The following is a 230,686-nucleotide window of genomic DNA, read 5'->3' as shown; positions in this document are numbered from 1 at the left end:
GCGCTCCACGTACTTGTTAAGCTCCCGCATCAGCGAGTCAAGGCTGTAGTTCTGGAAAGCCTGCAGCTGCTGTATGTTTTGCAGATGCAGGATCATTTTTGCACCGTTTGCCATTTTCACCACAATGGTGTCCTGGTCAGGGGAGCCGAGGCGTTGTTGCAGGGTAGATCCGCCTTTGGCAGACACACCGGTAGCGGCGGCCATGACAATGGCCATTACGAGTAGCAGTATTCGTTTCATGTTTTTGAGTTTAAAGATTGATCACTTTTGAGATTTTCTGTTTGCCGATTCGGGTTTCCAGGGCCACCCGATCGGCTCGGATGCCTAATTCCGACAATTCCACACCTTCGCCGGCAGCAAGGTTGCGCACCTGCTTAAAGATGTTTTTGGCCAGTGCACCTTTCTTGCGGACATCCTCCTGCGGGTTGCTCTCGGCCGCGGCCGCTGGCGAGGCAAAAGAACGCTTGATGATGATCTCCACAGGCTCGGCATTCATGTTGGCGTCGGCCTTGGCAGTCGCCAGGGCAGAGGGTGCGGCCGCATCTGTCGCAGTGGCTGGCACGGTAGACGCTGTCCTGGCTGGCTGGGTGTTGGCTGCGATGGCCGGCTGCGCATCCGCCTCGGTCACTTTCTCAACGGTCGGCTCCACCAGGCTTTGTTGCTGTACAGCTTTAGGAGTAGTAGTTGCCTGGGCGATGGCCTTCCGTTGTTCGGGTGCCTTTGTTGTGTTAGATGCTGTTGGCTGGGTGGCGGTTGCCTGGGCCGGCACATTTTTTTCGCTTTCCTGCGCTGCGGCAGTCTCCTGCAGCGCCATGGCACCCGCTGGCTCCACCGCCTCCGGGGCAGGCGCTACTTCGGGCCTGGCTACCGGCAGCTCCTGTGGCTGCCTTACGTCGTGCTTGGTCAGGGTCTCGCTTATCTCCGGCGTGCCGGTGTTAATGTTGTAAAACACCACCCCCACAGTTAGCAGCAGGGAAAGCGTAGCAGCCACCGAGGAGTACATCCACATATAGCGTTGCTTGCCGGTTTTCTGCTCTGCCTCCTGCGGCAGGGCAACCGGTGTCTCCTCCGCTGCCGCTTCGGACTGCATGCGCCCCTGCAGGCGAGCCCACATATCTGCGGGAGGTGTGGGAGCGCTGTTCCCCAGGCGCTCCTTAAATAAGTTGTCTATGTCTTCTGGTTTCATGTTCTTTTCCTCCTCGTTAAACGGCAATAGCACTTTGTCCTTCGAGCCGGCGCTGCAGCATCGTGCGCGCCTTGCTCAACTGCGATTTTGACGTACCCTCGGTTATCCCGAGCATATCGGCAATTTCTTTGTGTGCATACCCTTCTATCGCATATAGGTTAAAAACGGCCCTGTAGCCGGCTGGCAGCGTCCTTAGCAGCTCCAGCAGCTCTCCCTCGGCCAGATCCTGGTCTGCGCTGCCGGGGCCGGCCACCTGCACATGGTTGTCTTCGATGCCCATGTACAGCGGCTCCTTCTTTCGCAGGAAAGCCAGCGCCTCGTTCACCATAATGCGGCGAACCCAGCCCTCAAAGCTGCCTTTCGCTTCAAAACCGCCTATGTTTTGGTAAATCTTCATAAAACCGTTCAGCAACGCTTCTTCCGCATCCATCTGGTTTTTAAGATAGCGCAGGCACACGCCGTACATCTGCGAAGCGAAACGCTCATACAAGAGCTTTTGCGCCTTTGCGTCTGCCTGCTGGCATCCTGCTATCAGTTCTGCTTCTGTCACGCTGGTAAAAGTTTATGCTATATCGATCTTCCCGTTTTGTGCCTGGAGCTTATGTTGCTCTTTACCCCTTAGATGCAGGGTACCCGTGGTGTGGTTGCCTGAGGAGCTTTAAATTTTAAACTTTTTTTCGTCATCACAAACCCTCCAGCTATAAATAGCTGAACACCAACTATAAAAAAGCTACAATTTTATCGTGGATGATAGCTAATGCAACCAGAAAGAGTGTGGGTATGGCTTGGAAATACCGCGGCATACCTGGGTTTGCAGGTTTTGTTAAGCACAGGAGGCCGCTAAGAGAAGGACAGCTTAAAGTCATCGCCTACAACTTAAACCATCAGAATATAACCACTTAAAAGGGAAAAATGTGGTACGAAAGGAGGGAAGAGCAGGCTGCTGCAGTAGCAGAAAGGAGCGGTGTGCTGTAAAAAGAAAGGGCTCCTACAAGAGGAGCCCTTTCTTTTCGAAAATCAAATTTTCAACTTTTAGCCATACTCTATTACGCCACTGTGTTTCAAAGGTTATGCTTACACTAAAAATTTTTGTTTTTTTCTGGCCGGTGTAGAGAAAACCTATGCCTCAGCATCCTGCTGCAGTGCCGGCGCAAGTACCTCCCATACATTGTCGGCAACTATTTTCTGCCCTTCCACCGTGGGGTGTATCCCGTCAGCCTGGTTAAGCTTCGGGATTCCGGCCACGCCTTCCAGCAAGAAGGGGATCAGCGCCACGTTCTCCTCTTCGGCAATTCGGGTGAAAACACCTCTGAACTCCTCGGCATACTGCTGGCCCATGCTCGGCGGAATCTGCATGCCTGCCAACACCACCTTCACATCCGGGTTCTTGGCCCGCACCTTTTCAATAATGGCTTTCAGGTTGGTGTAGGTTTGTGCCGGATCGATGCCGCGCAGGCCGTCATTTGCCCCCAGCTCCAGCACAAAAACATCCACGGGTTGCTTTAGCAGCCAGTCGATGCGGCTTTTCCCTCCGGCGGTGGTCTCACCGCTCACACCGGCGTTTATTACCTTGTAGGGCAGGTCCAGCGAGTCGATTCGCTCCTGTATCAGGGCCGGGAAGGCCTGGTCCGTCTCCAGCCCATAGCCGGCCGTCAGGCTGTTGCCAAAGAACAGTACCGTTTTGGTTTCCGCGGCGGCGGCTGGCTTTTCCCCTTCCTGCGCCGCGGCCCTGGCAGAAGACGGCTCCTCGACCTGGTTCGTCGTTTCCACATCGCCACAGCCGTAGAGGGCCGCCAGCGCTGTAAAAGCATAGGCAAAGTATAGATTCTTTATCTTCATTAGCTTTATTTTTCTAAATTTAAACGGCGTCAACTCTAAACCTATAACGTGCCGTAAGAGTTATTTTGTTCGGAAAGATGCACCCTCGCCCCAAAGCGGCAACCGGTGCCTAAAATCCACCCATTACTAAACCCAAGACAAAAGCGTGTCAACCATACTCGAGATACAAGACCTTAAAAAGACGTATAACAGCGGCGACCGTCACCTGACCGTGCTGCAAGGTATAAATTTTTCGCTACAGGCCGGCGACGTGTGCTCCATTGTGGGGCCTTCGGGCAGCGGCAAGACCACCCTGCTGGGCCTCTGCGCAGGCCTCGACAGGGCCTCTTCCGGCTCTGTCATTCTAAACGGGGTTCGGCTGGACAGTCTGTCAGAGGACGAGCGGGCACAGGTACGAAACCAGTACGTTGGCTTTATTTTTCAGAACTTTCAACTCATCCCGACCCTCACCGCGCTGGAGAACGTGATGGTGCCGATGGAGCTGCGCGGCGAACGCCATGTGCAGCAGCAGGCCATGGAGCTGCTGGGCCGGGTAGGGTTGGCAGAGCGCCACGACCACTACCCGACGCAGCTCTCCGGAGGGGAACAGCAGCGGGTGTCGCTGGCCAGGGCTTTCTCCAACAAACCGGCTATACTTTTTGCCGATGAGCCCACCGGAAACCTGGATGAGGAAACCGGCGACAAAGTAGAGCGGCTGCTCTTTGACCTGAACCGGGAGGCGGGCACCACACTTGTGCTGGTAACCCACGACCTGGAGCTGGCCGGGAAAACCGACCGCATCATCCGCATCAAAGGGGGAACCGTGGTTTCAGACACGAGCACGACCGCTACCGTGCCGCTGCGCGGGGAAGAACAGTAAAAGCGCCCGCTTATCGCATTCAATTATTCTGTCACTTAAGATTTATCTGTGTCCGACACCATCATCCATATAAACAATAAACGCTCCCTGAACCTGCGCTGGCTTCTGAAGATGGCCTGGCGCGACAGCAGGCGCAACCGTGGAAGGCTGGCGCTGTTTATTTCCTCTATTGTGCTGGGCATTGCAGCGCTGGTGGCCATCAATTCCTTTTCTGATAACCTGCGCACCGATATCGACAAGCAGGCGAAGTCCCTGATCGGAGCTGACCTGGTAATTGCCTCCAACAAGGAGATAGAGCCCGAGATGCAACAGCTGCTGGATTCTATCGGCGTGGGCGGCGACCGCTCCGATGAGGTACGCTTCGTCTCGATGGTTGTGTTCGAGGCATCGGGCGGCACCAGGTTGGTACAGGTGCGCGCGCTCGAAAGGGGAGGCTTCCCCTATTACGGGGCCATCGAAACGGAACCGGCCAGCGCAAGCAAATCCTTCCGGGAGGACGGCAGGCAAGCGCTGGTAGACCAGACGTTGCTGCTGCAGTATAACACGAAACCCGGAGACTCGATCAAGATCGGCAACCAGACCTTCGAAATTGCCGGGGCGCTGCATAAAATACCGGGCCAGTCTGCCATGACGGCGACCATTGCCCCGGCTGTGTACATCCCGCGGCGCTACCTGGACGAAACGGGTCTGCTGCAGCGGGGCAGTCGCATTAGCTACTACCATTACTACAAACTCCCCGAAAGCACCGACGCCGATAAGTTGGTAAAAAAGCTGGAGCCGCGGCTGGAGGAGGCTGGCTTTGGCTACGACACCATCGAAAGCAGAAAAGAGAGCACCGGCAAGGCCTATGAAGATCTGGCGCGTTTCCTGGCGTTGGTGGGCTTTGTTGCCCTGCTGCTTGGCTGTGTGGGCGTGGCGAGCGCCGTGCATGTGTACATCCGAGAGAAGCTGGCCACCATCGGCGTGCTGCGCTGCCTGGGCGTGAGCGGCAGGCAGGCCTTCCTGATCTACCTGTTCCAGGTGATAGCCATGGGCCTGATCGGCTCTGTGGTAGGCGCTGTGCTGGGCAGCTTAATTCAGCTGTACTTGCCGCAGCTTTTCCAGTCTTTCCTGCCAGTAGAGGTCACCGTGGCCGTTTCGTGGTCGGCTATAGGGCAGGGCATAGCCATTGGCGTGATCATTTCAGTGCTTTTTGCGCTCTTGCCGCTGCTTTCTGTGCGCAATGTATCACCGCTTATCACGCTGCGGGCAGGCATTGAGCATGTTTCCTCGGGCCCCGACAAGGTGCGCTGGGGAGTATATTTCCTGATTGTTGCCTTTATTTTCATTTTCTCCTATTTCCAGCTGGGCACCTGGCTGCAGGCACTGTCGTTCACAGCCGGTGTTTTTGTGTCCTTCCTCGTGCTGGCCCTGATTGCCCGGCTGATGATGTGGCTGGTGAAGCGCTTTTTCCCGGTGAGCTGGGGCTATGTATGGCGCCAGAGCCTGGCCAACCTGTACCGGCCTAACAACCAGACGCTGCTGCTTACCGTTTCCATCGGACTCGGCACAGCCCTGATCGCCACGCTTTTCCTGATGCAGCGCATCCTGCTGAGCGAAGTGGCGTTTGCCGGAAGCGAGAACCAACCCAACCTCGTGCTGTTCGACATCCAGAACGCGCAGAAGGAGGACGTGGCGCAGCTGGCCCGGCAGCAGGGGCTACCGGTGCTGCAGTACGTACCCGTTGTAACCATGCGCCTGGAGGAAATGAACGGCCTCACTGCCGCCGATGTGCGCAAAGACACTACCCTGGAGATCCCGGACTGGGCTTTTACGCGCGAGTACCGCGTTACTTACCGCGATTCGCTCATCAACTCAGAAACCAGTGTGGCAGGGGAGTGGCAGGGGCAGGTATCGGACCCGAATGCTCCCATACCCATCTCTGTCGAAGACCGTTATGCAGAAAGGCTTAAAGTGGAACTTGGCGACACCATGATCTTCAATGTGCAGGGCGCCTTGGTGCCTACCGTGGTGGCCAACCTGCGGGAGGTAGAGTGGAACCGGGTGCAGAGCAACTTTCTGGTGGTGTTTCCGAAAGGGGTACTGGAGGAGGCGCCGCAGTTCCATGTGCTCATGACCCGCACCCAGAGCGATGAGCAGTCCGCCAGCTTCCAGCAGACACTGGTACGGCAGTTCCCGAATGTATCGGCCATCGACCTGGGGCTAATCCTCGAAACCCTCGACGATATCCTGGGCAAGATTTCCTTTGTCATCCGCTTTATGGCCCTGTTCAGCATCAGCACCGGCTTACTGGTGCTGATCGGCTCGATCAACAACAGCAAGTACCAGCGGGTGCAGGAGAGTGTGCTGCTACGGACGCTGGGGGCAAGCCGTAAGCAGATCCTAAGTATAAATGCCTTTGAATACCTGTTGTTAGGCGCGCTGGCTGCCGGCACGGGTGTTATACTTGCCGTAGGGGCCAGCTGGGCACTGGCAGTGTTTAGCTTTGAGGTCGCCTTTGTGCCGGACCTTACCCCGCTGCTGCCCGTGTTCCTGGCAATCACAGGCCTGACGATGCTTATCGGCATGCTGAACAGCCGCGGCATCCTAAACCGCCCGCCGCTGGAGGTGTTGCGCCGGGAGGCGGCTTAAACCTTGCTGTTAGTGGCAGCGCCCCGGATGGCAGAAAAGCGCGGCAAACAAAGCCGCCTGTATACTTTGCGGAGTAACTAAAAGGTAGCGTTACTGGTACAATGAAAGACCAACTGCAGCAAAGCAGCTCAACAAAAACACCATGAACGCTATGAAAGACGAAAACAAAGGAAAAACAGTACTGATAACCGGAGCCTCCAACGGCTTTGGGATGGAATTTGCCCGGTTGTTTGCCAAAGACGGCTATAACCTTATACTGGTGGCCCGCAGCACCGAAAGAATGAAAAAGCTGGGCTATCAGCTGCAGGATGAGCACCAGCTGCAAAAGGTCTGTGTTATTACGGCTGACCTGACGCGGCCGGAGGCACCGCAGGAGATTTACCGGGAGGTAAGGCAGCAGGGCATTGATGTGGATGTGCTGGTAAACAACGCCGGGGCGGGTATCCATGGCTTTTTCTTCGAAACAGACCTGGAGCGCGAAAAAGCCATCATCCAGCTTAACATCACCACTCCGGTAGAGCTAACCAAGCTCTTTCTGCACGACATGAAGCGTCGCAACTCGGGTAAGATACTGAACCTCGGCTCCGTCGCCTCCTTTATGCCCTCGCCGCTCATGGCCGTGTACGGAGCAACGAAGGCTTTTTTACTTTCCTTTTCCGAGGCGCTGTCCAATGAGTTGAAAGACACCGGCATTACCGTTACCGCCCTGTGCCCGGGAGCCAGCAACACCATGTTTTTCCGCCGTGCTGGCGCTGCGCACTCCCGCGCGGCCAACGGAATCCTTTCGGAACCGGCAGAGGTGGCAAAAGATGGGTACGAGGCCCTCATGAGCGGCGAGACACGCATTGTTTCCGGCATCATGAATAAAATGCAGACAGCAAGTACCAACATCATCCCCGACACAAAGCTCGCCTCCACTATGCGCCACATGATGGAGGAGGAGTCAGGAGAAGACACCAACCACATCGACACATAAGATGCTGCTGCAAAAGCAGGTAAAACATCGCTGCTAAAAAACAACTTTAACAACAGCGATAAAAACAAAGAAGGGGCCTTTGCAGAGGCCCCTTCTTATTTAAAGCATAGACAACTAATGCCATCTGCTCTTTATACTTTCCTATACGGTTTACGCTCTTGCAGGTTGATCGCTGCAAAACGTTTTTTTACTGCTAATAACTACTGGAGGCCAGCATAACCAACGTGCAGTGGTGCAGCGTTTCGATATTCGCGTCCTGCGCCATTTGCTCCAGCTCCCGGTTCTCGGTGCCGGGGTTAAAGATGATCCTCTTCGGCTTCAGGTTTAAGATATAGTCATACCAAACCGGCTGGTTCTGCGGCCCTACGTAAAGTGTAACGGTATCCACATCCTCAATAGGCTGAGACTTGTCGGTGATGATCTTCTGCCCACCCAGGTCCGCATTTTTAATCCCTACCGGCACCACTTCATAACCATGCTCCTTCAGCCGGTGAAAAGCTTTGTAGGCATAGCGCGTCGGGTTATCGGAGGCGCCTAATACAACTGTCTTTTTCATATCTGATCTGGTTCAATTCAACACAAAGTATACTTCTTGTACCCAATCAGGCCTTAAAAAGTTAGAAAGCCGACGGGGAGTATGCCGTATAATCCGCCATATAAAAAGAGCACCTTACAGGGCAAGGCTCCTGTAAGGTGCTACGGGGAAATCTATGTAGGACCCCGCTACAGGTCGGAGCAGCTTATATGGCGCGTACGCCAGCCTTTAGCGCAGCCATCTCGGCACAGCGCTCTCCATCCATCGCCGCCGATACGATACCACCGGCATAACCGGCGCCTTCGCCGCAGGGGAACAGGCGTTTCACCTGCACATGCTCCAGTGTCTCGCGATCGCGCGGAATACGGACAGGGGAAGAGGTACGGCTTTCCACACCCACGATCTGCGCACTGTTGGTCAGGTAGCCGCGCATTTTATTGCCGAAGGCCTTAAAGCCCTCCCGCATCCGGTAGGCCATTTCGTCAGAGAAAAGCTCATTCATGTCCACGGGCACCAGGCCTGGCTGGTAGGATGTTTCCAGCAGCTGGCCGCCTGTTTTAGCACGGGTAAAGTCCTGCAGGAGCTGAGCCGGTGCGGCCTGTGTGCCCCCAGCCATCTGGCAGGCGCGCTGCTCCAGCGCCTGCTGCATCCGCAGGCCTGCCAGCGCCCCGTGCTTCTTCAGGTCCATATCCTCCAGCTCAATGGCCACCACTATTCCCGAGTTAGAGAAGCGTGAATCGCGGCGGCTCGGCGACATACCGTTTACCACCACCTCGCCAGGGGCCGTAGCGGAGGGCACGATAAAGCCCCCCGGGCACATGCAGAAGGAAAAGATCCCCCGCTGCCTGTTCTTATAGTGTGTTTGCTGCACCAAGGCGTAAGAAGAGGCGGGCAGGTAAGGGCCGCGGTCTTCGCATTTGTACTGTATACTGTCGATCAGGCTTTGCTGATGCTCCACGCGCACCCCCATGGCAAAGGGCTTGGCCTCTACGGTAATCTCCCGCTTATGCAGCAGCTCAAAAATATCGCGGGCGCTGTGGCCGGTGGCAAGTATAACCGACTCCCCGGTATACGCCTGTCCGTCCTGCGTTACCACGCCGCGCATCTCTCCCTGCTCCACAATAAAGTCAGACACGCGCTTGTCAAAGAGCACCTCGCCACCGGCGTTTCGCACCGTTTCGCGAATGGCCTCTATGATTTTAGGCAGTTTGTTTGTGCCGATATGCGGGTGGGCATCGAAAAGGATATCCGGCGTGGCGCCATGCTGCACAAATATCTGCAGGATACGCATCAGGTCGCCACGCTTTTTAGAGCGGGTATACAGCTTTCCGTCGGAATAGGTACCTGCGCCGCCCTCGCCAAAGCAATAGTTAGAGTCTGGGTTTACCGTGTGCTCTTTGTTGATGGCCGCGAGGTCGCGGCGGCGGCTGCGAACATCTTTGCCGCGCTCCAGCACCACCGGCTTCAGCCCCAGCTCAATGCATCGCAAGGCGGCGAAAAGGCCTGCCGGCCCGGCGCCCACGATAACCACAGGCTTGCCCTTGCTTACGTCGGGGTACGTATAGGTAGGGGAGATAAGATCTGCAGGAGGGGTGTCGAGGTAAACATCGGCCCGCACGCGCACTTGCACAGAACGCCCGCGGGCATCGATGGAGCGCTTCACGCGGTGCAGGAACTTCACATCTTCCGGTTGCACCTGCGCCCTTTTCAACAGCTCCGTATCTAATTGCTGGGCATCAAACGCCAGCTCTGGCGGAAGCACCAGGTCTAATTCTTTCTTTCTCATTTACAATAGGTAAGGTAGCTAACCTTAAACTCTTCGTTACGATGTTATCTGTTCTGCTAACACGGCAGGCGTGCAGCAAATTCAATCGGGAAGTATAAAATTCAGGTTTACAGCATGACAGCGCCCACTGCACATCATAAGGCAATTGTCACCGTGTAGAAACAGGGCACCGGCGCGCCTCTACAAATCGCCGTTCAGCACTTTGTCGACCCAGCCTTTGCCCCATTCTTCCAGCTCCTGCTCACGCCACAGCTCGGGGTAGAAAACACGCTTCTGGAAACGCGGCGGCAGGTACTTCTGCCAGTTGGTACCGCCGGTAGCGGCAATCACCTCCGGGTCCCGTTGCAGGTAGCGCACCGCCGACTTGTAGTGCATCAGGGGCCAGTTTACGTTTACGTTGCTGTCCAGGGCGCGCAGGGCCTCTATCAGCTTCGGGTTTTGCTGGTCTTCCTCCGGCAGGCGTTTGTACACATGCCATACATTCTTGTCTGCGTATTCCTTTGCAAACGCAATAAGCTGGCCGGTGTATTTTTCCTCGAACTGAAGCAGCGTCAGGGTTTTGGCGCCGGAGGCCACTTCGGTGGCGCCCTCTTTCCAGTAAATACAGCCAATCATCTCTTCCTGCGTGCTCTCCAGCCCCAGGGCCGCGCGCTTGGCCTTATCCACCAGGTTGCGCAGGTCTGTAGAGGCAATCTCAATCATGCGGTACTGCACCGACTGAAAGCCGCTGGCAGGCATCAGGGCCATCCGGAACTGCAGAAACTGCTTGGGGTCCATGCCGTCCACCATCACATCAAAAGAGTTGATCAGGTTATCGAAATAGCGGTTGATTCGCTTTAAGCGACGCATGAGCACCTCAACCGTAATCTCCTTATCCTCACCAATCTGCCTAAACTCCTCCAGGCAAAGCTTAAAGTACAGCTCCGTGATCTGATGATACATGATAAAGATCTTCTCGTCCGGGATGTTGGTGCGCGGGTTTTGCAGGCTCAGCAGCGTGTCCAGGTGAATGTAGTCCCAGTACGTGAGGAAGTTCGTGTGGAAAAGCCCTTCCAGGTAAGCAGCCAAATCCTGCCCCAGGGGCACATATTTTTCTTCCAGCCGCTGTAGCTGCTCCAGCACTTCGGGTTTAAACGCATGCTTCATACCAAGAGAGTGGTTTAGGTGGTGGATAATGGGCGCAAATTACGAAAATAGTTGATGGCATAAACCACGCGGGCCAATCTGTGCCGCGTTTGCGGGTTTTCATTGATCTGCACTGCCCTCGTGCGGGTGCAGCGGAGGCCGCTGTAACAGCAAAGGATAAAATCACGCTACCACGATGCCTGCTTGATGGAGGCCAGGGCATATTTTGTAGATGGAAAGCGCAGGTTTGTAGAAATAAAGCTAAATTAACCCCAAAATAGCGCTATACTGCTACAGAATTACTAAATTTGATTTTTACGATATTACAAAGTATGGCTGAGAAAAGCAGCGTTTTCGATATGATTGGGCCTGTGATGATAGGGCCATCCAGCTCACACACGGCTGGGGTGGTACGGATTGCCAGAGCTGCCATCCGGATTCTGGGTGCAGCACCTGAGGAAGCGACCATTACCTTTTACAACTCGTTTGCCCGCACCTATGAGGGCCACGGCAGTGACCGCGCCATTATCGCCGGCCTGCTCGATTTTAAGACCGACGACAAGCGCATCAAGGAGGCGTTTGACCATGCAAAGGAGCGGGGCCTGAAGTATACTTTCCGATCGGTAGGCAATGCCTCCACCATGCACCCTAACACCATCAAGCTCAACCTGAAAGCCAACGACCGCGAGGTGGAGGTGATCGGGCAGAGCCGGGGCGGGGGCGTGATCAACATTTCGGAGGTAGACGGTTTCTCGTCCAGCTTTTCCGCCACCCTGCACACCCTCATTATTGATGCGGCCGATGTGAAAGGCAGCATCGCCTTTATCGCGTCCGTACTGGCCCACGACGACTGCAATATCGCCACCATGAACGTGTCGCGCAAAGGCCGTAACGAGCAGGCCCGGCAGTTCATCGAAATGGACTCCGGCATTAAGCCGATCACGCTGGAGTACCTGAAGCAGCTGGACTGGGTGAAGCACGTGATCTACATCCCGAACATCGATCTATAACAGCTATTTATAGTTACTATGAAAAAAACATCAAAAAGCTTATTGCTGGCCCTGGGGCTTTCGCTGGCAGGTGCTTCGGCTGCAACGGCGCAGCAGGACCCGGGCGCAGACGGGGTCTGGACACTGCAGGAGGCCGTGGAGTATGCCAAGCTGCACAACCTGCAGGTGCGGCAAGCTTTGATAGACAAGCAGGGGGCGGATGTAAACCTGAGGCAGTCGAAGTTTACCCGGCTGCCCAGCTTGAACGGCGGCGCTTCCCACAGCTACAACTACGGAACCTCCATCGACCCGCTGACCAACGAGTTTCAAAACCAGCAGATCAGATCCAACAACTTTTCTGCCACAGCCGCAGTGCCGCTCTTCCAGGGGCTGCAGCTACAGAAGCAGGTAAAGCAGAACGAGATCCTGGTAGAGGCCACCGCCAATGACGTGCTCTCCACCCAAAACGACATCACGCTACAGATACTCACCTCTTACCTCAACATCCTGTTTGCCAATGAGGTCGTAAAAACGGCTGAGCTGCAGCAGGCGAGCACACAGCAGCAGTTAGACCGCACGCGCATTCTGTTTGAGGCAGGCAGCGTGGCCGAAACCAACGTGCTGGAGCTGGAGTCGCAGCTGGCCTCCGATGAGCTGAACCTGATCAACGCGCAGAATCAAATCGAGATATCACGCCTCAACCTGATTCAGCTGCTGGACCTCGACAACCCCGAGTCGTTTGAGATTGTAGTGCCGGAGGTGCCGGCCCCGGACACGAACATCACCATTGTGTCTCCCGACCAGGTGTATGACGTGGCCGTACAGACACTGCCGGAGATTAAAGCAGCCGACCTGCGCATACAGAGCGCCGAAACAGGGGTGGGCATTGCCAGGGGCGCCTACTATCCGCGCCTGTCTTTAAACGGCTCGCTTTTCACTGGCTACTCCAGCTCCCGCTCCCTTTTCAGCAACGATGCAGTGGAAGGAGAGTACATCCGGCAGGACATTGGCTTCCAAAACCCGGACGGCACCGTGCCGGTATCTGTTTACGTTCCCAGAACAGTGACCACAGTAACAGAAACGCCTTTCTGGGACCAGATTGACGAGAACTACGGTAAGTCTATCGCCTTCTCGCTCTCTATCCCGGTTTTTAACGGCCTGCAGGCCCGCAGTGCTGTAGAGCGGGCAAAACTAACCCGTGAGACGGCCCAGCTGAATGCCGAGCTGCAGCGCAACCAGCTACGCCAGAACATAGAACAGGCCGCCGCCGACGCACAGGCTGCCCTGCGCAGCTACGTTGCCAGCCGCCGCCAGGTGGAGTCTCTGGAAAGAAGCTACCGAAACGCTGAGCTGCGCCTGAACGCCGGCATCATCAACTCTACGGATTTCAACGTGATCTCGAACGACTACCGCCGCGCACAGTCTGACCTGTTGCAGGCCAAGTACGATTATATCTTCAAACTTAAAGTTCTGGACTTTTACCAAGGAAAAGACATTTCTTTCTAAAAACTATGGCTAAGAAAAAATCAAGGCTTATCCCTATCCTGATCGGTGTACTGGTGCTGTTGCTGATCGTTATTGTCGTCGCCAAAAAACAAGGCTGGATAGGCCAGGAAGAAGGCACAGAGGTAGTACTCGCAGCGGCCAAGCCCGCCGATATTGTTGAGAAGGTAAGCGCATCGGGCAAGGTGCAGCCGGAGACGGAGGTAAAGATCAGCCCGGACGTGTCCGGTGAGATTATTGAGCTGAATGTGGAGGAGGGCGACTCTGTTGTAAAAGGGCAGCTGCTGCTCCGTATTCGCCCGGACAACTACCAGTCTATGGTGGATGCGCAGCAAGCCTCTGTCAACACCATGCGCGCGAACCTGGCGCAGGCAAAGGCAAGACTGGCGCAGGCGCAGGCCAATTTTGCCCAGGTGGAGCAGAACTACAAACGCAACCGGCCCCTGTTTGAGCAGAAAGTAATCTCTCAGTCTGAGTGGCAGGAGATCGAGGCAAACTACCTGGCTACCAAGCAAGAGGTAGAGTCGGCACGCCAGAGCGTGAGAGCCTCTGAGTTTAACGTGCAGAACGCCCAGGCCTCCCTGAAAGACGCCCGCGAGAACCTCAACAAAACCACTATTTACGCCCCGGTAAGCGGCACCGTATCCAAACTGAACGTAGAGCAGGGCGAGCGCGTGGTAGGTACGTCGCAGATGGCCGGCACAGAGATCATGCGTATTGCCAACCTCAACAACATGGAGGTGCGCGTTAACGTGAACGAGAACGACATCATCCGCGTGGCCCTGGGCGACTCCGTTATCGTGGAGGTTGACTCCTACACCAGCCGCGACGAAAAGTTCAAAGGCGTGGTCACCTCCATCGCCAACACAGCCAAAGACGCCACCACGCTGGAAGCCGTGACCGAGTTCGAGGTACGCATCCGCCTGCTGAACCAGTCTTACGACCACTTGCGTAAAAACATCTCGCGGCCGTTCCGCCCGGGCATGACCGCCTCCGTAGACATCATCACAGACAAGAAATCAAATGTATTATCTGTACCTTTGTCGGCGGTAACCACCCGCTCTACGGATATGCCGGACGCTGAGGAGCCAGGCGAGAACGAGGAAGAAGCTCCGCAGGACCAGCAGCAGGCAAAGCCAGCGGCACCAGCACAGGTTGAGGAAGTGGTGTTTGTGTATGACGAGGCAAGCAACACCGTGCAGACGGCCAAGGTAAAAACAGGCATCAGCGACTTTGAGCACATTGAGATCATCAGCGGACTGAAGCCTGGGCAGAAAGTAGTTGCCGGGCCGTTCAGAGCGGTGTCCAAGACATTGAAAGACGGCGCCAAAGTAGCGGTGAAGGATGAGCAGTCGCTAAACAAGCAGGCGATTGCCGCAGAGACTAACGAAGATTAACAAGATTGGAAAAAGTAGCAGTAATTGGAGGAGGAAGCTGGGCCACAGCCCTAGTCAAGATCCTTTCCGAAAACAAATCACAGATTAACTGGTGGATGCGCAACGCAGACGATGTGCAGCACCTGATAAATTACAGGCACAACCCGCGCTATCTCAGCCAGGTGTCGTTTGACCTGAACTACGTAAAACCGTCCACGGACATACAGGCCGTTGTGGCCTCCTCGGACTGGGTGATCTTGGCAGTGCCAGCAGCATTCGTGCAGCTGGCACTTGCCGATTTACCGGCAGACGCCTTTGCCGGCAAGGTGATTGTTTCGGCCATTAAGGGCATGATCCCGAGGGAAAACATCCTGATCACGGAGTACATGGAGCGGGCCTATGCGGTGCCGAACTCGCACCAGCTGGTAATAGCCGGGCCCTGCCATGCCGAAGAAGTGGCGCTGGAGAAGCAGTCGTACCTGACCATCGGCTCCCACGACATGACGACGGCCGAGCGCTTCTGCGCCCTGCTGCGCAACCGCTACGTGAAAGCCAACCCGCTCGACGACCTCGACGGCATTGAGTACTGCGCCGTGATGAAGAACGTGATTGCCCTGGCCTGCGGCATTGCCCGCGGCCTGAACTTCGGGGATAACTTTCAGGCGGTTCTTGTTTCCAATGCCATGTTCGAGATCGAGCGCTTCCTGGACTCCATCATGCCGATCCACCGCGACCTGAGCGGCTCCGCCTACCTTGGCGACCTGCTAGTGACGGCCTACTCTCAGTTTAGCCGCAACCGCACCTTCGGTAACATGATCGGGCGAGGCTATACCGTAAAATCGGCGCAGGTGGAAATGAACATGGTGGCAGAAGGGTACTATGCGGTGCAGAGCATCTACGAGCTCAACAAAAAGCTGCAGGTAGCGATGCCCATCACCGATGCCGTATACCACATACTTTATGAGCGCATTGCCCCGGCCGTGGAGTTCGAAATCCTGAAAGACAAGTTCCGGTAAGCTGACACACAGCACCACTCCAAAGTATAAAAGCACACCTGTAAAGATGTGCTTTTATACTTTGGAGTGGTGCAGGAACGAGTCGCCGAGTGCGCGGTACACGGACATGGTAGTGATGGCCACGGCAAGCAGCATCGCGTAAACCGTGGACAGAACCAGGTAGTCCGTGCGTGGCAGGAGGTGGAGTTGCTGCACGTTCAGGATAAGCAGCATTATCAACGAAATGGTCAGCCCCAACAGGGACAGTATGAAAGCACGGTTAAAGGCCCCTGCGGGCAGCCTGTCTATCAGCGTCTGGCTTTTGAGGTGCCAGTGCAGCGGCAGCACCCTGCTGTGTTGCAGGGCCCGGCGCGTTGACTTGGTTGCCACCCAGCCAAGTACAAAACCAAACACGGCGCTGTAGGCCACCAAGTGCGTGGCTATACTTTGCTGCCCCCACAGCGGCACATACACGCCGGAGGGCCATATCACCAGTACCAGGGCTACACTTATAACGCCCGAAAACAGCGCCAGCACTCCCGCCACCGTAAGTAAAAATCTATAGTTCAAACTAAACTGCATCCTGTTGTTCGCCTTCTTGTACATAGGATTATACTTTAATTGGGGGCATCAGGGTTTAGAGTAGCCCAAAAGAAGGTAAAATTGTGCTATTGCAACTACGGGCTAAAGGCTCTACTTTTGCCCTTCGTGCTGCTTTAGCAAGTATAAAACCTGTTACTTACCGTTGCCTACCGTTACATGAAGCAGCATTTCCAGCAGATAGATGTCGTGAAAGGGCTCGCCATTGTGGCGGTGCTGCTGCTGCACTCACTTAGCCGCGCCAGTTTACTGCACAGCTATGCCGTGTACCACATCTGGCAGGCGGTGCCGCTCTTTATGGTGGTGATGGGGCTGAACCTGGGCCTGTCGGTGCACGGAAGAACGCAGCAGCTGAAGCAGCTCTACACCCGGCAGTACTTCTCGAAAAAAGCAGTCCGTATCCTTACCCCGTTTTTCATCGTCTTTCTGCTGTCTGTGCCTCTGGGCGTTTTGTGGCAATGGGCGACGGGCGCAGACGTACTGGCGTTCAGCTGGTACACTGCGGTAGGCGTGCTCCCGGTTACCGGCAAAGGCAACTACTTCATCACGCTGCTGCTGCAGTCCATCGTGCTGCTTCCCCTGATCGGGTATGCCTCCAGCCGGAGGCCAATCCTTACCACCCTTGTGCTGGTGCTGCTGGAAGTGCTTTTCCAGGTTTGGGCGGCACATTTCGCTTACTTCGACCAGAACGATTACCTCTACGATGCAGCCTTCCCGAGGTACTTTACCGCTATTGCCTACGGCCTGTGGCTGGCACAATTGGCACAGCGGCCTTTCCGATGGCGGTACACCGTGCTTTTGGCAGCCCTGGGTGCCGTATCGGCTTTTTTCCTGTGGCTATTTACCTATCAGCAGGTGGAGCTGCCTTTTTTGCGCCAGGCCTGGCAGCCGCAGCAGTTACTGACCTTTGGGTATGCAGCGCTCCTGGTGTGGCTGGCTCTCCGCCTGCTTCCCGCATCCTCCACGGCTCTTGCCCTGCGGTTTCTCGCAGCACTGGGGAAAGCTTCCTACCACATCTTCCTGGTGCAGGTCGTGTACTTCGGTTTGGCAGATAAGCAGTCGCCGCTGTTGTTAAACCTGCTTACCTGCCTCGTGCTCGGGTATACCTTCTATCAGGTGGAGAAACGGCTGCAGGCATAAGCCGGAGGCTACGATAGGCAACGCGGCAAAACCAGTTTATACTTGGATTCTATTCTGAAAAGTATATCTTTAGAAATACAACCTTAAAAAAAGGTGATGAAAGTAATATGTGCCTTACTGGAGCAGCACGGGCGGGTGTTGGTTACGCAACGCAGTGAAAACATGCGGGAGCCGCTGCTGTGGGAGTTTCCGGGCGGCAAGCTGGAGGCCGGGGAATCGGAGCAGGAGTGCCTGGTGCGAGAACTGCGGGAGGAGCTTACCCTTTCCGTTGAGCCGGTCCTGCGCTTATCTCCCGTCGTACACCACTCCCCAGACCGCACCATTGAGCTGATACCTTACATTTGCATGTACCACGGCGGCGCCATACAACTGATCGAGCACCGGGCCTACCAATGGGCCAAACAGGACGAGCTGCCCAACTATGCCTGGTGCCCAGCCGACCTGCCCATTGTGCAGGAGTACCTCGCCCTGAAAAGGGGCTAAGCCGGCGGCGCACTTTCAGAACCTGCTTTTTAGCCGTACCTTTACGGCATGCAACTCCCTGTTTCTTTCACCGAACGCATGCAGCGCCTGCTTGGGCTGCAAGAGTACCAGCAGTTTCTGAACGCCCTGCAGCAGACCCCTCCGGTCAGCATCCGGGTTAACAAAGCCAAGGCAACGGCGGCGGCCGGGCTGGCCGCTGTGCCCTGGGCCGCAGCGGGCCGTTACCTGCCTGTGCGGCCATCCTTCACCCTGGACCCCGCCATTCATGCGGGCGCGTACTATGTGCAGGAGGCAAGCTCCATGTTTGTGGAGCAGGCCCTGCGGCAGGCGGTAAACCTGGAGCAGCCGCTGCAGGTGCTGGACCTCTGTGGCGCTCCCGGCGGTAAATCGACGCACCTGGCCAGCTTAATCTCAGAAGACAGTCTGCTGGTATCCAACGAGGTTATTCGCAGCCGGGCATCTATCCTGGCGGAGAACGTGGCCAAGTGGGGCAGCGGCAATGTGCTCGTCACCAGTAACGACCCACGCGACTTTGGCCGGTTACCCGACTTCTTTGATGTGATGGTAGTGGATGCCCCCTGTAGCGGTGAGGGCATGTTCCGCAAAGACCCGCAGGCCGTGCAGGAGTGGTCAGAGGAGAACGTGAAGCTCTGCGCCCAGCGCCAGCAACGCATCCTGATGGATGTGTGGGACGCCCTGAAGCCGGGCGGGCTGCTGGTTTACAGCACCTGCACCTGGAATGAGCAGGAAAACGAGGAAAACGTTGCCTGGCTTTCGGAGCAGGAAGGGGTGGAAAGTATAAGACTTGAGTTACAGCCCGAATGGGGCGTGGTGCCAACGCAGTTGGGAGGCGTGGAAGGCTATCGTTTCTACCCGCACCGCGTACAGGGCGAAGGCTTTTTTATGGCGGTGGTACGCAAGGCGGGAGAGGAGGCTGCCATCAGCCACGGCAAAAGCAAAAAGAAGAAGTATAAACTCACGCCGGCTGGCAAGAAAGAAAAGGCACTGGTGGAGAACTGGCTGCTGGAGCCGGAGCACTACACGTTCCTGCAGTACGGGGAAGTGATCACGGCACTGCCGGCATACCTTTTCGAAGCTGCCGATGAAGTATACCAGCACCTCTACGTGGTGTATGCGGGCACCGAGCTGGCAGAGGTTAAAGGTAAAAAACTCAAGCCGCTACAGGGGCTGGCGCTCTCGCAGCAGCTGAACAAGGCAGCGTTTCAGGTAGCGGAGCTAGACCTGGAGCAGGCCTTGCGCTACCTTCGCAAAGAAGACATTAGCCTGGGCACCAACGGTAACGACTGGCTGCTGCTGCAGTACAAGGGCTTGCCACTGGGTTGGGCCAAACAAATAGGCAGCCGCGTCAATAACTATTACCCGAAAGAGTGGCGCATCCGGATGGACCTACCGCAGGAACTGCCGGAAACAACTGTCTTGGCATCCTAAGGCACAGCTCCAGGAGCCACCGGGCAGCGGCAACACGGACGCCGAAATATCCCCAAAGCTAGTTAAGCGCTGTACGCGCTGCGCTTAAAAAAAGCCGAAGCTATACATGATAGCTTCGGCTTTTGGTTTTACGGTATCCGTAATGCCTACTCCACAAACAGCACAAGCCCTTTCAGGTACTCACCTTCCGGATGGAAAATAGAGATAGGGTGGTCTGCTGGCTGTGAGAGGTGGTGCATGATCTTGATATTGCGCCCCGCCTCGATGGCTGCCGCCATGATGGTGTTGTTAAACAGGTATTTGTCTACCACCTGGGAGCAGGAGAAGGTAAACAGTATACCGCCCGGCTTTATCTTTTTCATCGCCTCGGCATTTAAGCGCTTGTAACCCATTAAGGCATTGTGGCGCACTTTCTGGCTTTTGGCAAAGGCAGGAGGGTCCAGCACGATCACATCGTACATGTCTTCCTTGCCCTTCAGAAACTCAAAGGTGTCTACAGCATACGCCTCGTGCTTTTCCGGCGCCTGGCTCAGCTCCCCGTTCTTCACTGTCAGCTCAATGGCTTTCTTAGACACATCCACCGAATGCACCTCTTTGGCCCCGGCGTTCAGGGCGTATACCGAGAACCCTCCGGTATAGCAGAAGGTGTTCAGCACGGCCTTGCCCTGCACGTAGCGCGCCAGCAGGTCGCGGTTTTCGCGCTGGTCGATAAAGAAGCCGGTTTTCTGCCCTGTTTCCCAATCGATGTAAAAGCGGTTACCGTTTTCCGTCACCACAACGCCGCCCTCTGACTGGCCATAGAGGTAGCCGTTCTGCGCTTCGACCGGTGCCTTTGGCGGCAGCGACTCCGCACTCTTATCGTACACGGCCCGCAGCCTGTCGCCATAGATCTCCTGCAGGGCCTGCGACACATGCCCGCGCACGCTGTACATGCCTACGGTGTGCGTCTGCACCACAGCCGTGTCTTTATAAAAGTCCACGATCAGGCCGGGCACACCGTCTCCCTCGGCATATACCAGCCGGTACACGTCGGTATTGGGGTTATTTACCAGGCCGAGGCGCTGACGGTAGTCATAGGCCTTCTGCACTTTCTGCTTCCAGAAAGCGTAATCCGGCTCGGCTTGCTCAAACGAGAAAATGCGTACGGCAATAGAGCCCGGCGCGTAGTGGCCCATGCCTAAGAATTCGCGCTTGCTGGAGTAGACCTCTACTACGTCGCCTTCTGCCAGCTCTCCGTCTGCTTTTCTGATCGCCCCGGAAAACACCCATGGGTGCTGGCGCTTCAGCGAGTGCTCCTTGCCTGGCGCTAAGTATAATTTGGTAAGTGACATCTTTTGTAAATCTGCTTTTTATTCGATCTGCTCGTGAACTTCTTCACAGCAAAGGCTGCAAGTTAGTTATTTTGTTCCGTTAGCGTACAAGGTGGGCATGCCGCTGGGGTATTTTCATGCGGATGAGTAGCTTTTGGTGAAGCCGCTGCCGTGATGACAGGTGTACCCATTAAAGGCACATGGGCTGAGAGTAACGCAGTATGGTTTTAGTCCTCTTCAGGTAATGAAGGATAATAGGTTTGCTGGTATCAATTTCACTCCCAGAAGTATTGACCGTAAAATGCTCAGGTTTTCTGTTTGAAGTATAAAGCGTGATTTTGTTCTTTGAGCTACCTTTTGACACTTTCGTGATAGTTGTCTTCAATACCTGTTTGCTTCGGCTTCTCACGTCAGCGTTCATCCTGATGATGAGGCAGTAGTACGTAACAGCTGATAAAATCAGATGAGGCCAAATAAACGCTACTAATGCTTCAGCATAAGCCATGCGGCGTATTGGGGCAGGTCCACCCTTTGGCCCGATAAAAGGGTACAGCAGCCAAACAGCGGAATAAAGTGTAAACAGTATCCACCAGCCTTTGGCACTATGCCGTTTTTCTTCAGCTACTTTTAGAAGCTCTCCTTCATCAAGTTCAACTTCTTTTGGCGTGTTAAGCGCTAAGCCAACCACATCCTTGTCCTGTTGCTCCAGCATGTGCAACTTTTTCGGTTATATTCCCTGTGCATGAATGTGCCGCAAGTATAGGAAAAGCCTCCACAGCACCACACAAAGCACTTCTTTTGTAAGGCACAGAGGCAACCGGTTAAAGTGAAAGTATACCCAACTCTACCAGCTTGAGGTACAGCTTTTGCACCGGCAGCCCCATCACGTTAAAGTAGGACCCCTCGATGTGGTCGATGCCGATCATGCCGATCCACTCCTGAATGCCGTAAGCGCCCGCTTTGTCGTAAGGTTTGTAGTGCGTGATGTAGTGATCTATTTCGGCGGCAGTAAGCGGTTTGAAGTACACTTTGGTGCTGTCGTGGAAAACGGTTTTGCCTTCGCGGGTCAGAATGCAGACCCCTGTAATAACTTCGTGGGTGTTGCCCGACAGCGCCTGCAGCATCGCCTGCGCCTCTGCATAGTCGGCGGGCTTGTTCAGCACGCGCTCGCCCAGGCACACAATGGTATCCGCCGTAATCAGCGCCTGATCCGTGATGTCCGAAGTATACGCATCGGCTTTATGCGAAGCCAGGTACGTAGCCACTTCCTCGCGCTTCAGGTGCGCCGGAAAATCCTCGTGCACCTCCTTTACCAGCACCTCGTACCGGAGGCCCAGGCTGGCCAGCAGTTCTTTGCGGCGCGGGGAGTTAGAGGCAAGCAGTAGCGGCCGTTGTAAATTCATCTTCTTTGATGGAGCTAAATAAAAATCCACAGATAACTTTCGGGTAGAAAAAGGTTGATTTCTGAGGCATGATGGCACCGCTGTTGCACACGCGCTTCACCTGCTCCATCGACACCTCGTTGGTGATCAGGGCCAGGTGCGCCTCTCCCTGATCTACTTTTCGGATGCAGGCCGTAAAGTTGCGCTCATAGCTGAGGCCCTTGTAGTCGCGCTGCTCCTGGCGGTAGATCCCCAGTATCTTTTCAAATATAAAGTAGTGCATCACCGTCAGGTCCAACTGCTTCACCTCCTCCGGAAAATTCCAGTCGATGGTGGGGTGCACCTCTGGTTTCAGGCGCAGCTTATAGGCGTTGCCGTTCAAATAGAGCCCAAAGGCCCAGGGCTTGCCCACAATAACCTCGTTCAGCTCGTACGGGTCTTCCTTTGGCGTGACCGTGAAGTACGCCTGCAGCCCCTCCAGGAACTCCTCGTCCGACACCGGCAGGCTCTTGAGCAGGCGGTGCGTCGGCAGGATGCGCAGGTCATCGTGCTCAGAGTTGGTGAGGTACATCAGGTGATAGTTGTAGGCCTCATACCCGGTGTGGTGCGGGTTCTGGGCCATCATCTTGCGGCGATACGCCAACGCCCCGCCGTAGCGGTGGTGGCCGTCGGCTAGCAGGATCTGCTTATCGGCGAGCGTCTGCAGAAACAGCTTGATTACCTCGTGGTCGTGGATCACGGCCAATACATCGCGCACGCCCTGGTAATCCTCCGTTTCATAGATCGGTGTCCGGATGCTTTCGTCCATGTAAGGCTCCAGCACGAAGTCCGTATCGGTATAGAGGCCATGGGTGGGGCTGGAGCTCAGCAGCGTTTTCTCCAGCAGCTCGATGCGGTCGTTCACTGCGCTGGGGATGGTGTTCTCGTGGCGCAACAGCACGCGTTCGTGCCAGTCATAAGCCTTTATGTTGCAGATAAAGCCTTTGCGCACAAACTCCTTGTCGTTGCCCGGCAGCCGGAAGTACTGGTAGTACACGTAAATACCCGGCATTTGGTCCTGCAGCAGCACCCCTTGCTCTTTCCAGGCCTGCAGCAGCTCTGCGGCACTCTCGGCAGGGTGCTCGCCCCTGGGCACCGACAGGTGAATGCTGTTGTTGGGGTTGCGGTACAGCGCCTCCCGCTGCTTGTCCGACACCACGTCGAAGAGCGGGGAGGTTAGCTGCTCAATGTTTTCGTTTAACGTATTGTTGTAGCGCCAGGCGCGCAAAGGTAATATCTCAGCCATTTGTTCTCGTTACAAAGTATAAATCAGGCTCCGGCAAGTATAAAACCTGCCTCGGCATCAGGGAGCCAGGCGCTTGACCTGCCAGTTCCCGCCTTCCCGCTCGTACACGATGCGGTCGTGCAGGCGGCTTGGGCGGCCCTGCCAAAACTCCAGGTAGTGCGGCAGCAGGCGGTACCCTCCCCAGTGCGCCGGGCGGGGCACCTGCTCCTCCCGGGCAAACTGGCTGCTGTATTGCTGCTCCCGCTGCTCCAGCACCTCGCGCGCCTCAATTACCCGGCTCTGCGGCGAGGCCCAGGCTCCGATCTGGCTGCCTTTCGGGCGACTGTGAAAGTAGCTGTCTGACAGGGCAGGGGCCACTTTTTCTACCTTACCTTCCACCCGCACCTGCCGCTCCAGCTCCGGCCAGAAAAACGTAAGCGAGGCGTAAGGGTTCTCAGCCAGATCGTGGCCTTTCCGGCTCTCATAGTTCGTAAAAAAGATGAATCCCTGCTCATCCACCCCCTTCAGGAGCACCACGCGGGCAGAGGGTTTGCCGCCGCCCACGGTGGAGAGCACCAGGGCCGTCGGTTCGTGCACCTCCGACTCCAGGGCTTCCTGCAGCCACACCTGGAACTGCTGCACCGGGTCCTGCAGCACGGAAGCCTCCGTCAGGGCCTGCTTTGTATAGTTGATCCGGATATCGGCAATGTTATGTGTTAAGGCCATACGCTTGGGTTTTGGTCAAATTTATAAAATTATCCGCTGCGGCTAAAGTTAATATTCGCGCCGCCCGCAAGTAAACAGGCCAACCGTACTATAGTTATTACAGTATAGCAGCAGGAAGCTGAGAACGTAACGGCGCCACGCGACTATCTGCGTTGCTTTGCGTAAGAAGTATAAAACCCTTAAATTAAAGCTGTAGGGCACCCCGCTCTGCTGGCAGTAGCTGAAACAGTGTAACGTGAAGAAAGATTGATGACGGACAAAAAGGTGATAAAGCCCCAAAACGGCAGCATACTTATTTCGGAGCCATACCTGGGCGACCCAAACTTTGAGCGCAGTGTGATCCTGCTATGCAGCCACGAAGAAGAGGAAGGTTCTTTCGGCCTGGTGCTGAACCGCGCCTCCAACCTGAACCTGTCTGACGTGCTGGATGTGTTTGATGACGACTTTGACATGAACCTGGGCATAGGCGGGCCGGTACAGTACAACACGCTGCACTACATCCACCGCCTGCCGGACCTGCCGCAGGCCGTAAAGCTGGGCGAGGACGTGTATTGGGGCGGCGATTTCGAAACGCTGCGCACCATGATCGACACCGGCGTGGTGAAAAAGGACGATATCCGCTTCTTCCTGGGTTACTCTGGCTGGACACCCGGCCAGCTGCAGGAGGAGATCGACAAAAATGTTTGGATTGTAAACAACAATGCTGCGAATAAATTATTTAATTTGGACGTAGAAACCCTCTGGCGCAGCATTCTGCGCGAAATGGGAGGTAAGTTTAAGGTGCTGAGCAATTACCCAGAAGACCCACGCCTGAACTGAAACGCTTATACGTTGTAACCAACACAGTAGACATGACAACTGACAAAGAGCATATGGACACTACCGGAGCTGAGGCTAACAAACCAGAGAACGAGGCAGCTGCTAACGAGCAAAACGCCGCATCACCGAAAAGCACTGTTGCAGAAGACCAGACACCGGCAACCGGGCAGGGCGCACCAAAGGAGGAACAGCCTGAGGTGCAGCCAGCGTTAACAACCCCGGCCGAAGAGCAGACGACAGAAGAGATCACCGAGGCCTTTGCGGCGGCCAACACAGATGTGAAAGAGGAGGAGCCAGCTACAGCTCCCCAGCCGACGGCCCAAACGACTGCCGATGCAGGCTCCGCAGCGCCTGCCAAAGCGACCGCAGCCGAAGAGCACCACGACGAGGAAGAGGAGGAGGAAGAAGACCATACCGACTACAGCCAGCTGTCGCTTGAGGAGCTGCGCCAGCAACTCAGCAGCGTGCTGAAAGACGCCGACGCCATGCGCAGGTTCCGTTCCGTAAACGAGCTCCACCGCCACTACGACCTGAAGTTTCAGGCCGAGCGAAACGAAGCCCTCGATAAGTTTAAAGAGGAGGGAGGCACCGAGGAAGACTTTGCCTACCACACCTCCAAAGAGCACCAGGACCTGGAGCAGCTGCTCAGCGCCTACCGCGAGTCCCGTTACCAGCAGCGCCAGAGCCAGGAGCAGCAGCGCCAAAGCAACCTGGAGCGCAAGAAGGCCCTGCTCAACCAGCTGCGCCAGCTTGTTGAGGCTGCCGAAACGAAAAACAGCGGCGATGAACTGAAGAAGCTCCAGACGGAGTGGAAATCGATCGGGCCGGTGCCGGCTGGGGAGGCCCAGGAACTGTGGGATTCTTACCACGCCCTGCTCGACATCTTCTACAACAACCGCAGCATGTTCTTCGAAATGAAGGAGCTGGACCGCAAGCGCAACCTAGAGGCCAAGCTGCAGCTGGTGGAGCGTGCCCAGGCGCTGCAGGAGGAGCCAAGTATAAACAAGGCGCTGCAGGAACTGCGCCACCTCCACGAGGAATGGAAGAACATCGGCCCGGTGCCAAACGAGCAGCGCGACCCGATCTGGGAGCAATTTATACAGGCTTCTGAGAAGGTACACGAGCGCCGCCGCGCCTACCACGAGGAGCGCTCCACCCGCGAGCTGCAGAACCTGACCGTGAAGCGCGGCCTGCTGGAGCGCCTGCAGGAGTTCTCCACCTTTAACACCGACCGCATTAACGAGTGGCGCGACAAGACCGACGAGATCCAGAAGCTGAAAGAAGAGTGGGACAACGCCGGACTGGTGCCGAAAGAGTACGCCGAGGAGGTAAACAAGACTTTCTGGGGCAACTACAAAGCATTTTTCCAGCACAAAAACCAGTTCTTTAAGGCCCTCGACGAGCAGAAGAACCAAAACCTGCAGCTAAAAACGCAGCTTTGCGAAGAGGCCGAAAGCCTGAAAGACAGCACCGACTGGGGCAGCACCAAGGAAAAGCTGATACAGCTGCAGAAAAAATGGAAAACCATCGGCCGTGTGCCGGACAAGCACTCCGATAAAATCTGGCAGCGCTTCCGGGCAGCCTGCAACCAGTTCTTCGACCGCAAGCAGGAGAACGAGCAGCAGCGCTCTGCGGAGCTGGAGAAGCTCTCCGCTGAGAAAATGGAGATCTGCGATAAGGTTGCCGATAAGCTGTCGCAGCCGCCAAGCGCGACCGGCTCTGTAGAGGAGTTCAACAGCCTTGTGCAGCAGTGGCGCGATACGGACAAAGGTGCTAAGCGCACCAGCCCGAAGGCCGAGGATAAGTTTATCTCCCTTATGGAGAAGTACCTGGAGCGCGTGCCGGAGCTTACCCTGGAGGAGCGTTCTGAGCTACTCGTGAAGCTTCAGGTGGAGCGCATTAAACACAGCCCGGACGCAAGCCATAAGCTGCACCAGCGGGAGAACACCCTGCGCCGCGAGATTTCGCAGCTGCAGAATGATATCCAGACGCTGCGCACCAATATCGAATTCTTTGCCCGCTCCAAAAACGCGGACAAACTGCGCGAGGAGTACGAAGGCCGCATTGCCGATGCGCAAAAACGCATTGCACAGCTGCAGCATCAACTGGATGCATTCAGAGGCTAAAAATTTTTCGCCTGACTTTCAAAACCTTAGAATAGTCAGGCGAAAAAAGTTTCAGGGGGTGTTTGCATAATAAATTCTTAGCCCTACCTTTGCAACGCTTTAACACAATAAAGCAGCACAAAAAAAGGTTAAGCCTCCTTAGCTCAGCTGGTAGAGCAACTGACTTGTAATCAGTAGGTCGCTGGTTCGATCCCGGCAGGGGGCTCAACTCCAAAAGCAAATGTTTGTACTGCATCTGCTTTTCAGTTCAAAATAAGTACAAGCCTCCTTAGCTCAGCTGGTAGAGCAACTGACTTGTAATCAGTAGGTCGCTGGTTCGATCCCGGCAGGGGGCTCTTAAGTGAAAAAGCCTTCAGAGAAATCTGAAGGCTTTTTTCTTTTCTGCCCGTCTCGCACAATCTTTCTCTTTCAAAACACCTTTACTGATTACACCACCAATAGTCTGCGGTTGCAGATCATATAATCTGTGTTGGGCTGTAACAGGCGCTTCCCTGTACAGTAGCAAATACATGCCAGCGGCACAGGCCGGAGACTTCAGGTATTCGCGGAAACGGTAAGTCCACTTGCGGCAGCTAGAAAGGCTGAGGCTGTTTCACACCTTTGCCATGCAAGCCAGCAAGGGTTGAGACAGGATGCATGCAACCGCAACAGCGCCGGAGCAGGTGTTGCAAGTCGCGGCTGATCAGTTCGGGGATAAAGGCCTTATAAGCGTTATTGTTTACTGCCCGGCCAGTCGCTGTATGCACTCCATGGCTTTCAGTTGATGGCATACACCCCGGCATACTCATAAGCATTGGCCTTACTATACTGACAGACCTGTGGGTAGCCTAAAGCGCTTTCTACTTCCATTTTTTAAAGTTTATACTTTACTTAGCAGTTCTGATCTAGAAATAACCTATGAAACTGATAGAGGTAAACACGCCCGAGCTTGCCAGAGAGTTCCTGATGATGCAGGTGCAACTGTACAAAAAAGACCCAAACTACATTCGCCCGCTCGACAAGGACATCGACAATGTGTTCGATCCGAAAAAGAACAAGCTGCTGCGCAATGGCGAGGCTATCCGCTGGATACTGCATGACGAGAAAGGCAAAACCATTGGCCGTGTAGCCGCTTTCATCAATAAGAAAACAGCCAGGGCAACATCGCAGCCCACCGGGGGCATGGGCTTCTTCGACTGCATAGATAACCAGGAGGCCGCCAACATCCTCTTCGACGCCTGCCGCGACTGGCTGCAGGAGCGCGGCATGGAGGCCATGGACGGCCCCATAAACCTGGGCGACCGCGACAAATGGTGGGGCCTGCTGATCGACGGCTTCCATGCGCCGACCTACGGCATGCATTACAACTACCCCTACTACCAGAAGCTGCTCGAGAACTACGGCTTTCAGGTGTACTTTAACCAGTATACTTACTACAGAAAAGTAGACGATCCGCTGCCGCAGAAATACCATGAAAAGGCCATGCGCATCCTCAGCGACCCGGGCTACACCTTTCAGCACATGGACAAGAAGGACCTGAAGAAGTACACGGAGGATTTCCGGACGGTATACAACAAGGGATGGGCCAAGCACGAAGGCGTAAAAGCCATGAGCGAGGCGCAGGCCACCACCATCATGCACACGCTAAAGCCGGTCATCGACGAGCGCATCATGTGGTTTGCCTATTACAATGAGGAACCCATCGGCTTCTTTATCGCTATTCCGGAGCTGAACGGGCTGTTTAAGTATGTCAACGGCAACATGAACCTCTGGGGGAAACTGAAGTTCGCCTTCCACCGCTGGCGCGGCGCCTGCACCACTATGTACGGCATTGTGTTCGGCATTACGCCGGAGCAGCAGGCCAAAGGGGTGGAGGCCGCCATGATCGTGGAAGCGGGCAAAATTATCCAGAGCAACCCCAGCATGCCGTACGAAGACCTGCAAATGAACTGGATCGGTGACTTTAACCCGAAAATGATGCACCTGGTGGAGCAGATCGGGGGCCGCATCTATAAAACGCATGCCACCTTCCGCTACCTCTTCGACAGGACAAAGGAGTTTAAGCGCATGCCGATTATCCGCTAAAGCATTTCCGGCAGGTCCATGCTGGAGTGGAAAGGAGGGTCGCTGATTTCATTCCACTCCCATCCGTCATAGTCCAGCATGGCCTTTAGGGTGCAGCGGCGCTTGTTCAGGTGCTCAATGCGGTGCAACTCTGGCTTTTCGAGCGGAATACCCGCTTCCTCCAGTTTGCTGATGTCCAGGTTAGGCTCCATGACAGAACCAGGATTCAGGAAGAGCGCCGTCAGCGAACCCAGAAACGTCGTAATGGCCTGGCGGAGCGGCACAAGCGTCTGGTCGCTGGGCCTTTTCTCTTCCGGAACGAAAAGCAGCAGGATCGTAATCGACTCATCCAGGGCAGCCAGGTTAGGCAACAGGGCTGCCACTTTATCAGTGTGGTGAAAGAAGTGCAGCACGGGGTAGGCCAGGTGCGACTGCCCCTGCTCAGCCACTGCCTGGGCAAGGTTCTCAAAATGCGACTCCAGGTTTTTAAAGTCCTTGCCGTTCCAGTTGTTCAGCAGCATTTTCTGCGGGCTCCGGCCAATGGCGGCAATGCGTATGCTAAGGGCGCGCCGGGCCGTTACCGCCGAAAGCACCGGCACCATGTAGGTGATGGCAATGGTAATCATGATCAAGCCCGAGAATGAAATAAACGCCGTGTAAATGCGCCAGGCGTCTGTTCCTGCCTTGTAATCCCCGTTGCCCATGGTAGAGAGGTTGTAGCCCGTAAAGTAGATACGCTGCGCAAGGTCTGCCGGCACTTTGGACGTGCTGTTTATCACCGCCTCAGGGTCGGAGAGGTACACCAGGGTATTGCCTGCCCAAAGCAGCAGCACCCAGGTTAGCAGCACGGCCACCACAATCACGATCCCGGCCCCATTCAGCACTTGCTTTGTCTTGAAGAGCCGGCTCATCCAGAAGAAGGAGCGCCAGATAAACGTGGACACAGTGCTGCTGACAAACCCCGCCCCGCGAGGAGAAAAAGTTGTGTAAATAAGATCATAGCAGACGGTGCCGATGAGCAGAGCGCCAATAACAAGATAAATTGTACCGTTCATAAAAAAAGATGAGTGCTTGGGTGCAGCAGGATTGTTTATACTTTTGCAGCACAGCCTTAGTTACAGCCGCCGCACTGGCTGAGCAGGCAGGGCCTAACTTCCGGCAATGGATTCATTAACTCAAATCGTACTTGGAGCCTCCGTAGGAGAGGCTGTGGCAGGGAAAAAGCTCGGCAACAGGGCCATGGTCTGGGGCGCTATAGCCGGCACCATACCGGACCTGGACGTGCTCCTGAACCCCTGGCTGGACACCGTGCAGCAACTAAGCTTCCATCGCTCTCTTACACACTCCTTTCTTTTTGCACTGCTCATGTCACCGGTGCTGGGGTGGCTGCTGCACCGGCTGTACCGCAAGCGGGGCGCCACCTTCCGCGACTGGACGCTGCTGTTCTTCCTGGGTTTCACGACGCATGCGCTGCTGGACAGCTGCACCACCTGGGGAACACAGCTGCTGTGGCCTTTCAGCAACTACGGCGTCGCCTTTTACAATGTGTTCGTGGTAGACCCTTTTTATACCGTTCCTTTCCTGGTGCTGGTAGTGGCGGCGGCCTTTTACAGCCGCAGCAACCCTAAGCGGCGGTACCTCAACTATGCCGGCCTCGGCATCAGCTCGGCATACCTGCTCTGGTCATTTGCCGCTAAAAGCATGGCGAACGAGGTATTTACCGCTAACCTGCAGCAGCAAGACATTCGCTATACTTCCTACATCAGCAAACCCACGCCGCTCAATACGATTTTCTGGTCTGTGACCGCCCAGGGGAAAGACGGATTCTACAATGGCTTTTACTCGCTGCTGGATGAGAACAGGCAGGTGCGCTACACCTATGAGCCACAGAACGCGGCGCTTTTAGCGCCCTACAGGGGCAACCCAAAGCTGGAGCGGCTGCTGCAGCTAACCAAAGGCTACTACACCGTAGAAAATCCCGGAGACGGAAGCCTGCTGATCAACGACCTGCGCTTTGGCAAGTTCGACGGCTGGAAAGAGAGCGGGGGCAACTATGTGTTCGTGTACAAAGTATGGCAGAATGCAGAAGGGGAACTGCAGTTTGAGGAAATCAACAACCGCCCTAAGGTAGACAAGCAGTACCTGTTGGCGTACTGGCACCGCATCCTCGGGCAGGAATAAACCTGCCTGTTTAAGCGCACAAAAGCTTTTTGGTAGCCATAGACACAGCTGCCGCCAAAGGCTCTGCCAGCTGGATTGCAAGCAGTAAGAACACCCGACACATCCCAACAGCGGACTTTCTTCCTCACACTGGTTTGCAATCATACATTTGCCTGCTCTGTTGTGCGCGCTTTGCCAGTACCTCTACACCAGTTCCGGAAGACTAAATCAGTCCATCAGCAAGTATAACACCACGTTGCAGCCTCCCTGGGCACCCTGCAAGCCGCATCCGCCTTCGCTTACCAAACCACGGGGCGCAGTGCTTTCGAAAAAAGCAGGAGCAACTAGCACTTTCCAAACCTACAAAAGCACGAACGCGGTATAAACCACCGGGCAACTGAAAAAGCGAAACATAAGACGCCTGAATTTCTTATACTGAGTCTTTAAAACCAGAAATCTAACTAAATACAACTATGGCACAAAACAGATGGCTGCTGACAGGCAAGAAGGCAGTAGTAACAGGCGGCTCAAAGGGCATTGGAAAAGCAACCGTAAAAGAACTTATAGACCTTGGTGCCGAAGTACTGGCCGTAGCGCGTAAGCAGGAGAACCTCGAGCTGCTGCAGCAGGAACACCCGGAACGCCTCCATGTGCTGTCGGCAGACGTGAGCAACGCCGAGGGCCGTAGCAAAGTGGCGGCCTATGTGCAGCAGGAGTGGGGCCTGCTGGATGTGCTGGTCAACAATGCAGGCACCAACATACGCAAGCCCACCGCCGACTACAGCACCGAAGAGTACAATTTTATCATGCAGACCAACCTACAGTCGGCCTTTGAGCTCAACAGGCTTCTGTACCCTTTGCTGAAAGAGTCGGAGCAGGGTAACATTGTACACATCACCTCCGTGGCAGGGTTGGTGCACGTACGCACCGGCAGCATCTACGGCATGACCAAGGCTGCCCTGACGCAGCTCACCCGCAACCTGGCTGCTGAATGGGCCAAAGACAGGATACGCGTAAACGCCGTGGCACCCTGGTACATCCGCACGCCACTGGCACAGACGGTGCTGCAGAACCAGGATTTTTACGACAATGTGGTGGGGCGCACACCCATGCAGAAAGTAGGAGAGCCGGAGGATGTGGCCGGGGCCGTTGCCTTCCTGTGCCTGCCCGCCGCCGCCTACATTACAGGGCAAACCATCGCCGTGGACGGAGGATTCACCATCAACGGTTTTCACCCGTAACAGGCGGTTTTTTCGCGCCTTTACGCGCCACAATTATCGTGGCAGAAACTGTTATTTTTAAGGAAAAATGCTTAATTTTGTATGATGTGGATATGAGAGCGTGCCAAGGCGGCAGGCGCTCTAAAATCTAAATTCATGGCAAAAAAACGACTGCTAATCATACTCAGCCTCGCGCTGACCTCAGCAACTGTAATTTCCTGTAAGCCAACCTGCCCGATTGCCTCGTGCCATGTGCGCATGGTGCACCCGCACGGCACGCAGGAATTCCGCGGACAGCCGTTCTGGAAAAAGCAAAACCCGAAGATGGGGGAGAAGATGGACAAGACCTCGCAGGAGAAAACGCACGAGGGGCACTCCAAAGCCAAAAATAAGGATTAAGCTATATAGCCAATAACGGCTTTTTTGCCTAACTTGCCTCATTCAAATAACGACTTTCAATCTATTTTAGACCTTTTAACATGACAGAAGGCGAACGAATAATACCGATCAACATTGAGGATGAGATGCGCGGCGCGTACATCGACTACTCAATGTCTGTTATCATTTCCAGAGCCTTACCCGACGTTCGGGACGGATTAAAGCCTGTGCACCGCCGCGTGCTTTACGGAATGTCCGAGCTGGGGGTATCCTATAACAAGTCCTACAAGAAGTCGGCCCGTATCGTGGGAGAGGTGCTGGGTAAGTACCACCCGCACGGCGACTCCTCCGTGTACGAAACGATGGTGCGTATGGCCCAGGAATGGTCGCTGCGCTACCCGCTGGTAGACGGACAGGGTAACTACGGTTCCATCGACGGTGACTCGCCGGCCGCCATGCGTTATACCGAGGCACGCCTCAAGCGCATCGCCGACGAGCTGCTGGCCGACCTGGACAAGAACACGGTAGACTTTGTACCTAACTTCGACGACTCCCTGAAGGAGCCAAGCGTGATGCCTGCCAAACTGCCAAACCTGCTGGTAAACGGTACATCAGGCATCGCAGTGGGTATGGCGACAAACATGGCGCCGCACAACCTGACGGAGGTGGTAAACGGCATTACCGCTTACATCGATAACCGCGACATCACCATAGCCGAGCTAATGCAGTACATTACCGCGCCGGACTTCCCGACGGGTGGTATCATCCACGGCTACGATGGCGTGAAGTCTGCCTTTGAAACCGGCCGCGGCCGCGTGCTGATGCGTGCCCGTGCTAACTTCGAGACCACACCGAGCGGCAAGGAGCAGATTATCGTTACCGAGATCCCTTACATGGTGAACAAGGCCACGCTGATCGAAAAGACGGCTGCGCTCATCAACGAAAAGAAAATCGAAGGCATCTCCGACCTGCGCGACGAGTCGGACCGTGACGGCCTGCGCATCGTGTACGACCTGAAGCGCGATGCCATTCCGAACGTGGTGCTTAACAACCTGTACAAGTATACAGCCCTGCAGTCTTCCTTTGGCGTGAACAACGTGGCCTTGGTAAAAGGCCGCCCCATGACGCTTAACCTGAAGGAGCTGATCCAGTACTTTGTGGAGCACCGCCACGAAGTGGTTGTGCGCAGAACGCAGTACGAGCTGGACGAGGCCAAGAAGCGCGCCCACATCCTGGAGGGCTTGCTGATCGCCCTGGACAACCTGGACGAGGTAATTAACTTGATCCGCTCTTCGCGTGACCCGGAGGTTGCCCGCAACGGCTTGATCGAGCGCTTCCAGCTGTCAGAAATTCAGGCCCGTGCTATTCTGGATATGCGTCTGCAGCGCCTCACAGGCCTGGAGCGTGACAAGATCCAGCAGGAGTACGAGGAGATCATGAAACTGATAGACTACCTGACTTCCATCCTCAACGATGAGGGACTGCGCATGCAGATCATCAAGGATGAGCTGGCAGAGATCAAGGAGCGCTACGGAGATGGCCGCCGCACCGGCATTGAGGCCAGCACCGGCGACATCTCTTACGAAGACATGATTCCGGAGGAGAACATGGTGATCACCATCTCCCACGAAGGCTATATCAAGCGCACGTCCCTGAACGAGTACCGCAGCCAGAGCCGTGGCGGCGTAGGCTCCAGGGGGGTGGCCGCATCCAAGGACAGCGACTTTACCGAGCACCTGTTTATCGCCAACACCCACCACCACATGCTGTTCTTTACAGAGTTCGGCCGTGTGTTCTGGCTGAAGGTGTACGAGATTCCGGAAGGAGGGAAGACCACGAAAGGACGTGCGATTCAGAACCTGATCCAGATAGAAAAGGATGACAAAGTGCGTGCCGTGCTAAATGTGCACGACCTTAAAAATCAGGATTACGTACTCAACCACAACCTTGTGTTCATCACCGAGCAGGGTACCATTAAAAAGACGGTGCTGGAGGCATACTCCCGCCCAAGAACCAATGGTATCAACGCGATCTCGATCAACGACGGAGACCGCCTGCTGGACGTACAGCTGACGAACACCAGCAGCGAAATCGTCATCGCGCTGGAGTCGGGCAGAGCCATCCGCTTTAACGAGGACCAGGTGCGCCCGATGGGCCGTACGGCTGCCGGTGTGCGTGCCGTAACCCTCGCCGGACCGGATGACAAGGTAGTTGGTATGGTTTGTGTAGAAAATGAAAATACAGACCTGCTGGTAGTGTCGGAAAAAGGCTTCGGCAAGCGCTCGCTTCTGGAGGAGTACCGCATCACAAACCGTGGCGGTAAAGGCGTGAAGACCATGAACGTGACCGACAAAACTGGCAAGCTTGTTGCCATTAAAGGTGTAGTTGATACAGACGACTTGATGATCATCAACCGCTCTGGCATCACGATCAGGCTGCGCGTAGGGGAGTTGCGTGTTATAGGACGCGCCACCCAGGGTGTTCGCCTGATTAAGCTTACCGAAGGCGACCAGATTTCGTCTGTGGCCAAGGTAGAGGTGGAAAACGAGGAGGAGGTAGAGGAGCTGCTAATGGAGCAGTCTGAACCGTCACCGGAAGACACGCTGAACCCGGACGATATGATTGACCCGGAAACAACGGAACCGGAAGAGCCCGAAGAAGCCTAAACCGCTGATACCGAATTATTTTCAAGTGAAATACGTTAAGCAAACAACCTATCACAAACCATTAATTTAAAGTATGAAAAAAGTGCTTTTAACAGCTCTGGTAGCCGGAACCATTTCGGTTGCAAGTGCGCAGAATTCGGCCGTGAACAGCGCCATCCTGAACCACAAGAATGGCACACTGGACAAAGCGCTGACCGATATTGAGAAAGCCACAGAGCATAAGAAAACGAAGGACAAAGCCAAAACCTGGTTCTACCGTGGTGTTATCCTGCAGGACATGATCGGCAACCCGATCTACGGCAAGCAAACAGACGAGAAGACACCTATCACGGTGCTGGAGTCTTATAACAAGGCAGTAGAGCTGGATGGCGAGAACGGTGAGTATGGCAAGCAGGTGCCGGAGCGCAAGCAGATGCTGTACGGACAGGTGCTGAACCAGGCCGTTGAATACCACAACAACCAGGACTGGCCAAACGCCATCAACAAGTATGAGCTGGCGCACAAAATCAGCCCACAGGACACAACGGCCGTACTTTACGCCGCTTACGCCGCCACAGCTGACAACAAGTATGACCAGGCAATCGGTTTCTACAACGAGCTGCTGGACATGGGCCACAAAACGGAGGACGTGTACAAGGCAAAAGTACAGCTGCAGCAGGCAACTGAGGCGAGCGACGAAGCTGTGATGGAGACTTTGGCAAACGGCCTGAAGGAGCACCCGAACAGTGTGTACCTGATGCAGGAAGAGCTGAAGTACTACCTGAAAAACGACCGCGCTGACGAAGCGATGGCGAAACTGGACAAGGCTATTGCCGCTGACCCGAAAAACGCCAGCCTTTATGCTGTAAAGGGTAACCTGCAGGAGCGCAAGAAGAACTTTGATGCCGCTAAAGAAACGTACAAGAAGGCAATTGAAGTAGACCCGACTAACTTTGACGCTTACTATAACCTGGGCGTGCTGGAGTATAACCAAGGTGCTGACGTTAACAACAAAGCAGCTAAAATGGACTATGCTACATACCAGAAGAAAGGCAAAGCTTTAGAGGCTGAAGCGAAGAAGCATTACCAGGCTGCGCTGCCATACTTTGAGAAAGCACACGAAATCCAACCAGAAGACAAAGCAACAATGCAAAACCTGGTGAACGTGTACACGCGTTTAGGACGTAAGTCTGACGCTGAGAAGATTTCAGCTCAACTGAACAAATAATCCATCCGAAAGGAATTAAAAAAGGAAGCTCTAAAGGCTTCCTTTTTTTGTTGCATCCAATACAGCCGCCGCATCAGCAGTAAAAAGTAAAACGTTCACCAACTAAAGCGGGAGCAGAGAAGACATCAAAGAGAGTATTCATTACGGTAAAGACACCTATTTATGCACTTTACTTAACATAATATAAATTATAAGACTTATAATGTACGATGAATAATCATCTATTTTAAGTGTCACTCATAATGTACTTTATGTTAAATAGAGAAATATTCAACCCAGCGGCTATGCATAACCGCTAGGTTGAAATTACAGAAGCCATGTGCGACATTACGCTGAATTCCGCTCCGCATTAATAATTCCGAACGAGCAGCGCACCACTAGCTTCTCATACACCTGCTTTGCCTGCGACTGCGGGTGCTGCTCCTCGATTTCACGGATGTTGGCCAGCGCGTACTGCTGAATGGTGATGAGCGGCAGCTCAATGCGCTGGCGTGTCTGAATCGACAGCTGCTCAATGGGCTTATCCGCCATCAGCTCGCTTGCCTGCGACAGCATCAGCACATATTTCCTGGTGCGCTCATACTCCTCGTGGATAATGCGCCACAGCTCACCATACTTTGGATGCTCGGCCAAGTATGCCGTCACCGGGAAAAAGCATTTCTTCATAGCCATTTCACAGTTATCGAGCAGTGTCTTAAAGTATAACGACTCCTTGTACAGCTTCTGGAGAAACTCCCAACGGCCGCTTTCGTGCATTTTCTCTAAAGCGATACCAACCCCGTAGTAGCCGGGCAGGTTTTGCTTCAGCTGGCTCCAGGCCCCCACATACGGCACTGCCCGCAGGTCGTCCAGGTTTAGCTTACCCGCCTTGCGCTTGGATGGCCGGCTGCCGATGTTTGCTTCGCCGTAGTAGCGTAACGGGCTGATATAGTTGAGGTACTCCAGGAAAACCCGGTGGTTTTTCAGTTTGCTGTAGGCTTCGTAGCTGATGTTGGCCAGTTGCTGCAACAGGGTGTCCTCCTGACCCGATAAGGTGGCGCCTTTTTGTGAGAACAGCGCGTTGCTGATTCCGGCGTGGATCAGCTGCTCCATGTTAAACTGGGCAGAATCCACGTTGCCGAAGTTAGAGCTAATGGTCTGCCCCTGCACGGTTAGCTGAATCTCCTGGTTTGCGATATTGCTGCCCATGGAGGCGTAAAACTGCTGTGTTTTACCGCCTCCCCGTGCTGGCGGGCCTCCTCTCCCATCAAAAAATATCACTTCTAGCCCATACTCCCGTGATACCTGCGTGAGTGCCTCTTTGGCTTTGTAAATGCTCCAGTTCGCCATAAAATAGCCACCGTCTTTAGTGCCATCCGAAAAGCCGAGCATGATGGTCTGGATATTGTGGCGGCGGTGCAGATGGCTGCGGTATACTTCGTTCTCATACAGCTCCCGCATCACGCCGGCCGCATGGCCTAAGTCGGCAATAGTCTCGAAAAGCGGCACAATGTCTACTGTCAGTTCCTCTGGCTGCCAGCCTCCCAGGCGAAACAGCGTGTACACCTCCATCACGTTTAAAGCACTGGTGCTGTGGCTGATAATGTAGCGGTGGCATCCCTCCTCTCCGTTGTACTCCTGTATGGTTTTGATGGCGCCTATAACCTCTAAGGTGTCACGCAGCGTCTCGTCCTCTAACACCGCCGGGTCCACTTGCTCTGAAACGGAGCGCAGCAGGTTAATTTTCTCCTCCTCCGACTGTTCCGTGTAGTCGCCGGGGATAGCGTCGGTTACCAGCGATAGCTCCTCAAACAGGTGCGTGTGCACCGAGCTGTCCTGGCGAATATCAAGCGAGGCAAAGTACAGCCCGAACAGCTCTACCCGGTTAATCAACGCCTCCACCTGGTTTAAGAACAAGCTGCTGTGCTCCTCGATCAAAAGCGCACTTATCTGCCGCAAGGTGTCGAGGATGTCTTCCTTGGTCAAGTCGAAGCTGTAGCCGGGCACAAACAGGTTATTATACAGCTTTGTTTCCAGCTCTTTCAGCAGGCTTTCTACGCCTTTAAAGGTGAGCCTTCGTTTCAGCCGGCGCACATCCGCATAGTAAGACCGAACCACGGCCCCACGGAGGGCATCCGCCACACGCAGGGTGGTATCGGCTTTCACAAAAGGGTTTCCGTCCCGGTCGCCGCCGGGCCAGAAGCCCATGCGCACCAGCTGGCTGTTACGCTGCACCGCCTCCGGAAACTGGTTCTTAAGAGAGGTCAGGATGTTGCCGCCCGCCTTGTAAAACACGTTTTCCAGAAACCATATCAGGTTCACGGCCTCCTCGTAAGGCGTAGGCTTTTCTTTTTTGAAGAAGGGCGTTTTACCCAGCTGCCGCAGGTACGAGTGCGCCAGCGAAGTATTGTCCGTCGCCAGCGCCTGCGACAGGTCGTTGATAATCCCCAGCACATTGCTTGGGTAGAATTGGGTCGGGTGCGCCGTGAGCACGAGCCGCACGGCAAAGTTCTTCAGCTTCTCCGCCAGCCGGGGCTCTGCGTTCGCCTGCACAACGGCTGCGCCCAACTGTTTCAATGTTCCAACACCGTACATGTCGTGCGTGTCGCGGAAGGCCGCCTCCTCCAGGGCATCGAACAGCACCACCTGCCGCTCTGCGTACTGCACGAACCGAAACAGCAGGTCATGCTGCTCCTGGTCGGTGCGATACGTGGTGTACTGCTCAAAGAAGCTGCTGATTATTTTCCTGGGGCTGAGGTGCCGCTGGTAGCCTTCCTCACAGTGCAGCACAAAAAGCGACAGCAACACCCCTGTTTTCTCCACCCTATGGAAGGGCAACGACGAAAACAGGCTGTTATACATCTCAAAACGGGTGCCTACTTCGCTGCGAAACACCTCCACGGCGCTGCTTGTATGTTGGTTTATTCTATTCATGCGAAATCTTGTTTGTCCGGACGCCACTGCGCCACAGGGAGTTAATATAGCAAAAAACATGTACACCTGCACATCCGCAGCCCGGCACTTTACGCCAAGACGCGCGCAGCAGATGGACCTTAGATTGCAGCAGCCAGCCCAGGATACGGGTCAGCGGCTCCCGCCGTCCTTTTTACGTATCCTTTTGCCAACGGAGCAGGTAATGAGTACCTTAGTTGCACAGAGCACTATCAGTGAAAGAACCCAATGGATAAAGAGATAAACGTAGGCCTGCTGGGCTTTGGCATGGCAGGCAGCATGTTTCATGCACCTTTTATTGCCAACGTGGCGGGGCTGCGCCTCCAAAAGATAAAGGCCAACAGAGCAGAGAGCATAGCGCTTGCCAACGCGCGCTATCCGGCGGCTGAGGTTGTCGCACACGAGCAGGACATCTTCAACGATGCGGCCATTGACCTGGTTGTAGTAGCCACCACCAGCCCCACCCACTACCACATGGCCAAAGCTGCCTTGCAGGCAGGCAAACATGTGCTCGTAGACAAGCCCTTTACAGTAACAAGCGCCGAGGCAGACGAACTGATCGCGCTAGCCAGGGAGAAGGGCAAGCTGCTGACGGTATACCAGAACCGCCGCTGGGACAGTGATTTTAAAACGGTGCGTAAAGTGCTGAGCCAACAACTGCTGGGGGAACTGGTAGAATACGAAGCCCACTTCGACCGCTTTCGCAACGAGGTAAAGCCCGGCACCTGGAAAGAAGAAGACCTGCCCGGCACCGGCATTCTATACGATTTAGGCACACATCTGATAGACCAGGCACTTTGCCTCTTTGGAGAGCCGCTGGAAGTACAAGGCGATGTACGGGCGCTACGGAAAGAAACGCAGGTTGCCGACTATGCAGAAGTTACGCTCCGCTTTCAAGGGGTAAAGGCCATTCTGAAAGCAAGTATGCTGGTTCGCGAGCAAGGGCCGCATTTTATACTTCACGGCACCAAAGGCTCATTTATCAAGTATGGCATGGATATGCAGGAAGAGCACCTGAAGCAGGGGAAGTCTCCAGCCGATACCCCGGACTGGGGCACTGAGCCGGAAAGCCTGTGGGGCACGCTGAACACCGATGTACAGGGCCTGCACGTGAAAGGTAAAGTAGAAAGCAAAAGCGGGGACTATACCGGGCTGTACGAGAACGTGTACAGAGCCATACTTGGCCAGGAGGAGCTGCAGGTAAAGCCGGAGCAGGCGCGCAACACCATCCGTATAATTGAACTGGCCCTGCAGAGCAGCAAGGAAAAACGAAGTATAAAGTTCAGTTAGTTGAGCAGGGTGAGCTGGTAAGCCTTGGGGGTAACGCCTACCTCTTTTTTAAAGGCCCGGATAAAGTAGTTCAGGTTCTGGAAGCCCGCCATGTAGCAGGCCTGGGTTACGGAGTTGAACGGGTTCCGGAGGTGCTTTTTAGCGAGGCGGATGCGCTCTTTCAGCACATAGTCTGCCGGGGTATAGCCAAACTCCTCTTTAAACTTCCGGAAAAAATTGGCCCGGCTCATACAGGCCTTCTCGCTCAGCTTGTCCACGTCAATTTTAGTGGTAATGTTTTCCTTGATGTACTGGATCACGTAGCCGAAGCGGTGGCTACTGGCCAGGCGCCTGTAGTTCTGCTCAAAAAACTCCCGTGCCTGCGTCTGCATTAGCCGTACCAGCAGCTCCCGTAGCGCCAGGTTTACCAGGATGTCCTTTTCCCGGCTCTTGTCGTTCAGGCTGATCTTGATCAGTCGGTTTATGATATCGGCCAGCTCCAGGTTATTGGCCAGGTGCAGGTGCTCTGCCCCTAGCCGCCACTCCTCTCCTGCCTCCGCCTTTGTGTGGCGCTCGTTCAGCAGCTGAATGGTGGAGCGGATCTGTTCTGCGGAAATCGCCAGCGCCAGGCACTGTGTCGGCGTTTCTTTGCCTGCCTCCGGAAAGTCGATCTTCATGAGCTCATGCGGCGGCACAATCACCGACTCCCCCGGCAGGTAGTCGAAGCCGGGCCGGCCGGCCAGGTGCATCACCTTTTTGCCGCGCAGCATGCTGGTGAGCACCCAGTCGCCGAACTGCAGGTTCACTTCCTTTGCCCGCTGGTGGGTTTCAAACACGTTTAGCTCGCAGGCATCCATCGTATACACTGATCTGTTCTCGACCAGCGTGAACAGGGAGCGCTCATCGTGCAAGGGAACCGGGTGCAGTTTGTGTTTTGAAGGCATGACTCAATCTATAAATTTCCTGACTCATTTTCAACATGATACGATAAGAATAGTTTTTTAGACAATAGGTAGAGAAGGAAACCGATGTTTTACGGACATTGGATTATCGTTCTTTCAAACTATAAAAACTATAACCTATGGATTCAGTAGCAACGCCCCAGGAAAAGTCGGCTGTTCTGGAACGCCCACAGTTCAAGGAGAAGTATGATCACTTTATCGGCGGCAACTGGGTGGCCCCGGCAAGTGGCGAGTATTTCGATAACATCTCCCCTATCGACGGCAAACCCTTCACCAAAGCAGCACGAGGCAACAAAGAAGATATTGAGAAAGCACTCGACGCTGCCCACGAAGCTTTCAAATCCTGGTCCAAAACATCAGCGGCCACACGCAGCAAGGTCTTGCTCGACATCGCCAACATTATAGAGCAGAACGCCGAGATGCTGGCGCGCGCCGAAACGGTGGATAACGGCAAGGCTATCCGGGAGACCCGCGCGGCTGACATTCCGCTCTGTATCGACCACTTCCGCTACTTCGCAGGCGCCATCCGCGCCGATGAAAGCACCATGTCGGAGCACGACGAGTTCACCATCAGCATTAACCTGCAGGAGCCGATCGGCGTGGTCGGCCAGATTATCCCCTGGAACTTCCCGTTACTGATGGCCACCTGGAAAATGGCGCCCGCCCTGGCCGCAGGCTGCTGTGTGGTGATGAAACCGGCCGAGCAAACCCCTACCAGTATCATGCTGCTGATGGAGCTGATCCAGGATGTGGTGCCGGCGGGAGTGCTGAACATTGTCACAGGTTTCGGTCCGGAGGCCGGCAAACCGCTCGCTTCTTCCCCGCGCGTGGCCAAAGTAGCTTTCACCGGCGAAACCACCACCGGCCGCCTCATCATGCAGTACGCTTCGGAAAACCTGATTCCGGTAACGATGGAGCTGGGCGGTAAATCGCCGAACATCTTTATGCCGAGCATAGCCGATGCAGACGATGAGTTCTTCGACAAGTGTGTGGAGGGAGCCGTTATGTTCGCCCTGAACCAGGGAGAGGTCTGCACCTGCCCGTCGCGCATTCTGGTGCACGAGAGCATCTACGACCGCTTTATGGAGCGAGTGGTGCAGCGCACGAAGGATATCAAGGTAGGCCACCCGCTGGCCGAAGACACCATGATGGGGGCGCAGGCATCAAATGACCAGTTCGAGAAAATACTCTCCTACATGGACATCGGCAAGCAGGAAGGCGCTGAGGTGCTGGTGGGCGGCAACATGGCCAGCCTGAACAGCGGCCTGGAAAATGGCTATTACATACAGCCGACCATCTTCAAAGGCTCCAACAAGATGCGCGTGTTCCAGGAAGAGATTTTCGGTCCGGTAACCTCTGTGACTACTTTTAAAACCGTGGAAGAGGCGATAGAGATGGCGAATGACACGCTGTACGGCCTCGGGGCCGGCCTCTGGACCCGCGATGCGCATGAGATCTACCAGATACCGCGCGCTATCCAGGCGGGCCGTGTGTGGGTAAACTGCTACCACGCCTACCCGGCTCACGCTCCGTTTGGCGGGTACAAAAAATCCGGCTTTGGCAGGGAGAACCACAAAATGATGCTCAACCATTACCGTCAGACCAAGAACATGCTTATTTCCTACGATAAGAAGAAGCTTGGTTTCTTTTAATTAAAACACACCATCAAGCCCTGCCGGTTTACGCCGGCGGGGTTTGGTTTTAACCTGATGCGATGGAAAAGGTAGAGCGAGTAACAGTAACGGAGGCTGCCAAGGAAGTTATCGACAGGCTGCGGGCACAGCACGGGCCGCTGATGTTTCACCAGAGCGGCGGCTGCTGCGACGGCTCTCAGCCTATGTGCTTCGAAGAAGGCGAGTTTAAGGTGGGCGACAGCGATGTGCTGCTGGGCGAAGTATACGGTTGCAACTTCTATATCGCCCGCGACCAGTACGAATACTGGAAACACACGCAGCTAATGTTGGACATCACACCGGGCCGCGGCTCCAGCTTTTCGCTGGAAATACCGATGGGTCTGCGCTTTCATATCAGGTCAAGGATATTTACTGAGCAGGAACTGGAGCAATTACCGCAGCTGTAAGCTTAGAAGTTCGGGATGTTTGTACCTGTAAAGATTTTCAGCAGCGAGATGGCGGCCTTGTCTTCCGCTGCCTCCGGGGCATGCAGCATTTCGTCTTTCGAGGGGTTGAGGTAGCCAATTACCTTTTTATACCTGTCCGCAGTGATGGTTTTGAAGCCCATAGACCAGTCCGGGAAGCTGCGTTCGCTAATGGGGTGGCCGATCAACTTGATAACGCCCCGGTGCCTGTTGTCCTGCGCTATCTTATGGTACAGGTTCATTACCAGCTGCTGCTCCCCTTCCAACACCTGTATGAAGTTGCCTTCATGGTACAGCAGCATGCCGGTAACGTGAAGCTTCTCGTTGTTTAACCGAGACGTCGCCAGCAAGTCCTTCAATTCCTCTTCACGAAACAGCTCTACCGCAGAGCTCAAGTACACAAGTTGATACATTCTTTCCTTCCTAATTAAGCCGCAGGTTACGGAGCCGGGGGTTCTGCAACCCTATGCATAAAACAGACTGAGGGGCAGAGGCGAACGGAGAATCGCCAGCTCCCCATAAAATAAAGCACCTGTACCACCCAGGGCAGCACAGGCGCTTTTTATACTCTAATGTAGCAAACTTATGCCACTAACTCCACTTTTTCCGGTTGTGGGGCTTGCTGAAGGGCGTATGCGTCGCTGTCTCCCCTTATCCATCCAACAACTGCAATCGCAATGGCCGTAGCGATTGCAATTACCAGGGCCGGCCAGAAACCGTCTATTTTAAAGTTGCCAACCAGCAGGTCGACCAGTTTGATCATCAGCGCCGTCACAATAAGGCTCACCAGCGCCTCGAGCAGAAAGAATGACACCAGGTTGAGCAGCCCGCCCAGCAGCCAGCCGATGGTGGCGTTCAGAATGCCGATCAGGAAAGCAACCCAGAGCGCCGTCCAGAAGCTTTTGACATGCACGCTTGACATGGCGTAAGCCAGCAACACGATTACACCGGCACTCACAAGTAAGTCAATAATAAAGTCCATAGTTTTACTTTAGGTTCAAAGGATCAGTTACAGACTTTTACTACGTGCACCGGCCGCGTTTTGATAGGTACAGGCCGTTTACTTCTGATACTCTGGCTTCAGCTTGTCCCGGTAGTTCTCTTCGAACTTCTTCACTTTGGGCCGCGCCACCGATGTTACATAAGGGTCGTTGGGGTTGATGCGGTAGTAGTCCTGGTGGTAGCCTTCGGCAGGCCAGAACTTCTTGTACGGCTGTACATAGGTCACAATTTTGTCTTTATAGGTACCGGCCTGTTCCAACTGGTCTATGTACTGCTCTGCCTTTTCCCTTTCCTCAGGGTTGCGGTAAAAGACTACGGAGCGATACTGCTTTCCGTAATCCGGGCCCTGTCGGTTCAGCGTGGTGGGGTCGTGGGTGGCAAAAAACACTTCCAGAAGTTCCTGATAGGTTATTTGCTGCGGGTTATAGTACACCTGCACCGCCTCGGCATAGTCTGTGCTCCCGGCACTAACCTCCTGGTAGGTCGGCTCTGGCTTTGTTCCGCCCGAGTAGCCCGAAATAACCGCCTTCACCCCTTTCAAGCGCTCAAAGTAGGCTTCGGTGCACCAAAAGCAGCCACCGGCGAAAGTCGCTTTGGCCATGCCGACGGTGTCCTCTTCCGCCAGCTGCGGCTCACTGGCCGAGGCCTGGTAGCGGTCGGTGTTGGTAGCCTCAGAGCAGGAGGTAAAGCAAAAAATAGAAAAAATCAGAAGTAAAAAGGTTCTGGTAATCATAAGCTATGGTTTTTATACTTAGTAGTACGGCACAGAAAGGGCAGCAGATTAGCCGCCGGGGTATTTTTAGGCCTTGGAATTAGCTTGTACCGCTTATCTTTATACTTCAACACTAAAACGCACGGGCTTGTTTTTGCTTTACAACAATCACCTGCTCCAAGAGCAGGAGCTACAGGTACCTGTTTCAGACAGGGCCTTTCAGTATAACGACGGTTTTTTCGAGACAGCCATCATTGCCGACGGGCGGCTGCGCTTCTGGGCACAGCACCAGCAGCGCATGCAGGAAGCGGCAGAAGCCCTGCAGCTGCAGGTACCCCCTTACTTTTTCGACACTGCCTTTGAGGAGCAGCTTTTGGCCTTGGCACGTCATGAAGCAGCCGACAGGTACGGGCGGCTGAAGTTAAAGGTCTGGCGGGCCGGTGCCGGGCTCTACACCCCGAACACGAACGCTGTGAACTGGCTTGCCACCGCACAGCCAGCCAGTCCCGCACCCTACACTCCCCTGCACATCGGTGTGTGCCGAAACGTGCATACAGTTCCCACACCGCTCTCCCAAGTAAAAGGGCCCAATGCGCCGCTTTACGTGCTGGCCGGGCTGGAAAAGCAGGCACAGCAAAAAGACGATCTGCTACTGCTTAGTGCAGCAGGCATGGTGTCAGAAATGATCTCATCCAACGTTTTTTGGCTGCGGGAGAACGTGCTTTATACACCGGCTTTGGAAACAGGCTGCGTCAAAGGAATCCTGCGCCGCAACATCATCGGCTGGTGCCAGTCCCAAGGAATAGCATGCCAGGAAGTAAAGCACGCACCGGAGCAGCTGTTGCAGGCTGAGGCTGTATTTGCCGCCAACGTAACGGGCATCCGAGGGGTAGCAAGTATAAACGGTGCGCCAGTCAGACAGCAGGAAAGCTTTCTGACGATGCTACGGCAAGACCTCCACCTTTAACCCTTCGCATGCAGTAATGCCAAACGTCGGCAAAAGGTGTCGCCGGCTGTTTTGCCTACCTTACTACTCAATGACAGCACCCAGCTGTGGCTGCAAGCTTGTCTCCGTAGCTTCCCTTGTGTTGTGCCTTCTTTACGGGAAGAGACAGCAATATGTAGGCTGCACGCCCATGCTGTCCGAAGAAAAACAGGCGCAGTTTGCGCTCCGAAACGGTGCAGGTATAACACAGCCTTACAAGCCCCTCCTCGGCCCGCACAAGGGCAATAAGCAGGCCCGCCAACTTAATGTGCCAACACCGGACCATCTAGGTAACACAACATTTAGCAAGCAAAGCAAATTGACCTGAAATAAAATTCTGGCACAAACAAAACCACATCTACAGCTTCTCCGTTGGGTATATTATCACAACCAAATACTTATTTATTATAATATATTTAAGCACTTGCTTTTAAATTTCCTATATTAACAACATCTAACGCAACACAAAATCTAATCACACAACCAACTTTTCTCATTGTTTATGTTCAATTTTATAAATACTTCTTATGAGGAAAGTTTACATTTTAGCCTCGCTCCTGGCGGGCGGGCTTACCTGCACTTTGCCAGCACAGGCACAGCAGCAGGAGCGTATGCAACAGAGCCGGGAAAATGCCAACGGCGCTCCCAAGCTCATTGAGTTCAAAGCCTCCGGCAAGCAGGCCCTGCGGGTGAGCGAGTCGGACCAGGCACTGCGGTCCTACCTAAACTTGTCAGCAGACGAGGATTTGCGACCTAAAAAGCATGAGGTGGACAAGCTGGGCTACCGGCACCAGCGCTATGCACAGTTCTACAAAGGAGTACGCGTGGAGTATGGGGACTACACGGTACACTCCAAGAACGGCATGATACAGGCCATGAGCGGAGAGCTGAAAAAGATCAAAGGACTGAGCACAACACCTGCCGTACCGGCACGTGCCGCTCTGCAGAAGGCCCTGGCTTTTGTGGGCGCCAAAAAGTACATGTGGCAGGTGCCGGAGCAGGAAGCCTGGATCAAGCAGTTAAAAAACGACAGCCGTGCCACCTTCTACCCGGAAGGGGAACTGGTGGTTGTGCAGAACTACCTGAGCCAGGACAAGGAAAAACAAGGGCAGCAGGTGCTGGCTTGGAAGTTTGACGTGTATGCCCAGGAGCCGCTCAGCCGTGACTACATTTACGTTGACGCGCACAGCGGTGAAGTCGTGCACAAGGACGCCATTATTAAACACGCGGCGGCCTCTGCCACGGCGGCAACACGCTACAGCGGCACTAAAACCATTACCACCGACAGCTACAGCGGCTCTTACCGCCTCCGCGACTACAGCCGGGGCAGCGGCATCGAGACCTATAACTGTAAGACCGGCACCAGTTACAACTCCGCCACCGATTTTACGGACGGCGACAACAGCTGGACCTCCGGGGAGTACAACAACACGGCCAAAGACAACGCGGCGCTGGATGCCCACTGGGCCGCGCAGATGACCTACGACTATTTCAAGAACAAGCACAACCGGAACAGCTACGACGGAAACGGCGCCGCGATCAAAAGCTATGTGCACTATGACGTCAGCTACGAGAATGCGTTCTGGAACGGCTCTGTGATGACCTACGGCGACGGGGCCACACGCTTCGATGCCCTGACGAGCCTGGATGTAGGCGCTCATGAAATTGGCCACGCCGTTTGCTCCAGCACAGCGAACCTTGTATACAGCAACGAGTCGGGAGCGCTAAACGAGGGCCTGTCCGATATTTGGGCGGCCGCCGTAGAGCAGTTTGCCGCCCCAGCCAAATCTACCTGGCTGATCGGCGAGGACATTGACAAACAGCGCCCGTCACTTCGCTCCATGAGCGACCCGAACGCAGAGAGCCAGCCGGACACCTACAAAGGCACCTACTGGTACTCCGGCACCGGCGACAACGGCGGGGTGCATACCAACAGCGGAGTCCTGAACCACTGGTTCTACATACTTTCGGTTGGCAAATCCGGCACCAATGATATTGGCGTAAGCTTTAACGTGGCAGGTATTGGCATAGAGGACGCAGCCAAAATTGTGTATCGCATGGAAAGCGTGTACATGACCTCCAACTCCAATTACGCTGACGCCCGTACCTTCGCCATTAAGGCGGCAGAGGACATTTTCGGTGCTGGCTCTAACCAGGTTGTGCAGACGACAAATGCCTGGAACGCCGTGGGCGTGGGAGGCAAGTATGGCGAGATATCCTACTGTGCCTCTCAGGGTGGCAACGCATCCTATGAGTGGATTGCCGGCGTGAAGATCGGCAGCTTTACCAAAACTTCCGGAGCAGCCGGCTATACCGACTTCACCGCAAGCACTGTTACACTCAGCGCCGGCAGCAGCAACGCCATCACCCTGACACCCGGCTTTGCCAGCACAACTTACAACGAGTACTGGAAGATCTGGATAGACTATAACAAAGACGGGGATTTTGATGATGCCGGTGAGCTGGTATTCGATGCGGGCGGCCTGAGCAAAACCGCCGTTTCCGGTACGTTAAATGTTTCCGCTTCGGCCTCGGGCAGCACGCGCATGCGCGTATCCATGAAGTATAACGGAGCGCAGACAGCCTGCGAGTCGTTCGGCTACGGCGAGGTGGAGGACTACACCGTTAGCTTCTCCTCTGCACCGGCCACCTGTGCCGTACCGTCAGGCTTGTCGGCATCCGGTGTTAGTACGACAGCCGCCACGCTTTCGTGGGGTGCCGTAACAGGAGCCACAGGCTATACCGTTCGCTTCAGGGCAAGCGGCACAAGCACCTGGACGACAAGCAGCGTAACGGGCACCACGGCGAGTGTAACAGGTTTGGCGGCAGGCACGGCCTATGAGTACCAGGTCAGCACCGTGTGCACCGGCGGAAGCTCAGCCTATTCTGCTTCGTCTACCTTTACAACAAGTGCCGGCAGTGTCACTTACTGTGCTTCCAAAGGCAGCAACTCCAGCTACGAGTGGATAGACCTGGTGCAGTTTGCCGGCATCAACAATACCTCGGGCAACGACGGCGGCTACCGGGACAACACCAGCATGGTCGCCACAGTGACTCCGGGCAGTAGCCATACCATTTACATCAGCACCGGCTTTGCCAGCACCGCCTATACCGAATACTGGAAAGTATGGATTGACTTTAACGGAGACGGTGACTTCAACGACACAGGCGAGCAGGTGGTAAGCGGCTCCAGCTCCAGTAGCGGCACCCTGAGCGCAACCGTAAGCGTACCTGCCTCAGCTACACCGGGAACTACGCGTATGCGTGTATCCATGAAGTACAACGCCGCCCAGACGGCCTGCGAAACCTTCAGCTACGGTGAGGTGGAGGACTACAGTGTAAACATCAGCAGCACGGCCGTGGCAGGATTTGCCACTTCGCAAAGCGCGAGCGCTAAACTGCTGGGTAACGAGCCGGCAAACGCGGCGCTGGTGTACCCTAACCCGGCGCGGGAGTACCTGCACCTGAACACAGCGGCCAAAGGCACAACAGTGCGCGTGCTAAGCATAACAGGTGCTGAGCTACTGCAGGTAAGCCTACAGGAAGGCAGTAACCGCCTGAACGTGTCGCAGCTACCGAAGGGCATCTACACTGTCGAGCTAAACGACGGGCAGAAAAAACTGCATCAGCGATTTGTAAAAGAATAGGCAGCGCCTTCTTTTTATACTTACAGCTCCCGGTCAGCAGGCCGGGAGCTGTTTTATTATATACCTGCACCAGCTCTCGAAACAATAACAGCACCGTCTCCTGACTGCGCCCCCCCCGCCTAAATATCCCCCGCCATCACCCGCCTGTAGCCACCCGCCACACAAAAGCTGCCCTCATCCTCCCTGCTGTTTGTGATTCCTCAACATCCTTGCCTATATTTGTAGCTACAAAGATCAAAACAAGGTTTAATTATGGAATCAATAAAAGGGAAAAACGCCCTGGTGACCGGTGCCGGAAAAGGCATTGGACGCGCCATCGCCATCGCATTGGCAGCAGAGGGCGTGAACGTAGCACTGATGGCCCGCACCACAAGCCAGCTGGAGGAAGTAGCCGCAGAGGTACAGGCTAAAGGCGTGAAAGCCGCTGTGGTAACCGCCGATGTGACTGATATCGACGCAGTAAACAAAGCTGTTGCCGATGCCCGCGAACAGCTGGGTGCTTTCGATATCCTCATTAACAACGCCGGTGTGGGTGCTTTCGCCAAGTTCCTGGAGATGGAGCCGCAGAAGTGGGAAAACATCATTAAAGTTAACCTGCTGGGGCCATACTATGTAACGCGTGCGGTGCTGCCAGAGATGATTGAGCGCCAGACCGGCGATATCGTGAACATCTCCTCTACTGCCGGGCAGAAAGGCGCCCCTGTAACAAGCGCTTACAGTGCCTCCAAGTTTGGCCTGATCGGGATGTCTGAGTCGCTGATGCAGGAGGTGCGCAAGCACAACATCCGCGTGACTTCGCTTACGCCTAGCACCGTCGCCACTGACATGGCTATCGACCTGAAACTAACCGACGGCAACCCGGAGCGCGTGATGCAACCGGAGGATTTTGCGGAACTGATCATCGCGCAGCTGAAACTGAACCGCCGCGTGTTTGTGAAAGAGGCCGGTTTGTGGTCTACCAACCCGTAAGTATAAAACAGCCGAAAAACAGAAAAGCCCGGAGCGACAACTCCGGGCTTTTCTGTTTCGTGCCTTCCAGGGCAGCGTATTGTGCTACTGCGCCGGGTACCAGTCCTTCAGCCGCACATCAATCTGCTTGTTTTTGGCGTTCACCTGCTGCTTAAACGAATCTACATCGCTCAGGCCGTCTTTTCCGCGGTAATGGTACGGGTACACCACCTTTGGCTTAAACGCCAGCACCGCGTCTGCCGCCTGGTCCACATCCATGGTGTAGGGCAGGTTCATGCTTACAAAGGCCACGTCGATGTTCTTGAGCTGGCGCATCTCAGGTGTGCCCTCCGTGTCGCCAGAAAGGTATACGCGCTTGCCGCCCATTTCGAGCAGGTAGCCATTGCCACGGCCCTTCGGGTGCATTGCATCGGGGCTTTCCGGCAGGTTATACATCGGGATGGCTTTGATGGCGATTCCTTGCTGGGTCGTGTTTTCGCCGTTCTTCAGCACCACCAGTTGCTGCTTGTACTGCTCCGGCAGCTGGTCCGCCACAGCCTGCGGCACGACCACTTTAACGCCCGAGGTCTCCAGCGCACGCAGCGTTTCGGGGTCCAGGTGATCGCCGTGGATGTCCGTGATCAGGATCAGATCGGGCTTAGCCAGGCCCGCATAAGCTTCTGCGCCTCCGGTAGGGTCCACATAGATATTTTTACCGTTGTAGTTGAGTACCAGCGAACCGTGTGACACCGGCTGCACCACCAGCGGCCCCTGCTTTGTGCGGATGGTATCTGGCGTGGCTGTTTGTTGCGCCTGCGCCTGCGCAAAGGCAAGGCTGAAGGCTAAGGCGAGCATCGTTTTTAGTTTCATAGTTACGGATGTTTGGCTTACAACAGAAAGATACCGGATAAGTTTACGCAAGGTTGTACTGCCGCAGGTGGTGCCGGAAATGTTTGTTATGAAAGGTTACCCACTCCTGATAAGTTAACGCACCCATAGTTGGGTTTACCGGCTTCTCATCCGGGTGCAACAGGAAAAAGGAGTCGAAAGCCTCCAACTCCCTCCCCAGCGCCTCAATCGCTTCCGGCAGGTCTGCATGCGCAAGCGGCGACAGCGCCTCCGTCAGCATCGGCGCCCGGAAGCCAGGCACCATTTCCCGGTCGCTGTAGATGGTGTACTGCTTAAACTTCTGCGCCTTTTCCTCACGGTAGTACAACTGCTGGGGCAGCTTGCCGTTGGAAAAGCGAACGGTAAAAGCCAGGTGCTCTACCATGTGCTGCGGCGTCATGATGCCAAAGGCTGGCTGCCTGTCTGCTTTCAGCGAACGCAGCAGCGCCAGAATCTCCTCTCTTCCGTGGATAATGTCTGTCATGGGCGTAATGAGAAACTGTACCTAAGAAACCATTAGAAGCTGTACTTACACGGCCACCGGTGCTTTTATACCCGGGTGCGGCTGATAGTTTACCAGCTCAAAATCCTCATACGTGAAATCGAAGATGTTCTTAACCTCCGGGTTCAGCTTCATCACAGGCAGTTCGCGCGGCTCACGGGTAAGCTGCAGTTGGGCCTGCTCCAGGTGGTTCAGGTAAAGGTGGGTGTCGCCGCCGGTCCAGATAAACTCACCCGGCTTCAGGCCCGTTACCTGCGCCATCATCAGGACAAGCAGCGCGTAAGAGGCGATGTTAAACGGCACGCCCAGGAACACATCGGCCGAGCGCTGGTAAAGCTGGCACGAGAGTTTCCCCTCTGCCACATAGAACTGGTAAAAGGCATGGCAGGGCGGCAGCTTCATGTTTTCGATCTCCGCCACGTTCCAGGCGCTCACAATTATGCGGCGCGAGTCAGGGTTGTTTTTCAGCTGGTTCACCACCTGCGAAATCTGATCGATGTGGCGGCCGTCGGGGGTAGGCCAGCTACGCCACTGAGAGCCGTACACCGGGCCCAGGTTGCCGTTCTCATCCGCCCACTCGTCCCAAATGCTCACCCCGTTCTCCTTGAGGTAAGCAATGTTTGTATCGCCCTTTAAAAACCACAGCAGCTCATGTATAATGGAGCGCAAATGCACTTTCTTCGTCGTCACGAGCGGGAAGCCTTCCGCCAGGTTAAAGCGCATTTGGTGGCCAAATATACTCAGGGTGCCTGTGCCTGTGCGGTCTTCTTTCTTCACCCCCTTGTCCAGGATGTGCTGCATCAACTCTAAATATTGCTTCATGGTTGTCTGTTCTTGTATGGAGTGTTAAAGATAGTACAAAGACTTCTGAGATACGAATTCTGGTTCTCGGGTTATGGTTATAGGTTAATGCTTACCGCCTCTTGCCCTTTGCAATGGAGATTAGTTTGTGTGAGCTGGAGGATGAACGGCAGCTAGGAAGAATAGCTTGGCTGAAGATGCGGTAAGCAGGGCCAATGGAAGTATAAGCAAAGGTAGACTAAGGCACAAGCGGACGCTTGCGCCAGAAAGGTGTAAGTATAGCCAAGACAGTAACAGGTGTAGTTGAGTTGTAAACTCGCGCCAGCAGGGAGCTGTGGAAATGGAAGCACAGGCAAAGGTAGTTTAAGGCACAAGCGGACGCTTGCGCCAGCAGGGATCATCGGAGGTACAAGCATACATATACCTGCGCCAGGGAACAGGTCGTTCGGAGCAGCTACCGCAGCAAAACCCAGAAGGATCCCAACGAAAACAAACAAAACAAAAAGAGCCGTTTACAAGTTACCTTTGCACAAAAGAACAAGCGCCATTACCCTTGAACTACAGAAAATTAAGTTACCTCGTACTGCTGCTGGTGGCTGTACTTACCGCCCTCAGCGTGTTCTTCGCCTCCCGCCTTCGTTTCGACTACAACTTCGACAACTTCTTTCCGAAAGGCGACCCCGACCTGGCGTACTATTTTAGCTACCGCGATAAGTTCGGCAACGACAACGACTATATTCTGATCGGGCTCGACAACCAGGGCAAAAGCCTGTTCGACAAAAGTTTCCTGACGAAAGTGGACAGCCTGACCAAGTTCCTGCAGCGGCAGCCCCATGTGGAGGCGGTGCTTTCTCCTACCACTGTTTCCAGCCCGGTAATTGAGCAATTCGGCTATTTTGAGATTCCGTACCTGCACATGTATGAGCCGGAGCGTTACGAGCAGGACTCCATCAACATCTATACTTCCCGGGAGCTGATAGGCACCCTTTTCTCAGAGGACGCCACGGCAGTATCGTTGTTTGTGCAGACGAGCGATGATTTGAGCAAAGGCGCCAGCGACACCCTGATCGCAGCCCTAAGCCAGCAACTGGAGCGGCTGCAGCTACAGGAAAAGCACGTGGCCGGAAAAGCGCTGGCCCAGTCTGTGTTCGTCGATAAAATGAAGGTAGAGCTGGCCATCTTTATGTCGGCCTCCATCCTGCTGGTTATCTTCTTTCTCTGGATCACTTTCCGTACGGCCTGGGGCGTTCTGGTGCCGCTGGTCGTGGTGCTGCTCTCGGTGCTTTGGGGGATGGGGGTAATGGGCCTGTTCAACAAGCCCATCGACCTCATGACGGTACTGCTGCCGACCATAATGTTTGTGGTGGGCATGTCAGATGTCATCCACATCATGTCGCGCTACGTCACGGAGATCGGCAACGGCATGGAGAAGCTGCCCGCCCTCAAGCTCACAGTCAGGGAAGTTGGCGTGGCAACGTTACTGACCTCCCTGACGACTGCCATCGGCTTCCTGACCCTGCTCACCACCGCCATCGTGCCGATCCGTAACTTTGGCCTGTACACGGCTATTTCCATCGGGCTTGCCTTTATACTTGCCTTTACGGTGCTCCCTGCCATTCTGCTCCTGATAAAGAAACCAAACCCCGTGCGGGCAAAGCGGGTAAGCCTGTCCTGGCCGGTGCTGCTGCGCTCCCTGTTGCGCTATGTGCTCGTTCATCCCAAGGCCATACTTCTTTGCAGCGCCGCAGTTGTTGCCATCAGCCTGGCGGGCATCAGCCAGATAAAAGTAGATACCACCTTGCTGGAGGACCTGGGCGACAAGGACCCGATCGTGAAGGACTTCCAGTACTTTGAGCAAAAGTTTTCGGGGGTGCGGCCTTTCGAGCTGCACCTGGTGGCCGGCGAAGGCCACACTATGTATGACCTGGAGGTGCTGCAGCAGATTGATAAACTGGAGACCTACCTCTACTCCCGCTATGGCCTCAACTTTATCACCTCTCCTGCCACAGTAGTAAAAACCCTGAACCGGGCTCAGAACGGCGGTCTGCAAGAGCACTACACGTTACCTGAAGGCAAGGCCGGTCTGCAGCGTATCAAACGCCGCCTGCAGGCCCTGCGCAACAGCAACGAGCTGCGCAGCGTTGTTACGGCTGATGCCTCGGAAGGGCGGCTGACCGGCAAAATGAAGGACATCGGCAGTGCCAGCGCTTCACAGCGCAACGACTCGCTGCGGGCGTTTATCGCGCAAAACATAAACCCCGATTTACTGCAGACACGGCTGACCGGCAGCGCACTGCTCCTGGACAAGAACAACGAATACGTGACCGCCAACATGATGCAGGGGCTGCTGATCGCCTTTGCCGTCATCGCGGTGATTGTGGGGCTGATCTTCCGCTCGCTGCGCATGGTCATCATTTCGCTGATCCCCAACGTTATCCCGCTGCTGATGATCGGGGGAATCATGGGCTTTATGGGCATCAACATGACGGTGTCGGTATCGATTATCTTCACCATTGCCTTCGGGATAGCCGTGGACGACACGATCCATTTCCTGAGTAAGCTAAAGCTGGAGCTGCTGGCCGGCAGGTCGCTTCCGTATGCCATCAAGCGCACCTTCATTTCGGCAGGCAAAGCCATCATCATCACCTCCTGCATCCTGGTGGCCGGCTTCCTCACGCTCGTGCTCTCCACCTTCGATGCCACCTTTTACGTGGGGCTGTTTGTGAGCCTTACCCTGGTGTTTGCCGTGGTGGCCGACCTGTTTCTGCTACCCGTCCTGATCCTCCTTTTCTACCGTCATCCAAAAAAATAAATTAGGCCTGTTCCAATAAGGATGACCATATTTGCGTGTAAATTGTGAGACAGTAAACGAAGAGCGATGAAGAGAAAACTATTGGTGATGGCCATGCTATGCCTGTGGTTTGTGGGGGCACAGGCACAGGAAGAAGACAAATTGTCGCGGTTGATGAGCGAGCGGGAGCAGCTGGTGCTGGAGTACCAGTATTACAAGCAGCAGAACAGCAGCTTCTGGGGCACGCAGTCTAAAAAAGACCTGATCAACATCATCGAGACCCTTAAGAAGATCATTAACACCGATTCGGAGCTGATTGCGGCGGTAAAGGAAAACAGCATCCGCCAGATTGCCACCAGCACGGTGCAAAGCAACCGCCAGGGCAAGCTTACCATTGAGGACCAGCGCAATTTTGAGAACCAGATCAGCAGCCTGAAAGGTGAGGTAAAGACGCTGCAGAGCACACTCAAAAAGCGTGAGCGCGCGGTAATAGACCTGGAGAGCCAGCTGAAAGCCACGTACGACGTGAAGTACGGGAAAGACAAGGTTATCTCCGTGCTGGCCGTCACCTCCTTTATCCTGCTTCTGTACGCGGTGTTCCTGCAGGTGCGCCTGAACAACTCCAAATCAAAAGCCCGCAAGAAAAAGAAAGTATAAACAGCCCGCCGCTGTTGGCAGGAATTATCCGGGGCACAGAATTTGTTATACTTCGTGCAGCTAGTAATTTAACCACAGGTACGCCATCCTGCGTACTTGTTAAACATACATAACTTGAAAAGGCTGGAGCAACACGACCAGCCTTTCTTTTTGATATACATGAGCGAAATATTATATGAGCTGAAGCGGGTACAGGAGCTGCTTAAAATAGAGCAGGAAGAAGACCGCCAGCAGTACAAGATCAAAAGCCTGAAAAGCACCATTGCCGAGCGCAAGGAAATGGGCTTTTGCTGGTACCCGGTTACCATCGCCAAAGAAGAGCTGGGTTTCGGCAACAAAGTGGTGCTGGAGCTGGAGCGCACCAAGGACCGCGACCAGCTGCACCTCTTCCAGGTGGGCAAAACGGCCGCGCTCTTTAGCAACGGCAGCGAGCGCCAGAGCCTGAACGGCGTAATAGTGGGCCTGAAGCGTAACAAAGTGCTGCTGGCCACAAACAGAGAAGACCTGCCTGACTGGATAGACGAAGGCCGCCTCGGCGTAGACCTCACCTTTGATGAGATGAGCTACCGCGAAATGGAGATTGCCATGAAGAAGGTGATCGAAGCGCATAAAACGCGCCTGGCAGAGCTACGCGATATTCTTTTAGGAGATGTGCCGGCACACTTTACGGATGCCTCCATGGATGACATTCCCTCGCTGAACCCCTCGCAGAACGAGGCGGTACGCAAAATTGTGCAGGCCAAGGACGTGGCCATTATCCACGGCCCTCCGGGCACCGGTAAAACAACAACGCTGGTGCAAGCCATCCTGAAAACGCTGGAAACGCAGAAGCGCCTGCTGGTTACGGCACCGTCTAACACAGCGGTGGACCTGCTGACGGAGAAGCTGGCGAACGATGGCGTGAACGTGATTCGCATCGGCAACCCGTCCCGCGTGTCTGATGTGCTGCTGGAGCATACGCTGGACGCCCAGGTGATGGGGCACCGCTCCTATAAGAACCTGAAGGAATACCGCAAAACCGCGGAGGAGTACCGGCGCATGGCTTTCCAGTTTAAGCGCAAGTTCGGCCATGAGGAGCGGGCGCAGCGCCAGATGTATAAAATGGAAAGCAAGCGCCTGCTGGAGGAAGCGGACCGCGTGGAGGAGTACATTACGGAAGACTTGCTGAACAACGTGCAGGTGATTACCTGTACGCTGGTAGGGGCGGCCAACAAAGCCATCCGGCACCTGGAGTACGACACAGTGTTTATCGATGAAGCGGCGCAGGCGCTGGAGCCGGGCTGCTGGATTCCAATCTCCAGGGCCAAACGCGTGGTGCTGGCCGGCGACCATTGCCAGCTACCACCCACGGTAAAGTCTTTTGAGGCGGAGCAGAAGGGCTTGGGCAAAACGCTGTTCGAAAAATGCATAGAGCGCCAGCCAGATGTGTCGGTGATGCTGAAGACGCAGTACCGCATGCACCACCACATCATGGAGTTCTCGAACCAGCAGTTCTACAACGGTGAGCTGAAGGCGCACGAGAGCGTGCACAGCAGCGACCTGCACCAGTACAACCCGCACTTTGCCCCCGGCCTGGCTGTAGAGTTTGTTGATACGGCCGGTTGCGGCTACAACGAGGTGGAAACGCCGGAAAGCAGCAGCTCGGCCAACCCCGATGAGGCAAACCTGTTGCTCAACCACCTCACCCACCTGCTGAAAGACTACAGCCAGGCGGATGCGGAAACAGAGCACCTGCGCATCGGCGTTATTGCCCCGTACCGCGCCCAGATCAACTACCTGGAGGACCGCGTAGAGCACATTCCGCAGCTGCATGAGCTGCGCCAGAAGCGGCAGCTCTCGGTCGGCACCGTGGACAGTTTTCAGGGGCAGGAGCGCGATATTATCTATATCAGCATGACGCGCAGCAATGAGCAGGGCGAGATCGGGTTTCTGGCAGACATACGCCGGATGAACGTAGCCATGACACGCGCTAAGAAAAAAATGGTGGTGGTCGGCGATAGTGCTACCCTTAGCCAACATCCGTTCTACGCTTCGTTCCTGAATTACGTAGAGAGTATAAACGCCTACCGCAGCGCCTGGGAACTGCAGGAGCTGATGGCCTAGGCTGGTGTAAAAAACGAACAAAGGTTAGAGTTCTGCAGTATATTTTTTAACTTGAACCTTTCTAAAATTTAACAAGAGCAGATGAAGATTGAAAAAAACAAAGTAGTTACCTTAACCTACGAGTTGCGCATCATGGATGAGAACGGCGAGCCAAGCCTGATCGAAACGGCAGATAAAGAGCAACCGATGGCTTTTATCTACGGCATGAGCGGCTTACCGGAGCAATTTGAGGAGCAGCTTGGCGGCCTTAGCACCGGCGACAGCTTCGACTTTAAACTGGACTCAGAAGAAGGTTACGGCGGCTACGATGAAAACGCGGTGGTGGACCTTCCTAAAAAGTCTTTCGAGATCGAGGGCACAGTACCGGGAGATCTGCTTGAGATTGGCAACTACATCCCTATGACCGACAGCGAAGGCAACCAGCTGCAGGGCCGTGTAGTGGAGGTAACAAACGATACCGTTAAAATGGACTTCAACCACCCGCTGTCTGGCAAGGAGCTATACTTTAAGGGCAAAGTGGAAGACGTACGCGATGCCACTCCTGAGGAGCTGGATCACGGCCACGTACACGGAGCAGGCGGTCATCACCACTAAGAAATACTATTTTAGAAGTATAAAAAGAGCGGCAGGAGTTTATTTCTGCCGCTCTTTTGTTTTAGAGGCTGCACAAGCGGTTCTTTGCCAGTAGAACTTTGCCCAAGTTAACCACCGCAATGGCTACCTAAGCTGATCCTAACCTGTAGGGAAAGGACTTTGTGGATGTTGCCGTGCCCACCGCGGAGCAAATCCGAAGGTAAAATAAGACTAAAATGAATAAGCAGTAGCAGGAAGCACAGCGAGTGCCATACTTGCAGCAACAGGGGCTACAGGCAAAAACTTGCACGTTAAAGGCTCTGTTAAAGTATAAACCAGTTTAAACCTTTATCTCTACCCGCTTACCGGTACGCGCGGCCTCGTAAATAGCCTCCAGTATGCGCACATCGCGCAAGCCCATCTCCCCCGGCACCCGTGTGGTTTTATTTTCCAGGATACATTCGGCAAAGGCATCCATCTGGCGCGCCTGCTGGTTCACGTTGGAGAGGTTCATCGGGCCTGCGCTGGTCTCGCCCTGAATGCCGCTGTAGCTGTAAGCAGGCTGTAGCCGCCACCACCCTTTATCCGCCTTGCCGTATAGCAGGTTCTGGTCTTTGTTGTAGCTGGTTGTGCAGTCGGCCACCGCCCCGTTGGGGAACTCCATCTGCCAATCGATGGACTGCTCCACCTCGTCAAAAAAATCCGGGCGCGTTACCTCCCCGAACTTAGCCGTAACGGCAGTGGGTGTCTGGCCCATGGTGTAGATCGCCCCCTGCACACAGTAGATGCCGAGGTCCATCAGCGGCCCTCCGCCTGCCAGCTTTTTATCCAGCCGCCACCTATCCGGGTTACCGCTCATCACAAAACTGTCAGCGGCCTCTATGCGCTGCACCGGCCCATAAACCTGCTGCTGGCCCAGCTCCATTACCCGCAGGTTGTGTGGCTCAAAGTGCAGGCGATACCCGATAGAGAGCTTCACGTTGCTCTTGTTGCAAGCCTCAATCATACGCTGGCAGTCTGCCACAGACGTAGCCATGGGCTTTTCGCTGATCATGTGCTTGCCTGCCTGCGCCCCACGAACCGTATACTCGGCATGCATGGCGTTGGGCAGTACCACATAAATAATATCGATGTCGGGGTTATCGGCTATCTGGTCGTAGGTCTCATAGTTGTAGATGTTCTGGTCCGGGATGTTGTACTTGCGCTTCCAGGCTGCTGCCTTTGAGGGGGTGCCCGTCACAATTCCGGCCAGGTAGCATTTCTCTGTTTCCTGCAAAGCGGGAGCCAGCTGATTGGTCGCGTAGTTGCCCAGCCCCACCAGGGCAATGCCCAGCTTTCTCTTCCGGGTGCCCCACTGCCCGGCCTGCTGTTCTTTTTCCGCGGCACCGGCAGCCGGCCCTGTGGCCATCGACACCAGCGGCATGCCCAGTGCGGTGGCGCCAAAGGCCAGCGAAATATCTTTCAGAAACTTTCTACGGTTATGGCGAAAGAGGTAGTTCAGGTGTTTCATAGCTGCAGTATAGGTTTGTCTTCACCCTAGAAGTATAAGCAGCACACTCTAAAAGGTTTACAGCTTAACTAAAGAAACCGTAACCTTAACACTCTACCGCTACAGCTGCGCAATGGCTTTGGCCACATACTGCTCCAGCTCCGGGAAGAAAACCTCAAAGTCAGCGTGGTACAGCGCGTACTGGGCCACCAGCTCTTCGGCGGCTGTTTCCATGCCCGAGACAAAGGAGGTGCGGCGGCTCATCCCCGTCAGGGCCTGGGCCACGCCAGCTACCTCAGCATAGGACTCCAGCCAGTTTTGCCGCTGCATGTACGGGAAGATATCCTGCATGCGCGGCGGCAGCACGTGGTAGTTCCGCTGGATTAAGGTATAGGAGCGCTGCACAAAGTCCGGCAGCGGCTCCGGGGCGTATAGCTCAAAGTTGCGGGCCAGAAAATGGTCATAGTACATGTCGGCAATAACCGGGGCGAACTTTTTATACTTTGGCCGCAGGCGGGCCTTGGTTAGGCCGACAACCGGATGCGTGTCGGTGTAGGTGTCGATGAGGCGGTGCAGCCGGATACCCCTGGCGATACCGGGGCTGTACTGCTCGGCCTGCCGCCCTTTTACGGCATCGGCTATAAAATTCCCCAGCAGCAGTTCTTCATCGGTTCCGGACAGGTAAATGTGAGCCAGATAGTTCAAGCGTGGTTCAGTATGAGGTGAAAAGTATAAACAGGCTTCTTTGCCTATTGTTTTAGCGGCTTCAGGAGCCTTTTTGTTGCCTTGCGCAAAGTATAAACCCAAACCCAAATAGCCGCGTAATCAAACACAAACAAGATAGAAAGCTATGAACAACGACCCAAATACAACAGAGAACTTAAAAAACCTTGTAGATAAGATAAAGGATGTAAAGATTGCCATGATGACCACCGTGCACGATGACGGTACGCTGCGCAGCCGGCCCATGAAAACGCAGAAGACCGAGGCCGACGGGGATCTTTGGTTCTTTACGGGCTACGAGTCCGGCAAATCGCACGAGATTGAGCACGACGCCCATGTAAACCTGAGCTACGCGGAACCGAGCGACAACCTGTATGTTTCGGTATCGGGGAGAGCCCGCGTTATGCGCGACCAGCAGAAGATAGACGAACTGTGGAGCGCTGACATGAAGGCCTGGTTCCCGAACGGAAAAGAAGACAAGAACATCGGCCTCATCCGGGTATCCATAGACAAAGCCGAATACTGGGATACGCCGAGCAACACCATGGTGACGCTGTACGGCATGGCCAAGGCAGCCATCACCGGAGAGCCTGCAAAAGGCGGCGAAAACAAGAAAATCAACCTATAACAGGTTAATTCATACAAGCTCAACAACACCTGCTGAACATTTTGATTTGGCAGGTGTTCTTTTTTGCACATACATTGTACTTTAGCTGAGCCTGGGCTGCCCAAAGTGACTCTGGCACAGAACGCTTTCCAGCAAAGACAGCGGTTTTCTGCAGCATCATAACCCTAACCTACACCCGTGGCCCTTTCGCACAGTCCTTCAGAAACTCCTCGCCTCACCACCCTTACCCTTTTCGGTATCCGCAGCGGCCACATCCGCTGGGGGCTGGCGCAGATGGGCACCTCCGCTCCAAAGCTACAGCAGGTGCCGGGGCTGCTTTTCTTTAAGCTGCTGGGGAGCGGGCACGGCCGGGGCTTCAGTATCAAGCCTAATTTAAGAAGGTACGGGCTCATGTGCACCTGGGAGAGCGAGGCTGCCGCCGATGCCTTTCTGCAGCACTCTTCACTGATCCAGGAGTACAGGTGGCACACCGACGAAATATGGACCACCAAGCTGCTGCCGTATCAATCGCACGGGCAGTGGGACGGGCGGGAGCCCTTCGCTCCTCCTCTGGCCGAAAGCTACAGCGGCGGCCCCATTGCCGTACTGACGCGGGCAAGTATAAACTGGCGGGCTTTGCTGGGTTTCTGGCGTTTTGTGCCCCAAACAAGTACAGCACTGGACACAGCGGAAGGTTTGATCTGCTCCATCGGCCTGGGAGAGCTGCCCCTTGTTAGGCAGGCGACCTTTAGTGTGTGGGAGTCGGCAGAGGCGATGAAAAAGTATGCCTATAAAAACCCGCTGCACCAGGAAGTGATGCGCCGCACGCGCTCCGAGAACTGGTACAGCGAAGAGCTTTTTGCCAGGTTCAAACCCACCAGCAGCCAGGGCACCTGGAACGGAGTGGACCCACTGGCGAACCTGCCCCTGCGGCAGGCGCAGGATTTTTAGGCGTGGTTTTTCTTTTTGAGCTGCTCCATAATGTCCTCCAGCAGGTCTAGCTGCAGCTGCTGTATCTCCACCAGGTGCTGGTTCTGGTGCATCAGCAGGTGGTCTATCTTTTCGTGCAGCAGCCGGATCTCCAGCTCAGCCTTCAGGTTTATCTTATAATCGTGTTCGGAGCGAAGTCGGTCTTTGGCCTCCTGCCGATTTTGGCTCATCATAATAATGGGCGCCTGTATGGCAGCCAGGCACGAGAGAATAAGGTTTAGCAGTATAAACGGGTAAGGGTCGAATGGCCTTGTGGCCAGTACATACACGTTTACCACCATCCAGAGCAGCAGGAAGGAAAAAAAGATCAGGATGAAGGTCCAGCTGCCGCCAAAGCTCGCTATTCGGTCTGCCATGCGGTCGCCGAGGCTGATTTGCCCTTTCAGGTCCTCCTCCACGTTAGAAGAGAGCAACTCCTCCCGGTTTATACTTCGCACCACCTCCTCTTCCAGCTCCGTCAGCTCGCCAAGTTCCTGCCGCAGCAGCTGCTCCAGGTACAGCTTCCGGTACTTGGCCACCACATCAGCGGCAATGTACTTCTCCTCATCAAAATCCGGGTAGTCCGCCTTAATCAACTGAAGCACATGGTGCCGAATGGCCTTACCCGGCAGCAGCAGGTGGTGCGGCAAACGTTTCTTCGTAACCTGGCAAACGCCAAACGGCTCGCGGTGGTGGCTCATAGCGGGAGTGTTAGGGCTGCTTCTGTAGGGCTATTCCTCTAAAGGGTTCTGATCTGGGGCCAGCTGCTGCAGTACGCGCTCCAGGTGGGCCTTCATGCCGTCGTAAGGGCGGTAGCCACGGCTGATCAGGTGAATGCTGGTGCCGTTAAGCAAGTACAAACTCGGGAAAGCCGTGGCCTGCAGGTGACGGGCAATGGTAAAGTCCTGCTGCGTTTTCTCCTTCATCTCCTGCGATACGAACTGCTCCAGGAACGCGTCTTCCTCCACCCCGAACGTGGCAGCTATGCTGGCCAGCACCTCCGGTTTGGTTACATCGTTGTTCTTGGCGTAGAAAGCGCTTTGCACCGCCTCTGCCATGTCAAACTCCTTTTCCGGCATCAGGTAGCGCATGGTTACCACGGCACGGCAACCCGGCTCTGTATCGTATACAAAATCGTCTCGATCAAAAAAGCTGTAGTCGAAAGGCTGCTCTGTGATCTTCTCCACGTCCTGCCAGTGGTGTTTGATGCTTTCCTTCATCTGCTGCTCCAGCGGGCGCTCGGTGCCGGGGCGCAGGCCGCCCATTACCAGCTTAAACTGCAGCTTCCCCTGCTCCTCTGCCACCAGTTGCTTGATAACCGGGGCAAAGCCGTAGCACCAGGAGCACATCGGGTCCATCACATAAATCAGGTGAATAATATCGAGTAGGTCGTGTTTCTTCTGTTCCATGGTGCAAAGGTAGGGATTTGGGGGATTTATACTTTGTTTTACGAAGATGCCGGGGTTCGAGTGATGTGCAAATGATGCGCTGCTTGTATGCTTACACCTCCCCCCCCAGCTGGCGCAAGCGTCCGCCTGTGCCTTTACCTGTCCCGCTGGCGTAAGTCTTCCTCTGCTGGCCTCTGCTGGCGCGAGTTTGTAACTCGTGTCTTACTATGACGTTGAGTTTGTAACTCAACTGGCTTGTAAAGCCACACCTGCTACTGCCTTCGCTATACTTGCACCTTGCTGGCACAAGCGTCCGCTTGTGCCTTAGTCTACCTTTGCTTATACTTCCATTGGCCCTGCTTACCGCATCTTCAGCCAAGCTATCCTTTCTTTCTGGCTTCATCCTGCAGCTCCCCAATACCTACTGTTTCACTTTATACTTTGGAGCGCTCATGCCCGCGAAGCCTCGTCCTGGGGGTAGGGCCCCTCGATAAGGGCATCGCACTGTGTGCCTGAAGCTGCTCCGGGGGTAGGGGCCCTCTATTAGCTCCGCTGCGGGCTGCCCTAGCGGGCACCGCAACAGGCACAAGGCGCTAAACCCAAGGACTGGAATCAATTCCGGTAGCCAGGACTGTTGCTGTAAAGCGTTCCCTTAACTTTCTCCCGCTTCTCCATAATACAACCCATCCTAAACCTGCATAGCAAAGGAATACCTGGAGGTGCTTGAATCGCTAACATTTTCTCCATTCCCCTCCTAAAGCATTCTACAATTAACATTTTAGGATTATCTTAGCAGTTCAACTAGAATCAAAAGTATAGCTATACACTATGTCAGAGTACAATTTCAACCAGATTGAGAAAAAGTGGCAGCGGTACTGGGAAGAAAACCAGACCTTTAAAGCCACCGCCACCAGTGATAAGCCCAAATACTACGCCCTGGACATGTTCCCGTACCCCTCCGGTGCCGGGCTGCATGTCGGCCACCCGCTTGGCTACATTGCCTCTGACATCGTGAGCCGCTACAAGCGCCTGAAAGGCTTTAACGTGCTGCACCCAATGGGCTTCGACGCCTTTGGCCTCCCGGCCGAGCAGTATGCTATCCAAACCGGGCAGCACCCGGCTATTACCACCGAGCAAAACATTAAGCGCTATGTGGAGCAGCTAAAGAACATCGGCTTTTCCTTCGACTGGGAGCGCGAGATCCGTACCTCCGAGCCAAACTACTACAAATGGACGCAGTGGATCTTCATGCAGCTGTTCAACAGCTATTACAACTACAGCACCGACAAAGCGGAGCCGATAGATGCGCTGGTACGCGTGTTTGAGCTAAGCGGAAACGAGCAGGTAAACGCTGCCTGCGATGAAGATACGCCAGCCTTTTCATCAGAAGACTGGAACAACTTTAACGAGCAGCAGAAGTCGGAAATGCTGCTGAAATATAGATTGACCTACGTTGCCGAAGCCGTGGTGAACTGGTGCCCTGCCCTGGGCACCGTACTCGCCAACGACGAAGTGGTGGGCGGTGTGTCGGAGCGTGGCGGTTACCCGGTGGAGCGCAAGAAAATGCGCCAGTGGATGATGCGCATCACGGCCTACGCGGAGCGCCTGCTACAGGGCCTGGAGGACATCGACTGGCCGGAGCCAATTAAAGAGATGCAGCGCAACTGGATCGGCAAATCGGTGGGTGCCGAGCTGGACTTCTCCATTGAAAATGCCGCAGACAAGATCAAGGTCTTCACAACGCGCATCGATACTATTTTCGGCGTTTCGTTTGTGGTGCTGGCGCCGGAGCATGAGCTGGTAGAGCAGATCACGACTGATGCACAGCGCGCCGCCGTGGAAGAGTACGTGCAGGTAGCCAAAAACCGCTCCGAACGCGAGCGCATGACGGACGTAAAAACCGTGAGCGGCGTGTTTACCGGTGCCTATGCTGTAAACCCTATCTCAGGCGATAAAGTACAGATCTGGATTGCCGACTACGTACTGGCTGGTTACGGTACAGGTGCCGTCATGGCCGTGCCGGGCCACGACAGCCGCGACTATGCCTTCGCCAAGCACTTTGGCCTGCCGATTCCGCAGGTGGTAGAGGGTGGTAACATAGAGGAGGAAGCTTACGCAGGAAAAGAAGGCAAGATCATCAACTCCGGTTTCCTGAACGGGCTGGAAGTGAAAGAAGCCATAAAAGCTGGTATAGCCAAAGCCGAAGAGCTGGGCGTAGGCAAGGGCCGCACACAGTACCGCATGCGCGATGCCGTGTTCAGCCGCCAGCGCTACTGGGGCGAGCCGGTACCGGTGTACTTCAAAGACGGCGTGCCGCACCTGATCCGGGAAGAGGAACTGCCGTTGGAGCTGCCAAAAATTGATGCGTACCTGCCAACCGAAACCGGCGAGCCGCCGCTTGGCCGCGCCGTGGACTGGAAGTATGACAACCAGTATGAGTATGAGCTGAGCACCATGCCGGGCTGGGCCGGCAGCAGCTGGTACTGGTACCGCTACATGGACCCGCAGAACGACAGCGCCTTTGCCGATGAAGACATCATCAAGTACTGGCGCAATGTGGACCTGTACATCGGCGGTTCTGAGCACGCCACAGGCCACCTGCTGTACTCACGCTTCTGGAACAAGTTCATGTATGACCTGGGGCTGGTAGTGGAACAGGAGCCGTTTAAAAAGCTCATCAACCAGGGTATGATCCAGGGCCGCTCCAACTTTGTGTACCGCATCAACGGCACCAACAAGTATGTTTCCTTCGGGTTGAAAGACCAGTATGAAACATCGCAGCTGCACGTGGACGTGAACATTGTGGAGAACGATGTGCTGGACCTGGAGGCCTTCAAGAACTGGCGAGCTGAGAACGCAGACGCCGAGTTCATACTGGAAGATGGAAAGTACATCTGCGGCGTGGAGATCGAGAAGATGTCGAAGTCGAAGTACAACGTGGTGAATCCGGACGACATCGTGGATCGACAGGGAGCCGACACACTGCGCATGTACGAAATGTTCCTGGGGCCGCTGGAGCAGTTTAAGCCCTGGAACACCAACGGCATGGACGGCGTGCACAAGTTCCTGAAGAAGTACTGGAAGCTGTTCTTCAGCAAAGAGGGAAACCTGCAGGTTACGGATGAGCAACCGACGGCAGAAGAACTGAAGTCGCTGCACAAAACGATCAAGAAAGTGGAGGAAGACATTGAGCGCTTCTCGTTCAACACCTCCGTTTCCACCTTTATGATCTGCGTGAACGAGCTGACACAGCTTAAGTGCCACAAGCGCGCCATCCTGGAGCCGCTCACCGTCATCCTCTCCCCTTACGCCCCGCACATCACCGAGGAGCTGTGGGAGCAGCTGGGCCATCAGGAGAGCATCAGCTATGCCGGGTTCCCGCAGTGGAAGGAGGAGTACCTGGTGGAGAACACGTTTGAGTACCCGGTATCGGTAAACGGGAAAATGCGCGCCAAACTTACCTTTGCCCTGGATGCGCCGCGCGAGGAGATAGAGAAGGCCGTGCTGGCAGAGGAGCAGGTAACCAAGTTCTTTGAAGGAAAAGCACCAAAGAAAATAGTTTACGTGCCTAACAAAATCATAAACGTGGTAGTATAAACTCTACCCCATTTTACCGACTAACTTTCAGAGCCGCCTTAGCTCCCCCTACTAAGGCGGCTTTTTTTATGATGCAGCAGCCCCAGCGGATAGCATGACACAAAGCCCCTAAAAACAGCAAAGGTGACAGGAACGATCTCCTGTCACCTTTGCTGAAGGCGTGCTACAGTAAGCAGCAGGTACGCGTTAGGCGCTCATCTTCTCAGGTGCGGAAACTCTGTCCTCCACCGTTTTGATAGATTCTCTAACCTTTGCCAACAGTTCCGCCAATGTGCCCGCTTCCTCCTCCGTCAGCCCTTGCAACAGTGCATCCAGGTTAGGGAGGTCCTGATCTATTTCCTGGCATATCTGCTGCCCCTCAGGAGAGATCAGGATGTTCACGAGGCGCTTGTCTGAGGGATTCTGCGTTACAGTTACTAACCCTTTCGCGCTAAGCCTGCTTACCAGCCGGGAGGCGTCAGACATCTTGTCCAGCATCTTCTCGCGGAGGAAAGACGTGGAGACCGGCTTCGGGAATTGGTCTCTTAAAATACGCAAGGCATTGTACTGTTGAGTCGTCAGGTTATGTTTCTTAAAGAAACCTTCATACCCATTGTTCAGCATCCCATACGTGTAAATGATACTCATGCTTGCTTTCTGCCAATCGTTCCGAAAGGAACCGATGGCAATTTCTTTCTCTAGGATCATGTGATTATTAAGGTGAGTTTCTCAATTATAATAAAAAAAGTTGGCATTTCAGCGCTTTAAACACAATAAACACATATAAAAAACGATATTTTTAGCGAATATAGCGCTAGTGTCCCGTAAACGGCAGCATAACACCAATGTAGGTACACCAGCACAAAACGTTACACCAGGTAGAAGGCACCTAAAACACAAGAGCCACTCCGGGTATGGAGTGGCTCTTGTGTTTTAGGCAGTCAGGCCCAGCCCGAGTTCCAGTTTCTGTGCTTTGTTGAGCTTGGCCGCAACCAGCCGGTACGAATCGTCAACCCACTGCCGCAGCAGCTCGTCAGGCAAGCCAGCCTCCGGCAGCACGGTATTCCAGTGCGCCTTGTTCATGTGGTAGCCGGGTTTTACCTGCGCATAGCGCTCGCGCAGCTCCAGAGCCCGCTCCGGCGCGCACTTCAGGTTTACACCCTCGCCGAACGCTGCTATGCTGCACAAGGCAAAGATCTTACCGCATACTTTAAATACCAGCGTATCCTCGTCAAAGGGGGTTTCCTCCGCAGCGCCCGGCTTAGACAGGCAGTACTCTCTGAACTCCTCAATATTCACGGCACCGGCTTTCTTAGATGTGCGTGGCGATAAAATAGATGACGCCAGCCAGGAACATCAACATTGATATTTTATTGATGGTGTGCATGGTGCGCAGGTTAAAGTTCGTCTTGCGCCTGGGGTCTTTTTTGCGGAAAAAGTACGTTGCTACCTCCGACATGTCAAACATTCCCTTCTTCATATAGGTTAGGTTAAGTTATCAAAATATAAGTCAGCAACGTGCGCCAAAACTGCACCTGCCATACTTTTACTATAACAGCAATTGCTACGAAAAGATTTACTGTTTAAATGATAATAGCAAAACAAAGGACATGCCTAATGCCATAAGGCCTATTCCTCCAGCGCAACAGGCTCTATCCACTTATCATCCTCCCGGATCAGCTCAATCAGCTCATCCACGGCACGGTCGGCGGGCACAGACTTCTTAATCACAGTCTGCCCGCGGTACAGCGCAATTTTGTCTTTACCGACGCCCACGTAGCCATAGTCAGCGTCAGCCATTTCGCCCGGGCCGTTCACAATGCAGCCCATAATGCCGATCTTCACCCCTTTCAGGTGATCGGTGCGCTTGCGGATCATGGCGGTGGTCTCCTGCAGGTCGAACAGTGTGCGGCCGCAGCTTGGGCAGCTGATGTACTCCGTTTTGCTCATGCGCGTGCGGGCGGCCTGCAGAATACCAAAGCTCAGGCTGTTGAGCCTGTCGATGGTCTGCAGCTCCTCCGGCTTCTCCTGGCGCGGCAGCAGCTCCGTTCCCAGCATCACGCCATCTCCCAAACCGTCTATCAAAAGGCCTCCTACGTCTGTAGCAGCGTACAATTGCATCTGGTCGGGCGTCAGCTCGCCATAGGCACGCTTGATGACACAAGGGTTTTGCACGCCATTGTTCATCAGCCTGAAAAAGCACTTGCGCAGCTCCGGCATGGCGTGCTCGTTTTGCGTGTGCAGCATCAGCACTGCCGTTTTATCCCGCTTTAGCCTGTCCAACAGCTCAGGAGTAAGGTCGTTGATGGCGGCAAGTATAAAGTTGAGCGCCGGGTGCAGCTCCCCCTCCTGCACATACACATAAGCAGGTATCAAGGGGTGTCGGTTCTCGCGCTGCTCAGCCTGCTGCCACGCGCTGTAGTTCACAATCTCCTTCAGGCCGTTCGGCAGCATAAAGCTGATCGGCGAGTCGCCGGTATAGATGTAGTCGGCACCCAGGTCGTTCATGTTAAACTTATCCAGCAACATGGAGTATAGGTGGCCAACGCACTTCAGGTCAGCATACTTGATATCAGTTAACCGGCTTAGGTCAGCTATAACGCGCGGAACGTTCAGACCGCCGAGGTTCTCCACTTCCACTGCCTCGCGGCGGTGGTATTGGAAAGGATCAATCGGTACGTTGCAGATCGGCTTTATCGGTTGCGCTTTCGCTGCGCGGTGGGTATACCTGTCAATCAGTGCCTGTGCAACAGGGGCCTCAGCCTCCGGCGCCTCCGTCAGCGACACGCGTACGGTATCGCCCAGGCCATCCTCCAGCAGCGTGCCGATGCCCACCGCTGACTTGATGCGGCCGTCTTCTGCCTCACCCGCCTCGGTAACGCCCAGGTGCAGCGGGTAGGGCTGCAAGCCCTCTTCCTCCAACTTCTGCACCAACAGGCGGTAAGCCTGCACCATCACCTGCGTATTGGAGGCTTTCATGGAGATCACAATATCATAGTACCCCTCTGCCTCGCAGATACGGATAAACTCCAGCGCACTCTCCACCATACCCAGCGGCGTGTCGCCGTAGCGGCTCAGGATGCGGTCAGACAGGGAGCCATGGTTCGTGCCGATGCGCATGGCGGTGCCATGCTCCTGGCAGATGCGCACCAGCGGCACAAAGCGCTCGCGAATGCGGTCGAGCTCTGCCTGGTAGGAAACATCGTCGTACTCAATCACCTGGAACTTCTTTTTATCGGCATAGTTCCCCGGGTTCACCCGCACCTTCTCCACAATACGGGCTGCCACCTCGGCAGCGTTCGGTGTAAAGTGGATGTCGGCAATAAGCGGTACGCTGTATCCCTGCTTGTGCAGCTCCTCCTTTATATTCTGGAGGTTTTCGGCCTCTTTTATACTTGGCGCGGTAATCCGTATGTATTCGCAGCCTGCTTCGATCATGCGGATGCACTGCTCTACGGAGCCCATGGTATCCATCGTATCCACCGTCGTCATCGACTGTACCCGGATGGGGTTATCACCGCCCACTGGCACACCTCCGATGTTTACAACACGCGTTTTACGACGCTTGTACTCCACCAGGCTTGGGCTATAAGACTTATTCATGTGATCAAGTTGACATTCCATGTGACTCTTTAACTAAAGTAGCGACTGCTTTGTTCAAAGGGCAAAATACGCAAATTTCTGCGCAACATCCTGCATCCATGCGTCAATTCGGGGTCAGGGGCAAAAGGCTTGTACCTACACTTCCTCGCTACCGCATTCCGGCAGTACAGCCCCGGCAACACTTCTCCCAATGCTCCGGGGCTCCTTCAGATGTGAAACAACTGTTTTTAAGTGTTTTAGCCGAACACCCTGCACCTTATTATGGATTTTTCGTAGAATAAATTTACAACCCCGTAACATATGATTTACATGCACCAGTTCATACCGCAGGCCACCCTAGCGAAGCTGCAGCACCTCCCATGCTGGTCCAGGCAGCAAAAGGGGCAGCTACACCAGGCTTACTTTATACTTCACGACACCGTGCTGGAGTACCTGCGCCGGCAGCTGGCGCGCGGAAAATGGCACGAGGTGCAAGAGATCCTGAAGGGAAAGCCTCTGACGCCTTCCGGGAAATTCCTCCTGAAAGAGCTGCAAAGGCTGGTTACCGGCAAGCTAATGTGGTACCTGGATGTAAAGAAAGTCTTCGCGGCCTCTATCGTTCTCATGCTGCTGCCGCTCATACTTGCCAAGCTTACCGGTGAAATGGTACGCAAGGCCAAGCGCCTGTAAGCAAGATCGTTCCCGCCAGAAAACAGCAAAGGCACCCTGTACAGGTGCCCTTGCTTATCAACCTAATAAAAATAAATGGCGCTTAGTGGCGGAACAGGAGCTCACGGTACTTCACCAGTGGCCAGTCCTCATCGTCCACCATCAGTTCCAGCTTATCTACGCTGTAACGGATTGTATCAAAGTAGTTGAAGACCTCCTCGTTATAGGCAATGGCGCGCTCACGTGCGTTCTCGATTTTGTTGGCAATCTTGCGCGCATCGATCATCTTGTTCACATTCTTCTGAATGGTGGAGATGTGCTGCGACATTTTCTTGATCGCCTCGATCGTGCTCTGCGTGTACTCATCCTCCAGCCCCAGGTCCTTCAGGCCGCGGATGTTCTGGATCAGCTTGTTCTGGTAATCAATGGCTGTCGGAATCACGTGGTTCACTGCCAGGTCGCCCATCACGCGCGATTCGATCTGGATCTTTTTGATGTACTCCTCCAGCAGAATCTCATGGCGCGCCTCCAGCTCCACCTCTGTAAAGATGCCGTGCTTAGTGAACACTTCTTTCACTTCCTCACGCTCATATACATCCAGGGCACGCGGTGTGGACTTGATGTTTGACAGCCCGCGGCGCTCCGCTTCCTCTTCCCACTCCTTGGAGTAGCCGTTGCCCTCAAAGCGGATTGCTTTAGAAGCGGCCACGTACTCACGCAGAATCTGGATGATCGCGAGCTCTTTTTTCATGCCGCTCTCGATCAGCTCATCCACAGACTTACGGTACTCCTGCAGCTGGTCTGCCACAATGGTGTTCAACACCGTCATGGGAGACGAGGTGTTGGCGGAAGAACCCACCGCACGGAACTCAAACTTATTACCTGTAAAGGCAAACGGAGAAGTACGGTTGCGGTCGGTGTTGTCGCGCAGCACTTCCGGAATGCGGTCGATGCCCAGCTTCAGGTACATGTTGTCGCCTTTCTCCATCGGCACTTTCGAGGTGCGCTCAAACTCGTCCAGCACTGCCGTCAGTTGCTGCCCGATAAACACGGACACAATGGCCGGAGGGGCTTCGTTCGCTCCCAGGCGGTGGTCGTTGCTGGCAGAGGCGATAGAAGCGCGCAGCAGGTCAGCATGCTTGTGCACAGCCATAATGGTGTTGATGAAGAAGGTCAGGAACTGCAGGTTCTCCTTCGGCTTCTTGCCCGGCCCCAGCAGGTTAACCCCGGTGTTGGTGCTCATGGCCCAGTTATTGTGTTTACCGCTGCCGTTTACGCCTTTAAACGGCTTCTCGTGCAGCAGCACTTTAAAGTTGTGGCGCTCTGCCACGCGGTCCATGATATCCATGAGCAGCTGGTTGTGGTCTACCGCCAGGTTGGCGTCCTCGAAGGTAGGCGCGCACTCAAACTGGTTCGGGGCCACCTCGTTGTGGCGCGTTCTGAGCGGAATACCCAGGCGCAGGGCGGTTTTCTCGAAATCAACCATAAAGGCGTGCACGCGGCCCGGTATGCTTCCGAAGTAGTGGTCCTCCAGCTGCTGCCCTTTGGCAGGTGAGTGGCCAAACAGCGTACGACCGGAAATCACTAAGTCAGGACGCGCCTCGTACAAGGCTTTGTCTACCAGGAAATACTCCTGCTCAATACCGAGCGTTGTGCTTACCTTGTTCACCTCTTTATCGAAGTACTGGCAAACCGGCACAGCGGCGTCGTTCAGCAGCTTCAGCGACTTCAGAAGTGGTGTTTTATAGTCCAGTGCCTCACCGGTGTAAGACACGAAGATAGTCGGGATACAAAGCGTTTTGGTGCCGGCGTTCTCAATCAGGAAAGCCGGAGAAGACGGATCCCAGGCGCTGTAGCCACGGGCCTCAAACGTGTTGCGGATACCGCCGCTCGGGAAGGAGGAAGCATCGGGCTCCTGCTGCACCAGGGCGCTGCCTTTGAAGCTCTCGATCGCCTCGCCGTCACCGGAAAGGTCAAAAAAGGAGTCGTGCTTCTCGGCTGTGGCACCCGTCAGGGGCTGGAACCAGTGCGTGTAATGCGTGGCGCCTTTGCTCATGGCCCACGTCTTCATGGCAGCAGCCACGGCATCCGCCAGGTCACGGTCCACTTTCTCGCCCGATTCGATGGTGCGCAGCAGGCGCTTGTAGTTCTCAGACGACATGGTGGAGCGCAGCGCAGCCTTGCTAAACACGTTTTCGCCGAAGTAATCTGAAATCTTGTGAGAAGGCAGTACGACCTCTCCTGGTTTACGCTGGCTAGCTAGCTCCAGCGCTTTGAATCTTAAAATTGCCATTGGGTTATGAGGGTTGGGTTTTGTCTTGACAAAGATAAAGATAAAATCACACCTCCTAACAAACAGCCTGTAATTTTTAAGGGGTATTTTCAAAAACCAACATCACACACCACAAACACCCCCCGTTTAATTACACCCCTTTTGCAATACTTGCACCAAAAAGCCTCAAAACACCCTGCACAAAGAACACCCTCCTGGTTTTTACAAGGAAACCATATCAGGTAAGAAACTGTTACCGAAGGCTGACTTATAGTTTATATTTGCGCCGTGAAAAAACGCATTTTATTTCAACCCCTGTACTTCCTGTTCTGGATGCTGTACTTTATAGTAGCCCGAGCTATCTTTTTGATATATCACCTGGAACAAAGTGCTGACCTTACCTCCGGTGAGGTTCTGAACACGTTCCTCTACGGTCTGCGGCTGGACGCTTCCTTTGCCGCCTACATTAGTATACTTCCTTTCCTGCTGGCGCTGCTCTCCCTGGTGTGGCAGCGGCTACAGGCGGCCACAGCCGTACGATATTATACTATCGGGTTACTGGCCCTGCTGTCTGCCCTACTTTCGGTAGACCTGGAGCTTTACAGCCACTGGGGCTTCCGGCTGGATGCCTCTCCCCTGCAGTACATCACCTCCCCGGCCGAAATGGCCGCCTCTACCGCAGGTGCCCCCTTGTTCCTGCTCTTCCTCGTGACCCTGGCTATTGCCGTGGCGTTTACCTTTCTGTACCGCCGGGCCTTTGACCTGAGGCACTTTAAGCAGTACTTCAACCGCTGGGCGGCAAGCGGCCTAGCCTTGCTGTACGCGGCCCTGCTGGTGCTGCCACTGCGCGGCGGATGGCAGCAGATTCCCATCAACCAAAGCGTGGTGTACTTCTCTGACAAACCGTTTGCAAACCATGCGGGCCTGAACATGCCCTGGAACCTGATGCACGCGCTGCTCAAGTATGAAAAATCGTCGCACAACCCTTACCAGTACATGCCCGAACAGGAAGCGAAAGAGCGGGTGCAGCAGCTTTACGCAGCCGCTTCCGTAGATTCGTCGCAGCACCTGCTGCGCACGGAACGGCCGAATGTCCTGTTCATCATCCTGGAGAGCTACACCGCCAAGTTTATTGAGAGCCTGGGCGGCGAGCGGGGCGTAACGCCGAACCTCGACAGGCTGGCCAGGGAGGGCGTTAATTTCACAAACATCTATGCCGCCGGCGACCGCAGCGAAAAAGGCATGGTAGCCTTGCTGAGTGGCTACCCCGTGCAGACCACGACCTCTATTATCAAATACCCCCAAAAAACGGAAAAGCTGCCGCAGCTGAGCCAGGTGTTTGAGCAGCAGGGCTACAGCACCAGCTACTATTATGGCGGGGAGCTGGAATTTGCCAACATCAAATCGTTTCTGCGCAACGGCGGCTACGATAGGCTGATCGACAAGTATGACTTTGACCCGAGCACCTATAACTCCAAGTGGGGGGCACACGACCATGTGCTGTTCGAGCGCGTGCTGCAGGACCTGAAGCAGGAAGAGCAGCCTTTCTTTAGCACGGTTTATACTTTGAGCAGCCATGAACCCTTCGAAATACCGATCCCGACCAAGTTTCCGGGCACAGACGAGGAGGCGAAGTTCCGCAACAGCGTATACTATACGGACTGGGCGCTGGGTAAATTTATAGCGGAAGCCAAGCAACAGGCCTGGTGGGATAACACCCTCGTTGTGATTGCCGCAGACCACGGGCATCCGCTGCCGGGAGGCGACCCCAACCATGTGCCGCGCAAGTACAGAATACCGTTTATACTTACGGGCGGCGCACTGGCCAAAGGCGGCATGCAGGAAACAGGTTTGGGCAGCCAGACAGACATTGCCGCAACGCTGCTGGCCCAGCTCCGGCTGCCCCACTCAGACTTTAAGTGGAGCCGCAACCTGCTGGCACCAACCTCCTCTCCTTTTGCGTTCTATGTATTTAACGACGGCTTTGGCTATATAACCCCATCAGGCACACTGGCTTTTGACAACGTGGCACAGAAAGCCATTCTTACGGAGGGCGCTGTCTCCGAGGAGCAAGTACAAAACGGCAAGGCCTACATGGAGTATTCCTTTGAGGATTTCGTTAAGAAGTAAACGTGCTGCGGTGGCCGGTTGTGCGTGCTACCGGCGTTTCAGGAAGAAAACGGGCAGCAGGCTTTTCTGAAACGCATTAAGCACCTAAGGCTTAATCTTTTAATCCCGCAACACCACATTCACTCAATCACGATTAAATTTCGTACCTTTGCCCCCTGATTATGAAAAAAGTAGCTTTTTATACCTTAGGATGTAAGCTTAACTACTCCGAAACCAGCACCATCGGGCGTATTTTCCAGGAGCGCGGGTTTGAGAAGGTGGAGTTTACCGATACACCGGATATCTACGTCATCAATACGTGCTCTGTAACGGATAACGCAGACAAGAAATGCCGGAAGATTGTGAAGGAGGCCCAGAAGCATTCGCCCAACGCCTTCATCACCATTGTGGGCTGCTATGCCCAGCTGAAGCCAAAGGAAATCTCTGAGATTCCGGGGGTGGACGCCGTGCTGGGTGCCGCCGAGAAATTTCAGTTGGTGGACATCCTGGAGACCTTCGAAAAGAAAGAGTCGGCGCAGGTGTACGCCAGCCCGATTTCAGAGGCCAACACCTTCCACAACTCCTACTCCTTCGGCGACCGCACCCGTACCTTCCTGAAAGTACAGGACGGCTGCGACTACTCCTGCACCTTCTGCACCATTCCGCTGGCACGCGGCAACAGCCGCTCCGACAGCATAGCCAATGTGGTTAGGTCTGCCAACGAAATTGCCGAATCGGGCGTGAAAGAGATCGTGCTGACAGGGGTGAACACCGGTGACTTCGGCCTGCAGGAGGGCAAGCGCGTGGAGTCGTTTCACGAGTTGGTGCAGGCGCTGGACAAGGTGGAGGGCATCGAGCGCTTCCGCATCTCCTCCATTGAGCCTAACCTCTTAAAGGATGAGATTATAGAGTACGTAGCCACAAGTGAGCGTTTTATGCCGCACTTCCACGTACCGCTGCAGTCCGGGTCGAACAAAATACTGAAGCTGATGCGCCGCCGCTACCAGCGCGAGCTGTACGCTGACCGCGTGGCCAAAATAAAATCGCTGATGCCGCACTGCTGCATTGGCGTGGATGTGATTGTGGGCTTCCCGGGCGAGACCGAAGAAGACTTCCTGGAGACCTACAACTTTATAAACGAGCTGGATGTGAGCTACCTGCACGTTTTCCCATACTCTGAGCGCGAAAACACGCTGGCCCCGGACATGGCGGGCAAGGTAAGTATAAAAGACCGCAACCGCCGCGCCGACATGCTCCGCATCCTGTCAGAGAAGAAAAAGCGCCATTTCTACGAGCAGAACATCGGCCGTGAGTTTACCGTGCTCTTCGAGGATGACGTGAAAGACGGGCAGATGGAAGGCTGGACGGAAAACTACGTGCGCGTGGTGGCCAAGTATGACCCTGTGCTGGTAAACGAGACAAAACACGTGCGGCTGACAAACTTAGACGCCAACGGCCTGATGGAAGCCGAAGAAACTTACCAGGAGCTGCTCAAGCATTAGGATTTTGCATTAGAATACACTTATATTTAAGCTGCTAAATCTTCCAACTAACCATAATTAGATAAAGCGTGAAAGTTTTAAAGATGACATTAGGTTTGGCCGCAGCCTCCGCCATGCTGGTAGCTTGCAACCAAACCCCGAACAACAACACAGCCGCCAACGTTGAAACCGCTGCAGGTTCGCCGGATATAGTTTACGTGAACTCTGACTCGCTGCTGGCCAACTACGACTACTTTAAAGACGTGCGCGACCGCCTGCAGACAAAGGCAGAGCAGAAAGAGAAAGACCTGCGTGCCCAGGCCGAGTCTTTCCAGAAAGAAGTGCAGCGCTTTCAGCAGAACGCCGCCGGCATGTCGCAGCAGCAGGCAGAAAGCACACAGCAGCGCCTGATGCAGAAGCAGCAGCAACTGCAGGCGCTTCAGCAGAGCTCCGGCAACGAGCTGGTATCGGAAGAGTCTGAGGAGATGAAGAAGATCTACGACCGCGTGGAAGAGTACCTGAAGCAGCTGAGCAATGAGGAAGGCTACAAAATGGTGCTGACTTACCAGCGTGGCAACAGCGCGATCCTGTACGGTGACTCTACCCTTGATATCACTGAGCAGGTAGTTGCAGCCCTGAACAAAACCTACGAGTCTGAGAAGGCCGAAACAGCAACAGAGAAGAAAGAAGAAAAGAAGTAAGCTTCTGAACAAGTATAAACACGGCAAGGCCCGCAGCTTAACGGTTGCGGGCCTTGCTGTTTTCGATGTACAGCCTCCGCCACATACAGGCACACATACAACGCAGATTTTTATACTTAGCCTGCGCCGCCGACAAACCTAAAGAACAGTTACAAAACCGAACCGGCCCTTTAAAACAGCAAAGCCCGCTGCAATACTTGCAGCGGGCTTTGCTGTTTTAAAGGCTTACAACTTGCTACTCGTAGCGCAGCGACTCGATCGGGTCCAGCTTAGAGGCCTTGAAGGCCGGGTAGTACCCGGAGATCACGCCAACGAGCACGCAAATCGTCAGGCCGACAAACACCCACAGCCACGGCACAAAGAAGCCGGCACCGTCCGCAATCAGCAAGGCGATCCCGTTCCCCATCAGTACTCCCAGCAGAATACCGAGCAGACCACCGAGGATGCAGATCACGATGGCCTCGATCAGGAACTGCTGCCGGATCTGGTGAGCGGTTGCCCCCAAGGCTTTCCGAACCCCGATCTCGCGGGTGCGCTCGTTCACCGACACCATCATAATGTTCATCAAACCTACCGAGGCACCCAGCAGCGTAATGAAACCGATTACCCCGCCACCCCATTTCAGGTAGCCTGATATCTCATCCAGGCTCTGCACCAGGGAGTCGGAGCGGCGAATCTCAAAGGAGTCTTCCTGGCCCAGCGCATCCTGGCGGATGTTGCGCATCTTGCCGGTCGCCTCTCCCATCACGTAGTTCAGCTCATTGGCCCGGAAAATGGCCGTTTTAATATCAAAGTTAAGTTCCGCATTACCGGTTCTTGGAATCTGACGCCCTGTCTCCAGCGGTATCAGCACGCGGCGGTCGCTGCTGCCCCCCATGCTGCTGCCGGCTTTTTCCATCTGCCCCACTACTTTAAAGCGGCGGCCCAGAAAGGTGATGTACTCGCCAATAGCGTCCTTGTTCTTGAAAAGCGTTGTTGCCAGCTCATCCCCGATGATGGCCACGTTGGTGCCCTGCTCCTGCTCAAACGTCGAGAAGTCGCGCCCTTTGGCCAGGTTCAGGTTGTTGTTGAGCATGTAGTCCTCATCAGCCGCCACCACGCTAATGTTCGGATTGGTCTTCTCCGACTCGCTTTTCACGATGGTGGCCCCGGATATAAAGGCAGAAAGGCTGACGCGGGCCTCATCCTTCATCACCTCCTTGTACTGCCGGGCCTGGTTGTAGTCAATTTGCGGGTACACTTTCTCCACACGCCCCTCCCGGCTGCCGCGGTTGTTCATGCCTTTGCGCCGGATGTCGAAAGCGTTGGCCCCGAGGTTAGAGAAGGTCTGGGTAAGGGAGTACTTCATGCTGTCCACCGCCGTCAGGATTCCCACCAAAGACATGATGCCGATGGAGATAATCAGGCCGGTCAGGATGGTGCGGAGCAGGTTGCTTCGGATGGCCCTGAGGCCCTCCCGTATATTTTCGAGTAGGTTCATCTGTTGGAAAGATGTGCGCTTTTGTTATCTTTTACGTTAAGAATAAAAATCGACAGCTATGCTTCTAAGATAGTGGCATTTTCTGAAAAATGAACCACTTTTATACGTTTGATGACATTTTAAAGACAAACCTGATGTTTTTCCGTACCACCGCGCTCCTCCTTATGTTGCTGTTGCTGCAAGTGCCCGCCTGGGCCAGCACAATTCTGATCCCGATGGACGAGGCACAGAAAGACCACCTGAAGTCCTATGGCGCTGCCTACTGGGTGCTGGGCAAGAACGTACCCGTCGACTGGCTGCTGAACTACCGTGGCGGCAGCTTTGCCTTTAACCACCTGCCGCAGCTCGAGAACGAACTGATCGTGCGGGGCGTGAGCTACACTGTTATCTCAGATGCGCAGTACAACGGCATCCTGACCGAGATAAGCGACCCGGAGGCGAATATGGATATCATGAAGCTGGAGAAGGTGCCCAAAGTAGCGGTATACTCTCCGAAATCTAAAATGCCCTGGGACGACGCCGTGACGCTCGTGCTCACCTACGCGGAGATCCCCTACGACGTGATCTATGACAAAGAGATTATCCAGGGTGAGCTCCCGAAGTATGACTGGCTGCACCTGCACCACGAAGACTTTACCGGCCAATACGGCAAGTTCTACGCCAGCTACCGCCATTACCCCTGGTACCAGGAGCAGCAGCGCGAGGCAGAGGAGTCTGCCTCAGAGCTCGGCTTTAAGAAGGTCTCGCAGCTAAAGCTGGCGGTAGTGAACCAGATCAAAGACTTTACTGCCGGCGGCGGCTTCCTGTTTGCCATGTGCTCGGCCACCGACACCTATGATATTGCCCTGGCCGCAGAAGGCCTGGATATTGTAGAGGCGATGTTTGACGGCGACGCCGCTGACCCAAACGCACAGCAACAGCTCGACTACGGCAAGACCTTTGCCTTCCGGGACTTTACAATATCGCGCAACCCGCTGGAGTATGAGTACTCAAACATTGATGTGCAGCCGCAGGAGCGCCCTGTGTCGGAGGCGAACGACTACTTTCAGCTGTTTACCTTCTCCGCCAAGTGGGACCCTATCCCGACTATGCTCACGCAAAACCACGTCAAGACCATCAAAGGCTTTATGGGGCAGACGACGGCTTTCCGGAAGGGCCTGGTAAAGCCAGAGGTAGTGGTCATGGGCGAGAATAAGGAGCTGGGCGAGATACGCTACATGCACGGCACCTACGGGCGCGGCACCTGGACCTTCTACAGCGGCCACGACCCGGAGGACTATCAGCACCTTGTCGGCGAAGACCCCACTGACCTGGCGCTTCACCCGAATTCCCCCGGCTACAGGCTTATACTTAACAACATTCTTTTCCCGGCGGCCAAGAAGAAAAAACAGAAAACCTAGGGAAGTTATGAGTTGAGAGTTAAGAGTTGTAGCTACTGCACTCTTAACTCTTAACTCTCAACTAACTTAGTGCATGCGGTCGGGGCGCGGCTCCAGGTTACGGATGATTTCGGCCTCGATGGCCAATAGCTCTTTCAGGCGGGCATCCACCTCCTCGGCTGGCATGTACTCTTTGGCCAGCTTCACAAAGCTCACATAGTGCCCCGCTTCCGACACCATCAGTTCGTAGTAGAACTTCTGCAGCTCCTCGTCCTGGATGTTCTTCCAGAGCAGTTTGAAGCGCTCACAGCTGCGGGCCTCAATCAGCGCGTTTACCAGCAGGTGGTCCATGAGCTGGCGCTCGCGTTTGTTGCCTTTACGGATGTGCTTGGTCAGCTCCACCACATACTCATCCGGGCGGTTGCGCCCCAGGCCGTAGCCGCGCTTTTTGAGCTGCTCCATTACCCGCTCGAAGTGGCTCCACTCCTCGGCTACCAGCTCCGTCATCTCCTCTACCAGGCGCTCCTTGTCCGGGTATTTCACGATAAGGGAAATGCCTGAGGTAGCAGCCTTCTGCTCACAGTAGGCGTGGTCAACCAGTATTTCCTCGATATTCTTTTCGGCAATGTTCACCCAGCGCGGATCAGTTGGCAGCTCTAGGCGAAGTATGGTTTTGGTAGGTTGGGTAGTAGACATAAACATAATTTTGAACGGACACTTGTGCAGGCGGCGAACCTGCTGCCACCCCTAGAAAGGGGCTTACTTTTTAATCAAAAAAGCGCCATTTCAATCCGAATACAAAGCTACGGCGCAGACCCGGATAGAGCGGCGTTACGAAGTAAACCGGCTCTGTGAGCTCTGCGTTTACGTGGCTCATTTTCAGGAACACATTCACCGTTTTGATATCGGCATTCAGAAACACATCCAGTACCGGGTATCCCTGCACCTGGAAGTTGTTCTGAACAAAGAACTGCTGCGTCACCGGCATGTAATGGTAAGCGTAGTATTCGCTGGCATAAGTCCCCTGCACACCGAGCTGTAGGTACAGCGCGTTCTTAAAGATGGGACCCTCTATATAAGCTTTAGACTCCCACAGCCAGTCCGGCATGCGTATTTTATCGGCTTCGTCCGTATTGTGGTAGGCCACCAGGTTCTCGAAATGCAGTGGCCCGAAGAAGATACTGTGGGAGAAGGTGCCACCCCAGAAACGCTGGTTGCCGCTCTCCTGCGCAGGCATGGCATCGCTGTTATAGTACACCAGGCGCTTGATGTTTGTGTAGTGGGCATCCAGCTTCACATACTGGCGGTTACCGACCTTCTGGTGCAGGCCTGCGCCGATACGGTCTACCACGGTGTTGCCGAAATCCCTGTCCCACTCAAAATGGTTGCTGAGTATGTTTTCCTGCACACGCGATGGCGAGTAAAGCACGCGCTCCAAAGAGCCGTAGGCGCCCCCGATCCTGGCAAGGCCCTTTACCCGGTAATCACCGGCTAGCTGGTACTCGGCACTGCCGGTCAGCTCTGCCAGCTGTTTATAGAACAGCCGGATATTGCCGCCAATAAATACCTGGTTATAGTCTCCGCTGGTGCTAATGGTATTGTAAACAGTTGCGGTGGCAGTATCAGAGGTGGAGGTCTCCTGCAACGCCTCATAGGTAATGCCCGCATTGCGCAACCTAACGTACGCTCTATAGGAAGAAAGCTTGTTGTTGCCAGTCAGGCCAAAGGTGTTTTCCAGTTCGTTGTACTCGGTGGCGTCTTTTGTGCGGTTGGCACTCAGGTAGAAGTTAGGATACAGGTAAGAAGTACCGTTTCCTTCCTCGTCAATCAGGGTAGCAGGGATATCGTCATCGGTATACTCGTTGCGCTGCCGGTAATAGTCAAGGATATGGTATACCTTCAGGTTTTCCTTGGCCAGGCGATAGATGTGCATCAGGTGGAAGTTGTTCCGCGACTCCTCATTCTGGGCCTGTGTCAGGTACACCGGCGCCTCGTTGAAACGTGCCAGGGCATCGTCCACGCTGGCCGTCGTGTCAATACCACCCGTCTCCACCTCCTCCACTTTCATGAAGGTGTAGTTCAGGAACAGGTCATACTTTTCGTTCTCTGAGCGGTAGTGCGTAAACAACTTTACGGCCTGGTTATCCAGGAAGCCTTTGGTCGCCTTGGCCTGGGAGGCAGGCCCTATCTGCTGATCCGCCGAAAGGATGCGGTAAGCCACTCCGAAGTTCCAGCGGGGGTTGATGTTCCGGGTATGGAGCGCCTCGAACACCTGCTCACCGCGGCCACCCTGTATGTAGTACAGGTGCGTGTACGGGGAGCGGGTATCGAAATAGTTTATCCTGTCCGGCTGGTAGGCGTAGCGGTCGAAGATGTTTTTGCCCAGCCTCACCCCTATTTTATCCGGCATCTGAAACAGCATCGGCGTGGCCGCCGTGCCCACGTTGCCCAGGTGCTGGTAAAAGCTTGTGTCGCTGTACCAGTAGCGCTCGTTGTGCATGTTGTTCAGCGTTGTATCGATTGGCACCGCCGTATAGCGCCCCTCCAGCACATCCTGCTCATACAGCTCCAGCACTGTTTTAGGGCTGTAGATTACTTTCGTGGTATCATCGATGATTTGGGCAACGGCTGCCTGCTTTGCCAGCAGCAAACACAGCACTACAAGTATAAAGGCGGATATTCTTTTCTTCACGTTTCAAAAATAGTGAAATATTAACGGAAATCGCAGGCTTATAGCTGCACCATGCTTTGCACATGCTGCAGCACAAAGAGGTCGAACACTTCTTGCTCTGCCAGAAACTGCACCTCTATCGGTACGAAAAAAATCGGGAGCTGCGCTGTCATCGGCTTTAAGGCGCCGTCGGAAAGCTTGACAGCGTCTTTTCGGGTGGTGAGCACGGTAGCCCCGGCATAGGCCGGCTCCTGGAGCAGCTCCTGCAGTTGCTGCAGGTTCTCAGATGTATACTGGTGGTGGTCCGGGTAAGCCAGGTGCTGCAAAACGGTGTAGCCTTGCTGGCGCAGGTACAGCTTAAGCGGCGCGGCATTGGCAATGCCCGTCAAAAGCACGACCTGCTTTGTAAGCCTTGCCTCACGGCCTATACTTTGCGGCGTGCCGTAGGCAAAGGTCGAGAAGAAGACAGGCACTCCGGGCGCCGTATACCGCTCCACAAGTTCCGACAACCGGTCCTGCTGCGCTGCATCCAGGTCCGGGGGGCATTTGCTCACAATAACGGCATCGGCCCTACGGGCACCGCTCCTTGGCTCGCGCAGCCTGCCCGCCGGCAGCACGTGGTCCGTATAAAAAGGTCGGTTGAAATCGGTGATCATGATGTTGAGCGAAGGCTGCACGGCACGGTGCTGCATGGCATCGTCGAGCACCACCACCTCCAGCTTTGGCAACAGGTGCAGCAACTGCTCTATCCCCTTCACCCGTTTCTCGCAGACGGCCACGGCAACGTCCTTAAAGTCAAGGTAGTATTGAAAGGGCTCATCGCCAACGGTAGTGGCCGAGCAGGTGGTATCGGCCAGTACAAAGCCCTTGCTCTGCCGCTTGTAGCCACGGCTCAGGGTGGCCACCCGGTAACTCTGCAGCAGGCGCAGCAGGTACTCTACGTGCGGGGTCTTCCCGGTGCCGCCCACCGCCAAGTTGCCGACCGCTATAACCGGCAGGTTAAAGCGGCGCGAAGGCAGGAGCTTATAGGAGTAGCCGAAGTTGCGCACGCGCATGATTGCCCCGTACAGCTGGGAAAAGGGCCAAAGCAGTATGTAGAGAAACTTTTGCATGGTTTTGTAACGGGCGCAATTTACGTTAATTTTAACGTGCCTACGCTAAACATACTACGAAAGAGAGAAACTATGGCAAAAATACATGAAGTAACCAACCTGCTGGAGCAGCTCGCCCCGCTGCGCTACCAGGAAAGCTATGACAACGCCGGCTTGCAGGCCGGCGACGCCAACGCGGACGTTACCGGCGTACTCGTAACCCTGGACTGTACCGAAGCCGTGCTGGACGAGGCAATCGAAAAAGGCTGCAACCTGGTCGTTGCCCATCACCCGGTTATTTTCAAAGGGCTCAAGCAGCTGACGGGGAAAAGCTATGTGGAGCGCACTATCATAAAGGCGATCCGGCATAACATCGCCATCTACGCCAGCCACACTAACCTGGACAATGTGCTGACCGGCGTGAACACCAAGATAGCCGACAAACTGGGCCTGCAGCAGCAGCGGATACTTGTAAACAAACCCGGCACGCTCATGCAGCTTGTCACTTTTGTGCCGGTGGAGCATACAGACGAAGTGCTGGCGGCGCTCCATCAGGCCGGGGCTGGCAACGTTGGCGAGTACAGCGGCTGCAGCTTCAGCGTGACGGGCACCGGCCGCTTTACGCCCTCCGAGCAGGCAAACCCGGCAGTCGGCAGCAAAGGCCAGCCCGAGCAAGTACAGGAAAACCGCCTGGAGCTGCTCTTCCCGGCGCACCTGCAGGGCAAGATCATGGCCGCACTCACCAAGGCCCACCCATACGAGGAGGTCGCCCATTACCTGTACCAGCTAGAGAACCAGAACCAGGAAGTCGGCATCGGCATGATCGGAGATCTGGAGCAGGAACTGACGGAGCAGGAGTTTCTGTCTTACCTGAAAGAGAAAATGCAGCTGCAGGGCCTGCGGTACACCTCCATCGGCAGCAAGAAAGTAAAGCGTGTGGCCGTTTGCGGCGGGGCGGGCAGCTTCCTGATAAAAGACGCACTGCGGCAAGGGGCAGACGCGCTCGTGACCGGCGATATAAAGTACCACGAGTTCTTCGATGCGGAAGGTCGCCTGATGATCGCAGACATCGGCCACTACGAAAGCGAGGTATATACAAAGGAGATATTTTATGACGCTATTTCAAAAATATTCCCTAATTTTGCAGTCTTAATATCAGAAGTAAACACAAACCCTGTCAGATACACTTTTTAATACATGGAAAGTACTGTAGCCAGCAAACTGGAAGCTCTGGAAAAGCTTCAAAGCATCGATTCACAGCTTGATGAGATTAAACGAGTAAGAGGAGACCTGCCTGAAGAAGTTCAGGATCTGGAAGATGAAATTGAAGGCTATGAAGTTAGGGTTCGTAAGTTTGATGATGAGGTAGCCAGCCTGAATGACTCTATCGCACAGCGCAAGCAGGCGATCAAGGATTCAGAGAGCCTTATCCGCAAATACGAAGAGCAGCAGCAAAACGTACGCAACAACCGTGAGTACGACGCCATCACCAAAGAGATTGAATTGCAGAAGCTGGAGATCCAGATTTCTGAGAAAAAGATAAAGGAAGCGCACTACCAGATCGATCAGAAGAACAACGAGATCGAAGGCACCAAACACCGCCTGGAAGAGCGTCGCAAAGACTTGGAAAACAAGCAGAAAGAGCTGGAGCAGATTGTGGGCGAAAGCCAGGAAGAGGAAAGAAAGCTGGAAGATTCCCGTGAAAAAGCGGCCTCTAACATCGAAGACCGTCTGCTGAGCGCGTACAGCCGCATCCGCAAGAACGTGCGCAACGGCCTGGCCGTTGTTTCTGTGAAGCGTGACGCTTGCGGCGGTTGCTTTAACACCGTACCTCCTCAGCGCCAGGCAGACATTGCAGCGCAGAAGAAAATTATAGTTTGCGAACACTGCGGCCGTATTCTGGCTGGTGTGGAGCAACGTGTATTCTAAATCTAGTTTATCTTGAGCGTACGTCGCTTGCATACAAACCTAAAAAGGATGGCTAAACCCCATCCTTTTTTTTTGGTGCTTGGCCTGTGGCTGACAAGCCTATTGCCGCTGGCTGCCGCCCCGGCACTTACCGCCTCGCACAAAGCCGCTTACCAGGAGCTGCTGAAGCTACGCGTAGGCGCTGCCCGTGCTATGCTGCGCCCGGCGCAGCAGCAGGATGGTAACGAGGCAGCGAACCTGTTGCTGGCCAACTACGCAGACTTCCTGGAGCTGTGCGTGGTGCAGGACCAGCGCCACCTCGAGCAGCTACTGGAAGCGCAGGAGGCCCGGCTGGACGCGCTGGAAAAACTACCCCGGAAAGAGTGGCGGGATTATGCACTGGCTGAAGTACACATGCAGGTGGCGATGTGCAAACTGCTGTTTGGCAACAGGCTATCGGCAGCATGGGGGTTCCGGAAGGCGTACCTGCAGTACAGCGACAACGCCAGCAGATACCCGGATTTTATCCCAAACAGAAAGAACCTGGGCACACTGCAGGTGCTCATAGGCTCTGTGCCGGACCAGTATAAATGGTTCCTGAACATCATCGGCCTGAAGGGCAGCATCAGCCAGGGCATGGCCAACCTGCAGCGCGCCACCTCTAAGGCAAACCCGTTTTACCAGGAGGCCCAACTCCTGCAGGCCGTGCTCCTGCACATGACCGCACAGGACAAGGAAGAGCAGGCCCTGCAGCAGATCACCGCCATGGCGGCCAGGCAGCAGGACAACTTACTGTACCAGTTCGTGGCTATGCACCTGCTCAAGAAGAGCAAGCGGGGCGAAGCGGCACTGCAGGTCTACCTGCGCAGGCCCGGCGGCAAGGCTTACCTCCCGTTCCCTTACCTGCACCACATGGCCGGCGATTTATACTTGTTCCGCGGCAACTATCAGCAGTCCGTGCAGGAGAACCGCCTGTTCCTGGAGCAGCACCAGGGGAAGCACTACCTGAAATCAGCCCACTTTAAACTGCACCTGGCGTATGCCCTTGGCAACCATAAACCGCAGGCTATGTGGCACCTACAGCAGGTGGCGCAAGTAGGGTTTGATGAAGCCGAAGAGGACAAGTACGCCGCCCGCTACGCAGAAAGACAGGAGCCGCTGGTAAAGCCTCTAATGCAGGCGCGCCTGCACTCCGATGGCGGCTACTACCACAAGGCTTTGCAGGAGCTGGCACAACAGCAGCTAAACGCTGCTACGCCGCAGGCTGTGCAGGCAGAGTACTACTACCGCAAAGCGCGCATCTACCACGGGCTCGACTCCCTGCGTCAGGCACTGCCACTGTACCAACAAAGTATAGCGCTTTGCCAGGGCACCAACCTGTACTTTGCCCCCAACGCGGCCTTACAGCTCGGTTATATCTATCAGCAGCTGGACAACCCGAAGCAGGCTGCGCTATACTTTAAAAAGGCCCTTGGCTACAAGGGCCACGAATACAAGAACAGCATCGATGCCAAAGCCAAACTGGCGCTGTCGGCTATGTAATAATTTATGGTGAAGACGGAGATACTGGAAAAGGAGCTGCCCATCAGCCTGGAGGAGTTCCGGCTAAAGGCGCTGGCGTGGGCGGACACATACCCGCTGGCCGCCTACTACAACCCGAACAACATTCCTTACCCGCATCAGGGCTTTGAGCACCTGCTGGCGGTATCGGGCGGAGCAGCCTTGCCCTTAAACGAGGCAGACGCCTTTGGCAGCCTGCGCAAAACGCTGCTAGCGCCACACCCGCTCCTGTGCGGCTACCTGGGCTACGACCTGAAGAACCAGGTGGAGAAGCTCAGCAGCCACAACCACGATGGCATAGGCTTCCCGCTGTTGACATTCTTTGTGCCGGACCTGTACTTATACTTTAACTCTGAAAGCATAAGGCTTTATACTTCTGATAGAAAAGCAAATGACATTGTGGCTGCTATTTGTGCCACGGCTACCCCCGCTCCCGCCACACCAGCTGGTATACAGGTAACGCAGCGTGTTGCCAGAGAGAAGTACACGCGGCAGGTAGAGCGCATCCGGCAGCACATCCTGGAGGGCGATGTGTATGAGCTAAACTTCTGTATGGAGTTTTACGCAGAGCAAGTACAACTGCAGCCACTGCCTTTGTACCTGGCCTTGAACGCCGCGTCGCCCACCCCCTTCTCCGGATACCTGAAGCTACAGGACAAGTACCTGCTTTGCGCCTCGCCGGAGCGTTTCATGAAAAAAGAAGGGCAAAAGCTCATCTCGCAGCCGATCAAGGGCACCATCCGCCGCGGCAGTACGCCCGAGGAAGACAAGGCACTCCAGCGGCAGCTTCGCCATGATGAGAAAGAGCTGGCGGAAAACATGATGATAGTGGACCTGGTGCGAAACGACCTGAGCCGCTCCTGCGCCACCGGAACCGTGCAGGTCGAGGAAATGTTCGGCATTTACGGGTTTCGGCAGGTGTCGCAGATGATATCGACCATCGTGGGCGAACTACGGGCAGAGAAAGATCTGACAGACGCCCTGTCCGGCACTTTCCCGATGGGCAGCATGACCGGGGCGCCAAAGATCAGCGCTATGCAGCTGATCGAAGAGTTGGAAGACACCAGGCGCGGGCTTTACTCCGGCGCCTTCGGCTACATCAGCGGCAACGGCGACTGCGATTTCAATGTCGTTATCCGGAGCATGCAGTACAATGCCGGCACCGGCTACCTCAGCTTCATGGTCGGCAGCGCCATCACGTACGACTCCGACCCGAACCAGGAGTATGAGGAGTGCCTGCTAAAGGCCCAGGCGATTCTGAAGGTACTTGGGCAGTGATGGCTGCGCCCTCACTTATGAATGGTTAATTAAAGACTATGATTATTCACAAGGACTGACTGCCCCTACTGAGATGGGAGCCCTTAATTCGTAATTCATAATTTGCAATTGATTAAAGCTGCCATTCTGTCACACTTTTGAGAACATTATAGTATATTTGCAGCTGTAATTGAGGTAATATGGATCCAATAGTAGATTTAGATTTTATAGACAACCGTACGCCCGAGCAGGCCGCTGCCTGCGACACACAGGTAACGGGAGAAACGAATACGGGCAAAACCCGCAAGTTATACATTGAGAGCTATGGTTGCGCCATGAACTTCTCCGACAGCGAGATTGTGTCGTCTATCATGTTTGAGCAGGGTTTTGACACCACTTCCGACATTGCGCAGGCAGACCTTGTTTTCCTGAACACCTGCTCCATCCGCGAGAAGGCGGAGCAGACGGTGCGGAACCGCCTGGGGCAAATCAACTACTATAAGAAGAAAAAGCCGGAGATGATGATCGGCGTGCTGGGCTGTATGGCCGAGCGCCTGAAGAAATCCTTGCTGGAAGAGGAAAAGATCGTGGACCTGGTGGTGGGCCCGGATGCGTACCGCGACCTGCCTAACCTGATCAACGAGGTGGACGGCGGCCAGAAAGCCGTGAACGTGCTGCTTTCGCGCGAAGAGACCTACGCCGATATCAACCCAATCCGCCTGAACAGCAACGGCGTGAGCGCCTTTATCTCCATCATGCGCGGCTGCGACAACATGTGCTCCTTCTGCGTGGTGCCGTTTACCCGCGGCCGTGAGCGCAGCCGCGACGCCAACTCCATCGTGCGCGAGGCGCAGCAGCTGGTGGACAACGGCTATAAAGAGGTAACCCTGCTGGGCCAGAACGTTGACTCCTACAAATGGGCGTCAGAAGACGGGGCCGAGAGCGTGAACTTTGCGCAGCTGCTGGAGAAGGTGGCTTTGGTGAGCCCGGACCTTCGCATCCGTTTCTCTACCTCCCACCCTAAAGACATCACGGACGAGGTGTTGTACACGATGAAGAAGTACGACAACATCTGCAAGTACATCCACCTGCCGGCGCAGAGCGGCAACTCCCGCGTGCTGGAGCTTATGAACCGCACCTACGACCGCGCGTGGTACCTTAACAGAGTGGATGCCATCCGCAGCATATTGGGTGAGGACTGCGGCATTTCTTCGGATATGATTGCAGGCTTCTGCACCGAAACGGAGGAAGAGCACCAGGATACGCTGTCGCTGATGGACTATGTGCAGTACGATTACTCCTACATGTTCTTCTACTCTGAGCGCCCCGGCACCCTGGCTGCGCGCAAACTGGAGGATGACATTCCGCTGGAGGTAAAGAAGCGTCGCCTGGCCGAGATCATCGAGAAGCAGCGCGAGACCTCCCTTAACCGCAACAAGCGTGATGTGGGCAAAGTACACCGCGTGCTTGTAGAGAACTTCTCCAAGAAGTCTGACCAGCAGCTGAGCGGCCGCAACGACCAGAACAAAGTGGTTATCTTCGATAAAAAGCACTACAAGAAAGGCGACTACGTGAATGTGTTTGTACACGACTGCAGCGTAGGCACCCTGTTCGGGGAAGCAGTAGATTAGGACCGAAGAGTTAGGAATGTGGGGCCGGGAAGGGTATGCACTTACAGCCGCACATTCTTTACTGCCTGGTTCCGAGTCTTCTCATCTTCAAATCTTAAGAAATGCGCAATATCGATATACAAAGTATAAAACAGCGCTTCGGCATTATCGGAAACTCCCCCCTGCTGAACTATGCCATACAGGTGGCGGCACAGGTGGCCCCCACCGACATGACGGTGCTCATCACCGGCGAGAGCGGCAGCGGCAAGGAGTCTTTCTCCAAGATCATCCACCAGCTCAGCCCGCGCAAGCATGGCCAGTTTATTGCCATCAACTGCGGCGCCATACCGGAGGGAACCATCGACTCAGAGCTGTTCGGCCACGAAAAAGGCTCCTTTACCGGGGCGCAGGACGCGCGCAAAGGCTATTTCGAGGTAACAGACGGCGGCACCATTTTCCTGGACGAGATCGGTGAAATGCCCCTCGGAACGCAGGCCCGCCTGCTGCGCGTACTTGAGAATGGCGAGTTCATTAAAGTAGGCTCTTCCAAAGTGCAGAAAAAGGATGTGCGGGTGGTGGCGGCCACCAACGTGAACCTGATGAAGGCTGTGGAGAAAGGCAGCTTCCGGGAAGACCTGTACTACCGCCTGAACACGGTGCCCATTTCGGTGCCTCCGCTGCGCGAGCGCGGCAACGACATTTACCTGCTGTTCCGCAAGTTCGCCTCCGACTTTTCGGACAAGTATAAAGTGCAGCCGATCTCCCTGACTCCGGATGCCGTGCAGGAACTGCAGGCGTACCGCTGGCCGGGTAACATCCGCCAGCTAAAAAATATCGTGGAGCAGATCTCAGTGCTGGAGTACGACCGTGAGGTGGACGCAGAGACGCTGCGCCGCTACCTGCCGCGCGACCAGGGCTCCCAACTGCCAGCCCTCCTGGCCAAGGAGAACTCCGCAGAGGGGCAGATCTCCGAACGCGACCTGCTCTACAAGGTGCTCTTTGACATGCGCCGCGATATGTCGGAACTCAAGAAGCTGGTGTTCGACATGCTGGCCCACCAGCCGAACGACGAGGAGTTGCTGCGGGAGCACAGCCACCTGTTCGAGAACATGGAGCAGCCCTCCTACAACGGGCGCAACTACCCGCAGGAGCCGCTACAGCACGAGCCATACTACCTGCCGGTAAAGCACAGCCAGCCGCAGGACTATGAGGAAGACAAAGTAGAGGACATTCCGCACGAAACAGAGGAAGAAAGCCTATCTTTAGAGGACAAAGAAAAGGAGCTCATCCTGAAGGCGCTGAAGAAGCACAACAACAAACGCAAGTATGCCGCACAGGACCTGGGCATTTCGGAGCGCACCCTGTACCGCAAATTAAAGCAGTATGACATTGAAGACTAACACCCGCCTACTTGGCTACACGCTACTGCTGCTGCTCTTTATGTGCGGTGGCTGCGGCATTTACTCCTTTACCGGCACCACCATCTCACCGGATATCAAAACGATTTCCATCCAGAACCTGGAGAACAGCACAGGCGAGGGCCCCTCTAACCTGACGCAGGTAGTGACCAATAACTTTAAGGAATACTACCGCCGCAACACAAACCTAGCCATCGTACAGAGCCAGGGAGATTTGCAATTGGAGGGCCAGATTGTTAGCTTTACCTATACGCCAGCGGCTATCCAGCGCGAAGGGCAGCAGGACATCGCCTCCCTTAACCGCCTGACGCTTGGGGTGCAGATTCGTTTTACCAATGTGAAGCAGCCGGAGAAGGATTTTGACAGAACGTTCTCCATTTCGCAGGACTTTCCGCAGAACATTGACGTAACGCAACTCTCCACCGCACAGATAGAGCAGCTCTCAGAGCAGCTGGTGGTGGATGTGTTTAACAAAACGGTAGCCGATTGGTAATGCCGACTTACAAAAAGCAGCTAAGCCAGCATGAATAAATCCGCTTTTCTACAACTGATCCAGCAGGCCGCCTTCATCTCTGACCAGCAAACCGAAGAGCTGGAAAAAGTGGCGGCTACGTTCCCGTACTGCCAGACAGCCCACCTGCTCCTGGCAAAGTCGGCGTATGACAAGGGCAGCATGCTCTCTACGCAGCGTCTGCGCCGGGCCTCCGCCTACGCCACCAACCGGCAGCTGCTCAAGCGCATCATCTATACTTCGCCAGTGGCGGAGCCTGTGTTTGATGAGGCCGCAGTAGAGGAGCAAGGTATAGCCGCTTCGCCACTGCAGCAGGAAACCCCTCCCGCCCCACTTACAGCTATACCTGAGGAACCTGAAGCTACCCCCCTGGATACTGAAGCACTTACCCCTGCAGCACCCGCTACCGAGGAAGCGCCGAAGGTCATCGCCTACGTGGAAGAACCTGCCGAAGCTGCAGCCCCCGCTCTGCATGAACCGGAGCCGCAGCAGCCTGAGGAGCCAGTAAAAACTGTAACAGAAAATCCTGCTCCGGAAACGACTGCTTTCGAAGCTGAAACGGTGGAGGAAGAGAAAGAGAGCCCGGCAGAGGAAGTAATGGAAGAAGCTCCTTCAGAAAATATTCTGGAGCTGCCCATGGAGAAACTGGACTCTGAGCTGGCCCTGCTGCTGACGATCAAGAGCCTGAGCCCATCGTTCACAGACCTGCTGGCGCAAAAGCCTGATGCCATAGCCGAGGCCCCTGCCCCGCCCATGGCCGCAGAGATGCCAGAGCAAGCGGCACAAGCGGCGGAGGAGGCGACAGCAGAAGCAGAAACACCTGCACCTGATGCGCAGGAAGAAACGCCACAGCCTGCCACAGAACAAAAACAAGACGAGGATGCGCTCGCCAAGCTGATCTCGGAAGAGGTGGCCGCTGCAGCCAGGGCCTTTTATAGCCTGGATGACGTACAGGAGGAGGAAGCGCTTACAGAAGAAGCCCCGTCTGCCTCACGGCACGAGGAGCCGGCGCAGGAGCAGGCGGCAGTAGAGGAAGCCGAAGTAAAGTATGCCTTCGATGAGATCGACGAGATGTACCAGCAGGACGTGCTGGGCTACTGGATGGCCTCCAGCCGCATGGGCGAAGCCCTTCAGCTAAAAGAGGAAGACGGACTAACCCGGCCCAAACCGCAGAGCTTTCACCCGGAGCTGATACTGGAGTACAGCAAGACACACGAGCTTGTACCCCAGGATGAGCCCGCCGCCCCTTCCCTGCACGAGCAGCTCAACATCATAGACCAGTTCCTGAAGATCAACCCGCGCCTGAAGGCCATGAACAATGTAAAGCTAAAGCCGGAGCCGCAAGAAGACCTCTCGCTGAAAAGCTCAAAGATAAACCGGGGAATCGCTTCCGAAAGCCTGGCTAATATTTTCCTGCAGCAGGGCAAAGTGAAAAAAGCCATTAAAATATATGAGCAACTCATTTTGAAATATCCGGAAAAAAAGAGTTACTTTGCCGAACAGATCGAAAAATTACAAAACCTAAGTTAACATGTATATCGCCCTTATTAGTATCATTATTTTTGTCTGCGTGCTGCTTGTATTGGTTGTACTTGCTCAGAACCCTAAGGGAGGCGGCCTGTCAAGCCAGTTTGGCGGTAGCACGAGCCAGCTAATGGGCGTTAAACGCACCGGCGACCTGTTAGAGAAACTAACATGGGGGTTTGCCATCGGCCTTGTAGTGCTCACACTCGCTACGCACATGATCGGCGCCAACGGTGAAACAACAGTTAGAAGCGTAAACGAAGAGCGCGCGCGCCAGTCTCAGCTTCCTGCGGCTCCTGCCGGGGCGCTTCCTGGCGTGGTTGACAGCACAGCTGCTATTCCGGATGCAGGTGACATCCCTGCAATGGTTGACACTGCGACGGCAGAATAAAGAACCCACTCCTATTACAGATAAAGCCGGCCTAAGAGCCGGCTTTTTTTATTTCCCCGTGTCAGGCACCGGGCCTGACACTTTAGCAAAAAAGTTCCGCTACCTGACAAAAATTACCGAACCTGTCAGGCACATTGGCGTTAGAGACTGCAAATTTGGCTTGATTCGGGAACTTTTACGTCTTGGCACAGGAAATGATAAAGGTCAAGTGCATTAAGGATTAACAAAACATAATCTAATAATCAAAAACTATGTCTATCAACATTAAACCATTAGCAGACAGAGTAATTATAGCTCCTGCTGCAGCAGAAGAAAAGACCAAGTCTGGTATTATCATCCCTGACACTGCTAAAGAAAAACCTCAGCGTGGTGAGGTTGTAGCCGTTGGCGAAGGCAAAGTATCTGAGCAAGGCGCCCTGATGAAGCCGCAAGTAAACGTTGGCGACGCTGTGTTGTATGGCAAGTATGCAGGTACTGAGATCTCTGTGGACGGTAACGACTACCTGATCATGCGCGAGTCTGACATCCTGGCTATCCTTTAATCTGAAACTGATCAGTTAAACCTAATCTGAAAAACATAAACTATGGCTAAGAACATCACATTTGATACAGACGCACGCACCAAAATTAAAAGCGGCGTTGATAAACTGGCAAATGCCGTTAAAGTAACGTTGGGCCCTAAAGGCCGCAACGTGATCATCGACAAAAAATTCGGTGCCCCTACCATCACGAAAGACGGTGTTTCTGTAGCGAAAGAAATCGAGCTGAACGACCCGATCGAGAACATGGGTGCGCAGCTGGTAAAAGAGGTTGCCTCTAAAACCGCTGACCAAGCTGGTGACGGCACGACTACGGCTACTGTGCTGGCTCAGGCCATCTACACTGCCGGTATCAAGAACGTTGCAGCCGGTGCTAACCCAATGGACCTGAAGCGCGGTATCGACAAGGCTGTTGAGGCTGTTGTTGCCAACCTGAAGTCTCAGTCTAAAACAATCGATAACTCTTCAGAAATCGCCCAGGTAGGTACTATCTCTGCGAACAACGACCCAGAAATCGGCAAAATGATCGCTGATGCCATGGATAAAGTTGGCAAAGACGGCGTTATCACTGTAGAGGAAGCAAAAGGCACTGAAACTGAGGTGAAGACTGTAGAAGGTATGCAGTTTGACCGCGGTTACCTTTCTCCATACTTCGTAACAAACGCGGAGAAAATGGAGGCTGACTTCGACAACCCGTACATCCTGATCTACGACAAGAAAGTATCTACCATGAAAGAGCTGCTTCCAGTATTGGAGCAAGTGGTTCAGACAGGTAAAGGCCTTGTTATCGTGGCTGAAGATGTGGACGGCGAAGCGCTTGCTACCCTGGTAGTAAACAAACTGCGTGGCTCCCTGAAAATCGCCGCTGTGAAAGCGCCGGGCTTCGGCGACAGAAGAAAAGCTATGCTGGAGGATATCGCTATCCTGACTGGCGGTACTGTAATCTCGGAAGAGCGCGGCTATAAGCTGGAGAACGCGACGCTGGATTACCTTGGCCAGGCTGAGAAAGTGATCATCGACAAAGACAACACCACTATCGTGAACGGTGCCGGCACGAAAGACGATATCGTGGCGCGCGTGAACCAGATCAAAGCGCAGATGGAGACAACTACATCTGACTACGATAAAGAGAAACTACAGGAGCGTCTGGCTAAGATCTCCGGCGGTGTGGCTATCCTTTACATCGGTGCTTCTACAGAAGTAGAGATGAAAGAGAAGAAAGACCGTGTGGATGATGCCCTGCACGCGACACGCGCTGCCGTTGAAGAAGGCATCGTAGCGGGTGGCGGTGTTGCCCTGATCCGTGCCATCGACGCTCTGGAGAACCTGGATGTGGCGAACGAAGACCAGAAGACAGGTATCCAGATCATCAGAACCGCTATTGAGTCTCCGCTGAGAACAATCGTGGCGAACGCTGGTGGCGAAGGCTCTGTAGTGGTACAGGCTGTTCGCGAAGGCAAGACGGACTACGGCTACAACGCTCGCGACAACAAGTACGAGAACATGTTTGCGGCCGGTATCATCGACCCAACCAAAGTTACGCGTCTGGCGCTTGAGAACGCGGCTTCTATCGCAGGTCTGCTCCTGACTACTGAGTGTGTGGTTTCAGAGGACCCAGAGGAAGAGAAAGGCGCTCCAGCTATGCCAGGCGGCATGGGTGGCATGGGTGGCATGATGTAATCTGCACCTTCCTAAAAAGAAAAGCCCCTGGCCAATTATGGCCAGGGGCTTTTTGCTTTCAGATGCTGTACTGTACGTTTAGTCCAGCTCTTTTATTTCTATCTGGATATCATGCGGGGCAACTTCGTCGCCTCCAAAGTACGGATACAGCTGGTAGCCGTCTCCCGGTCCGTTACAGGCCCTTGGCATCACTACTTCATGGCCGTCCAGCACAAAAGTGTACTGCCCCTCCTCCATCCGCAGCTCACACACCAGCGGCTTACCTATCGCGACCTCGCCCAATACCTTATAGTCCCATTGCTGGTTTAGGTAAGTATAAGCGAGCAGCTCCAGTCTGTTGTTGTACCAGCGCCAGCCAAAGCGCGCGCTGTTGGTGTGGTGGCTGGAGTTGCAGTCTGAGAGGCCGTACAGCTTGTTGATGTCCGCCTGGTTGTTAGCGGCGACCGTGGTATACACGGCAGTGCTGTTAAACGTAACCTCAAACTTGATCCGGCTGGTGCTGACCTTTCTGTAACTGTTCTTGTCTGAGTAGTGACCTCCTTTGCGAATGGTATACACCACCGGCTCGTGCCCCTGCTCGCTAGTGGCGGGCGCCACCTCTGTTATTGTTTCGCAAGCACTCAAAAGGCTTCCGAGCAGCACTGCCGAGGCTAGCAGGCGCTTTTGCAGGAAAAAATACATTTGGCTAAAAGTAAAAAGGCTAAAAGTTGTTTTCAAACAAGGCGGGCATCTGCAAGTGCACGCCCTGTTATGGGCGCAATTTATAAAAATTTTTAAACAAAAAAGCCTTGGGCGAAAAACGCCCAAGGCTTTTTTGTAAATATTCAAGAAGTTAGATCTTACTAACTCACCTCGGCTTCGAGTAATTGGCCAGTCTGAGCTTCTTTCGCATCCTGTTTCTGATCCTCCATTCCGTGGGTCAGTTTGTTGATACGCTTCGTCAGCACCATCAGGATAATACCCAGCACAATGGTAAAGCCGGCAATGTAGGCGAAGATTTCCAGTTCACCGAAACGGACCGCCCAGATACCAATCAAAGAAGCCAGGTAGTTACCGAAACCCGTTACGGCAAAGTAAATGCCCATCATGGAGGCAACGATGCGCTTAGGGGCTACTTTCGTGATAAAGGAAAGAGACACCGGCGACAAGGCCAGCTCACCTAAGGTATGGAACAGGTAGGCAAACACCAGCCAGTGCAGTGAAGACAGCCCGTCGGCAGAGGAGTTGCGCTGCAGAGAGGCAAACACCATAAAGATAAAGCCGATGCCCAACACTGCCGTACCCAGGCCCATCTTAAAGATGGAAGGCGGGTTTTTACCACGCTTGGCAAGTGCTATCCAAAGGGCAGCCACAACACCACCCATCGTGATGATAAAGAATGAGTTTAAGCCCTGCAACCAAGCCGTTGGAACCTCCCAGCCTAACACAAAGCGGTCGGTGTACTGGAGGGCGTACAGGTTCATCAGGCCACCGGCCTGCTCAAACGATGCCCAGAACACAAGTACAATGATAAAGGATATCAGGATGGCGATGATACGGTCCCACTCGTTTCTGCTGAAACCCAGAAACCCACCGTGCGTCGTCGTGCTTGGCTCATCCTTTGTAAAGATTTTATCTTCTCTCTTCTCTTCTTTGGTGAGGTCACCCACGCCGCGCAGGAACTTGCGGCCCCAGATAAACACTACCTGCCCCAGCACCATACCGAAACCGGCTAAGCTGAAGCCCAGGTGCCAGCCATAGTTCTCGCCTACGTAACCAACAATCAGGGACGCCAGCAAGGCTCCCATGTTGATACCCATGTAGAAGATCGTGAAGCCAGAGTCACGGCGGCTATCGCCCTCCTTGTACAGGCCGCCCACCATGGTCGAGATGTTTGGCTTTAACAGGCCCGTACCAGCCACAATAAGGCAAAGGGCGGTGTAAAAGGCCCACTGTGGCGGGTAAGCCATCAGCAGGTGGCCGGCCACCAGCGTAAAGCCGCCGATGATTACGGCTTTCTTCTGCCCAAATACTTTGTCTGCCAGGATACCTCCCGGGATAGACATGAGGTACACCAGCATGGTGTAGATACCGTACAACTCCAGGGCTTCCTCACTGGTCCAGCCGTAGCCGCCCTTTGTGTTAGACACCAGGAACAGCACCAGGATACCACGCATACCGTAGTAACTGAAGCGCTCCCACATTTCGGTGAAGAACAAAACCATTAACCCCTTAGGGTGCCCGAACAAAGTACCTTGCGTTTCAACAAAACTAGGCGCTCTCTCTCCAGAAATATTCTGAGATGTTGACATAAGATAGATTAATAACTCTAAAACAGTTTCCGCATTATAAAACTAAAAATACAAGTCTATTTTGACTTAAACAAATTTGAGGAGACAGAATCAGCAACAAAAAAGGCGCGCTATGCAGGCCAGATCCGGTTCATGGCACCCCGCGCCCACGGCGGCCCCTGTACTGCGCGCGCACCTTTGCCCTGTGTTAAGTTCGTCACACAAAGCCAGTTCGGCGCTTGCTATACTTAATTATGACTATATTCTGTAGTAAGGTTTCTATTTCCTGCAGAAAGCATGAACTATGGCAGCATTATTCCGTAGAATTCCATAAGGCTTCCAGTGGGTAGGTATAAGCCTCGCCAGTTACCCGTCTCCGGTTAAGTTCAATCCCGGCCTGTAAATAACGCGGAATGGCAGCTGGTTCAGGCTGCAGGGCAAATGCCTGTTTTGGCTATACTTTGTAGCAGAGGCACAAAGCGGGTGCAGCAGCACATTTAAGCGCTGTGTAACAGCCACATAAACTCCGGACACCAGGCGTTACCATTCCGGGTTAAATGAGAGTAGCAGCAGTAGCAGAATATGATTAATCTGCTATAAAGCATAACACCATAAATAACAAACTGATATTCAGTATTTTCATATTTAAAGTATATAAGCCACTATTAGGATATACTATTTTTTATATTTTTGTATCATAGTTGCGTTATAACTTATTCATTTTAATCAAACCCAAAAATTTCAATGAAAGAATCTGGAGATAAATCTAATGCAGTGGGGCTTGAGAGCATCGGCATTAAAGAGGCGAAAGAGGTGCTGTGGAACCTGAGCCCTGCCGAGCTGGTGGAGGAAGCTATTAAGAACAAAGAGGGCGTGCTAACCAGTACCGGCGCATTGATGTGCGACACGGGCAAGTTCACGGGCCGCTCTCCTAAAGACCGTTTTATAGTAAAAGATGCCAAAACAGAGGATTCTGTTTGGTGGGGTGACATAAACATTGCCTTTGACCCGGAGAAGTTTGACAAGCTGCACGACAAAATGGTGGACTTCCTGAAGGATAAGAAGCTCTATGTGCGTGATGCTTATGCCGGCGCTCACCCGGAGTACCGCCTGAACCTGCGCATTGTGAACACACAGGCCTGGCAGAACCTATTCTGCAACAACATGTTCCTGCGTTTATCTCAAGAAGAGCTTAAAGACCACAACCCGGAGTTCACCATTATCTGCGCTCCCGAGTTTGAGGCAGACCCGGCCGTTGATGGCACGCGCCAGTCCAACTTCGCGATCATCAACTTCACCAAAAACATGATCCTGATCGGTGGCACCGGCTACGCGGGTGAAATGAAGAAGGGTATCTTTGGCGTGCTGAACTACATTCTTCCGCACGAAAAGAATACCTTATCTATGCACTGCTCTGCCAACGTGGGCAAAGACGGCGACACGGCTATATTCTTCGGCCTGTCAGGCACCGGCAAAACAACCCTTTCTGCCGACCCGAACCGCGGCCTGATCGGCGACGATGAGCACGGCTGGACAGAGGACAGCGTTTTCAACTTTGAAGGCGGCTGCTACGCCAAGGTAATCGACCTGACCCGCGAGAAGGAGCCACAAATCTGGGATGCGATCCGGTTTGGCTCTATCGTTGAGAACACCCGCTTTAAAGAAGGGTCGCGCGAGGTGGATTACTCCAATAACTCTGTAACGGAGAACACCCGTACCGCCTACCCTATCAACCACATCGATAACGCGGTGGAGCCCTCCAGAGCAGACATTCCGCAGAACATCTTCTTCCTGACGGCCGATGCCTTCGGTGTGCTGCCTCCTATCTCCAGGCTGAACACCAGCCAGGCCATGTACCACTTTATTTCTGGCTACACGGCCAAGGTGGCAGGCACAGAGGTGGGCGTAACAGAGCCACAGACAACGTTCTCGGCTTGTTTCGGAGCTGCTTTCCTCCCGCTGCACCCAACCAAGTATGCGGAGATGCTGGGCAAGAAAATGGAGCAGAACAACGTGAACGTTTGGCTGGTGAACACTGGCTGGACAGGCGGCCCTTACGGCGTAGGCCACCGCATGAAGCTGCCGTATACCCGCGCCATGATTACAGCGGCCCTGAACGGGGAACTTAACAACGTGGAGTTTACCAAGCACCCGATATTCGGTGTGGAAATGCCAAACTCCTGCCCTAACGTGCCTGCTGAGATACTGAACCCGCGCAATACCTGGGAGAACAAGGAAGACTACGATGCCAAGGCTACTGACCTGGCTAGCAAGTTTGTAAAGAACTTCCAAAAGTACGCGGACTACGCAAACGATAAAATCCTGGCTGGCGCCCCTCAGGTAGAGGTGACCATCTAGAGGAGAAATAACTGAGTTTAAAAGCCTCTCTGCCCTTGCAGAGAGGCTTTTTCTTTCTACAGAAGCCCAAATTTTATACTTTCGTATACACAAGTAGCACTGCCCGCGCTTAAACAAGCGGGAGGCAGAAGTTTCACCTAATAAAAGTACCGTGCACCTATTTTACACCCCGGACATAAACGCAGAAATCTATACTTTAAGCGAAGAGGAGTCGAAACACTGTACACGCGTGCTGCGCCTTAGCCACGGCGATACCGTATACCTGATAGACGGCGTTGGCGGCCTGTACACGGCCATTATCCAGGATGCGCACCAAAAGCGCTGCCAGCTGCAGGTGGTGGACAAGCAGATAGAGTACGGCAAGCTGCCCTATGTGTCGCATATAGCGGTGGCCCCAACCAAGAACATGGACCGCATGGAGTGGTTTGTAGAGAAGGCGGTGGAGATTGGCGTCAGCGAGATTACGTTCCTGCTCTGCGAGCATTCCGAGCGCCGCAACCTGCGCCTCGACCGCCTGGAGAAAATCGCTGTGAGCGCCATGAAGCAGTCGCAGAAAGGCTACCTGCCGCTGCTAAACGACATGACGCCCTTCCATCGCTTTGTACAGAAAGCGGTTCCGGAAAACACCTTTATTGCTCATTTAGAAGACGATGCCACCAAAGGCATAAAGGACCACTACAAGTATGGGCAGCCGCACTGCATTATGATTGGCCCTGAGGGAGACTTTTCGCTTCAGGAGATAGCAGCCGCCTACAAAGCAGGCATCCAGCCTGTCACGCTTGGGCAAAGCAGGCTGCGCACCGAAACTGCCGCACTGGTGGCCTGCCACAGCCTGCACGTACTGAACGACCTCTTTGCGCCGTTATAAATGTATACCTTTTGCCTATGAAACGCCTTTTCCTGTCCTTCCTGATACTATCCATGGCTGCAAGCGCCGCAGTGGCGCAAAACTATAGCTTTAAGATCGCCAAGTTAAAGTATAGCGGCGGCGGAGACTGGTACGCCAACAAGACATCGTTGCCTAACCTCATCAGTTTCTGCAACCGAAACCTGAACATGAATATCGCCGCAGACGAGGCAGTGGTGGAGGCCGGAAGCCCGGAACTGTTCAGCTATCCTTTTGTGCACATGACGGGGCACGGCAACGTGGTGTTTTCGGATGCCGAGGCACAGAATCTTCGCAACTACCTGCTCAGCGGCGGTTTCCTGCACATCGACGACAACTATGGCCTGGATAAATTTATCCGGAAGGAGATGAAAAAGGTGTTTCCGGAGCATGAGTTTGTAGAACTGCCCTTCGACCACCCTATTTACAGGCAGAAGTACAACTTCGCGCATGGCCTGCCCAAAGTGCACGAGCACGACAACAAACCGCCTCAGGGCTTCGGCATTATACACGAAGGGCGGCTGGTGTGCTTTTATACCTACGAAACAGACTTGGGCAACGGCTGGGAAGACCAGGAAATTTACAACGACCCGGAGCCAATCCGGCAGCAGGCCCTGCGCATGGGCGCTAACATCCTCACGTTCGCCCTCACGCAGGAGTAGCCGGTTAAATCCTGTTGCAGCCCAGCAGAAACCGCTCTAGCTATACTTTCTGTTAATGATTTCAGCCAGGATTACGGCATCACGGGCTGAGGCGGGGTTACGAAGCAAGCGGGCATATTTGTTTTGCTCAAGCACCCGCTCCTTCTCATACGCCTCAAACTCGCTCTTCGGCTGCAGCCTGGATTGCTTAGCAGCCTCCCTGGCCTCTGCCGGTTTCTCCCACGAGAGTACGCGGGGAGCCACATCCTCATAGCTTTTATACTTTTTGGCAGGCGCCTCAGCTACTGGCGCCAAGGGAGGCACCACCTGCTGCGCCTTCTCCCGGCCCCGCTCCTTTGCCTCCTGTACCAGCTCTTTGCCCCGCTCCGCCTTGGGCTGCAGCTCCCTCAGTATATCCTCAAAGGAAGTGACAGGGCGTTCAGGCTGTTGCCGCCGCGGATGCGGCCGTCTCGGCTCTACATCTACATCGCCCTCATCTCCTTTAAACGCTTTGCGCCACTGCATAAACAGGAAGTACGCCGCAGCAGCCAGTATGTAAAGTATGATTTTAAAATCGTCCATAGGGATAGGTTCTTAATCAAATATAGTAATTTATAGCTGAAAATTACGCCATATTTGCCTCATGAAGCTAATGAAACTCCAATCAGCGGCAAACACAACGAGGGTAACCCGTATCGTGCTGGTGTTCGTGCTGCTTTTTGCTGTCCTTTTCTTTTTTACGGCACATGAAGGGCTTTATTACTCAGACGACGTTCAGTACAGTGCGTTTGCGGGGAGGTTGCTAAACGGCTCTTTTGATATCACACAGGACGGGCACACCTTCATCCACCGCCCAACCGTTTACGTTCCGACTGCCATCGCCTACGCTATTTTTGGCGTAAATTATATAACGTATTCGCTCTGGACCTTGCTGTGCACCTTGGGGTGCATCGTGCTAACCTACAAGGCAGCACATCAGAAAGGGCTGAACCCAGCCTTTGCAGCTGTTTTCCTGGGCTTAACATTCTATTTCCTGTACTTCATCAACTTCCTGTACCCGGACAACATGGTGGCTTTCTTCACGCTGGTTGCGGCCACTGTTTACTACAGGCTTTACCGCGGCGACAACAGGAGAGTACTGTTTAAGGCGCTTGTCTTTACCTCCAGCCTCTTTATTGCGGGCCTTGCCAAGGAAACGGCTGTGGTTGTGCTGCCGTTCTTTGCTCTTTGCGCAGCCAGAGATGTTATTGGCAGAAAGGAAAATACAAAGTTCTGGGCATATGCTGCTTTGTTTGGCCTGCTCCTGCTGTCGGTTTACTTTGGCTGGTATTACCTGGAAACCGGAGATGCTTTCTACAGGGTTTCGGAAATGGAAACAGCCAACCTGAGCTACGACAACTATGTAACCAATCCTTCCAGAAGCTATGCTAAACGTTTGCTCTGGGGGCCGGTGGAGGCGCTCCTGGGGACAGGCGCTTTCATGTTAGTGGTGTTCCTGATCGGGGGCGGCAGCGGGCTAACAGAGGCCGAGAAAAGGAAAAAGCTGTACTGGTCGCTTCTTTTTATAGTCTCCTACCTCACCCTCTGCTTCTCTTCTACGTCGCTGCAAGTATACAACCCCATAAAGCTGGATGCCAGAATGTACAACCTGGTCATTCCTCCTTTGGCCATTGCTGCCAGTTTCGGCTTACAGAAGAAAGTACAGGAGATCAGGTACACCCTCTTTTATACTTTTGCCTTTGCCGCCATAGCCCTGTACCTCAGAAACAGTGTAGGGGCTGTGCACGGGCTGCTGGCGCTCTATTTTGCAGCACACACCGCCTGGCTGTACTTCCGGAAACACTCCAGGCTGCCTGTGGCCTATACAGCGTTGGCAGCCATAACTTTTTGCCTGCTCATACGCCCGGTATACTTCATGCTGAAAGAAAAGACACTCCACTACCCGGAGCACCTGGCGCTCTTCGACAAGCTGCAGCAGCTAACTGCGCAGCGAACTAAGGTGCAGGTTATACTTCCGCACTACCTTTACAAAAGCACCGGATACTTCACTGACTACAAAAAAGTTAACAAGCTACAGTTCTATGACTACAGCAACTCCATACCGCCTGGCCGGCGGGGGCAGCAGCTGTTGCTCCTAAACCGCAGCCTGGGCACCAACCCTTCATTCACAGAAGACGGGCCGTATGAGCAGCTGCTAGAGCACATCGCACAAAAGCCCCCGCTCTGGAAACAAGGGCCGCTGGAGCTTTATGAGCTATAATTAGTCTTTACATTTGCAAGTGGGCTATATTCAAAATATAGTCTTATTTTTGAGATTAGAATAAAGGTTTTCTTCGCACGCGAATGCAAGTTTCAAAATTAGAGATTAAGGGTTTTAAGAGTTTTGGCGACCGCGTCGTTATAAACTTTGACAACGGGATTACGGGTATAGTGGGGCCGAACGGCTGTGGCAAGTCTAACATTGTAGACGCCATCCGCTGGGTGCTGGGGGAGCAGAAAACGCGTAACCTTCGCTCCGACAAAATGGAGAACGTTATCTTTAACGGCTCCAAAACGCGAAAACCCGTGCAAATGGCGGAGGTATCCATCACCTTCGACAACAACAAGGGCATCCTGCCTACCGAGTACTCACAGGTGACGGTAACACGGAAGTACTACCGCAATGGCGACAGCGAATACATGCTGAACGGGGTAACCTGCCGCCTGAAAGACATCAACGAGCTCTTTCTGGACACGGGCATCGGCTCCGACAGCTACGCCATTATTGAGCTCAAGATGGTGGACGAGATCCTGAACGACAAGGAGAACTCGCGCAGGCTCCTGTTCGAGGAGGCCGCCGGTATCTCCAAGTTCCGCGTGCGCAAGAAACAAACGCTCAAAAAGCTGGAAGAAACAGATGCCGACCTGGAGCGCGTGGAAGACGTGCTGCACGAGATCGGCAAGAACATGAAAACGCTGGAGCGCCAGGCCAAGCAGGCGGTAAAATACTTCAACCTGAAGGATGACTATAAGAAGCACAGCCTGGAGTTTGCCCGCCGTAACATATCGCAGTACCAGCAGGCACTGGAGCGCCTGGAGCAGGATGTGCAGCAGGAAGGAAGCCTGAAAGAGCAGTACATTGCCGCCGTCACGACTTCTGAGGAGGCCATTGCCGAACAGAAAGAACAGCTGAATGAGACGCAGGAAAGGCTTTCGGAAATGCAGCGCAGCATGCAGGTGCAGACAGCCAAGCTGCGTCAGCTCGAAAACGACATTAAACTGAAATCTGAGCGCAGCACCTACCTCAAAGAGCGCATGCAGCAGCTACGCCAGCAAATAAGCCAGGACACAGCCAACGTGGAGCACACCCAGGAAAGCATACTGGAGCTGCGCGATGAGCTGATGACCGTGCAGGAAAGTTTTGCAGAGGCCGAAGAGCAGGTAGCAGCCATGAAAGAGCAACTGCAGGAGTCTAACGAGCAGAAAGAGGCCCTGCAGGAAACCTACCAGGACCTGGTGCAGCAGCAAAAGACCAAGCAGAACGAAGTATACCAGCTAAACAAGTCCCTTGAGATAAGCCAGGTTCAGATCCAGAACATCAACCAGGAACTGGAGCGCCTGCAGCAGCAGCAAATGACCGCCGACGAAGACGGCCGCCTGCTACAGGAGCAACTGCAGGAGGCGCAGCAGGTGCTGGAGGAGCGCACCTCTGAGCTGGTGCGCCTGCAGGCGAAGGAAGAAACCCTGCAGCAAAGCATAGAAGCCACCGAGGCGAATATGGTGGAGCTAAAAGGGCAACTGGTAGAGCTAAACCGCGCCCTGGACGCCAAGCAGAACCAGTACAACCTAACCAAATCGCTGGTAGAGAACATGGAGGGCTTCCCGGAGGCAATTAAGTTCCTGAGCAAGTCCGACAGCTGGCAAAAGCCTGCCCCTCTCCTCTCTGACCTGCTGGCCTGCAAGCCTGACTACAAACCGCTTATAGAAAGCTACCTTGAGCAGTACATGAACTACTTTGTAGTGGATGAGCTGCAGGATGCGGTTGCGGCCGTAGAGCTTCTGAAAGCAGAGAACAAGGGCCGCGCCAACTTCATCATACTTTCTGAGATTGAAGAACTGGAGCCAACCGCCACTTTCAGCGAAGGCAGTATGACAGCGGCCTATGAGGTAGTTTCAGCAGAGAAGAAGTACAGCAGCCTGATGAAGTACATGCTCCGCAACGTGTACATCAGCGACGATGCCGAAGACGGACTTTACGACAGCGAGTACAAAACCATCATACTTAAAGACGGCAGCGCGATTCGCAAGCCGCTGAGCCTTTCGGGTGGCTCGTTGGGCGTGTTCGACGGCAACCGCCTCGGCCGTAAGCAGAACCTCGAGAAACTGGCCGAAGAAGTGGCAGAGTTACAGGAGCAGGTAGAACTGCTGCAGAGCCGCATCAACACACAGAACCAGATCCTGCAGAACCACCGCAACGAGTCCGAGAAGGATACGATCAAAGGGCTGGAGAAGGAAGTCAGCAAACTGCAGCAGGACCTGCTAACCGTGCGCATCAAGCACGAGCAGCACCAGCAGAACATCCGCAACTTTGACCAGAAGCGCGATGAACTGCACGAGCGCCTGGTGGAGCTGCGCGAGCAAAGCATGGAGGTTTCTCCTCAGGCTGAGGCGGACATGAAAGAACTGCAGCGCCTGGAGCAGGAAATAGTCCTTTATACTTCTAACCTGGAGCGCCAGCAAGAGCAGATTGCCGTTGTTTCGGGCAGGTATAACCAGGAGAACATCCAGTACCACCAGCTGAAGAACCGCTTTGCGAGCCTGCAGCAGGAGATCAGCTACAAGCAAAAGTCTGTGGAGACAAACCAGGAGCGGATTGAGGGGCTGAAGCAGGAACTGGTAAAATCGGAGCAGGAAATTGAGGAGGCGGAAACCTTTATACAGAACAATCAGGAGGTTGTGGAAAGTATGAATGAAGCCCGCCAGGAGTACGCCCATGAACTGGAGGAAATAGAGAAGGAATACTTTACCCTGCGCGGCGATCTGGACGAGAAAGAGAAGAGCATCCGGGAAATGCAGCGAAAGCGCCAGAACTCGGATGAGCTCCTGATGCGCATGCAGCAGGCCAAAACGGACACACAGCTAAAGCTTGTGGCCATTAAGGAACGACTGGCTGCCGAATTCAATATCTCTGATGAAGATTTTGCCAGTCCTGTGCCGGAGGAGGAGCTGCTCATTCCGCTATCAAACGAAGAACTCAGCGAGCACATCGCCACTGTTAAAGGGCAACTGGATAAGATGGGCCCTGTAAATGCCATGGCTGCAGAGGCCTACACAGAAATCGAAGAGCGCGATAAGTTTATCACCGAGCAACGCAACGACCTGGTAAACGCCAAAAACGCCCTGATCGACACGATCAATGAGATTGACACGGTGGCGAAAGAGAAGTTCATGGATTCGTTCAACCAAATCAAGGATAACTTTAAGCACGTGTTCCGCAGCCTCTTCACCGAGGAGGACAACTGCGACCTGGTGATGTCGGACCCGAAAAACCCGCTGGAGGCCAAGATCGAGATCATGGCTCAGCCGAAGGGCAAGCGACCGCTCACCATTAACCAGCTTTCTGGTGGGGAGAAAACCTTGACGGCTATTTCGCTACTGTTCGCCATTTACCTGCTTAAGCCTGCCCCTTTCTGTATTTTCGACGAAGTGGACGCGCCGCTGGATGATGCTAACATTGACAAGTTCAACAACATTATCCGTAAGTTCTCCAACGACTCACAGTTTATCGTGGTAACGCACAACAAACGCACCATGTCCTCAACCGACGTGATGTATGGCATTACAATGATCGAAGCCGGTATTTCTCGCGTTATACCAGTCGACCTGCGCCAGATAGCCTAGTGCTTTTTAGCTGCAGGAGCGTCGTTACAGCCAAGAGATCAGGCCAGAGCCGATTCCAAACAGAGAGAGCCGCTAAGAAATTAGCGGCTCTCTCTGTTTGGGGCCTCAAGTGCTTAACAGCGACAAATAAAGGCTATACTTATACATTGGAGCAGTGTCTCCACACCAAACCGCCTCGTGTAAAAGCGGGCAGCAAGCAGAGACAGTTACCGTACTCCCTGCTCCGGAAACTTACCGGTTTTAGTTCGGTAAAAGGCAAGGATCTTCTCCATATCTGCCTCTATGTCACCTGTGGGAATAATGGTCGGACCGATGCCGGCTTCTTTTTTTGCATAGTCCAGGTAGCCCAGCACAATAGGCACCTTCGCTCCCAAGGCAACATAGTAGAAGCCTCTGCGCCAGCGCGGCTGGTATTTCCTCGTTCCTTCCGGCGTTACCATCACACACATGTCTCCCGGAGTTTCCTCAAATATGCGGATCATGGCATCCACCATACGCGTGTTTTTAGAGCGGTCAATAGGCAGCGCCCCCATCGCCTTCAGCAAGGGGCCAAAGGGAAACTGCATAAACTCTTTCTTGATCGTATAGCGGATCGGGGCGTCCATCAGGTAAAAGGCTGCGCGCGCGTAAACAAAGTCCCAGTTACTGGTGTGTGGCGCCGCTATCATCACACAGCGGCGATTTTCGGCTGTTAGTGTACCATTTAGCGTCCAGCCGGTTGCTTTGAAAAACAGCTTTGAAATGAATTTTGCGATCATCTATACGTTTGCGGGTGAAAACACACGGAAACCCAGCGTTTGGTTTAACCAGTGTTATAGGTGTATGAAACCGCATAGTTACATACTTCCGCGCTGTTTTACAAGCCTTCTTTGATAACGTGGGATGTTCTGCGCAACAGATATGCCTGGACCCCTACACCAAGCAGCGGGCCAAGTGAAACGTTAGCCTGGTTTCCCTCCCATTCGCGGAAGTATCGGAACGACAGCATTGGCTCTACGGAGATCTTTTCGTTGATAAACAGCGCGTAGCCAATACCTGCTATTCCTTCGAAAAGGTTCGTTTTAGAGCCTGTTGAAAAATTAACCAAGCCGCCTTTCAAGTTAAGCTCCCCGAATATGCCGTTGTCCAGGTAGTAGCGGGTAAAAGGGCCGGCCAGCAAGTAGGTTCGGCGAAAGGTTTCTTTCCCTTCTTCAATAGAAACGATATAGCTTTCATGGCTCAGCGCTACATCTAACCCGATGGCCACGTCGTTTGCCAGAAAGTATCCCCCTTTAAAATCTAGGTTCGCCAATATGTTGGTGCCCTCTTCCGGGCCGAGAGGCTGGCTTATTTCCCTTGTTGTTTTGCTGATAGAGCCGTTCAGGTTACCGCCGATAAGCACCGAGCCGTGCTTTACCTTGGCTTTAAACATGTAACTCTTGTTTTCCTGGGCTTGGGTGATAAGGGGCAGCAGGAAAAGCAGGAATAGAATTCTGACGCTTAGCATAGTCTACTTTATTTCTTTCCCCCCTTTTACGGAAAGATTGCGCAGAGATACACGAATAAAATAATATTTTTTTTATTTTATTTTATACTATTTACTAACTCGCGGATGTGGCGCTCCATCTGCATGGCGTGTCTGTAGCCAATATCGAAAATCTCGTCTGCTTTCCTAAAGTTTGTTAGCCGAAAGTAGCGGAGCTCCTGTGGCTCGAGAAGCAGGTCACAGTGCGGCAACCGCAGTTTAACATTGTTGTTAATAGCCAGCAACACGGTCCGCTCAACCATACTTCGCAGCGACTTAACCTGCACCTGGTGGTTGATGGGGTTTACATGCACAGCAATCTTAACATCGCAGTTATGCTGCAGCGGCTCCACGGGCAGGTTGTTGAGGAGGCCGCCATCGCTAAGGGTCTTGCCTTTGAACTGGATAGGCTGGTAAAGTATGGGGACAGCAGAGGAAGCCAGCAAGGGTTTGATCACTTCCCCTTCAGAAAAGTACGCCGTCACCCCTTCGTTCATTTCAGTGGCGCTCACCACCACGGGTATCTTTAAATCCTCAAACTTCAGGGAAGGGCCAAGGTACTTGTTGTAAAGCTTCTCTACCTCCTCCATGTGCAGCAGGCCGGTTTTGCCGAAGACAGGGCGAACCATCTGGAAAATACTTAGCTCCTTGATCAGCTTCAGCACCTCGTCTGGGGTATAGCCATAGGCGTAGAGAACCGCGGCAATAGCGCCGGAGCTGACACCGGAGATCATGCTGATCTTTATTCCCTGCTCGTCCAGCGCCTTTAAAACCCCAAGGTGTGCGATACCGCGCGCTCCGCCACCTGATAAGGCAAGTCCAACGCGCATGCTAGAGCTCTGAAAGGCTAAAGGTTTCTTTCAGGCGCACGCCCTTTTCTGTGTGCTGCACCGTGCAGCACTGGTTTACAGGGTCATGCTCAAAGAACAAAACCAGCTCCTCGTCGGCAGCGCGATTCAAAAAGAGGGCTTTCTCATCAAGCGTCAGCAGCGGCCGTGTGTCGTATCCCATCACGTACGGCAAAGGAATATGCCCTACCGACGGAAGCAGGTCAGCCATGTACGCCAGCTTTCTCCCCTTGTAGGAGATAATCGGCACCATCATCTTATCGGTATGGCCGTCGGCGTAAAAGATGTCAAACTGCGGGATGGGAGAAGGTTTAGCCGGGTCGATAAACTGCAGTTGCCCGCTTTCCTGCATTGGCAGAATATTCTCCTTCAGGAAAGAGGCTTTTTCCCTTGCGTTTGGTTTTGTGGCCCACTCCCAGTGATCTGCGTTAGACCAGTAGGTAGCGTTAGGAAAGACCAGTTCCAGCGCGCCGTCGCCCTTCCTGTACTGCACGCCGCCTCCGCAATGGTCGAAGTGCAGGTGCGTGAGAAACATATCCGTTACGTCCTCAGGGGCAAAGCCGGCCGCTTTCAGGGATTTCTGTAGCGAAGCATCGCCGTGAAGGTAGTAGTGGCTGAGGAACTTGGCATCCTGCTTGTCGCCGATACCATTGTCAATTAAGATAAGCCTGTCTCCATCCTCTACCAGCATACAGCGCATGGCCCACGTACACAGGTTATTTTCATCGGCCGGGTTCGTGCGCTGCCAAAGCGTTTTGGGAACTACGCCAAACATAGCGCCGCCGTCTAACTTAAAAAAACCTGTGTCGATAGCGTGTAGCTTCATACTGCTTTAGTTTGAGTTATTAAATGGAGACTATACTTAAATGTAATACAAAGCTGGCTGTAAACAAAAAATGAATTAGGAACAAAAGCTGCTGCTCGTGCTCCTAATTCATTTTGTATAGTTTGCGCTGTTTGCTTAGGCTTCTAAAACCACTCCCATATTAGAGAACTTCTCAATGCGTTCCATAATACGGTCTTCGGCATTTATGGTTCCCAGTTCATCCAGCAGCTTAATAATTTCTTTCTTAAGCGTACGCATCATCTTGCCCGGCTCCAGGTGTGCCCCACCAAGCGGCTCCTTGATAATGCCGTCTATCAGCTTGTTCTGAAGCATATCGCTTGCGGTTAGCCGCATAGCCTCAGCAGCTTGTTCTTTGTACTCCCAGCTTCTCCACAAGATAGTAGAGCAGTTTTCAGGGGAGATTACGGAATACCAGGTATTTTCCAGCATCATCACGCGGTCGCCGATGGCAATGCCCAAGGCACCTCCCGAGGCACCTTCTCCAATAACAATACAGATTACCGGCACCTTCAGCATGAACATTTCCTTCAGGTTGCGCGCAATAGCCTCGCCCTGGCCTCTTTCTTCTGCTTCAAGCCCCGGAAACGCTCCTGGAGTATCTATAAAAGTAACAATGGGCTTGTTGAACTTCTCTGCCATCTTCATCAGGCGGAGCGCTTTACGGTACCCTTCCGGATTGGCCATACCAAAGTTACGCATCTGGCGCTGCTTGGTATTACGGCCTTTCTGCTGGCCAATAAACATGATGCTGCGGCCATCCACTTCCCCAAAACCACCTACCATAGCTTTGTCGTCGCGCACGGTACGGTCACCGTGCAGCTCCACAAACGTATCAGTTATACCATGGATATAATCGAGAGTATAAGGGCGCTCAGGGTGGCGCGACAACTGCACACGCTGCCAGCGAGTCAGGTTTGCGTAGGTTTCTTTTTTCAGGTTCTTGATTTTCTCTTCCAGAGCCTTTACCGCCTCCGTCACGTCTACCTGGCTTTCGTCTGCCAGTTTCTTCATCTCCTGAAGTTTGCCTTCAAGGGCAGCAATGGGTTGTTCGAAATCTAAAAGCATAGTTTTCTCGCTTGTTTGGAACACAAATTTAAGACTTTCCGGCAATGCACGTAACAGAAGAGAGAATTTATAAGCGCATTAAAAATTAATCCATCTGTAAATGAACGCGTTTAGTATTCCGGGCGAAAATATAGCGTTAAAATGATGCAGAGGACTTGCACAATTAAATCCGAGGACATACCTTTGCATCACTTTAACGAACAAGGTTAAGGAAAAGACAAACGGTCTGGTAGTTCAGTTGGTTAGAATGCCGCCCTGTCACGGCGGAGGTCGCGGGTTCGAGTCCCGTCCAGACCGCAGATTTTACTGCGGTTAAGCAAGAAGAGCAAACGGCTCCTCAAAACATCAAGTTATTGGTCTGGTAGTTCAGTTGGTTAGAATGCCGCCCTGTCACGGCGGAGGTCGCGGGTTCGAGTCCCGTCCAGACCGCAGATTTTACTGCGGTTAAGCAAGAAGAGCAAACGGCTCCTCAAAACATCAAGTTATTGGTCTGGTAGTTCAGTTGGTTAGAATGCCGCCCTGTCACGGCGGAGGTCGCGGGTTCGAGTCCCGTCCAGACCGCTCCTTAAAGGAGCTTGAGTTATACTCAAGCTCCTTTTTTTATGCCTCAGCTTCTGTAACAAGAAAAGGGCGAATGTGATACATCCGCCCTTTTCTTGTTATTATATGTTATGCAACTGCTATTCGTGGTAGTTTAACACACGGTGCCCACCTTCCAGCAGGTAGCTGTCGCGCTTGAACAGCTCAATGTCAGCCTGCATCATATCTTTCACAAGTGCTGGCAAGTCATACTTCGGCTCCCACTGCAACTTAGTTTTGGCCTTCGTGGCATCGCCAATCAGCAAGTCCACTTCTGTTGGGCGGAAGTAGTTCGGGTCTACACACACGACGTTTTTGCCCAGCTCCAGCTGGTAGTCAGGGTTTGTGCAGGCGGCCACATAGCCCTTCTCCTCCACTCCTTCTCCCCTGAACTCAATCTCAATGCCTAGTTCGCCGAAGGCCATTCTCACAAAGTCGCGCACGGTTGTGGTAACGCCGGTGGCAATCACATAGTCCTCCGGCTCGTCCTGCTGCAGAATGCGCCACATGGCCTCTACATAGTCCTTGGCGTGGCCCCAGTCGCGCTTGGCATCGAGGTTGCCTAGGTACAGGTCCTCCTGCAGCCCCATAGCGATACGGGCAGCGGCACGCGTGATTTTCCTCGTCACGAATGTCTCCCCTCGCAGCGGAGATTCGTGGTTAAATAAAATACCGTTGCAGGCATACATGCCATAGGCTTCGCGGTAGTTAACTGTAATCCAATAGCCGTAGAGCTTTGCCACCGCATATGGAGAGCGCGGGTAAAACGGCGTGCTCTCTGACTGCGGCACGGCCTGCACAAGCCCGTAAAGCTCCGATGTGGAGGCCTGGTATACTCTTGTCTTCTCGGTTAAGCCTAAGATACGGATAGCCTCCAGAATACGCAGCGGCCCCAAACCATCGGCATTAGCCGTGTACTCAGGCGTGTCGAAGCTTACTTTCACATGGCTCATGGCCGCGAGGTTGTAGATTTCGTCCGGCTGTGTCTCCTGGATGATACGGATCAGGTTGGTCGAGTCGGTAAGGTCGCCGTAGTGAAGCTTGAAGTTGATGTTCTTCTCGTGCGGGTCCTGGTATAGGTGATCGATTCTGTCTGTATTGAATATAGAGCTGCGGCGTTTGATGCCGTGCACTTTGTAACCTTTGCTTAGTAGCAACTCAGCCAGGTATGCTCCGTCCTGACCGGTTACACCAGTTATAAGGGCAGTTTTCATGCGGTAAAGGGTTAGTAAAAGTTTGGTATATTATGAACGGGTATATATACTACACTTCTACTAATTTGTTTTTAAAATCCGCATATGCTAACGCAATTCCTTCCTCTAGTTCTACTTTATGCCTGAAACCCAGGTTGTGCAGCTTGGTCACGTCCATCAGTTTGCGCGGGGTGCCATCCGGTTTGGAGGCGTCAAACTCCAATTCCCCCTCAAAACCCACCACATCTTTCACCAGCAGCGCCAGGTCCTTTATGGAAATATCCTCGCCGGTGCCAATGTTTATGAGCTCCCTGCCGTCGTAGTGCTCCATCAGGAAAAAGCAGGCCTCGGCCAGGTCATCGGCAAAGAGGAACTCACGGCGGGGGCTTCCAGTGCCCCATACGGTCACGACAGGGGCTCCAGCCTCCTTCGCCTCATGAAACTTGCGGATGAGCGCAGGCAGCACGTGGGAGTTGTTCAGGTCGTAGTTGTCGTTGTAGCCGTAGAGGTTGGTAGGCATGACACTGATGAAGTTGCAACCGTACTGATCGCGATAGGACTCGCACAGCTTAATACCGGCAATCTTTGCAATGGCATAGGGCTCGTTGGTCGGCTCCAACTCCCCTGTCAGCAGATACTCTTCCTTAAGCGGCTGGGGTGCCAGCTTCGGGTAAATGCAGGAGGAGCCCAGGAACATCAGCTTCTCCACCCCGGCCCGGTAGGCAGCGTGGATAATGTTGGCCTCGATCATCAGGTTGTCGTAGAGGAAATCGGCCCGGTACGTGTTGTTGGCCACGATGCCTCCAACCTTGGCGGCAGCCAGAAACACATATTCGGGCTTTTCCTCGGCAAAGAATTGCTCTACGGCTAACTGGTTTCTCAGGTCCAGCTCTTTGGATGTTCGGGTAATGAGGTTTGTGTAGCCCTCCTTCTGGAGCTTACGCAATATGGCGGAGCCAACCATTCCTCTATGGCCCGCCACATAAATTCTTGAATTTTTAAGCATAAATTATGTTGAAGCAACGCTTGTGAAAATAACAGGGGCATTAAATTACACCCTTATTCGTTTCCACAGAGACTTTGTTTCATTGTCTTCAGCATAATATCCGTAGCCGTAGCCATAGCCGTAACCATAGCCGTAGTTAAGCTTCTTGTAATCCACATCATTAAAGAGGATGGCTGTATTCTTTATCTTTCCGGACTCGTACTGCAGCTGTATGTTTCGCAGGAAGTCTTTGATGGTGTAGTCCTGACGCACCATAAACACATTCGCATCAGCTATCTGCATCAGTTCCAGGCCATCTGAAAGAATGCCGACAGGCGGTGTATCCATGATGATGTAGTCATAACGCTCCTTTAGCTCCGCCACCATCGCCGACATGCGACCGCTTAGCAACAACTCGGACGGGTTCGGCGGAATGTCGCCGGAAGGGAGCACATGGAGGTTCTCCTGAATGGTGGTATGAATCACCTCTTCTAAAGAAATGTGACCGGCCAGGAAGTTACTTAAACCGGTGCTGCTGTTCACGCCAAGGTCAGTGTTGTTATTTGGCTTGCGCATATCTGCGTTTACCAGAAGCGTTCTTTCACCGGAAATAGCAATAATGTAGGCCAGGTTCTTGGCTGAGAACGTCTTACCCTCCCCGCTGATGGAGGATGTGATAACAATGATTTTTCCCCCCTCCTGTACGCCGTCACCGACACTGGTCATGTAACGCAGGTTAGAGCGAACCGTACGGAACGCCTCTGCCAGCGCCGATTTAGGGCTCATGTTGGCCAGCAGGTTAGACTCCTTCTTGTTATGGCCGACAAGCCCCAGCAGCGGCATCGCTGTATACTTGGCAATATCCTCTACGGTGTGAATCTTATTATTCAGCAGCTCTTTCACAAATATGAAGGCCAAAGGCAGACCAAACCCGATAATAAAGGCGATACCGTAGTTTTGCAGTGGCTGAGGAGCAATTTGCTTGTTAATCGACCCTTCTTTCAGGATAGTCACATCTGATGTGTTGGCAGCTTTTGCGATCCCAGCCTCTGCACGCTTCTCCATCAGGAAAACGTACAGGTTCTCACTTAGGCTGTAAAGCCGTTGGATATTGATTAACTGCCTTTCAGAGGAAGGTAGTTGTTGCAGGGCCGCAGCGGCAGTTTGGATGCGCTGGTTAAGGTTCCTGAGCGCAATCTGGTTGGCGTCTTCTAAGCTGCTGAGGTTCTCGAGTAAAGACGCTCTTACTTCATTCAGCTGCTGCCGCTTCAGCTTTATACCCGGGTTTGACTGACCCTGGTTATTAGACGCAACGCTGAGTTCTGTTTGCAGCGTCACCAACTGAGAGACTAAGGAGTTAAGGACAGGATCTCCTATGCCCAATGTTGCGGGCGCCTGTATCTGTTCATTTGTCTCTTCTTTCTGAAGGTAATTAGACAGGTAGTCATAGTACCTGGAGTTCATCAGCAACTCGGCTTTCCGCTGCTCCAATGCCTGCAGTTCTCCTGCTACTTTTGCCCCCTCAGCACTCAAATCCATCGCCGCATTGCGCTTTTTGAAGTCTTCCAGCCGAGATTCTATAAAGTACAGGGAGTCGCTAATCTGCTGTAGCTGCTGGTCTATGAAGCTAAGGGTATTAACAGCATCTGCATTTTTGATTGCCAGGTTGTTCTGCGCATACGTGACCATGTGCGCGTTCAGGTAATCGATATCCTTTTTAGGCGTTGTACCTGTAAGCGTCAAAACCAAAGCAGAGGCATCACCCCCATAAGGAGCTACTGACAGATTAGATGCATAGCTTTTAGCCAGATCATCTAAATCATTGATTACAAAAAGCACCTCGTTTCCTTCGAACGGCTCCGGTTTCAACAGGTTAATGGTAAAGGCGAACCCATCCATGAGGTAAGACTTACCAAAAAGGAAAGTCTTATCAGTAACTTTTTCTTGCCACACTAGATTCTCCGTTGATAGGGTATAAGTATTGTTATCTACTAGATCCACCCTAAACTCAACTCCATACGGAACAGAAGCCGCAGTAGAATCAAAGAGAACATTAATTGGAGCCTCAGCCTTGTACGCTTCTGACAGAAGCACATTGCCTTTGATGAAATAGCTAACACGAAAATCAAGCTTAGACAATGTCCTAAGTGCTAATGACTTTGTCTTTAAAATAATTGATTCGTTTGTTAAACCTTGAGCCCCTTTATATAGGTCGGTTCCATACAACAAAGCGGCAGGAGATGCTCCCTGTGCTGCATCTCCCGAGACCATTACGGAGGAGTTTATTTCGTATTGGGGTATTGTATATCTGTTAACCAGATATGCCACAGATAAAGCGACAGCTATGCTCAGGACAAACAAATACCATTTAGATACAGCCGAGTTTAAGACTGCTTTAAAATCAATAAAGCTATTGTCTTCAGAATTATATGTCGATTCCAACTTATTAAGTTATTGTATTCTTGTAATTAGAAGTACGATAGATGCCACCAGACCAAAGCCTAATGAGAAGGTTCCCAATACGTTTTCACGAATGAACTTGGCTGGTAACGGGTCAACAACGATCATATCGTCCGGCTGGAGGTAGAAATTATTCATTGCCAGCGTGTTATCATTCAAAAGGCTAAAATTGTATAGCTTTGCTTTACCATCTTCATAGCGTACCAATCTGATTTTTCCACGATTCGCATAGTCAGACAAGCCTCCTGCCGTTGCAATGGCCTCCATCACGTTGATGTTGTCCTGATAAGTCGTAAACTGCCCTTGCCGGGTAACCTCCCCTACAATCGTGTAGCGAAACGTAAGCAGGCGGAGGTTTACAGTGGGGTCTGCCAGGAAAGGCTTTAGAGCCTCGGTGACTTTAACACGTGCCTCAGGCATCGTTAAGCCTGCCAACTGCACCCGTCCGACCACCGGCAGCAGAATCTCACCTGAGGTATCTATCGTATACCCGCTTAGTACTGGATCATCAGAACTGGAAACTGTAGCGGGAGTGTTCAGAAAGTTGTACTCGGTAGGAGTTGTGGTCTGCACCTTCAGGGAGAGCACATCCCCTGCCTTCAAAGTATAAACAGGTTTATCCAGGTCAAAGGTCTTCAGTAGTTCATCTGCATTGCCTTGGTTTTTCACCTCCGGGTTTTCCTGCAGCAGTATAAGCTTTTTCTGTGGTACGCAGGAGGCGAAGATGACCATCCCAAGCAGTACCCACCATGCGATAAGGGTGTTGCGCATTCTATTGTTTTTCGTACTCGTTTGTCTCAATTTACGGCCTTTGTTACGCCGCCTGCTTCTTTTCAAATGGTGAAATTATGAAATTATTGCATCATATAGCAGCTTTATCCTTCATTATATTTCATAAAAGGAGTTAAAACTGCACCTGAATTCCGTTGGTAATGGCATAAACAAAATTAGTGATCGGAACAATGGGCTCGTCTTCATAGGTGCAGCTAAAGTTTGTTTTAAAGGTGAACCTGTTGCTAAGCTTTACCAGAAGCGTTACATCGCCGCTCACCCGGTTGCGGAACTTGCTTATGTTGTCATCATAGCCAAACTGATAGTATACGATCCCCTCGGTGCTTACGTTTTCATTGATTTTTGCCTTCGCGCTCACGTAATTCGTGGATTTCAGCAGGTCGGACACCATTAACCTCTCCTCCTGCTCCGGGTTTTCCCACTCCTCATGCTCATGCATCAGGCCGGTTCCCAGATAGATACCGCTTTCTTCATCCTTCAGCAGCCGGTAGCGAATGCCGCCTCCTGCCAGCGTCCGCAGCTCCAGTCCGCGGGCTTTATCCGCCTGCAGCTGCGTGAACAGCTCGTAAGAAAGCCTGCGTTCCCGCAAAAAGTTTACCCTGAAGTGGGAATACCCGGTGCTTGCCACCGTGTTGCGCAGCTCTTTGGAATCGTAGTTTACCAGCAGGTAATTATAGTAGTTCAGGAGCAAGTAGCTGTGCCTGCCGGAGATGTACGCAATATCTCCGTTAAAGGTCAACTGAAGGTAGTTGTTGGGGTTATCTTTCCCCGCATTTCGATTAAACATGGAAAAGTTAACACCTGCCTTGCCCGTAAAGTAGTTGGCAGAGTCTCGCTCTACCCGGGCTCGTTCCACATTAAGAATCTGCGCCTTAACACAAGATGGGGCAAAGCTTAATACAATCAGAAAGAAGACGGTGAGACACGTGTAACGTTTAGGGTGCATACAAAAAGAAAAGTTAATTAAAACGGAAAACCTGGCCCGTTGAGCAGAAACATTCTTCCAATTCTAACGCTTATAATAGAAAGGAGCAAATCTGATCGCCATGACGCAGGGCTGCAGGCCGGGCTGAGCGCTCTCTGTTTGCTCCCTTTGTACTATTAACCAGCAACAGCCATGTCACGAAGTTCAAGAGAGTTGATCGGAGCGCTGCGCGAAACCGCGAGCCGGCTGACCAGAGGAGCCAGCTACCAGTGGGGCCATATGGGCAGCTGCAACTGCGGCCACCTGGCACAGACCATCACCAAGTACAGCAAAGGGAAAATCCACGGAGCCGCTATGTGGCGCTACGGAGACTGGCGCGAACAGCTGCGCGACTACTGTCCGCACAGTGGGCTCCCACTGGATGAAGTGATCGACCAGATGCTTGATTACGGGATAACGCGCGCAGAGCTCGCCCACCTCGAAAGTTTAAGCGACTCTGCTATCCTTTGCGCGCTGCCGGAGAACAGAAGGCACCTGAGACACAACCAGCGCGACGATGTTGTACTGTACCTTCACACCTGGGCAGACCTGCTGGAGGCGGACCTTCTCTCCCAGGACTTGCTGCAGGAGAATCTCGACCACGTACAAGTATAAGCCCACCCTTCGGAAGCGCCGAACCTGAAGGGTGCGTTTTTTTCTTTAGCTTTGGGTATAAAAAAAGAAATCCCAGGTATGCAAAAGGAAGAAACCATAGCCGCAGCAGCAACTTATGTAAGGAACCTACTCTCCGGTGAGGGCTCAGGCCATGACTGGTGGCACATCCTGCGTGTGTGGAACAACGCCAAAAGTATAGCAGCGCAGGAAGATGCAGATAGGTATGTAGTGGAACTGGCGGCACTGCTGCACGATATCGGCGACCACAAGTTTCATAACGGAGACGAAACGGTAGGGCCGCGCATGGCCCGTGAGTGGATGGAGCAGCATGCAGTTGATGAAGACACGGTGCAGCACGTGTGCCAGATTATCCGCGATTTGTCTTTCAAAGGGGCAGGCACTTCATCAGCCATGGCAACGCTGGAGGGCCGGGTGGTGCAGGACGCAGACCGGCTGGATGCCATTGGCGCCATCGGCATTGCCCGGACCTTTGCCTACGGTGGCCACAAGAGCCGCGAAATGTACAATCCGGGCATAAAGCCGGTTCTCCACGACTCCTTTGAAGCGTACAAAAACAACACCGCGCCCACCGTCAACCACTTTTATGAAAAGCTTTTGCTGCTGAAAGACCGTATGCATACAGAAACGGCAAAAGAGCTGGCGCAGCAGCGCCACCAGTACATGGAGGAGTTCCTGGAGCAGTTTTATGCAGAATGGGATGGCAAGAGATAACCATTCGCCTGTACACCAGGGCCCTACCCCTCCCCGTTTCAACCAGTCAAAAAACTGAATATACTTCATGGAGATTCCTTTACTCTCAGACATAGTTATTATCCTTGGCCTAGCGGTGGTGGTGATTCTGCTCTTTCAGCGGTTTAAGCTCCCCACCATTCTTGGGTTTCTTGCAACGGGCGTAATTGCCGGGCCGCACGGCCTGAGCCTTATCCACGCGACCCACGACATTGAGATATTAGCAGAGATAGGGGTTATCCTGTTGCTGTTCATCATCGGCATGGAGTTTTCCCTAAAGCAGCTGGCCATGATCAAGCGCACAGTTTTGCTCGGAGGCACAACCCAGGTGCTGGCAACCATTGGTCTGGTGGCGCTGGTGATGCAGTTACTGAACTTTACCTGGAGCGAGTCGGTGTTTATGGGCTTCCTGATTGCCCTGAGCAGCACGGCTATTGTCCTAAAGCTGCTGCAGGACCGGGGCGAGATCAACAGCCCGCAGGGGCGCGTGGTGCTGGGTGTGCTTATCTTTCAGGATATCATTGTGGTGCCTATGATGCTGCTCACCCCGCTCATGGCAGGTGGCACAGAGGACATCGGCACCGCTCTTTTGCTGATGGGGCTGAAAGGCGCTTTTGTGATTGTGTTTGTACTGATAAGCGCGCGGTACCTGGTGCCCCGTCTGCTCTACCTGGTGGCCAAAACCAAGAGTAAGGAGCTGTTTATACTTAGTGTCGTGGTAATATGCTTTGCCGTGGCCTGGCTAACCTCCAGCCTTGGCCTTTCGCTGGCGCTAGGGGCTTTTATGGCGGGTTTGATTATATCCGAGTCAGAGTACAGCCATCAGGCAACCAGCAACATCCTCCCGTTCCGCGAGATCTTCACAAGCTTCTTTTTTGTGTCGATCGGCATGCTCCTGAACTTTGGGTTTCTGCTTCAGAACCTGCCCCTTATCCTCTTTTTCACAGCCCTGACATTCCTGTTGAAGGGTGTAGTGGCCACGGTGGCGGCACGCATGCTCCAGTACCCTTTACGGATATCGCTACTGGTAGGCCTCTCGCTGTTCCAGGTTGGGGAATTTGCCTTCATACTTTCCAAAACGGGCATTAGCAGCGGGTTGCTTTCGGAGGAGACCTATCAGTATTTCCTCTCGGTTTCTCTGCTCACGATGGCCGTCACGCCTTTTGTGATCGGCAGCTACCGCAAGCTGGCTGACTACATCGCCACGCCTTTTAGCTCCTTGCAGGAGCCCATGCCTTTCAACCACCAGTCTGATGACGCGCACAGCCCTCTCCCTGAACTCGATGACCACATTGTTATTATTGGATTCGGCATTAACGGCCGAAACGTGGCAAAAGCAGCCCGACACGCCAAAATCCCCTATGTTATTGTGGAGCTGAACGCCGTAACCGTAAAGCATGAGCGCAAGCTGGGGGAGCCTATTGTCTACGGCGATGCTGTGCACCCGATGATCCTGTCGCACATCAACATGTACAAGGCAAGAGTGGTGGTGGTTGCTATTTCAGACCCCGAGGCCACGAAGCGCATCATTGCCACGGTCCGCGAGATTTCCGACAAAGTGCATATTATCGTGCGCACGCGCTTTCTGCAGGAGATGGAGGAGAATTACAGGCTGGGCGCCGATGAGGTGATTCCGGAGGAGTTCGAAACCAGCATTGAGATTTTCACGCGGGTCCTGAACAAGTACCTCATGCCCCGCGACAGCATAGAAGCCTTCACCCAAATGATCCGCTCCGATAACTACGAGATGCTCCGCAGCATTACCACCAACCGCAATTCGGACACAAGCAAGCTCGCACTGGACTTGCCGGACATTGAGGTGGCCAGCCTGCGGGTATTCACCTCAGACCCGGAAGTGGTGAACAGGCCCCTCCTCGACGCAGACATACGAAGCCGGTTCCAGATTACGGTGGTTGCCATCAAGCGGGCAGAGCAAACCTTGCTGAACATCAACGCCCAAACACAGATACAGCAAGGCGACCTGCTGTATGTGGTGGGCAAACCTGGCGATGTGGTGCGCTTCAACAATTTCCTGAAAGGGCCTTTGTAAGCACAAGATAACCGTTCATGAAGAGGCTGAAGGCAACTACAGCTTCTCTATCACCTCTTCCACCTGCTTTTCTACTTTTCCTGCGCCCGCTTTAAAGTTGCTGATAGCCCCCTCTGACCAGCCACGCCACAGCAGCATGTTAGACCTTGGGTTGATAAGGTCGATGATGAGGGTGCCCTTTTTGAAGAGGTCCACGCTGCGATAGCCCGGCATGTCTGAGTGGCCGTAGTCATAGCGGTAGCCACTCATGTACCCGTAGCTATAGCCAAAGCCTTTGTTGAACTGTTCGGTTCGGTCCTTCTCAGCCGGCACCGATACGCTCACATCGTAAGCCACCAGCACCTCTGGGTTGCTCTCGACCTTGGTGTACCCCTGCTCCTGCAGCTCCTGCTCTACCGCCTGCCGAATATGTTTATCCAGGCTGGGCCTGTAACCGCTCAGGTAGTCGGCCTCAGCCGCCGGCGCAGGCTGGTACCAGGCATAGGTCTTATAGTTGCGGAGGTTGGTGGCGTAGGGCGCTTTGATGGCGTTTGCCCCCAGCGAGGCAGACGTTGTAACGCACGAGGGCAACGACACGGTGGCAAGAGCAAGGCACAGAGGCAGCAATGCCTTTAAGGATCTTTTCATAGTATGGCAAGTGTAAGGTTCTACCTGTGGCTGTGCTATGGTAAGCACCGCCACAGGTATGTAAATATAGTCAGAAGTACACGAAGTGCCATACCCGGCCGCACATTCCGGGTGTTGGCCGCCGCTCGCAGCCCAACACCGTACCTCGCCCCACACGCTAACCTTCAGTAAAAAAGGGCGGTAAATCACCCCCGGAGCTGCCACAGCAACTCAATTTACCAAAATCTCGTGTATGAGAGGGATAAAGTATGACTGATAACTCAAAAAAATAAAACTATGGCAGATGTATCCACACACGTTCCGAGCCCGCCACCACAGTGGGTAGAGAACTTTGCTAAATTCGGTTTAACCGCCAAAGGGGTCGTGTATTGCCTGGTAGGCATTATTGCATTTATGGCTGCCTTTGAGCTCGGAGGCCAATCTACCCAAAACGCCGGAAAGTCCGGCATTCTAAAAACAATACAAGACCTGCCGGCCGGAAACGTGCTGCTGGGTATAGTGGCGCTGGGCCTGCTCTGCTACGCCATCTGGCGGTTTATCCAGGCTGTAAAAGACACCGAGGGAAAGGGCTCCGATGCAGAAGGCATAGGCAAGCGCCTGCGCTACCTGTTCAGCGGCCTGGTATATGGCGCCCTGGCTTACCTGGCCGCCAACATGGTGCTTGGGAACAGCAGCGGCGGCAGTGGTAGCGGTGGCTCCCGGGAAACCCTGGTCTCTAAACTGCTCGCCCAGCCCTTCGGCCAGTGGCTGGTAGGCATCGTTGCCGTCGCAACGATGCTGGTGGGCCTTTACCAGATTTACTACGGCTACTCCGATAAGTACAGAAAGAAAGTGCGCAGTGCCGGCCTTAAAGACGAAGTGGAGCACCAGATGATTCGGGCAGGCAAGGTGGGCTATATGGCACGCGGCGTGGTATGGCTGGTTATCGGCTATATGTTTCTGCAGGCGGCCCTGCAGTCCAACCCGCAGCAGGCCGGGGGCAGCAGCGATGCCTTTCAGTTTATCGAGAACTCCACGTACGGCTCTATTATACTTGGGGCGGTAGCCCTGGGGCTGATCTGCTACGGCGTTTTTATGTTTATGCGCGCCAAGTACCAGCCGATCTACACCACCTCCGGCGCCTCCTAGAAGGGCCGCCATTCCAGCGTATACAGAACAGTTATATACATTCCATTTCTTTGCAGTGCGCTACCCCAGGAACATCCCACTCGGCAGGTTAATCCTGGGGTAGCGCACTGCACCTTTAGTACAGAATATACCCTACTACCTAGTATTACCGCTCTCTTCCCTGTCCTCTCAACATAGCACCTATAACACAAGCCGCAGGAGCTACTCCTGTCAACATCCTCAGCCCACCACTGCATAAAAACAAGCCAAAGCTGGCCTTTAGAAAAACGCAAATTGCACTATAAGCACAAGAGAATATTTCCCATATAAGGAAATAATAAAAACATAGCGTAATAATAGATTAAGTTTAGTTACTTAAAGCTACATTTGCTATAGGCTCCCGGAGCTTGTGAAATTATACTTTTTGCATAACCGAAACTTATTATCTTTATAGAGGCACAGCATCAGCTTGTAAACAAACTAAATGAAAAATTCGCCCTTTAAAATCTTTATCCTGGACGATGATGTGTGGTACAGTGAACTGTTAGAGTACCACCTTTCCCTAAACCCAGACTACGAGCTTAAGAAATTCCACTCAGCGAAAGATTGCCTGAGCAATATGCACCAACGCCCGAACGTGGTGACGCTGGACTACTCCTTGCCAGACAAAAACGGTGCGGAGGTGCTGAAGAAAATCAAGGAGCTGAACCCGGACACCCAGGTGGTGGTGATCTCCGGGCAGGAGGATGTGGCCACTGCCGTAGACCTGCTCAAGAAAGGCGCCTACGACTACATCGTGAAAGACGAGGACACGCCGGAGCGCCTTTGGAACACCATCAACAAGATTCGCGAGAACGTTTCGCTCCGGGAGGAGATAGACCAACTGCGGGAGGAGATTGTCCAGAAGTATGACTTCAGCAACTTCATCATCGGAAACAGCGATGCCATGAAACGTGTTTTCGTTATGATGGACAAGGCCGCCAAAACCAACATCACCGTTTCCATAAACGGCGAGACAGGAACAGGCAAGGAACTTGTTGCCAAAGCCATACATTACAACGGCCCGAAGAACAAGAAGCCTTACGTGGCCGTGAACGTAGCTGCCATCCCCCGGGAGCTTATCGAAAGCGAGCTGTTCGGGCACGAAAAAGGCGCCTTCACCGGTGCCGTTTCGCGCAGGCTGGGCAAGTTCGAAGAGGCAAACAAAGGCACCATCTTTCTCGATGAGATTGGGGAGCTGGACATCAGCCTGCAGGCCAAGCTCCTGCGCGTGCTGCAGGAAAAGGAGATCACCCGCGTAGGCGGCAACACCGTGGTACCGATCGATACCCGCATTATAGTGGCCACGCACAAGAACCTGGCGGATGAGGTGAAGAAAGGCAACTTCCGGGAAGACCTTTACTACCGCCTGCTCGGCCTACCGATTGAGCTCCCTCCCCTGCGTGACCGGGGTGCTGACATCCTGGTGCTGGCGAAGTTCTTTATGGACGCTTTCGCTAAAGAGAACGGCATGGGCCGAAAAACGCTCTCGGCCGAGGCGCAGGAGAAACTGCTCGCACACCCGTACCCGGGCAACGTGCGCGAGTTGAGAGCGGTGGTGGAACTGGCAGTGGTGATGGCCGACGATGACGAGATAAAGGCCAACGACGTTAACCTGGCGGCAAACAACAACGAGAAGGACTTCCTTGCCACGGAGCGTAGCCTGCGGGAGTATACCACCGACATCATCCAGCGCTTCCTGAACAAGTATGACAACAACGTGCTGCTGGTGGCCGACAAGCTGGACATCGGCAAGTCTACTATTTACCGCATGATACAGAACAAGGAACTGACAACCAACTGATCCTCTCTTACGAGGATAGCTATCCAAATAGCGCCTACTTCGCACATAGGCGCTATTTGTGCAACTGAAAGGGCAGGCTGCCCCGCACATGCCCGAGTACATTTATATTTTTTACGGCTACAATTACACGCGGCCGACAAGCGAGATCGCGTGCACCGGAAAGGTTTTTCTGCATGAAAAGCAGTACATTGCCGGTGCAATTCATACTATATGGCTATAGTACATACACGAGAAGAACTGCATGACCTGCTAAAGACTGAACGCGAAGCCCGCCTGGCTGCTGAAAAGCAGGCCGAGGCGCACCTTCGCGAGCTGGAGGCGTTGCGAAAAGCGAAAGAGGCACCGGCGATCACCTATGTGCAGAACTGGCTACTCAACAACCTGAAGTACGCGGCCGTTGTCACGGACAGCGCCGGCAACATCATGTCTATCAATGATGAGTTTGTAAAGCTGTTCTTACTGCCAGCGCCGCAGGAAGCATACATTGGAACACCACTCGAGGAGCTGGAGAAACAGACACTCCTCTCCCACCTGATACCGCACCGTGAGGCCCTGGCCAACGGCAACCTGTACGACGATGCCACCCTGCCTGATGGCACCGTAGTGGAGCGCGAAAACATGCCACTGTCAGACGGGTCGAACCACTGCGGCACGGCCTGGTTTTACCGCGATGTTACTACAAGGCGCCAGCGCCTCCGCAAGATGGAGCTGCAGTCTGAGCTGCAGGAGGAATATCCTAACCCGGTGCTTCGGTTAAGCTTCCAGGGCGAAATCCTCTTCGGCAATATTGCCGGCCATGATTTTCTGCAGGAAGTTGCAGAGCGCAGGCAGGCACTCCAACGCCTGCTGCTGCTACACATCAACCACCTGAAGATAGAGGAGCATTCCAAACCGGCCTCCTTCGAGAGCTACATTGCCAAGCGATTCTACTATATCCTGATCATCCCGATACCGGACAAGGGGTACTTTAACCTCTACATGACGGACGTTACGGAGCGCCGCAAGGCGGAGGATGCGCTGAAGGATAGCCAGAACTTCGTCAGGAACATTGCCCGCACGATTCCGAACATCATCTATATCTATGACCTGGAGGAAAACTCCTGCATCTACCTGAATGAGCAGGTACAGAACCTGCTGGAGTTTAGCCAGGAAGAGATAGAGGCGTTTGGCCGACGCGTGCTTTCTTCGCTTATAATGCCGGAAGAGCGATACAAGCTGCGCCAGCACGCCCTGCGGATGGCACAGGCCAAGGATGGAGAAATCCAGGAAGTAGAGTACCTCATCCGCTCCAAAAGCGGGCAGGTAAAAAACCTCTTCTGCCGCGAGAGTGTGTTTAAGCGCAAAGAAAACGGCCAGGTAAAGCAAATTATCGGTTCGGCGGAGGATGTAACCAAGGTACGCGAGCAAAGCATGGAGCTGCGGCGCCAGAAGGAGTTTTACGAGTCCATCCTCAACCACATCCCTTCCGATGTGGCCGTGTATAACCGCGACCTGCAGTACCTGTTCCTTAACCCGGCTGCCGTTGCAGATCCTGAGCTGCGCCAGTGGATAATCGGGAAGACAAACGAAGACTACAGCCGCCTGCGCGGAGTACCGCCCGAGCGCATGGAGCACCGCGGAAGGCACTTGCGGCGTGTGCTGGAAGAGAAAAAACGTATCGAATTTGAGGAAAAACTACAAACGAAGAACGGTGACTACACCTACCACATCCGCAGGCTGAACCCGGTCCTGAACAAGGAGGGCGAGGTAGAGCTGGTGATCGCCCACGGCCTTACCATCACAGACCTTCGCCGGGCGCAGGAGGAGATTATGGCCAGCGAGTCGAAGAACCGCGCCATACTTGCCGCTATTCCGGACCTGATGTTCATCATTAACGAGGAAGGAAACTACCTCGACATGAAGAACGTGGACCAGAAACACCTCCTGATCCCTAAGAATGATGTGATCGGCAACAACATCTACAACATACTGCCGGAAGCGCTTGCCTCTAAAATAATGGGGCTTTTGGTGCATGTGATTAAAACAGGCTCTTACGAACGAATCAACTATGACCTGGAGCTACCAGAAGGGCTCAGGCACTACGAAGGGCGAATCCTGAAGTACAGCGACAACGAAGTACTGGGCATTATACGCGACGTAACCGAGGAGAAAAAGGCGGCGAAGGAAGTAGAAGAGAAAAACGAGTTTATCAGGCAGGTGCTCAATGCCAGCCCAAGCCTGATTTATGTGAAGGACGGCGAAGGCAGGTTTGTGCTGGCGAACCAGGAGTTCGCCAAGCTGTTCGACATGCCGCTGCAGGACCTGATCGGATCCAGTGGTTTAGACATTCACCAGCAAACAAACGAAGCCGAGTTTTACCTGAAGGTAGACCAGCAGGTGATTGAGGAGAACCGGGAAATAAAGCTCCTGGAGCGCCACACCACCAAAAGCGGGGAAACACTGTGGTTTAACACCACGAAGAAGCCGATCGTCACCAGCGATGGGCAAACCCATGTGCTGGGCATCTCCACCAACGTGACGGAGCAGCGCCTGGCTAACAAGCGCCTGCAGAACAGCGAGGAGCTGCACCGCCTGCTCTCTGAGAACTCCAAGGACATGGTAAGCCTCCACAACCTGGACGGCAGCTATATTTATGTATCCAAGGCCGCCGAGGAAATGCTGGGCTATACCCAGGCAGAGCTCCTGCTGATGCACCCGCGTGAGATCGTGCACCCCGATGACTTAGGGCAGGTACACGAGCAAGGCTATATGGAGGCCCTGGAGCACTGCCAAAACACCACAGTGCAATACCGCATGCTGCGCCGCGACGGCTCCGTGCTTTGGGTAGAGACAAGTATAAAACCAATTCAGGACGCAGCCCAGCAGGTAACAAAGCTGCAGGCTGCCACCCGCGACATCTCGGATCGCCGCAAGGCCAACGAGGCGCTGAAGAGAAGTGAGAAGAAGTACCGCGACCTGATTAACTACAGCCAGGCCTTTATCTGTACCCACGACCTGGAGGGCACGATACAGTCGGTGAACCCCTACCTGCTCAACATGCTGGGCTACGAGATGGAGGAAATGATCGGTTACAACCTGATTGACTTCTTCCCGAAAGACGACAGGGCGAGCTTCTACCTGTACCTAAAGCAGTTTGAGGAGAAAAGCGTTGTGGACGGTGTGCTTACTATCCTGAACAAGGAGCACGAAGAGCGTTACCTCTACTACCAGAACTACAAGGTGGAAGAGCCGAACATGGCTCCTTACATCATTGCCATCGCGCAGGACATAACGGACCGCATGCGCACCGAGCAGCAGCTCATGAAGGCCAAAGAGGCCGCCGAGGAGTCTGCCCGCGTGAAGGAGAACTTCCTGGCGAACATGAGCCATGAGATCCGCACCCCAATGAACGGTATACTTGGCATGGCCGGCCTGCTCCGAAAAACAGAGCTGAACGAGGTACAGCTGAATTACCTTAACATCATACGCCAGTCGGCCGACAACCTGCTGGTCGTTATCAACGACATCCTGGATATTGCTAAAATTGAGGCCGGCAAGCTGGACCTGGAGGAGATACCGTTTAGCCTTACCGAGGCCGTGCAGTCTGCCTTCCAGACCTTTATTTATAAGGCGGAGGAAAAGGAGATCGGCTACATACTTGAGCCTGTAGAACTGGAGCACACCATGGTGGTAGGCGACCCTTACCGCCTGAACCAGGTGCTGCTGAACCTGCTCAACAACGCTATCAAGTTTACCGACGAGGGAAGCATCAGGCTAAGCTGCCAGGTGCTAGAGGAGAGCGATGCGGAGCTTACGGTACAGTTTACCGTGGCCGACACGGGTATTGGTATTCCAAAATCCAAGATGGAGTACATCTTTGAAGGCTTTACACAGGCCTACTCCAGCACAACCCGCAAGTATGGCGGCACCGGCCTGGGCCTCAACATCTGTAAAAACCTCATTGAGATGCAGCACGGGCGCATCTGGGTTGAGAGCGAGGAAGACAGCGGAAGCGCCTTTAACTTTGTGCTCACGTACCGCAAATCAAAGGCGGCTGAATCGGAGGCTTATGAGGAGGCGATAGACTTTGGCAGCCTTGGCACGATTGATGTGCTCCTGGCTGAGGACAATGAAGTGAACATCTTCCTGGCGCAGTCTATTCTGGAGGGTTGGGGCGCACGAGTGGACGTAGCCTATAACGGGCGCGAAGCCGTGGAGCTGGCCGAGCAGAAGCTGTACGATGTGGTGCTGATGGACATACAGATGCCTGAGCTGAGCGGCATCGACGCCACGCACTTTATCCGGTGCTTGGCGGATACGGCCAAAGCAAGCGTGCCGATCATCGCCCTAACGGCCAATGCGCTGAAAGGAGACGCGGAGAAGTACATTGCCGCCGGCATGAACGACTACATCTCCAAGCCGTTTGAGGAAGAGAAACTATTCATGAAGATAGCTGCTAACCTGCCACAAAGGCGGCCGCAGGTATCGGGAACGAAGTTTTTACAAGATAAACATATCATGCAAGAAATTGTAAATGAGCCACTCTACGACCTGGCCATGCTTCAGAAAATGTCGAGAGGAAACGAAGCTTTTATAAAGCGCACCAAGCAGCTGTTTATTGAAACCGTGCCTGTAACGGTGGCAGATATGCAGGAGAAACGCGACCAGGCAGACTGGACGGGTGTAAGCGCCGCAGCACACAAGCTTAAGTCCACCATCGACACCATGCGCATCGAGAAGCTCAAAGATGTGGTCAGGGAGATAGAAAGCGGGGCTAAGGCACAGGAAGACCTGGAGGCTGTTCAGCAGAATATCGAACTGCTATCCCACGTTATGGGCCAGGTAGTGGCACAGCTGCAGGCAAGCCTGAACTAGCAAGAATATACCGGATTACCAAAAAAGGCCTCTGTTCCAATTATAGGAACGGAGGCCTTTTTGTTTCCTATCGTTGGAACAACACCTTCATCTCTCTATATATAAATAGTTGAAAAACAGCTTTAAAACCACATAATGAGAAAAAAAATGGCTCTGGCACAAGATTGGACTTATAGAAAGCATAATAGCTTACAATTAAACGCTTACCATGAAAAAGTCCCTGCTTACCTTCGCCCTTCTGATATACAGCCTTACATCCATCTACGCCCAGTCTCTGATCTGTGAATTCGACTGGAACGACATGGCAAAGGGCGCTCAAGCGGCAAAGTTCGGCAAAGCAGCCAAGCAAAAGGGACTTCAGACTGGCGTAGTAGCAGGAGGCGCCGACCAAACAACTGGCCTGGGCATTCTGAAGCTGAACAACTCAGGCAAAGAAACTGCCCCGATAGACTTCGTGCTGGAGGGTGCCGACTTTAACGTGGATGGCCTGGAAGTAGCCATGCAGTTTAACGCCTACAACACCACGGGTAACGGGGAGCTCTTCGCCAGGCTACACCGCAACACCAGCAAAGAGCCAGTGTTTCGCCTTGGCATCCGCAACTTCAAGCTGCAGGCGCGCTTTACGCTGGCTAACGGCGAGGTGGTGGAGCTGCAAAGCATGAAGCCTGTCTCTACAGAGAACCGCCTTACCTTTTACAGTTTCCGCTACACTCCGGAAACGGGAGAGGCTGAAGTATATATCGGCACTGAACTAGTGGCTTACTATGTGGTGGAGGAGAAAAACGTGCCGATGGACTGGACTGCAGCAGGTGACGCCGTGATTGGCTACAACCTGAGCCTGGTAAACAGCAAGAAGAAGCGCACGAAGGCAAAGCCGAGCGCAGTTGCCACCTTCGATAACTTTAGCGTCTCCTCCATCGAAAGCGAACAAATCATCACACCGTTGCCAGTTGAGTTTGTAGAAGTGAACGCGAAGGCAAAGGGAAAGCAGGCAGAGCTAAGCTGGGCCACAGCATCGGAGACGAACAACGCTTACTTTGCCATCGAGCGCAGCCATAACGGTGTGCATTTTGAGGAGATTGCCCGTGTGAAGGGCGCAGGCAACAGCATGCGCCTGCTAAGCTACAACTTTACAGACAACGCGCCCCTGGCCGGCACCGCCTACTACCGCATTAAGCAGGTGGATACCGACGGCAGCAGCGAGACCTCCAAAGTAATGGCCATCACAACGGAAGCAGCTATGGCCACCGAGATGCAGGTGTACCCCACCCTGGTGCAGGGCCAGGCGGTAAACCTGAAGCTGAACGGTGCCACTACCGGACAGGCGGAGCTAAGCATCCTTTCCTTCGGCGGCAACGTGGTTCGTACCAAGACAATTGATGTGGCAGAAGCCGCTGCAGGCACACAGGTGCTGGAGAACGGAGAGCTGAGCAAGGGCGCTTACATTGTCATGCTGACGCACAACGGCGAGACCTTCCGCAAAAAGCTCATCGTGCGCTAATATACTTTTCCTGCTTTCTTTACTGGCCCTTGCCGCACCGCGTCGGCAAGGGCCTTTGCTTTTACCGCCTTTTAGAAACCTAAGCGCTGGATTTCGTATCTTGATGAACACCACCATCTATACCGATACGACACCATGCAGCACCACAAGCTTACAGACCTCCCCCACCTTACCCAACTGCGCCATACATTGCACCGGCACCCGGAGCTCTCAGGCTCCGAAACAGACACGGCCAGGCGGCTGGAGGCGCACATGCAAGCCTATAGCCCTGATCAACTGTACACGAACCTCGGCGGCACGGGGCTTGCGGCTGTTTTTAACGGCATTGAGCCGGACGGGCCAACGGTACTTTTTCGGGCGGAGCTGGACGCGCTGCCCATTACAGAGGCAAACGAGGACCTGCACTACAAGTCTGAGGCAGAGGGCGTCAGCCACAAGTGCGGCCACGACGGGCACATGGCGATACTAAGCGCACTTGGCAGCCTGTTGCACCAGCGGCGGCCCGCGCGGGGCAAGGTGGTACTGCTCTACCAACCCGCCGAGGAAACCGGGGCGGGCGCATGGGCTGTCTTGCAGGACCAGCGCTTTGAGCAGGAGATAAAGCCCGACTATGTGTTTGCCCTCCATAACCTGCCCGGCAAGCCAAAGCACCAGGTGGTGGTACGCGAAGGTGTTTTTGCAGCGGCATCTACCGGTATGGTTGTGGAGCTCCACGGAAAGTCGTCGCATGCTGCAGAACCCGAGAACGGGGTTAACCCCGGCCAGGCGATGGCAGAGATTATCCTGGCCTTTAACCAGATTGTCCGGGACAAGGCGCAGTTTCAGGACCTGACACTTCTAACGGTGATTCATGCGCGGCTGGGCGAAGTAGCTTTCGGCACCAACCCTGGCTATGCAACGGTAATGGCCACCCTCCGCTCCTACCAGCCAGCCGATCTCCAGAAACTAAAGGAACTGACACAGCAGCATGTGCAGGAAATTGCTGACAGGCACAGCCTCCGCCACACCATCCGCTTCGTGGAGGAGTTCCCGGCCACGGTAAACCATAGCCGGGAGGTGCAGCTGGTGCGTCAGGCTGCCGCCCAGCTGGAACTAGACGTGCAGGAAGCCGTACACCCCTTCAGGTGGTCGGAAGACTTTGGCCACTTCACTGCCAGGTATAAAGGCGCTTTTTTCGGCCTTGGCTCCGGTGAAACACAGCCACAGCTTCACCACTCCAACTATGATTTCCCGGATGAGCTTATTCCGACAGGGGCCTCTTTATTCTACGGCATTGCAAACGAAATCCTGAACAAATAACCTGTTATGTTTCACAGCTCTTATATAGAGATAAGTAAATCAGCACTTCAAAACAACATCGACTTTCTAAAGCAGGAAATAGGCCCCCATGTCCAGTTCTCCTCCGTGATCAAAGGAAACGCTTACGGCCACGGCATTGAGCAGTTTGCCCCCACAGCACAGGAGTGCGGGGTGGATCATTTCTCTGTCTTCAGTGCCGATGAGGCACAGCGCCTGCTGCAGACACTTCCAAGGAAAGCCACCATCATGATTATGGGCTACCTGGATAATCCGGAGCTGGAATGGGCAATCCAAAACGACATCGAGTTCTTTGTGTTTGAGCTTGACCGGCTTATTGCCGCAGCCGACATAGCAAAAAAGTTCGGCAAGCGCGCCAAAGTACACCTGGAGCTGGAAACAGGCATGAACCGCACCGGCTTTGATAAGTCTGCCCTGGAACACGCCATATCTACACTGGATGACTGCCGGGAGCATGTGGAACTGCAGGGAGTGTGCACACATTTTGCCGGTGCCGAGAGCCTGCAGAACCACGAGCGGATACTGGACCAGCAGCGAAACTATCAAGAACAGCTGGCACACCTCCAATCGAGCGGCCATACGCCAAGGCAAAGGCACACCGCCTGCTCGGCAGCCATGGTGACTTACCCGGAAACACACCTGGACATGGTGCGCATCGGCATTATGCAGTACGGTTTCTGGCCAAGCCCTGAAACGTACCGCCAGTATATTGGCCAGCACATGGACAAGAAAGACCCGCTGCGCCGCCTGATCAACTGGAAGAGCCGCGTTATGAGCCTTAAAAGCGTTCCGAAAGGTGAGTATGTTGGGTACGGCAACTCCTATCAGGCCCCGCTCGACATGGTGCTGGCGGTGGTACCGGTCGGTTACGCCTGGGGCTACAGCCGGGCTCTGAGCAACCAGGGCCAAGTGCTGATAAAAGGTGTGCGGGCAGGCGTGGTTGGGATTGTGAACATGAACGTGATGATGGTGGATGTAACCAACATCCCCGACGTACAGAAAAACGATGAGGTGGTGCTGCTAGGCATACAGGGAGATGAAAGTATAACCGTTGCCTCTTTTGGGGAGCTGAGCACACAGCTAAACTATGAGCTACTCACGCGCCTCCCGTCTAACATACCACGCTATGTGATAGATTAGTAGCCATACTTGCTCAAACCGCTGGTTTACTTCCTGGCTTTGCTCTTTAAGCCCATACTGGAGAGAAACCCGCTGGCCAGGCAGTCTTTCCAGTAACTGAACATGGAGCTGTGAGGGTTTCGGGTCACGGTGATGTTGCCAACGCGCGGGGCCTCGCCGTTCATGGGGTTACTGTCTTTGATAGCCACCCAATCGGCCACTTCCGAGATCACTTCTTTCCCCAACCCCTGCTTTCCTCCTGCTCCTTTGGTTAGCATTTCCACATCCAGGTTACTGTAGATGACAGTCATTTTTCCGTTTGCGCTGTCATTCGTTAGTTCAGCGCTAAACTCTCCGCTGCTGATGTAGCCGCTCTCCACGCGCACAAAGGAAGTCGGCACCAGTATGGCATTCAGCATCTCGGGGTTTGTTTCCCCAAAGCTGCCACGCAGGGTGTGGTACCCGTTCTTGTGCAGCAAAGGCAGTCGGAACGTGACGTGCAGTTGCGCCTTCCCCATCACCCTTGTTGAAGCCTCCAGCACCGTGGGGTTCTGTATGGAGGTCTGTTCCGGCATATTGGTCAGGTTTGAGAAGGTGGCATTCAGGGAGGCAAAGGTGATGTGGCCGGGTGTTTGGGCTTCAGGCACTTTTTCCGCATAGCGGATGTAGCCGCTCCTTATCGCCACCGTATCAAGTAGGAAAGCTTCCTTTACCCGTTGCGCGAGGTCATGCGGCAGCGGCTTTTTGCTCTTCTCGAGCGTTTTCTGCTGCACTTCAAACACCTCCAGTCTGGGCTCCTCCAGGAGCACACGCTGTGCTATGTAGCTGTTGTGCAGGGCGTGTGCGTTAACGTCTATCCCCTCAACCCGAAGCAGTTTTGCCTTGAACTTGTGGGACGAAGTTGGCTTCCCCTTTGCCGTGCCCACTTCGCTAAGGGGGAAAAGCGGGTCCAGCACCAACTGCTTTGCCAGCAGTTCCTGCTTGTTTGCGTCCACTAACAGCGTGTCGACCATAAACCGGTATTTACCACCCGGCAAGAAGTACATGGCTTTTGAGGCCTCTAACACCATCTGCTTTGCATAGTAGGCCCTGTCGGGCGCGTAGTAGGCCTGGCTGTCAAGCTTTATATCATCTACTGTAAGGTTAAATTTCTTAAGTGAAAAGAGGAAACCCTCTGTCTGGGGTGACTCCCGGTAGCGCAGATTGGCGTTGTCTACCGCTATCTTGCCAATGTGCAGCTGCTGCATGAAGCCCTTTACGGTCTCATGCAGGGGCTTACGCTCTTCTGTCGTGTCTTTCCGCATCAGGGTCATGAGCAACTTTGGGTCCTGCAGGCGCAACTGCTCCACATCCACATTACTCCCAAAAAGCGTCCCCAAAAGGTTTACCCCTTGCAGTTGAATGGCATGTGCCCGCAGGTCCAGCAACGTGCCGGCGGTTTTAGCGCCCTGCTGCTGCAGTTGCTGCCACCGCTCATAGTCTGGCTGCAAAGACAGGCTGTCTACCGAAACACTTCCGATAAAGGGAGACACCTCCAGCCCATGCAGGTTGAGCCGGTAAACGCCATCAGACTGCTCCTGCACCATTCGCTCGAGTTTCCCCTGCATCCAGTTGGTAAAGAAGAACAGCCCCACGAAAAGTAAGACTGCCAAGCCAAATACCCATGCTCCTACCGTGAGCCAGCGCTTTGCTTTCCTGTTCGTATTATTTCGTTGTGACACGCAAGAGTTGTTATATTCAGCAGTGCTTACGTGCATTTGCCCGCGGCCGCTAACAATAATGCGCTGGGGTAAACATTTTGTTTATATATTTATGTAGAATGATGTGCACCGGCTTGCCATCCGTATCAGGCGCCGGAGAGCAACCAAAGCACATCAGCAGTATAAACACCACAAGACCAGCAAAACTATGACCTCTCCCAAATGGTTGGACCGCATCCTCTATCCGTTCCAGCACCACCAGATGCAGGCAACGCACGGCAGCCTGCATTATGTAGACGAAGGTACTGGTGCCCCGATTGTATTCGTACACGGCACTCCAACATGGTCATTTTTATGGCGGCAGCAGATAAAGTCGCTTAGCAGGAAGTTTCGCTGTGTTGCCCCAGACCACCTGGGCTTTGGCTTGTCTGATGCACCTACAGATTTTGATTACAGCCCTGAGGCACATGCTGATAACCTGGAGCAGCTTATCGATCACTTACAGTTAAAGAATATAACTCTCGTTGTACATGACTTTGGCGGCCCGATAGGCTTGCGCTATGCACTACGCCACCCGGAGAATGTGAAGAACCTGGTTATACTAAACACCTGGATGTGGAGCCTGGAAGAGGAGAAGTCTATGATGAAGATCAGCCGTTTTATGGCTGGTGGTGTAGGTCGGTTTTTATACTTGCAGCTTGGCTTTTCGGCACGTATGCTGTTGCCGCAGGGCTACCATGAGAAGAAGCACCTTACCAAAGATATCCGGCAACATTATCAGAAGCCGCTCTCCTCCTCTACCAACCGTCTGGGTACCTGGTCATTTGCTAAAGCCTTGCACGAGGCGAATCCATACTTTGCAGAGTTGTGGGAGCAGCATGAGAAACTACACAGCATAAACAAGCTTATACTTTGGGGTGAGAAGGACAAGCTGCTTCCGATTCATTTTTTGGATAAATGGGAGCGGGCTTTCCCGGAGGCACAGGTAAAGAGATTGAAGGCAGGGCATTTTCTGCAGGAGGAAAAAGGAGGCGAAGTGGCAGAGGCTATCAGCACCTTTGTAGCACAGCAGTAAAAGTAAAGCAGCCACAAGTTTACACTTATGGCTGCTTTACTTAATCAAATAACTCTTTACTTCTTGTGGCGTTCCTGCAGTACGGCTACCACATCTTTCAGTTCAAGGCCTGTGGCAGATAACAGCACCAGCAGGTGATACAGCAGATCGGCAGCCTCGCCTTTCATGGTATCCAGTTTACCGGCTACGGCATCTATCACCGTTTCTACGGCTTCCTCCCCTACCTTCTGCGCAATTTTATTCACGCCTTTGCTGTACAGGAAGTTGGTATAGGAGCCCTCTACCGGATTCGTTTTACGCTCTTGTATAACGCCTTCCAGCTGCGCAATAAAACGTATGGCTGCAACGCGATTAGAACTTTCTTCCTCACCAAAGCAGCTGGTTGACCCTGTGTGGCAGGTAGGGCCATTTGGTTTTACTTTGATTAATAAGGAGTCATTGTCGCAGTCGCGGGCAATACTAACCACTTCTAAGGTATTGCCAGAGGTTTCTCCTTTGGTCCAGAGGCGGTTTTTAGAGCGAGAGAAAAATGTTACCAGCCCTTCCTGCCTTGTTTTGTCAAGCGCTTCTTGGCTCATGTAGCCAAGCATCAGCACCTGACCTGTTAAATTATCCTGTATCACGGCTGGCACCAGGCCACCTGCTTTTTCAAAATCTAATTCCACTTTGTGATAGTTATGAGTTAAGAGTTATAAGCTATGAGTTGTAAAATCACTCAGTCACCCAATCACTCATTAAAATTATATGCGTACCGCTATGCCTTGCTCTTTTAAATATGACTTAAGTTCAGGCACTCCCAGCTCCCGGAAGTGAAAGAGGCTGGCAGCGAGAGCAGCATCAGCATGAGAAATGTTAAAAGCCTCGGCAAAGTGCTTCATGCTGCCGGCACCACCAGAGGCGATAACGGGCACAGACACAGCTTGCGCTACTTCACCTGTAATATCCAGTGCAAAACCAGCCTTGGTGCCATCGTTGTTCATACTTGTGAGCAGAATCTCACCGGCACCTAAGTCAGTTACTTTTTTAGCCCAATCTATGGTAGCGTGTTCAGTTTCTACGGTTCCGGCTCTGGTGTATACTTTCCAGCCCGTTTCCTCGCGGTACTTTGTGTCGATAGCCACCGTGACGCACTGGCTACCAAAATGCTTTGCCAGCTCCTGTACCAGTTGCGGATTTTTAATGGCAGACGAGTTGACAGAAACTTTATCGGCGCCGGCATGCAGTAGCACCTCTACATCGGCCACGGCACCAATGCCACCACCCACGGTAAACGGAATATCAATGTGGCGGGCAATGTCACGCACCAGTGCTGCAAAAGTTTTACGTTCCTCATTAGTTGCAGTGATGTCCAGAAAAACCAGCTCGTCGGCCCCCTGCTCAGCATACCACTTGGCCAATTCCACGGGATCACCGGCATCACGGATGTTCTCGAACTGCACTCCTTTTACCGTACGGCCGTTTTTGATGTCCAGGCAGGGAATTATTCTTTTTGTTAACATAAGAATCGCACTAGATCTTTTAGTTCAATGGTGCCTTCGTAAATGGCCTTGCCAATAATAGCACCTTTTACACCTATCTCCTGCAGCTGCTCCAGGTCTTCTACCGTCGTAACGCCACCACTGGCTATTACCTCTGCTTCCGGCTGTGTGAGCTTCAGGTGGCGGTAGGTGCTGGTGGATGGGCCTTGCAGTTTGCCGTCTTTGCTAACATCGGTGCAGATAAACAGCTTGGCTCCTGTTTGCACATAGCCGGAGATAAAGTCCTGCAGTGGGTACTTGCTCTCTTCGGTCCAGGCGCTGATAGCAATGTTAGTTCCTTTGAAATCTGCGCCGATAAAAATTTTATCTGCGCCATACTTTAACAGCCAATTCTTCACCGTTTCCGGTTCACGCACGGCTATACTTCCAGCTGTTATTTGCGCTGCCCCGGCATCAAATGCCTGCTTCACCGCCTCATCAGACTGTAAACCGCCACCGAAGTCGATGGTCAGGTTTGTGTTGGCAGCTATACTTTCCAGCACATGCAGGTTTACCGGCTTGCGGGCACGAGCGCCATCCAGGTCAACTAAGTGCAGGCGCTTTATGCCATTGGCTTCAAATCGCTTGGCTACCTCTAATGGGTTGCTGTCGTAGGTGGTTTGCTGGGCGAAATCGCCCTCGGTAAGGCGCACGCATTGGCCACCGATTAGGTCTATAGCAGGTATAATTTCCATCATATGGCTAAGAAGTTCTTAAGGATTTGAGCACCGGCAGGTCCGCTTTTCTCTGGGTGAAACTGCGCTGCATAAAAGTTTTTGTATTGTAGAGCAGCTGAAAAAGGCTCTGGGTAAGATGTTTGCGCGATAGTATACTCGCTTTGCGGCACATAGTAGCTGTGCACATAGTATACGTACTCCTGCTCCTGCAGCCCCTCAAAAAGCGGTGACTGCAGCTGCTCCAACTGATTCCAGCCCATGTGCGGCACTTTCAAATCTGTCTGGAAGCGCTTTACCTGCAGCGGAATAATGTTTAGTAAATCGGTGTCGCCTTCTTCTGAGTGCTGGCAGAGCAGCTGCATACCCAGGCATACACCAAAGAAAGGCTGCTCCAGCGTTGGCAAAAGCTTGTCCAAGTTGCGCGACTTTAGCTGCGCCATGGCAGACGAAGCCTCGCCTACTCCCGGGAAAATCACTTTGTCAGCCGACTTAATAGTCTCGAAGTCGCTGCTTAGTGTCGCCTGCACGCCCAAACGTTCCAGCGCAAACAGCACCGACTGCACGTTTCCGGCTTTATAATCAACTATAACTAAGTTCATCTTATTCAATTATGAATTAGAAATTAAAAATTATGAATGAGAGGTTCTCTCAGCCGCTTCTTTATTCTTATCCTGTTCATCTCTGCATCCCGTAAATTCTGATCAGAAACAAAAAAGCCTGACTCTATTCGGAGTCAGGCTTTTGGATATATCTTTCTATACTATTAGCAAATCCATAGGCAGGCGGCTCCGAAACTGATGCTTCGTGCGTGATGATGGTGCATATGAGCCATTGTGCCTTTCATGTATTGCAAATATATACGTTCTAAAGTATAAAGTGTAGCAGAAAGCGAAAAAGTTTTCTGTACAAATATCCGCCATACTTACAGCAATGTGCCACGAAGTATACTTGCCGCGATAGTGAAATAGATAATCAGACCTGTTACGTCTACCAGTGTGGCTACAAAAGGTGCCGATGAGGTAGCAGGATCAAGACGCAGCTTCTGCAGCAGGAACGGAATCATAGAGCCTGACAATGTTCCCCACAGCACAATTCCTATCAGCGAGAAGCCAACCGTAAGCCCAATTAGAAACGCATGTTCCCCATAATCATAGAACCCAGCCTGTTGCCACACCAGTATCCGCAGAAAACCAACCGAACCAAGTATAAGCCCCAGCAGCAAGCCCGAAAGCACTTCTTTGCGCATTACGTACCACCAGTCTTTGATGCCGAGCTCTTTAATGGCCATGGCACGTACAATTAGTGTGGCTGCCTGGGAGCCGGAGTTACCGCCGCTGGAAATGATGAGCGGAATGAACAGCGCCAGCACCACCGCCTGCGCAATCTCCTCTTCAAAGAAGCCCATAGCCGAGGCGGTCAGCATCTCGCCCAGGAAAAGGATGAGCAAGACACTTGCGCGCTTCCGAACCAGTGTCATGAGCGGCGTTTCTGTATAAGAAAGCTCCAGCGCCTCCAGACCACCAAACTTCTGAATATCCTCTGTATCGCGTCGTTCTATCTCGTCGAAGATATCATCGAAGGTCACAATACCCACCAGCACGCCACTCTCGGACACAACAGGCATAACGGCGCGGTCATACTTGTTAAACTGCTCAATGGCCTCGTCTCGGTTCATGGTGGTCGTCAGGCTAATAAACTCGTAGTCCATCAGCGACTCTATCGTTTGGTCCTCGTCAGCCATCAGCAGCCTGCCTGTCCGAATATCATCCACCAGCTTGTTTTCCTTGTCCACGATGTAAATGTGGTTCAGGGTTTCCGCTTTCTTGCCGTAGCGCTTGATGTTGCTCAGTGCCTGTTTAATTGTCCAGCCTTTTTTAGCCTGGATGTAGTAGGGCGTCATGAGGCGGGCAATGCTTTTTTCGGGGTAGCCGAGCAGGTTTAGCGCAATACTTTTCTCTTCCGCCGACAGAAAATTGATGGACTCTTTGATGAGTAGATCAGGGAAGTTCTCGAAAATCTCGGTTCTATCGTCGGGGGCCATATTTTCCAGCATGGCCGCTGTTTCGCGGGAGCCCAGTTCCTTCAGCACCTCCTCCTGCACCGTACGGTTAAAATAGGTAAACACCTCCCCCTTCATATCGCCGGGCAGCAGCAGGAAAGCCAATATCCGCTCCTTTGCATTTAGCTCGGTGATGGTTTCTGCAATATCATTCGGGTGCTTGTGGCGCAGGTCCCTTAAATTTACGTCGGTACTGGTTTGGCTCATAAGTTCGTGTTGTTGCTATAATGAAGCGCTAGTGTGCTGGTACTTCTACGGGAAAGTCTGAAATTTATTTAACCAAAACGCCTGGCTCCTTCTACAGGAACCAGGCGTTTGAAATTCAATTATTTATAGACATGCAAGCGCCAGGTCCTGAAATCACCTGGGACTACTACTCAAAGCAGAAGCTGCTGCATGTCGTTTATTCATGTATGCAAGTTAGGAAATAACGCTCACATGCCTATACTTTAAAAGCTTTCGCGCAGTTCGTACGTCTGGCGCATGCGCTGGATCATTTTTGCCGATTCCTGGAAATTTACCGTCTGCTGCGCATCGGAAAAAGCTTTTTCGGGGGTCTGGTGCGTTTCGTAGATTATTCCATCTGCCCCAGCCATCACCGCTGCCAACGACATACTTTCTACATAATCACGCAGCCCAATGCCATGCGATGGATCTACAATCACGGGCAAATGTGTTTTCTCTTTTAGCACCGGCACCGCATTTAGGTCCAGCACATTGCGGTATGCACCTTCGTAGGAACGGATACCGCGCTCGCAAAGCATGATTTTTTCGTTACCATGCGAGAAGATATATTCAGCGGCCTGCAGCAGTTCTTCCAACGTACCGGAAATACCACGTTTCAGCAATACCGGTTTCTGTGCCTCGCCTAAAGAATCGAGCAGGTTGAAGTTCTGGCTGTTTCGGGCACCTACCTGGAAAACATCCACATAGTCTATCATCTCCTCTATCTGCGACACCTGCATGACTTCCGTGATAACTTTGATGCCATTTTCACGGCAGATACGGTGGAACATCTTCAAGCCGTCCATGCCCATACCACGGAAGGCATAAGGTGAGCTACGAGGTTTAAACACACCACCGCGCATGATTTTTACATTGTTTTCCTTCAGGTGTGCCACCACACTTTCTATTTGCGACTCACTCTCAATAGAACAAGGGCCGGCCATGATGCTGAAGCTTCCTTCGCCCACCATAACCCCATCACCTAAGTCAATACGGGTAGGCTCCACGCGCCACTTACGTGAAATGAGTTTATACTCTTCCGAAACACGGTGAATATCGGCTACGCCCGGCAACTGCCCGATGTGGCGAATATCGAAATCCTTTTTGCCGATGGCTACCAGGTAATGTGCCTCCTGTGTTTTAACTTCGTTGGCTTTGTAGCCTATTTCCTTTACCTGCTTTAGAATATTCTCCTTCAGCTCAGCCGGAATTCCTTGCTGCAGTTGTATGATCATGTTAGTTCTTAATGCTTTGGATAAATGTTTTGATGTTCTGCTCCAGGCTTCCCTCCTGACCGATTGCCTTTACAAAGGCACTGCCGATGATGGCTCCGGTGGCATGGTTGCAAGCCGAGGCAAAGGTCTCTTTATCATGGATGCCGAAGCCTATCACGCCCGGATTTTGCAGTTTCATACTTGCCACACGTTGGAAGTAAGCCTGGCTCTGCTCTTCTAAGCCTAATGTTTTACCTGTGGTAGAAGCAGACGACACCATGTAAATGAAGCCGTTGGTATGACTGTCTATCTCGCGAATACGGGCCTCTGGCGTTTGTGGCGTGATGAGGAAGACTTTGCTCAGGTTATACTTTTCGAAAAGCGGCTTATACTCCTCCACATACTCGCGCAGCGGAAGGTCCGGCAGAATAATGCCGTCTATACCTACTTCGGCCGCTTTCTGGCAGAAACGCTCCACGCCATACTGCATCACTGGGTTCAGGTAGCCCATCAGCACCAGCGGTATCTGCGATTTCTGGCGGATATGCTGCAGTTGCTCGAAAAGCTTAGATATGGTCATGCCATTTTGCAATGCAACAGTGCTGCTTTGCTGAATGGTTGGCCCGTCTGCCAGCGGATCAGAGAAAGGCATACCTACCTCAATCAAGTCTACTCCATTTTTCTCCAGCTCCAGGATAATGGTTTCTGTGTCCTCCAGGTTTGGATAGCCAGCTGTAAAGTATACCGAGAGCAGCCCTTTCTGCTTCTGCTCAAAGAGGCGCTTAATTCTATTGTTCATCGAAGTGGAAGTGCTTTAGGTAGGTTGATAGATCTTTGTCGCCGCGGCCGGAAAGGTTAATAATCACAATTTCATCCGGCTTTGCTTGCAGGCGCTCTAGTACGGCCAATGCGTGCGCCGTTTCCAGTGCCGGAATGATGCCCTCTAGCCTTGTCAGCTCCAGCACCGCTTGCAGCGCTTCATCGTCGGTAGCATTCATAAATCGCGCGCGCTTGCTCTCAAAGAGGTGCGCATGCAGCGGACCAACTCCCGGATAATCCAGTCCGGCTGAGATAGAATATGGCTCCGTTACCTGCCCATCTTCTGTCTGCATCAGCAAGGTGCGGCTTCCGTGAATGACGCCATCCCTGCCAAGTATAGATGTAGCTGCCGACTCACCTGAATCGACTCCTTTGCCAGCTGCCTCTACGGCTACCAACTGCACCTCCGGTTCATCAAGGAAATGGTAAAAAGCACCTGCTGCGTTACTGCCACCACCCACACAGGCTATCACATAACTTGGTAGTTCGGTGCCTTCTTTCTCCAGCAACTGCGTACGCATCTCCTTTGAAATAATGGCTTGGAAACGGGCCACCATATCCGGGTAAGGGTGCGGACCAACTACAGAACCAATGATGTAATAGGTGTTTTCAGGATTGTTAATCCAGTCACGGATAGCCTCATTAGTAGCGTCTTTTAAAGTTTTACTTCCACTGGTAGCAGGAACTACCTTTGCCCCAAGCATCTTCATTCGCGCCACATTTGGAGCCTGCCTCTCAATATCTACCTCACCCATGTACACAATGCATTCCAGCCCCATCAAGGCGCACACGGTAGCCGTTGCCACACCATGCTGACCGGCTCCGGTTTCGGCAATGATTCGCTTTTTACCAAGGCGCTTTGCCAGCAAAACCTGCCCGATGGTGTTGTTGATTTTGTGTGCTCCTGTATGGTTCAGGTCTTCGCGCTTCAGGTATATTTTGGTGTTATACTTCTCCGAAAGGCGTGGGGCAAAGTATAACGGCGTTGGCCGCCCCACATAGTCCTTCAGCAGGTGTTGCAACTCCTCCTGAAAATCTGTTTCCTGTATAATGCGCAGGTAATTCTGGCGCAACTCTTCTACATTGGGGTACAGCATTTCGGGCACATAGGCTCCACCGAACTTGCCATAGAATCCTTTTTCGTTAACGTGATAGCTCATTTTATTTTGAGACGCTAGATTTTAGACGTTAGACACAAGACTTATGGTAATGCCTGTGTCTTGTAATTTACATACCGCAAGTTTAGCGTGAGCGTAACTTGTGGTTATACTTGATGCAAGTTTGCAACTTGCTTTCTGCGGAGCAGAAAAGAAGACATAATTAGATTTCAACCGCCAAACCTATTGAGTTACACACTCAATAGCATTTACGCTATGCTAAACCTGCGGCGGCAAATAATTTATTTGCTTCTGATCTGGCTGAATAACTCTTTAAGATCAGCTATGTTCTTCAGGCCTGGCTCCTGCTCAAAGCCGCTGTTCACATCAATCCCGTCGGGCTTTGGCCTTACCTTGTCCAGATGCTTTACATTCTCCAGGTTCAGTCCGCCGCTGAGGAAGTATGGCTTGGGCGAGAAGTAGTTTTTCAGTAGCTCCCAATCAAACGGAATGCCGTTGCCACCATACTCTTTGCCTTTGGTATCGAACAGGAAATAGTCCGTGCAGGATTCGTAGAGCAAGGTGTTTTCGAACACAAACCTATCATCTACAGAGAAAGCTTTAATCACTTCTACTCCCAGCTCTTTGGCTTCAGCACACTGCCTGGGTGTTTCGCTACCATGCAGTTGCACCGCCTCCAGTTTATACTTGGTAACTGTGGCCTGAATCTCTGTTGTAGCGGCATTCACAAATACTCCCACCTTTTTTATACTTGCTGGCAGTTCCGCCAAAAGCTCTGGTGTAATATGCCCCTCTGCTAAGCGCTTCGACTTCTCATAGAAGATAAAGCCCATGTAGTCGGGCTGTAACTCAGCCAATTGGCGGATGTTGTCTGCCTGACGCATGCCGCATACTTTGATTTTCATAACCTTAAGTTTTAGTTTAGCTAAACCAAAGAAGCAGTTTTCCTTTCAAGCAGTTGCTTATACTCTCTGATAAAGTTGGCAGCAGCTTGCTCAGGTCGGCTGTTGTGCATAAAGGTCTCTCCAATCAGAAAACCGTTGAAGCCAGCTTCTTTCAACTCAACCATTGTTTTCGGGTTGCTGATGCCACTCTCTGATATCTTGGTAACACCTGCAGGAATGTGTCTTGCTATCTCATAAGAAGCATTCACATCTGTTACAAAGTCTTTCAGGTTGCGATTGTTTACACCAACTACATTCACATCTTCTGATAATGTATTGGCCAACTCCTCTTTATCACGCACCTCCAGCAACACTTCTAAGCCAAAAGAACGTGCAAAAGCAGCCAGTTGCTTCAAGTGTGCAGGCTCCAAAGCAGCAGCAATTAAAAGTATAGCATCCGCTCCGATAGATTTCGCTTCTACTATCTGGTACTCATCTACTGTAAAATCTTTTCGCAGAATGGGGCAGTAATTATACTTACGTGCCGTCAACAGGTCCTCGTTCTTGCCGCCAAAGTAAGGTCCATCTGTTAACACAGAAAGTGCAGAGGCTCCCGCCTGCATGTAACCAATAGAAGTGCGCTCTACAGAAACATAAGGATTAATATCGCCCTTAGAAGGAGATTTACGTTTAATTTCGGCTATAATGCCAGTTTTATCCGGGCGCAGCAGGTAGCGCTCTAAGGAGATACAAGGAGTTTCGAAGTATAAGCTCTTCTCCAGCAACTTAACCGGGTATAGTTCTTTGCGCTCTGCTACTTCTTTATACTTGTTGGCAATGATTTCGTCTAGTATGTTCATGTTGCGTTTCTTTACAATGTTGATGTTTTAAAGCTTAAGCCACTACTAAGTTTTTATCCTGTATCAGGCTGTTAAATAAAGCATAAGCTTTACCTGACTCAAGTGTTTCTTTGGCTATGCTAACCGCCTCCTGCAGCTCCAGTTCCGGTCTGGCGCACTGCAAAGCCATGGCTGAATTAGCTGAAACCACGGCTGTCTGTGCTTCTGTGCCTTCTCCCTTCAGCACTTTTAGAAATATTTCTGCTGCTGACTCTATCGTGCCTCCGCCTCTAATTTGCTCTTGCTGCAACGTTGGCAGCCCCAGCGCCTGCGCATCCAGCAGCGCTTCGCGGTTATCAGAGATTACTTTGAACGGGCTGGTCAGGGAGATTTCATCATAGCCATCCAAAGTATGAAGTATAGTATAGCGGGTATCGGTTTGCTGGTACAGATAGCCATACATGCGGGCTAACTCCAGGCTGAATACGCCCACCAACTGTCGCTTCGGGAAAGCCGGATTCACCATTGGCCCCAGCATGTTAAAGAAGGTTTTTACGCCCAGGTCTTTCCGAATAGGCCCCACGCTCTTCATGGCCGGGTGAAAAAGCGGCGCATGCAAAAAGCAGATATTATACTTCTCTATACTTCGCTCCAACGCATCGGTGTCTGTGGTAAATTTAATCCCCAGCGCCTCCAGCACGTTAGAAGAACCGCAGGAGGAGGACACTCCATAATTCCCGTGCTTGGCTACAGCTACACCATTAGCCGCTACTACAAATGAAGATAGCGTAGATATGTTGAAGGTATCCTTGCCGTCACCACCCGTTCCGCAAAGGTCAATGGGGTTATAAGCGTCCAGGTCCACACGATGGCAAAGCGCCAGCAACGCATCACGGAATCCTTCCAATTCATCCACGGTGATACTGCGCATCATGAACACCGTCAGGAAGCTTGAGATCTGGCTTTGGTTATACTTTCCGCCGGCAATATTTACCAGCACCTCCCGGGCCTGCTCCTTCGTCAGCGTTTTATGTTCAAATAAGTGATTAAGTATTTCTTTCATTTCTTTTAGATGTTAGACATAAGACGTTAGATTTTAGACTTTCCTTGAGATTTAGAATCTTGTGTCTTGCTACTTGTGTCTTTTGTCCAAATTAACTATCCAGCCAATTTTTAATAATTTCTTTGCCGTGTTCTGTCAGCACTGATTCGGGGTGAAACTGAACGCCTCGCACCTTGTGCTCCTTATGACGCATAGCCATGATATGTCCTTTTTCGTCTACAGCAGTTGGCACCAGGCACTCTGGCAGTTCCTGCTCTACCAACCAGGAGTGGTAACGACCGGTACCGAACTGCTTAGGCAGGTCTTTGAACAAGGGCTCCTGCTCGCATACTACCTGCACAGGCATTGCCACGCCATGCCATACTTCGTTGCTGTTAAACAGCTTACCTCCGTATACTTCACCTATCGCCTGATGACCTAGGCAAACTCCAAACAAGTCTTTGCTAGGGCCATAAGTGCGAATAATTTCCTTTAGCAAGCCTGCTTCGTCAGGTATACCTGGGCCGGGTGAAAGCATGATTTTGTCATGTTGCCCCACCTCTTCCAGTGTCGTCTTATCGTTGCGGCGCACAGTTACCGTTGCCCCCAGCTCCTGCAGCAGGTGCACCAGGTTATAGGTAAATGAGTCGTAATTGTCGATTACCAGAACGTTCATATCAGTTGATTTCTTGGGCCAGTTGAAGGGCGCGGCGCAGCGCCATTAATTTATTGTCTACCTCCTGCAGCTCACTATCCGGGTTAGAAGCTGCCACAATGCCTGCACCTGCCTGGAAGTATAGTTTATAGTCTTTGCTCAGGAACGAGCGAATCATGATAGCGCTGTTGAAGTTACCGTTGAAGTCAAGGAAACCGATGCAGCCGCCGTAAAAGGCACGGTTAGTGGTTTCGTAACGGTCAATGAGCTGCATGGCCATGTGCTTGGGTGCTCCGGACAAGGTACCAGCTGGAAAGGTACTCGCAACCATCTGCAACGCATCCTCCTGTTTGTGTAATGTGCCGGATACCTTTGACACAAGGTGAATCACGTGCGAGTAAAACTGAATCTCTCTAAAAGTCTCTACCTGCACGCTGTGGCCGTTGCGGCTTAAATCGTTACGGGCCAAGTCTACTAGCATCACGTGCTCCGCATTTTCCTTTGGGTCTGCCAAAAGCTTTTCGGCCAAAGCAGCGTCTGCCGCATCATCCCCTGTTCTTCTGAATGTTCCGGCTATGGGAAAAATGCTTGCCTTCTGGTCTTTGATCACCAACTGGGCCTCCGGTGAAGAACCGAAGATCTTAAAGCTGCCGTAGTCGAAGTAGAACAGGTAGGGAGATGGATTGATAGAGCGCAGCGCCCGGTACACGTTAAACTCATCCCCCTGAAAGCCCTGTGCAAAACGGCGGGAAAGCACCAACTGGAACACATCGCCCCGGAAGCAATGCTGCTTCGCCTTCTCTATGTTCTTCAGGAAGTCATGCGCACTGATGTTATGCTCCTCTTCTCCTGCCGTTTTGAAAGTATAGCTGGGAATGTTGCGGCTGTTTAGCAGCGCTTCCAGTTGCGCAATCCCATCATCATCGCCCTGGTTGTAGTTGTGCGAGAAGATATAAGCTTCGTTGGTGAAGTGGTTGATGGCAATAATGTGGCGATACACCGCATAGTATAAATCTGGAATATCGGCTCTGCCTTCACGCATTGTCAGGTTGATGTCCTCATAGTAACGCACGGCATCATAGCTCATGTAACCAAACAAGCCATTGTGGATAAAGCTGAACTGCTTATTCTCTTCCACCTCAAAGCTCCTTGAAAACTCCCCCAGCAACACCGGCACATTGGTTTCCTTTGTGATGGCGGTAGTGCGCTCGCTGCCATCCGGAAAAGTCTCCGTCAGCACCTCGTTCTGCGCTTTTATACTTGCCATGGGGTTACAGCAGATGTACGAGAAGCTGTTTTCAGCGCCATGGTAATCGGAGCTCTCCAGCAAAATGCTGTTCGGAAACTTGTCTCGCAGCTTTAGGTACACGCTCACCGGTGTCAGTGTGTCGGCCAGTAGGCGCTTGTACGTGGTGCGTAATTTATACTTGCTCATAGTTGCTTTGGGGTAGTGGAAAACAAAAAGGCCTGCTGTTCTTGGTGAACAGCAGGCCTTTTAAACCTTTACTTTGCTTATTTTATCCCTTCATAATGGATATAGCAGTGCCGTTCACGATTGTTGTCGTTACGTGCCACCACCATGCCATATGAAGATTTTGAATCATTGTGTCTTTTATCTATTTAAAGAGGTACTTGTGCTTGTTCTTCCTCTTACACTTGCAAAAGTATAGGCTAAAACGGTAAGTCCAAGCTTTTGTTCTGAAATTTTTTCTCGTCCCGGTTTCTACACCACCGGAGGAAGCGGCAGGCACACCCGGCAAAAAAAGGTCCTCCCGACGCCGCCTGCGTGCTTTTTAAAGACATTTTAAGTTCGTGTAACCCCTGGGGCAGGCTACAAGAAAATGGATCGGCTGGTAAGGTTTCCATCCTCAGCGACTGCTGCGACTAACGACCAAGTCAAAGGCCATCAAATAAAAGAAATAAATCAACCGCACCCGCACCTTCTCTCCAGCGTAAAAGTTGCACTCCTATTTCTAGCTATGGGAAAGCTATGCTGTATCCCCCAAAAGGAACCCATTTCATATACATCTGGATAACAAACAATTACATACTAAAAAGAAAGAATTACAGTGTTAGGGCCTGGTTTTTGATGTTTGCATCAACGAAACAGGATATTCATTTAAACGCAACAGCAATAAGGGAGACCGAAGGAGAGTTCTACGACAGAGGCTTTTTTATTCCGGCCATTGATGCTTAAATTAGTGGTTCTTCCGCAAACATAGCACCCATGCAACAAGCGCGAACTGAGATTCTATACAGAGATACGACCATAGCCATTGAGTATAATCCGGAAGGAGAATGGATTTATGCTAACTGGCGTGGCTACCAAAATTATGACACAGTAGTGGCTGGCTGTGAAAAGATACAGGAGCTAATGAAGGAGATCGCCTGCTTCCGGATTCTGAATGACAACACCCGTGTGGAAGGCCAGTGGTCTACAGCCTCCAGATGGGTAGCAGAAGAGTGGTTTTCGTCACTGCGTGCTAATGGCCTACAGCTGTTTGCCTGGGTTTACTCCCCCAGCATGCTGAGCCGCCTTTCCGCCAGCAAGGCCGTTAAGCTGGCCAAATCTCCGGAGTACATAAAAGTTTTTGATGAAATCACCTTGGCGGAAGACTGGCTCAGATCAAACGCCTAACTCACACCTAGCAAAAGATATAGCAGCAAGAGGCCCTCGATAACCGGGTGCCTCTTGCTGTTTAACAGACTTGGTTATAGGGTACCTTTCGTGCTTGGGATGCTGTTATCCTGCAGGTTACGCTCCACAGCCATCCGAATGGCACGGGCAAAGCCTTTGAACACAGCCTCTATTTTGTGGTGCTCATTGTCGCCCTCCACCTTGATGTTCAGGTTCGCCTTCGCCGTATCAGAAAACGATTTGAAGAAATGGAAGAACATTTCAGTCGGCATGTCCCCCACTTTCTCGCGCTTAAAATCTGCTTTCCATACTGCCCAGGGGCGCCCGCTAAAATCTAGAGCCACCTGCGCCAGCACCTCATCCATGGGCAGCAGGAAAAAGCCGTAGCGACTAATGCCACGCTTGTCGCCCAGGGCCTGTAAAAAAGCCTCGCCCAAAGCCAAGCCTGTGTCTTCAATGGTGTGGTGCTCGTCTATGTGCAGATCGCCTTTCACCTGAATGTTCAGGTCCAGTTTGCCGTGCTTCGCCACTTGCTCCAGCATGTGGTCGAAAAAGCCAAGGCCGGTACTGATGTTCATTTTGCCGCTTCCGTCCAGGTTCAGGTCTACCTGAATGTCGGTTTCGGAGGTGCTGCGGCGAACGCTGGCAGTACGGCTAGTGCGTTGCTGCTTCAGAAAAGTATAAATAGCATCCCAATCGGTGGTGCTTAAAGCTGCACCCTCTGCGGCAGTTTCACCTATAAAAATTGCCTGGGCGCCCAGGTTCTGCGCCAGTTTCACGTCCGTTAGCCGGTCGCCAATCACAAAGCTGTTTGCCAGGTCGTATTCACCGGCCAGGTAGCGCTTCATCATGCCGATGCCCGGCTTGCGCGTCTCCAGCCCCTCATGCTCGAAGCTGCGGTCAATCAGGATGTCATCAAACCTTACCCCCTCCGTTTCCAGTACCTCCAGCATCTTGTTTTGGTAAGGCCAGAAAGTATCTTCCGGATAAGAATCTGTGCCGAGGCCGTCCTGATTGGTTACCATCACAAACTCATAGTCCAGCTCCCTGTAAATTTTTGCCAGATTGCTGATGGATTTGGGCAGGAAGGCGAACTTCTCAAAAGAGTCCACCTGGTAATCGGTTTTCGGCTCTACCAGGATGGTGCCGTCACGATCTATAAAAAGTGCTTTTTTCATTTTAATTAGATGTTAGACACAAGACGCTAGACGTAAGACCTTTTTCTGCGCTGCGCATGCCCTGTGTCTGGTGCCTTTAATCTTGTGCCTTGAATTCAGAAATTGCCTGCAACAGCTTTTGGTTCTCCTCTAAAGTGCCGACAGAAATACGCAGGCAGCCTTCGCAGCCGGCAAGTCCGGACCTATTACGCACCACTATACCCTTACCTAACAAATACTTATACATGTTATCCGCATCCTTTACTTTAACAAGTATAAAGTTTGCATCAGAAGGATACACATGCACTACAGCTGGCAAATCCGGCAGCGCCTCCATTAGCAGCTCTCGCTCCTGCACAATCTCCTCCACCATGTCTTTCAGGGCCTCTTCGCGCTGCAGCGCCTGTAGCGCCAGCTCCTGGGTAGCCTCGTTGATGTTGTAGGGCGGCTTTATTTTATCTAATACTGACACAAGCTCCTGAGAAGCGAAAGCCAGGCCAAGGCGCAGGCCAGCCATGCCCCAGGCTTTGGAGAAAGTCTGCAGCACCACCAGGTTCGGAAACTCATTTAAGCGTGCAGTCCAGCTGCGGGTATCGGCAAAGTCAATGTACGCTTCGTCTACCACTACCAAGCCCTTGAAAGCAGTAAGCAGCTCGGTTATACTTTCCTGCTCTATCAGGTTGCCCGTTGGGTTGTTGGGCGAGCAGATGAAAATGATCTTGGTGGTAGGTTTGATGTTTAACAGCACCTCCTCCACCGGAACCTGGAAATCCTCGGTTAGCTGCACCGCCTGCAGCGCCACGTCGTTCAGGTTGGCAGACACTTCATACATGCCGTAGGTGGGCGGCAGGTGCAGCATGCTGTCCTGGCCCGGGCGGCACACCATCCGGAAGAGCAGGTCTATGGCTTCATCGGAGCCATTGCCCAGGAAAATCTGCTCCGGCTGCACCCCTTTTATCTCTGCAATGCGCTCCTTTAGCTTTCTCTGGTGCGGGTCGGGGTAGCGGTTATAGTTTTCTCCGGCTAAGCTGCCGAGGTTGTTCTCGTTGGCATCCAGAAACACACTGGCAGCGCCTTTAAACTCGTCCCGGGCCGAAGAATAGGCTTTCATCTTCAGCACGTTCGGGCGAATGATATCGTTCAGGTTAAACACGGTTCAGTTCTTTAAGACGTATACTTACAGCATTCTTGTGCGCCTCCAGGCCTTCGGCCTCGGCCATGGTTTCGATGGTTTTACCAATGTTCTGCAGGCCTTCGCGGGTGATGTACTGGAAGGTGATCTTCTTCACAAAGCTATCCAGCGACACACCGCTGTAGGCACGGGCATAGCCATTGGTCGGCAGGGTGTGGTTGGTACCGGAGGCATAATCACCGGCAGACTCCGGGCTGAAGTGGCCCAGGAAAACCGATCCTGCGTTGGTAATGCCATCCAGCAGCTCCTCAAAGTCGGCCACCGAAAGTATCAGGTGCTCCGGCGCGTAGAGGTTAGAAAACGCCAGCATCTCATCGGCACTCGCCAGCACTATACCTACACTCTTATCTAATGCCTTGGCGGCAAACTCCTTACGCGGCAGCACTTCCAGCTGCGCCTGAAGCTCTTGCTCCACCTCCTGCAGCACTTCCTCAGAAGTTGTTAACAACACCACCTGCGAGTCTGCCCCGTGCTCCGCCTGCGACAGTAAGTCTGCTGCTACAAAGGCGGGGGTAGCGCTCTCGTCGGCCATCACCAGCACTTCGGACGGACCGGCAGGCAAATCGATCGCCACACCGGCTTTGCTCACCAGTTGCTTTGCCACCGTTACGTACTGGTTGCCCGGGCCAAATATTTTGTACACCGCCGGCACACTTTCCGTACCGAACGCCATGGCCGCCACTGCCTGCGCACCACCCGACTTTACGATGCGGGTTACCCCCAGCAACGAGGCCGTGTAAAGTATAGCAGGGTGTATGTTTCCGTCCCTGGAGGGAGGGGTACACAGTACCAGCTCTTTGCAACCGGCAATGCGCGCTGGCACCCCCAGCATCAGCAGCGTGGAGAAAAGCGGTGCCGTACCGCCCGGAATGTAGAGCCCCACCCGATCAATGGGTACGCTTTTGCGCCAGCAGGTGACACCAAACATGGTCTCTACCTGCTTTACCGGCTCCGCCTGCTGTGTATGGAACAGCTGTATATTGCTGTAAGCTTGTAGGATAGCCTCTTTCAGCTCTTGCGGCACTTGGCTTTCCGCCTCCGCAATTTCCTGCGCTGTTACCAGCAGGCTCTCAAGCTTTACCCCGTCATACTTTTCGGCCAGTTGCAGCAGTGCGGCGTCGCCCTGCTCCTTCACCAGCTTAAAAGTCTCCAGGATGCCCGGCTCCAGGTCCTCCAGGTTCTTGGTTGGTCGCTTCACCAAGTCCGCCCACGTTTCGCGGGCAGGTTGTATGAGTTTACGCATGGCTCTTTAGATGATCATTTTTTCAATCGGCACCACAAGTATCCCCTGCGCACCGGCGTCTTTTATTTTTTCGATGATCTCCCAGAAATCATCCTCATTCACTACTGAGTGCAGCGAGCTCCACCCTTCCTCTGCCAGGGGCAGCACCGTTGGCGCCTTTACGCTTGGCAGCAACCTGCTGATCTCCTCTATCTTATCATTCGGGGAATTCAGCAAAATGTACTTGGCTTTACGCGCCCGCTGAACTGCGTGGATGCGGAACAGCAGCTTCTCCAGTATCTCCCGCTTCTCTTCCGAAAGCTCTTTGGTGGCGATCAGGGCAGCCTCAGACTTGAAAACGCGCTCCACCTCTTTGAGGCCGTTGCTGATAAGGGTGCTGCCGGAGCTCACGATGTCGCAGATAGCCTCCGCCAGCCCGATGCTCGGTGCAATCTCCACAGAGCCGCTGATGGTATGGATATTTGCCTTTACTCCCTGTTCCTGCAGGTATGCCTGCAACAGGTTGGGGTAAGAGGTGGCGATGTTCTTTCCGTTCAGGTCCTGCACGGAGTTGTACTCGGCGCTTTTCGGTACAGCCAGCGAAAGGCGGCACTTGGAGAAACCAAGCTTCTCCACCGTCAGCTCCTGCTTTCCTTCCTCCACCAGCACGTTCTCTCCCACAATGCCGATATCAGCCACACCGTCAGCCACATAGCCCGGGATGTCGTCATCGCGCAGGAAAAGGATCTCCAGCGGGAAATTGGTGCACTCTGTCTTTAATTTTAAGGAACTGCTTATGAAGGAAATACCACATTCACGGATCAGGTTGAGCGAGTCGTCGCTTAGCCTGCCGGATTTCTGGATAGCTAATCGTAGCATGCTATGTAAGTCTAGTAAGGTATGAAACTAAATAATATACGGGTTCCCTGCCTTGCTTCGGGCAAAGGAAAATGGGCGCAGGCCCAACGGGGGCAATATGGTAGTGTTATTCCTCTTACGAGGAATGGTGGATATGATGGAAATGTACAGAGGCAACCTTGGCAACAGGCGTTGCCAGTGTAGAAAGGATGCTATATGGTTGGTTCTTGCTCATGTACTTGAGTACAAAGTAAAGGCGTTTTTTGTTTATAAGAAAATAAACTTACATCTATTTTCTCCTATAAACCCGCTTTGCACTGCTAAAGTCAGTTTCGGTGTTCCCCACCTGGTGCTAGGCAGAGATAAACTTAATCAGTCTTCTAAAAATAAATCTGCAAACAATCATGGTAATGGAGCTGTGCTTTGCCGCCTTCAGATTGCCCTGAGGCCACACTCGCACATAAAAGTTCAAACTACTATACCCCCGGAAAATGAAAAGGTTGCCCTTCCAGGCCCCCTGAAAGCCCTGCCTCCGGTTGCACTACTTTTGCCCGGGTTCAACCAGTCTGCGAAGCCCGCTTTAATAGCACTTTAGGAATCAGCCCCTTATCGCTTTGGGAATCCCCATCAGAAAAGGAGCCGCTGCCGCCAAAGGCAAACATATTTTTTTTGCCCCTGCCAGCGTAAAACTTATTGGCAGATGCCTAAAATAATCTTTCTTACTTTTGCGTAGAGAAAGTAGCATCGCAGCAGACGCCTTGGCATAATTTTTTCTGTATAGTAAACCTGTAATAGAGAGACGAATCAACACCAGCAGTGCCATGAAGAAACACCTCCTAAGCTTGCTCATCCTTATCGCCGTTACCCTGGCAGGCAACCGTGCGCAGGCGCAGGTACAGCTCCCACAGGCCAGCCCGGCGGCAATGGTCAAGCAAACCATCGGCCTGACCGACGTTACCGTCAACTACCACGCGCCAAGTGCAAAAGGCCGAAAGGTGTTTGGCGGCCTGGTGCCCCTGAAGCAGCTGTGGCGTGCCGGTGCCAACGAGGCGACGCTGATTACGTTTGAGGATGAGCTATTTCTGAACAACGAGCGCGTACCGGCCGGCACTTATTCCTTCTTTATACTTCCGCAAAGCGATTCTCTCTGGCACGTTGTGCTGAACAAAGATACGACCCTGTGGGGCCTGGAAGGCTATAATGAGCTGGATGACGTGGCGTACCTGGAGATAAAGCCCACAAAAACAGCATTCACGGAAACCATGCTTTTTTCATTCTCCGACATCAGCACAAACAAGGCAAAGCTGAACCTGGCGTGGGAAAACACGAAGATCACGCTCAACATTGAAACCGATGTAGAGAAAAAGGCCCTGGCAAACATTAAGCTAGCCCTGGCCAGTGCCCCTGCCGATGACTGGTACACCTGGGCACAGTGCGCCGAATACATGCTGCCGCGCAAGGAGCATCACCAGAAGGCCCTGGAGTGGATTAATAAGTCTATCGCCATCAAAGAGAACTTTTATAACAGCTGGATAAAGGCAAAGCTGTACGCTTACAACAATGAGTACCAGATGGCGGCAACGCTATCTGCCAAGGCCATGCAGCTGGGCAACGCTGAGCCCGACAGCTATAAAACGTATGCGAAACAGATTGAAAGCGCCTACAGCGAGTGGAAAAAGCGGAAATAGCCGCGTTAAAGTATAAAAGCAGAGCGGGAGCACGGTAAATCGGGCTCCCGCTCTGCTTTTATACCGCTACTAGAACTTGGCTACGAAGCGCAGGTTCAGGCGGCGACCGGTCAGGTAGTTGGGCACTGCATACGTAACGCCGTTAACATCGCTCACATAGTTATAAGACACGCGGTTCTTGGCATCGATCAGGTTCAGCACCTCCAGCCCTATCCAAAGGCTCTCAAGGCCAAACTTTTGGCGTTGCACAACATCGCTCTCCACTACAATAACCTTGGAAAAACCGATGTCCACACGCTTATAGGCCCTGCCGTCGAAGGCGTTCCGGTACTCCGGCTGGCGCGGAGGGCCAAAAGGCAAGCCACTCCCGTAAACTAAGTTGAGGTACATGCGCACCGTGGGGTTGTCCGGCAGGTGGTCTTGGAAGAAAACGCCGATGTTGAGCAGCTGGTCCGTAGGCCGCCGGATGTAGCCCTGCTCCTGCCGCCCCACACGCTCTCCCTGCGCATTGAACACAGAAACAGAGTCGCCTTGCACGTTTTCCTTCGTTGTCAGCACCCCCAAGCTAAGCCACGACTCAGCCCCGGGGATAAACTCCCCGTTAACGCGCACATCAAAACCGGCTGCGTATGCCTTGGCGTTGTTCTTTGCATAGTATCGCAGGCGCACATTGTCCAGGTCGTAAGGAATCACGTTTGTCATCCGCTTGTAATAGGCCTCTGCGGTGAGCTTAAAGTTACGCCCCCAGGCATCAAACAGGTAATCGGTGCCGATGATGGCATGGATGGCACGCTGCGCCTTAATGTCGGGGTTAAGCTCTCCCTCAAAATTGCGCAGCTCCCTGTAAAACGGCGGCTGGTAGTACAGGCCGAGCGCTGTCTTAAACGAGAGGTTGGGATTACGGCGGGTAATAAAGGAGTACTGTATGCGCGGCGAGAGGTTCAGTTCTCCATTGTAGTCCCAGTACGTGGCCCGCACGCCGTAGGTAATCGTTTTGAGCGAGTCCAGCTCAAAGGTGTGCTGCAGGTAACCGCTGTAGCGCAGGGTGTTGAGGTCGAGCTGTGAGTTCAGGTAATAGTCTTGCGAAACGTAGTCAGCCGAGTCGGTAAAACCGTACTCCTGCAGGGCGTCCTCCACGTTCTCTGACCCCACCTTGGCACCAAACTGCACTTGGCTGCGCTGGCTCAGGCGCCAGCTGTTACGCAGTTCAGCCACCAGCATACGGGCCAATAGGGTATTCCGCGCATGGTTAAACTCGCTGCCCACGCCGCGCTCCTGCAGGCACTCGCCAAAATTGTTGCCGTTGGTGCCCACGTCGCACAGGCGGTACGCCGCCTCTACGTCCCGGAACTCGCGCTCCCGCGAGTGGACGCCCGAAAGTATGAACTCAGAAGTATAGTTTGTTGTGAAGCGGTGGGCCAGGTTAACGCCCGCCTGGTAGGTCGCGTACTCCATCTGCTCCTGCCCCTCAAAGCCAATCACCAGCCGCAGGGGTGTCTGTTGGGTACCGAAGGTAGTCACCTGCGACTCCGGCTCTACCTGGAAATCGTTTTTGGCGTAACTGCTCAGAATACCGAGGGTCGTGCGGCCCGGCTCCTTCGACAGGTCAAGGTGCACATAAGCCTGTGCATCTGTAAACACCGAGTTATACTTCCCCTCCGTTTGCAGGCCCTTGAGAATGTACTGGCCGTTTTTATGCCGGGCACCGAAGAGGTAGGAGACTTTTTTGTTTTTAGAGGCCGACTCCAGGTGAATGGTGCCCCCGGTTAAGCCGCCGCTTACGGAAGCTGCAAACTCGGTGGGCCGCTTGTACTGGATGTTCAGCACGGAGGAAAGTTTGTCGCCATACCTTGGCTGCCAGCCCCCGGACGAGAACTGAATATCCCCGACCAGGTCTGGGTTTACAAAAGAGAGCCCCTCCTGCTGCGCGGCAGTAATCAGAAAAGGCCTGTAAATTTCGATGTTGTTGACGTAGACCAGGTTCTCGTCGTAGTTGCCGCCGCGTACCGAGTAGGTGCTGGAAAGCTCGTTATTGCTCGTAACGCCGGGAAGGGTAACCAGTACTTTGTTAAAATCGCCGAAGGCGGAAGGAAGGTTTTTGATGTTGCGCGGGTCCAGCCGGGTAACGCTAACCTGCTCGCGGGTGTCGTCCTCCCTTTTCCCACGGACATCCAGGGTTTGCAGTTGTTGCGGGTCCGCCTCAAGTATAAACTGCAGCGTACGGCTCTCGCCGTTTTGGAGCGTCAGGCTTTGCCGCTGCTCCTTATAACCCAGGTAGCGCACCAGCAGCACCAGCTCGCGCCGAGGCGGCACATTAAGAGCAAAGTCCCCCGCCGCGTTAGTCTGCGTGGCGACAGTTGTTCCCTGCACGGCCACGGTTGCCATCTCCAGCGGCTCTCCCTGCTGGCTCAGCACACGCCCCACCAGCTTTGCCTGCTGGGCTGAAACACCTAAAGGCAGAAGTAAACAGAACCACACCGATAGATATTTCAGCATCAGGATTGCAAAGGGTTATTTAGATGATTTAAGATCAGCGATTGTCTGAATTGGGTCGGCAGACGAAAATACAAAGCTACCGGCAACCAGCACATCGGCACCCCTCTGCAGCAGCAGCGGCGCATTCTCCTGGTTCACGCCCCCGTCTATCTCAATCAAAGCCTGCGAGTTGCGCTGGATGATCAGGTTTTTCATGGCCTCTATCTTACGGTAGGTGTTCTCAATAAACTTTTGGCCTCCAAAGCCCGGGTTCACCGACATCAGGCACACCATGTCCAGGTCCGCGATTACGTCCTCGAGCAGCTGTACCGAAGTATGCGGGTTTACTGCAACGCCTGCTTTCGCGCCACTGGCCTTTATCTGCTGCACGGTGCGGTGCAGGTGGTTGGTAGCCTCAATGTGCACTGAAATAGTGTCGGCACCGGCGGCCCTGAAGCGCTCGATGTACAGCTCCGGCTCCACAATCATCAGGTGCACATCCATTGGCTTCTGCGCATGACGCTTGATGGCTTCCATTACTGGAAACCCGAAGGAAATGTTCGGCACAAAACGGCCATCCATGATGTCGATGTGCAGCCAGTCGGCCTGGCTCTTGTTTAGCATTTCCACCTCCGACTGCAGGTTGGCAAAGTCAGAAGCGAGTACAGATGGGGATATGATAGGTTTCATAGTTACAAAGGTAGTTTTTAATTGTGAATTAGAAACCAGGATTGTCCCTTCAGATTGCTTCTCTTACCTAGTGCAGGCGCTCGAGATGAGCACACAAGGCTGCGCTCCTACTGATACCCTTTGTTGTCCTTGAAATACTTGTTGTAGTCTTCCTGCTCTTTTCGTTCCTGCTCCGCCGCCTGCCGCTGCTCAAACGCCTTTAACTGCCGAAGCTGCTTCCCCTCGTTCGAAAGCATGTTGTACAGAGCGTCGATGGGCCCTCCTACGCTCGGCGAAGGCAGCTGCTGCACAGGCTCAGGGGCCGGCACATAATTGGGGCTGCGGACATTGTCCGGCAGATTGAAGCCCTTAGTCTTCAGGTCCCGCAGCGACGGCAGCGCAAACACCTCCACCTCCTTCAACAGGACGGCATCCGCCGTTAGGGTGATGGCAATTTCCTTTTGCCGGGCAGCCTCCGCCGGATGCAGGTACAGAAAAGTCTTATAGCCCAGGGCGTGCACCAAAAGTGAGTCACCGGCAGCAAGCTGCATCAAAAACCTGCCCTTTTCGTCTGACACGGCAACTTTTTGGGAACGAATGTTACTAATGCTAGCCCCAAGCACAGGGGTTTTACTGTCCGGCTGGAGCAGAGTGCCAACCACCCAGCCTGCTTCCTGGGCAGAAGCAGTGTAGCTGCAGGTGCACTGCAGCGTTACCAAAAGGCACAGAAATAGTTGTTTCAGGGAAGGCGCGTTTACGGTGTGGAAGAAATGGATCAGAATAAAACCTGCAACTACAGGAAGTTGCTGCTATAGAAACTGCATCCGAAGCAATTTATTATATAAAAATGAAAATATATTATTAAACAGCTACAGCTTTACAAAGCGAACCGTTGTGACGCGGCTGCCGGAGCGGATACGGCAAATATAGAGCCCTTGCTGCAGGCTTTGCGCCTGCAAACCCAGGGGCTGCTCCAGCTGTGCTCCTTTTATACGTTGGGAGAATACTCTTTTACCCGTGGCATCCAGCACCAGTACCTCTACCGGCTGCTGCAACCAGTCCTGCCCCAGCGAAAGTATGACCGGCTCATGCCGCACCGGGTTCGTAATGTAAACCGCTTCCTGTACAGGCATGTTAGGCAAAGCTGTGATTGTACGGCTGTATTCGGGAATCCCGTAGCCAAGGCCGTTGTTCGGGCTGGCGGCGTTGCTGCCTATCCGCCGCAGCAGCTGTATCATTTCCTGGGCCGTTTTATTCAGGTTCGCCTGCCACAGGCTTGTGGCAAAGCCAGCCATAATCGGTCCTGCAAAAGAGGTGCCGTTACTTGCAACAACATTTCCGGCGGCATTCAGCACGTAGGCTTTCTGTCCGAGAGCCACCACATCCGGCTTTACCTGCCCATCCGCGCTTGGCCCGAAGGAGCTGAAAGCGGCCTTGGCCCCCAGCGAATCCACGGCGCCCACGGTTAACACGGAATCGGCATCGGCCGGAGAGGCAATGTACCGCCACGGCTTGTCTCCGTCGTTACCGGCGCTCACCACCACCAACATACCGGCTGCCGCGGCGTAATCCGCCGCTTTGGCAACCAGGGTGGTGTTTCCGTCCAGGTCCCGGTAAGTATAGCTGCGCGAGGGAGCATCAAAGGTGGTGTACCCGAGGGAGGAGTTGATCACATCGGCGCCCGCACTATCGGCGTACTCAGCGGCCAACAGCCAGTTAATTTCTTCAATGTTATGTTCGGAGGCGGCATTTTCCGTGCGCAGCAGCAGGTAATTGGCCGCATAAGCCGTGCCGATCATTTCGCCGGGAGCATAGGCCGCCATGGTAGAAAGCACAGCCGTACCATGCGCGCTGGCACCAAACACGTCCTCCTGCTTCCGCACAAAGTCGAAGGTGCCCTGCAGCTGCTCGTTCTGGAAAAGGTGCGAAAAAGCTTCGATAGCAGGAACACCGGGAAAGCCAGCGTCAAAAACAGCGATCGTCATTCCTGCACCGGTGTAGCCGGCGGCGTGCAGCGCATCCGCTCCCAGCATGCTGGCCTGGTGATAGGCCGCGCCGTAATCTTTGCTTTCCAACGCCGGGGCAACAGTAGCCGCCAACGGCAGCACCTCCAGCTTATGCTCCTGCAGGCGCAGCTGCGGTGTAGCAGGAGAAGCGATACGGTTTAAGGTGCGGGTACTTTTAACATAAAGTAGCGCCTCAATCTCCGGCACCTGCGCCTCAGTGCACTGCACCACCGCTGCATTAAACCACCGGGAGGTGTACCATACCTGTACGCCGGCGTCTTTTAAACCAGCTACATAAACTGGGTTTACAGGAAGATCACGGGAAGTGAGGGGAATGCTTTGCCGTTGCCTGCGCTCCAGCGATTTAGATGAAAGGAACCCAAGTGGTTCTGAGAGGGAGTAAGGCGAGTCGGCCTTATCCGTGAAGTATACTAAACGCTTCTGCTCCTCTACATCTGTATCAGCAGGCTCCTGCGCCAGTACAGGCCAGGACAGCAGCAGACAGACATAGAGGAGCAGACAGCGCATAGCCTATTCTTTTCCCTGGGAGATCAGCTCTTCGGTGCGCTCGTTACCGTACAGTTTAAAGCCAATAGCGTAATCACAGCCCGAGGACTCTGTTTCGTTACAGTAAACAATCCGCTTATACAGCCTGTACACCATGCCAACGCCTTCTGCATACACCTCCTTGCGATCATCAAGCCCGATCCAGCTTTCAGTGGGCACGCCTTGAACAACGGTGACAGTGTTTCCGTAGGTTTCGCCGTTAACCGTAAACGAAGCCCCCCTGTTCTCATAGGTATAAGGGTCTTTGCCAAGGTAGTAATCAGACCTCTTGCTCGGGTCCGGCTCATAGCTCAGCGCCTTACGGTCGTTGTAGGCATCCCCGAGCCAGGTTTTGCCTTCCTTTACCGGGAAAACAAGCTTCACGAACTTGGTGTTATTCTTGGTGAGCAGCAGCATCTTGCTGGTTTTGGACACAACGTACACGGAGTCATCCACCCACGGGCTACCCTCATCCGGCCGCACCGAGCGCACCACTTTATACACCAGCTCGTTTGTCTGATCTGTAAAGGACGTGTCTATCCGCTCGCGCAGCTGGAAACGGGCCGTGTCTCCCACATCATTCTTGTAGCTGATATCTGTTACTTGGTAGATGCGGTAGTCGCCTATCTCCAGCGGATAGTACCCGAAGCCCATCATGGCCGGGTCCGGTTCCTTGTGCTTGTCTTCACAAGCGGTTAGCAGGCCTGCCAGCATCACCAAAAGCAACAGCGCGTTTTTCATTATTGCAGCACGTTCAGGTTGTACTCTGAATTATAGTTAGACTCTATCCAGCCGCCTCCCACTACGTCGTTGCCTTCGTAGAAAACAGCAGCCTGGCCAGGAGCAATGGCATGCACCCCGCTCAGGAAGTGAACTTTCATCTTGTCGCCCTCCTGCTCAATAATGGCTTCGGTGCCCCCGTCGTTATAACGTACTTTCGTAACGGTAGGTATCGGCTGGCCAACCAGGTTCTCGTATTTAGACATGTTGAGCTTGCCTACCGTCATGGCGTTTTTAGCCAACTCTTCGTAGTTGCCGAGCACCACGCGGTTATTATCCTTCTCAATGCGTGTTACATAGGCCGGAAAACCTAAAGCAACACCCAAGCCTTTGCGCTGCCCAATGGTGTAGAACGGATAGCCTTCGTGCTTGCCTACGACCGTGCCGTCTTCCAACACAAACTCACCGCCAGCCACGCGCTCTTCCAAGCCTTCTACCCTGCGCTTCAAGAAGCCACGGTAGTCATTGTCGGGGATAAAGCATATCTCGTAAGACTCTGGCTTGTTCACGAGCTCGGTAAAGCCACGCTCACGCGCCATCTCACGTATTTCGGTCTTATGCAGCCCGCCCAGCGGGAAAATAGTGCGGCTCAGGCTTTCCTGCGAAATACCCCAAAGCGCATACGACTGGTCTTTGTTTTCGTCCAGGCCCTTGGAGATCACATAACGGCCGTTTTCCTGGCGCAGGTTGGCGTAATGGCCGGTGGCGATGTAGTCGCAACCCAGCTGGTCGGCGCGGCGCAGCAGGGCATCCCACTTGATGTGGGTGTTGCACAGCACACACGGGTTCGGCGTGCGCCCGGCAAGGTACTCGTCTGTGAAATGGTTGATGACAAAATCACCGAACTCCTCGCGAATGTCTATAATATAGTGCGGGAAGCCCAGCTGCACGGCGATATTACGGGCATCGTTGATGGAATCGAGGGAGCAGCAGCCTGTTTCTTTCTTGCTGGCTCCGCTGGAGGCATAATCCCAGGTTTTCATGGTCATCCCCACTACCTCGTAGCCCTGCTCATGCAGCATTACGGCCGCCACCGAACTATCGATGCCGCCGCTCATGGCTACCAATACCCTTCCTTTTGTACTCATTTATATTAAAGGTATATGTCGATTTAAAATAATTTTCTATTGGATGCAAATATAGCAACAACAACAGAGTTATACAGATTAAGGTTCTAAATAATGGCGCAGGTAACGCAATCAGGCTGTGCCAAAAGGGCTCTTTTACTCGAAAAAAAACAGAAAAAGGTGGTTTGGCACAGAAAATCGCTTTTACTTTGAACCGCGAAAAAGTGTAGATAAACTGATCATAAAACTTAAAGTATACATTACCATGGGCCTACGTACCTCTGTGATAGTTAATGGCATAAACAACCTAAGCGATGCTCGCTACTGCGCCGGCATGGGTGTCGACATCATTGGCTTTAACCTTAAGCTGGATGACCCCGCGCGCGTGCAACCGGAGACGCTGAAGGAGATATCCGGCTGGATAGCAGGTGTACAGGTGGCCGGAGAGTTCCTGCGCGCCAGGCCGGACCTGATCAACGAGATGGCCGAGGAGTACAACCTGGATTTTATTCAGCTGGATGTGCCCTACCTGATCGACGAGATTGAGGAAATCAACCGCCCGGTTATCCAGAAGGTGTTCATTAACAAGGATACCGTGGAGAGTGAGTTGCTGGAAATGATGGAGCTTTACAGCCCTTACGTGCACTCCTTTATCATCTTCTCCGACGACTTTAGCTCCATCGACGACACCAACACCCGCTTCTTAGCCGGCCTTGCCAAGAAGTATAAAATTTACCTGGGCTTCGGCATCGACAAGGATAACATCACGCCTATCCTCAAAGGAATCAAGCCGACGGGCATCGGCCTCCAGGGCGGCCACGAAATTAAACCCGGCCTTAAAGACTTTGACGAACTGGCAGAGATCTTCGAAGAAATAGAGGAAGCCTAGAAAATTCCATATCCTGCTTAAGAGCCCTGCGCTTTGATTTAAAAGCCCTTCGCCTGGAATCCTTAAAAGCAAATGCCCGCGAACGTCTGCCCGCGGGCATTTGCTTTTTTTATAGCTTACAACTCAAGCCTTACAATTCAGCATTTATACTTTGTACTGCAGGTACTTGATCGGAATACCTTCGCCCAGGTAGCGCTTCTCATAGGTGGTATAAATCCCCATGGTGTGCTCCTGCAGGTCTGAGTTGTAGAGATCTTTGGTGTATAGTAAGTCTTTCGGCTTTCGCTCCGCCAGAATCTCCAGCGTGTAATCGAAAAGGGCCTCGTTGTCGGTTTTGAAGTGCACAATGCCGCCGGGCTTCAGCACCTTCTCGTACATATCCAGGAAACGCGGAGACGTGAGGCGGCGCTTGATGTCGCGGTCACGCGGGCGAGGGTCCGGGAAGGTGATCCAGATCTGGTCCAGCTCATTCTCGGCAAAATTCTCTTCCAGTTGCTCAATAAAGGTCCTCAGGAAGGTCACGTTATCCAGTTCCTCCTCCTCTGCCATGGTGCTGCCTTTCCAGAGGCGGGCGCCCTTGATATCAGAGCCAATAAAATTCGTATCCGGGAACATCCGGGCCATGCCGATGGTATACTCTCCGCGGCCACAGCCAACCTCCAGCACTACCGGGTTGTTGTTTTCGAAATGAAGCTCACGCCACTTCCCCCTCAGCTGCCCGTACAAAGCATCACCGGGCTCAATTACATTCTCACGCTCAGCTATAGCGGCAAACTTTGCCAGTTTTGATCTTCCCATGTCTTATAGTTCGTCGATTTCAGCAACCACAAAGGTACTACCTCCAATAAAAATAACCTCATCAGGCGCTGCATTTGCTCTGGCCGCCGCCAAAGCAGACGCCACCGTGGCATACCCCTCCCCCTGCAAACCTACCGAAGCGGCCTTTTGCAACAGCTCCTGTACGGGTAATGCCCGCGGAATATCTGCCTGGCAGAAATAATAGGCATACGTTTGGGGCAGCAGCTGCAGGATTTTAATGACGTCCTTGTCGTTCACGGCACCAAAAACCATGTGCACCTGCTTTGGCTGAAGGACTTCCAACCCTTGCAGTATTTGTTTGACACCGTCTTCGTTATGCCCCGTGTCACAAATGGTTAAAGGCGCCTGCTGCAGCACCTGCCAACGCCCTTTCAGGCCGGTGATGCGTTTCGTGTGGGCCAGGCCCTTCCGTACAGCGCTCTCCGGCACCACATAGCCCTTTTGCTCCTGCAGCACGGCCAGCGCCTGCAACACTCCCGGTAAATTATACTTCTGGTAAACGCCCGAGAGATCCAGCTCAAGGCCCTGCAGGTAGAGCGCCTCATCGCAGTACACCTGGAAAACCTGGCGCTGCAGGTCACTGTCGGTCCGTTCCAGCCGGAAATGATCCGGCGCAAAGTATAAACCGGCTCCTACCTCAGCTGCCTTTGCCACGAACACCTCCTCTGCTTCCTGCTGGCGTGTACTGATAACCACCGGCACATTGGGCTTAATGATACCGGCTTTCTCGGCAGCGATAGCTCCCAGGGTGTCGCCCAGCATACTTTGGTGGTCGTAGCTAATGTTGGTGATCAGGGATAGTTCCGGCGTAATGATGTTGGTCGAGTCGAGACGGCCGCCTAACCCCACCTCTATCACAGCAACATCCACCTGCTCCTCTGCAAAGTATTGAAAGGCCAATGCTACCGTCATTTCGAAAAATGAGGGCTTAACACGCTCAAAAAGCGCTTTATGCTTTGCCACAAAGCGGATGAGGTATTCCTGCGGCAGCTCCTGCCCGTTTACCCGCACGCGCTCGGTAAAGGACTTAAGGTGCGGGGAAGTATAAAGCCCGGTTTTGTAGCCAGCCTCCTGCAGTACTGCCGCCAGCATGTGAGAGCTGCTGCCCTTGCCGTTGGTACCGGCCACATGAACGCTTTTGAACTGCTGATGCGGCTGCCCCAGCGCCTCACAAAGCGCTGTGATATTGTCTAGGCTCTTCTTAAAAGCAGCATTGCCGATGCGTTGGTACATCGGCAATTGCTGGTATAGGTAATCAAGGCACTCTTGATAGGTCATCAAAAAAATAGTAAAGTTTTAGCGGGCCGTAATGCGGAACGTTACCACACCAGAAGCGCCGGTTGTGGCAGCTCCCGTGCCGGTACGGCTGAAGGTGGTTTTGTACAGCTGCTCCTTGTACCACGATAAAACGCGCGGCGAAACAGTGTTTTCCAGCACCTCCACGTTTACCAGGTTCCCATCGGCGTCGATTTTAATTCGGAAGCGGATCAGGCCGGTCTCGTTGCTATAGGGGTCGCGCTTTGGTTCGATGTCGTAGCGCCAGCCCGGCATGTTCAGGGAGCCGCCGGCTCCACCGCCAGCTTTGCCGTACAGAGCCTTGGCGTTCACATCGCCGCTCGGGTCGCCTTTGTCGCCTACTTTTCCGGTATCATCGCCGTTGTTGTTGCCGGTCGGGGTATCGGAAGAACCGTTTTTGCCGGTGCCATTGCTATTGGTTGGCTGGCCCGGGTAAAGGGACCTTGGCTTCTCCGGCTCCTTCTTCACAACTTCCTCCTTGGGCGGCGTCGGCTTTGGTGCCGGCTCCTTCACCTCCTCTTTGGTAGGCTTAGGCTTTGGCTGCGGCTTTACCACTTCCTTTACCGAAACCGGGGCCTCGGCTGTGGTAGTGGTTACCTTCGGTGTCTCTACGGGCTGCGCCGGAGGCGTTGGCTGCGAAACAGGCTCGGGCTGCGGCTCCGGTTCTGGCTCAGGCTGTGTCGGGGCAGGCTTGCTGTCCTCCACGTTTTTAGACTCATTCGCGCTTGCCTTTGTCTGCACATCGCCGCTGCCCACGTTGTCCATCCCGAAGTTAAGCTGAATGCCTAGCTCGGGCGCAGGTGGGTCTGGGGCACGCCAAGCCAGCATGTAAATCAGAAAAAGCAGGATAAGCACATGCACCCCGATGCTGACACCGGCGGCGATGCGTTTATTCTTTTCTTCTTCCTGTGTCTGGGCAATAGCCATAGTATCAGTTCTTATTCAGTTGGCACAGTGGCCAGTGTTACACTTGCGTTCAGGTTCTTGGCAATACCGGCCACCTTCACCAGGTGCTCTACCGGCACGCTCTTGTCTACGTGTAACACCACGGCGCCCTCCTCTGTTCCTTGCAGCAAGGCGGTTAGCTGGGGCTCGATGTCCTCTAGCTCAATCGGCTTATCATTCAGATAGTACTGCAGGTCCTCTGTGATGGTCACGCTGATCTTCTGCATCACAATATCAGAAGTCTTGCTGCTAGGCAGGCTCACCGGCAACCCCGAGGGGGTAACAAAGTTTGACGTAAGCATGAAGAAGATCAGCAACAGGAAGATGATGTCCGTCATCGACGACATGCTGAACTCTGCATTGATCCTGTTCTTTGAGCGGAAATTCATTCTTAAAGCTGTGGTTCTTGTAGAAGATCAAGGAACTCTATGGAAGAGTACTCCATGGCATGCACGATACTGTCGATTTTGGACACCAGGTAGTTGTAGCCAACATAAGCCGGAAGGCCGATGATCAGACCAGTGGCAGTGGTTACCATTGCTTCGTAAATACCGCTAGAAAGCAGCTTCGGGCTAACAGAACCCTCTGCCTGCGCAATCGCGATAAACGCACCGATCATACCTGTTACCGTACCCAGGAAGCCCAGCATAGGCGCTGCACCGGCAATGGTAGCCAGCGCAGAAAGGTTTTTCTCCAGACGGCTGATCTCAATCTTTCCAACGTTTTCGATGGAGGTTTCAATGTTCTTCAGCGGGCTGCCAATGCGCGACACCCCTTTGGAGATCATGCGCGAAACAGGCGTGTTTGCCTGCGCGCACAGCATTTTGGCGCCGTTGATGTCGCCGGCCAACACCATGCTCTTGATGCGGTCGTTAAAACCTTCCGGGTTTTTGGCTGCCTTCTTCAGGGTCAGGTAGCGCTCCATAAAAATGTAAATGGCCGCCAGCGACAGCAGGGCAAGCGGAATCATGGCCCACCCACCGTTCATTGCCAAATCAAAAAGCGATACGGAAGTGTCTGCTGCAGCCTCTGCCCCCTCTGCCAATGCTGCAGTTGTGTCGGCGTCAGCCGTCGTGGTGATTTGTAATAAGAGTGATGTCATGTTAATTGTTAAGTACCCAAAGTGTTTCTCCGAATTTCTTTCTGTAAGTGTCCAGGGCTCCCTGCGCTTCCTCTGATGATGGGAAATCCGCAACAGCCACGCGGAACAGCCTGCTGCCAGGGCGCGGAGTCAGGATCTTTACCTCCTGCCCTTTCTCCTTAAACTCAGCGCGGCTCATTTCCGCATTCTCCATGCGGGCATAGCCGCCTGTAATGATGTAGAAACGTCCGTCAGTGCCGTTAATTACATGCGCCGGCAAATTTGTTTCTACCGCCTCGGCAGGCGACGCAGCCTCTTCTGTAACAACCTCTCCTACACCCCATTCGTCGGCTTCAGCTACAGTTTCGCTTGCATCTCCGGAAACGAAAGAGGCAGTGTATTCCATGTCCTGCAGTTCCTCCGTGCCCTGGTCCGCCGCCTGCTCAGCCACCGGAAGCACGGCAGCATACGACTCCATGCGCTCATCTGCGGTGAAAGGCACGTAATCGGAAGCGTAGCGGTTTGGGGCCTCGTGCGTAGCGGAGCTGTAACCGGACGTGAGCGCCATCACCGGGTTCAGGCTGCTCAGGTTATAGTCGGCCTGCAGCGACAGAAAGTACAGGGCTGATGCCGAAAGACCGGCCAAAGCCAGCCCGGCGGCAACGTTATAGGCACGCTTGATGCGCCTGCGCAGCGGACGCTTCTCTTCTGCCAGCTCCTGCTGACGCTCTTTGATGAGCGTTCGCAGCACGGCCGGCTCCTCTACACGTACAGGCCTTGCCACCAGCTCAGGCAAGCCGAAACTGGCTTCCAGCATATTATCTGCCTCCACATACTCAAAAACGAGACGGCGCTCGGCGTTGTACTTAAAGATACCGATATCGCTTAGCTCGAAGCGGTTCTGGTGATGCAGGTTGCTTTTCGCCTGGTGCACAAACTCAGCCACGCGACGCTGCGCCTCCTCTTTCGAGATGCTGTGCTGGTACGCAATCGTACTGATCAGCAAGCCATCGTTCAGGATCAGCTTTTCGTTAAAGGCGATCTTTTTTGAGGGCGGTGCCAGCGTATGCTTCACAGGGTTTATACGGGCAGGCACATACCGCGCAATCAGCCCCCCAAAATCAGGGATGATGACACAGTCATGATCATAGAGCAGTGACTTGATATGCTTCTCAACCATAGGCATTTTATTAGAATGAGTAAGTAACGCCTCCAATCAGGTTAACACTTTTATTCGGGTAATTTACGAAACGCTCGTATTTCTTTCCAAAAATATTGTTGGCCATCAGGAACACGGTAAAGTTGTTCGTGAACTTATAGTCCGCCTTCAGGTTCAGGTCGATGATAGAGTCGGTCTGACGCAACGCGATGGTACCGTCCGGACGGGTAATACGGCCAAATGAATCCCCAATATAGTAAAGTTCTGAGTTAAACAGAATCTTGTCGTAGAAGTTGTAGGTACCGTAAACGCTGGCCATCAACTCCGGACGATAGAAGGGTTTCTCTAACTCATCAGTGTTATAGCTGTTGTAGTCAGCCTTTAAGCCCAGGCGAATCTCATCAGAATAGTTGAAGGAAGCCTCTGCAAAAACGTTGAAAACATTTGTCACACCGTCGTCATACAGCAGCTCAAACTTAGACGGGTCGGCTTCGGAGTTGTTAAAGAAGTACAGGTTGCGGAAGTTCTGGTAAGCGACACGGCCGTTCAGGTGCACATAGTTGGCCACGTTCGCCTGAAAGCCACCGTAAATCTCCAGCCCTTTGTTTACATCGGCCACCTGCACGTTTGGCGCCAGGTAAGGGTTCTCCTTCGTCAGTTCGTATAAAGTAGTTCTTTGAAGATCACCACCTATACCACCGTAAATCAACAGGTTACCCTCAACAGGCTCCAGCCCTACCTGCACCATCGGGTACACGTTAAAGTTGCGGGCACTGTTCACGTCATCGCCGGTATAGGCCACTTTGGCACCCAGCGTCAGGCGCAACGCATTCAGTTTGCGCTCATAGGCCGCATGCAGTTTAAAGAGGCCACGGCTCACATCGGCAGAGTCCTTGTGCGACAGAACCGACAGGTCTGCGTCTACCTTAAAAGCGGATTCCTCGTCAATGCCGTACTCGCTGCGGAAGTCAACGGCAAAGTTGCTCTCGCTCATATCGTAGTTATCGTTGATATAGCGTAAGCGTGCGTTGGTTTTGTACAGGAAGGGAGCCCCGGATGTCTGGTTGTGAAAGAAACCCTCGGCCTGTATGCGGTTAAACACCTGCTTAATCGTATCGCGGTCTACATCTACGTCGTTCTCAAAGAGTGGCTCATAACCGTAGAAGTAATGCTTCTCCCGGCCGTACTTCAGGTCGCCCCCTACTGTAAAGCCTTTCAAGTAACGCTCTCCGTTCACGCTGATTTCAGACTGTGACACAGCGGAGTTATCTTTATCTACCGGTCCCCTGGAAGAGGAAACATGGCTTACCTGTGCTCCATAGCTGGCAACGTCGCTGCGCTTGTTATGGAAATAGCCTTTCAGGTAAAGCGTGCCGTAGTTGCCGAGGCCGCCCTTCAGGTAGTTGCCGTACAGCTTGGTCAGCTCGTCTTGCTTAATGGTGAGCACGCGCATCTGCAGCTCTATGTCCTGCGACGGCAGGCGGTAGTCCACGAAGCGGTAGCGCACGTTGCGGTCCCCGATCTCCGGTGGGTTAATACGGAACTTCTCGTAATTACGGGCCGCCTGGGGCAACTCAATGACGCGGCTCTTCTCTACCACCACCTCGGCGTCCTCCAGCTTCGTGCCTTCGGACCAGCCTTGGCTCTGCGCCTGCGCGCTGTTTAGGTAGCTGTACCCAACGCTCATTACAATGGCAAGTGAGGCTAATCTTAATTTATTTTTCATGCTAATGAATCTCCTCTTAATCTGAAACTTGGACTAGTTCTGCTGACCTGTGGTGTCTACCGGCGCGTTGGTCGTGTCAATTTCTACCGGCGGCACGGTGGTCTCTACCGGGGCTTTCTGCCCTGGCTGCAGGTTCTGCGGCTGCGCCTGTTGGCTGCTCTTGGCCTTCGTGCCGTCCAGCTTGGCCAGCTTTTGCTTCGCCTCCGCCACAATCTCCTGGTTCGGAGCGTTCTCTATGATGGAGTTAAGCGTGGCGCGCGCCTGGAACATTTCGTTCTGCGCCGCATACACATCCGCAATCAGCAGGAAGGTCTTGCCCAGCCAGAAATCATAGTTGCCAAACTTGTTGCTGAACTCAAAGGCGTGGTCCAGCGCCTCTTTATACTTCTTCTGCTTGTAGAGAATCTCTGAGATGAGGTAATGCGCCTCGGCTCCGTTCACATCATTGGCAGAGGCCGTTGTTTCGCGCAGCTCTGTCAGTGCCTGCTCCATGTTAGCCTGGGCGTAGGTGGCCTTGCCTCTGAACAACAGCGCAGAGTTGTACGCGTTGAGCGACGCATTGCCCTGGCTGATCAGCTCCCCGGCCACACGCTTGGCAGAAGCGTAGTCGTTGGTGCGGTAGTAGCTTTGCATCAGGCCTAGCAGCGCTGTCTGCTGTTCTTTGCGGTTGGTGGCCAGGTCGCGCAGACGGCTGTAGTACTTAATTGCCTCGGTGTAGTTCTTCGCCTCAAACTCCATATCGGCCACACGCTGAATGGCGCGGTTCACAAATTCGGAGCGGTTATTGGCCACAACCTGCTTCATCAGCTTCAGCCCTGCGGCTGCATTGTTGTTGCGCAGGTAGGAGTCGGCGAGGTAGTAACGGGCATCCGGCACAAACGTGCTGTTAGGGTACGCCTTGAGGTAGTTTTCAAGCTTTGTGGCAGCCTGTGCGTAGTTCTGGTTGAAGTATAGCGTCTTAGCCGCCTCGAACTCAATGCTTTCCAGCGCGTTGCTTTCCGGGTTGGCAGATTTATACTTGTCCACGTACTGATCGAACTCGTTGCTGCGGTTCTCCTGCCCCAGCACTTCCTGCAGGCTGTACAGCGCACCGCTGGCCACTTTAGAATCCGGGTACTCGTTAAGCACGCGCTGCTGATCGGCGATAGCCAAATCGTTCTGGCGCAGGTTAGAGTAGGCGATACCGCGCTTCTGCAGCGCGTTCGGCACCAGCTTGCTATCCGGCACACCGTTGATCAGTTTGGTAAAGCCCTGTACGGCCGCCTGGTAATTACCAGCTTCAAAGTCAACCACGGCATACTGGTACATGGCATCGTCGCGGAAGCGGGAGTTCGGGTACTTGTTGATCAGCTCCTGCAGGGCGTCTTTGGCCTTGTCGTTTCGGTTCAGGATGCTCAGCACGGCACCCTTCTGGAACAAGGCGTAGTCGCGGTCCGGGGAACTGCTGGCGATCACGCGCTCATACAGGTTCAGCGCCTCGTTGTAGTTCTTATTTACGTAGTAAGTATCGGCCAGGCGCACCGTCGCATCGTTGTAGTTCGGGTTGCTCGGCTTGATGTTATCCAGGTAGGCTTTGAAGTGTGTCAGGGCCTTATCGTACTCTTTGGTGTTAAAGTACGCGTAGCCAATGCCGTAGCGGGACTTAATGTAATAGTCTTCCTTGGCATTTGGGGCGGTGCGGAACACGGCGGCATAGCTGTTGATGGCATCGTTGTAACGCTGCCCGATGGAATAAGCCTCGCCTTTCACAAAATGGCTGGCGGCTGTCACCTCCTTATCGTACGGGTACTGCAGCGACTTGTCCAGCATGGCTACCGCCTGCGGAAACTTGCTGTCGTTAAACAGGTTGACGCCGTGGTAGTACGTTACCCGCTGATAGGTTTGCAGGATGCGCCAGCTTTTCTTCTCCAGGCTCTCGATGTGGCGAATGGCAGCGGCATAGTCGTTGGAGCCAAAGTACGATTCGCTCAGCAGGCGGTCCGCCTCCTCTCCCTGCTCCGAGTTAGGGAAGTTCTTGTTAAACTCCGCCAGGGAGTTGATGACTTCTCTGAAGTTGCCAAGCTCGAAACTCACCTGCGCATACTTCAGCATGGCCGCCTCGGTCACGTCCTTGTCCTGGTCGTTCTTTCTGGCCTGGTCAAAGGCGGTGAGGGCAAACTGCTTGTTGTCTTCCTTCAGGTAGCTTAGGCCCAGGTAATAGGCTGCATTCTGGCCAAGGGCATCCTTCTTAAGCGCCACCTCCTTAAAGTTGGCAATGGCGTTTTTGTAGTTGTTGTTCTTATAGTCAGTGACGGCAATCTTGTACTGCACCACCGGGTCCAGGCTGCGCTTGCCTTTGGCGTACTGGTTAAAGTAGGTCTCCGCCGTTTTGTAGTCGGCTTTCTGGTAGTACGCATCCCCCACCAACAGGGCAATCTCATCGGCTTGCTGCACCTGTGGCTTTCTGGCCAGGGCCGCTTCCCCGTAGCGGATCACTTCGTAGATATCATTCTCCTTGTAGAGGATCTCCGTGATCATGTAAGGCACGATGTTGGCGTAAGCCTCGTTTTTCTCCGCAATCTTCAGGTCTGCCTTGGCCGCGGCATAATCGCCCTGGCGGTACGAGATGTAGCCGGCGTAGTAGTTGGAGGCGTAGGCAAAGCGGTGCTCGTCCTCTCTGAAGCCCGTGGTCTTGTTCTTGTCGAACCAAATCTTGGCGTTATCAAAGTCCTTGGTGGCAAAGTATGAGTAGCCCAGCTTGAACTCCAGCTCGTTATTCTGCTTAATGCTAAGCAGGTGCGTCGGGGCATCCTTCAGCAGCTCCACCGCCTTCTTGTAGTCTTTCTGCTCAAAGTAGTACAGGCCCAGCTCATAGTTGGCAAGCGCTGTTTTCGGGTGCGTCGGGTACTTCCGCACAAAATCGAGCACTAGCTGCTCCGCATCGGGGTGCAGCAGGTACAGGCCGCTCAGGGCGTAGTAATATTGCGCATCGGCGGTTTTGGCGTCATTTCCGATCAGCTCGATGTACTTCTTAAAGGCTTCCTGCGCCGAGCCATACTTAGCACGGTCAAACAGTTCGATGCCTTCATGGAAGTACCTTTCCTCAGAGGTGAAAACTTGCGTATGCTGCGCCACCACCACATGGGAGCCGCCAGCCAGTACGGATGCAAGTGCTACTTTGTAAGCTATCTTCATATTTACCTGTTCGCCCCGGAGGGCACGTCGTTTTGTTCTGATTAAAGAAGGAAGTATACTTTAAAGTGGCTTCCGCTACTTCTGTCACTACCTCCTTCAAAGTTAGTAATTTTTAGAAAGCAGCCACCGCATTTATCACATTTCTAGCCTTTCAGCCGTTAAATATGGCGGAGCAACTATACAATGGCCGGAGCTCAAAATTATTGCCCGATGTGGATAAATAACCGCTTTCTCAGGAGGCCATGGCGCGTGGCACCGGGTGCAGGATCTTGAACACGAGCTCGCGCAGAATGTCTGCATCGCTCATATCGCCCCCTGTTATACCCTTCACCTGCAGGTCGGCCACCCGCACAAAGTGTATGATGTCGATGCAGCGCTGCAGCGGAAACGCACGGAGGGCCAGCATGTACTCCTTCACCAAAAAGCCCCTGTTGCCCAGGCTCTTGCGAATCCCCTGCTCCGACTTGTCCTGCTGCATGTGCAGCGTCAGCAGCTTGGTGAAAAAGGTGAACAGCAGCGTGAGGTTCGGGATAAGCGGGTTGCTCTTGGGGTTTGCCTCAAAGTAATGGATGATCTGGTTCGCCTTCAGGGCGTCGCGCGCAATCAGGGCCGACTGCAGCTCGAAGATGTTGTACTCCTTGCTGATGCCCACGTTCTCCTGTACCAGCCCCTCGTCCACGGTCGCCCCCGGCTTCAGGTTAATCAGCAGCTTGTCTATCTCATTGGCCAAGCGCGAAAGGTCTGAGCCGATAAACTCACTCAGCAGCAGCACCGCCTGCTGCGAGGCTTTCATGCCTTTGCTCTTGAGGTAGCCGTTTACCCATGCCGGCACCTGGTTGTCGTACAGCTTTTTGGTGGTCAGCAGCACCGCATGTTTGCTTACGGCTTTGGCAAGCGCTTTACGGCCATCCAAGGTTTTGTGCTTGTAGCAGAACACCAGTATGGTCGACGGCAGCGGGTTCTGCAAATACGCCTCCAGCTGCCGCATCCCCTCTTCCTTCTCAATGTCGGCAATGCTTTGCGCCTCCTTCACGATCACCACCGACCGCTCCGACATCATCGGGAAGCGCTTTGCCTGCAGCAGCACCGTCGACACATCCACATCCTTGCCGTACAATACCACCTGGTTAAAGCCCTTCTCGTGCTCCTGCAGGGCATGTTCCTCTATAAAATCGGCGATGGTATCGATGTAGTAAGACTCCTCGCCTTGCAGAAAGTATACCGGCGCGAACTGCCTTTGCTTGAGCTGCTCTAAAATGTTTTCGGGTGTATGGGCCATGGTGTGCTGCTGTGGATGGTGATTAGGCGGAGCGGCATGCATGCGCCTCTCCGCACCTACAAAATTAAGGCATCTGCCGCGAAAAGAAAGTATGGCAAAGGTTATTTCGACAACAGAACTCAAAAGCGGGAAAGCATGTTCTTCCAGGGCAGCTTCTGCATATCCCCTGTTGCTTATTTGTTTATGAAGACCATACTTTCCGGTAGCCTGGCGCTGCTCCTACTGTTATTTTACGCGGCCACGGCAACAGCCGGAGGCAACACACCCTTAGTGCTGAAGCACGAGCCACTCCCCTTCACGCCAAAGGAGTTCTATGTCGCAGAGGTACTTGACAGCCGGGTCGACAAAGCCGCCGTCGCACGGCTTATACCGGGTGGCGCGACAGACCTGGCGGGCGGCGGACATGTGGCCGTACAGGAGTTTATACTTAAAAACCTGCCACAGAATAAAAAACTGCGCCCCATTGTAGTGCGGATCAAGGAGCTGAACATCTCGGAGAAAGCCGGTAAGGCTGGCCGTGTAGAGGGTCAGGCCGTAGTGTCGATGGATTTTGAGCTGAGGCTGAACCAGGATGAAACCGTGCCGCTTACCCAGTATCGCGGCGGCCTGCGTTACGACCGCCCGGCCAGCCAGGAGGACGTGGCCGAACCGGCCTTGCGAAAGGCCCTCGTGCAGTCGCTTACCTTTCTGAATACCTGGATGGACCGCGAGGCAAGCACCAACCCGGCCCTGGCAAAGGACATTAAAGTCATCTTTTCAGACTATGCCGCTTCCGAAACAGCCGACACCGTGTACTATTCTCCGCAACGCCCACTGGCCTGGAGCGATTTTACCGGCAACCCTGCCAAACCAAGCAGGTATGCGGCAGCCGTTTTCCCGAGTTTCTCCTACGAAGGCCGCACAGAGGTAAAGCAGGGCGTCCTGCACCTCTACCTCGACATGAAAGTCTACATGCTGCAAAGCTCCTCCTGGGTGAAGCCCGGAAACAAAGACGCCTACTGCCTTAACCACGAGCAGAAGCATTTCGACATTGCCAAACTGGTGGCGGAGCGGTTCAAGCAAAAGATCACACCGGCAATTCTCTCCGTGGCCGACTACAACAGCATCATTCAGTATCACTTCATTGAGTCTTTCCGGGAGATGAACCAACTACAGGAACAGTACGACACGGAAACGCAGCATGGCCTGAACAAGCAGGCACAGGAGCAGTGGAACAAGCGCATTGCAGAGGAACTAGGAAGCTTATAGCAAGATGATGCAGAGGTGTCGTACAAGCCGTGGTGAAGCGCTTGGGCAGCGGCAACAGCCTCTTCTTGACTTCTACCTCGCTTAAAGAGCCTCTGGTTGAACAACTGCTTTGGAACAGCAGTAAGTTTATAAGCAAAAATTTACGAGCTAAATAGCGCACCCTGTTCTTCCTGCTTACGCTCCACTGCATGAGGTATGGGGGCCAAGCCGCCTCTGCTGAAAAGCCCTGGGAATATAGCAGTTTTGAATAATGTTCCGATCTCCTGCCCCCCTTTCCGCCCCAATCTGCCAACTCTTTTTTATATTTGCCTAGAACAGATGAACTAGGAATAGATGAACCTTATTGAAGAACTGCGATGGAGAGGCATGCTCCATGATTTCATGCCGGGCACAGAAGAACAACTTGCCTCTGAAATGACCTCCGGCTATATCGGTTTCGACCCTACGGCCAAGTCGCTGCACATTGGCAACCTGGCCACCATTATGCTGTTGGTGCACCTGCAGCGTGCCGGGCATAAGCCGTTTGCCCTGGTTGGCGGTGCTACCGGCATGATCGGTGACCCATCCGGAAAGTCAGCGGAGCGCAACCTGCTGGATGAGGAAACCCTCCGCGGGAATCAGGAGGGCATCAAAAAGCAACTGGAGAAATTCCTGGACTTTGACTGCGGCACCAACTCCGCCGAGATCGTAAACAACTACGATTGGTTTAAAGACTTCAGCTTCCTGGGCTTCCTGCGCGAAGTGGGCAAGCACATCACCGTGAACTACATGATGAGCAAGGACTCTGTTAAGAAACGCATCAACGCAGACGAAGAGGGTGACCGTGCCGAAGGGCTCTCTTACACGGAGTTTGCCTACCAACTTATCCAGGGTTACGACTTCTACCACCTCTACAAGAATAAAGGGCTTAAACTACAGATGGGCGCCTCCGACCAGTGGGGCAACATCACGACCGGCACCGAGCTTATCCGCCGTATGGATGGCGGCAAGGCCTTCGCCCTGGTAGGCAAGTTGGTAACGAAGTCGGATGGCACTAAATTTGGCAAGTCGGAAGGCGGCAACGTGTGGCTGGACCCGAACCTTACCTCCCCTTACAAGTTCTACCAGTTCTGGCTGAACCTGTCCGACGAAGAGGCCGAGAAACTGATAAAGGTGTACACGCTGCTTCCGCAGGAGGAGATCGAAAAGATAACCGAAGAGCACAAACAGGCCCCCCACCAGCGTTTGCTACAGAAAGCCCTCGCTAAAGATGTTACAATTCGCGTTCACTCGGAGGAAGACTACAATGCAGCCGTGGATGCCTCTGAAATTTTATTTGGAAAAGGCGATTTAGAGACGCTGAAGGGCCTTAAAGAGGATGTTTTGCTCTCTGTGTTTGAAGGAGTGCCGCAAATTCAGGTGAGCCAGGCAGACTATGCCAGCGCAGCCAATGTCACGGATCTGCTCTCCGACCTGTCGGGCGGGCAGGTGTTCGAGTCGAAGGGCGAAGCCAAGCGCATGATCAAGAACGGCGGGGTAAGCGTAAACCGCCAGAAGGTACAGCACGCCGAGGAGCCGGTAAGCTTCGAACTGCTGCAGGGCAAGTACCTGGTCGTGCAGAAAGGCAAGAAAAACTACTACCTAATTTCCGTTAACTAGCTGAAAGTAAGGGTAAATACAATAAAAAAGGTGGTCTTTGCAGACCACCTTTTTTATTTATACTGTCTTCGGCTAATTACTTAGCAGACTCAGCTTTATCGTTTTTGATATCCTGAACCTCCTTGCGGATGTCCTGTGCCATGTTCTTCAGGTCTTGCATGCCTTTGCGTACGCGCGTACCAGCAGCAGCATTACCTTTGTCGTAGAACTTATCGAAGTCACCTTCCAGGGACATAACCAAGTCCTTCAGTTTGTTAAAGTTGTTCGTCATTAGAGCTATTGTTATAGTGAAACATTTGATTTTATAGCTCTAATATACACATTTGTTACAAACAAGCAAAGATTCAGAAATTTTAATATAAGCCTCTGGAAGCTGCTAGGCCGTAACTGCCGGGCTAGAGTACAAGCCCTTGTCTAGCTTTTGTGCAATTTTTTCAAAGGCGTTGATCGTCTCTTCCACATCCGCCAGTGTGTGCGCAGCCGTTGGGATCAGGCGCAGCATGATCACATCCTTCGGTACTACCGGGTACACCACGATGGAGCAGAAGATGCTGTAGTTCTCGCGCAGGTCCAGCGTCAGTTGCGTTGCGTCCGGAATCTGTCCGTTCAGGAACACAGGCGTAACCGGCGACTCTGTTGTACCGATGTTAAAGCCTTTCTCGCGCAGGCCGCTCTGCAGGGCGTGTACCACCTCCCACAGCTTGTCCTTCAGCTCAGGAGTGGAACGCAGCAGCTCCAGGCGCTTCAGGGCTCCTACCACCAGCGGCATCGGCAGCGACTTAGCGAAAATCTGTGAGCGCATGTTGTAGCGAAGGTACTCTACCACCTGCTCGTTAGAGGCTACAAAGGCACCAATGCTGGCCATAGACTTGGCAAACGTTGAGAAGTAAACGTCTATACCATCCTGGCAGCCCAGGTGCTCACCTGTACCGGCGCCAGTGGCTCCCATGGTTCCGAAGCCGTGGGCATCGTCTACCAGCAGGCGGAAGTTGAATTTCTCTTTCAGGGCTACCACTTCGCGCAGCTTGCCCAGGTTACCGGACATGCCAAACACACCCTCTGTAATCACAAGAATAGCACCACCTGTGTTCTCAGCCCAGCGTGTGGCACGCTCCAGCTGTTTCTCCAGGCTCTCCATATCGTTGTGGCCATACACAAAGCGCTTTCCCTGGTGCAGTCTTACGCCGTCGATAATACAGGCGTGCGACTCGGCATCGTATACTATTACATCGTGGCGGTCAACCAACGCATCAATAATAGACAGCACGCCCTGGTAACCGAAGTTCAGCAACATAGCGTCTTCCTTCTTCACAAAGTCAGCCAGCTCAGACTCCAGTTGCTCATGCAGGTTCGTGTTTCCGGACATGATGCGCGCTCCCATTGGCGTAGCCATACCCCACTCGGCAGCGCCTTCAGCATCAGCTTTGCGCACCTCAGGGTGGTTGGCAAGGCCAAGATAGTTGTTAAGGCTCCAGGTCAACACCTCTTTGCCTCTAAACTTCATTCGTGGAGAAATCTCACCCTCCAGCTTAGGAAACGTAAAGTAACCGTGTGCGTAGTGTGAGTGGCTGCCTAGTGGGCCCCTGTTGGTCAACAACTTTTCAAATAAATCCACTTGTGTAATAATTAGGTTATCGGGATAATTTCAATTCGTTTTTCGCCTCATACCCTATTAAACGAAATTAGGTATAATGCAGCGCAAAGTTATGGTTTATTCGATTCATATACAATCTATACCCTATACTCTCCGGGGCATTTTTACGCACCGTATTTTTAACTTTGGCCTCAAAAGCTTTTCTTTGAAGTAAAATAAACCATAGCATCTGCATGAGAAAGATCAACAAGATACTGGTAGCCAACCGTGGCGAAATTGCCCTGCGGGTAATGCGAACAGCTAAGGAAATGGGTATTAAGACGGTAGCCGTGTACAGCGAGGCCGACCGCAACGCCCTGCACGTGCGCTTTGCCGATGAGGCGGTCTGCGTAGGCGGCCCTAAGTCCAATGAGTCATACCTGCGCGGCGACGTCATTATTCAGGTGTGCAAGGACCTGGGGGTGGATGCCATTCACCCGGGCTATGGTTTCTTGTCGGAGAATGCCGGTTTCGCCAAGGCCGTGCAGGAGGCAGGCCTGATATTTATCGGCCCGTCGCCGGAGGCCATCGACCTGATGGGAAGCAAGCTGGCGGCCAAAGCGGCGGTAGCCAAGTATAACATCCCGATGGTGCCGGGCACCGAGAGCGCCATCACCGATGTGGAGGAAGCCAAGCAAATCGCACAGCAGGTAGGCTTCCCGATCCTGATCAAAGCGAGCGCCGGCGGCGGCGGCAAAGGCATGCGCGTTGTAGAGGACGTTGCCTCTTTTGAGGAGCAGATGAAGCTGGCCGTTAGCGAGGCCACCTCTGCCTTCGGAGACGGCTCTGTGTTTATTGAAAAGTATATCGGTTCGCCGCGCCACATCGAGATTCAGGTGCTGGGCGATACACACGGCAATATTGTGCATCTTTTTGAGCGCGAGTGCTCCATACAGCGCCGCCACCAGAAAGTAATCGAAGAGGCGCCATCTTCTGTGCTTACCCCTGCCCTGCGCGAGGAAATGGGGCGCAACGCGGTGAACGTGGCCAAAGCCTGCGACTATGTTGGCGCCGGCACGGTGGAGTTCCTGCTGGACGAGAATATGAACTTCTACTTCCTGGAGATGAACACGCGCCTGCAGGTGGAGCACCCGGTTACGGAGCAGATTACCGGCCTCGACCTGGTAAAAGAGCAAATACTTATTGCGGAAGGCAACCCGCTTAGCTTTAAGCAGGAAGACCTGGAGATATACGGCCACGCCCTGGAGCTGCGCGTTTACGCCGAAGACCCTGCCAACAACTTCCTGCCGGACATCGGCAAGCTAGAGACGTACAAGCGCCCTCAAGGGCTTGGAGTGCGTGTAGACGACGGCTTTGAGCAAGGGATGGAGATTCCGATCTACTACGACCCGATGATCGCAAAGCTGGTGACGTTCGGTAAAGACCGGCAGGAAGCCATCGACAAGATGCTGCGTGCTATTGAGGAGTACCAGATCACAGGCATAGAAACCACGCTGCCGTTTGGCTCTTATGTGTTACAGCACGAGGCGTTTGTGAGCGGCAACTTCGACACAAAGTTTATCGAGCGCCACTTTAGCCCGGATGTACTGCAGCGGACGCCTGACGAAGGGGCCGACGAGATAGCCGTTGCCCTGGCCGCCATGCTGATGAACAAGCAGAAGCCTGCCACATCCGAGGCCACGGCTCTAAGCGAGACTGCCTCTAGCTGGCGCCGCAACAGAACACGTTAGGCCTTCTCTTCAGCATAAAGTATAAAAGGCGGGGCCGCTGCACCAGTGCAGCGGCCCCGCCTTTTATACTTTATGCTGTAAGTAATCCTGCTGCTAGAGCAGGTCAAACAGGTTCTTTACGCCTATGTAACGTTCCTTGGTAAAGCCCTCCCCGTAGGTTGTGCCGATGGCATGCCCTAGCTCCAGTGCCCGCGCCTCCACAAAACGCAGAAACTCAGGCGACGAAATATAAGTGTTTGGCGAGGCATCATCCGGGTTGTAGAACTGAGATTTGAAAGCACGGATGGCCTCCATCTTCTTTTCCCAGTAAGGCGTCACGTCCACCACCAGGTCCGGTGTGATTAGGCGATCCTGAATGTAGTGGTACACAACTTTCGGTCGCCAGGCCTCCTGCTCACTCCCGTCCTCCTCCTTTGTTTTGATCATTTTAAGACCAGACTTGAAGCAGGACTCCGAAACAAGCTCCGATCCCCGCCCGTGGTCCGGATGCCTGTCATAAACGGCATTCATGATCACGATCTCCGGTTTATACTTGCGGATCTTCTCGATCACCATCAGCTGGTGCTCCCTATCGTTCTGGAAGAAGCCATCTGCCATGCCCAGGTTCTCGCGGGCACTCAGCCCCATGACCTCTGCGGCATCTTTTGCCTCCTGAATACGCCCTTCCGGCGTACCGCGCGTGCCAAGCTCCCCGGCCGTTAAGTCCACAATGCCCACCTTTTTACCGGCGGCCACATGCGCAATCAGCGTACCGGCACAGCCTAACTCTATGTCATCGGGGTGTGAAGCGAAGGCTAGTATATCTAATTTCATGGTTTTTAATGTATAAATTTACCTGATGCGCAACGACTTGCCCACTCTCAGGGTAGTGCGCGTGCTGATGCCGTTCAGGCGTGTTAACTGGCTTACCGATACGCCGTAGCGCTTGGCAATACCCGATAAAGTGTCGCCGCTGCGAACTTTGTGGTACGCGGCCCTGCGGCCACTGCTGCTGGTGCCGCTCCTGGCGCGGTTAGAGTAGTTGAAAACCGCCGCCGTTATCTGGTAGCTGTCGCCCTTAAGCAGGTAGTCCGGGAAATCGTAGAGGTTCTCCGGGTCCATCGGGTTTCCCTGGTAGCGCACCTCATAGTGCAGGTGCGGCCCGGAGCTCCTGCCCGTGCTACCACCTAAGCCAATCAGCTGCCCCGCCTTCACAAAGTCACCTGGCTTGGCGATGGGCTTGCTCATGTGGCCGTACAGGGTCTCTAAGCCGTTATAGTGGCGCACCACGATATAGTTGCCGTAGCCACCACCATCCCACTTATTAATCCGCACAACGCCATCAAAGGCTGCAACAATGCTATCTCCCGTGTCCAGGTCTATGTCGGTGCCATAGTGCCACCGGCCTCCCCTTGCACCAAAATGGCTGGTGATCGGTGTCTTGTCCAACGGCATTTTGTAGTCGCGGTTCTGCTTCGGGTCGTACAGCTTGATGTCTACCGTATCCTTTAACTGGCGGCCATCCATGCGGTATGGGTTAATGTTTCGGGTGTCCCAAATCGCATAGTAACCGGCAATCTTAATCCAGGTAGAGTCCACCAGCACTTCCTCGGACATCTCCACGATGTGCTGCTCCCCCAGGTCCAGCTCGGAGGTATCCTCGCTGACAATGGAGAGCTCCTTCTTAGGGTTGAAGTAAATAGACTGATCCGCGTCAGAATCTTCATCCGGGAAGTCCTCATACTTGATGAGGATGGTGGTGTCCGGACGGACGTACTGTATCTTCGGGGTCTTGACCTTGAAGAGGTCTTTTACTTTCCCCTGCCCAAAGGCTCCTCCGGCACACCACAGCATGCTAAAGAGAAACAGTACAAAAATAGAGGGTGCTTTATACTTTGACATTTGCATCAACAGATTGGCTGCGCTGCCTTACCACAGCACGTCATTCGCTAAATTAAACTGCAGCGCAGCCATTTTATTGTGATACAGCTAACAGCACAACCGCTAAGAAAGTGCATGCCAGTTGCTTATTTGCATTAAAGGTTAGTGCAATCCTTTAGAGGCCAGGTAACGCTCGGCATCCAATGCGGCCATACACCCGGAGCCAGCAGCCGTAACGGCCTGGCGGTAGGTAAAGTCCTGCACATCGCCGCAGGCAAACACCCCGTCGATGTTTGTTTTGGCAGTGCCCGGGATTGTGCGGATATAGCCGTTCTCATCCAGGTTGAGGTACTCAGCAAAGATATCAGAGTTAGGCTTATGGCCTATAGCCACAAAGAAGCCCTTCACCGGAATCTCGCGCATTTCTCCCGTCACCGCGTTCTTCACGCGTACAGCCTCCACGGTGTCTTCTCCCAGGATCTCGTCGGTTACCGTGTTCCACAGCACCTCGATGTTCTTGGTGTTCAGCACGCGCTCCTGCATAATGGTAGAGGCCCGCATCTCCTCGCGGCGCACCAGCATGTATACTTTGTTGCACAGGTTAGAGAGGTAAGTCGCTTCCTCGGCTGCGGTATCGCCGGCTCCTACAATCGCCACATCCTGGCCGCGGTAAAAGAAGCCGTCGCACACCGCGCAGGCAGACACGCCGTTGCCGTTTAGCCTGGACTCCGACTCCATGCCCAGCCACTTGGCAGAGGCGCCCGTGGAGATAATCACGGCATCTGCTTCAATCGTCTTCTGGTCGTCGATCACCACCTTGTGCGGCTGCGAAGAAAAGTCCACGGCCGTGGCAATTCCGTAGCGCACATCGGTGCCGAAACGCTCCGCCTGCTTCTTAAAGTCCTCCATCATCTCAGGCCCCATAACTCCCTCTGGGTAACCAGGATAGTTCTCTACATCGTTGGTGATTGTGAGCTGCCCGCCGGGCTGCAGGCCTTGGTATAGTATAGGATTAAGACCGGCTCTGGAGGCATAAATAGCCGCTGTGTAGCCAGCAGGCCCCGAGCCAATAATAAGGCATTTTACTTTTTCTATTTCCATTACTGCTTTGTCTAAAAGAAATTCGGTTGCAAGTATACAAAATTTCTGTGCCTCTGCCTGCATTGGGTGCGGCAAAAAGCCCAGGATTATACTTGGCAAACAAAAAGCCCCGGCTTTTGGCCAGGGCTTCCTGTTCTTTTTTTGTGCAACTAGCCCAGGTAAGGCTTCAGTGCTTTGCTTCTTGATGTATGGCGAAGTCTGCGGATCGCTTTCTCCTTAATCTGGCGCACACGCTCGCGCGTCAGGTTAAATTTCTCGCCAATTTCCTCCAACGTCAGGGAGTGCTCGCCGTTCAGGCCAAAGTACAGGGTGATTACGTCGGCCTCGCGCTTGGTAAGGGTAGACAGGGCGCGCTGCACCTCCTTGCGAAGGGAGTCGTTCATCAGGCCCATGTCCGGAGACTCTTCGTCTTCGTTCTCCAGCACATCCAGCAGGCGGTTCTCCTCGCCCTGCACAAACGGCGCATCCACCGACACGTGGCGACCGGATATCTTCAGCGTGTCCACTACCTCGGCAGTGGTCAGCTCCAATACTTCGGCGATTTCTTCCGGCGACGGCTCACGCTCAAACTTCTGCTCGAGCTCTGAGAATGATTTAGAGATCTTGTTCAGGGATCCTACACGATTCAGCGGCAGACGCACAATGCGCGATTGCTCGGCCAAAGCCTGTAGAATAGACTGACGGATCCACCATACGGCATATGAGATGAATTTAAAACCTCTTGTTTCATCGAATCGCTTGGCGGCTTTAATCAAACCCAGGTTCCCCTCGTTGATAAGGTCGCCTAGTGAAAGGCCCTGGTTCTGGTACTGCTTGGCCACCGATACCACAAATCGCAAGTTGGCTTTTGTTAACTTCTCAAGTGCAAACTGATCCCCCTCCTTAATTCTCTGTGCCAGCGACACCTCTTCATCTGGAGTAAGCAAATCAACTTTACCAATCTCCTGTAGATACTTATCCAGTGATTGGCTTTCACGGTTCGTTATCTGTTTGCTTATCTTGAGTTGTCTCATCAGAGTATATTGTTATTCAAAAAAATTGTGAAACTTAAAATTTGGCTCGGTGACTTAACATCAGAAAATCGCGCAAAGTTCTGACATCTTCGTAATAAAATCAAGATGCTCTCCTCTGGCGACTAAAGATAAAAAACTCTTGGTGCCTCCAAAGCCTGAGAGGCCGGCACCAAGAGTTGTATTTTAGCAGGTTACTGGTTCTGCTCTGCACCCGGCTTTGGCAGAATCGCCTTGCGGGACAGCTTGAACTTACCTGTTTTCTTATCTACGTCAATTAGCTTCACTTTTACTTCTTCGCCGATCTCCAGCACGCCTTCCATGTTCTCCAGGCGCTCGTGCTTGATCTCAGAGATGTGCAGCAGGCCGTCTTTGCCCGGCATGAACTCTACGAACGCGCCGTAAGGCTGGATAGACTTCACTTTACCGATGTACACTTCACCAATCTCAGGCTGAGCGGCAATGGCTTTGATCTTACCAACGGCCTGGTCCATAGACTCCTGGTTGCTGGCGAAGATGTTCACGTGGCCCTTCTCGTTTTTCTCCTCAATGATGATCGTAGCACCCGTGTCCTTTTGGATCTGCTGGATTACCTTACCACCCGGTCCGATAATGGCACCGATAAACTCTTTGTCGATCACGATGTTGAACGAGCGTGGTGTATGCGGCTTGTAGTCTGGGTTTGGAGAAGAAATGGTTTTAGACATTTCGTTCAGGATGTGCAGACGGCCGGCGTTAGCCTGCTGAAGCGCCTGGCTAAGTACCTCGTAAGACAAGCCCTGAACTTTGATGTCCATCTGGCAGGCAGTGATACCTTTGTTTGTGCCAGCTACTTTAAAGTCCATGTCACCCAAGTGGTCTTCATCACCCAGAATGTCAGACAGAACTGCAAACTTGCCAGTCTTTTCGTCTGTGATCAGACCCATCGCGATACCAGAAACGGCAGCCTTCACAGGCACACCAGCATCCATCAGGGCCAGGCTACCGGCGCAAACCGTTGCCATGGAAGAAGAACCGTTTGACTCCAGGATGTCAGAAACAATACGGATCGTGTACGGGTTCTCAGCCTCCGGCGGAAGCACTTTCTTCAGGGCACGCAATGCGAGGTTACCATGACCAACCTCGCGGCGGCCCGGGCCTCTGTTCGGTCTTACCTCGCCAGTAGAGAAGGCAGGGAAGTTATAGTGCAGCAGGAACTTGTTGGTTCCAGACACCATGGCGCTGTCGATCATCTGCTCGTCAAGCTTGGTGCCCAGCGTTACAGTAGTCAGCGACTGCGTTTCGCCACGGGTAAACACGGCTGAACCGTGTGTAGCCGGCAGGTAGTTCACCTCTGACCAGATCGGGCGAATCTCGTCCAGCTGACGGCCATCCAGACGCGTACGGTCTGAAAGGATCATGTTGCGAACGGCCTCTTTCTCCACGTCATGGTAATAGGTCTTGATCAGGCCCATGTCATACCCGTGCTCTTCGCCGAGAGAAGCAACAAACTCTTCCAGCACGGCGCCGAAGCCTTCTTTACGCTCTGATTTGTTGGCGCTGCCACGCTTGGCCACTGCATAGGCCTTCTCGTAGGTGGCGTCGTATACTTTCTGGCGCAGCTCGTCGTCGTGTGTCTCGTGGGAGTACACGCGCTTCTCGGTTTTGCCAACCATTTCTGCCAACTCGATCTGTGCCTGGCACTGTGCTTTGATAGCCTCGTGCGCGAACTGTATGGCCTCCAGCATTTCTGCCTCAGACACCTCGTTCATCTCGCCCTCTACCATTACAACGCTGTCGATAGAGGCACCTACCATCAGCTCAATATCGGCACGCTGGATGTCGCTTACGCTTGGGTTGATCACCAACTGGCCGTCAACACGCGCTACGCGTACTTCAGAGATTGGTCCGTTAAAAGGAATATCAGATACCGCCAGCGCCGCTGAGGCAGCCAAAGCAGCCAGGGCATCCGGCATGATCTCTGTATCAGCAGAGATCAGGTTTATAGTCATTTGGGTTTCTGCGTGGTAGTCAGACGGGAACAGCGGGCGCAGCACACGGTCCACCAGGCGCGAAACCAATACTTCATAGTCAGAAAGTCTCGCCTCTCTTCTAAGGAAGCCACCCGGGATTTTGCCTGAAGAGGCGAATTTCTCCTGGTAGTCAACTGAGAGCGGCAGGAAGTCAACCCCTTCGCGGGCTTCTTTGTTTGAAACAACAGCTGCCAATAGCATGGTGTTTCCCATTTTCACTACGACAGACCCGTCAGCCTGTTTGGCTAGTTTACCAGTTTCAATGGTTACCTCCCGGCCATCCGGAAGAAAAATAGTTTTACTAATCGCGTTGTAGGACATCTTCAATTATCGTTATCATCAAAAAAGGCAGGGTCACCCATTGCAACACTGCCGGTACTGGCAATTCAGAGGAAGGAAAGGGGAAGTGCTTAAAAAAAGATTAGGGAATCCCTGTATGAATTCCCTAACACAATAAGCTTATTTACGGATACCTAGCTCGCTAATGATAGCTCTGTATCTTTCAATATCATTTTTCTGGAGGTAGTTAAGAAGTCTTCTTCTCTTACCTACAAGTTTCAAAAGACCAAGACGTGTGCTAAAGTCTTTCTTGTGAGTTTTCAGGTGGTCGGTTAAGTCAGCGATGCGCTTTGTAAAAAGAGCGATCTGCGCTTCAGGAGAACCTGTGTCAGTCGTAGACTTGTTGAAACCGTGCTTTTCGAAAATCTCTTGTTTCGCTTCAGTGGTTAATCTCATTGCGTAAAAATATCAATCTGTTTTTATCTTGCAAAGCTTGCTATACAAGCCACAAAGGTATATAATTTACTTTTACAAAAAAAACTTTTATCGAATCTTTATATAGTGTTTCTACAGTTTATTCCGGCGGAGCCTGGCCATGAACTTGCGCCAGAAGTCCACCTCCAGCAGGCTGGAGTCGTTGCGGGCCTGGTACAGGAAAAACAGCCCGACCGGCAGGAGAATCATGTTGGCCGCCCACATGCCTATGCCAACCGACACAAGCCCCTCGCGCGCCCACTTCTCCCCTAGTATGGTCATCACGTACATAATGATGAAAAACACAATGGAGATTACCACCGGCACTCCCAGGCCGCCTTTCTTGATAATGGCCCCCAGTGGCGCCCCGATCAGGAACATGATGATAATCGAGGCAGACTGGGTAAACTTGCGCCAGATTTCCACCTCGTAGTTGTTGGCCTCGCGCCGTGTGGAGTGCACGCGCTCCACATAGCTGCTCGTAAAGCTCTTTATGTTGCGGGCCTTGTTGGTGGCCAGCAGCATGGTTTCGCTTGTCGGCTCGGGCAGCTTTCGCTCCACCTCCTTGCCCAGCAGGCGCTGGCCGTTTTTCACCTGCCCGGTATCGGCCTTAAAGTACATGTAAAACGGATCCACGTTAGGGGCATACATCTGCACCTCCCGTTTACCGTAGCGCTTGAGCGAGTCTGTCACCACGTTCAGTTCCTGGATGTTCTTCATCATCTTGTTGTCCGAGAAGAGCTCCTCGCGGGTACGGTCAAAGTTAAAGGAGGCCATGCTCAGCATCAGCTTGCTCTCATCAAACTCCTGCCGCACAAACTGCTCATTGGAGTTCCGGAAAGAAGCATTGTTCTGGTCCACGTAGGTGTTGCCGTCATACAGCTCCAGCACCAGGTAGGAGTCGTTGTGGTCCATGTACATCTCACCGGAGTCGGCAAGTATAACCGTGGTGTTGGTGCCTCCCTTGGTGTGGTCATAGATCATTACGTCGCGCAGGGTGCGCCCCTCGTTCATCTTTTCGTTTACCTTGATGCTATAGCCGGGAATGCCGTTGTAAAAGGCCCCCTCTTTAAAGTTCATAGCGGGTTTCTTCTGCCGAATATCCCAGAGCAGGCTGTAGGCTTTCAGGTTGGCCTTTGGCACCACGTAGTTGTTAAAGAAGAAAGCGCCCACCGTGATAAAGGACACCACGATCAGGACAGGGCGCAGAATGCGGGGCAGGGCAATGCCGGAGGTTTTGATGGCCGTCAGCTCATAGTGTTCCCCCAGAGAGCCAAAGGTCATGAGCGAAGACAGCAGCACAGCCAGTGGCAGGGCCACCGGCGCCATGTTGATGCTAAAGTAAAAGAGCAGTTCGCCGAACACCTCCGCCCCCAGGTCCTTCCCTACCAGCTCATCGAGGTACTTCAGCATGTACTGGGTGAGCAGGATAAACTCCACCACCGTAAAAGTTAACAGAAAAGGGCCGAAAAAAGCCCGGAGTATCAGCTTATCAAGTTTCTTCATGCGCAATAACGTGAGCGGCCGCATGTAACAGGCCGCTTTTAATCCGGTACAAACCAGCAATTATCATGCAAAGATAAGCAGTTAGTCCTGCAAACCTGCTACCCGCCTACTATTTCGCGCAGATTTTGCATCAGGTTGTCCCACAGCTCCTCCAGTTCCACTTCGTCGTCCTCGTCAGAGTAGTCCACCACTTTCAGGAACTGCTCCTGGGTAAGTTCGCTGCTCTCGATGGAAAGATCCACATACGGGGCATCCGTCACGTGGCGCTTGTCGTCGCTCAAAAACAGAAAGCGGATAGAGCGGTTGGTGCGGTGGCTGGTCACCTCTGCGAAGTGGCTGCGCCCGTCCCAGATAAAGTTCAGAATTTTGTTCTCGTCTACATTCACGTCGTCACAGAACCACTGCGACAGGCCGCTGGGTGTGCTTAGGTAAGGGTAAAGCAGCTTAGCGGAGGCGTTGATAGGGTACTCACGCACAAATTTCGTCTTCGTAGCTCTCGTCATAGTAAGTATGGTAAGTGTCTGAGTAAGTATAGTATTAATTCTTCACAAAACGTATATTTAGAAAATAAAATATTTTTTTTCTGAACGAAAGCTTGCATATCCAAAAATGAATCCGCTATATTTGCACCACAATTCGGCGGGGTAGCTCAGATGGTTAGAGCGCAGGATTCATAACCCTGAGGTCGGCAGTTCGATTCTGCTCCCCGCTACAAGGCCCTGGAAGCACTTCCAGGGCCTTTTCTTTTTAAGGTACCCCACTATCTTCTCCTCACCAGGCCGCCGTACTCAAAAGCTGTTTCTTTCATCAACCTTTTTCTCAGCCTTAGCCGGCACAGCACCAGGGGCAGAGGCATCACCTCTGCGGATGTGCGTCTCCCACCTTCCTCCAATAAGCAATGAAGAACTTTCTCTGTAGCTACCGAGCTCCTTTAGATAAGTAGTCTTGGGCAGCTCAGGTGCAGAGGCAAGAGACGATCCTCCCGCCGTTCTTCCTATAGAGCAACTGCCTTGATTTGAACAAAGCTTTACTCCCTGTGGAAAGTATAAAGCCTCAAGTAACCAAATGAAAAAGCCACACCTTGAGGGTGTGGCTTTTTCATTTGCTTTACTAGCCGCCGGTACGAGTTGCTACTATCTGCGCCCGTAATCTTTGTTAAAAGTAGGCTTATGCAGTGGCTTTACCTTGTGGCTTGCGTAAGCCGCACAGGCAGACTGCTGCTGGCAAGAGGCGCAAATAGCTACTATGAAGATTAGAAGGAAAAGTTTTGGTAAAAGTGTTTTCATTGTGAAGGTTGTTTGTTGTTTGATGAAGTATCTTGAATTGCCGGAAGAAGTGAAATAATCCCCATTAATCCCTCTTTCGAACATTACATTATGCAAATATATATGATTAAATATAAATATTTATTAAATACGCTAAATATTTTAACAACATAATACAAAGTACAATTTCAGGCTTTCCTCCTGCTGTTAATCATGCATTTGCCACCATATGTCAATATAAAATAATTTTTGCCATACTTATACCTGGGGTGCAACTGCGCAAAAGAAGTGAAGTAAGGAGGCAGATAAAGCCGCAAGAGCTAAGCCTGAACAGCGGGGCTGGAACGCTGCCTTACAGGCTGCAACACCCGCTTTGCAGGCGCTGCCCGCGATCTTAATATCTCCAAAGGCAAAGCTGCGTAGAAATCTAACTGAACCGAGAACAGCTAAAACAACTCTTAAACTATGAAGCAAGAACAGCAGTACCTTTGGTGGCAGTCTGGCATTATCTATCAAGTATACCCGCGCTCTTTCCAGGACTCTGACGGAGACGGCATCGGTGACCTGAAAGGCATTATCAAACGCCTCGATTACCTGAAGTGGCTCGGCGTCACAGCCGTGTGGGTGTCCCCCATCTACCCGTCTCCTATGGCCGACTACGGCTACGACATCTCTGATTACTGCGGCATCCATCCGCTATTCGGCACCATGGAAGATTTTGATGCGCTGCTGCAGGAGGTTCACAAGCGCGACATGAAACTGATCCTGGACCTGGTGCCCAACCATACTTCCAACGAGCACCCCTGGTTCCTGGAGTCCCGCTCCTCCCGCGACAACCCAAAGCGCGACTGGTACATCTGGGAAGACCCGGCAGAGCACGGCGGCGAACCCAACAACTGGCTGAGCGTGTTTGGCGGCAGCGGCTGGGAATGGGACGAAAAAACGGAGCAGTACTACTACCACGCCTTCTTGAAGGAGCAGCCTGACCTGAACTGGCGGAACCCGGAGGTGCAGCAGGCGATGTTTGACGTCATGCGCTTCTGGCTGGACAAAGGCGTAGACGGTTTCCGGGTGGATGTGATGTGGCACATGATAAAGGACAAAAAGCTTCGCGACAACCCGCCAAACCCCGACTATCAGCAGCACGAGTCTACTTATAACCAACTGATCCCGGCCTTCTCTACAGACCAGCCAGAGGTGCACGATATAGTGGCCATGATGCGCAGCGTGATGGACGAGTACGACGAGCGTGTGATGATCGGTGAGATTTACCTGCCTATCCACCGGTTGGTGTCCTACTATGGCCAGGACAACAGCGGCGCGCACCTCCCCTTCAACTTTATGCTGATCACGCTGGATTGGAACGCCCTCACCCTCAGCTCGCATATTGATGAGTACGAAGGAGCCCTGCCGAAGGGCGGCTGGCCAAACTGGGTGATCGGCAACCACGACAAGCCGCGAATCACCAGCCGGGTGGGCTACTCCCAGGCCAAAATAGCCGGCATGCTGCTGCTCACGCTCCGCGGCACCCCGACCCTGTACTACGGCGATGAACTGGGCATGCGCGATGTACCGATTCCGCCAGAAGAAGTGCAGGACCCGCAAGGCCTGAACATGCCCGACAAAGACCTGAGCCGCGACCCGGCGCGCACCCCGATGCAATGGGATAACAGCGCTAACGCAGGCTTTACCGACGGCAAGCCATGGCTGCGCCTGCCCACTAACTTCCGCCGCGTAAACGTGGAGGTACAAAAAGAAGACCAGTACTCCATGCTCACCTTTTACCACCGGCTCATTCACCTGCGCCAGCAAGAGGCTGCGCTCAATATAGGAGACTACGAGCCCGTGCTCACCAAAGCACCGCTGCTTGCCTTTGTCCGCAAAACGGAAGAAAAGCAGCTCCTGGTCATCCTAAACCTGAGCCACAAGCCCTGCACATTCAGGCCGCAGGGGCAGCGCTACAAAGGTACGGTGGTGCTGGCAACAGACCCGGAACGGGAAGAATCGACAGTTGAAGGCAACATTACCCTCTATGGCGATGAGGGAATACTAGTGGCTTTAGATTAACATACCATAGCAAGCGGTGCCCTACACCTACTTTATACTTAAAAGCAGGCGTAGGGCATCGTCTTAAAACACACTCCCACCCACACAAGCTTGCGCCTAAGCAACAGTGGCTTTCTGCGCAAGAGGCTTTCTTGTTTTTACCACTCGCTGCACAGCAGCTGGCTTAAAGCCCCCCACATTGGCCGCCAAGCTACTGCCTTTGAATAACCCGTCCGTTCGTGTTATACTTTACAAAGCACCAACTGGCTACCACAACAAAGAAGAAGGAACGATCAGGCTAACCTGCCTTAATAAACCAGGAGCACATCTGCCTTTCCCCTTGATGGTACTTCCAAAAGGAAAAGGGCAGAGAAAAGCACCTTTCATACTTTACGGCCATCCGAGCGAGGCTTTGTTAATGCCCCACAGCAGGAACACCAGCAAAACTCTTCGGCACCTGGCTTACATGGACTTGATCTGGTTTACCCGGAACCAACGGTAACCGTAGCCACTCAAGGCGATCCTGGTCGTGTCTTCCTGTGTGGGAGGATAATCGCTGTCGGTAAAAATATCGACGAACTGACGTGGATGCAGCACTTTGGAGGAAAGGGAAAATGTTGTTTTCTCGGCTGAAAGGTTGTGTGCGAAAACCAGTATGCTTTCCTGCCACTCCATGCAGTGCAGAAGCACCTGCGATTTATCTGTTTCCAGCAGCTTTACCTTGCCCCAGCCTATTTCGCGGCAGTGTTTGCGCGTACTGATCAGTTTCTTCATCCACTCCAGCAGCGAGTGCTGCTGCTGGTGCTGGTGCTGCACGTTTACCTTCTTATAGCTGAAGGGCCCTTTGCTCAGGGGCGGCCACACCACCTTGTCGCGCGGTGCATCGGAAAAGCCTCCGTTCTCCGCATCGTTCCACTGCATGGGCAGGCGCACGCTGCCCCGCCCCTCTTGCTCCAGGTCCTCTCCCATGCCTATTTCATCGCCGTACACCAGCAACGGAGAGCCCGGCATGGAGAAGAGCAGGCTGTAAACCATCTCCAGGTGAGCACGGTTGCCCTGAAGCATCGGAGCCAGCCTGCGCCGGATACCCCGACTGAAAATACGCATGTTCTCTTCCGGCGCAAACCTGTCAAACACTTCCTGCCGCTCGCTTGCCGACAGCCGCTCCAGGTCCAGCTCATCCAGGTTGCGCAGGAAATTGGCCCACTGGCAGTCCTCCGGCGGCAGCGGCCCTTTTAGCCAGTCGGCTATCGGCTTGGCCTCCTCGCGCGCAAGCGCCAGGAAAATTTGGTTATCAAGCAGAAAGTTAAACAGCATGTTCAGGCGATCGCCTTTGCCATAGTAGATTCCTACTTTGTCAGGCTCCACATCTGCCTCGGCCAGAAGTATGGTTTCTTTGCTCTTCTTGTTTACCGCCTGGCGCAGCTGCTTTAGAAACTGCGCCGGCCTCTTCAGCCTGGAGCCTTTCACCCCTTTGCCGTCCAGTATATGCGTGGCAGCATCCACCCGGAAACCATCCACGCCGAAGGAAAGCCAGAACTCAATGATCGACATGATCTCCCGCTGCACATCCTGGTTGGCGATGTTCAGGTCGGGCTGAAAGTCATAGAACAAGTGGTGGTAGTAAGCTCCCGCACTTTTCTCATATGCCCAGACACTACTCTCCTGGCCCGGGAATATGTTTTCCTTACTTTCCTTGGCCGGCTTATCCGGGCGCCACACATAATAGTTGAAGAACTTGGAACCCGGATCGGCACTGGCGGCCTGAAACCAGGGATGCTCGTTTGACGTGTGGTGGACAATCAGGTCAACCAGAATGCGGATGTTGCGCTCTTTCGCTGCCTTTACCAATTCGCTGAAGTCACTCAGGCGGCCCAGGCGGCTGTCGATGGAGTAGTAATCGCGGACATCGTAGCCGTTATCGCGGTTTGGGGTGGTATAAAAAGGCAGGATCCAGAGGCAGTCCACTCCCAGGTCGTTCAGGTAGTCCAGGCGGTTTATCAACCCCTGAAAGTCCCCCACTCCGTCGCCGTCCGAATCCTGAAAGCTTTCCACATCAATGGCATAGAAAACAGCGTCTTTGTACCATAACCTGTTCTCTGACTGTACTGCGTCGTTGTGCATGCTGTTGTTTAGTGCGTTAAAAGAAAGTGTCACCTGGTGTAGAAGACAACGCAAACCACCGTATTCAGGTTAAATTCAGGAACGCGCTCGCAGCTTCGGACGGCAAGGCCTGGAGAAAACAACATGAAGAAATTTACCCGTATCGTGCTACTGTTGCTTTCCCTCTGCTTTATAAGCGGCACGGCAGCGCAGGCCCAGCGTAAGGAGGTTAGCGCCGCGCACGCGGCCTGGGAAGCAGTATCCGGCACGTTCCGCATCTCCAGAAACCATGCGGTCTACACTGACCTGCACCACGTAGGCGGGCTTTTCACTGTAGCCAGAATCGGGTTGGTTCGGCATCTGCCGCACGGGGTAAGTGCCACGGCGGGCTACTCTTTTGCCTGGCTTACGGTGCCCGGCTCCGATTCTGATGCCCTGGAGCGGCATGAACACCGGCCCTGGCTACAAGCACTGGTGCCGGCAAAACTCGGGCAGCACCTCACCCTCTCCACCCGCCTACGCTACGACATGCGTTTTAAACAACGGGTAAAGCAGGCTGTTCTGCAGCCAAAGTATGATTTTAACCACCGGCTGCGCCTGCAGGAGTCGCTCCGCCTAAACCTGCCCTCGCTAAAGCTGGGTGAGGTGTTGCCCTACCTGTTCTTAAGCGAAGAAGTAATGCTAAATTTTGGGGAGAACATCACCCATAACACCTTTGACCAAAACCGCCTGGGACTGATGCTGGGGCTGGAGCGGCAAAGTATAAGATTGCAAGTTGGCTACATGAACCTGTTTGCACAATCAGCCTCTGTACAAAACAGGTATACCAACAACTACACGTATACAGCATGGCTGTTTTACACCCTGGATTTACAGAAAAAAGAGAAGCAGCGTGCCACTCAATAAGTAAAACGGCACCGGTACGCCTGCCGTGGCCCCCGGCATAAACCTGCCTTAGTTGGTGATTACTGTGTGGTGGTTATGATAGGCCAATCCGGCCTCTGGCACCAAGGCTGCGGGCTGTCGGCTAGGGGCTGCCACAGGGCTTAAAACAAGGGTTACACTCGCCAGCTGCTGCTTAAGGTGCTTATAGAGCGCGTGGAGCAGCAAGAGTACACCCGTGATTTCCATGGTCTCCTCCACCGTGGTTATAAGGGCGTACCCTAAATTGTCTAACCCAAAAGCATCCGCATAGTAGCCCCCGTAGAGCTCTACCCCCAAAGCCCCTCCGACATACACCACCGCTGCCAGCATCACCCTGAACCGCAGTTTGGAGTGTAGCGAAAGCAGGAACGGCAGGTAGTAAGCCCCCAAGGCTATTACTACGCCCGCACCCACAATCACCCAGGAGAAATAGAGTATACCTGTCAGATGAAAGTTGTCCCGCAGGGGGTAAATAAACATCTCGTGCAAACCTGCCGACTCATCCACCGACAAGTATAGGAACACCACCGACAACAGCCGCCACTGCCAGGTAAACTTGTCTTGCTCCCGCTGCTTCAGCAGGGACACCGCAAAAAGCAGAAGCGAGGACAGCAGCAGAATAAAGGACGAGAAGTAGGTGGGCACATTTCGCTCTGCGTCCAGCTCAAACTGCGGGATAATGCCCCAGGCGTTGGGATGGCCCGTGGTATACTTGCAGACGATCGCTATTACGTTCAGCACCACCAGTGCAGCGGCACACCAATACAACCCGCGGAGCAGGCTCTCGCCGGAAAGGCGGTAAGACAGGTTTGCTTTGGAAGTGGCTTTAGTGGGGCTCGGTTGGGCTTTTTGGGGAGTGCGCAGCGTTTGTTTCATACAGGCTGATATATAAATAGCATACTATTATATTATCCTTATATCCAAATACTGCACTTCTGGTTTCAATGATATAACATTTTATTAATATTAATTTAACATTCCGTAGCTAAAACAGCGGCGGCGGCCCCAGGTTACCCGGAGCCGCCGCTACTACTATCACTGTTAACTCGTTGTTAGGCTTTACTCTGCCATTTTTATCTCCAGCTCCTCGGCCTCCAGCATTAGCTCTTCCCACTGCTCCTGCTTCTTATCAAGCTTATTCTTGATGACTTCAAAATCCTGGGTGGCTTTCTGCAGCTTCTCCACGTCGCCGAACACCTCTGGGTCTGCCAGGTGCTTCTCCTGGGCGGCAAGCTGTTGCTCCAGCTGCTGCACTTCCTTCTCTACCTCGTTCACCTGCTTGTTCACCTGCTTCAGTTGGTTGCTGAGCTGCGTGAATTCGCTCTTCTCGCGGGGCTGCTTCTCTGCCTTGGGGGCCGGTGTGTTCGCGGTATCTTTTTTAACCTCCTTTTCGCGTTTCTCCTGCCAGGCCTCATACTCGTGGTAAGTACCCGGGTACTCTTTCAGCTGGTAATCCTCGATATACCAGATCTTGGTGGCCACATTCTCCACAAAGTAGCGGTCGTGGGAGATCACCACAAAGGTACCCTCGTACTGCTCCAGCGCCTGAATCAGGATGTTCACCGACTGCATGTCGAGGTGGTTGGTGGGCTCATCGAGCATCAGGAAGTTAGCTTCCGAGATCAGCGTCTTGGCCAGGGCCACGCGGCTTTTCTCCCCACCCGAGAGTACCTTGATCTTCTTGTACACTTCGTCCCCGGTGAACAGGAACGAGCCGAGCAGGGTCCGCAGCTCCACCTCCGTTTTACCGGAACCGGCCTGCTGCAGTTCGGTCAGCATGTCGTTCTCCACGTTCAGAGACTCCAGCTGGTGCTGCGCGTAGAAAGACAGGATAACATTGTGGCCCAGTTCGCGCTTTCCCTTCACAGGCTCTGTGCCGGCTATAATGCGCAACAGCGTAGACTTACCCTTACCGTTGGCCCCTACCAACGCAATCTTATCACCGCGCTCAATGTGCACATTCGTATCACGGAAGATAACCTTGTCGCCGTACGCTTTGCTCATGTGCTCCAGGCGCAGAATGTGGCGCCCTGGCTGGATGTTAAACTTAAAGCTAAAGTTAACCTTGGCCGCGTCAGGAGCCACATCATCAATGCGGTCCATGCGGTCCAGCATTTTCTGGCGGCTCTGCGCCTGCTTCGCCTTGGTGGCTTTCGCCTTAAACCGTTCGATGAAGCGCTCCGCCTGCTTTATCTGTGCCTGCTGATTTTCGTAGGCTCCCTTCTGAATCTCGTTGCGCAGGGCCTTCTCCTCTAAGTAGAAGCTATAGTTACCGGCGTATACGTTTAGCTTCGCACCGGATACCTCAACGGTCATGTTTGTGGTGCGGTCGAGAAACTCACGGTCGTGCGATACAATCACAACGGCCCCCTCGTAACGCTCTAAGTATGACTCCAGCCATTTAATGGAGGGCAGGTCCAGGTGGTTGGTCGGCTCATCGAGCAACAGCAGCGAGGGCTTCTGCAGCAGGATCTTTGCCAGCATCACGCGCATACGCCACCCGCCCGAGAAGGAGGCCAGCGGTTGCTGCAGCTCCTCTGTCGTAAAGCCAAGCCCCTCCAGAATCGCCTCGGCCTCGGCCTGCATGGTATAGCCGCCAAGGGCCTCGAAACGCTCCTGTAGCGTCGCCAGTTTATCTACCAGGTTATCATGAAAGTTATTCTCAAACGCTACCAGTACCTGATCTATCTGCTCCTGCAGGTGCACCGCCTCCCCAAAGGCCTGCATCGCCACCGACAGGATGCTTTCATGGGTCTCATAGCTCAGCAGGTCCTGGTTCAGGAACCCGATGGAGGTTTCCTTGCTCATCTGGATGCTGCCGCTGTCCGGGCTGTACTCGCCCACGATAAGGCGCAGCAAAGTGGATTTACCCGTACCGTTAAGCCCGATAAGGCCAATCTTATCCTTAGGTTTTATATGCAGGCTGGCATCCTCATACATGATGCGGCTGCCGAAGTGAAAGTTCAGGTTGTTAATGGAAATCATGTGCTCCGGTATACTTGAAAAGCAAAGGTACTTAATTTTACACGTGAGATGAAAACATACGTGCTGCCGAAAAGGTGCACCACCTGCCGAAGCAGCCCCAAAAGCCACCGGTCCGACCGGGCCAGCTTTCAGAGAAGCGGCTGAAGCACCAGCAACGGCTACCCGGGAACAGGTACAGTCACCAGCGGGACGTTTAGCGGGGTGCCCCCTCTCCGGCTTTGGCTGTATATGGCAACACGTGCACAGCGCATGCGGCTGGCCGTTCTGCTTTAAACAATTCAGCCGCGCTCTCGTTTAGATAATTTACGCTTCATGCTGTGGTAACTAACTGCGGCACATCAGATACCAAGAGCTGTACTATATGATCGCGATCACTTCGCTATTAGACAAGAAAACTTCAGAGCGTGTGTCAGAACTGACGGAGCACCTGGAGAAGAAATTCGGACTGAGTGGTGTTAAAATCACACCTTACCCGCACCTGACGCTGCTGACCGCCGAGGTTCCGGACATGGAGGAGCTAAAGCAGTACCTGGAGCAAATGTGCATGGAGTCTCAGAACTTTACCGTGCGCACCACCGGCCTTGGTGTTTTCCCGGGGCAAAACCCGGTTGTCTACATCCCGGTGCTTCGAACCCCTCCATTGAACCAACTGCACGGCCGCCTGCACCGCGATGTCTCTGAGATGAGCACAGAAATGGGGCTCTACTATAACCCGAACCTGTGGCTGCCGCACATTACGCTGGCGCTCGGCGACACCACTCCGGAGATCCTGGGCCCTCTGCTGTCGTTTCTTTGCAACTACAACTTTAATTGGGAGATAACGCTCGACAACCTGACCATTCTTCAAAAATGCGGGGAGTTCTTCCTGAAAGACGAGGAGTTCCGGTTTGGCAGGCGGGAGCTGATTTGCTAAGCCTGCCGCCCCTCCTTCCTTCTCTCCCCCCACATCGCCCTTTTTCGAAGCAACACGTGCAGAAAGTTGAACAGAAAAAGACGCTGCGCTCATCTTAAAGTACCATAGAGGCTGCTTCCTCCCCAACTTGCTTCCCTGCCAGTCCGGCCCCTGTTTTAGCAAGCTTCTCCGATTGAAAACTCCCGTAGAAACGCCGGAAACAAAGGCCGGCACTTGCGTTTGCTCCTCCTCATGCCTGCACCCAAGCTGTTTTTCCTAGCCCTCCTACGACAGGCGATAGCTTCTAACTACAATTTTAATCTCATTTTAATATAAATTAAAATAAATTATAGCCAACAACGTTGAAATTATCCTCGTTCTTCTGGCAAAATGGCCCTTACGTATGGCAGTGTCTTTTTAGCGTTATACACGCCCCTGCCCATCCAGCCACATGCAATACAAAGCAAACACCAAATCAAAAACCATCAGACATGAACGAAGAAGAAAACAGCAGCAGCCAAATGAGAAAAACAAAGCCACAGGTGGATGAGCACAGCAAAGACCGGCAGCTCGAGAGCTTCCGTGAGAACCCGCAGGACCAGTACATGACCACTGACCAAGGGGTACGGATAAACCACACAGATGACTCGCTCAAAGCCGGCTCACGCGGCCCGCTGGTGATGGAGGATTTCCACTTCCGCGAAAAGATGACGCACTTCGACCATGAGTCCATACCGGAGCGCGTAGTGCATGCCAGAGGCTCAGGGGCCCACGGATATTTCCAGCCTTACAATGACTCTATGAAGGAATACACAAAGGCTAAGTTTCTAACGGACCCCAGTTCTAAAACCCCTGTATTTGTGCGCTTCTCCACTGTTGTAGGTTCCAGGGGCTCAGCTGATACAGTGCGCGATGTGAGGGGCTTTGCAACTAAGTTTTACACGGAGGAGGGAAACTATGACCTGGTTGGCAACAACATTCCGGTGTTCTTTATACAGGATGCCAATAAGTTCGCGGACCTGGTACATTCCATTAAGCCTGACCCGGATAACGAGATACCGCAGGCATCGGCCGCACACGATACCTTTTGGGATTTTGCGTCCCTGATGCCTGAGATAAACCACATGATTATGTGGGTGCTCTCTGACCGGGCTATCCCTCGCAGCTTCCGGATGATGGACGGGTTTGGTGTCCATACGTTTCGCTTCATTAACGAGGCAGGCAAGTCCCGCTTTGTTAAGTTTCACTGGCGCCCGATGCTTGGGGCACACTCACTGGTGTGGGACGAGGCGCAGAAACTGGCAGGCAAGGACCCGGACTGGCTACGCCGCGACTTGTGGGACGCCATAGAGATGGGCGACTACCCAGAGTTTGAGCTAAGCGTACAAATTGTAGAGGAAGAAGACGAGTTCAAGTTTGACTTTGACCTGCTGGATGCGACGAAGATAATACCGGAGGAGTTGGTACCGCGCAAGCCGATCGGTAAAATGGTATTGAACCGCAACCCGGATAACTTCTTTGCAGAGACAGAACAAGTAGCGTTTCACCCGGGCAACCTGGTGCCGGGCATCGATGTAACCAATGACCCTCTGCTGCAGGGCCGCCTGTTCTCCTACATCGACACGCAGATTAACCGCTTTAGTAGTGCAAACTTTGGAGAAGTGCCTATAAACCGCCCCGTTACCACCGTGCACAACCACCAGGGAGCCGGATTTATGCGCCAGACCATTAACAAAGGCAAAGCGAACTACTGGCCAAACTCTATCGGCGGCGGCTGCCCCATGATGGCTCCTGAAAACCAGGGCGCCTTTGTACACCACATGGAACGGGTAGAGGGCCATAAGATACGGGCGCGCAGCGAGAGCTTTAACGACCACTACAGCCAGGCAACCCTCTTCTGGAACTCCATGACGGCCACCGAGAAGAAGCATATCATCAAAGCGGCACATTTTGAGCTAGGCAAAGTAGAGTCAGAAGAGATCAGAAGGCGCATGGTAGGCCATTTCTCAAAAGTATCCAAAGAGCTTGCCCAGAAGGTAGCAGAAGGAATTGGAGTGGATGTCCCGGAGAACTTTAACCAGGAATCGACGGGCCACTATGAAGCCAACGAGGCTTCCCAAAAAATGAAAAAAGGCCAATCAGTCAAGGAATCCCCGGCGGTAAGTATGGAGCGCAACAAGGTGGAGACCGCCACATCCAGGCAGGTGGCCATCCTCCTGGAAGACGGGTTCGACTGCAACGAGCTGACACAGGTTAGGCAAGCACTTATGGAGGCCGGCGCGCATGCAAAAATAGTCTCCAAACTGCTAGGCATGCGCAAAGCCAGCACCGGAGAGGAAGTGAAAGTAGATAAAAGCCACCTTACCACAGGCTCCATTATGTATGATGCCATCTACGTACCTGACGGTGAGAAGAGCATACAAGCCATGATGAAAGAGGGAGATGCACTGCATTTCTTAAACGAGGCATTTAAACACTGCAAGACAATCGCCACCTCAGGGCACGGCATAGCCCTGCTCGAAAAGTCCGGTATAGCCGGGGTTAGCTACGCCGGCAGCACCTCTCGCACAGTAAAAGATGACGAAGGGGTTATAACTGCCGGTAACGACGCGGACGCAGATGAGTTTGCCGACGCGTTTATCGCAGCCATTAAGAAGCACCGCCACTGGGGCCGGGAAGAAAAGTCGATGGTGCCGGCGTAACGCTTAAGTGAAATCAAAAGAAAAGGGCTGCAATATTCTGCAGCCCTTTTGTATGCTTGGCTCCCTAAGGAGAATGATACTTACATATCCAGCACAATCGCGAAAACAAGCGGTGCCACAATGGTAGCATCCGACTCGATCATGTACTTCGGCGTATCTTTCCCTAGTTTACCCCACGTGATTTTCTCATTTGGCACTGCACCGGAGTAAGAACCGTAGCTGGTAGTTGAGTCAGAGATCTGTGCAAAATAGCCCCAAAGCGGCACCCCTTCGCGCTGAAGATCCTGGTGCAGCATCGGCACCACGCAGATTGGGAAGTCACCGGCAATACCACCGCCAACCTGGAAGAAGCCGATAGTAGACTCTTCTTTGGCAGTTTGCGTGTACCACTCGGCCAGCTCCATCATGTACTGGATACCGGTTTTCATGGTATGCACATTCTTGATGTCACCGCTGATCACGTGGCCAGCATAAATGTTACCTAGCGTAGAGTCTTCCCAGCCCGGGCAGATGATTGGCAGGTTCTTTTTGGCAGCCTCCAGCATCCAGCTGTTCTTCGGGTCGATCTGGTAATACTGCTCCAGGTCACCTGACAACAGCATCTGGTAGAAAAACTCATGCGGGAAGTATGATTCCCCTGCTTTGTCCGCTTTTTCCCAGTACTTCAGCACCACATGCTCCAAGCGGCGCATGGCTTCCTCTTCCGGAATACAAGTGTCTGTTACACGGTTCAGGTGGCGGCTCAGCAGTTCTTCCTCATCAGCGGCAGAAAGCTCGCGGTAATGCGGCACGCGCTCATAGAAATCATGCGCCACCAGGTTGAAGATATCCTCTTCCAGGTTAGCCCCTGTACAAGAAATGGCGTGTACCTTGTCCTGGCGGATCATCTCAGCCAGAATGATGCCCAGTTCAGCCGTAGACATGGCGCCAGCCAGCGTCACGAGCATCTTACCACCGTTGTTCAGGTGCGTTTTATACCCTTCCGCAGCATCAATCAGAGAGGCTGCGTTAAAATGCTTGTAGTGTTTCTTTAAAAAATCTGTTACCTGCATAGTTGATTTGTTTGTCCCAGTCACTGCCCCGTCTGGCAGTTTGGCTTGGCAATTTATTAAAATTTACTGATTTATACCTTACGGCATATAAACAGCAGCTGTTCGTACACCAGACGTATGCGGGTGGAATTTTAGCTTCCAGTTTCAGATGGATAACACCTAAAGTATAAAAAGATTCAGGCGTGCTGCATCTTTTTATACTTTAAACGAGTGGCTGTAAAACCCTACTTAGCGGGCTTTTCGATAATCAGGTTGTGGTTTGTATAGATACAGATGTCGGCGGCGATTGTAAGCGCCTCGCGCACCATTTCCTCTGCCGAAAGGTGTGGGGCGTGCTTCTTTAATGCCAAAGCGGCAGCATGCGCATACATACTCCCTGAGCCGATGGCAGCAATCTGGTTGTCTGGTTCCAGCACGTCGCCGGTGCCGGAGATAATCAGCAGCTCCTCTTTGTTAGCCACCACCATCATGGCTTCCAGCTTCCGCAGGTACTGGTCTTTGCGCCAGTCCTTAGCCAGCTCAATGGCCGCGCGCTTCATGTTGCTCTGGTAGGCATTCAGCTTTTCCTCAAAGCGCTCCAGCAAGGTAAAGGCATCGGCAGTAGAGCCGGCAAAGCCTGTTACAATCTTACCGTCCAGCAGCTTGCGGATCTTCTTCACGTTGCTCTTGGCAATGTGCTTGTCCATGGTTGCCTGCCCGTCTGCGCCCAGCGCCACTTCTCCGTTGTGGTAAATGCCACACACCGTGGTTGACCGTATTTTCGTCATCTTGTCCGTTTCGTTTATGATGTTGCACATAAGCAGCAGGCCCTTTTTAGCATAGGGCCGCCACTTGTAAAGCTACGGCTAAAGCAAACAAAAAGCCAAAGCGCCGGACTGTGCCAGATTGGCGGGTGGCAGAACATACCTCCAGGACGATATATTCTACTTTTCGCCTGCCTTTTCCCGCAGAACGGCTTGAATTTTAAGAAAGATATCTCTATGACGTCACCACATCTGTTCCAGAATTGTCAGGTTAATCAAATAAATCCAGTACCTTTGTAGCCCATAAAGTTTAACCTAACTTATGGCTACGAAATATATCTTTGTTACAGGTGGCGTAACATCTTCTCTCGGAAAAGGCATCATTTCCGCATCTCTTGCTAAACTGCTTCAGGCAAGAGGCTACTCTGTAACCATCCAAAAATTTGACCCCTACATCAACATCGACCCGGGCACGCTAAACCCGTACGAGCACGGCGAGTGCTATGTAACCGAAGATGGCGCCGAAACCGACCTGGACCTGGGCCACTATGAGCGCTTCCTGAACGTGGCAACCTCGCAGGCGAACAACGTAACGACCGGTCGCATTTATTACAATGTGATCATGCAGGAGCGTGAGGGGGCCTACCTGGGCAAAACGGTGCAGGTTGTACCGCACATCACCGACGAGATAAAGCGCCGCATGCTGCTCCTGGGCGAAAGCGGGGAGTTTGACATTGTCATTACTGAGATTGGCGGCTGCGTGGGCGATATTGAGTCGCTGCCGTTTATTGAGGCCGTGCGCCAGCTGCGCTGGGAACTGGGCGTGAACGAAACCTGCGTTATTCACCTGACACTGCTGCCGTACCTGAAAGCTGCCGGAGAGCTGAAGACAAAGCCGACACAGCACTCGGTACGCGACCTTTCTGAGGCCGGTGTACAGCCAGACATCCTGGTTTGCCGCTCAGAGCACCCTATTCCGGCAGATTTGCGCAAGAAGATCGCGCTTTTCTGTAACGTGAAGCAGAACTCAGTGATTGAGTCTATTGATGCGGAGACGATCTATGACGTGCCGCTGCTGATGCGCAAGGAGAAGCTGGACGAGCGGGTGATCACCAAGCTGAAGCTGATGCATAAGGCAGATCCCAACCTGGATACCTGGAAAGAGTTCCTGGGCCGCCTGAAAAACCCGACCTCTGAGGTTAACATCGCCCTGGTGGGTAAGTATGTGGAGCTTCCGGATGCCTACAAATCCATCATCGAGTCTTTTGTGCATGCTGGCTCGGCCAACGAGTGCAAAGTAAACATCAAGTGGTTCCAGTCTGAGAACATCACAGACGAGAACGTGGCCGGCCTGCTGCAAAGTATGGACGGCGTACTGGTGGCGCCAGGTTTTGGAGAGCGCGGTTTCAAAGGCAAGCTGGAGGCAATCCGCTTCGTGCGCGAAAACAACATCCCGTTCATGGGTATCTGCCTGGGCATGCAGTGTGCCGCCGTGGAGTTTGCCCGCAACGTGCTGGGGCTGCAAGGCGCGGCCTCTACCGAGATGGACCCGGAAACGCCACACCCGGTGATCGACATGATGGAAGATCAAAAACAAATCACGCAGATGGGCGGAACTATGCGATTAGGTGCCTATACTTGTGAACTAAAAAGAGGCTCAAAGGCTTATTCTATTTACGGGAAGTCAAAGATTTCGGAACGCCACAGGCACCGCTACGAGTTCAACAACAAGTACTTACAGGCGTTTGAAGAGGCGGGCATGCATGCCACCGGCATTAACCCGGACACCGGACTGGTAGAGGTAATCGAACTGCAGAACCACCCGTGGTTTGTGGCTGCGCAGTACCACCCGGAGCTGAAAAGCACTGTGCTGAACCCACACCCGCTGTTCGTAAAGTTTGTGAAAGCGGCTATTAATTATGCTAAATCTAAATAAGCACAATACACCACAATTCAAGAAACAGTAAATGGATAGAAATCAAGCGATTGGCTTTGGACTGATTGCCGTACTGCTGCTGGCTTACTCCTTCTTTTTTACAAGCCCGGAGGAGCCCGTTAAGCAGAAAGCAATTCAGGAAACAGCCAAGGTAGAGCAAGTGCAGACGGTTGCAGTTGCTGAAGAAGACTCGCTGTCGCAGGCTCGCAGAGCAGCAGCTCTGGGTGCTTTTGGCGCTGCCGCAACAGGCGAGGCCAGCACCACCACGGTCGAAAACCAGAACATGGTGGTAACCTTTAACAGCAAAGGTGGCCAGGTAGAGGAAGTAGTGCTGAAGAACTACAAAACCTACCAGGGCGAGCCGCTGACACTGTTCGACAGCGAAAGCAGCGAGACCAACATCACCTTCCAGACAAAGCAAGGCAAAAGAGTACAGCTGTCCGACTTATACTTCAACGTATCTGAGGTGAAGGAAGTGGCTGAGAACGGCAAGACAGGCAAGACCATCGCTTTCCGCGCGGACCTGGGCAATGGCCAGTACATAGAGCAGGTGTACACCCTCTATGATGAGAACTTCCTGATGGGCTACAAGCTGGACTTCGAAGGACTGGAGCAGCAGATCGCCGGCAACACCATCACTTTCAGCTGGACAGACCGCCTGAAGCAGCTGGAGCGCGACCTGAAGCAAAACCGAGCTAAGTCTACCATTAACTACTTTACAGCAGAGGAAGAGTTTGAAAGCCTTTCCATCGCCGAAGACAAAGAAGAGGCCCTTGTAGAGCAGCCGGTGAAGTGGGTGGCAAACAAGCAGAACTTCTTTACAGCCGGTATTATTGCCGGCGGCGAGTTTGCCGGTGCCAAACTGGTGGCAGACGTAGACCTTGCCGACTCTTCGGTAGTGAAAACGCTTGCCTCTGAAATGTATATCCCTACAGCGGATGTGCTCAGCGGCAAAGGCGAGTTCATGTTCTACTTCGGCCCGAACGACTACAACATCCTGACGCAGATCGGCAACGAGTTTGACGATAACCTGTACCTGGGCTGGGGTATCTTCTCCTATGTAAACAAGTGGCTCATCATCCCTGCGTTCGATTTTCTGGAGAACTACATCACCAACTACGGTATCATCATCCTGCTGCTGGTGCTTTACATCAAAACGATCCTCTTCCCGCTTACCTACAAATCGTATGTATCCATGGCGAAGATGAAAGTGCTGAAGCCTGAGATTGACGCCATCAAGGAGCGCAACGACGGTGACATGCAGAAAACGCAGATGGAGACCATGAAGCTCTACCAGGAAATGGGTGTGAGCCCGCTCAGCGGCTGTTTACCAATGCTGCTGCAGATGCCGATCCTGTTTGCGATGTTCAACTTCTTCCCGAACTCCATTGAGCTGCGCCAGGAGCCTTTCCTGTGGGCTCAGGACCTCTCTACGTACGATGTGTTTGCCAAACTGCCGTTCACCATTCCTTTCTATGGTGACCACGTAAGTATGTTTACCTTGCTGATGACGGCATCTACGATACTCTACACCTGGTCTAACAACCAGATAAACTCTTCGATGCAGGGCCCGATGAAGTTCTACAGCTACTTAATGCCAGTGATCTTCATGTTCGTACTGAACTCCTTCCCTGCCGGCCTTAGCTTCTACTACTTCGTTTCTAACATCGTTACTTTCGGCCAGCAGGCGGCCATCCGTAAGTTTGTGGACGAGAAGAAAGTACGTGCCCGACTAGAGGATAACAAGCACAAGATTAAGGAGAAGAAGAAAAAAGGCGGCCCGTCGTTTACCGAGCGTATGCAGGAAGCGATGCGCCAAGCGGCTGAGCAAGAGCAGCAAAAGCGCAAAGCCAAGAAATAAGCATTCATCCTGAACCTTAGAAAAAGCCTTTCCGAACCCGGAAAGGCTTTTTTTGTAGCTATACGGCCCGTGCCAACGTATGCACTACATATGCACAAAGAGATCAAAAAACACCTAGCCCCTTACCTCCTGCTGCTCCCCCTGGCCCTGGTCGGCTGCCAGGAGAAGGCAAACCATGAAGGCGGCCTGGCCAGCACCCACCCGGAGCTGGCAGAGGAGTTGGCGGAAGACACCCTCACTGTGCCGTACAGCGACACGGCCGGCACAAAGCTCTACGACCGCTACCGCATCACAACGGAGCAGTACTTGAACAGCGGCAACTACAGCGCCGGCAGCATGTACCGCGGCAAGCTCGCCCCGCTCGACGAAAGCAGCCACTCCGATGCCCGCACCTACCGCACCATGTTGCGCGAAGGCATGGCAGAAGGCGTAAACTTTGCCGCAAAGTATACCCTGGTGACAGTTGGCTGCGGCACCGGCTGCCAGCAGCACGTGGTAGTGGACCGCGAAACAGGAAAGGTGCTCGACAAGGTGCAAAGCAGCATGGGTGCCAGGTATAGCGAAGACAGCCGCCTGCTCATTGTAAACCCGCCAGACTCCACGGTGGACTACAGCCAGTGCAACGGCTGCGCCCCGGAGGCCTACGTCTTCGAGAACGGAAGATTCCGCAAGCTGGAGCAAACGCCTAATTAGTCGCCGATGCTGATCCTCCTAAAGAAACTCATGCTGCTACAGCTCACCTGCCTCAGCGTTTTGCTCCTGGCCGGCTGCGCCGGGAGCGCTTCCTGCAACAGCCAGAGCCAGGAACCGCCGGAGCCCCTGCTGCTCTTCCAGAAGACACCCTGCTACGGCACCTGCCCCTCTTACAACGCCACCTTTTACACCGATGGCAGCGTCCGATACGAAGGGCTCCGGCATGTGCCCGTCCAGGACACGCTACAGCTTTGCCTGCCAAAGAAAGAGCTAAAGGAGCTACAGGCTCTTATCCGAAGCACAGACTACACCACCTGGGAAAACAGCTACAGCTCTCCCTACACCGACCTCCCCGCTACTTACATCACGTTTTATGAGCAAGGCCGAGAGGTAAAGCGCGTAAAGCACCAGCAGGGAGGGCCAGCGGCACTCCAGCAACTCCAGGCAAGGTTAGACAGTACCATAATGGACCTGGTCCGGCAGAAGGTGAAGCAGCGCTAAAAACGACGCATCCTTCTAAACACCAAACAGGCTGCAAGAAGAACTGGAAAGCAAATGTCTCATAAGAAAACCAAGTGGCTTACGTTATCCCTGCTGTTCGTCCTGCTCGTAGGCGGGGCGCTTTACTACATCCTCAAGAAAAAGTATTACCCCAAAGTAGAGGGCATAGAGTACCTTAAGCTGGATTTAGTTACAGACACCGCCCTTGTGAACGCAGGGGTGCAGGTGCAGAACAGGATCCCTCTCTCCATTGCCATAGACAGCGTGCACTATACGATTACGGATGAGGGCGACACACTGGGTTGGGGCCAGATGACCTCTACCAGCACTCTGCCACCTCTTGGCGACAAAGTGTTGGACTTTAAGCTGCTGCTCCAGTTCGAAAGGTACAGAAAGCACCTGCAGGAGCAGCAGGATAAAGACAGCCTTCGCCTGGGCGTTGCCATGGATGTTTTCTTCGACCTGCCCCTGCTCAGTGCCAAAAGCATCACCCTGAACCGCAACTTAACGGTACCTGTAGCCAAAGCCCCGGCCCTGGAACTGCAAAACGTGGAGGTCCGCAGCTTCAGCGCAGACTCGGGCTATTCTTTCCTACTCAAAATCGACGCGACAAACCGAGACCTGCCGGGCCTTACCATTGACAACTTTCAGTATGACATTCGCTTTAGCGATTCGCTTACGATTTCAGGTAACGTAGACACCACTTTCCACCTGCAGCGAGGTAACAAACTGCTAACCGTTCCTGTCAGGCTGAAAACCGCTGATGCCGTTGCCCTCATAGAAAAGCTGCTCTCCAGCGATGACTCCTGGAGCTACGAGGCGCGCGTGGAGGCCCACATAGAGAGCCAGCACCCCATTTTTGACTCTTTTAAGCTGGCGATTGAAAAAAACGGCACGTTTGATACCGGCAAAATGGGCTCCGGCAAAAGCTACCTGCCGTCGGTGAAGCAGGTTAAGCGGCTGGAGATAGACTCTGGCGAAGAGCAGACCCGGCTACACGCAGACCTGGTGGTGCACAACCCCGCGCCTATCCCCTTTTACATCGACAGTGCCTCCTACTATATCCGCCACCAAGGAAAAGTGATTGCCAGAGGAACGCAGGATTTTGAGCAGGTACTACCCAAAAACGGAAACCAGTCGCTGCGCCTGGACCTGCTGGTAAACGAAAGCGCCTATCAGCAACTCATGCAGGGGGCACAGGGGAAGAAGAGCATTGACCTGGAATTAAGCTTGAACCTGATCTACAACCTGAAGGGTGCACAAAGGGAGAAAATTACACTTCAGCGAACGGTGCACGTCCCGGTGGCGGGGCAAGCGGGACTGCAGGTGGCCGGGTTGGAAGTAAGAGAGCTTAGCCCGAGCAAGGGAGCCTACCTGGCCCTGAAGCTGAAGGTTAAAAGTACAAACCTGCCTGACCTGCGCATCAAGAACCTAGACTACAAGCTACAGCTGAGCGATGGTATTACCCTGCAAGGCCACACGGCAGCCCCGATCGAAATAAGCGAAACTGACAGTGTGGTGGAAGTACCGATCCGGCTCTCGGCGGACGATCTGAACCAGCTGATTCAGAAGGCGCTAAAGGGAAGCTCTGACTGGCACTACCAGCTACAGGCAACCGCCATGCTCCTGAGCAGCAACGCTATACTTGGCCCCACCAAGCTAAACCTGGCATTTGAGGGAGAACTGGACTTAACAAAGGGCATGGGAGGCCAGCAGCTGCTGCCGAAGATCACCAGCATCGACACGCTCGATATCACCATGGCTTATGACACGGCTTGGGTAAGGCTTAACATCAACGTAAAGAACCCGCTGCCGGTGAACTTCTACATCGACAGCCTTGCCGTGCAGCTCGTGCACGAAAGCGACACCTTTGCCATTAGCCATGAAAGTATAGCCAAGACCCTGCCCGCTAATGGTACCCAGTCTGCCTGGATAACCCTGGCCGTAAACTATGGTTTATGGCAAGAGCAGTTGCAGCGCTTACAGGAGCAGAAAAACATGCGCCTGGTGGAGAGCATTACGCTGGTGTACCGGATCGAAGAGCTGGAGAGACAGCGGGTGACCTTTAGCAACACCTTCCAAATACCGACGCCGAAAGTGCCGTTTGCCAAGCTGCAGAAGCTAAAGCTGCGGGGCTTCAGTTTTTCGAAGGGTGTGGTGTTCAATGCGCTTGTAAAGATACAGAATGTCAACACAAAAGACCTGGAGGTGAAAAACCTGTCGTACAGCGTATGCATCCAGAACCTGCTGGACGCCTGTGGCACCATTAACCGCACGTATGACATACCGCTCGGCAACAGCGTGGTGAAGCTACCCGTGAGCCTGGGCATTGGAGAAGTAGCCAGGGCCTTTTTTGCCAAGCTGATGGGGAAAAGCAAAAAGCGAGAGCTTTACCTGAACGCCTCCGGCACAATTCATACCGCTAACCCAAAGCTACAGGACACATTCGTTCACCTGGAAAGGTGGCAGAAGGCCGTGCTGTTCAGGCAGAAGAAAAAAGCCAAATAAAAGCTTGGCTGAAGAAGCCGCAATGAGCCTCCTCAAGTACCGCATGTGCCTACGCGCCCATACCTGGGTATTACGCGGCCTTATCCGCTGCATTCAGTGCCGTTCAGCCTTGCTAGCACCTGTATCAGATTAAGCAGCCAGACTTGTACTATTTACACATACATGCAACAGACCTAAATTTTCTGTACTTATCCGCCAAAATTTTATATTCACGATGTTTTCGCGCTCCCTAATGAAAGTTGTGCATTCACCAAACTTTCATGCCCCTGCACCAATCCTGCTGAGAAGGGCTGGCATAACACAAGGCCTTAATCTGACGCGTACAGCCAACGGAAGCCAAAGCTTGCCGTAAAATATTGTAGAGTGCAGACTAAACAAACACTCACAAAAGCTATATTAAAATATGGCCATACTAAACGGAAATGAACAACAGAAAAGATAAAGTACAAAAATCTGAGTTCGAACAAAAACTGGAGGAGAGCCAGGCGGCATCACTACAGAACCACCATCCTGAACCCGAAACGCGGAGCGCTACAGAAACCATTCCTGTGGTGGAAGAGGAGCTTCGGGTAGGCAAAAAGGAGGTGGAAACCGGCCGCGTACGCATCAGCAAAGATGTGCACGAGGAGCAGGTAGAAGTGGATGTGCCGCTGACGCACGAGGAAATTGACGTGGTACGGGTGGCCATTAACCAACACGTAGACACGCCTCCCCCTCCTGTTCGATACGAAGGAGATAAAATGATCATACCAGTACTTAAAGAAGAGGTTGTTGTGCAGAAACGCCTGGTACTGGTAGAGGAGCTTCATGTAACACGGAAGCAAGTGCAGACGCACGAAAAGCAACAGGTGACACTCCGCAAGGAGGAAGTAAACGTTGACAGAGTCAACAGCAGACACAGCAACGAAGACCAGGCCTGATAAACAGGCTTGGAAGAATGTAGAACTATAAAGAACAAAAAGAAAGCTATGAACAACATGAATAAGCAAACGGTAATAGGTATTTTTGATTATGGAGTAGACGCGCAGATGGCTGCACAGCAGCTGGAGAAAGCGGGTATTCCGAACAGTAAGATAGATGTGGTTGTAAACGGTGCCGCTGACAAAAACAGCGCTACCCCGGCACAGCAGCCGCAGAACAGAGACAATGACCAAAGAACGGGTCAGTTCTTCAACTCCCTGATTGACAACCGCGACGAATCGGCAAGATACTCTGAGGTTGCCCGTCATGGTTCTGTGGTTACCGTGCACACCACCTCAAAAGACGAGGCCAAGAAAGTGGCAGAAACACTGGATAAGTGTGGCGCAATCGACGTAAACGAGCGTGCGGCCCAGCAAAGAAACATGTCTACCTCCAGCAAAGGTAAGTGGACAGGATCTAACTCCTCTATCCCGGTAGTGGAAGAGAACATGGAAGTTGGCAAGCGCGAAGTCGAAACTGGTGGCGTAAGATTACGCAGCCGCATTGTAGAGCGCCCTGTAGAGGAGCACCTGCGCCTGCGGGAAGAGCATGTGCACGTTGAGCGCAATAAAGTAAACCGCCCGGCCAGCGAAAAAGACCTGGCTAACTTTAAGGAAGGCGAGCGCACAATGACAGAGCACGCCGAGATCCCAATGGTAAACAAAGAAGCACGCGTGGTAGAAGAGGTAAAACTTGGTAAGGAAGCCACCGAACGTGATGAAACCATTCGCGGTACAGTGCGCAAGCAGGACGTGGAGGTAGACAAACTACCACCGCAGGACAAACGCAAAGGCACAGACAAGAAATAATCTGCACCAGCAGATTGTAACTAAAAAAGCGCTAGCTGTTCTATCAGCTAGCGCTTTTATTTTGCCCGCTGTCTAGGGCCTCCCTTGCGGGCATAAGCTTATACTTCTTAAGGATAAACAAGTGTCAACTTGCTAATAAACAACGAAGTTACATCGCGCACCTAAACAAAGGCATGAAGTATAAAACACAGGCAGCACGCTTGTTTATAACAACAGCCCCGGGGAAAACAAAAGTTAAAAGTATATTTGGCTTTGTTTAACCAGCTAGCGGCTGGCCTGTATCAGCCTGTGCAGCCAGACCAGCCACACCCTTAACTGTTTCTTACATGAAAAACACCCTTGCCTTCTTAGGCTGCTTGCTTTGCTTCGTGCTTCTCTCCCGCTCTACGCAGGCGCAATACGCAGCCAACATCATTCCAAAGCCGCAACAGGTACACAGCCTGAAGAGTAAACCTGTTACCCTGAGTAGCGACAGCCGCATTTATTACGACGCCCGGTTTAAGCCACAAGCCGACTACCTGCGCCAGCTGCTGCAGGAGCAAACAGGCCTTAACCTTTCCTTAGAGGCAAATGGCAAGGGAGCTCGAAAGTCAGGCATTACGCTGCAGTTCGATACCGTTACGGTCACAAAGCCGGAAATGTACGTACTGGAATCTGCCAACGGAAAGGTAACGCTTAAAGCCGGCAGTGTGAACGGAGTTGTGTACGGCATACAGTCGCTGCTGCAGCTGTTTCCGGTGCAGCAGGCAAACAAGGTACAGGTGGAGCCGGTGAAAATCGTTGACTTCCCGCAACACGGCTACCGCGGCATGCACCTGGATGTTAGCCGCCATATCTTCCCGCTCTCATTCGTTAAGAAATATATTGACTACCTGGCCTTCCATAAGTTCAACAACTTTCACTGGCACCTGTCGGACGACCAGGGTTGGCGCATTGAAATCAAAAGCTATCCCAAACTTAACACTGTCGGCTCCTGGCGCAACGCCACGCTCATCGGGCACTTTAAAGATAAGCCTGCCCGCTACGACTCCACGCGCTACGGCGGCTTCTATACACAGGAGCAAGTAAAGGAGGTTATTGCCTACGCCAAGGTGCGCGGCATCAACATTATACCTGAGATCGACATCCCGGGCCACAGCCGCGCCACCATTGCCGCCTACCCTGAGTTCAGCACCCGCCCCGACACCACCTGGAACGTAGCAACCACCTGGGGCATGTACAACCGCCAGAACAACGTACTGGCCCCACGGCCGGAAACATTTAAGTTCTTAAAAGCCGTTTTTGAGGAGGTCGCCGACCTGTTTCCGTCTCCGTACATCCACATCGGCGGCGATGAGTGCAGTAAAATGTGGTGGAAAGCCAGCCCACAGGCACAGGAATTCATTAAGCAGCACAACCTGAAAGATGAGAAGGGGCTGCAGACTTACTTCGTGGAGCAAGTGGCGGGGTACCTTTCCGCCAAAGGCAAAAAAGTGATTGGCTGGCACGAAATACTGGAGGGCGACCTGGACACCTCTACCGTTGTGATGAACTGGGCCGGTGACAAAGAAGGGACCGCAGCAGCCATGCGCAACCACTACGTGATCATGTCGCCGGGCAAGCCGCTTTACTTTGACCATTACCAAACCCAAAATCCCAACGACAGCCTGGCCATCCACGGCTATAACCCGCTGGACGCCGTTTACAACTTCAGCCCCGTTCCGCAGGCGCTGCAAGGCAAGCCGCAGGCAAAGTATATTTTGGGCGCACAGGCCAACGTCTGGACCGAATACATGGGCAGCCCGGCTAAAGTAGAGTACATGGTGTTCCCGCGAATGACAGCCCTGAGCGAGGCGCTGTGGTCCGACCCTGGGCAGAAGAACTTTGATGACTTTAAGCGAAGGCTGGAGCAGAATGTGATCCCGAGGTACAAAGCCTGGGGCAGCAGCTACTGCACCGACTATGCTAACTGGACCCTGGATGCGCAGTAGCGACACGTATCTTAACCACAAAGCAATGGCTGGTAGTTATACTACCAGCCATTGCTGTTTTACGGCTAAAACAATAGCTTAATACCCCACCGGTTAAACATCAGAATCATAACTAAGTATAACCAAATATATCTCCCGTACCTGCCACCTTAGGACCAGCATCTGCAGAAGAACCGGCTAACACTACGGCGCCAGGCTAGAGCGCCTTTCGGGCACGGCGAAGCAAAGCAAGTAGTGCGGACGGCGAGGAACTGAAAAGCTGGATTTACAGGAGGCGCTTGTACGGAAACCCCGTCTCTTTCGTTTGCTGTTTAGCGGGCTGGCCACCTGTTGAAAAAGGCTTGCCAGATGTGGAAAAATAAACACTCAAGGCACAATTTGGGGCCATCTTTGTGGCTAAAAAAATGTATCTTTGTGAAAGTATAAAGTATCTTGCGTAGATAAAATAAGCGCTTAATTTGATAAGATTATGAAAATAACGTACTACGGCCAGTCTTGCTTCTTATTTGAAATCGGAGAGAACCGCGTGTTATTCGACCCCTTCATCTCCCCTAACGAGTTAGCATCCAGCATAAACGTAGACGATATTAAGGCAGACTACATTCTGCTTTCGCACGGCCACCAGGACCACGTGCACGATGCCGAGCAGATTGCCAGAAACAATAACAGCACCATCATCGCCACCTTCGAGATAACGAACTGGTACGGCGCCAAAGGGCTGGAGAACCTGCACCCGATGAACACGGGCGGTAAAGTGACCCTGCCTTTCGGAACGGTTAAAATGGTGAACGCCGTCCACTCCAGCTCTTTGCCAGACGGCACTTACGCCGGCACCGCTGCGGGCTTTGTGGTGGAAACAGAGAACAAGACTTTTTACTACGCCGGCGACACCGCCCTCACCTACGATATGAAGCTCATTCCGGAGCAATTCGACGTGGATTTTGCCCTGCTGCCAATCGGGGACAACTTCACTATGGATGTGCATGACGCCATGATTGCGGCCGACTTCGTGCAGGTAGACAAGGTGATCGGCATGCACTTTGACACCTTCCCGTACATCAAAATTGACAAGGAGGAAGTAATGGAGGTGGCGCAGATGGCAGACAAGGAACTTATATTGATGGAGATAGGTCAAACGATTGAACTATAAGGAAAGAATGGGAAAGATTATAGCGGTTGCAAACCAGAAAGGTGGCGTAGGAAAAACCACGACGGCTATTAACCTCGCAGCCAGCCTGGCAGCCTTAGAATATAAAACGCTTTTAGTAGACGCCGACCCGCAGGCCAACGCCACATCGGGCCTCGGTTTTGACCCTGCCACCATCACCAGCAGCATTTACGAGTGCATGGTGGAGGACGTAAAGGCGGAGGATATTATCCTGCAGTCGCCGAACATCGAGTTTCTCGACCTCATCCCCTCGCACATCGACTTGGTGGGCGCCGAGGTGGAGATGATCAACATGGACAACCGGGAGGAGAAGATGCGCGTGGCGCTGAGCAGCCTCAAGCAGCAGTACGACTACATCATCATTGACTGCTCCCCCTCGCTGGGCCTGATTACGGTGAACTCTCTCACCGCCGCAGACTCCGTGGTGATACCGGTGCAGTGCGAGTACTTTGCCCTGGAGGGCTTAGGCAAGCTCCTGAATACGATCAAGATCATCCAGTCGCGCCTGAATACGGAGCTGGCCATAGAGGGCATTCTGCTCACGATGTACGATGTGCGTCTGCGCTTGAGTAACCAGGTGGTGGAAGAGGTGAAAACGCACTTCCAGCAAATGGTATTCGACACGATCATCCCAAGAAACGTGAAACTAAGCGAGTCGCCAAGCTTTGGCATACCAGCGCTGCTGCACGATGCCGAGAGCAAGGGAGCCTTGAGCTACCTGAACCTGGCCCGCGAGATAGCAGAGAAGAACAGCGTAGTGCTGGCGAAATAACCATACGAGTACATGTCTGATAACAAGAATTCTGCAGCGAAACGCAAAGGCGGCCTCGGCCGAGGCCTGGGCTCTCTTTTGGAGGGCAATAAGTACACCGGCAAAACAGAGTCTTCCACCACAAACGACGTAAATACTATCGCAGATATAGCCATTGAATACATACAGACCAACCCTTACCAGCCGCGCACCCATTTCGACCAGGCTGCGCTGGAGGAGTTGGCAGAGTCTATTAAGGTACAGGGCATTATCCAGCCTATCACCGTTCGCCAGTTAGGGCCGAACAGCTATCAGCTGATTTCGGGGGAGCGCCGTTACCAGGCCTCCAAAATTGCCGGGCTGACCGTTATACCTGCCTTTATCCGCAAGGCAGACGACCAGCAGATGCTGGAGATGGCCCTGATCGAGAACATCCAGCGTGAGAACCTGAACGCCATTGAAATCGCCCTTTCCTATCAGCGCCTACTCACCGAGTGCAGCCTGAAACAGGAGGAGCTGGGCGACCGCGTGGGCAAGAAGCGCACAACCGTTACCAATTACCTGCGCCTGCTTAAGCTTCCGCCGGATATCCAGATCGCCCTGCGCGACAACGTCATCTCTATGGGCCATGCCCGTGCCCTCATCAACATCGACACCATTGAGCAGCAGCTGGATGTGTTTAAAGAGGTGGTGGCCAAGGAGCTGTCGGTGCGTAAGGTAGAGGAACTGGTACGCAACCTGCAGAATGCGAAGAAAAAGCCGGACGCGCAGCAGAAGCTGCAGTTTGGCAAGTATGACGAGGAACTGAAGTCTGTGGAGAGCAAGCTTACCTCCCAGTTCGGCACCAAGATTCAGGTGAAAGCCAACAACGACGGCAAAGGCGAAATCAAAATCCCTTTTGTGTCGGTGGATGAGCTAAACCGCATCCTGGAAATTTTAAACTATTAACGCTAGATGAGGCTGAGGATAGGCGCTGTGGCATGGCTGTTGGGCTTGGTGTTATACTTTGCCCCGGCTCCCTCCCAGGCCCAGGTGATAACCGAGGGCCCCGATTCGGTGCGTGTGCCTGTTGAGGCGGTGGTGATGGACACCATCAACGAGGAAAAGTGGTTTTTCCTGAGCGAATGGGACCGGCCAGCGAAAGCGGCTGTGTTTTCAGCCATTATTCCCGGTGCCGGCCAGTTCTACAACAAGTCATACTGGAAGATCCCGATCGTTTATGCCACCGGGGCTGTGCTCGGCTACTTCTACGTGACCAACAACAATAATTACCAGGACTACCGGAAGGCGCTGATCCAGCGGGTAGACAATGACCCTACAACGGTAGATAAATTTGCCGATGCACCTTATCTGGGCACATCCAACGGGCAAACCGCTGTAAACGCCCTGAAGTACCGCCGGGACTACTGGCGGCGCAACCGCGACCTGACGGTGATACTCTCGGTGGCGGCTTATACCTTACAAATAGCGGAGGCTTATGTGCACGCCCACCTAAAGGAGTTTGACGTGAGCGATGACCTTGCCCTGCGCATGCAGCCCAACCTCCTCCCGGTTTCCTCCCAGCCAGGCACGTTAACGCCAGGCTTTACATTGACGCTTTACACAAAATCCAGATGAGAATCCTTTTGATAGGCTATGGCAAGATGGGTAAGATCATTGAGCAGATAGCTGTGGCCAAAGGCCACGAAGTAGTTGGCAAGATCAGCCATACAAATAGCGAGGAACTTCAGCAGTACACCTCCGGTAATACGGATGTTGCCATTGAATTTACGCACCCGACTTCTGCCTTCGCCAATATCAGTTACTGCCTGTCGCAGGGAATCCCGGTTGTATCCGGCTCCACAGGCTGGCTTGAGAAGTTTGATGAGGCCACGCAGCTGTGCGAGCAACACAAGGGCGCCTTTTTCTACGCCTCTAACTTCAGCGTGGGTGTAAACCTGTTCTTCCACTTTAACGCCTACATCGCCAGCAAAATGCAGGAGTACAAGGAGTACGAGGTAGCCATCCGCGAGATTCACCACCTGCAGAAGGTTGATAAACCAAGCGGAACAGGCATTACCACAGCAGAAGGCATACTGGCCAGCTACAAAGATTTAAGCGGCTGGGTGAGCGATAATCCGGAAGAAAAAGCTAAATTAAACATTGCTTCGGAGCGTGAGCCGGACGTAGTTGGTACGCACATTGTTACCTACAGCTCGGACATCGACACCATTGAGCTCGGGCACACCGCCCACAGCCGCGCCGGTTTTGCCGAAGGCGCCGTGATGGCCGCAGCCTGGCTGCAGGGTCGCCAGGGCGTGTACGGCATGAAAGACATGCTGAACCTATAACCATAGCCATTGCAGATGAACGTTAAATTCTGGGACAAGAAAGCAGAAACAAAGGAGCCTAAGAAAAAGAAGAGCTTTGCCCGCGAATGGGGCGACGCCATCCTTTTTGCCGTCATAGCGGCAAGCCTTATCCGGTGGGCCACCTTTGAGGCTTATACCATTCCAACGCCATCCATGGAGAAATCCCTGCTGGTGGGCGACTTCCTGTTTGTGAGCAAGCTGCACTACGGCCCGCGCACGCCCATGACACCGCTGCAAGTGCCCCTGACGCACCAAACCATCTGGGGCACCAACATCCCCTCCTACTCCGATGCTATCCAGCTAAAGCCGCACCGCCTGCCGGGCTTTTCAGAAGTTAAACGCAACGATGTGGTAGTGTTCAACTTTCCTCCGGAAGAGCAGCACCCGGCCGACCTGCGCACCAACTATATCAAGCGCGCCATTGGTTTGCCCGGCGACTCCCTGCAGGTGAAGGACCTACAGGTGTACATCAATGGCAAGGCTATTGAGAACCCCGAGAAGATGCAGTACAAGTACCTGCTCGTGCCAAACATGCAGCTGTCGGACAAATTCTTCCAGGACCGCAACATCAACCTGCACGATGTGCAGCTTTTTGAAAACGGGTACGTAGTGGATGCCACGCCGGAAGTGGCTAAAGAAATGGCCTCGCTGGACTTCATCAAGGATGTTATCCTGCTTAAGAGCCTGCCAGGCAAGGCCGAAGCAGAGGTTTTCCCGTTCAAGCCAAGCCTGTACGAGTGGAACAAGGATAACTACGGGCCGATCTACATTCCGCAGGAAGGCGCCACGGTAGCCATTACGCCGGAGACACTGCCCTTCTACGAGCGGGTGATCCTGGACTACGAGCACAACGATAACGCCGAGGTGCGCGAGGGCAAACTCTACCTGGACGGGCAGGAGGTGAAGCAGTATACCTTTAAGCAGAACTACTACTTCATGATGGGCGACAACCGCCACAACTCCCTTGACTCCCGCTACTGGGGCTATGTGCCCGAAGACCATATTGTGGGCAAGGCTGTGATGATCTGGATGTCAACCAACCCGGAAGGGAGCTTCTTTGACAAGATCCGCTGGAACCGCCTGTTCAAAGTAATTGAGTAACCGATCCCTTTAAAAGCAAAACAGCCAGAACTGCAGAGTTCTGGCTGTTTTGCTTTTAGGGCTTACCTCCGGTCTAAGTTCTGTAAAGCAAGTGGCAGCGTTGCTAGTTCGCACTCCGGTTGCTGCTAAATCTACCGTTACAGAGATACATTACAGCAGCTCCTGCACATTTTCAGGCGGGCGGCCCAACACAGCTTTCTGGTCCTTCACTACAATCGGGCGCTCTATCAGCACAGGATGTGCGGCCATGGCCTGTATCCATTCCTCGTCTGTCAGGCTTTTGCCTTTGAACTGCTCCTTGTAAACAGCTTCGCCTTTACGCAGCAACTGCTCCGGCCTCATGTTCAGTTTCTGCAGCAAGCCGCGCAGCTCTGCAGCGCTAGGCGGCGTTTTCAGGTACTCCACCACCTCTACTTCCTGGCCGGCGTTATGAATCAGCTCCAGGGTTTGGCGGCTCTTGCTACAACGGTTGTTGTGGTATATCTTCAGCATGGCGCTACTTTTTTGTTGACGGATGAATTTACGCAAAAATAGCGTTCTGAAACAGGCAAAAGGTAGTGCCAACCTCCCAAGGGTAGCAGAGCCAACGAACACTCCAAAGCAAGATGCTGTAAGATTTGATTTATGAAGTAAAGAAAGCAAACTGGTTTAGCCGGTTCACACACCCATTGGTAGTAAAAAAGAAAGCCGCTGAAACCCAAATCAGCGGCTTTTTCATGCAACCTAACACAGTGTTGTCATGGTACAAAAAACTGCATCCCAGCAGAACGCAGCTTAATCAATCTGGAATTAAAAACTAATCAAAACTATTTTCCTATAAATATTTCTTTCTTTTGTCGGCGGTATCCGAGCCTGCACTGTCGCTGCTCCTTCCGCCCTGGTAGCTCCAGGCATTGCCCGGCTTGTTTAATGCAGGCAGCCAATACCATTTCTGATCTTTTAAAGCTACTTTTACATTTAACCTGCTTCAAAGTTGGACCTTTAAATGCAGCATGCAAAACTATTTTTGGGCTGTGCTACTATTTCAAAAAAGCAAACCAACATACATATACATCTGATTATCAATAGTATAACTAAAAGTTTATTACAATGTCTAATGCTTCGTCAGATGCTGTTTTTCAGTTAATTAAGTCGTTGGCGCGTTCGGAGAAGCGGCATTTCAGGCTTTTTGCCACCCGGCAGAGCTCCAGCGGCGACATAAAATTTCTGCAGCTCTTTGATGCCCTGGACGGGTTGGCGCAGTATGACGAGGAAAAGATACTCAAACAGGTGCCGGCCATTAAGAAGGCCCAGTTGGCAAACCAGAAGGCAAACCTCTACAAGCAGCTGCTGGCGAGCCTCCGCCTCTACCACGCCAACCAAAACACCGACATTCAACTACACGAGCTGCTGGATTACGGGCGCGTGCTCTATAACAAGGGCCTGTACCAGCAAAGCCTGAAGATACTGGAGAAAGTGAAGGTGGCGGCGCAGCAAGCCTCGTTCCCGCACATCATGCTGCTGGCCATCAACTATGAGAAGCAGATTGAGCAGCAGTACATTACCCGCAGCCTGGAAGGCCGCGCAGAGGCGCTGACGCAGGAGGCAAGCGTAACGGTGAAGCACCTGGAGCGGCTGCACCACAACTCCAGCCTGGCGCTGCAGCTGTACGGCCTTTACATTAAGCTAGGGCATGCCCGCACGCCCGAAGACTGCGATAAGCTAAAAGCTTTTTTTAAGGCCAACGTGCCGGAGCTGAACCTGCGGGAGGCTAGCTTTGCCGAAAAGCTGGCGTTTTACCAGGCGCACGTGTGGTACCACTACATCTTGCTGGATTTTAAGGCCTGCTACAGGTATGCGCAGAAGTGGGTAGACCTATTTGAGGAAGAGCCGCAGATGAAGCAGCAGCAAACCACCAACTATATCAAAGGGCTGCACAACCTGCTGCTGGCGCTGTACGGCCTGCTGTACTACAGCAAGTTTAAGGAGGCATTGCAGAAGCTGGAAGAATTTGCAGCAGACAGCACGCGCCGCAGCAACCCCAACATTGAGATGCTGCTGTTTCTCTACATCTACACCAACAAGATAAACGCTTCGTACATGGAGGGGCGCTTTACGGAGGGGCTAAAGCTGGTGCCGGAAATCAGGCGGAACCTGCGCGTGTTTCAGCAGCAGCTGGACCCGCACCGCCAGTTGGTGTTCTACTACAAAATAGCCAGTCTATACTTTGGCAGCGGCGACTATAAGAGCTCCATCCTGTACCTCGACAAGATCATTAACTTTAAGGAAGTGAGCCTGCGCGAGGATATACAGTGCTTTGCGCGAATACTGAGCCTTATTGCCCACTACGAGGCAGGCAAGGATGAGCAGCTGGAGTACCAGGTAAAGTCGGTGTACCACTTCCTGGGCAAGATGAATGACCAGCAGCCGATGCAGGTGGCAATCTTCAAGTTTCTGCGCAAGCTGCCAGACATTAAGCCCCTGGAACTAAAAACCGCTTTTGCCGCCCTAAAGGAGAAGCTGCTGGAAATATCTGCCAACCCACTGTATAAGCGCCCGTTCCTGTATCTGGATATCATCTCCTGGCTCGACAGCAAGATTAACAACGTGCCGGTGCAGGAGGTAATGCAGCAAAAGTTTAAGCAGCTGAAATAGCAGGTCTATACTTGCGGTAACAGTTCTATACTTGTAGCCGCGCAGCGCAGCAACCCCATACCGGCCACTGCGCCTGCGCGGCTTCAGAAAGCGGGTTTACCAGTCGATGGGTTTCTTGCCGTGTTCCTCTAAATAGCTGTTGGCTTTGCTAAAGTGGCGGCTACCGAAAAACCCTCGGTCGGCGGCGAACGGGGACGGGTGTGCCGCTTTCAGCACCAGGTGTTTGCTGTCGTCGATAAAGGCGCCTTTCTTCTGGGCATACGCCCCCCACAGCATAAACACCACGTTCTCCTTCAGGTCGTTCACTTTCTTCACTACGGCATCGGTAAACTCCTCCCACCCCTTCTTCTGATGCGAGCCCGCATTGCCTGCACGCACGGTAAGGGTAGCGTTTAGCAGCAGCACGCCCTGCTTTGCCCACCGCTCCAGGTTGCCGGTGGCGGGCATGTCTTTCCCCAAATCACTTTTAATCTCCTTAAAGATATTGAGCAAGGACGGGGGCGTACGCACCTCGTCGCTCACAGAAAAAGCCAGCCCGTTTGCCTGGTTGGGCCCGTGGTAAGGGTCCTGGCCCAGTATCACCACCTCAACCTTATCAAAAGGGCACAGCTGAAACGCATTGAAAATCTGGGTGCCCGCCGGATAAACTTTCTGAGAATTATACTCGTCCTTTACAAAGGAAACTAAGTTCTTGAAATATGGCTTTTCAAATTCATCTTGTAAGACATTTTGCCAGCTTTCTTCTATCTTTACATTCATGAGTTAGTTAGGCTTGTTGGGTTAGATTGACAGAGACCAAAGCCGCAACTGTAACTGCAGGCGCTGCTCAGGTTTCTAAGTATACAAAAAACTCTGGAACATGGATACAAAAACAACGGAAGGTGTAAAAGTAACGGTTACGACGAATTACTTGCCGGACTATTCCAGCCCGGTGCAACAGCACTTTGTTTTTGCCTATAGAATAAAAATAGAGAACAAAAGCGAGTTCACGGTAAAGCTCCTGCGCCGCCACTGGTACATACACGATGCCACGGGCGTTGTGCGCGAGGTGGAGGGAGAAGGCGTTGTGGGGCAGCAGCCTGTGCTGGAGCCCGGCGAGATGCACGAGTACGTGTCGGGCTGCAACCTGAAGACGGGGATCGGCAAGATGCGCGGCAACTACCTGATGGAGCGCCTCGTGGATGGCCGCCAGTTCAAAGCCAACATTCCCGAGTTTACGCTGGTTGTTCCTTACAAGCTCAACTAAACCTGACGTATTATTAGAAAAGACAAAAGGGCCTGCGCAGAAAACCTGCGGGTTTGCAGCTGCCCCTTGTGTCGCCCAATCTACCTCTGTGTCTTACATAAGATTAGCCGCTGACTACCTGCTCTACCGGATGCGCGCCTATAAGCTGCACGGCGTCCACTCCCCTTTCGTATTTGACCTGTACCACAACGTACTGCACCATACGGGCCACTACCCTGCTTACGACCGCGTAGAGACCCTGCGCGACCAGTTGCTCGAGGATAACCGGGAGCTGCGGATCACTGACTTCGGCGCCGGCTCAAAAAGTATAAACCAGCACGTGCGCCGCATAAAGGCCATAGCCCGCACATCGGCCAAGCCACCCAAGTACGGCCAGCTGCTGTTCCGTCTCGTTAACCACTTCCAGCCCCAAACCATACTTGAGCTCGGCACATCGCTTGGGCTTACCACCTCCTACTTAGCTGAGGCCCGCAGAAAGGCAGATATTCATACTTTTGAGGGATGCCCCAGCATTGCACGGGTGGCGCGGGAGAACTTTAAAAAACAGGGCCTGAAGAATATTAACCTGGTGGAGGGCAACCTGGATGAAACGCTGGAGAAGCAGCTGCAACAGCTAGACCGGCTGGATTTCGCCTTTCTGGACGGAAACCACCGCTATGAGCCGACGATACGCTACTTTGAGAGCTGCCTGGCAAAGAGCCATGAAAACACCGTACTGGTGCTGGATGATATTTACTGGTCTGCAGAAATGAAGCGCGCCTGGCAAGATATTAAACGCCACCCGCAGGTGCGCCAAACAGTGGACCTATACTTTGTGGGGCTGGTGTTCTTGCGCACGCAACAGCCTAAGGAGAATTTTACACTTTACTACTAGGCTATCAAGGGGAGGTAATAAAGTATAAAGGACAAAGGAAGTGTATTCCTTTGTCCTTTATACTTTAACCGGTAGCAATTACTGAATTGCCTGGCGGATGCGAATCAGTTTCTGCATCAGCGCCTCCAGCTGGTCCAGGGGCAGCATGTTAGCGCCGTCAGACTTGGCTATACTTGGCTGCGGGTGCGTTTCAATGAAAAGGCCGTCAGCACCTACGGCAATGGCCGCTTTTGCAATTGTTTCGATCAGAGCCGGTTTGCCGCCGGTAACACCAGAGCTTTGGTTTGGCTGCTGCAGCGAGTGGGTGATGTCCATCACCACTGGCGCACCTGTCTGCTGCATGGCCGGGATGTTGCGGAAGTCTACCACCAGATCCGAGTAGCCAAA

192 protein-coding genes and 6 tRNA genes (2 of these 198 only partly in view) are annotated in these 230,686 nt (G+C 53.3%); 97 read left to right on the top strand and 101 right to left on the bottom strand.

Going from position 1 to position 230,686, the window contains the following annotated elements; genetic code table 11:
- The 4 genes from CA264_RS05710 to CA264_RS05695 all read right to left on the bottom strand — a co-directional run.
- Positions 1-240, bottom strand: the 5' end (the start) of a protein-coding gene (locus tag CA264_RS05710; protein WP_025605370.1) for an outer membrane beta-barrel protein. It extends 879 nt beyond the left edge of the window; the window shows 240 of its 1,119 coding nt (coding positions 1-240); its start codon is at positions 238-240; its stop codon lies beyond the left edge, outside the window.
- A gap of 10 nt (positions 241-250) precedes the next feature.
- Positions 251-1,186, bottom strand: a complete 936-nt coding sequence (locus tag CA264_RS05705) for a hypothetical protein (RefSeq protein WP_025605368.1) — start codon at positions 1,184-1,186, stop codon at positions 251-253.
- 16 nt (positions 1,187-1,202) lie between these two features.
- Positions 1,203-1,736 carry an RNA polymerase sigma factor gene (locus tag CA264_RS05700; RefSeq protein ID WP_025605366.1) on the bottom strand — a complete coding sequence of 178 codons (534 nt, stop codon included), beginning with the start codon at positions 1,734-1,736 and terminating at the stop codon, positions 1,203-1,205.
- Between the two features lie 569 nt (positions 1,737-2,305).
- Positions 2,306-3,025 (bottom strand): arylesterase, encoded by a 720-nt coding sequence (locus tag CA264_RS05695; RefSeq protein ID WP_025605364.1) that lies wholly within the window; start codon positions 3,023-3,025, stop codon positions 2,306-2,308.
- Between the two features lie 145 nt (positions 3,026-3,170).
- On the opposite strand from CA264_RS05695, the gene CA264_RS05690 reads away from it, so the two are divergent.
- The 3 genes from CA264_RS05690 (at position 3,171) to CA264_RS05680 (ending at position 7,491) form a co-directional block, all read left to right on the top strand.
- Positions 3,171-3,884, top strand: a complete 714-nt coding sequence (locus tag CA264_RS05690; RefSeq protein WP_025605362.1) for an ABC transporter ATP-binding protein — start codon at positions 3,171-3,173, stop codon at positions 3,882-3,884.
- Positions 3,885-3,932: 48 nt separating this feature from the next.
- Positions 3,933-6,515, top strand: coding sequence for an ABC transporter permease (locus tag CA264_RS05685; RefSeq protein WP_335682440.1), 2,583 nt, complete (start codon positions 3,933-3,935; stop codon positions 6,513-6,515).
- Positions 6,516-6,666: 151 nt separating this feature from the next.
- A complete protein-coding gene (locus CA264_RS05680; protein WP_025605358.1) occupies positions 6,667-7,491 on the top strand; it encodes an SDR family NAD(P)-dependent oxidoreductase in 825 nt (274 codons plus the stop codon).
- A gap of 193 nt (positions 7,492-7,684) precedes the next feature.
- Here CA264_RS05680 and CA264_RS05675 read toward each other — a convergent pair whose 3' ends face one another.
- The 3 genes from CA264_RS05675 to CA264_RS05665 all read right to left on the bottom strand — a co-directional run bounded on the left by CA264_RS05675 (position 7,685) and on the right by CA264_RS05665 (position 10,958).
- Positions 7,685-8,047 carry a CoA-binding protein gene (locus tag CA264_RS05675; protein WP_025605356.1) on the bottom strand — a complete coding sequence of 121 codons (363 nt, stop codon included), beginning with the start codon at positions 8,045-8,047 and terminating at the stop codon, positions 7,685-7,687.
- Positions 8,048-8,231: 184 nt separating this feature from the next.
- A complete protein-coding gene (locus CA264_RS05670) occupies positions 8,232-9,812 on the bottom strand; it encodes an NAD(P)/FAD-dependent oxidoreductase (RefSeq protein WP_025605354.1) in 1,581 nt (526 codons plus the stop codon).
- A 180-nt stretch (positions 9,813-9,992) separates the two neighbouring features.
- Positions 9,993-10,958 (bottom strand): tryptophan 2,3-dioxygenase family protein, encoded by a 966-nt coding sequence (locus CA264_RS05665; protein ID WP_025605353.1) that lies wholly within the window; start codon positions 10,956-10,958, stop codon positions 9,993-9,995.
- A gap of 311 nt (positions 10,959-11,269) precedes the next feature.
- Here CA264_RS05665 and sdaAB point away from each other — a divergent pair, with 311 nt between their 5' ends.
- From sdaAB to CA264_RS05645, 4 genes are read left to right on the top strand one after another with little or no spacing between them, the layout of a single operon-like run.
- Positions 11,270-11,947, top strand: a complete 678-nt coding sequence (gene sdaAB, locus CA264_RS05660; protein WP_025605352.1) for an L-serine ammonia-lyase, iron-sulfur-dependent subunit beta — start codon at positions 11,270-11,272, stop codon at positions 11,945-11,947.
- An 18-nt stretch (positions 11,948-11,965) separates the two neighbouring features.
- Positions 11,966-13,432 (top strand): TolC family protein, encoded by a 1,467-nt coding sequence (locus CA264_RS05655; protein ID WP_025605351.1) that lies wholly within the window; start codon positions 11,966-11,968, stop codon positions 13,430-13,432.
- A gap of 5 nt (positions 13,433-13,437) precedes the next feature.
- On the top strand, positions 13,438-14,826 hold the full coding sequence (locus CA264_RS05650; protein WP_025605349.1) for an efflux RND transporter periplasmic adaptor subunit: 1,389 nt from the start codon (positions 13,438-13,440) through the stop codon (positions 14,824-14,826).
- 5 nt (positions 14,827-14,831) lie between these two features.
- Complete coding sequence (locus CA264_RS05645; RefSeq protein ID WP_036775527.1) at positions 14,832-15,821, top strand: NAD(P)H-dependent glycerol-3-phosphate dehydrogenase; 990 nt, start codon at positions 14,832-14,834, stop codon at positions 15,819-15,821.
- 54 nt (positions 15,822-15,875) lie between these two features.
- On the opposite strand, the gene CA264_RS05640 is transcribed toward CA264_RS05645, so the two are convergent.
- Positions 15,876-16,406, bottom strand: coding sequence for a hypothetical protein (locus CA264_RS05640; protein ID WP_025605347.1), 531 nt, complete (start codon positions 16,404-16,406; stop codon positions 15,876-15,878).
- 153 nt (positions 16,407-16,559) lie between these two features.
- Here CA264_RS05640 and CA264_RS05635 point away from each other — a divergent pair, with 153 nt between their 5' ends.
- The 3 genes from CA264_RS05635 to CA264_RS05625 all read left to right on the top strand — a co-directional run bounded on the left by CA264_RS05635 (position 16,560) and on the right by CA264_RS05625 (position 19,472).
- Positions 16,560-17,540: an acyltransferase family protein gene (locus tag CA264_RS05635; RefSeq protein WP_025605346.1), complete on the top strand. Its 981-nt coding sequence runs from the start codon at positions 16,560-16,562 to the stop codon at positions 17,538-17,540.
- Between the two features lie 96 nt (positions 17,541-17,636).
- Positions 17,637-18,023 carry a (deoxy)nucleoside triphosphate pyrophosphohydrolase gene (locus CA264_RS05630; RefSeq protein WP_051364332.1) on the top strand — a complete coding sequence of 129 codons (387 nt, stop codon included), beginning with the start codon at positions 17,637-17,639 and terminating at the stop codon, positions 18,021-18,023.
- Between the two features lie 48 nt (positions 18,024-18,071).
- Positions 18,072-19,472 (top strand): methyltransferase RsmF C-terminal domain-like protein, encoded by a 1,401-nt coding sequence (locus CA264_RS05625; protein WP_025605343.1) that lies wholly within the window; start codon positions 18,072-18,074, stop codon positions 19,470-19,472.
- Between the two features lie 146 nt (positions 19,473-19,618).
- Here the strand turns inward: CA264_RS05625 and CA264_RS05620 are convergent, their stop codons facing one another.
- From CA264_RS05620 to pdxH, 5 genes are all read right to left on the bottom strand, one after another.
- Complete coding sequence (locus CA264_RS05620) at positions 19,619-20,803, bottom strand: class I SAM-dependent rRNA methyltransferase (protein WP_025605341.1); 1,185 nt, start codon at positions 20,801-20,803, stop codon at positions 19,619-19,621.
- A 169-nt stretch (positions 20,804-20,972) separates the two neighbouring features.
- A complete protein-coding gene (locus CA264_RS05615; protein WP_025605339.1) occupies positions 20,973-21,494 on the bottom strand; it encodes a hypothetical protein in 522 nt (173 codons plus the stop codon).
- A gap of 109 nt (positions 21,495-21,603) precedes the next feature.
- Positions 21,604-22,185 carry a Maf family nucleotide pyrophosphatase gene (locus CA264_RS05610; RefSeq protein WP_025605337.1) on the bottom strand — a complete coding sequence of 194 codons (582 nt, stop codon included), beginning with the start codon at positions 22,183-22,185 and terminating at the stop codon, positions 21,604-21,606.
- Positions 22,151-23,449 (bottom strand): DUF1015 domain-containing protein, encoded by a 1,299-nt coding sequence (locus CA264_RS05605; protein WP_025605335.1) that lies wholly within the window; start codon positions 23,447-23,449, stop codon positions 22,151-22,153. The genes CA264_RS05610 and CA264_RS05605 overlap by 35 nt, the downstream gene beginning before the upstream one ends.
- A 57-nt stretch (positions 23,450-23,506) precedes the next feature.
- Positions 23,507-24,154 carry a pyridoxamine 5'-phosphate oxidase gene (gene pdxH / locus CA264_RS05600; protein WP_025605333.1) on the bottom strand — a complete coding sequence of 216 codons (648 nt, stop codon included), beginning with the start codon at positions 24,152-24,154 and terminating at the stop codon, positions 23,507-23,509.
- 249 nt (positions 24,155-24,403) lie between these two features.
- Between pdxH and CA264_RS05595 the strand changes: the two genes are divergently transcribed.
- The 5 genes from CA264_RS05595 to CA264_RS05575 all read left to right on the top strand — a co-directional run bounded on the left by CA264_RS05595 (position 24,404) and on the right by CA264_RS05575 (position 29,163).
- Complete coding sequence (locus CA264_RS05595; RefSeq protein ID WP_025605331.1) at positions 24,404-24,973, top strand: YqgE/AlgH family protein; 570 nt, start codon at positions 24,404-24,406, stop codon at positions 24,971-24,973.
- A gap of 32 nt (positions 24,974-25,005) precedes the next feature.
- The gene (locus CA264_RS05590) at positions 25,006-27,099 is read left to right on the top strand and encodes a DUF349 domain-containing protein (protein WP_025605329.1); all 2,094 of its coding nucleotides are present in this window, start codon (positions 25,006-25,008) and stop codon (positions 27,097-27,099) included.
- Between the two features lie 132 nt (positions 27,100-27,231).
- Positions 27,232-27,304: transfer RNA gene (locus CA264_RS05585), tRNA-Thr, on the top strand.
- 57 nt (positions 27,305-27,361) lie between these two features.
- Positions 27,362-27,434 (top strand) — tRNA-Thr (locus CA264_RS05580).
- A gap of 562 nt (positions 27,435-27,996) precedes the next feature.
- Positions 27,997-29,163, top strand: a complete 1,167-nt coding sequence (locus CA264_RS05575; protein WP_025605326.1) for a hypothetical protein — start codon at positions 27,997-27,999, stop codon at positions 29,161-29,163.
- Here the strand turns inward: CA264_RS05575 and CA264_RS05570 are convergent.
- A complete protein-coding gene (locus tag CA264_RS05570; protein ID WP_084196161.1) occupies positions 29,160-30,197 on the bottom strand; it encodes a potassium channel family protein in 1,038 nt (345 codons plus the stop codon). The two genes, CA264_RS05575 and CA264_RS05570, sit on opposite strands and share 4 nt — an antisense overlap.
- A gap of 106 nt (positions 30,198-30,303) precedes the next feature.
- Between CA264_RS05570 and CA264_RS05565 the strand changes: the two genes are divergently transcribed.
- From CA264_RS05565 to CA264_RS05550, 5 genes are all read left to right on the top strand, one after another.
- Complete coding sequence (locus tag CA264_RS05565; RefSeq protein WP_025605323.1) at positions 30,304-31,323, top strand: metal-dependent hydrolase; 1,020 nt, start codon at positions 30,304-30,306, stop codon at positions 31,321-31,323.
- A 452-nt stretch (positions 31,324-31,775) separates the two neighbouring features.
- Complete coding sequence (locus CA264_RS05560; protein WP_025605321.1) at positions 31,776-32,543, top strand: SDR family oxidoreductase; 768 nt, start codon at positions 31,776-31,778, stop codon at positions 32,541-32,543.
- Between the two features lie 135 nt (positions 32,544-32,678).
- Entirely contained in the window at positions 32,679-32,921 is a 243-nt protein-coding gene (locus tag CA264_RS21780) for a hypothetical protein (RefSeq protein ID WP_157593649.1), read from the top strand.
- Positions 32,922-33,001: 80 nt separating this feature from the next.
- Positions 33,002-35,566 (top strand): DNA gyrase subunit A, encoded by a 2,565-nt coding sequence (gene gyrA, locus CA264_RS05555; RefSeq protein ID WP_025605319.1) that lies wholly within the window; start codon positions 33,002-33,004, stop codon positions 35,564-35,566.
- A gap of 73 nt (positions 35,567-35,639) precedes the next feature.
- Positions 35,640-36,773, top strand: coding sequence for a tetratricopeptide repeat protein (locus tag CA264_RS05550; protein ID WP_025605317.1), 1,134 nt, complete (start codon positions 35,640-35,642; stop codon positions 36,771-36,773).
- A 327-nt stretch (positions 36,774-37,100) separates the two neighbouring features.
- On the opposite strand, the gene CA264_RS05545 is transcribed toward CA264_RS05550, so the two are convergent.
- Positions 37,101-39,686, bottom strand: coding sequence for a phosphoenolpyruvate carboxylase (locus CA264_RS05545; RefSeq protein ID WP_036775525.1), 2,586 nt, complete (start codon positions 39,684-39,686; stop codon positions 37,101-37,103).
- 246 nt (positions 39,687-39,932) lie between these two features.
- Between CA264_RS05545 and CA264_RS05540 the strand changes: the two genes are divergently transcribed.
- Positions 39,933-40,994, top strand: a complete 1,062-nt coding sequence (locus CA264_RS05540) for an oxidoreductase (protein ID WP_025605313.1) — start codon at positions 39,933-39,935, stop codon at positions 40,992-40,994.
- Here the strand turns inward: CA264_RS05540 and CA264_RS05535 are convergent.
- The gene (locus tag CA264_RS05535; RefSeq protein WP_025605311.1) at positions 40,991-41,917 is read right to left on the bottom strand and encodes an AraC family transcriptional regulator; all 927 of its coding nucleotides are present in this window, start codon (positions 41,915-41,917) and stop codon (positions 40,991-40,993) included. The genes CA264_RS05540 and CA264_RS05535 overlap by 4 nt on opposite strands.
- A gap of 137 nt (positions 41,918-42,054) precedes the next feature.
- Between CA264_RS05535 and CA264_RS05530 the strand changes: the two genes are divergently transcribed.
- Positions 42,055-43,587: an aldehyde dehydrogenase family protein gene (locus tag CA264_RS05530; RefSeq protein WP_025605309.1), complete on the top strand. Its 1,533-nt coding sequence runs from the start codon at positions 42,055-42,057 to the stop codon at positions 43,585-43,587.
- Between the two features lie 62 nt (positions 43,588-43,649).
- Positions 43,650-44,015: a DUF779 domain-containing protein gene (locus CA264_RS05525; protein ID WP_025605307.1), complete on the top strand. Its 366-nt coding sequence runs from the start codon at positions 43,650-43,652 to the stop codon at positions 44,013-44,015.
- A gap of 2 nt (positions 44,016-44,017) precedes the next feature.
- On the opposite strand, the gene CA264_RS05520 is transcribed toward CA264_RS05525, so the two are convergent.
- The 3 genes from CA264_RS05520 to msrA form a co-directional block, all read right to left on the bottom strand.
- A complete protein-coding gene (locus CA264_RS05520) occupies positions 44,018-44,446 on the bottom strand; it encodes a BLUF domain-containing protein (protein WP_025605305.1) in 429 nt (142 codons plus the stop codon).
- A 170-nt stretch (positions 44,447-44,616) separates the two neighbouring features.
- A complete protein-coding gene (locus tag CA264_RS05515; RefSeq protein ID WP_025605304.1) occupies positions 44,617-45,015 on the bottom strand; it encodes a phage holin family protein in 399 nt (132 codons plus the stop codon).
- 78 nt (positions 45,016-45,093) lie between these two features.
- A complete protein-coding gene (gene msrA, locus CA264_RS05510; RefSeq protein WP_025605303.1) occupies positions 45,094-45,768 on the bottom strand; it encodes a peptide-methionine (S)-S-oxide reductase MsrA in 675 nt (224 codons plus the stop codon).
- 133 nt (positions 45,769-45,901) lie between these two features.
- On the opposite strand from msrA, the gene CA264_RS05505 reads away from it, so the two are divergent.
- The 3 genes from CA264_RS05505 to CA264_RS05495 all read left to right on the top strand — a co-directional run bounded on the left by CA264_RS05505 (position 45,902) and on the right by CA264_RS05495 (position 51,348).
- Positions 45,902-46,714, top strand: a complete 813-nt coding sequence (locus tag CA264_RS05505; protein WP_162912059.1) for an aminotransferase class IV — start codon at positions 45,902-45,904, stop codon at positions 46,712-46,714.
- A 545-nt stretch (positions 46,715-47,259) separates the two neighbouring features.
- A complete protein-coding gene (locus CA264_RS05500; protein WP_025605301.1) occupies positions 47,260-50,379 on the top strand; it encodes a M4 family metallopeptidase in 3,120 nt (1,039 codons plus the stop codon).
- Positions 50,380-50,631: 252 nt separating this feature from the next.
- Positions 50,632-51,348 carry a 3-ketoacyl-ACP reductase gene (locus CA264_RS05495; protein ID WP_119570423.1) on the top strand — a complete coding sequence of 239 codons (717 nt, stop codon included), beginning with the start codon at positions 50,632-50,634 and terminating at the stop codon, positions 51,346-51,348.
- An 84-nt stretch (positions 51,349-51,432) separates the two neighbouring features.
- On the opposite strand, the gene CA264_RS05490 is transcribed toward CA264_RS05495, so the two are convergent.
- Genes CA264_RS05490 through CA264_RS05480 form a run of 3 tightly spaced genes read right to left on the bottom strand, consistent with a single transcriptional unit; the run spans position 51,433 to position 53,539 of the window.
- The gene (locus tag CA264_RS05490; RefSeq protein ID WP_025605297.1) at positions 51,433-52,197 is read right to left on the bottom strand and encodes an MBL fold metallo-hydrolase; all 765 of its coding nucleotides are present in this window, start codon (positions 52,195-52,197) and stop codon (positions 51,433-51,435) included.
- Positions 52,198-52,240: 43 nt separating this feature from the next.
- On the bottom strand, positions 52,241-52,699 hold the full coding sequence (locus CA264_RS05485) for a DUF1569 domain-containing protein (RefSeq protein WP_025605296.1): 459 nt from the start codon (positions 52,697-52,699) through the stop codon (positions 52,241-52,243).
- Positions 52,700-52,744: 45 nt separating this feature from the next.
- Entirely contained in the window at positions 52,745-53,539 is a 795-nt protein-coding gene (locus CA264_RS05480; protein ID WP_025605294.1) for a thymidylate synthase, read from the bottom strand.
- Between the two features lie 532 nt (positions 53,540-54,071).
- Here CA264_RS05480 and CA264_RS05475 point away from each other — a divergent pair.
- From CA264_RS05475 to CA264_RS05460, 4 genes are all read left to right on the top strand, one after another.
- A complete protein-coding gene (locus CA264_RS05475) occupies positions 54,072-56,330 on the top strand; it encodes an efflux RND transporter permease subunit (protein WP_025605292.1) in 2,259 nt (752 codons plus the stop codon).
- A 66-nt stretch (positions 56,331-56,396) separates the two neighbouring features.
- Entirely contained in the window at positions 56,397-56,966 is a 570-nt protein-coding gene (locus CA264_RS05470; RefSeq protein WP_025605290.1) for a hypothetical protein, read from the top strand.
- Positions 56,967-57,125: 159 nt separating this feature from the next.
- A complete protein-coding gene (locus CA264_RS05465; protein WP_025605288.1) occupies positions 57,126-59,069 on the top strand; it encodes an AAA domain-containing protein in 1,944 nt (647 codons plus the stop codon).
- An 81-nt stretch (positions 59,070-59,150) separates the two neighbouring features.
- Positions 59,151-59,663 (top strand): FKBP-type peptidyl-prolyl cis-trans isomerase, encoded by a 513-nt coding sequence (locus CA264_RS05460; protein ID WP_025605286.1) that lies wholly within the window; start codon positions 59,151-59,153, stop codon positions 59,661-59,663.
- A 319-nt stretch (positions 59,664-59,982) separates the two neighbouring features.
- Here CA264_RS05460 and CA264_RS05455 read toward each other — a convergent pair whose 3' ends face one another.
- Positions 59,983-61,152, bottom strand: a complete 1,170-nt coding sequence (locus CA264_RS05455; protein WP_025605284.1) for a Gfo/Idh/MocA family protein — start codon at positions 61,150-61,152, stop codon at positions 59,983-59,985.
- Positions 61,153-61,251: 99 nt separating this feature from the next.
- Positions 61,252-61,836 (bottom strand): acyl carrier protein phosphodiesterase, encoded by a 585-nt coding sequence (locus CA264_RS05450; RefSeq protein WP_025605282.1) that lies wholly within the window; start codon positions 61,834-61,836, stop codon positions 61,252-61,254.
- A 145-nt stretch (positions 61,837-61,981) separates the two neighbouring features.
- On the opposite strand from CA264_RS05450, the gene CA264_RS05445 reads away from it, so the two are divergent.
- Together CA264_RS05445 and CA264_RS05440 are read left to right on the top strand one after the other, a co-directional pair.
- Positions 61,982-62,482 (top strand): pyridoxamine 5'-phosphate oxidase family protein, encoded by a 501-nt coding sequence (locus CA264_RS05445; protein WP_025605280.1) that lies wholly within the window; start codon positions 61,982-61,984, stop codon positions 62,480-62,482.
- A 177-nt stretch (positions 62,483-62,659) separates the two neighbouring features.
- Positions 62,660-63,412 (top strand): DUF3291 domain-containing protein, encoded by a 753-nt coding sequence (locus CA264_RS05440; RefSeq protein ID WP_025605278.1) that lies wholly within the window; start codon positions 62,660-62,662, stop codon positions 63,410-63,412.
- On the opposite strand, the gene CA264_RS05435 is transcribed toward CA264_RS05440, so the two are convergent.
- Together CA264_RS05435 and CA264_RS05430 are read right to left on the bottom strand one after the other, a co-directional pair.
- Positions 63,409-64,131 (bottom strand): DUF1003 domain-containing protein, encoded by a 723-nt coding sequence (locus CA264_RS05435; RefSeq protein ID WP_025605276.1) that lies wholly within the window; start codon positions 64,129-64,131, stop codon positions 63,409-63,411. The genes CA264_RS05440 and CA264_RS05435 overlap by 4 nt on opposite strands.
- A 30-nt stretch (positions 64,132-64,161) precedes the next feature.
- Positions 64,162-64,839, bottom strand: a complete 678-nt coding sequence (locus CA264_RS05430) for a DsbA family protein (protein WP_025605274.1) — start codon at positions 64,837-64,839, stop codon at positions 64,162-64,164.
- A gap of 807 nt (positions 64,840-65,646) precedes the next feature.
- Here CA264_RS05430 and leuS point away from each other — a divergent pair.
- A complete protein-coding gene (gene leuS / locus CA264_RS05420) occupies positions 65,647-68,415 on the top strand; it encodes a leucine--tRNA ligase (protein ID WP_025605270.1) in 2,769 nt (922 codons plus the stop codon).
- 186 nt (positions 68,416-68,601) lie between these two features.
- Here leuS and CA264_RS05415 read toward each other — a convergent pair whose 3' ends face one another.
- The 4 genes from CA264_RS05415 to ispG all read right to left on the bottom strand — a co-directional run bounded on the left by CA264_RS05415 (position 68,602) and on the right by ispG (position 71,997).
- Positions 68,602-69,102 (bottom strand): MarR family winged helix-turn-helix transcriptional regulator, encoded by a 501-nt coding sequence (locus CA264_RS05415; RefSeq protein WP_025605268.1) that lies wholly within the window; start codon positions 69,100-69,102, stop codon positions 68,602-68,604.
- Between the two features lie 225 nt (positions 69,103-69,327).
- On the bottom strand, positions 69,328-69,693 hold the full coding sequence (locus CA264_RS05410; protein WP_025605265.1) for an MmcQ/YjbR family DNA-binding protein: 366 nt from the start codon (positions 69,691-69,693) through the stop codon (positions 69,328-69,330).
- Between the two features lie 13 nt (positions 69,694-69,706).
- Positions 69,707-69,874 carry a DUF6728 family protein gene (locus CA264_RS21775; protein WP_162912058.1) on the bottom strand — a complete coding sequence of 56 codons (168 nt, stop codon included), beginning with the start codon at positions 69,872-69,874 and terminating at the stop codon, positions 69,707-69,709.
- Between the two features lie 149 nt (positions 69,875-70,023).
- Positions 70,024-71,997, bottom strand: a complete 1,974-nt coding sequence (gene ispG / locus CA264_RS05405; RefSeq protein WP_025605263.1) for a (E)-4-hydroxy-3-methylbut-2-enyl-diphosphate synthase — start codon at positions 71,995-71,997, stop codon at positions 70,024-70,026.
- Between the two features lie 300 nt (positions 71,998-72,297).
- On the opposite strand from ispG, the gene CA264_RS05400 reads away from it, so the two are divergent.
- Positions 72,298-72,666 carry a hypothetical protein gene (locus tag CA264_RS05400; protein ID WP_025605261.1) on the top strand — a complete coding sequence of 123 codons (369 nt, stop codon included), beginning with the start codon at positions 72,298-72,300 and terminating at the stop codon, positions 72,664-72,666.
- Positions 72,667-72,748: 82 nt separating this feature from the next.
- Here CA264_RS05400 and CA264_RS05395 read toward each other — a convergent pair whose 3' ends face one another.
- A complete protein-coding gene (locus CA264_RS05395; protein WP_025605259.1) occupies positions 72,749-74,938 on the bottom strand; it encodes a glutamine synthetase III family protein in 2,190 nt (729 codons plus the stop codon).
- Between the two features lie 267 nt (positions 74,939-75,205).
- Between CA264_RS05395 and CA264_RS05390 the strand changes: the two genes are divergently transcribed.
- The 3 genes from CA264_RS05390 (at position 75,206) to CA264_RS05380 (ending at position 79,208) form a co-directional block, all read left to right on the top strand.
- Positions 75,206-77,047, top strand: coding sequence for an LTA synthase family protein (locus tag CA264_RS05390; RefSeq protein ID WP_157593648.1), 1,842 nt, complete (start codon positions 75,206-75,208; stop codon positions 77,045-77,047).
- A 161-nt stretch (positions 77,048-77,208) separates the two neighbouring features.
- Positions 77,209-78,528, top strand: coding sequence for a tRNA (N(6)-L-threonylcarbamoyladenosine(37)-C(2))-methylthiotransferase MtaB (gene mtaB / locus CA264_RS05385; RefSeq protein WP_025605255.1), 1,320 nt, complete (start codon positions 77,209-77,211; stop codon positions 78,526-78,528).
- Positions 78,529-78,596: 68 nt separating this feature from the next.
- On the top strand, positions 78,597-79,208 hold the full coding sequence (locus CA264_RS05380) for an OmpH/Skp family outer membrane protein (protein WP_237151179.1): 612 nt from the start codon (positions 78,597-78,599) through the stop codon (positions 79,206-79,208).
- A gap of 235 nt (positions 79,209-79,443) precedes the next feature.
- Here the strand turns inward: CA264_RS05380 and CA264_RS05375 are convergent, their stop codons facing one another.
- Complete coding sequence (locus tag CA264_RS05375) at positions 79,444-80,688, bottom strand: ABC transporter permease (protein ID WP_025605251.1); 1,245 nt, start codon at positions 80,686-80,688, stop codon at positions 79,444-79,446.
- Positions 80,689-80,852: 164 nt separating this feature from the next.
- Between CA264_RS05375 and CA264_RS05370 the strand changes: the two genes are divergently transcribed.
- Positions 80,853-82,088, top strand: coding sequence for an asparagine synthetase B (locus CA264_RS05370; protein WP_119570474.1), 1,236 nt, complete (start codon positions 80,853-80,855; stop codon positions 82,086-82,088).
- A gap of 66 nt (positions 82,089-82,154) precedes the next feature.
- Here the strand turns inward: CA264_RS05370 and CA264_RS05365 are convergent, their stop codons facing one another.
- From CA264_RS05365 to lpxK, 3 genes are all read right to left on the bottom strand, one after another.
- Entirely contained in the window at positions 82,155-82,763 is a 609-nt protein-coding gene (locus CA264_RS05365) for a MiaE family protein (protein ID WP_025605247.1), read from the bottom strand.
- Positions 82,764-82,833: 70 nt separating this feature from the next.
- Positions 82,834-84,759, bottom strand: a complete 1,926-nt coding sequence (locus CA264_RS05360; RefSeq protein WP_084196159.1) for a putative porin — start codon at positions 84,757-84,759, stop codon at positions 82,834-82,836.
- A gap of 38 nt (positions 84,760-84,797) precedes the next feature.
- Positions 84,798-85,850 (bottom strand): tetraacyldisaccharide 4'-kinase, encoded by a 1,053-nt coding sequence (gene lpxK, locus CA264_RS05355; protein ID WP_025605244.1) that lies wholly within the window; start codon positions 85,848-85,850, stop codon positions 84,798-84,800.
- Between the two features lie 72 nt (positions 85,851-85,922).
- Here lpxK and CA264_RS05350 point away from each other — a divergent pair, with 72 nt between their 5' ends.
- The 11 genes from CA264_RS05350 to groL all read left to right on the top strand — a co-directional run bounded on the left by CA264_RS05350 (position 85,923) and on the right by groL (position 98,227).
- Positions 85,923-87,023, top strand: a complete 1,101-nt coding sequence (locus CA264_RS05350) for a Nif3-like dinuclear metal center hexameric protein (RefSeq protein WP_025605242.1) — start codon at positions 85,923-85,925, stop codon at positions 87,021-87,023.
- Between the two features lie 3 nt (positions 87,024-87,026).
- The gene (locus CA264_RS05345) at positions 87,027-87,758 is read left to right on the top strand and encodes a zinc ribbon domain-containing protein (RefSeq protein WP_025605240.1); all 732 of its coding nucleotides are present in this window, start codon (positions 87,027-87,029) and stop codon (positions 87,756-87,758) included.
- 48 nt (positions 87,759-87,806) lie between these two features.
- Complete coding sequence (locus CA264_RS05340; RefSeq protein WP_119570422.1) at positions 87,807-89,279, top strand: tetratricopeptide repeat protein; 1,473 nt, start codon at positions 87,807-87,809, stop codon at positions 89,277-89,279.
- Positions 89,280-89,285: 6 nt separating this feature from the next.
- Positions 89,286-90,575: an anthranilate synthase component I family protein gene (locus CA264_RS05335; protein WP_025605236.1), complete on the top strand. Its 1,290-nt coding sequence runs from the start codon at positions 89,286-89,288 to the stop codon at positions 90,573-90,575.
- A gap of 179 nt (positions 90,576-90,754) precedes the next feature.
- Complete coding sequence (gene miaB / locus CA264_RS05330; RefSeq protein WP_025605234.1) at positions 90,755-92,185, top strand: tRNA (N6-isopentenyl adenosine(37)-C2)-methylthiotransferase MiaB; 1,431 nt, start codon at positions 90,755-90,757, stop codon at positions 92,183-92,185.
- A 101-nt stretch (positions 92,186-92,286) separates the two neighbouring features.
- Entirely contained in the window at positions 92,287-93,564 is a 1,278-nt protein-coding gene (locus CA264_RS05325) for a sigma-54 interaction domain-containing protein (protein ID WP_025605232.1), read from the top strand.
- Positions 93,548-94,075, top strand: a complete 528-nt coding sequence (gene lptE, locus CA264_RS05320) for an LPS assembly lipoprotein LptE (protein WP_051364330.1) — start codon at positions 93,548-93,550, stop codon at positions 94,073-94,075. The genes CA264_RS05325 and lptE overlap by 17 nt, the downstream gene beginning before the upstream one ends.
- 30 nt (positions 94,076-94,105) lie before the next feature.
- The gene (locus tag CA264_RS05315; protein WP_025605228.1) at positions 94,106-95,623 is read left to right on the top strand and encodes a hypothetical protein; all 1,518 of its coding nucleotides are present in this window, start codon (positions 94,106-94,108) and stop codon (positions 95,621-95,623) included.
- Between the two features lies 1 nt (position 95,624).
- Positions 95,625-96,008: a preprotein translocase subunit SecG gene (secG, locus tag CA264_RS05310; RefSeq protein WP_025605226.1), complete on the top strand. Its 384-nt coding sequence runs from the start codon at positions 95,625-95,627 to the stop codon at positions 96,006-96,008.
- Positions 96,009-96,259: 251 nt separating this feature from the next.
- Entirely contained in the window at positions 96,260-96,550 is a 291-nt protein-coding gene (gene groES / locus CA264_RS05305; RefSeq protein WP_119570421.1) for a co-chaperone GroES, read from the top strand.
- A gap of 42 nt (positions 96,551-96,592) precedes the next feature.
- Positions 96,593-98,227 (top strand): chaperonin GroEL, encoded by a 1,635-nt coding sequence (gene groL, locus CA264_RS05300; RefSeq protein ID WP_025605222.1) that lies wholly within the window; start codon positions 96,593-96,595, stop codon positions 98,225-98,227.
- A gap of 78 nt (positions 98,228-98,305) precedes the next feature.
- On the opposite strand, the gene CA264_RS05295 is transcribed toward groL, so the two are convergent.
- Together CA264_RS05295 and CA264_RS05290 are read right to left on the bottom strand one after the other, a co-directional pair.
- Positions 98,306-98,908 carry a hypothetical protein gene (locus CA264_RS05295; protein ID WP_025605220.1) on the bottom strand — a complete coding sequence of 201 codons (603 nt, stop codon included), beginning with the start codon at positions 98,906-98,908 and terminating at the stop codon, positions 98,306-98,308.
- Positions 98,909-99,069: 161 nt separating this feature from the next.
- Positions 99,070-100,518, bottom strand: a complete 1,449-nt coding sequence (locus tag CA264_RS05290) for a peptide MFS transporter (RefSeq protein WP_025605218.1) — start codon at positions 100,516-100,518, stop codon at positions 99,070-99,072.
- 723 nt (positions 100,519-101,241) lie between these two features.
- Between CA264_RS05290 and pckA the strand changes: the two genes are divergently transcribed.
- From pckA to CA264_RS05275, 3 genes are all read left to right on the top strand, one after another.
- Complete coding sequence (pckA, locus tag CA264_RS05285) at positions 101,242-102,855, top strand: phosphoenolpyruvate carboxykinase (ATP) (RefSeq protein ID WP_025605216.1); 1,614 nt, start codon at positions 101,242-101,244, stop codon at positions 102,853-102,855.
- Between the two features lie 151 nt (positions 102,856-103,006).
- Positions 103,007-103,723: a 16S rRNA (uracil(1498)-N(3))-methyltransferase gene (locus tag CA264_RS05280; protein ID WP_025605215.1), complete on the top strand. Its 717-nt coding sequence runs from the start codon at positions 103,007-103,009 to the stop codon at positions 103,721-103,723.
- A gap of 17 nt (positions 103,724-103,740) precedes the next feature.
- Entirely contained in the window at positions 103,741-104,403 is a 663-nt protein-coding gene (locus CA264_RS05275; RefSeq protein ID WP_025605214.1) for a DUF4159 domain-containing protein, read from the top strand.
- Positions 104,404-104,439: 36 nt separating this feature from the next.
- Here CA264_RS05275 and CA264_RS05270 read toward each other — a convergent pair whose 3' ends face one another.
- Complete coding sequence (locus CA264_RS05270; protein WP_025605213.1) at positions 104,440-104,964, bottom strand: hypothetical protein; 525 nt, start codon at positions 104,962-104,964, stop codon at positions 104,440-104,442.
- A gap of 70 nt (positions 104,965-105,034) precedes the next feature.
- Between CA264_RS05270 and CA264_RS05265 the strand changes: the two genes are divergently transcribed.
- Together CA264_RS05265 and smc are read left to right on the top strand one after the other, a co-directional pair.
- Positions 105,035-106,642 carry an ArnT family glycosyltransferase gene (locus CA264_RS05265; protein WP_157593647.1) on the top strand — a complete coding sequence of 536 codons (1,608 nt, stop codon included), beginning with the start codon at positions 105,035-105,037 and terminating at the stop codon, positions 106,640-106,642.
- Positions 106,643-106,725: 83 nt separating this feature from the next.
- A complete protein-coding gene (smc, locus tag CA264_RS05260; protein ID WP_025605210.1) occupies positions 106,726-110,262 on the top strand; it encodes a chromosome segregation protein SMC in 3,537 nt (1,178 codons plus the stop codon).
- A 206-nt stretch (positions 110,263-110,468) separates the two neighbouring features.
- Here smc and CA264_RS05255 read toward each other — a convergent pair whose 3' ends face one another.
- From CA264_RS05255 to CA264_RS05235, 5 genes are all read right to left on the bottom strand, one after another.
- Complete coding sequence (locus CA264_RS05255; RefSeq protein ID WP_084196158.1) at positions 110,469-111,020, bottom strand: 1-acyl-sn-glycerol-3-phosphate acyltransferase; 552 nt, start codon at positions 111,018-111,020, stop codon at positions 110,469-110,471.
- A 98-nt stretch (positions 111,021-111,118) separates the two neighbouring features.
- On the bottom strand, positions 111,119-111,748 hold the full coding sequence (locus tag CA264_RS05250; protein ID WP_025605207.1) for a hypothetical protein: 630 nt from the start codon (positions 111,746-111,748) through the stop codon (positions 111,119-111,121).
- A 77-nt stretch (positions 111,749-111,825) separates the two neighbouring features.
- Positions 111,826-112,596, bottom strand: coding sequence for a patatin-like phospholipase family protein (locus CA264_RS05245; protein ID WP_025605206.1), 771 nt, complete (start codon positions 112,594-112,596; stop codon positions 111,826-111,828).
- A 1-nt stretch (position 112,597) separates the two neighbouring features.
- Positions 112,598-113,440, bottom strand: coding sequence for an MBL fold metallo-hydrolase (locus CA264_RS05240; protein ID WP_025605204.1), 843 nt, complete (start codon positions 113,438-113,440; stop codon positions 112,598-112,600).
- A 135-nt stretch (positions 113,441-113,575) separates the two neighbouring features.
- Positions 113,576-114,526, bottom strand: coding sequence for an acetyl-CoA carboxylase carboxyltransferase subunit alpha (locus CA264_RS05235; RefSeq protein ID WP_025605202.1), 951 nt, complete (start codon positions 114,524-114,526; stop codon positions 113,576-113,578).
- A gap of 223 nt (positions 114,527-114,749) precedes the next feature.
- Between CA264_RS05235 and CA264_RS05230 the strand changes: the two genes are divergently transcribed.
- The 3 genes from CA264_RS05230 to CA264_RS05220 all read left to right on the top strand — a co-directional run bounded on the left by CA264_RS05230 (position 114,750) and on the right by CA264_RS05220 (position 115,087).
- Positions 114,750-114,823 (top strand) — tRNA-Asp (locus tag CA264_RS05230).
- Positions 114,824-114,881: 58 nt separating this feature from the next.
- Positions 114,882-114,955, top strand: a tRNA-Asp gene (locus CA264_RS05225).
- A gap of 58 nt (positions 114,956-115,013) precedes the next feature.
- Positions 115,014-115,087, top strand: a tRNA-Asp gene (locus tag CA264_RS05220).
- Positions 115,088-115,206: 119 nt separating this feature from the next.
- Here CA264_RS05220 and gmd read toward each other — a convergent pair.
- The 5 genes from gmd to CA264_RS05195 form a co-directional block, all read right to left on the bottom strand.
- On the bottom strand, positions 115,207-116,319 hold the full coding sequence (gene gmd, locus CA264_RS05215) for a GDP-mannose 4,6-dehydratase (RefSeq protein ID WP_025605200.1): 1,113 nt from the start codon (positions 116,317-116,319) through the stop codon (positions 115,207-115,209).
- 49 nt (positions 116,320-116,368) lie between these two features.
- Positions 116,369-117,304, bottom strand: a complete 936-nt coding sequence (fcl, locus tag CA264_RS05210) for a GDP-L-fucose synthase (RefSeq protein ID WP_025605198.1) — start codon at positions 117,302-117,304, stop codon at positions 116,369-116,371.
- A gap of 45 nt (positions 117,305-117,349) precedes the next feature.
- Positions 117,350-119,236 carry a GumC family protein gene (locus tag CA264_RS05205; protein WP_025605196.1) on the bottom strand — a complete coding sequence of 629 codons (1,887 nt, stop codon included), beginning with the start codon at positions 119,234-119,236 and terminating at the stop codon, positions 117,350-117,352.
- 498 nt (positions 119,237-119,734) lie between these two features.
- Complete coding sequence (locus tag CA264_RS05200) at positions 119,735-120,514, bottom strand: polysaccharide biosynthesis/export family protein (protein WP_025605194.1); 780 nt, start codon at positions 120,512-120,514, stop codon at positions 119,735-119,737.
- A gap of 133 nt (positions 120,515-120,647) precedes the next feature.
- On the bottom strand, positions 120,648-121,391 hold the full coding sequence (locus CA264_RS05195; RefSeq protein WP_025605192.1) for a DUF481 domain-containing protein: 744 nt from the start codon (positions 121,389-121,391) through the stop codon (positions 120,648-120,650).
- Between the two features lie 261 nt (positions 121,392-121,652).
- On the opposite strand from CA264_RS05195, the gene CA264_RS05190 reads away from it, so the two are divergent.
- The 3 genes from CA264_RS05190 to CA264_RS05180 all read left to right on the top strand — a co-directional run bounded on the left by CA264_RS05190 (position 121,653) and on the right by CA264_RS05180 (position 124,914).
- A complete protein-coding gene (locus CA264_RS05190; protein WP_025605190.1) occupies positions 121,653-122,114 on the top strand; it encodes a hypothetical protein in 462 nt (153 codons plus the stop codon).
- A gap of 78 nt (positions 122,115-122,192) precedes the next feature.
- Positions 122,193-122,846 carry an HD domain-containing protein gene (locus CA264_RS05185; protein ID WP_025605188.1) on the top strand — a complete coding sequence of 218 codons (654 nt, stop codon included), beginning with the start codon at positions 122,193-122,195 and terminating at the stop codon, positions 122,844-122,846.
- A gap of 67 nt (positions 122,847-122,913) precedes the next feature.
- Positions 122,914-124,914, top strand: a complete 2,001-nt coding sequence (locus tag CA264_RS05180; RefSeq protein ID WP_025605187.1) for a monovalent cation:proton antiporter family protein — start codon at positions 122,914-122,916, stop codon at positions 124,912-124,914.
- Between the two features lie 36 nt (positions 124,915-124,950).
- Here the strand turns inward: CA264_RS05180 and CA264_RS05175 are convergent, their stop codons facing one another.
- On the bottom strand, positions 124,951-125,541 hold the full coding sequence (locus CA264_RS05175) for a DUF4136 domain-containing protein (protein ID WP_084196155.1): 591 nt from the start codon (positions 125,539-125,541) through the stop codon (positions 124,951-124,953).
- 276 nt (positions 125,542-125,817) lie between these two features.
- Between CA264_RS05175 and CA264_RS05170 the strand changes: the two genes are divergently transcribed.
- The 6 genes from CA264_RS05170 to alr all read left to right on the top strand — a co-directional run bounded on the left by CA264_RS05170 (position 125,818) and on the right by alr (position 137,303).
- The gene (locus CA264_RS05170) at positions 125,818-126,669 is read left to right on the top strand and encodes a DUF1206 domain-containing protein (RefSeq protein WP_025605185.1); all 852 of its coding nucleotides are present in this window, start codon (positions 125,818-125,820) and stop codon (positions 126,667-126,669) included.
- A 463-nt stretch (positions 126,670-127,132) separates the two neighbouring features.
- Entirely contained in the window at positions 127,133-128,491 is a 1,359-nt protein-coding gene (locus CA264_RS05165; protein WP_025605184.1) for a sigma-54-dependent transcriptional regulator, read from the top strand.
- 210 nt (positions 128,492-128,701) lie between these two features.
- The gene (locus tag CA264_RS05160) at positions 128,702-133,345 is read left to right on the top strand and encodes a PAS domain S-box protein (protein ID WP_025605183.1); all 4,644 of its coding nucleotides are present in this window, start codon (positions 128,702-128,704) and stop codon (positions 133,343-133,345) included.
- A gap of 208 nt (positions 133,346-133,553) precedes the next feature.
- Positions 133,554-134,846, top strand: coding sequence for a T9SS type A sorting domain-containing protein (locus CA264_RS05155; RefSeq protein WP_025605182.1), 1,293 nt, complete (start codon positions 133,554-133,556; stop codon positions 134,844-134,846).
- A gap of 135 nt (positions 134,847-134,981) precedes the next feature.
- Positions 134,982-136,145, top strand: a complete 1,164-nt coding sequence (locus CA264_RS05150; RefSeq protein ID WP_025605181.1) for an amidohydrolase — start codon at positions 134,982-134,984, stop codon at positions 136,143-136,145.
- Positions 136,146-136,151: 6 nt separating this feature from the next.
- Positions 136,152-137,303, top strand: a complete 1,152-nt coding sequence (gene alr, locus CA264_RS05145; protein ID WP_025605180.1) for an alanine racemase — start codon at positions 136,152-136,154, stop codon at positions 137,301-137,303.
- 26 nt (positions 137,304-137,329) lie between these two features.
- Here alr and CA264_RS05140 read toward each other — a convergent pair whose 3' ends face one another.
- Positions 137,330-139,003 carry an AsmA family protein gene (locus CA264_RS05140; protein WP_157593646.1) on the bottom strand — a complete coding sequence of 558 codons (1,674 nt, stop codon included), beginning with the start codon at positions 139,001-139,003 and terminating at the stop codon, positions 137,330-137,332.
- 187 nt (positions 139,004-139,190) lie between these two features.
- Between CA264_RS05140 and CA264_RS05135 the strand changes: the two genes are divergently transcribed.
- Complete coding sequence (locus tag CA264_RS05135) at positions 139,191-140,057, top strand: alpha/beta fold hydrolase (protein WP_025605176.1); 867 nt, start codon at positions 139,191-139,193, stop codon at positions 140,055-140,057.
- Between the two features lie 56 nt (positions 140,058-140,113).
- On the opposite strand, the gene hisIE is transcribed toward CA264_RS05135, so the two are convergent.
- The 13 genes from hisIE to CA264_RS05070 form a co-directional block, all read right to left on the bottom strand.
- Positions 140,114-140,722, bottom strand: a complete 609-nt coding sequence (gene hisIE / locus CA264_RS05130; RefSeq protein WP_025605175.1) for a bifunctional phosphoribosyl-AMP cyclohydrolase/phosphoribosyl-ATP diphosphatase HisIE — start codon at positions 140,720-140,722, stop codon at positions 140,114-140,116.
- A gap of 75 nt (positions 140,723-140,797) precedes the next feature.
- Complete coding sequence (gene hisF, locus CA264_RS05125) at positions 140,798-141,556, bottom strand: imidazole glycerol phosphate synthase subunit HisF (RefSeq protein ID WP_025605174.1); 759 nt, start codon at positions 141,554-141,556, stop codon at positions 140,798-140,800.
- Positions 141,550-142,272: a 1-(5-phosphoribosyl)-5-[(5-phosphoribosylamino)methylideneamino]imidazole-4-carboxamide isomerase gene (gene hisA / locus CA264_RS05120; protein WP_084196154.1), complete on the bottom strand. Its 723-nt coding sequence runs from the start codon at positions 142,270-142,272 to the stop codon at positions 141,550-141,552. Before hisA ends, hisF begins: the two co-directional genes overlap by 7 nt.
- Positions 142,269-142,850 carry an imidazole glycerol phosphate synthase subunit HisH gene (gene hisH, locus CA264_RS05115; protein WP_025605170.1) on the bottom strand — a complete coding sequence of 194 codons (582 nt, stop codon included), beginning with the start codon at positions 142,848-142,850 and terminating at the stop codon, positions 142,269-142,271. Before hisH ends, hisA begins: the two co-directional genes overlap by 4 nt.
- Positions 142,851-143,173: 323 nt before the next feature.
- Positions 143,174-144,517, bottom strand: coding sequence for a magnesium transporter (gene mgtE / locus CA264_RS05110; protein WP_025605169.1), 1,344 nt, complete (start codon positions 144,515-144,517; stop codon positions 143,174-143,176).
- Between the two features lie 242 nt (positions 144,518-144,759).
- Entirely contained in the window at positions 144,760-145,770 is a 1,011-nt protein-coding gene (aroF, locus tag CA264_RS05105; RefSeq protein ID WP_025605167.1) for a 3-deoxy-7-phosphoheptulonate synthase, read from the bottom strand.
- A 1-nt stretch (position 145,771) separates the two neighbouring features.
- Positions 145,772-146,548, bottom strand: a complete 777-nt coding sequence (gene trpA, locus CA264_RS05100) for a tryptophan synthase subunit alpha (protein WP_025605165.1) — start codon at positions 146,546-146,548, stop codon at positions 145,772-145,774.
- Positions 146,538-147,728, bottom strand: coding sequence for a tryptophan synthase subunit beta (trpB, locus tag CA264_RS05095; protein WP_025605163.1), 1,191 nt, complete (start codon positions 147,726-147,728; stop codon positions 146,538-146,540). The genes trpA and trpB overlap by 11 nt, the downstream gene beginning before the upstream one ends.
- Positions 147,729-147,967: 239 nt before the next feature.
- Entirely contained in the window at positions 147,968-148,591 is a 624-nt protein-coding gene (locus tag CA264_RS05090) for a phosphoribosylanthranilate isomerase (protein WP_025605161.1), read from the bottom strand.
- A 20-nt stretch (positions 148,592-148,611) separates the two neighbouring features.
- Positions 148,612-149,430 (bottom strand): indole-3-glycerol phosphate synthase TrpC, encoded by an 819-nt coding sequence (trpC, locus tag CA264_RS05085; protein ID WP_025605159.1) that lies wholly within the window; start codon positions 149,428-149,430, stop codon positions 148,612-148,614.
- A gap of 34 nt (positions 149,431-149,464) precedes the next feature.
- Positions 149,465-150,472 carry an anthranilate phosphoribosyltransferase gene (gene trpD / locus CA264_RS05080; RefSeq protein WP_025605157.1) on the bottom strand — a complete coding sequence of 336 codons (1,008 nt, stop codon included), beginning with the start codon at positions 150,470-150,472 and terminating at the stop codon, positions 149,465-149,467.
- Between the two features lie 91 nt (positions 150,473-150,563).
- Complete coding sequence (locus tag CA264_RS05075; protein WP_025605155.1) at positions 150,564-151,127, bottom strand: anthranilate synthase component II; 564 nt, start codon at positions 151,125-151,127, stop codon at positions 150,564-150,566.
- Between the two features lies 1 nt (position 151,128).
- Entirely contained in the window at positions 151,129-152,541 is a 1,413-nt protein-coding gene (locus CA264_RS05070) for an anthranilate synthase component I family protein (protein ID WP_025605154.1), read from the bottom strand.
- A gap of 555 nt (positions 152,542-153,096) precedes the next feature.
- Between CA264_RS05070 and CA264_RS05065 the strand changes: the two genes are divergently transcribed.
- Entirely contained in the window at positions 153,097-153,303 is a 207-nt protein-coding gene (locus tag CA264_RS05065) for a hypothetical protein (RefSeq protein ID WP_025605153.1), read from the top strand.
- Positions 153,304-153,333: 30 nt separating this feature from the next.
- Complete coding sequence (locus CA264_RS05060) at positions 153,334-153,744, top strand: hypothetical protein (protein WP_025605151.1); 411 nt, start codon at positions 153,334-153,336, stop codon at positions 153,742-153,744.
- A 74-nt stretch (positions 153,745-153,818) separates the two neighbouring features.
- On the opposite strand, the gene hisB is transcribed toward CA264_RS05060, so the two are convergent.
- The 4 genes from hisB to hisG form a co-directional block, all read right to left on the bottom strand.
- Positions 153,819-154,922 (bottom strand): bifunctional histidinol-phosphatase/imidazoleglycerol-phosphate dehydratase HisB, encoded by a 1,104-nt coding sequence (hisB, locus tag CA264_RS05055; protein ID WP_025605149.1) that lies wholly within the window; start codon positions 154,920-154,922, stop codon positions 153,819-153,821.
- A gap of 76 nt (positions 154,923-154,998) precedes the next feature.
- The gene (gene hisC / locus CA264_RS05050) at positions 154,999-156,054 is read right to left on the bottom strand and encodes a histidinol-phosphate transaminase (protein WP_025605147.1); all 1,056 of its coding nucleotides are present in this window, start codon (positions 156,052-156,054) and stop codon (positions 154,999-155,001) included.
- On the bottom strand, positions 156,047-157,336 hold the full coding sequence (gene hisD, locus CA264_RS05045; RefSeq protein WP_025605145.1) for a histidinol dehydrogenase: 1,290 nt from the start codon (positions 157,334-157,336) through the stop codon (positions 156,047-156,049). The genes hisC and hisD overlap by 8 nt, the downstream gene beginning before the upstream one ends.
- Before the next feature lie 6 nt (positions 157,337-157,342).
- Complete coding sequence (gene hisG / locus CA264_RS05040) at positions 157,343-158,194, bottom strand: ATP phosphoribosyltransferase (RefSeq protein WP_025605143.1); 852 nt, start codon at positions 158,192-158,194, stop codon at positions 157,343-157,345.
- A 133-nt stretch (positions 158,195-158,327) separates the two neighbouring features.
- Here hisG and CA264_RS05035 point away from each other — a divergent pair, with 133 nt between their 5' ends.
- Positions 158,328-158,768, top strand: a complete 441-nt coding sequence (locus tag CA264_RS05035) for a hypothetical protein (RefSeq protein WP_157593645.1) — start codon at positions 158,328-158,330, stop codon at positions 158,766-158,768.
- A gap of 3 nt (positions 158,769-158,771) precedes the next feature.
- Here the strand turns inward: CA264_RS05035 and CA264_RS22060 are convergent, their stop codons facing one another.
- Entirely contained in the window at positions 158,772-158,996 is a 225-nt protein-coding gene (locus CA264_RS22060; RefSeq protein WP_025605139.1) for a hypothetical protein, read from the bottom strand.
- Here CA264_RS22060 and CA264_RS05025 point away from each other — a divergent pair.
- Positions 158,995-159,861, top strand: a complete 867-nt coding sequence (locus CA264_RS05025) for a DUF2911 domain-containing protein (protein ID WP_025605137.1) — start codon at positions 158,995-158,997, stop codon at positions 159,859-159,861. The two genes, CA264_RS22060 and CA264_RS05025, sit on opposite strands and share 2 nt — an antisense overlap.
- A 69-nt stretch (positions 159,862-159,930) precedes the next feature.
- Here CA264_RS05025 and CA264_RS05020 read toward each other — a convergent pair whose 3' ends face one another.
- The 6 genes from CA264_RS05020 to mnmA all read right to left on the bottom strand — a co-directional run bounded on the left by CA264_RS05020 (position 159,931) and on the right by mnmA (position 167,425).
- Complete coding sequence (locus CA264_RS05020) at positions 159,931-162,357, bottom strand: TonB-dependent receptor (RefSeq protein ID WP_025605136.1); 2,427 nt, start codon at positions 162,355-162,357, stop codon at positions 159,931-159,933.
- Positions 162,358-162,372: 15 nt separating this feature from the next.
- Complete coding sequence (gene rpe, locus CA264_RS05015) at positions 162,373-163,026, bottom strand: ribulose-phosphate 3-epimerase (RefSeq protein ID WP_025605135.1); 654 nt, start codon at positions 163,024-163,026, stop codon at positions 162,373-162,375.
- Between the two features lie 107 nt (positions 163,027-163,133).
- Positions 163,134-163,583 (bottom strand): hypothetical protein, encoded by a 450-nt coding sequence (locus tag CA264_RS05010; protein WP_237151177.1) that lies wholly within the window; start codon positions 163,581-163,583, stop codon positions 163,134-163,136.
- A 291-nt stretch (positions 163,584-163,874) separates the two neighbouring features.
- Positions 163,875-165,539 carry a S8 family serine peptidase gene (locus tag CA264_RS05005; RefSeq protein WP_025605133.1) on the bottom strand — a complete coding sequence of 555 codons (1,665 nt, stop codon included), beginning with the start codon at positions 165,537-165,539 and terminating at the stop codon, positions 163,875-163,877.
- Between the two features lie 3 nt (positions 165,540-165,542).
- A complete protein-coding gene (locus CA264_RS05000) occupies positions 165,543-166,298 on the bottom strand; it encodes a hypothetical protein (RefSeq protein ID WP_025605132.1) in 756 nt (251 codons plus the stop codon).
- Entirely contained in the window at positions 166,298-167,425 is a 1,128-nt protein-coding gene (gene mnmA / locus CA264_RS04995) for a tRNA 2-thiouridine(34) synthase MnmA (RefSeq protein WP_025605131.1), read from the bottom strand. The genes CA264_RS05000 and mnmA overlap by 1 nt, the downstream gene beginning before the upstream one ends.
- 244 nt (positions 167,426-167,669) lie before the next feature.
- On the opposite strand from mnmA, the gene trpF reads away from it, so the two are divergent.
- Positions 167,670-168,293, top strand: a complete 624-nt coding sequence (trpF, locus tag CA264_RS04990; RefSeq protein ID WP_036775600.1) for a phosphoribosylanthranilate isomerase — start codon at positions 167,670-167,672, stop codon at positions 168,291-168,293.
- 144 nt (positions 168,294-168,437) lie between these two features.
- Here the strand turns inward: trpF and trmB are convergent, their stop codons facing one another.
- The 9 genes from trmB to holA form a co-directional block, all read right to left on the bottom strand.
- On the bottom strand, positions 168,438-169,091 hold the full coding sequence (gene trmB, locus CA264_RS04985) for a tRNA (guanosine(46)-N7)-methyltransferase TrmB (protein WP_025605127.1): 654 nt from the start codon (positions 169,089-169,091) through the stop codon (positions 168,438-168,440).
- A 3-nt stretch (positions 169,092-169,094) separates the two neighbouring features.
- Positions 169,095-170,390 carry a bifunctional folylpolyglutamate synthase/dihydrofolate synthase gene (locus tag CA264_RS04980; RefSeq protein WP_025605125.1) on the bottom strand — a complete coding sequence of 432 codons (1,296 nt, stop codon included), beginning with the start codon at positions 170,388-170,390 and terminating at the stop codon, positions 169,095-169,097.
- Between the two features lie 18 nt (positions 170,391-170,408).
- Positions 170,409-171,335, bottom strand: a complete 927-nt coding sequence (locus CA264_RS04975; protein ID WP_025605123.1) for a hypothetical protein — start codon at positions 171,333-171,335, stop codon at positions 170,409-170,411.
- An 11-nt stretch (positions 171,336-171,346) separates the two neighbouring features.
- Positions 171,347-171,742 (bottom strand): ExbD/TolR family protein, encoded by a 396-nt coding sequence (locus CA264_RS04970; RefSeq protein WP_025605121.1) that lies wholly within the window; start codon positions 171,740-171,742, stop codon positions 171,347-171,349.
- A gap of 2 nt (positions 171,743-171,744) precedes the next feature.
- On the bottom strand, positions 171,745-172,455 hold the full coding sequence (locus tag CA264_RS04965; RefSeq protein WP_036775498.1) for a MotA/TolQ/ExbB proton channel family protein: 711 nt from the start codon (positions 172,453-172,455) through the stop codon (positions 171,745-171,747).
- A gap of 1 nt (position 172,456) precedes the next feature.
- Positions 172,457-173,614 carry an HU domain-containing protein gene (locus CA264_RS04960; protein ID WP_237151176.1) on the bottom strand — a complete coding sequence of 386 codons (1,158 nt, stop codon included), beginning with the start codon at positions 173,612-173,614 and terminating at the stop codon, positions 172,457-172,459.
- A gap of 10 nt (positions 173,615-173,624) precedes the next feature.
- Positions 173,625-175,319, bottom strand: coding sequence for a porin family protein (locus tag CA264_RS04955; protein ID WP_025605115.1), 1,695 nt, complete (start codon positions 175,317-175,319; stop codon positions 173,625-173,627).
- Between the two features lie 33 nt (positions 175,320-175,352).
- Positions 175,353-178,493, bottom strand: coding sequence for a tetratricopeptide repeat protein (locus CA264_RS04950; RefSeq protein ID WP_025605113.1), 3,141 nt, complete (start codon positions 178,491-178,493; stop codon positions 175,353-175,355).
- A gap of 232 nt (positions 178,494-178,725) precedes the next feature.
- The gene (gene holA / locus CA264_RS04945; protein ID WP_025605111.1) at positions 178,726-179,772 is read right to left on the bottom strand and encodes a DNA polymerase III subunit delta; all 1,047 of its coding nucleotides are present in this window, start codon (positions 179,770-179,772) and stop codon (positions 178,726-178,728) included.
- Positions 179,773-179,955: 183 nt separating this feature from the next.
- Here holA and CA264_RS04940 point away from each other — a divergent pair, with 183 nt between their 5' ends.
- Positions 179,956-181,020 carry a hypothetical protein gene (locus tag CA264_RS04940; protein ID WP_036775595.1) on the top strand — a complete coding sequence of 355 codons (1,065 nt, stop codon included), beginning with the start codon at positions 179,956-179,958 and terminating at the stop codon, positions 181,018-181,020.
- Between the two features lie 333 nt (positions 181,021-181,353).
- Positions 181,354-182,658, top strand: coding sequence for a tyrosine--tRNA ligase (gene tyrS, locus CA264_RS04935; protein WP_025605109.1), 1,305 nt, complete (start codon positions 181,354-181,356; stop codon positions 182,656-182,658).
- Positions 182,659-182,734: 76 nt separating this feature from the next.
- Here the strand turns inward: tyrS and CA264_RS04930 are convergent, their stop codons facing one another.
- Together CA264_RS04930 and CA264_RS04925 are read right to left on the bottom strand one after the other, a co-directional pair.
- On the bottom strand, positions 182,735-182,929 hold the full coding sequence (locus CA264_RS04930; protein WP_025605108.1) for a hypothetical protein: 195 nt from the start codon (positions 182,927-182,929) through the stop codon (positions 182,735-182,737).
- A 105-nt stretch (positions 182,930-183,034) separates the two neighbouring features.
- Positions 183,035-184,273: an aminotransferase class I/II-fold pyridoxal phosphate-dependent enzyme gene (locus CA264_RS04925; RefSeq protein ID WP_025605106.1), complete on the bottom strand. Its 1,239-nt coding sequence runs from the start codon at positions 184,271-184,273 to the stop codon at positions 183,035-183,037.
- A gap of 212 nt (positions 184,274-184,485) precedes the next feature.
- Here CA264_RS04925 and accC point away from each other — a divergent pair, with 212 nt between their 5' ends.
- The gene (accC, locus tag CA264_RS04920; RefSeq protein WP_025605104.1) at positions 184,486-185,982 is read left to right on the top strand and encodes an acetyl-CoA carboxylase biotin carboxylase subunit; all 1,497 of its coding nucleotides are present in this window, start codon (positions 184,486-184,488) and stop codon (positions 185,980-185,982) included.
- A gap of 93 nt (positions 185,983-186,075) precedes the next feature.
- Here the strand turns inward: accC and bshB1 are convergent, their stop codons facing one another.
- From bshB1 to CA264_RS04880, 8 genes are all read right to left on the bottom strand, one after another.
- Positions 186,076-186,795: a bacillithiol biosynthesis deacetylase BshB1 gene (gene bshB1 / locus CA264_RS04915; RefSeq protein ID WP_025605102.1), complete on the bottom strand. Its 720-nt coding sequence runs from the start codon at positions 186,793-186,795 to the stop codon at positions 186,076-186,078.
- An 18-nt stretch (positions 186,796-186,813) separates the two neighbouring features.
- Positions 186,814-187,863 carry a M23 family metallopeptidase gene (locus tag CA264_RS04910; RefSeq protein WP_025605100.1) on the bottom strand — a complete coding sequence of 350 codons (1,050 nt, stop codon included), beginning with the start codon at positions 187,861-187,863 and terminating at the stop codon, positions 186,814-186,816.
- Positions 187,864-188,004: 141 nt separating this feature from the next.
- Positions 188,005-188,943 carry a thioredoxin-disulfide reductase gene (gene trxB / locus CA264_RS04905; protein ID WP_025605098.1) on the bottom strand — a complete coding sequence of 313 codons (939 nt, stop codon included), beginning with the start codon at positions 188,941-188,943 and terminating at the stop codon, positions 188,005-188,007.
- Between the two features lie 149 nt (positions 188,944-189,092).
- The gene (locus CA264_RS04900; protein ID WP_025605096.1) at positions 189,093-189,956 is read right to left on the bottom strand and encodes a sigma-70 family RNA polymerase sigma factor; all 864 of its coding nucleotides are present in this window, start codon (positions 189,954-189,956) and stop codon (positions 189,093-189,095) included.
- A gap of 191 nt (positions 189,957-190,147) precedes the next feature.
- Positions 190,148-192,286, bottom strand: a complete 2,139-nt coding sequence (gene pnp / locus CA264_RS04895) for a polyribonucleotide nucleotidyltransferase (protein WP_025605094.1) — start codon at positions 192,284-192,286, stop codon at positions 190,148-190,150.
- 138 nt (positions 192,287-192,424) lie between these two features.
- Entirely contained in the window at positions 192,425-192,700 is a 276-nt protein-coding gene (rpsO, locus tag CA264_RS04890; RefSeq protein WP_025605092.1) for a 30S ribosomal protein S15, read from the bottom strand.
- Positions 192,701-192,811: 111 nt separating this feature from the next.
- Positions 192,812-194,224 carry an LptF/LptG family permease gene (locus tag CA264_RS04885; protein ID WP_025605090.1) on the bottom strand — a complete coding sequence of 471 codons (1,413 nt, stop codon included), beginning with the start codon at positions 194,222-194,224 and terminating at the stop codon, positions 192,812-192,814.
- Between the two features lie 98 nt (positions 194,225-194,322).
- Positions 194,323-194,727 carry an START-like domain-containing protein gene (locus CA264_RS04880; RefSeq protein ID WP_025605088.1) on the bottom strand — a complete coding sequence of 135 codons (405 nt, stop codon included), beginning with the start codon at positions 194,725-194,727 and terminating at the stop codon, positions 194,323-194,325.
- A gap of 135 nt (positions 194,728-194,862) precedes the next feature.
- Here CA264_RS04880 and CA264_RS04875 point away from each other — a divergent pair.
- Together CA264_RS04875 and CA264_RS04870 are read left to right on the top strand one after the other, a co-directional pair.
- Positions 194,863-194,936: transfer RNA gene (locus CA264_RS04875), tRNA-Met, on the top strand.
- Positions 194,937-195,954: 1,018 nt separating this feature from the next.
- Positions 195,955-197,556, top strand: a complete 1,602-nt coding sequence (locus CA264_RS04870) for an alpha-amylase family glycosyl hydrolase (protein WP_025605086.1) — start codon at positions 195,955-195,957, stop codon at positions 197,554-197,556.
- 441 nt (positions 197,557-197,997) lie between these two features.
- Here the strand turns inward: CA264_RS04870 and CA264_RS04865 are convergent, their stop codons facing one another.
- Positions 197,998-199,659 carry an alpha-amylase family protein gene (locus tag CA264_RS04865; RefSeq protein WP_025605084.1) on the bottom strand — a complete coding sequence of 554 codons (1,662 nt, stop codon included), beginning with the start codon at positions 199,657-199,659 and terminating at the stop codon, positions 197,998-198,000.
- Positions 199,660-199,782: 123 nt separating this feature from the next.
- Here CA264_RS04865 and CA264_RS04860 point away from each other — a divergent pair, with 123 nt between their 5' ends.
- Complete coding sequence (locus CA264_RS04860; protein ID WP_025605082.1) at positions 199,783-200,544, top strand: DUF2490 domain-containing protein; 762 nt, start codon at positions 199,783-199,785, stop codon at positions 200,542-200,544.
- 48 nt (positions 200,545-200,592) lie between these two features.
- On the opposite strand, the gene CA264_RS04855 is transcribed toward CA264_RS04860, so the two are convergent.
- On the bottom strand, positions 200,593-201,438 hold the full coding sequence (locus CA264_RS04855) for a hypothetical protein (protein ID WP_025605080.1): 846 nt from the start codon (positions 201,436-201,438) through the stop codon (positions 200,593-200,595).
- Positions 201,439-201,621: 183 nt separating this feature from the next.
- Positions 201,622-203,547: an ABC-F family ATP-binding cassette domain-containing protein gene (locus CA264_RS04850; RefSeq protein WP_025605078.1), complete on the bottom strand. Its 1,926-nt coding sequence runs from the start codon at positions 203,545-203,547 to the stop codon at positions 201,622-201,624.
- Positions 203,548-203,908: 361 nt separating this feature from the next.
- Between CA264_RS04850 and CA264_RS04845 the strand changes: the two genes are divergently transcribed.
- Positions 203,909-204,460: a 2'-5' RNA ligase family protein gene (locus tag CA264_RS04845; protein WP_025605076.1), complete on the top strand. Its 552-nt coding sequence runs from the start codon at positions 203,909-203,911 to the stop codon at positions 204,458-204,460.
- A 470-nt stretch (positions 204,461-204,930) separates the two neighbouring features.
- Complete coding sequence (locus tag CA264_RS04840) at positions 204,931-207,141, top strand: catalase (RefSeq protein ID WP_025605074.1); 2,211 nt, start codon at positions 204,931-204,933, stop codon at positions 207,139-207,141.
- An 80-nt stretch (positions 207,142-207,221) separates the two neighbouring features.
- Here the strand turns inward: CA264_RS04840 and CA264_RS04835 are convergent, their stop codons facing one another.
- Positions 207,222-208,193: a deoxyhypusine synthase family protein gene (locus CA264_RS04835; protein WP_025605073.1), complete on the bottom strand. Its 972-nt coding sequence runs from the start codon at positions 208,191-208,193 to the stop codon at positions 207,222-207,224.
- Between the two features lie 224 nt (positions 208,194-208,417).
- A complete protein-coding gene (hslV, locus tag CA264_RS04830; protein ID WP_025605072.1) occupies positions 208,418-208,960 on the bottom strand; it encodes an ATP-dependent protease subunit HslV in 543 nt (180 codons plus the stop codon).
- 298 nt (positions 208,961-209,258) lie between these two features.
- On the opposite strand from hslV, the gene CA264_RS04825 reads away from it, so the two are divergent.
- The 14 genes from CA264_RS04825 to lepB all read left to right on the top strand — a co-directional run bounded on the left by CA264_RS04825 (position 209,259) and on the right by lepB (position 225,545).
- Entirely contained in the window at positions 209,259-210,872 is a 1,614-nt protein-coding gene (locus tag CA264_RS04825) for a CTP synthase (protein ID WP_025605071.1), read from the top strand.
- A gap of 31 nt (positions 210,873-210,903) precedes the next feature.
- Positions 210,904-212,733: a membrane protein insertase YidC gene (gene yidC, locus CA264_RS04820; protein WP_025605069.1), complete on the top strand. Its 1,830-nt coding sequence runs from the start codon at positions 210,904-210,906 to the stop codon at positions 212,731-212,733.
- 90 nt (positions 212,734-212,823) lie between these two features.
- Complete coding sequence (locus tag CA264_RS04815; RefSeq protein WP_025605067.1) at positions 212,824-213,426, top strand: hypothetical protein; 603 nt, start codon at positions 212,824-212,826, stop codon at positions 213,424-213,426.
- A 6-nt stretch (positions 213,427-213,432) separates the two neighbouring features.
- On the top strand, positions 213,433-213,927 hold the full coding sequence (locus CA264_RS04810) for a DUF6438 domain-containing protein (RefSeq protein ID WP_025605066.1): 495 nt from the start codon (positions 213,433-213,435) through the stop codon (positions 213,925-213,927).
- A gap of 54 nt (positions 213,928-213,981) precedes the next feature.
- Positions 213,982-216,435, top strand: coding sequence for an LEA type 2 family protein (locus CA264_RS04805; protein WP_025605064.1), 2,454 nt, complete (start codon positions 213,982-213,984; stop codon positions 216,433-216,435).
- Between the two features lie 422 nt (positions 216,436-216,857).
- On the top strand, positions 216,858-217,355 hold the full coding sequence (locus CA264_RS04800) for a YsnF/AvaK domain-containing protein (RefSeq protein ID WP_025605063.1): 498 nt from the start codon (positions 216,858-216,860) through the stop codon (positions 217,353-217,355).
- A gap of 48 nt (positions 217,356-217,403) precedes the next feature.
- Entirely contained in the window at positions 217,404-218,204 is an 801-nt protein-coding gene (locus CA264_RS04795) for a YsnF/AvaK domain-containing protein (RefSeq protein ID WP_237151175.1), read from the top strand.
- A 326-nt stretch (positions 218,205-218,530) separates the two neighbouring features.
- Positions 218,531-220,174, top strand: a complete 1,644-nt coding sequence (locus CA264_RS04790) for a beta-N-acetylhexosaminidase (protein WP_025605060.1) — start codon at positions 218,531-218,533, stop codon at positions 220,172-220,174.
- A 469-nt stretch (positions 220,175-220,643) separates the two neighbouring features.
- Positions 220,644-221,324 (top strand): metal-dependent hydrolase, encoded by a 681-nt coding sequence (locus CA264_RS04785; protein ID WP_025605059.1) that lies wholly within the window; start codon positions 220,644-220,646, stop codon positions 221,322-221,324.
- Between the two features lie 7 nt (positions 221,325-221,331).
- The gene (locus tag CA264_RS04780; RefSeq protein WP_025605058.1) at positions 221,332-222,114 is read left to right on the top strand and encodes a ParA family protein; all 783 of its coding nucleotides are present in this window, start codon (positions 221,332-221,334) and stop codon (positions 222,112-222,114) included.
- A gap of 12 nt (positions 222,115-222,126) precedes the next feature.
- Entirely contained in the window at positions 222,127-223,041 is a 915-nt protein-coding gene (locus CA264_RS04775) for a ParB/RepB/Spo0J family partition protein (RefSeq protein WP_025605056.1), read from the top strand.
- 6 nt (positions 223,042-223,047) lie between these two features.
- Positions 223,048-223,710 carry a DUF5683 domain-containing protein gene (locus CA264_RS04770; RefSeq protein ID WP_025605055.1) on the top strand — a complete coding sequence of 221 codons (663 nt, stop codon included), beginning with the start codon at positions 223,048-223,050 and terminating at the stop codon, positions 223,708-223,710.
- Positions 223,707-224,423 (top strand): 4-hydroxy-tetrahydrodipicolinate reductase, encoded by a 717-nt coding sequence (dapB, locus tag CA264_RS04765; RefSeq protein WP_025605054.1) that lies wholly within the window; start codon positions 223,707-223,709, stop codon positions 224,421-224,423. The genes CA264_RS04770 and dapB overlap by 4 nt, the downstream gene beginning before the upstream one ends.
- Positions 224,424-224,438: 15 nt before the next feature.
- The gene (gene lepB / locus CA264_RS04760) at positions 224,439-225,545 is read left to right on the top strand and encodes a signal peptidase I (protein WP_025605052.1); all 1,107 of its coding nucleotides are present in this window, start codon (positions 224,439-224,441) and stop codon (positions 225,543-225,545) included.
- A 150-nt stretch (positions 225,546-225,695) separates the two neighbouring features.
- On the opposite strand, the gene arsC is transcribed toward lepB, so the two are convergent.
- Complete coding sequence (gene arsC, locus CA264_RS04755; protein WP_036775484.1) at positions 225,696-226,037, bottom strand: arsenate reductase (glutaredoxin); 342 nt, start codon at positions 226,035-226,037, stop codon at positions 225,696-225,698.
- 597 nt (positions 226,038-226,634) lie between these two features.
- Between arsC and CA264_RS04750 the strand changes: the two genes are divergently transcribed.
- Positions 226,635-228,179 (top strand): hypothetical protein, encoded by a 1,545-nt coding sequence (locus CA264_RS04750; protein ID WP_025605049.1) that lies wholly within the window; start codon positions 226,635-226,637, stop codon positions 228,177-228,179.
- A 96-nt stretch (positions 228,180-228,275) separates the two neighbouring features.
- Here the strand turns inward: CA264_RS04750 and ung are convergent, their stop codons facing one another.
- On the bottom strand, positions 228,276-228,938 hold the full coding sequence (ung, locus tag CA264_RS04745; RefSeq protein WP_025605047.1) for a uracil-DNA glycosylase: 663 nt from the start codon (positions 228,936-228,938) through the stop codon (positions 228,276-228,278).
- Positions 228,939-229,038: 100 nt separating this feature from the next.
- Between ung and apaG the strand changes: the two genes are divergently transcribed.
- On the top strand, positions 229,039-229,425 hold the full coding sequence (gene apaG / locus CA264_RS04740) for a Co2+/Mg2+ efflux protein ApaG (RefSeq protein ID WP_025605046.1): 387 nt from the start codon (positions 229,039-229,041) through the stop codon (positions 229,423-229,425).
- Positions 229,426-229,513: 88 nt separating this feature from the next.
- The gene (locus CA264_RS04735; protein ID WP_237151174.1) at positions 229,514-230,299 is read left to right on the top strand and encodes an O-methyltransferase; all 786 of its coding nucleotides are present in this window, start codon (positions 229,514-229,516) and stop codon (positions 230,297-230,299) included.
- A gap of 78 nt (positions 230,300-230,377) precedes the next feature.
- Here CA264_RS04735 and kdsA read toward each other — a convergent pair whose 3' ends face one another.
- Positions 230,378-230,686, bottom strand: partial view of a 3-deoxy-8-phosphooctulonate synthase gene (gene kdsA, locus CA264_RS04730; protein ID WP_025605044.1) — the 3' end only. The gene runs 501 nt beyond the window's last position; 309 of the gene's 810 nt are visible here — the last part of the coding sequence; the start codon falls outside the window, past its right edge — the gene reads right to left on this strand; the stop codon is at positions 230,378-230,380.

It is taken from the genome of Pontibacter actiniarum, assembly GCF_003585765.1.
Taxonomy (GTDB): Bacteria; Bacteroidota; Bacteroidia; order Cytophagales; family Hymenobacteraceae; genus Pontibacter; species Pontibacter actiniarum.
The sequence above is the reverse complement of the archived record's forward strand: the minus strand, read 5'-3'. Positions and strand labels throughout refer to the sequence as shown.

Excerpts from the sequence above, each read along its gene's own strand:
- CA264_RS05705 (WP_025605368.1), bottom strand. The coding sequence starts at position 1,186 with ATGAAACCAGAAGACATAGACAACTTATTTAAGGAGCGCCTGGGGAAC.
- CA264_RS05695 (WP_025605364.1), bottom strand. The coding sequence starts at position 3,025 with ATGAAGATAAAGAATCTATACTTTGCCTATGCTTTTACAGCGCTGGCG.
- CA264_RS05680 (WP_025605358.1), top strand. The coding sequence starts at position 6,667 with ATGAAAGACGAAAACAAAGGAAAAACAGTACTGATAACCGGAGCCTCC.
- CA264_RS05675 (WP_025605356.1), bottom strand. The coding sequence starts at position 8,047 with ATGAAAAAGACAGTTGTATTAGGCGCCTCCGATAACCCGACGCGCTAT.
- CA264_RS05670 (WP_025605354.1), bottom strand. The coding sequence starts at position 9,812 with ATGAGAAAGAAAGAATTAGACCTGGTGCTTCCGCCAGAGCTGGCGTTT.
- CA264_RS05665 (WP_025605353.1), bottom strand. The coding sequence starts at position 10,958 with ATGAAGCATGCGTTTAAACCCGAAGTGCTGGAGCAGCTACAGCGGCTG.
- sdaAB (WP_025605352.1), top strand. The coding sequence starts at position 11,270 with ATGGCTGAGAAAAGCAGCGTTTTCGATATGATTGGGCCTGTGATGATA.
- CA264_RS05655 (WP_025605351.1), top strand. The coding sequence starts at position 11,966 with ATGAAAAAAACATCAAAAAGCTTATTGCTGGCCCTGGGGCTTTCGCTG.
- CA264_RS05650 (WP_025605349.1), top strand. The coding sequence starts at position 13,438 with ATGGCTAAGAAAAAATCAAGGCTTATCCCTATCCTGATCGGTGTACTG.
- CA264_RS05640 (WP_025605347.1), bottom strand. The coding sequence starts at position 16,406 with ATGTACAAGAAGGCGAACAACAGGATGCAGTTTAGTTTGAACTATAGA.
- CA264_RS05635 (WP_025605346.1), top strand. The coding sequence starts at position 16,560 with ATGAAGCAGCATTTCCAGCAGATAGATGTCGTGAAAGGGCTCGCCATT.
- CA264_RS05630 (WP_051364332.1), top strand. The coding sequence starts at position 17,637 with ATGAAAGTAATATGTGCCTTACTGGAGCAGCACGGGCGGGTGTTGGTT.
- CA264_RS05625 (WP_025605343.1), top strand. The coding sequence starts at position 18,072 with ATGCAACTCCCTGTTTCTTTCACCGAACGCATGCAGCGCCTGCTTGGG.
- CA264_RS05620 (WP_025605341.1), bottom strand. The coding sequence starts at position 20,803 with ATGTCACTTACCAAATTATACTTAGCGCCAGGCAAGGAGCACTCGCTG.
- CA264_RS05615 (WP_025605339.1), bottom strand. The coding sequence starts at position 21,494 with ATGCTGGAGCAACAGGACAAGGATGTGGTTGGCTTAGCGCTTAACACG.
- CA264_RS05610 (WP_025605337.1), bottom strand. The coding sequence starts at position 22,185 with ATGAATTTACAACGGCCGCTACTGCTTGCCTCTAACTCCCCGCGCCGC.
- CA264_RS05605 (WP_025605335.1), bottom strand. The coding sequence starts at position 23,449 with ATGGCTGAGATATTACCTTTGCGCGCCTGGCGCTACAACAATACGTTA.
- pdxH (WP_025605333.1), bottom strand. The coding sequence starts at position 24,154 with ATGGCCTTAACACATAACATTGCCGATATCCGGATCAACTATACAAAG.
- CA264_RS05595 (WP_025605331.1), top strand. The coding sequence starts at position 24,404 with ATGACGGACAAAAAGGTGATAAAGCCCCAAAACGGCAGCATACTTATT.
- CA264_RS05590 (WP_025605329.1), top strand. The coding sequence starts at position 25,006 with ATGACAACTGACAAAGAGCATATGGACACTACCGGAGCTGAGGCTAAC.
- CA264_RS05575 (WP_025605326.1), top strand. The coding sequence starts at position 27,997 with ATGAAACTGATAGAGGTAAACACGCCCGAGCTTGCCAGAGAGTTCCTG.
- CA264_RS05570 (WP_084196161.1), bottom strand. The coding sequence starts at position 30,197 with ATGAACGGTACAATTTATCTTGTTATTGGCGCTCTGCTCATCGGCACC.
- CA264_RS05565 (WP_025605323.1), top strand. The coding sequence starts at position 30,304 with ATGGATTCATTAACTCAAATCGTACTTGGAGCCTCCGTAGGAGAGGCT.
- CA264_RS05560 (WP_025605321.1), top strand. The coding sequence starts at position 31,776 with ATGGCACAAAACAGATGGCTGCTGACAGGCAAGAAGGCAGTAGTAACA.
- CA264_RS21780 (WP_157593649.1), top strand. The coding sequence starts at position 32,679 with ATGGCAAAAAAACGACTGCTAATCATACTCAGCCTCGCGCTGACCTCA.
- gyrA (WP_025605319.1), top strand. The coding sequence starts at position 33,002 with ATGACAGAAGGCGAACGAATAATACCGATCAACATTGAGGATGAGATG.
- CA264_RS05550 (WP_025605317.1), top strand. The coding sequence starts at position 35,640 with ATGAAAAAAGTGCTTTTAACAGCTCTGGTAGCCGGAACCATTTCGGTT.
- CA264_RS05545 (WP_036775525.1), bottom strand. The coding sequence starts at position 39,686 with ATGAATAGAATAAACCAACATACAAGCAGCGCCGTGGAGGTGTTTCGC.
- CA264_RS05540 (WP_025605313.1), top strand. The coding sequence starts at position 39,933 with ATGGATAAAGAGATAAACGTAGGCCTGCTGGGCTTTGGCATGGCAGGC.
- CA264_RS05535 (WP_025605311.1), bottom strand. The coding sequence starts at position 41,917 with ATGCCTTCAAAACACAAACTGCACCCGGTTCCCTTGCACGATGAGCGC.
- CA264_RS05530 (WP_025605309.1), top strand. The coding sequence starts at position 42,055 with ATGGATTCAGTAGCAACGCCCCAGGAAAAGTCGGCTGTTCTGGAACGC.
- CA264_RS05525 (WP_025605307.1), top strand. The coding sequence starts at position 43,650 with ATGGAAAAGGTAGAGCGAGTAACAGTAACGGAGGCTGCCAAGGAAGTT.
- CA264_RS05520 (WP_025605305.1), bottom strand. The coding sequence starts at position 44,446 with ATGTATCAACTTGTGTACTTGAGCTCTGCGGTAGAGCTGTTTCGTGAA.
- CA264_RS05515 (WP_025605304.1), bottom strand. The coding sequence starts at position 45,015 with ATGGACTTTATTATTGACTTACTTGTGAGTGCCGGTGTAATCGTGTTG.
- msrA (WP_025605303.1), bottom strand. The coding sequence starts at position 45,768 with ATGATTACCAGAACCTTTTTACTTCTGATTTTTTCTATTTTTTGCTTT.
- CA264_RS05500 (WP_025605301.1), top strand. The coding sequence starts at position 47,260 with ATGAGGAAAGTTTACATTTTAGCCTCGCTCCTGGCGGGCGGGCTTACC.
- CA264_RS05495 (WP_119570423.1), top strand. The coding sequence starts at position 50,632 with ATGGAATCAATAAAAGGGAAAAACGCCCTGGTGACCGGTGCCGGAAAA.
- CA264_RS05490 (WP_025605297.1), bottom strand. The coding sequence starts at position 52,197 with ATGAAACTAAAAACGATGCTCGCCTTAGCCTTCAGCCTTGCCTTTGCG.
- CA264_RS05485 (WP_025605296.1), bottom strand. The coding sequence starts at position 52,699 with ATGACAGACATTATCCACGGAAGAGAGGAGATTCTGGCGCTGCTGCGT.
- CA264_RS05480 (WP_025605294.1), bottom strand. The coding sequence starts at position 53,539 with ATGAAGCAATATTTAGAGTTGATGCAGCACATCCTGGACAAGGGGGTG.
- CA264_RS05470 (WP_025605290.1), top strand. The coding sequence starts at position 56,397 with ATGAAGAGAAAACTATTGGTGATGGCCATGCTATGCCTGTGGTTTGTG.
- CA264_RS05465 (WP_025605288.1), top strand. The coding sequence starts at position 57,126 with ATGAGCGAAATATTATATGAGCTGAAGCGGGTACAGGAGCTGCTTAAA.
- CA264_RS05460 (WP_025605286.1), top strand. The coding sequence starts at position 59,151 with ATGAAGATTGAAAAAAACAAAGTAGTTACCTTAACCTACGAGTTGCGC.
- CA264_RS05455 (WP_025605284.1), bottom strand. The coding sequence starts at position 61,152 with ATGAAACACCTGAACTACCTCTTTCGCCATAACCGTAGAAAGTTTCTG.
- CA264_RS05445 (WP_025605280.1), top strand. The coding sequence starts at position 61,982 with ATGAACAACGACCCAAATACAACAGAGAACTTAAAAAACCTTGTAGAT.
- CA264_RS05435 (WP_025605276.1), bottom strand. The coding sequence starts at position 64,131 with ATGAGCCACCACCGCGAGCCGTTTGGCGTTTGCCAGGTTACGAAGAAA.
- CA264_RS05430 (WP_025605274.1), bottom strand. The coding sequence starts at position 64,839 with ATGGAACAGAAGAAACACGACCTACTCGATATTATTCACCTGATTTAT.
- leuS (WP_025605270.1), top strand. The coding sequence starts at position 65,647 with ATGTCAGAGTACAATTTCAACCAGATTGAGAAAAAGTGGCAGCGGTAC.
- CA264_RS05415 (WP_025605268.1), bottom strand. The coding sequence starts at position 69,102 with ATGATCCTAGAGAAAGAAATTGCCATCGGTTCCTTTCGGAACGATTGG.
- CA264_RS21775 (WP_162912058.1), bottom strand. The coding sequence starts at position 69,874 with ATGAAGAAGGGAATGTTTGACATGTCGGAGGTAGCAACGTACTTTTTC.
- ispG (WP_025605263.1), bottom strand. The coding sequence starts at position 71,997 with ATGAATAAGTCTTATAGCCCAAGCCTGGTGGAGTACAAGCGTCGTAAA.
- CA264_RS05400 (WP_025605261.1), top strand. The coding sequence starts at position 72,298 with ATGATTTACATGCACCAGTTCATACCGCAGGCCACCCTAGCGAAGCTG.
- CA264_RS05395 (WP_025605259.1), bottom strand. The coding sequence starts at position 74,938 with ATGGCAATTTTAAGATTCAAAGCGCTGGAGCTAGCTAGCCAGCGTAAA.
- mtaB (WP_025605255.1), top strand. The coding sequence starts at position 77,209 with ATGAAAAAAGTAGCTTTTTATACCTTAGGATGTAAGCTTAACTACTCC.
- CA264_RS05375 (WP_025605251.1), bottom strand. The coding sequence starts at position 80,688 with ATGAACCTACTCGAAAATATACGGGAGGGCCTCAGGGCCATCCGAAGC.
- CA264_RS05370 (WP_119570474.1), top strand. The coding sequence starts at position 80,853 with ATGTTGCTGTTGCTGCAAGTGCCCGCCTGGGCCAGCACAATTCTGATC.
- CA264_RS05365 (WP_025605247.1), bottom strand. The coding sequence starts at position 82,763 with ATGTCTACTACCCAACCTACCAAAACCATACTTCGCCTAGAGCTGCCA.
- lpxK (WP_025605244.1), bottom strand. The coding sequence starts at position 85,850 with ATGCAAAAGTTTCTCTACATACTGCTTTGGCCCTTTTCCCAGCTGTAC.
- CA264_RS05350 (WP_025605242.1), top strand. The coding sequence starts at position 85,923 with ATGGCAAAAATACATGAAGTAACCAACCTGCTGGAGCAGCTCGCCCCG.
- CA264_RS05345 (WP_025605240.1), top strand. The coding sequence starts at position 87,027 with ATGGAAAGTACTGTAGCCAGCAAACTGGAAGCTCTGGAAAAGCTTCAA.
- CA264_RS05340 (WP_119570422.1), top strand. The coding sequence starts at position 87,807 with ATGGCTAAACCCCATCCTTTTTTTTTGGTGCTTGGCCTGTGGCTGACA.
- CA264_RS05335 (WP_025605236.1), top strand. The coding sequence starts at position 89,286 with ATGGTGAAGACGGAGATACTGGAAAAGGAGCTGCCCATCAGCCTGGAG.
- miaB (WP_025605234.1), top strand. The coding sequence starts at position 90,755 with ATGGATCCAATAGTAGATTTAGATTTTATAGACAACCGTACGCCCGAG.
- CA264_RS05325 (WP_025605232.1), top strand. The coding sequence starts at position 92,287 with ATGCGCAATATCGATATACAAAGTATAAAACAGCGCTTCGGCATTATC.
- lptE (WP_051364330.1), top strand. The coding sequence starts at position 93,548 with ATGACATTGAAGACTAACACCCGCCTACTTGGCTACACGCTACTGCTG.
- CA264_RS05315 (WP_025605228.1), top strand. The coding sequence starts at position 94,106 with ATGAATAAATCCGCTTTTCTACAACTGATCCAGCAGGCCGCCTTCATC.
- secG (WP_025605226.1), top strand. The coding sequence starts at position 95,625 with ATGTATATCGCCCTTATTAGTATCATTATTTTTGTCTGCGTGCTGCTT.
- groES (WP_119570421.1), top strand. The coding sequence starts at position 96,260 with ATGTCTATCAACATTAAACCATTAGCAGACAGAGTAATTATAGCTCCT.
- groL (WP_025605222.1), top strand. The coding sequence starts at position 96,593 with ATGGCTAAGAACATCACATTTGATACAGACGCACGCACCAAAATTAAA.
- CA264_RS05295 (WP_025605220.1), bottom strand. The coding sequence starts at position 98,908 with ATGTATTTTTTCCTGCAAAAGCGCCTGCTAGCCTCGGCAGTGCTGCTC.
- CA264_RS05290 (WP_025605218.1), bottom strand. The coding sequence starts at position 100,518 with ATGTCAACATCTCAGAATATTTCTGGAGAGAGAGCGCCTAGTTTTGTT.
- pckA (WP_025605216.1), top strand. The coding sequence starts at position 101,242 with ATGAAAGAATCTGGAGATAAATCTAATGCAGTGGGGCTTGAGAGCATC.
- CA264_RS05275 (WP_025605214.1), top strand. The coding sequence starts at position 103,741 with ATGAAACGCCTTTTCCTGTCCTTCCTGATACTATCCATGGCTGCAAGC.
- CA264_RS05270 (WP_025605213.1), bottom strand. The coding sequence starts at position 104,964 with ATGGACGATTTTAAAATCATACTTTACATACTGGCTGCTGCGGCGTAC.
- CA264_RS05265 (WP_157593647.1), top strand. The coding sequence starts at position 105,035 with ATGAAACTCCAATCAGCGGCAAACACAACGAGGGTAACCCGTATCGTG.
- smc (WP_025605210.1), top strand. The coding sequence starts at position 106,726 with ATGCAAGTTTCAAAATTAGAGATTAAGGGTTTTAAGAGTTTTGGCGAC.
- CA264_RS05255 (WP_084196158.1), bottom strand. The coding sequence starts at position 111,020 with ATGATCGCAAAATTCATTTCAAAGCTGTTTTTCAAAGCAACCGGCTGG.
- CA264_RS05250 (WP_025605207.1), bottom strand. The coding sequence starts at position 111,748 with ATGCTAAGCGTCAGAATTCTATTCCTGCTTTTCCTGCTGCCCCTTATC.
- CA264_RS05245 (WP_025605206.1), bottom strand. The coding sequence starts at position 112,596 with ATGCGCGTTGGACTTGCCTTATCAGGTGGCGGAGCGCGCGGTATCGCA.
- CA264_RS05240 (WP_025605204.1), bottom strand. The coding sequence starts at position 113,440 with ATGAAGCTACACGCTATCGACACAGGTTTTTTTAAGTTAGACGGCGGC.
- CA264_RS05235 (WP_025605202.1), bottom strand. The coding sequence starts at position 114,526 with ATGCTTTTAGATTTCGAACAACCCATTGCTGCCCTTGAAGGCAAACTT.
- gmd (WP_025605200.1), bottom strand. The coding sequence starts at position 116,319 with ATGAAAACTGCCCTTATAACTGGTGTAACCGGTCAGGACGGAGCATAC.
- fcl (WP_025605198.1), bottom strand. The coding sequence starts at position 117,304 with ATGCTTAAAAATTCAAGAATTTATGTGGCGGGCCATAGAGGAATGGTT.
- CA264_RS05200 (WP_025605194.1), bottom strand. The coding sequence starts at position 120,514 with ATGCGCAACACCCTTATCGCATGGTGGGTACTGCTTGGGATGGTCATC.
- CA264_RS05190 (WP_025605190.1), top strand. The coding sequence starts at position 121,653 with ATGTCACGAAGTTCAAGAGAGTTGATCGGAGCGCTGCGCGAAACCGCG.
- CA264_RS05185 (WP_025605188.1), top strand. The coding sequence starts at position 122,193 with ATGCAAAAGGAAGAAACCATAGCCGCAGCAGCAACTTATGTAAGGAAC.
- CA264_RS05180 (WP_025605187.1), top strand. The coding sequence starts at position 122,914 with ATGGAGATTCCTTTACTCTCAGACATAGTTATTATCCTTGGCCTAGCG.
- CA264_RS05175 (WP_084196155.1), bottom strand. The coding sequence starts at position 125,541 with ATGAAAAGATCCTTAAAGGCATTGCTGCCTCTGTGCCTTGCTCTTGCC.
- CA264_RS05170 (WP_025605185.1), top strand. The coding sequence starts at position 125,818 with ATGGCAGATGTATCCACACACGTTCCGAGCCCGCCACCACAGTGGGTA.
- CA264_RS05165 (WP_025605184.1), top strand. The coding sequence starts at position 127,133 with ATGAAAAATTCGCCCTTTAAAATCTTTATCCTGGACGATGATGTGTGG.
- CA264_RS05160 (WP_025605183.1), top strand. The coding sequence starts at position 128,702 with ATGGCTATAGTACATACACGAGAAGAACTGCATGACCTGCTAAAGACT.
- CA264_RS05155 (WP_025605182.1), top strand. The coding sequence starts at position 133,554 with ATGAAAAAGTCCCTGCTTACCTTCGCCCTTCTGATATACAGCCTTACA.
- CA264_RS05150 (WP_025605181.1), top strand. The coding sequence starts at position 134,982 with ATGCAGCACCACAAGCTTACAGACCTCCCCCACCTTACCCAACTGCGC.
- alr (WP_025605180.1), top strand. The coding sequence starts at position 136,152 with ATGTTTCACAGCTCTTATATAGAGATAAGTAAATCAGCACTTCAAAAC.
- CA264_RS05135 (WP_025605176.1), top strand. The coding sequence starts at position 139,191 with ATGACCTCTCCCAAATGGTTGGACCGCATCCTCTATCCGTTCCAGCAC.
- hisF (WP_025605174.1), bottom strand. The coding sequence starts at position 141,556 with ATGTTAACAAAAAGAATAATTCCCTGCCTGGACATCAAAAACGGCCGT.
- hisA (WP_084196154.1), bottom strand. The coding sequence starts at position 142,272 with ATGATGGAAATTATACCTGCTATAGACCTAATCGGTGGCCAATGCGTG.
- hisH (WP_025605170.1), bottom strand. The coding sequence starts at position 142,850 with ATGAACTTAGTTATAGTTGATTATAAAGCCGGAAACGTGCAGTCGGTG.
- mgtE (WP_025605169.1), bottom strand. The coding sequence starts at position 144,517 with ATGAGCCAAACCAGTACCGACGTAAATTTAAGGGACCTGCGCCACAAG.
- aroF (WP_025605167.1), bottom strand. The coding sequence starts at position 145,770 with ATGATCATACAACTGCAGCAAGGAATTCCGGCTGAGCTGAAGGAGAAT.
- trpA (WP_025605165.1), bottom strand. The coding sequence starts at position 146,548 with ATGAACAATAGAATTAAGCGCCTCTTTGAGCAGAAGCAGAAAGGGCTG.
- trpB (WP_025605163.1), bottom strand. The coding sequence starts at position 147,728 with ATGAGCTATCACGTTAACGAAAAAGGATTCTATGGCAAGTTCGGTGGA.
- CA264_RS05090 (WP_025605161.1), bottom strand. The coding sequence starts at position 148,591 with ATGAAAATCAAAGTATGCGGCATGCGTCAGGCAGACAACATCCGCCAA.
- trpC (WP_025605159.1), bottom strand. The coding sequence starts at position 149,430 with ATGAACATACTAGACGAAATCATTGCCAACAAGTATAAAGAAGTAGCA.
- trpD (WP_025605157.1), bottom strand. The coding sequence starts at position 150,472 with ATGAAAGAAATACTTAATCACTTATTTGAACATAAAACGCTGACGAAG.
- CA264_RS05075 (WP_025605155.1), bottom strand. The coding sequence starts at position 151,127 with ATGAACGTTCTGGTAATCGACAATTACGACTCATTTACCTATAACCTG.
- CA264_RS05070 (WP_025605154.1), bottom strand. The coding sequence starts at position 152,541 with ATGAGCAAGTATAAATTACGCACCACGTACAAGCGCCTACTGGCCGAC.
- CA264_RS05065 (WP_025605153.1), top strand. The coding sequence starts at position 153,097 with ATGCTGTATCCCCCAAAAGGAACCCATTTCATATACATCTGGATAACA.
- CA264_RS05060 (WP_025605151.1), top strand. The coding sequence starts at position 153,334 with ATGCAACAAGCGCGAACTGAGATTCTATACAGAGATACGACCATAGCC.
- hisB (WP_025605149.1), bottom strand. The coding sequence starts at position 154,922 with ATGAAAAAAGCACTTTTTATAGATCGTGACGGCACCATCCTGGTAGAG.
- hisD (WP_025605145.1), bottom strand. The coding sequence starts at position 157,336 with ATGCGTAAACTCATACAACCTGCCCGCGAAACGTGGGCGGACTTGGTG.
- hisG (WP_025605143.1), bottom strand. The coding sequence starts at position 158,194 with ATGCTACGATTAGCTATCCAGAAATCCGGCAGGCTAAGCGACGACTCG.
- CA264_RS05035 (WP_157593645.1), top strand. The coding sequence starts at position 158,328 with ATGATGGAAATGTACAGAGGCAACCTTGGCAACAGGCGTTGCCAGTGT.
- CA264_RS05025 (WP_025605137.1), top strand. The coding sequence starts at position 158,995 with ATGAAGAAACACCTCCTAAGCTTGCTCATCCTTATCGCCGTTACCCTG.
- CA264_RS22060 (WP_025605139.1), bottom strand. The coding sequence starts at position 158,996 with ATGGCACTGCTGGTGTTGATTCGTCTCTCTATTACAGGTTTACTATAC.
- CA264_RS05020 (WP_025605136.1), bottom strand. The coding sequence starts at position 162,357 with ATGCTGAAATATCTATCGGTGTGGTTCTGTTTACTTCTGCCTTTAGGT.
- rpe (WP_025605135.1), bottom strand. The coding sequence starts at position 163,026 with ATGAAACCTATCATATCCCCATCTGTACTCGCTTCTGACTTTGCCAAC.
- CA264_RS05005 (WP_025605133.1), bottom strand. The coding sequence starts at position 165,539 with ATGCGCTGTCTGCTCCTCTATGTCTGTCTGCTGCTGTCCTGGCCTGTA.
- CA264_RS05000 (WP_025605132.1), bottom strand. The coding sequence starts at position 166,298 with ATGAAAAACGCGCTGTTGCTTTTGGTGATGCTGGCAGGCCTGCTAACC.
- mnmA (WP_025605131.1), bottom strand. The coding sequence starts at position 167,425 with ATGAGTACAAAAGGAAGGGTATTGGTAGCCATGAGCGGCGGCATCGAT.
- trpF (WP_036775600.1), top strand. The coding sequence starts at position 167,670 with ATGGGCCTACGTACCTCTGTGATAGTTAATGGCATAAACAACCTAAGC.
- trmB (WP_025605127.1), bottom strand. The coding sequence starts at position 169,091 with ATGGGAAGATCAAAACTGGCAAAGTTTGCCGCTATAGCTGAGCGTGAG.
- CA264_RS04980 (WP_025605125.1), bottom strand. The coding sequence starts at position 170,390 with ATGACCTATCAAGAGTGCCTTGATTACCTATACCAGCAATTGCCGATG.
- CA264_RS04975 (WP_025605123.1), bottom strand. The coding sequence starts at position 171,335 with ATGGCTATTGCCCAGACACAGGAAGAAGAAAAGAATAAACGCATCGCC.
- CA264_RS04970 (WP_025605121.1), bottom strand. The coding sequence starts at position 171,742 with ATGAATTTCCGCTCAAAGAACAGGATCAATGCAGAGTTCAGCATGTCG.
- CA264_RS04965 (WP_036775498.1), bottom strand. The coding sequence starts at position 172,455 with ATGACATCACTCTTATTACAAATCACCACGACGGCTGACGCCGACACA.
- CA264_RS04960 (WP_237151176.1), bottom strand. The coding sequence starts at position 173,614 with ATGGTTGAGAAGCATATCAAGTCACTGCTCTATGATCATGACTGTGTC.
- CA264_RS04955 (WP_025605115.1), bottom strand. The coding sequence starts at position 175,319 with ATGAAAAATAAATTAAGATTAGCCTCACTTGCCATTGTAATGAGCGTT.
- CA264_RS04950 (WP_025605113.1), bottom strand. The coding sequence starts at position 178,493 with ATGAAGATAGCTTACAAAGTAGCACTTGCATCCGTACTGGCTGGCGGC.
- holA (WP_025605111.1), bottom strand. The coding sequence starts at position 179,772 with ATGGCCCATACACCCGAAAACATTTTAGAGCAGCTCAAGCAAAGGCAG.
- CA264_RS04940 (WP_036775595.1), top strand. The coding sequence starts at position 179,956 with ATGAAGACCATACTTTCCGGTAGCCTGGCGCTGCTCCTACTGTTATTT.
- tyrS (WP_025605109.1), top strand. The coding sequence starts at position 181,354 with ATGAACCTTATTGAAGAACTGCGATGGAGAGGCATGCTCCATGATTTC.
- CA264_RS04930 (WP_025605108.1), bottom strand. The coding sequence starts at position 182,929 with ATGACGAACAACTTTAACAAACTGAAGGACTTGGTTATGTCCCTGGAA.
- accC (WP_025605104.1), top strand. The coding sequence starts at position 184,486 with ATGAGAAAGATCAACAAGATACTGGTAGCCAACCGTGGCGAAATTGCC.
- bshB1 (WP_025605102.1), bottom strand. The coding sequence starts at position 186,795 with ATGAAATTAGATATACTAGCCTTCGCTTCACACCCCGATGACATAGAG.
- CA264_RS04910 (WP_025605100.1), bottom strand. The coding sequence starts at position 187,863 with ATGTCAAAGTATAAAGCACCCTCTATTTTTGTACTGTTTCTCTTTAGC.
- trxB (WP_025605098.1), bottom strand. The coding sequence starts at position 188,943 with ATGGAAATAGAAAAAGTAAAATGCCTTATTATTGGCTCGGGGCCTGCT.
- CA264_RS04900 (WP_025605096.1), bottom strand. The coding sequence starts at position 189,956 with ATGAGACAACTCAAGATAAGCAAACAGATAACGAACCGTGAAAGCCAA.
- pnp (WP_025605094.1), bottom strand. The coding sequence starts at position 192,286 with ATGTCCTACAACGCGATTAGTAAAACTATTTTTCTTCCGGATGGCCGG.
- rpsO (WP_025605092.1), bottom strand. The coding sequence starts at position 192,700 with ATGAGATTAACCACTGAAGCGAAACAAGAGATTTTCGAAAAGCACGGT.
- CA264_RS04885 (WP_025605090.1), bottom strand. The coding sequence starts at position 194,224 with ATGAAGAAACTTGATAAGCTGATACTCCGGGCTTTTTTCGGCCCTTTT.
- CA264_RS04880 (WP_025605088.1), bottom strand. The coding sequence starts at position 194,727 with ATGACGAGAGCTACGAAGACGAAATTTGTGCGTGAGTACCCTATCAAC.
- CA264_RS04870 (WP_025605086.1), top strand. The coding sequence starts at position 195,955 with ATGAAGCAAGAACAGCAGTACCTTTGGTGGCAGTCTGGCATTATCTAT.
- CA264_RS04865 (WP_025605084.1), bottom strand. The coding sequence starts at position 199,659 with ATGCACAACGACGCAGTACAGTCAGAGAACAGGTTATGGTACAAAGAC.
- CA264_RS04860 (WP_025605082.1), top strand. The coding sequence starts at position 199,783 with ATGAAGAAATTTACCCGTATCGTGCTACTGTTGCTTTCCCTCTGCTTT.
- CA264_RS04855 (WP_025605080.1), bottom strand. The coding sequence starts at position 201,438 with ATGAAACAAACGCTGCGCACTCCCCAAAAAGCCCAACCGAGCCCCACT.
- CA264_RS04850 (WP_025605078.1), bottom strand. The coding sequence starts at position 203,547 with ATGATTTCCATTAACAACCTGAACTTTCACTTCGGCAGCCGCATCATG.
- CA264_RS04845 (WP_025605076.1), top strand. The coding sequence starts at position 203,909 with ATGATCGCGATCACTTCGCTATTAGACAAGAAAACTTCAGAGCGTGTG.
- CA264_RS04840 (WP_025605074.1), top strand. The coding sequence starts at position 204,931 with ATGAACGAAGAAGAAAACAGCAGCAGCCAAATGAGAAAAACAAAGCCA.
- CA264_RS04835 (WP_025605073.1), bottom strand. The coding sequence starts at position 208,193 with ATGCAGGTAACAGATTTTTTAAAGAAACACTACAAGCATTTTAACGCA.
- hslV (WP_025605072.1), bottom strand. The coding sequence starts at position 208,960 with ATGACGAAAATACGGTCAACCACGGTGTGTGGCATTTACCACAACGGA.
- CA264_RS04825 (WP_025605071.1), top strand. The coding sequence starts at position 209,259 with ATGGCTACGAAATATATCTTTGTTACAGGTGGCGTAACATCTTCTCTC.
- yidC (WP_025605069.1), top strand. The coding sequence starts at position 210,904 with ATGGATAGAAATCAAGCGATTGGCTTTGGACTGATTGCCGTACTGCTG.
- CA264_RS04815 (WP_025605067.1), top strand. The coding sequence starts at position 212,824 with ATGCACAAAGAGATCAAAAAACACCTAGCCCCTTACCTCCTGCTGCTC.
- CA264_RS04810 (WP_025605066.1), top strand. The coding sequence starts at position 213,433 with ATGCTGATCCTCCTAAAGAAACTCATGCTGCTACAGCTCACCTGCCTC.
- CA264_RS04805 (WP_025605064.1), top strand. The coding sequence starts at position 213,982 with ATGTCTCATAAGAAAACCAAGTGGCTTACGTTATCCCTGCTGTTCGTC.
- CA264_RS04800 (WP_025605063.1), top strand. The coding sequence starts at position 216,858 with ATGAACAACAGAAAAGATAAAGTACAAAAATCTGAGTTCGAACAAAAA.
- CA264_RS04795 (WP_237151175.1), top strand. The coding sequence starts at position 217,404 with ATGAACAACATGAATAAGCAAACGGTAATAGGTATTTTTGATTATGGA.
- CA264_RS04790 (WP_025605060.1), top strand. The coding sequence starts at position 218,531 with ATGAAAAACACCCTTGCCTTCTTAGGCTGCTTGCTTTGCTTCGTGCTT.
- CA264_RS04785 (WP_025605059.1), top strand. The coding sequence starts at position 220,644 with ATGAAAATAACGTACTACGGCCAGTCTTGCTTCTTATTTGAAATCGGA.
- CA264_RS04780 (WP_025605058.1), top strand. The coding sequence starts at position 221,332 with ATGGGAAAGATTATAGCGGTTGCAAACCAGAAAGGTGGCGTAGGAAAA.
- CA264_RS04775 (WP_025605056.1), top strand. The coding sequence starts at position 222,127 with ATGTCTGATAACAAGAATTCTGCAGCGAAACGCAAAGGCGGCCTCGGC.
- CA264_RS04770 (WP_025605055.1), top strand. The coding sequence starts at position 223,048 with ATGAGGCTGAGGATAGGCGCTGTGGCATGGCTGTTGGGCTTGGTGTTA.
- dapB (WP_025605054.1), top strand. The coding sequence starts at position 223,707 with ATGAGAATCCTTTTGATAGGCTATGGCAAGATGGGTAAGATCATTGAG.
- lepB (WP_025605052.1), top strand. The coding sequence starts at position 224,439 with ATGAACGTTAAATTCTGGGACAAGAAAGCAGAAACAAAGGAGCCTAAG.
- arsC (WP_036775484.1), bottom strand. The coding sequence starts at position 226,037 with ATGCTGAAGATATACCACAACAACCGTTGTAGCAAGAGCCGCCAAACC.
- CA264_RS04750 (WP_025605049.1), top strand. The coding sequence starts at position 226,635 with ATGTCTAATGCTTCGTCAGATGCTGTTTTTCAGTTAATTAAGTCGTTG.
- ung (WP_025605047.1), bottom strand. The coding sequence starts at position 228,938 with ATGAATGTAAAGATAGAAGAAAGCTGGCAAAATGTCTTACAAGATGAA.
- apaG (WP_025605046.1), top strand. The coding sequence starts at position 229,039 with ATGGATACAAAAACAACGGAAGGTGTAAAAGTAACGGTTACGACGAAT.